Annotated in this window: 223 protein-coding genes, 4 pseudogenes and 1 riboswitch (2 of these 228 cut by a window edge); of the genes and pseudogenes, 109 read left to right on the top strand and 118 right to left on the bottom strand. The window is 62.1% G+C overall.

Translation table 11 applies throughout. The annotated features are described in order from the left end of the window. Positions 1-638, top strand: the 3' portion of a protein-coding gene (locus tag G5V57_RS17555; RefSeq protein ID WP_165168884.1) for a TetR/AcrR family transcriptional regulator. The gene continues 16 nt to the left of window position 1, outside the view; the window shows 638 of its 654 coding nt (coding positions 17-654); its start codon lies off the left edge, out of view; it ends in the stop codon at positions 636-638. 4 nt (positions 639-642) lie between these two features. On the opposite strand, the gene G5V57_RS17550 is transcribed toward G5V57_RS17555, so the two are convergent. The 5 genes from G5V57_RS17550 to G5V57_RS17530 form a co-directional block, all read right to left on the bottom strand. Then, positions 643-1,923, bottom strand: coding sequence for an epoxide hydrolase family protein (locus G5V57_RS17550; protein ID WP_165174163.1), 1,281 nt, complete (start codon positions 1,921-1,923; stop codon positions 643-645). Between the two features lie 83 nt (positions 1,924-2,006). Then, positions 2,007-2,399 carry a GFA family protein gene (locus G5V57_RS17545; RefSeq protein WP_165168883.1) on the bottom strand — a complete coding sequence of 131 codons (393 nt, stop codon included), beginning with the start codon at positions 2,397-2,399 and terminating at the stop codon, positions 2,007-2,009. A gap of 158 nt (positions 2,400-2,557) precedes the next feature. After that, on the bottom strand, positions 2,558-5,311 hold the full coding sequence (locus G5V57_RS17540) for an adenylate/guanylate cyclase domain-containing protein (protein ID WP_246737271.1): 2,754 nt from the start codon (positions 5,309-5,311) through the stop codon (positions 2,558-2,560). Between the two features lie 15 nt (positions 5,312-5,326). Continuing rightward, the gene (locus G5V57_RS17535) at positions 5,327-7,066 is read right to left on the bottom strand and encodes a peptide ABC transporter substrate-binding protein (RefSeq protein WP_165168882.1); all 1,740 of its coding nucleotides are present in this window, start codon (positions 7,064-7,066) and stop codon (positions 5,327-5,329) included. Between the two features lies 1 nt (position 7,067). Then, entirely contained in the window at positions 7,068-7,313 is a 246-nt protein-coding gene (locus G5V57_RS17530) for a hypothetical protein (protein ID WP_165168881.1), read from the bottom strand. A 26-nt stretch (positions 7,314-7,339) separates the two neighbouring features. Here G5V57_RS17530 and G5V57_RS17525 point away from each other — a divergent pair, with 26 nt between their 5' ends. The 3 genes from G5V57_RS17525 to G5V57_RS17515 are packed head-to-tail and all read left to right on the top strand — an operon-like array spanning position 7,340 to position 9,990. Beyond that, positions 7,340-8,032 carry a hypothetical protein gene (locus G5V57_RS17525; RefSeq protein WP_165168880.1) on the top strand — a complete coding sequence of 231 codons (693 nt, stop codon included), beginning with the start codon at positions 7,340-7,342 and terminating at the stop codon, positions 8,030-8,032. Between the two features lie 19 nt (positions 8,033-8,051). Then, positions 8,052-9,095, top strand: coding sequence for a beta-propeller fold lactonase family protein (locus G5V57_RS17520; protein WP_165168879.1), 1,044 nt, complete (start codon positions 8,052-8,054; stop codon positions 9,093-9,095). 13 nt (positions 9,096-9,108) lie between these two features. Then, a complete protein-coding gene (locus G5V57_RS17515) occupies positions 9,109-9,990 on the top strand; it encodes an IclR family transcriptional regulator (protein ID WP_165168878.1) in 882 nt (293 codons plus the stop codon). Between the two features lie 14 nt (positions 9,991-10,004). Here the strand turns inward: G5V57_RS17515 and G5V57_RS17510 are convergent, their stop codons facing one another. The 6 genes from G5V57_RS17510 to G5V57_RS17490 all read right to left on the bottom strand — a co-directional run bounded on the left by G5V57_RS17510 (position 10,005) and on the right by G5V57_RS17490 (position 15,954). Then, the gene (locus tag G5V57_RS17510; protein WP_165168877.1) at positions 10,005-11,201 is read right to left on the bottom strand and encodes an MFS transporter; all 1,197 of its coding nucleotides are present in this window, start codon (positions 11,199-11,201) and stop codon (positions 10,005-10,007) included. Positions 11,202-11,278: 77 nt separating this feature from the next. After that, entirely contained in the window at positions 11,279-12,280 is a 1,002-nt protein-coding gene (locus tag G5V57_RS34870; RefSeq protein WP_256378690.1) for a gamma-glutamyltransferase family protein, read from the bottom strand. A gap of 19 nt (positions 12,281-12,299) precedes the next feature. Next, complete coding sequence (locus G5V57_RS34865) at positions 12,300-12,938, bottom strand: gamma-glutamyltransferase (RefSeq protein WP_206530060.1); 639 nt, start codon at positions 12,936-12,938, stop codon at positions 12,300-12,302. A 36-nt stretch (positions 12,939-12,974) separates the two neighbouring features. After that, entirely contained in the window at positions 12,975-13,190 is a 216-nt protein-coding gene (locus G5V57_RS17500; protein ID WP_165168876.1) for a hypothetical protein, read from the bottom strand. Positions 13,191-13,202: 12 nt separating this feature from the next. Then, the gene (locus G5V57_RS17495; RefSeq protein ID WP_165168875.1) at positions 13,203-14,834 is read right to left on the bottom strand and encodes an L-lactate permease; all 1,632 of its coding nucleotides are present in this window, start codon (positions 14,832-14,834) and stop codon (positions 13,203-13,205) included. 646 nt (positions 14,835-15,480) lie between these two features. Next, a complete protein-coding gene (locus tag G5V57_RS17490) occupies positions 15,481-15,954 on the bottom strand; it encodes a hypothetical protein (RefSeq protein ID WP_165168874.1) in 474 nt (157 codons plus the stop codon). A gap of 7 nt (positions 15,955-15,961) precedes the next feature. Here G5V57_RS17490 and G5V57_RS17485 point away from each other — a divergent pair, with 7 nt between their 5' ends. Then, on the top strand, positions 15,962-16,120 hold the full coding sequence (locus G5V57_RS17485) for a hypothetical protein (RefSeq protein WP_165168873.1): 159 nt from the start codon (positions 15,962-15,964) through the stop codon (positions 16,118-16,120). Between the two features lie 325 nt (positions 16,121-16,445). On the opposite strand, the gene G5V57_RS17480 is transcribed toward G5V57_RS17485, so the two are convergent. Further along, positions 16,446-17,156 (bottom strand): glutathione S-transferase family protein, encoded by a 711-nt coding sequence (locus G5V57_RS17480; RefSeq protein WP_165168872.1) that lies wholly within the window; start codon positions 17,154-17,156, stop codon positions 16,446-16,448. Positions 17,157-17,234: 78 nt separating this feature from the next. Next, positions 17,235-17,738, bottom strand: coding sequence for a MarR family winged helix-turn-helix transcriptional regulator (locus G5V57_RS17475; RefSeq protein ID WP_165168871.1), 504 nt, complete (start codon positions 17,736-17,738; stop codon positions 17,235-17,237). Between the two features lie 123 nt (positions 17,739-17,861). Between G5V57_RS17475 and G5V57_RS17470 the strand changes: the two genes are divergently transcribed. Next, positions 17,862-18,356: an isoprenylcysteine carboxylmethyltransferase family protein gene (locus G5V57_RS17470; RefSeq protein ID WP_165168870.1), complete on the top strand. Its 495-nt coding sequence runs from the start codon at positions 17,862-17,864 to the stop codon at positions 18,354-18,356. Between the two features lie 39 nt (positions 18,357-18,395). After that, positions 18,396-19,079: a TVP38/TMEM64 family protein gene (locus G5V57_RS17465; protein ID WP_165168869.1), complete on the top strand. Its 684-nt coding sequence runs from the start codon at positions 18,396-18,398 to the stop codon at positions 19,077-19,079. On the opposite strand, the gene otnK is transcribed toward G5V57_RS17465, so the two are convergent. After that, positions 19,017-20,288 carry a 3-oxo-tetronate kinase gene (otnK, locus tag G5V57_RS17460; RefSeq protein ID WP_165168868.1) on the bottom strand — a complete coding sequence of 424 codons (1,272 nt, stop codon included), beginning with the start codon at positions 20,286-20,288 and terminating at the stop codon, positions 19,017-19,019. The two genes, G5V57_RS17465 and otnK, sit on opposite strands and share 63 nt — an antisense overlap. 418 nt (positions 20,289-20,706) lie before the next feature. On the opposite strand from otnK, the gene G5V57_RS17455 reads away from it, so the two are divergent. The 10 genes from G5V57_RS17455 (at position 20,707) to G5V57_RS17410 (ending at position 30,768) form a co-directional block, all read left to right on the top strand. Further along, a complete protein-coding gene (locus G5V57_RS17455) occupies positions 20,707-21,705 on the top strand; it encodes a helix-turn-helix transcriptional regulator (RefSeq protein WP_165168867.1) in 999 nt (332 codons plus the stop codon). Positions 21,706-21,868: 163 nt separating this feature from the next. After that, complete coding sequence (locus tag G5V57_RS17450) at positions 21,869-23,098, top strand: ABC transporter substrate-binding protein (protein ID WP_165168866.1); 1,230 nt, start codon at positions 21,869-21,871, stop codon at positions 23,096-23,098. 57 nt (positions 23,099-23,155) lie between these two features. Next, positions 23,156-23,929, top strand: coding sequence for an ABC transporter ATP-binding protein (locus tag G5V57_RS17445; RefSeq protein ID WP_165168865.1), 774 nt, complete (start codon positions 23,156-23,158; stop codon positions 23,927-23,929). Position 23,930: 1 nt separating this feature from the next. Continuing rightward, positions 23,931-24,653 (top strand): ABC transporter ATP-binding protein, encoded by a 723-nt coding sequence (locus G5V57_RS17440; protein ID WP_246737269.1) that lies wholly within the window; start codon positions 23,931-23,933, stop codon positions 24,651-24,653. A gap of 10 nt (positions 24,654-24,663) precedes the next feature. Next, positions 24,664-25,548: a branched-chain amino acid ABC transporter permease gene (locus tag G5V57_RS17435; RefSeq protein WP_165168863.1), complete on the top strand. Its 885-nt coding sequence runs from the start codon at positions 24,664-24,666 to the stop codon at positions 25,546-25,548. Next, entirely contained in the window at positions 25,545-26,573 is a 1,029-nt protein-coding gene (locus G5V57_RS17430; protein WP_165168862.1) for a branched-chain amino acid ABC transporter permease, read from the top strand. The genes G5V57_RS17435 and G5V57_RS17430 overlap by 4 nt, the downstream gene beginning before the upstream one ends. 11 nt (positions 26,574-26,584) lie before the next feature. Next, positions 26,585-27,736 carry an aromatic ring-hydroxylating dioxygenase subunit alpha gene (locus G5V57_RS17425; protein WP_165168861.1) on the top strand — a complete coding sequence of 384 codons (1,152 nt, stop codon included), beginning with the start codon at positions 26,585-26,587 and terminating at the stop codon, positions 27,734-27,736. Between the two features lie 15 nt (positions 27,737-27,751). Further along, positions 27,752-28,717 (top strand): agmatinase, encoded by a 966-nt coding sequence (gene speB / locus G5V57_RS17420; protein WP_206530058.1) that lies wholly within the window; start codon positions 27,752-27,754, stop codon positions 28,715-28,717. A 12-nt stretch (positions 28,718-28,729) separates the two neighbouring features. Further along, positions 28,730-29,809: an arginase family protein gene (locus G5V57_RS17415; RefSeq protein ID WP_165168859.1), complete on the top strand. Its 1,080-nt coding sequence runs from the start codon at positions 28,730-28,732 to the stop codon at positions 29,807-29,809. Positions 29,810-30,192: 383 nt separating this feature from the next. Then, the gene (locus tag G5V57_RS17410; RefSeq protein WP_246737701.1) at positions 30,193-30,768 is read left to right on the top strand and encodes a L,D-transpeptidase; all 576 of its coding nucleotides are present in this window, start codon (positions 30,193-30,195) and stop codon (positions 30,766-30,768) included. 4 nt (positions 30,769-30,772) lie between these two features. Here G5V57_RS17410 and G5V57_RS17405 read toward each other — a convergent pair whose 3' ends face one another. The 4 genes from G5V57_RS17405 to G5V57_RS17390 form a co-directional block, all read right to left on the bottom strand. After that, positions 30,773-31,567: an SDR family NAD(P)-dependent oxidoreductase gene (locus G5V57_RS17405; protein ID WP_165168857.1), complete on the bottom strand. Its 795-nt coding sequence runs from the start codon at positions 31,565-31,567 to the stop codon at positions 30,773-30,775. A gap of 118 nt (positions 31,568-31,685) precedes the next feature. Further along, positions 31,686-32,660, bottom strand: a complete 975-nt coding sequence (locus G5V57_RS17400; RefSeq protein ID WP_165168856.1) for an ABC transporter substrate-binding protein — start codon at positions 32,658-32,660, stop codon at positions 31,686-31,688. Between the two features lie 80 nt (positions 32,661-32,740). Next, on the bottom strand, positions 32,741-33,796 hold the full coding sequence (locus tag G5V57_RS17395) for an ABC transporter permease (RefSeq protein WP_165168855.1): 1,056 nt from the start codon (positions 33,794-33,796) through the stop codon (positions 32,741-32,743). Continuing rightward, on the bottom strand, positions 33,793-34,569 hold the full coding sequence (locus G5V57_RS17390; protein ID WP_165168854.1) for an ATP-binding cassette domain-containing protein: 777 nt from the start codon (positions 34,567-34,569) through the stop codon (positions 33,793-33,795). The genes G5V57_RS17395 and G5V57_RS17390 overlap by 4 nt, the downstream gene beginning before the upstream one ends. Positions 34,570-34,827: 258 nt before the next feature. Between G5V57_RS17390 and G5V57_RS17385 the strand changes: the two genes are divergently transcribed. The 4 genes from G5V57_RS17385 to G5V57_RS17370 are packed head-to-tail and all read left to right on the top strand — an operon-like array spanning position 34,828 to position 40,265. Beyond that, entirely contained in the window at positions 34,828-36,153 is a 1,326-nt protein-coding gene (locus tag G5V57_RS17385; protein WP_246737268.1) for an aspartate aminotransferase family protein, read from the top strand. A 27-nt stretch (positions 36,154-36,180) separates the two neighbouring features. Further along, positions 36,181-37,659 (top strand): M81 family metallopeptidase, encoded by a 1,479-nt coding sequence (locus G5V57_RS17380; RefSeq protein WP_165168853.1) that lies wholly within the window; start codon positions 36,181-36,183, stop codon positions 37,657-37,659. 21 nt (positions 37,660-37,680) lie between these two features. Beyond that, complete coding sequence (locus G5V57_RS17375; protein ID WP_165168852.1) at positions 37,681-38,649, top strand: mannonate dehydratase; 969 nt, start codon at positions 37,681-37,683, stop codon at positions 38,647-38,649. Continuing rightward, the gene (locus G5V57_RS17370) at positions 38,649-40,265 is read left to right on the top strand and encodes a GMC family oxidoreductase (RefSeq protein ID WP_165168851.1); all 1,617 of its coding nucleotides are present in this window, start codon (positions 38,649-38,651) and stop codon (positions 40,263-40,265) included. Before G5V57_RS17375 ends, G5V57_RS17370 begins: the two co-directional genes overlap by 1 nt. A gap of 80 nt (positions 40,266-40,345) precedes the next feature. Here the strand turns inward: G5V57_RS17370 and G5V57_RS17365 are convergent, their stop codons facing one another. Together G5V57_RS17365 and G5V57_RS17360 are read right to left on the bottom strand one after the other, a co-directional pair. After that, complete coding sequence (locus tag G5V57_RS17365) at positions 40,346-41,275, bottom strand: hypothetical protein (protein WP_165168850.1); 930 nt, start codon at positions 41,273-41,275, stop codon at positions 40,346-40,348. Beyond that, positions 41,272-42,033, bottom strand: coding sequence for an SDR family NAD(P)-dependent oxidoreductase (locus G5V57_RS17360; RefSeq protein ID WP_165168849.1), 762 nt, complete (start codon positions 42,031-42,033; stop codon positions 41,272-41,274). The genes G5V57_RS17365 and G5V57_RS17360 overlap by 4 nt, the downstream gene beginning before the upstream one ends. A gap of 160 nt (positions 42,034-42,193) precedes the next feature. Here G5V57_RS17360 and G5V57_RS17355 point away from each other — a divergent pair, with 160 nt between their 5' ends. The 5 genes from G5V57_RS17355 (at position 42,194) to G5V57_RS17335 (ending at position 47,030) form a co-directional block, all read left to right on the top strand. After that, positions 42,194-42,943 (top strand): IclR family transcriptional regulator, encoded by a 750-nt coding sequence (locus G5V57_RS17355; protein ID WP_165168848.1) that lies wholly within the window; start codon positions 42,194-42,196, stop codon positions 42,941-42,943. Between the two features lie 169 nt (positions 42,944-43,112). Beyond that, complete coding sequence (locus G5V57_RS17350) at positions 43,113-45,440, top strand: Tex family protein (protein ID WP_165168847.1); 2,328 nt, start codon at positions 43,113-43,115, stop codon at positions 45,438-45,440. 100 nt (positions 45,441-45,540) lie between these two features. Continuing rightward, positions 45,541-46,221 carry a glutathione S-transferase family protein gene (locus G5V57_RS17345; RefSeq protein WP_165168846.1) on the top strand — a complete coding sequence of 227 codons (681 nt, stop codon included), beginning with the start codon at positions 45,541-45,543 and terminating at the stop codon, positions 46,219-46,221. A gap of 3 nt (positions 46,222-46,224) precedes the next feature. Beyond that, positions 46,225-46,557, top strand: coding sequence for a helix-turn-helix transcriptional regulator (locus G5V57_RS17340; RefSeq protein ID WP_165168845.1), 333 nt, complete (start codon positions 46,225-46,227; stop codon positions 46,555-46,557). A gap of 2 nt (positions 46,558-46,559) precedes the next feature. Further along, positions 46,560-47,030 carry an SRPBCC domain-containing protein gene (locus tag G5V57_RS17335; protein WP_165168844.1) on the top strand — a complete coding sequence of 157 codons (471 nt, stop codon included), beginning with the start codon at positions 46,560-46,562 and terminating at the stop codon, positions 47,028-47,030. Between the two features lie 34 nt (positions 47,031-47,064). Here G5V57_RS17335 and G5V57_RS17330 read toward each other — a convergent pair whose 3' ends face one another. Then, positions 47,065-47,532 (bottom strand): GntR family transcriptional regulator, encoded by a 468-nt coding sequence (locus tag G5V57_RS17330; RefSeq protein WP_165168843.1) that lies wholly within the window; start codon positions 47,530-47,532, stop codon positions 47,065-47,067. Positions 47,533-47,559: 27 nt separating this feature from the next. Between G5V57_RS17330 and G5V57_RS17325 the strand changes: the two genes are divergently transcribed. Then, on the top strand, positions 47,560-48,132 hold the full coding sequence (locus tag G5V57_RS17325; protein ID WP_165168842.1) for a GGDEF domain-containing protein: 573 nt from the start codon (positions 47,560-47,562) through the stop codon (positions 48,130-48,132). Between the two features lie 22 nt (positions 48,133-48,154). Here the strand turns inward: G5V57_RS17325 and G5V57_RS17320 are convergent, their stop codons facing one another. From G5V57_RS17320 to G5V57_RS17310, 3 genes are all read right to left on the bottom strand, one after another. Then, positions 48,155-48,916: a dienelactone hydrolase family protein gene (locus tag G5V57_RS17320; protein ID WP_206530057.1), complete on the bottom strand. Its 762-nt coding sequence runs from the start codon at positions 48,914-48,916 to the stop codon at positions 48,155-48,157. Positions 48,917-48,928: 12 nt separating this feature from the next. Beyond that, positions 48,929-50,557 (bottom strand): MFS transporter, encoded by a 1,629-nt coding sequence (locus G5V57_RS17315; protein ID WP_165168841.1) that lies wholly within the window; start codon positions 50,555-50,557, stop codon positions 48,929-48,931. Between the two features lie 195 nt (positions 50,558-50,752). Then, positions 50,753-51,961, bottom strand: a complete 1,209-nt coding sequence (locus tag G5V57_RS17310; RefSeq protein WP_165168840.1) for an MFS transporter — start codon at positions 51,959-51,961, stop codon at positions 50,753-50,755. Between the two features lie 128 nt (positions 51,962-52,089). On the opposite strand from G5V57_RS17310, the gene G5V57_RS17305 reads away from it, so the two are divergent. Then, positions 52,090-52,431, top strand: coding sequence for a helix-turn-helix transcriptional regulator (locus G5V57_RS17305; protein WP_165168839.1), 342 nt, complete (start codon positions 52,090-52,092; stop codon positions 52,429-52,431). Further along, complete coding sequence (locus tag G5V57_RS17300; RefSeq protein ID WP_165168838.1) at positions 52,428-52,910, top strand: SRPBCC family protein; 483 nt, start codon at positions 52,428-52,430, stop codon at positions 52,908-52,910. The genes G5V57_RS17305 and G5V57_RS17300 overlap by 4 nt, the downstream gene beginning before the upstream one ends. Positions 52,911-52,926: 16 nt before the next feature. On the opposite strand, the gene cueR is transcribed toward G5V57_RS17300, so the two are convergent. Together cueR and G5V57_RS17290 are read right to left on the bottom strand one after the other, a co-directional pair. Further along, entirely contained in the window at positions 52,927-53,424 is a 498-nt protein-coding gene (gene cueR / locus G5V57_RS17295) for a Cu(I)-responsive transcriptional regulator (RefSeq protein ID WP_165168837.1), read from the bottom strand. 17 nt (positions 53,425-53,441) lie between these two features. Next, positions 53,442-55,778 carry a heavy metal translocating P-type ATPase gene (locus G5V57_RS17290; RefSeq protein ID WP_165168836.1) on the bottom strand — a complete coding sequence of 779 codons (2,337 nt, stop codon included), beginning with the start codon at positions 55,776-55,778 and terminating at the stop codon, positions 53,442-53,444. Between the two features lie 132 nt (positions 55,779-55,910). Between G5V57_RS17290 and G5V57_RS17285 the strand changes: the two genes are divergently transcribed. Beyond that, positions 55,911-56,114, top strand: a complete 204-nt coding sequence (locus G5V57_RS17285) for a heavy-metal-associated domain-containing protein (protein ID WP_165168835.1) — start codon at positions 55,911-55,913, stop codon at positions 56,112-56,114. A 51-nt stretch (positions 56,115-56,165) separates the two neighbouring features. On the opposite strand, the gene G5V57_RS17280 is transcribed toward G5V57_RS17285, so the two are convergent. From G5V57_RS17280 to G5V57_RS17260, 5 genes are all read right to left on the bottom strand, one after another. After that, positions 56,166-56,909 carry an adenylate/guanylate cyclase domain-containing protein gene (locus tag G5V57_RS17280; protein ID WP_165168834.1) on the bottom strand — a complete coding sequence of 248 codons (744 nt, stop codon included), beginning with the start codon at positions 56,907-56,909 and terminating at the stop codon, positions 56,166-56,168. 86 nt (positions 56,910-56,995) lie between these two features. Beyond that, the gene (locus G5V57_RS17275; protein ID WP_165168833.1) at positions 56,996-57,853 is read right to left on the bottom strand and encodes a PAN domain-containing protein; all 858 of its coding nucleotides are present in this window, start codon (positions 57,851-57,853) and stop codon (positions 56,996-56,998) included. A 42-nt stretch (positions 57,854-57,895) separates the two neighbouring features. Continuing rightward, positions 57,896-59,044 carry an efflux RND transporter periplasmic adaptor subunit gene (locus G5V57_RS17270; RefSeq protein WP_165168832.1) on the bottom strand — a complete coding sequence of 383 codons (1,149 nt, stop codon included), beginning with the start codon at positions 59,042-59,044 and terminating at the stop codon, positions 57,896-57,898. Between the two features lie 10 nt (positions 59,045-59,054). After that, positions 59,055-62,198 carry an efflux RND transporter permease subunit gene (locus G5V57_RS17265; protein WP_165168831.1) on the bottom strand — a complete coding sequence of 1,048 codons (3,144 nt, stop codon included), beginning with the start codon at positions 62,196-62,198 and terminating at the stop codon, positions 59,055-59,057. A gap of 19 nt (positions 62,199-62,217) precedes the next feature. Continuing rightward, positions 62,218-62,370, bottom strand: coding sequence for a hypothetical protein (locus tag G5V57_RS17260; RefSeq protein ID WP_165168830.1), 153 nt, complete (start codon positions 62,368-62,370; stop codon positions 62,218-62,220). Between the two features lie 121 nt (positions 62,371-62,491). Between G5V57_RS17260 and G5V57_RS17255 the strand changes: the two genes are divergently transcribed. Next, positions 62,492-63,109: a TetR/AcrR family transcriptional regulator gene (locus G5V57_RS17255; protein ID WP_165168829.1), complete on the top strand. Its 618-nt coding sequence runs from the start codon at positions 62,492-62,494 to the stop codon at positions 63,107-63,109. 75 nt (positions 63,110-63,184) lie between these two features. Here the strand turns inward: G5V57_RS17255 and G5V57_RS17250 are convergent, their stop codons facing one another. The 8 genes from G5V57_RS17250 to G5V57_RS17215 all read right to left on the bottom strand — a co-directional run bounded on the left by G5V57_RS17250 (position 63,185) and on the right by G5V57_RS17215 (position 70,758). Further along, a complete protein-coding gene (locus G5V57_RS17250; protein WP_165168828.1) occupies positions 63,185-63,601 on the bottom strand; it encodes a hypothetical protein in 417 nt (138 codons plus the stop codon). Between the two features lie 578 nt (positions 63,602-64,179). Next, positions 64,180-65,025 (bottom strand): ATP-binding cassette domain-containing protein, encoded by an 846-nt coding sequence (locus tag G5V57_RS17245; RefSeq protein WP_165174160.1) that lies wholly within the window; start codon positions 65,023-65,025, stop codon positions 64,180-64,182. 5 nt (positions 65,026-65,030) lie between these two features. After that, positions 65,031-65,795, bottom strand: a complete 765-nt coding sequence (ssuC, locus tag G5V57_RS17240; RefSeq protein WP_165168827.1) for an aliphatic sulfonate ABC transporter permease SsuC — start codon at positions 65,793-65,795, stop codon at positions 65,031-65,033. After that, positions 65,792-66,934 (bottom strand): FMNH2-dependent alkanesulfonate monooxygenase, encoded by a 1,143-nt coding sequence (gene ssuD, locus G5V57_RS17235; RefSeq protein WP_165168826.1) that lies wholly within the window; start codon positions 66,932-66,934, stop codon positions 65,792-65,794. The genes ssuC and ssuD overlap by 4 nt, the downstream gene beginning before the upstream one ends. Positions 66,935-67,056: 122 nt before the next feature. After that, positions 67,057-68,010: a sulfonate ABC transporter substrate-binding protein gene (locus G5V57_RS17230; protein ID WP_371744828.1), complete on the bottom strand. Its 954-nt coding sequence runs from the start codon at positions 68,008-68,010 to the stop codon at positions 67,057-67,059. A 27-nt stretch (positions 68,011-68,037) separates the two neighbouring features. Further along, positions 68,038-68,601, bottom strand: coding sequence for an FMN reductase (gene msuE, locus G5V57_RS17225; RefSeq protein ID WP_165168824.1), 564 nt, complete (start codon positions 68,599-68,601; stop codon positions 68,038-68,040). Positions 68,602-68,711: 110 nt separating this feature from the next. After that, the gene (locus tag G5V57_RS17220; RefSeq protein ID WP_165168823.1) at positions 68,712-70,088 is read right to left on the bottom strand and encodes a HAMP domain-containing sensor histidine kinase; all 1,377 of its coding nucleotides are present in this window, start codon (positions 70,086-70,088) and stop codon (positions 68,712-68,714) included. Further along, a complete protein-coding gene (locus tag G5V57_RS17215; RefSeq protein ID WP_165168822.1) occupies positions 70,081-70,758 on the bottom strand; it encodes a response regulator transcription factor in 678 nt (225 codons plus the stop codon). Before G5V57_RS17215 ends, G5V57_RS17220 begins: the two co-directional genes overlap by 8 nt. Before the next feature lie 211 nt (positions 70,759-70,969). Between G5V57_RS17215 and G5V57_RS17210 the strand changes: the two genes are divergently transcribed. Then, a complete protein-coding gene (locus G5V57_RS17210) occupies positions 70,970-71,299 on the top strand; it encodes a hypothetical protein (RefSeq protein WP_165168821.1) in 330 nt (109 codons plus the stop codon). 58 nt (positions 71,300-71,357) lie between these two features. Here the strand turns inward: G5V57_RS17210 and G5V57_RS17205 are convergent, their stop codons facing one another. Both G5V57_RS17205 and G5V57_RS17200 read right to left on the bottom strand, forming a co-directional pair. Beyond that, complete coding sequence (locus G5V57_RS17205; protein WP_165168820.1) at positions 71,358-72,128, bottom strand: anti-sigma factor; 771 nt, start codon at positions 72,126-72,128, stop codon at positions 71,358-71,360. Next, a complete protein-coding gene (locus G5V57_RS17200) occupies positions 72,121-72,669 on the bottom strand; it encodes an RNA polymerase sigma factor (RefSeq protein ID WP_165168819.1) in 549 nt (182 codons plus the stop codon). Before G5V57_RS17200 ends, G5V57_RS17205 begins: the two co-directional genes overlap by 8 nt. 145 nt (positions 72,670-72,814) lie before the next feature. Between G5V57_RS17200 and G5V57_RS17195 the strand changes: the two genes are divergently transcribed. Both G5V57_RS17195 and G5V57_RS17190 read left to right on the top strand, forming a co-directional pair. After that, positions 72,815-74,215 (top strand): S8 family serine peptidase, encoded by a 1,401-nt coding sequence (locus tag G5V57_RS17195; protein WP_165168818.1) that lies wholly within the window; start codon positions 72,815-72,817, stop codon positions 74,213-74,215. 143 nt (positions 74,216-74,358) lie between these two features. After that, complete coding sequence (locus G5V57_RS17190) at positions 74,359-74,511, top strand: hypothetical protein (RefSeq protein WP_165168817.1); 153 nt, start codon at positions 74,359-74,361, stop codon at positions 74,509-74,511. Between the two features lie 290 nt (positions 74,512-74,801). Here the strand turns inward: G5V57_RS17190 and G5V57_RS17185 are convergent, their stop codons facing one another. From G5V57_RS17185 to G5V57_RS17145, 9 genes are all read right to left on the bottom strand, one after another. Continuing rightward, positions 74,802-75,551: a DUF6065 family protein gene (locus tag G5V57_RS17185; protein WP_246737266.1), complete on the bottom strand. Its 750-nt coding sequence runs from the start codon at positions 75,549-75,551 to the stop codon at positions 74,802-74,804. A 66-nt stretch (positions 75,552-75,617) separates the two neighbouring features. After that, positions 75,618-76,004: a cupin gene (locus tag G5V57_RS17180; RefSeq protein ID WP_165168816.1), complete on the bottom strand. Its 387-nt coding sequence runs from the start codon at positions 76,002-76,004 to the stop codon at positions 75,618-75,620. Between the two features lie 7 nt (positions 76,005-76,011). Next, complete coding sequence (locus tag G5V57_RS17175) at positions 76,012-77,496, bottom strand: 4-hydroxyphenylacetate 3-hydroxylase family protein (protein ID WP_165168815.1); 1,485 nt, start codon at positions 77,494-77,496, stop codon at positions 76,012-76,014. Positions 77,497-77,512: 16 nt separating this feature from the next. Beyond that, positions 77,513-78,049: a flavin reductase family protein gene (locus G5V57_RS17170; RefSeq protein ID WP_165168814.1), complete on the bottom strand. Its 537-nt coding sequence runs from the start codon at positions 78,047-78,049 to the stop codon at positions 77,513-77,515. After that, complete coding sequence (locus G5V57_RS17165; RefSeq protein ID WP_165168813.1) at positions 78,046-78,744, bottom strand: GntR family transcriptional regulator; 699 nt, start codon at positions 78,742-78,744, stop codon at positions 78,046-78,048. Before G5V57_RS17165 ends, G5V57_RS17170 begins: the two co-directional genes overlap by 4 nt. Before the next feature lie 138 nt (positions 78,745-78,882). Beyond that, the gene (locus G5V57_RS17160; protein WP_165168812.1) at positions 78,883-79,992 is read right to left on the bottom strand and encodes an S-(hydroxymethyl)glutathione dehydrogenase/class III alcohol dehydrogenase; all 1,110 of its coding nucleotides are present in this window, start codon (positions 79,990-79,992) and stop codon (positions 78,883-78,885) included. A gap of 247 nt (positions 79,993-80,239) precedes the next feature. After that, positions 80,240-81,739 (bottom strand): aldehyde dehydrogenase family protein, encoded by a 1,500-nt coding sequence (locus G5V57_RS17155; protein ID WP_165168811.1) that lies wholly within the window; start codon positions 81,737-81,739, stop codon positions 80,240-80,242. A 100-nt stretch (positions 81,740-81,839) separates the two neighbouring features. After that, the gene (locus tag G5V57_RS17150) at positions 81,840-82,229 is read right to left on the bottom strand and encodes a hypothetical protein (protein WP_165168810.1); all 390 of its coding nucleotides are present in this window, start codon (positions 82,227-82,229) and stop codon (positions 81,840-81,842) included. A 54-nt stretch (positions 82,230-82,283) separates the two neighbouring features. Further along, positions 82,284-82,646, bottom strand: a complete 363-nt coding sequence (locus tag G5V57_RS17145) for a winged helix-turn-helix domain-containing protein (RefSeq protein WP_165168809.1) — start codon at positions 82,644-82,646, stop codon at positions 82,284-82,286. Positions 82,647-82,806: 160 nt separating this feature from the next. Here G5V57_RS17145 and adh point away from each other — a divergent pair, with 160 nt between their 5' ends. From adh to tsaA, 4 genes are all read left to right on the top strand, one after another. Next, the gene (gene adh / locus G5V57_RS17140; protein WP_165168808.1) at positions 82,807-84,327 is read left to right on the top strand and encodes an aldehyde dehydrogenase; all 1,521 of its coding nucleotides are present in this window, start codon (positions 82,807-82,809) and stop codon (positions 84,325-84,327) included. 62 nt (positions 84,328-84,389) lie between these two features. Beyond that, positions 84,390-85,880 (top strand): aldehyde dehydrogenase, encoded by a 1,491-nt coding sequence (locus tag G5V57_RS17135; protein WP_165168807.1) that lies wholly within the window; start codon positions 84,390-84,392, stop codon positions 85,878-85,880. A 16-nt stretch (positions 85,881-85,896) separates the two neighbouring features. Next, positions 85,897-86,283, top strand: coding sequence for a DUF779 domain-containing protein (locus G5V57_RS17130; RefSeq protein WP_165168806.1), 387 nt, complete (start codon positions 85,897-85,899; stop codon positions 86,281-86,283). Between the two features lie 201 nt (positions 86,284-86,484). Further along, positions 86,485-86,988, top strand: a complete 504-nt coding sequence (tsaA, locus tag G5V57_RS17125) for a tRNA (N6-threonylcarbamoyladenosine(37)-N6)-methyltransferase TrmO (protein ID WP_165168805.1) — start codon at positions 86,485-86,487, stop codon at positions 86,986-86,988. Positions 86,989-86,992: 4 nt separating this feature from the next. Here tsaA and G5V57_RS17120 read toward each other — a convergent pair whose 3' ends face one another. Next, positions 86,993-87,178 carry a hypothetical protein gene (locus tag G5V57_RS17120; protein WP_165168804.1) on the bottom strand — a complete coding sequence of 62 codons (186 nt, stop codon included), beginning with the start codon at positions 87,176-87,178 and terminating at the stop codon, positions 86,993-86,995. Positions 87,179-87,207: 29 nt separating this feature from the next. On the opposite strand from G5V57_RS17120, the gene G5V57_RS17115 reads away from it, so the two are divergent. Next, the gene (locus G5V57_RS17115; protein ID WP_165168803.1) at positions 87,208-89,199 is read left to right on the top strand and encodes a BTAD domain-containing putative transcriptional regulator; all 1,992 of its coding nucleotides are present in this window, start codon (positions 87,208-87,210) and stop codon (positions 89,197-89,199) included. 20 nt (positions 89,200-89,219) lie between these two features. Continuing rightward, positions 89,220-89,780: a biliverdin-producing heme oxygenase gene (locus G5V57_RS17110; RefSeq protein WP_165168802.1), complete on the top strand. Its 561-nt coding sequence runs from the start codon at positions 89,220-89,222 to the stop codon at positions 89,778-89,780. Here the strand turns inward: G5V57_RS17110 and G5V57_RS17105 are convergent. From G5V57_RS17105 to G5V57_RS17095, 3 genes are all read right to left on the bottom strand, one after another. After that, the gene (locus G5V57_RS17105; protein ID WP_165168801.1) at positions 89,755-91,869 is read right to left on the bottom strand and encodes a histidine kinase dimerization/phosphoacceptor domain -containing protein; all 2,115 of its coding nucleotides are present in this window, start codon (positions 91,867-91,869) and stop codon (positions 89,755-89,757) included. The genes G5V57_RS17110 and G5V57_RS17105 overlap by 26 nt on opposite strands. A gap of 90 nt (positions 91,870-91,959) precedes the next feature. Beyond that, positions 91,960-93,036, bottom strand: coding sequence for a serine hydrolase (locus G5V57_RS17100; RefSeq protein WP_165168800.1), 1,077 nt, complete (start codon positions 93,034-93,036; stop codon positions 91,960-91,962). 84 nt (positions 93,037-93,120) lie between these two features. Then, positions 93,121-94,143, bottom strand: coding sequence for a hypothetical protein (locus G5V57_RS17095; protein ID WP_165168799.1), 1,023 nt, complete (start codon positions 94,141-94,143; stop codon positions 93,121-93,123). A 210-nt stretch (positions 94,144-94,353) separates the two neighbouring features. Between G5V57_RS17095 and G5V57_RS17090 the strand changes: the two genes are divergently transcribed. After that, positions 94,354-95,223 (top strand): Ku protein, encoded by an 870-nt coding sequence (locus tag G5V57_RS17090; RefSeq protein ID WP_165168798.1) that lies wholly within the window; start codon positions 94,354-94,356, stop codon positions 95,221-95,223. Between the two features lie 7 nt (positions 95,224-95,230). Beyond that, complete coding sequence (gene ligD, locus G5V57_RS17085; protein ID WP_165168797.1) at positions 95,231-97,765, top strand: DNA ligase D; 2,535 nt, start codon at positions 95,231-95,233, stop codon at positions 97,763-97,765. Here ligD and G5V57_RS17080 read toward each other — a convergent pair. Continuing rightward, a complete protein-coding gene (locus G5V57_RS17080; RefSeq protein WP_165168796.1) occupies positions 97,762-98,325 on the bottom strand; it encodes a TetR/AcrR family transcriptional regulator in 564 nt (187 codons plus the stop codon). The genes ligD and G5V57_RS17080 overlap by 4 nt on opposite strands. 67 nt (positions 98,326-98,392) lie before the next feature. Between G5V57_RS17080 and G5V57_RS17075 the strand changes: the two genes are divergently transcribed. Together G5V57_RS17075 and G5V57_RS17070 are read left to right on the top strand one after the other, a co-directional pair. After that, a complete protein-coding gene (locus G5V57_RS17075; RefSeq protein WP_165168795.1) occupies positions 98,393-99,301 on the top strand; it encodes an SDR family oxidoreductase in 909 nt (302 codons plus the stop codon). A gap of 27 nt (positions 99,302-99,328) precedes the next feature. Beyond that, positions 99,329-100,183: a DMT family transporter gene (locus G5V57_RS17070; protein WP_165168794.1), complete on the top strand. Its 855-nt coding sequence runs from the start codon at positions 99,329-99,331 to the stop codon at positions 100,181-100,183. Here G5V57_RS17070 and G5V57_RS17065 read toward each other — a convergent pair. Both G5V57_RS17065 and G5V57_RS17060 read right to left on the bottom strand, forming a co-directional pair. Next, complete coding sequence (locus G5V57_RS17065; RefSeq protein ID WP_165168793.1) at positions 100,180-100,647, bottom strand: SRPBCC family protein; 468 nt, start codon at positions 100,645-100,647, stop codon at positions 100,180-100,182. The two genes, G5V57_RS17070 and G5V57_RS17065, sit on opposite strands and share 4 nt — an antisense overlap. 30 nt (positions 100,648-100,677) lie before the next feature. Further along, entirely contained in the window at positions 100,678-100,986 is a 309-nt protein-coding gene (locus G5V57_RS17060) for a helix-turn-helix transcriptional regulator (protein WP_165168792.1), read from the bottom strand. Positions 100,987-101,231: 245 nt separating this feature from the next. Here G5V57_RS17060 and G5V57_RS17055 point away from each other — a divergent pair, with 245 nt between their 5' ends. The 5 genes from G5V57_RS17055 (at position 101,232) to G5V57_RS17035 (ending at position 104,094) form a co-directional block, all read left to right on the top strand. After that, on the top strand, positions 101,232-101,432 hold the full coding sequence (locus G5V57_RS17055) for a hypothetical protein (protein WP_165168791.1): 201 nt from the start codon (positions 101,232-101,234) through the stop codon (positions 101,430-101,432). Between the two features lie 78 nt (positions 101,433-101,510). After that, positions 101,511-102,041: a low affinity iron permease family protein gene (locus G5V57_RS17050; RefSeq protein ID WP_206530056.1), complete on the top strand. Its 531-nt coding sequence runs from the start codon at positions 101,511-101,513 to the stop codon at positions 102,039-102,041. Then, the gene (locus tag G5V57_RS17045) at positions 102,038-102,658 is read left to right on the top strand and encodes a PRC-barrel domain-containing protein (protein WP_165168789.1); all 621 of its coding nucleotides are present in this window, start codon (positions 102,038-102,040) and stop codon (positions 102,656-102,658) included. Before G5V57_RS17050 ends, G5V57_RS17045 begins: the two co-directional genes overlap by 4 nt. A 118-nt stretch (positions 102,659-102,776) precedes the next feature. After that, entirely contained in the window at positions 102,777-103,790 is a 1,014-nt protein-coding gene (locus G5V57_RS17040) for a sensor histidine kinase (RefSeq protein ID WP_165168788.1), read from the top strand. A gap of 97 nt (positions 103,791-103,887) precedes the next feature. Beyond that, a complete protein-coding gene (locus tag G5V57_RS17035) occupies positions 103,888-104,094 on the top strand; it encodes a CsbD family protein (protein WP_165168787.1) in 207 nt (68 codons plus the stop codon). Between the two features lie 61 nt (positions 104,095-104,155). Here G5V57_RS17035 and G5V57_RS17030 read toward each other — a convergent pair whose 3' ends face one another. Continuing rightward, positions 104,156-105,565 (bottom strand): sensor histidine kinase, encoded by a 1,410-nt coding sequence (locus G5V57_RS17030; RefSeq protein ID WP_165168786.1) that lies wholly within the window; start codon positions 105,563-105,565, stop codon positions 104,156-104,158. 78 nt (positions 105,566-105,643) lie between these two features. Here G5V57_RS17030 and G5V57_RS17025 point away from each other — a divergent pair, with 78 nt between their 5' ends. Beyond that, positions 105,644-105,901, top strand: a complete 258-nt coding sequence (locus tag G5V57_RS17025; protein WP_165168785.1) for a hypothetical protein — start codon at positions 105,644-105,646, stop codon at positions 105,899-105,901. A 99-nt stretch (positions 105,902-106,000) separates the two neighbouring features. Here the strand turns inward: G5V57_RS17025 and G5V57_RS17020 are convergent, their stop codons facing one another. Both G5V57_RS17020 and G5V57_RS17015 read right to left on the bottom strand, forming a co-directional pair. Beyond that, on the bottom strand, positions 106,001-106,573 hold the full coding sequence (locus G5V57_RS17020; RefSeq protein WP_165168784.1) for a sigma-70 family RNA polymerase sigma factor: 573 nt from the start codon (positions 106,571-106,573) through the stop codon (positions 106,001-106,003). After that, positions 106,570-106,701 (bottom strand): NepR family anti-sigma factor, encoded by a 132-nt coding sequence (locus tag G5V57_RS17015; RefSeq protein WP_246737265.1) that lies wholly within the window; start codon positions 106,699-106,701, stop codon positions 106,570-106,572. Before G5V57_RS17015 ends, G5V57_RS17020 begins: the two co-directional genes overlap by 4 nt. 254 nt (positions 106,702-106,955) lie before the next feature. Between G5V57_RS17015 and G5V57_RS17010 the strand changes: the two genes are divergently transcribed. From G5V57_RS17010 to G5V57_RS16985, 6 genes are all read left to right on the top strand, one after another. Next, complete coding sequence (locus G5V57_RS17010) at positions 106,956-107,759, top strand: response regulator (protein ID WP_165168782.1); 804 nt, start codon at positions 106,956-106,958, stop codon at positions 107,757-107,759. A 115-nt stretch (positions 107,760-107,874) separates the two neighbouring features. Next, positions 107,875-108,537, top strand: coding sequence for a TetR/AcrR family transcriptional regulator (locus G5V57_RS17005; RefSeq protein WP_165168781.1), 663 nt, complete (start codon positions 107,875-107,877; stop codon positions 108,535-108,537). A 78-nt stretch (positions 108,538-108,615) separates the two neighbouring features. Then, on the top strand, positions 108,616-109,722 hold the full coding sequence (locus G5V57_RS17000) for a polyamine ABC transporter substrate-binding protein (protein WP_165168780.1): 1,107 nt from the start codon (positions 108,616-108,618) through the stop codon (positions 109,720-109,722). 72 nt (positions 109,723-109,794) lie between these two features. Then, positions 109,795-110,964 carry an ABC transporter ATP-binding protein gene (locus G5V57_RS16995; RefSeq protein WP_165168779.1) on the top strand — a complete coding sequence of 390 codons (1,170 nt, stop codon included), beginning with the start codon at positions 109,795-109,797 and terminating at the stop codon, positions 110,962-110,964. A gap of 3 nt (positions 110,965-110,967) precedes the next feature. Continuing rightward, complete coding sequence (locus tag G5V57_RS16990) at positions 110,968-111,945, top strand: ABC transporter permease (RefSeq protein WP_165168778.1); 978 nt, start codon at positions 110,968-110,970, stop codon at positions 111,943-111,945. Beyond that, positions 111,942-112,778 (top strand): ABC transporter permease subunit, encoded by an 837-nt coding sequence (locus G5V57_RS16985; protein WP_165168777.1) that lies wholly within the window; start codon positions 111,942-111,944, stop codon positions 112,776-112,778. The genes G5V57_RS16990 and G5V57_RS16985 overlap by 4 nt, the downstream gene beginning before the upstream one ends. Positions 112,779-112,787: 9 nt before the next feature. Here G5V57_RS16985 and G5V57_RS16980 read toward each other — a convergent pair whose 3' ends face one another. From G5V57_RS16980 to G5V57_RS16965, 4 genes are read right to left on the bottom strand one after another with little or no spacing between them, the layout of a single operon-like run. Further along, entirely contained in the window at positions 112,788-113,657 is an 870-nt protein-coding gene (locus G5V57_RS16980) for an ABC transporter substrate-binding protein (RefSeq protein ID WP_165168776.1), read from the bottom strand. A 60-nt stretch (positions 113,658-113,717) separates the two neighbouring features. Then, positions 113,718-114,368 (bottom strand): LysE family translocator, encoded by a 651-nt coding sequence (locus G5V57_RS16975; protein WP_165168775.1) that lies wholly within the window; start codon positions 114,366-114,368, stop codon positions 113,718-113,720. Continuing rightward, the gene (locus G5V57_RS16970) at positions 114,368-115,354 is read right to left on the bottom strand and encodes an MDR family oxidoreductase (RefSeq protein WP_165168774.1); all 987 of its coding nucleotides are present in this window, start codon (positions 115,352-115,354) and stop codon (positions 114,368-114,370) included. Before G5V57_RS16970 ends, G5V57_RS16975 begins: the two co-directional genes overlap by 1 nt. Before the next feature lie 18 nt (positions 115,355-115,372). Beyond that, a complete protein-coding gene (locus G5V57_RS16965) occupies positions 115,373-116,710 on the bottom strand; it encodes a dihydroorotase (RefSeq protein ID WP_165168773.1) in 1,338 nt (445 codons plus the stop codon). A 170-nt stretch (positions 116,711-116,880) separates the two neighbouring features. Here G5V57_RS16965 and G5V57_RS16960 point away from each other — a divergent pair, with 170 nt between their 5' ends. The 4 genes from G5V57_RS16960 to G5V57_RS16945 are packed head-to-tail and all read left to right on the top strand — an operon-like array spanning position 116,881 to position 119,470. Further along, on the top strand, positions 116,881-117,729 hold the full coding sequence (locus tag G5V57_RS16960; protein ID WP_165168772.1) for a folate-binding protein YgfZ: 849 nt from the start codon (positions 116,881-116,883) through the stop codon (positions 117,727-117,729). After that, a complete protein-coding gene (locus G5V57_RS16955; protein WP_165168771.1) occupies positions 117,726-118,343 on the top strand; it encodes a DNA-3-methyladenine glycosylase I in 618 nt (205 codons plus the stop codon). Before G5V57_RS16960 ends, G5V57_RS16955 begins: the two co-directional genes overlap by 4 nt. A 2-nt stretch (positions 118,344-118,345) precedes the next feature. Further along, on the top strand, positions 118,346-118,948 hold the full coding sequence (locus G5V57_RS16950; protein WP_165168770.1) for an HD family hydrolase: 603 nt from the start codon (positions 118,346-118,348) through the stop codon (positions 118,946-118,948). A 9-nt stretch (positions 118,949-118,957) separates the two neighbouring features. Further along, complete coding sequence (locus G5V57_RS16945; protein WP_165168769.1) at positions 118,958-119,470, top strand: tyrosine phosphatase family protein; 513 nt, start codon at positions 118,958-118,960, stop codon at positions 119,468-119,470. Between the two features lie 15 nt (positions 119,471-119,485). Here the strand turns inward: G5V57_RS16945 and G5V57_RS16940 are convergent, their stop codons facing one another. After that, positions 119,486-120,343 (bottom strand): branched-chain amino acid aminotransferase, encoded by an 858-nt coding sequence (locus G5V57_RS16940; RefSeq protein WP_165168768.1) that lies wholly within the window; start codon positions 120,341-120,343, stop codon positions 119,486-119,488. Between the two features lie 125 nt (positions 120,344-120,468). Between G5V57_RS16940 and G5V57_RS16935 the strand changes: the two genes are divergently transcribed. Continuing rightward, complete coding sequence (locus G5V57_RS16935; RefSeq protein WP_165168767.1) at positions 120,469-121,296, top strand: DUF3108 domain-containing protein; 828 nt, start codon at positions 120,469-120,471, stop codon at positions 121,294-121,296. Between the two features lie 103 nt (positions 121,297-121,399). Here the strand turns inward: G5V57_RS16935 and G5V57_RS16930 are convergent, their stop codons facing one another. From G5V57_RS16930 to G5V57_RS16890, 9 genes and pseudogenes are all read right to left on the bottom strand, one after another. After that, positions 121,400-122,020, bottom strand: a complete 621-nt coding sequence (locus G5V57_RS16930) for a hypothetical protein (RefSeq protein WP_165168766.1) — start codon at positions 122,018-122,020, stop codon at positions 121,400-121,402. 241 nt (positions 122,021-122,261) lie between these two features. Further along, a pseudogene (locus tag G5V57_RS35275) lies at positions 122,262-122,651 on the bottom strand (cell wall hydrolase); the annotation flags it as partial. Positions 122,652-123,309: 658 nt separating this feature from the next. Continuing rightward, positions 123,310-126,063: a pyruvate, phosphate dikinase gene (gene ppdK, locus G5V57_RS16920; RefSeq protein ID WP_165168764.1), complete on the bottom strand. Its 2,754-nt coding sequence runs from the start codon at positions 126,061-126,063 to the stop codon at positions 123,310-123,312. 57 nt (positions 126,064-126,120) lie between these two features. Then, entirely contained in the window at positions 126,121-127,248 is a 1,128-nt protein-coding gene (locus tag G5V57_RS16915; protein WP_165168763.1) for a sulfotransferase, read from the bottom strand. Next, positions 127,249-129,324: a glycine--tRNA ligase subunit beta gene (glyS, locus tag G5V57_RS16910; RefSeq protein WP_165168762.1), complete on the bottom strand. Its 2,076-nt coding sequence runs from the start codon at positions 129,322-129,324 to the stop codon at positions 127,249-127,251. Then, a complete protein-coding gene (locus tag G5V57_RS16905; protein WP_165168761.1) occupies positions 129,317-130,246 on the bottom strand; it encodes a glycine--tRNA ligase subunit alpha in 930 nt (309 codons plus the stop codon). The genes glyS and G5V57_RS16905 overlap by 8 nt, the downstream gene beginning before the upstream one ends. Positions 130,247-130,431: 185 nt before the next feature. Further along, positions 130,432-131,580: a serine protease gene (locus tag G5V57_RS16900; RefSeq protein ID WP_165168760.1), complete on the bottom strand. Its 1,149-nt coding sequence runs from the start codon at positions 131,578-131,580 to the stop codon at positions 130,432-130,434. 249 nt (positions 131,581-131,829) lie between these two features. Next, positions 131,830-132,012, bottom strand: a complete 183-nt coding sequence (locus G5V57_RS16895) for a hypothetical protein (RefSeq protein WP_165168759.1) — start codon at positions 132,010-132,012, stop codon at positions 131,830-131,832. 31 nt (positions 132,013-132,043) lie between these two features. After that, positions 132,044-132,883, bottom strand: a complete 840-nt coding sequence (locus tag G5V57_RS16890; protein ID WP_165168758.1) for a S49 family peptidase — start codon at positions 132,881-132,883, stop codon at positions 132,044-132,046. Between the two features lie 261 nt (positions 132,884-133,144). On the opposite strand from G5V57_RS16890, the gene G5V57_RS16885 reads away from it, so the two are divergent. Then, the gene (locus tag G5V57_RS16885; RefSeq protein ID WP_165168757.1) at positions 133,145-133,432 is read left to right on the top strand and encodes a DUF1127 domain-containing protein; all 288 of its coding nucleotides are present in this window, start codon (positions 133,145-133,147) and stop codon (positions 133,430-133,432) included. Between the two features lie 113 nt (positions 133,433-133,545). Here G5V57_RS16885 and G5V57_RS16880 read toward each other — a convergent pair whose 3' ends face one another. From G5V57_RS16880 to G5V57_RS16855, 6 genes are read right to left on the bottom strand one after another with little or no spacing between them, the layout of a single operon-like run. Beyond that, complete coding sequence (locus tag G5V57_RS16880; protein WP_165168756.1) at positions 133,546-133,947, bottom strand: SgcJ/EcaC family oxidoreductase; 402 nt, start codon at positions 133,945-133,947, stop codon at positions 133,546-133,548. After that, the gene (locus G5V57_RS16875) at positions 133,937-137,266 is read right to left on the bottom strand and encodes an adenylate/guanylate cyclase domain-containing protein (protein ID WP_165168755.1); all 3,330 of its coding nucleotides are present in this window, start codon (positions 137,264-137,266) and stop codon (positions 133,937-133,939) included. Before G5V57_RS16875 ends, G5V57_RS16880 begins: the two co-directional genes overlap by 11 nt. Continuing rightward, complete coding sequence (locus G5V57_RS16870; protein ID WP_165168754.1) at positions 137,263-138,651, bottom strand: NAD(P)/FAD-dependent oxidoreductase; 1,389 nt, start codon at positions 138,649-138,651, stop codon at positions 137,263-137,265. Before G5V57_RS16870 ends, G5V57_RS16875 begins: the two co-directional genes overlap by 4 nt. A gap of 4 nt (positions 138,652-138,655) precedes the next feature. Beyond that, entirely contained in the window at positions 138,656-139,993 is a 1,338-nt protein-coding gene (locus G5V57_RS16865) for a radical SAM/SPASM domain-containing protein (RefSeq protein ID WP_206530279.1), read from the bottom strand. After that, positions 139,990-142,209: a hypothetical protein gene (locus G5V57_RS33965; protein WP_206530278.1), complete on the bottom strand. Its 2,220-nt coding sequence runs from the start codon at positions 142,207-142,209 to the stop codon at positions 139,990-139,992. Before G5V57_RS33965 ends, G5V57_RS16865 begins: the two co-directional genes overlap by 4 nt. An 8-nt stretch (positions 142,210-142,217) precedes the next feature. Then, positions 142,218-143,657 carry a ferritin-like domain-containing protein gene (locus G5V57_RS16855; RefSeq protein WP_165168753.1) on the bottom strand — a complete coding sequence of 480 codons (1,440 nt, stop codon included), beginning with the start codon at positions 143,655-143,657 and terminating at the stop codon, positions 142,218-142,220. A gap of 161 nt (positions 143,658-143,818) precedes the next feature. Here G5V57_RS16855 and G5V57_RS35270 point away from each other — a divergent pair. Further along, positions 143,819-144,097, top strand: a pseudogene (locus G5V57_RS35270) (cyclic nucleotide-binding domain-containing protein); the annotation flags it as partial. Between the two features lie 70 nt (positions 144,098-144,167). Further along, positions 144,168-144,509, top strand: a complete 342-nt coding sequence (locus tag G5V57_RS16845) for a Crp/Fnr family transcriptional regulator (protein ID WP_165168752.1) — start codon at positions 144,168-144,170, stop codon at positions 144,507-144,509. Between the two features lie 302 nt (positions 144,510-144,811). Here G5V57_RS16845 and G5V57_RS16840 read toward each other — a convergent pair whose 3' ends face one another. Then, positions 144,812-145,624: a tRNA1(Val) (adenine(37)-N6)-methyltransferase gene (locus tag G5V57_RS16840; RefSeq protein ID WP_165168751.1), complete on the bottom strand. Its 813-nt coding sequence runs from the start codon at positions 145,622-145,624 to the stop codon at positions 144,812-144,814. 11 nt (positions 145,625-145,635) lie between these two features. Next, positions 145,636-145,851 carry a DUF2007 domain-containing protein gene (locus G5V57_RS16835; RefSeq protein WP_165168750.1) on the bottom strand — a complete coding sequence of 72 codons (216 nt, stop codon included), beginning with the start codon at positions 145,849-145,851 and terminating at the stop codon, positions 145,636-145,638. 99 nt (positions 145,852-145,950) lie between these two features. Between G5V57_RS16835 and G5V57_RS16830 the strand changes: the two genes are divergently transcribed. The 7 genes from G5V57_RS16830 (at position 145,951) to G5V57_RS16800 (ending at position 153,148) form a co-directional block, all read left to right on the top strand. Continuing rightward, a complete protein-coding gene (locus G5V57_RS16830; protein ID WP_165168749.1) occupies positions 145,951-146,967 on the top strand; it encodes a polyprenyl synthetase family protein in 1,017 nt (338 codons plus the stop codon). A 329-nt stretch (positions 146,968-147,296) separates the two neighbouring features. Further along, positions 147,297-148,157, top strand: coding sequence for an ABC transporter permease (locus G5V57_RS16825; protein ID WP_165174157.1), 861 nt, complete (start codon positions 147,297-147,299; stop codon positions 148,155-148,157). Beyond that, positions 148,154-148,975 (top strand): ABC transporter permease, encoded by an 822-nt coding sequence (locus G5V57_RS16820; RefSeq protein ID WP_165168748.1) that lies wholly within the window; start codon positions 148,154-148,156, stop codon positions 148,973-148,975. Before G5V57_RS16825 ends, G5V57_RS16820 begins: the two co-directional genes overlap by 4 nt. Positions 148,976-148,994: 19 nt before the next feature. Further along, positions 148,995-150,137, top strand: coding sequence for an extracellular solute-binding protein (locus G5V57_RS16815; RefSeq protein ID WP_165168747.1), 1,143 nt, complete (start codon positions 148,995-148,997; stop codon positions 150,135-150,137). Positions 150,138-150,218: 81 nt separating this feature from the next. Then, the gene (locus G5V57_RS16810) at positions 150,219-151,307 is read left to right on the top strand and encodes an ABC transporter ATP-binding protein (protein WP_165168746.1); all 1,089 of its coding nucleotides are present in this window, start codon (positions 150,219-150,221) and stop codon (positions 151,305-151,307) included. Between the two features lie 13 nt (positions 151,308-151,320). Next, a complete protein-coding gene (locus G5V57_RS16805; RefSeq protein WP_165168745.1) occupies positions 151,321-152,439 on the top strand; it encodes a serine hydrolase in 1,119 nt (372 codons plus the stop codon). 106 nt (positions 152,440-152,545) lie between these two features. Then, the gene (locus G5V57_RS16800; protein WP_165168744.1) at positions 152,546-153,148 is read left to right on the top strand and encodes a hypothetical protein; all 603 of its coding nucleotides are present in this window, start codon (positions 152,546-152,548) and stop codon (positions 153,146-153,148) included. A gap of 347 nt (positions 153,149-153,495) precedes the next feature. Here G5V57_RS16800 and G5V57_RS16795 read toward each other — a convergent pair. The 3 genes and pseudogenes from G5V57_RS16795 to G5V57_RS16785 all read right to left on the bottom strand — a co-directional run. Next, positions 153,496-153,768 (bottom strand): annotated as a pseudogene (locus G5V57_RS16795) (type II toxin-antitoxin system RelE/ParE family toxin); the annotation flags it as partial. Beyond that, positions 153,769-154,065, bottom strand: a complete 297-nt coding sequence (locus G5V57_RS16790) for a type II toxin-antitoxin system RelB/DinJ family antitoxin (protein ID WP_165174156.1) — start codon at positions 154,063-154,065, stop codon at positions 153,769-153,771. Between the two features lie 344 nt (positions 154,066-154,409). Then, positions 154,410-155,105, bottom strand: a complete 696-nt coding sequence (locus G5V57_RS16785) for an alpha/beta fold hydrolase (RefSeq protein ID WP_165168742.1) — start codon at positions 155,103-155,105, stop codon at positions 154,410-154,412. 295 nt (positions 155,106-155,400) lie between these two features. Here G5V57_RS16785 and G5V57_RS16780 point away from each other — a divergent pair, with 295 nt between their 5' ends. The 8 genes from G5V57_RS16780 to G5V57_RS16745 all read left to right on the top strand — a co-directional run bounded on the left by G5V57_RS16780 (position 155,401) and on the right by G5V57_RS16745 (position 161,206). Further along, on the top strand, positions 155,401-155,901 hold the full coding sequence (locus tag G5V57_RS16780; protein WP_165168741.1) for a ferritin-like domain-containing protein: 501 nt from the start codon (positions 155,401-155,403) through the stop codon (positions 155,899-155,901). A 296-nt stretch (positions 155,902-156,197) separates the two neighbouring features. Continuing rightward, entirely contained in the window at positions 156,198-157,172 is a 975-nt protein-coding gene (locus G5V57_RS16775; RefSeq protein ID WP_165168740.1) for a hypothetical protein, read from the top strand. Beyond that, the gene (locus G5V57_RS16770; protein WP_165168739.1) at positions 157,159-157,680 is read left to right on the top strand and encodes a hypothetical protein; all 522 of its coding nucleotides are present in this window, start codon (positions 157,159-157,161) and stop codon (positions 157,678-157,680) included. Before G5V57_RS16775 ends, G5V57_RS16770 begins: the two co-directional genes overlap by 14 nt. 23 nt (positions 157,681-157,703) lie before the next feature. After that, complete coding sequence (locus tag G5V57_RS16765) at positions 157,704-158,102, top strand: phage holin family protein (RefSeq protein ID WP_165168738.1); 399 nt, start codon at positions 157,704-157,706, stop codon at positions 158,100-158,102. Further along, positions 158,099-158,800 (top strand): hypothetical protein, encoded by a 702-nt coding sequence (locus G5V57_RS16760; protein WP_165168737.1) that lies wholly within the window; start codon positions 158,099-158,101, stop codon positions 158,798-158,800. Before G5V57_RS16765 ends, G5V57_RS16760 begins: the two co-directional genes overlap by 4 nt. A gap of 175 nt (positions 158,801-158,975) precedes the next feature. Further along, a complete protein-coding gene (locus tag G5V57_RS16755; RefSeq protein WP_256378676.1) occupies positions 158,976-159,923 on the top strand; it encodes a YihY/virulence factor BrkB family protein in 948 nt (315 codons plus the stop codon). Positions 159,924-160,036: 113 nt separating this feature from the next. Then, a complete protein-coding gene (locus tag G5V57_RS16750; RefSeq protein ID WP_165168735.1) occupies positions 160,037-160,720 on the top strand; it encodes a Crp/Fnr family transcriptional regulator in 684 nt (227 codons plus the stop codon). 93 nt (positions 160,721-160,813) lie between these two features. Continuing rightward, positions 160,814-161,206, top strand: coding sequence for a hypothetical protein (locus G5V57_RS16745; protein ID WP_165168734.1), 393 nt, complete (start codon positions 160,814-160,816; stop codon positions 161,204-161,206). A 41-nt stretch (positions 161,207-161,247) separates the two neighbouring features. Here G5V57_RS16745 and G5V57_RS16740 read toward each other — a convergent pair whose 3' ends face one another. The 4 genes from G5V57_RS16740 to G5V57_RS34860 all read right to left on the bottom strand — a co-directional run bounded on the left by G5V57_RS16740 (position 161,248) and on the right by G5V57_RS34860 (position 164,716). After that, complete coding sequence (locus tag G5V57_RS16740; protein ID WP_165168733.1) at positions 161,248-161,604, bottom strand: septal ring lytic transglycosylase RlpA family protein; 357 nt, start codon at positions 161,602-161,604, stop codon at positions 161,248-161,250. A gap of 919 nt (positions 161,605-162,523) precedes the next feature. Beyond that, positions 162,524-163,450, bottom strand: coding sequence for an adenylate/guanylate cyclase domain-containing protein (locus tag G5V57_RS16735; RefSeq protein ID WP_165168732.1), 927 nt, complete (start codon positions 163,448-163,450; stop codon positions 162,524-162,526). A gap of 964 nt (positions 163,451-164,414) precedes the next feature. Continuing rightward, positions 164,415-164,573: a DUF892 family protein gene (locus tag G5V57_RS16730; protein ID WP_256378689.1), complete on the bottom strand. Its 159-nt coding sequence runs from the start codon at positions 164,571-164,573 to the stop codon at positions 164,415-164,417. Positions 164,574-164,578: 5 nt separating this feature from the next. Beyond that, positions 164,579-164,716: a DUF892 family protein gene (locus G5V57_RS34860; protein WP_256378675.1), complete on the bottom strand. Its 138-nt coding sequence runs from the start codon at positions 164,714-164,716 to the stop codon at positions 164,579-164,581. A 706-nt stretch (positions 164,717-165,422) separates the two neighbouring features. Between G5V57_RS34860 and G5V57_RS16725 the strand changes: the two genes are divergently transcribed. Then, positions 165,423-167,171: an adenylate/guanylate cyclase domain-containing protein gene (locus G5V57_RS16725; protein WP_165168731.1), complete on the top strand. Its 1,749-nt coding sequence runs from the start codon at positions 165,423-165,425 to the stop codon at positions 167,169-167,171. A 111-nt stretch (positions 167,172-167,282) separates the two neighbouring features. On the opposite strand, the gene G5V57_RS16720 is transcribed toward G5V57_RS16725, so the two are convergent. Both G5V57_RS16720 and G5V57_RS16715 read right to left on the bottom strand, forming a co-directional pair. After that, positions 167,283-168,716 (bottom strand): ABC transporter substrate-binding protein, encoded by a 1,434-nt coding sequence (locus G5V57_RS16720; RefSeq protein ID WP_165168730.1) that lies wholly within the window; start codon positions 168,714-168,716, stop codon positions 167,283-167,285. A 145-nt stretch (positions 168,717-168,861) separates the two neighbouring features. Continuing rightward, entirely contained in the window at positions 168,862-170,418 is a 1,557-nt protein-coding gene (locus tag G5V57_RS16715) for an acetolactate synthase large subunit (protein ID WP_371744805.1), read from the bottom strand. A gap of 845 nt (positions 170,419-171,263) precedes the next feature. On the opposite strand from G5V57_RS16715, the gene G5V57_RS16710 reads away from it, so the two are divergent. From G5V57_RS16710 to G5V57_RS16700, 3 genes are read left to right on the top strand one after another with little or no spacing between them, the layout of a single operon-like run. Then, positions 171,264-172,154, top strand: a complete 891-nt coding sequence (locus G5V57_RS16710) for a hypothetical protein (RefSeq protein WP_165168729.1) — start codon at positions 171,264-171,266, stop codon at positions 172,152-172,154. Then, positions 172,151-173,188, top strand: a complete 1,038-nt coding sequence (locus G5V57_RS16705; protein WP_165168728.1) for a hypothetical protein — start codon at positions 172,151-172,153, stop codon at positions 173,186-173,188. The genes G5V57_RS16710 and G5V57_RS16705 overlap by 4 nt, the downstream gene beginning before the upstream one ends. 50 nt (positions 173,189-173,238) lie before the next feature. Beyond that, positions 173,239-173,739, top strand: a complete 501-nt coding sequence (locus tag G5V57_RS16700; protein WP_165168727.1) for a hypothetical protein — start codon at positions 173,239-173,241, stop codon at positions 173,737-173,739. Positions 173,740-173,742: 3 nt separating this feature from the next. Here the strand turns inward: G5V57_RS16700 and G5V57_RS16695 are convergent, their stop codons facing one another. After that, positions 173,743-173,985 carry a hypothetical protein gene (locus G5V57_RS16695; protein ID WP_165168726.1) on the bottom strand — a complete coding sequence of 81 codons (243 nt, stop codon included), beginning with the start codon at positions 173,983-173,985 and terminating at the stop codon, positions 173,743-173,745. A 536-nt stretch (positions 173,986-174,521) separates the two neighbouring features. Between G5V57_RS16695 and G5V57_RS16690 the strand changes: the two genes are divergently transcribed. Together G5V57_RS16690 and G5V57_RS16685 are read left to right on the top strand one after the other, a co-directional pair. Beyond that, entirely contained in the window at positions 174,522-174,929 is a 408-nt protein-coding gene (locus G5V57_RS16690) for a hypothetical protein (protein ID WP_165168725.1), read from the top strand. Continuing rightward, on the top strand, positions 174,868-176,289 hold the full coding sequence (locus tag G5V57_RS16685; RefSeq protein WP_165168724.1) for a PBSX family phage terminase large subunit: 1,422 nt from the start codon (positions 174,868-174,870) through the stop codon (positions 176,287-176,289). Before G5V57_RS16690 ends, G5V57_RS16685 begins: the two co-directional genes overlap by 62 nt. A gap of 46 nt (positions 176,290-176,335) precedes the next feature. Here the strand turns inward: G5V57_RS16685 and G5V57_RS16680 are convergent, their stop codons facing one another. From G5V57_RS16680 to G5V57_RS16660, 5 genes are all read right to left on the bottom strand, one after another. Then, positions 176,336-177,187 (bottom strand): 4-(cytidine 5'-diphospho)-2-C-methyl-D-erythritol kinase, encoded by an 852-nt coding sequence (locus tag G5V57_RS16680; protein WP_165168723.1) that lies wholly within the window; start codon positions 177,185-177,187, stop codon positions 176,336-176,338. A gap of 43 nt (positions 177,188-177,230) precedes the next feature. Further along, complete coding sequence (locus G5V57_RS16675; RefSeq protein WP_165168722.1) at positions 177,231-178,802, bottom strand: tetratricopeptide repeat protein; 1,572 nt, start codon at positions 178,800-178,802, stop codon at positions 177,231-177,233. Next, on the bottom strand, positions 178,765-178,962 hold the full coding sequence (locus G5V57_RS16670) for a hypothetical protein (protein ID WP_165168721.1): 198 nt from the start codon (positions 178,960-178,962) through the stop codon (positions 178,765-178,767). Before G5V57_RS16670 ends, G5V57_RS16675 begins: the two co-directional genes overlap by 38 nt. Before the next feature lie 177 nt (positions 178,963-179,139). Continuing rightward, positions 179,140-180,801, bottom strand: a complete 1,662-nt coding sequence (locus G5V57_RS16665; protein ID WP_165168720.1) for a VWA domain-containing protein — start codon at positions 180,799-180,801, stop codon at positions 179,140-179,142. A gap of 188 nt (positions 180,802-180,989) precedes the next feature. Beyond that, complete coding sequence (locus G5V57_RS16660) at positions 180,990-182,627, bottom strand: electron transfer flavoprotein-ubiquinone oxidoreductase (protein WP_165174154.1); 1,638 nt, start codon at positions 182,625-182,627, stop codon at positions 180,990-180,992. 144 nt (positions 182,628-182,771) lie between these two features. Here G5V57_RS16660 and G5V57_RS16655 point away from each other — a divergent pair, with 144 nt between their 5' ends. The 10 genes from G5V57_RS16655 to G5V57_RS16610 all read left to right on the top strand — a co-directional run bounded on the left by G5V57_RS16655 (position 182,772) and on the right by G5V57_RS16610 (position 189,970). Continuing rightward, a complete protein-coding gene (locus G5V57_RS16655; RefSeq protein WP_165168719.1) occupies positions 182,772-183,596 on the top strand; it encodes a uracil-DNA glycosylase in 825 nt (274 codons plus the stop codon). Next, the gene (locus tag G5V57_RS16650) at positions 183,586-183,744 is read left to right on the top strand and encodes a hypothetical protein (RefSeq protein WP_165168718.1); all 159 of its coding nucleotides are present in this window, start codon (positions 183,586-183,588) and stop codon (positions 183,742-183,744) included. Before G5V57_RS16655 ends, G5V57_RS16650 begins: the two co-directional genes overlap by 11 nt. Before the next feature lie 5 nt (positions 183,745-183,749). Further along, positions 183,750-184,298 carry a molybdenum cofactor biosynthesis protein B gene (gene moaB, locus G5V57_RS16645; protein WP_165168717.1) on the top strand — a complete coding sequence of 183 codons (549 nt, stop codon included), beginning with the start codon at positions 183,750-183,752 and terminating at the stop codon, positions 184,296-184,298. A 161-nt stretch (positions 184,299-184,459) separates the two neighbouring features. Continuing rightward, positions 184,460-185,248: a transporter substrate-binding domain-containing protein gene (locus G5V57_RS16640; RefSeq protein ID WP_165168716.1), complete on the top strand. Its 789-nt coding sequence runs from the start codon at positions 184,460-184,462 to the stop codon at positions 185,246-185,248. A 66-nt stretch (positions 185,249-185,314) separates the two neighbouring features. Then, positions 185,315-186,451, top strand: a complete 1,137-nt coding sequence (locus G5V57_RS16635; protein ID WP_165168715.1) for a PA0069 family radical SAM protein — start codon at positions 185,315-185,317, stop codon at positions 186,449-186,451. 11 nt (positions 186,452-186,462) lie between these two features. Continuing rightward, a complete protein-coding gene (locus G5V57_RS16630) occupies positions 186,463-187,302 on the top strand; it encodes an isocitrate lyase/phosphoenolpyruvate mutase family protein (protein WP_165168714.1) in 840 nt (279 codons plus the stop codon). Positions 187,303-187,334: 32 nt separating this feature from the next. Then, positions 187,335-187,979, top strand: coding sequence for a ribonuclease HII (locus G5V57_RS16625; protein WP_165168713.1), 645 nt, complete (start codon positions 187,335-187,337; stop codon positions 187,977-187,979). 121 nt (positions 187,980-188,100) lie between these two features. Further along, a complete protein-coding gene (locus G5V57_RS16620) occupies positions 188,101-189,207 on the top strand; it encodes a site-specific DNA-methyltransferase (protein ID WP_165168712.1) in 1,107 nt (368 codons plus the stop codon). Positions 189,208-189,293: 86 nt separating this feature from the next. Further along, a complete protein-coding gene (locus tag G5V57_RS16615; protein ID WP_165168711.1) occupies positions 189,294-189,590 on the top strand; it encodes a type II toxin-antitoxin system HigB family toxin in 297 nt (98 codons plus the stop codon). Continuing rightward, complete coding sequence (locus G5V57_RS16610; protein WP_165168710.1) at positions 189,590-189,970, top strand: type II toxin-antitoxin system HigA family antitoxin; 381 nt, start codon at positions 189,590-189,592, stop codon at positions 189,968-189,970. The genes G5V57_RS16615 and G5V57_RS16610 overlap by 1 nt, the downstream gene beginning before the upstream one ends. Here G5V57_RS16610 and mutY read toward each other — a convergent pair whose 3' ends face one another. Continuing rightward, positions 189,971-191,008 (bottom strand): A/G-specific adenine glycosylase, encoded by a 1,038-nt coding sequence (gene mutY, locus G5V57_RS16605; protein ID WP_371744827.1) that lies wholly within the window; start codon positions 191,006-191,008, stop codon positions 189,971-189,973. A 48-nt stretch (positions 191,009-191,056) separates the two neighbouring features. On the opposite strand from mutY, the gene G5V57_RS16600 reads away from it, so the two are divergent. Genes G5V57_RS16600 through smc form a run of 3 tightly spaced genes read left to right on the top strand, consistent with a single transcriptional unit; the run spans position 191,057 to position 195,698 of the window. Further along, positions 191,057-191,533, top strand: a complete 477-nt coding sequence (locus G5V57_RS16600) for a DUF721 domain-containing protein (protein WP_165168709.1) — start codon at positions 191,057-191,059, stop codon at positions 191,531-191,533. 43 nt (positions 191,534-191,576) lie between these two features. Beyond that, positions 191,577-192,194, top strand: a complete 618-nt coding sequence (locus G5V57_RS16595; RefSeq protein WP_165168708.1) for a DsbA family protein — start codon at positions 191,577-191,579, stop codon at positions 192,192-192,194. Positions 192,195-192,239: 45 nt separating this feature from the next. Next, a complete protein-coding gene (smc, locus tag G5V57_RS16590) occupies positions 192,240-195,698 on the top strand; it encodes a chromosome segregation protein SMC (RefSeq protein WP_165168707.1) in 3,459 nt (1,152 codons plus the stop codon). Between the two features lie 149 nt (positions 195,699-195,847). Here smc and G5V57_RS16585 read toward each other — a convergent pair whose 3' ends face one another. After that, positions 195,848-197,233 (bottom strand): AmpG family muropeptide MFS transporter, encoded by a 1,386-nt coding sequence (locus tag G5V57_RS16585; protein WP_165168706.1) that lies wholly within the window; start codon positions 197,231-197,233, stop codon positions 195,848-195,850. 502 nt (positions 197,234-197,735) lie between these two features. Between G5V57_RS16585 and G5V57_RS16580 the strand changes: the two genes are divergently transcribed. From G5V57_RS16580 to G5V57_RS16555, 6 genes and pseudogenes are all read left to right on the top strand, one after another. Continuing rightward, complete coding sequence (locus tag G5V57_RS16580; RefSeq protein ID WP_165168705.1) at positions 197,736-198,083, top strand: AtpZ/AtpI family protein; 348 nt, start codon at positions 197,736-197,738, stop codon at positions 198,081-198,083. 59 nt (positions 198,084-198,142) lie between these two features. Further along, on the top strand, positions 198,143-198,853 hold the full coding sequence (locus G5V57_RS16575) for a F0F1 ATP synthase subunit A (protein WP_165174152.1): 711 nt from the start codon (positions 198,143-198,145) through the stop codon (positions 198,851-198,853). A 41-nt stretch (positions 198,854-198,894) separates the two neighbouring features. Then, a complete protein-coding gene (locus G5V57_RS16570) occupies positions 198,895-199,119 on the top strand; it encodes a F0F1 ATP synthase subunit C (protein ID WP_119389921.1) in 225 nt (74 codons plus the stop codon). Positions 199,120-199,197: 78 nt separating this feature from the next. Next, positions 199,198-199,683 (top strand): F0F1 ATP synthase subunit B', encoded by a 486-nt coding sequence (locus tag G5V57_RS16565; RefSeq protein WP_165168704.1) that lies wholly within the window; start codon positions 199,198-199,200, stop codon positions 199,681-199,683. Between the two features lie 2 nt (positions 199,684-199,685). Next, positions 199,686-200,171, top strand: a complete 486-nt coding sequence (locus G5V57_RS16560) for an ATP F0F1 synthase subunit B (protein ID WP_165168703.1) — start codon at positions 199,686-199,688, stop codon at positions 200,169-200,171. A 160-nt stretch (positions 200,172-200,331) separates the two neighbouring features. After that, a pseudogene (locus G5V57_RS16555) lies at positions 200,332-200,661 on the top strand (DUF2167 domain-containing protein); the annotation flags it as partial. A gap of 251 nt (positions 200,662-200,912) precedes the next feature. On the opposite strand, the gene G5V57_RS16550 reads toward G5V57_RS16555, so the two are convergent. Beyond that, positions 200,913-202,349 carry an NAD-dependent succinate-semialdehyde dehydrogenase gene (locus G5V57_RS16550; protein ID WP_165168702.1) on the bottom strand — a complete coding sequence of 479 codons (1,437 nt, stop codon included), beginning with the start codon at positions 202,347-202,349 and terminating at the stop codon, positions 200,913-200,915. Between the two features lie 196 nt (positions 202,350-202,545). Between G5V57_RS16550 and G5V57_RS16545 the strand changes: the two genes are divergently transcribed. Then, positions 202,546-203,343: an MBL fold metallo-hydrolase gene (locus G5V57_RS16545; protein WP_165168701.1), complete on the top strand. Its 798-nt coding sequence runs from the start codon at positions 202,546-202,548 to the stop codon at positions 203,341-203,343. A gap of 39 nt (positions 203,344-203,382) precedes the next feature. Here G5V57_RS16545 and gcvP read toward each other — a convergent pair whose 3' ends face one another. The 3 genes from gcvP to gcvT form a co-directional block, all read right to left on the bottom strand. Further along, complete coding sequence (gene gcvP / locus G5V57_RS16540; protein WP_165168700.1) at positions 203,383-206,289, bottom strand: aminomethyl-transferring glycine dehydrogenase; 2,907 nt, start codon at positions 206,287-206,289, stop codon at positions 203,383-203,385. A 74-nt stretch (positions 206,290-206,363) separates the two neighbouring features. After that, complete coding sequence (gene gcvH / locus G5V57_RS16535; RefSeq protein ID WP_165168699.1) at positions 206,364-206,735, bottom strand: glycine cleavage system protein GcvH; 372 nt, start codon at positions 206,733-206,735, stop codon at positions 206,364-206,366. Between the two features lie 74 nt (positions 206,736-206,809). Further along, the gene (gene gcvT / locus G5V57_RS16530; protein ID WP_246737651.1) at positions 206,810-207,934 is read right to left on the bottom strand and encodes a glycine cleavage system aminomethyltransferase GcvT; all 1,125 of its coding nucleotides are present in this window, start codon (positions 207,932-207,934) and stop codon (positions 206,810-206,812) included. Between the two features lie 152 nt (positions 207,935-208,086). Further along, positions 208,087-208,174: riboswitch (glycine riboswitch) on the bottom strand. A gap of 206 nt (positions 208,175-208,380) precedes the next feature. Here gcvT and ispH point away from each other — a divergent pair. Continuing rightward, positions 208,381-209,343, top strand: a complete 963-nt coding sequence (gene ispH / locus G5V57_RS16525) for a 4-hydroxy-3-methylbut-2-enyl diphosphate reductase (RefSeq protein WP_165168697.1) — start codon at positions 208,381-208,383, stop codon at positions 209,341-209,343. Further along, complete coding sequence (gene rnhA, locus G5V57_RS16520; protein WP_165168696.1) at positions 209,340-209,789, top strand: ribonuclease HI; 450 nt, start codon at positions 209,340-209,342, stop codon at positions 209,787-209,789. Before ispH ends, rnhA begins: the two co-directional genes overlap by 4 nt. A 78-nt stretch (positions 209,790-209,867) precedes the next feature. Here the strand turns inward: rnhA and G5V57_RS16515 are convergent, their stop codons facing one another. After that, positions 209,868-210,347, bottom strand: a complete 480-nt coding sequence (locus G5V57_RS16515; protein WP_165168695.1) for a peroxiredoxin — start codon at positions 210,345-210,347, stop codon at positions 209,868-209,870. 297 nt (positions 210,348-210,644) lie between these two features. Then, positions 210,645-211,436, bottom strand: a complete 792-nt coding sequence (locus G5V57_RS16510) for a protein-disulfide reductase DsbD domain-containing protein (protein WP_165168694.1) — start codon at positions 211,434-211,436, stop codon at positions 210,645-210,647. A gap of 154 nt (positions 211,437-211,590) precedes the next feature. On the opposite strand from G5V57_RS16510, the gene G5V57_RS16505 reads away from it, so the two are divergent. Both G5V57_RS16505 and G5V57_RS16500 read left to right on the top strand, forming a co-directional pair. Then, entirely contained in the window at positions 211,591-212,178 is a 588-nt protein-coding gene (locus G5V57_RS16505) for a YqgE/AlgH family protein (RefSeq protein ID WP_165168693.1), read from the top strand. A gap of 283 nt (positions 212,179-212,461) precedes the next feature. Beyond that, entirely contained in the window at positions 212,462-212,866 is a 405-nt protein-coding gene (locus tag G5V57_RS16500) for a hypothetical protein (protein ID WP_165168692.1), read from the top strand. A gap of 82 nt (positions 212,867-212,948) precedes the next feature. On the opposite strand, the gene G5V57_RS16495 is transcribed toward G5V57_RS16500, so the two are convergent. From G5V57_RS16495 to ctaD, 13 genes are all read right to left on the bottom strand, one after another. Beyond that, a complete protein-coding gene (locus G5V57_RS16495; protein ID WP_246737698.1) occupies positions 212,949-215,276 on the bottom strand; it encodes a GGDEF and EAL domain-containing protein in 2,328 nt (775 codons plus the stop codon). Between the two features lie 4 nt (positions 215,277-215,280). Then, complete coding sequence (locus G5V57_RS34400; protein WP_246737650.1) at positions 215,281-216,561, bottom strand: hypothetical protein; 1,281 nt, start codon at positions 216,559-216,561, stop codon at positions 215,281-215,283. A gap of 128 nt (positions 216,562-216,689) precedes the next feature. Continuing rightward, positions 216,690-217,271: a GNAT family N-acetyltransferase gene (locus G5V57_RS16490; protein ID WP_165168690.1), complete on the bottom strand. Its 582-nt coding sequence runs from the start codon at positions 217,269-217,271 to the stop codon at positions 216,690-216,692. Continuing rightward, positions 217,271-217,681, bottom strand: coding sequence for a pitrilysin family protein (locus tag G5V57_RS35265; RefSeq protein WP_165168689.1), 411 nt, complete (start codon positions 217,679-217,681; stop codon positions 217,271-217,273). The genes G5V57_RS16490 and G5V57_RS35265 overlap by 1 nt, the downstream gene beginning before the upstream one ends. Further along, positions 217,614-218,531 carry a pitrilysin family protein gene (locus G5V57_RS16480; protein ID WP_165168688.1) on the bottom strand — a complete coding sequence of 306 codons (918 nt, stop codon included), beginning with the start codon at positions 218,529-218,531 and terminating at the stop codon, positions 217,614-217,616. Before G5V57_RS16480 ends, G5V57_RS35265 begins: the two co-directional genes overlap by 68 nt. Positions 218,532-218,549: 18 nt before the next feature. Continuing rightward, the gene (thrC, locus tag G5V57_RS16475) at positions 218,550-219,941 is read right to left on the bottom strand and encodes a threonine synthase (RefSeq protein ID WP_165168687.1); all 1,392 of its coding nucleotides are present in this window, start codon (positions 219,939-219,941) and stop codon (positions 218,550-218,552) included. Between the two features lie 225 nt (positions 219,942-220,166). Next, positions 220,167-220,892 carry an SURF1 family protein gene (locus tag G5V57_RS16470; protein WP_165168686.1) on the bottom strand — a complete coding sequence of 242 codons (726 nt, stop codon included), beginning with the start codon at positions 220,890-220,892 and terminating at the stop codon, positions 220,167-220,169. Then, positions 220,892-221,266 (bottom strand): DUF983 domain-containing protein, encoded by a 375-nt coding sequence (locus tag G5V57_RS16465; RefSeq protein ID WP_165168685.1) that lies wholly within the window; start codon positions 221,264-221,266, stop codon positions 220,892-220,894. Before G5V57_RS16465 ends, G5V57_RS16470 begins: the two co-directional genes overlap by 1 nt. A 63-nt stretch (positions 221,267-221,329) precedes the next feature. Beyond that, positions 221,330-222,184, bottom strand: a complete 855-nt coding sequence (locus G5V57_RS16460) for a cytochrome c oxidase subunit 3 (RefSeq protein WP_165168684.1) — start codon at positions 222,182-222,184, stop codon at positions 221,330-221,332. 19 nt (positions 222,185-222,203) lie between these two features. Beyond that, positions 222,204-222,806: a cytochrome c oxidase assembly protein gene (locus G5V57_RS16455; RefSeq protein WP_165168683.1), complete on the bottom strand. Its 603-nt coding sequence runs from the start codon at positions 222,804-222,806 to the stop codon at positions 222,204-222,206. A 1-nt stretch (position 222,807) separates the two neighbouring features. Beyond that, positions 222,808-222,957, bottom strand: coding sequence for a hypothetical protein (locus tag G5V57_RS16450; RefSeq protein WP_165165507.1), 150 nt, complete (start codon positions 222,955-222,957; stop codon positions 222,808-222,810). Positions 222,958-222,965: 8 nt separating this feature from the next. After that, positions 222,966-223,916 carry a heme o synthase gene (locus tag G5V57_RS16445; RefSeq protein WP_165168682.1) on the bottom strand — a complete coding sequence of 317 codons (951 nt, stop codon included), beginning with the start codon at positions 223,914-223,916 and terminating at the stop codon, positions 222,966-222,968. A 53-nt stretch (positions 223,917-223,969) separates the two neighbouring features. Continuing rightward, positions 223,970-224,364, bottom strand: the final stretch of a protein-coding gene (gene ctaD, locus G5V57_RS16440) for a cytochrome c oxidase subunit I (RefSeq protein WP_165168681.1). 1,255 nt of this gene lie beyond the right edge of the window; the window shows 395 of its 1,650 coding nt (coding positions 1,256-1,650); its start codon lies beyond the right edge, outside the window; it ends in the stop codon at positions 223,970-223,972.

The following is a 224,364-nucleotide window of genomic DNA, read 5'->3' as shown; positions in this document are numbered from 1 at the left end:
AAGTTGCAAAACGCCCCCGTGGACGCCCGCAAACCCGGCCCGATGAGGAGACGCGGGAACTGATCCTCCAGGCGGCCCGCCAGGAATTTCATGCTAGCGGCTATGCCGGCGCCAGCATGGGCCGCGTGGCCGAGCGCGCCGGCGTCTCGACCAAAACCATGTACCGCCTGATCCCGACCAAGGCCGAATTATTCCAGAACGTCATCTCGGAGCGCATTTCCCGATTTATCCTGGAGATGGACGAGAAACATCTCGACGGACTGCCCGTGGATGAGGCGCTCGAGCATATCCTGATCACCTATGGCACCTTGACCTTCGACCCGGACACAGTCTCGAGCCTCCGCCTCGTCCTGGCCGAATGCGATCGCTTTCCCGAGATTGCCGCCGCCTTCAACGAGCTTGCGCTGCGTCGCACCACCCAATCCATGGAGGGATGGCTCATGCGACAACGCGACCGCGGCGAAATCGCGATCGATGATACCGCAACCGCCGTCGGCATGCTGAGGGGCATGATGATCATGGAGCCGCAGCGCGCCATCATGCTGGGCCTGCGCGCGCCGCCCGATCACGCCGAGATCGTCAAGCGGGCACGCACCTGCGCACGCCTCTTCCTGGACGGATGCCGGCCACAACAGTGATAGGCTAACCCTCGCGCAGTGGCTTGAAGGCAGTGCGAAGCTCCGAGGTCAGGAGCTCCGGCTGCTCCCAGGCGGCGAAGTGGCCGCCCTTGGGAAGCCTGTTGTAATGGATGAGCTTGGGATAGGCCCGCTCGGCCCAGCTCCGCGGCGCCTCGTAGAGCTCGTCGGGAAAAACACTCACCGCGACGGGAATGGTGACATTCTTCGGTGCAAAGAAGGCGAGCTTGCTTTCCCAATAGAGACGCGCGGCCGAGATCGAGGTGTTCGTCAGCCAATAGAGCGTGGCGTTGTCGAGAATGTCATCTCGTGTGAGGCCTTCCGGATGTCCATCGAAAACGCGCGCGATCAGCTGATAGCTCTTTTCGTCGTGATCGATCATCCACGCGGCCATGCCAACGGGTGAATCGACAATCCCGTAAAGCGTCTGGGGTCGGTTGCTCATCTCGATCGCATAGCCCAGGCCGTGCTTGTAGAAGGTGTTGAGCTCGTCATAGGCCTTTTGTTCGTCGGCCGAGAGGCCGGACGGTGGCGGGCCGCCGACAGTGAGGGCCTTCGCCACATCGTCTGGAACAGTGGCCGGCATATTGACATGAATGCCGAGCAGTCCCGGCGGGGTCAGTAAAGCCATCTGCTCCGTCACGGCGTCACCCCAGTCGCCGCCTTGCGCGACATAGTGTGTGTAGCCGAGGCGCTCCATCAAGACGACCCAGGCGCGGGCGATGCGCTGGGGATCCCAGCCGGTCGTTTCCGGCTTGGCCGAGTAGCCATGACCCGGCAGCGACGGAATGACCACATCGAACGCATCCGCCGCAGTTCCGCCATGGGCCGTCGGATCGGTCAGCGGTTCGATGATCTTGAGCTGCTCGAGGATCGAGCCCGGCCATCCATGCGTGATGATGACCGGCAGCGCATTCTCTTGCTTCGACCGCACGTGAATGAAATGGATGTCGAGCCCGTCGATCTCGGTTTCGAACTGCGGAAGCGCCTTCAGCCGCGCCTCGATCTTGCGCCAATCATAATCCGTTGCCCAATACTGCGCGAGCTTCCGGATTGTCGCCAGCTGCACGCCTTGCGATGAATCCTTGACCGTTTCCCCTTCGGGCCACTTGGTCGCATCTAAACGCCGGCGCAGGTCGGCAAGCTGATCATCCGGTACACTGATCGTGAAGGGACGGATGGCATCGCTTCCGGTCGCGGCCTGGAGGGTTCCAGGAAGCATGCCGACAGCGCCTGCGGCAACCGCGGCGGCAAGGAGTTCACGACGTGTAGGCGATGGCGAGTTCATTGACATGACATCCTCCTATGTTCTCGGAACTGGCCGGATACGGTAACATTGCACGACGGTCTCTGCGATACCGGTCGCGCGACCTAATCCTCAAAGCGACTGGTGACGTCACGATCGCGATCGTATCGTCTCTTGATCGGAAATGGCGGCAACCAGGATTCGCGACGGATGATCCAGCTTTCATAGGTTGGCATAAGTTGGTCAGGGGCATCCAGGGAGCCCAAGTTCACTTCGATTTCGTCGGCGGTGCGTGCGAAAACGGGGGAGCCGCAGCGGGGACAAAAAAACCGCCCGGCATAGTCGCGTGTTTCGCCATCGATCGTCACCGCGTCCTGAGGGAATATCGCGGAAGCGTGAAACAGTGCCCCGTGATGCTTGCGGCAGTCGAGACAGTGACATAGGCCGACCCGGTATGGGAGTCCCGACGCTGCAAATCGGACGTTGCCGCACAGGCAACCGCCAGTAAATCGGTCCATGCTGCGCCTCCTCTAGAGCCCCAGACGCTTACATTAATTCGGTCCGGCGCCCCAACTCTTTGATTTGCGCATCAGATTATCCGCAAATCGCTTGGCACTTTTCGGCCCGACGCTCCAGAGACTTCGATCAATGTCTCGCGGCTGCGAGGGCCGCGGGCTCATGCCCGCAACCTCGCCAGAACCTTCTCCACCATTTCGATAGCTTTCTGTCGAGACTTCCCGGAAAGCTTGTCCAGTTCCACCTCAATTCGTATTCCCTCGCGACGGTGCTGAATTGTCCGATTTTCATCGACAGCAGCAAAGTCCACGCTTCGGACACTATAGGTTCGCACCGGATCGGCGAAACCCTTGGCATTGATGGGGCGCAATTCCTCGGCGATGACTTCTTCCTTCACCAGAGAATAGGTTTCATGACTAATAAGAATGCCGCCCAATTCGGCGTGGGATTGGAGACGCGACGCTAAATTCACCTCATTTCCGATGATGGTGTAGTCCATTCTGGTTTCACTGCCGAAATTGCCGACCGTACAGAAGCCGGTGTTTATGCCAATCCTCAATTGAAACGGTTTCTCCAGACCGACATCAAGCCACTCGGCGCGAAGCTCGATCATTCGACGTTGCATTGCGATCGCCATCTGGACGCAAGCGAGCGCGTCTTCCTTGACGCCTTTCGTCTCGGGGTCGCCAAAGAAGGCCAGAATGGCATCGCCCACATACTTGTCTATTGTTGCTCCGTGGGAGAGTGCGATAGCGGACATTTCGGTCAAGTAACGGTTCAACAGACCAGTCAGCTCTTCGGATTCAAGCGCGTCTGTCGTTGCCGTGAAATCCGCGATGTCTGAGAAAAAGACGGTAAGCTTCTTCCGTTTCGAGGAGATTTCGACATTCTGCCGGCCGGTGAAGATTGATGTGTAAACTTGCGGCGACAGATATTTCGAAAGTTTGGTCGATAGCGATTGCAGCACCTTGTTTTGCTCGCCCACAAGACTGCTCGCTTCCTCGGCGCGCTGTTTCGAATGCTGACTCGCCGCGTAGAGCCGGGCGTTGTCGAGGGAGATCGATGCAAGCTGCGCAAACCGGCTCAGAAGCTCCACCTCCTCCTGCCCAAACTGAAGGTCGGACGAAGAATCGTACGCCATTCCGAGCACTCCGATGGTGTCACCGCCCGAGGTCAACGGCACCCCCATGCAAGAACGGATCGTCAAGCCGAGCGCCGCGGCGGCCGCCGGACGTCCCTCCCATCTGTCATAGTCATTGATAACGAGCGCCTGGCCGGACGCCCAGACGCGGCCGGCAACACCTTCATTGCGATCGAGCTTCTGGCCGATCGAGTCGGCATAGACGCCTACACCTACGCGTCGTTCAAGGCGGGTTCCTGCTTCATCGGCAAGATACACAAATCCGTTTCGAGTACCGAGCAGCTTTCCGGCGCGCGACACGAGATCCGCCAGCAGTTCCGTCACATCCAGACGACTGACCAATCCGAGGCCCGTGTCATGCAAGGCGCCGAGATACTCGCTTTGCCGCCGGAATCGTTTGGCCAACCCTTCCTGCTCCCGGCGCCGCCGTTCCAGATTCGTCACGCTATCCGACAGTTGCACCGTCATGCTGTTGAACGTCTCCGCCAGATGTCCGATCTCATCCTCGGATTCGACATCGGCGCGGGCGGAAAGGTCGCCGGCTCCGATGCGTTCAGCTACGCTCGTCAACCGGCGTATAGGGCCGGCAATATTGTTACGGAAAACATAAGCCAACGCCATTCCAAGCAGGACCGCCGTGACACCACCGACAAGTATAGTCCTTTGGGAGAACAGCAACTGTCCACGGCCGGCATCGAGATCGCTCTGAAGCAGACGCTGCTCCTCGTCGGCGATTTTCGTGAGAAGCGCCAACATATTCTCCGCCAGCGGCACCGCCTGGGCGCGGAACAGATAGAGATCCTCCTGAGCATGCTCGCCCTCGACCGCAGCAAACATCTGGGGCGGGAGGAGCAGGAATTTCTCGCGACTCCGCTTCAGACTGGCCAGCAGGGTCTGCTGCGAGGTATCAAGCTGTTGTTGTTGGCGCAGAAGATTGGCCCAGGCCGCATCGTTGATCGAAATGTTCGATTGATACTCGAACTTGAATGGATCGCGCTTCGTCGTCACATAGCCGCGGAGGCCAGCAACCATGGCATAGAAGGAACTTTGGAAGGCAGCAAGGTCAGCCAGAAGCGAGGTGTTAGCGGCCGTGGGCTCGCGCCGCCGCTGAGCATTCATCATGCTATTGGTCGTCGCGACGGTCGCCGCTATGAGCGGCGTGCCCTGGACCACCAGAATTTTCAACGCCGGCTCCCTGCGCAGCTGATCGTCGCGCAACGCGAACAGCTGATCGGGCAGATTCTGCCATTTGGCGACACTGGCTTTGAGCTCCGCCACGCTCTCGAGAACGGTGGGCGAGATCAAGCTGGCATTGCTCAACCTGTTGGCCTGAATGATCTGGTCGAGCTCCGCGAGATCCGCCTCAAACGCGATCCTGGCGACTCTGTAACCCTCACGGTAGGTCTGATCCCCGAGCGCCAGATAGCCTCGCACCTCGCCCAGCATGCGCAGCAGATTCGCCTGGGCCTGCGCGGAGGCCAGGGCGCTCGGCGCGCGCAGGTCAGTCGTGAGGTTGATATGGTTCACCGCCCTGAGACTGCCGATATAGTTCAGTCCGGTCACCAGGAGCGTAAGCAAGACCAGAAGGCCAAATCCGACCGTCAGTTTTCGGCCGATATTCAGGTGGCGCAGAAAGCCGCCTCCCGTATCGTTGTCCGTCCGGCGCATATCCGAAGCAACGCTCTGCCGGCTCTCGCCCGGCGCCGATTGCGACGCGGAGCTGTCCGAGCCGTCAAGCCGCGCGTCGCTGGGGGGAGGTTGGGAGGCAGTCATCGCAGAATGCTTGTGTCATTGCCTTCGGTGCCAGTTGGCGATGTTCCAGGTCTCTGAATCCCAGGGCGTCGGATCATAGCCCTCCAGGTCATTCGAAATGCCTGAGGTGTCCGCCCAATGCACCAAAGGGATGACGGCCGCGTCGGCGTAGAGCATGTCATTCATTTCAATGAACATGAGCTGGCGCCTTTCGGGATCGATCTCGCCTATCGTCCGTTCGTAGAGGGCGTCGTAGTCTGGATTGCAGTATCTGCTGTTGTTTGCTCCCGACCAGCCGTTCTGTTCCTGCGCCGCCTCGCCACATATCCACCCCGCCATATACGCGCCGGGATCCGGTGTCTTGTTCCCATAGGCGTATTCTTCGAGATCTGCATAGAAGTGCCGCCTGGTATTCGTGCTCGTATTCTGCGAGCCAAGATAGATGCTCGCTTCTATGATCTTCTTCTCGACGTGAACTCCAATGGATTCCAGCGCCGCCTGAACGATGTCCTGAGTCGCCTGCCGGACCGGGTTGATTGACGTCTGGTATAAGAGACTCAGCTCGACACCGTCCTTATCGCGAACGCCATTTCCGTCGCTGTCGATCCACCCCGCCTTGTCGAGGAGATCCGCCGCCTTCTTGAGATCAAATGAAAAGCTGGTATTCCTGGAAATGAACTTGGAGGGCGCCATAAGGATGTTGCTCGTTGGCCGACCGGTGCGGCCATAGAGTGCGGCGATCTTTTCTCTATCAATCGCGTAGGTCAGCGCCTCGCGAACCTTCCTGTCGCCGAGGATCGGATGTGGAAACTTTATGCTTGATCGTTCACCTGTTTCAGTTGCCTTGTTGGGGTCGGTAAAGTTGAACGCGATGCGCTCGACATAGGAGCCAAAGAGCGGCATTACTTTTCCGGTTCCGCCGGATTCGAGTTGGGTCAACGTCTTGTCGTCGACCTGGAGATTCCAACCATAGTCGACGGCACCTTCCTTGAGAACGGCGCGCGCGCTCAGTGTGGCATCGCCGCCGCCCTGAAGAATGATCTGCTTGAACGCCAGCTTTTCCTTGTCGCGGTAGAATTCATTGGGCTCAAAGATGATCTTGACGGTGTTTACGACGTCTTCACCGATCAGGAGAACGTCCTCGGTCCGAAACTCCGTCATACGATAGGGACCGGTGCCGACCGGCTGCAAGTTGACGGGGGCATCCGCAGCGCCCGAATTGTTATAGGGCGAGAATATGTGCTCCGGGATGATCATCCCCTTGACGCCGACAAACGGGAGCGCCCAGGTCGGGTTCGCGTTTTTGAACGTCACCTTGACCGTATAGTCATCAAGCGCCTCGACACGCTCGACCAATCGGTAGCTTTCGCGTGTGTCCGCCTTCACTTCCGGGTTGCTCAGATATTGAAAGGTGAAGACCACATCTTTCGAGGTGAAGGGGGCGCCATCAGACCATTTCACACCTTGCTTGAGCTTCCAGGTGACCGACTTACCGTCGGGCGTAACTCCACCATTCTCAAGCGAGGGGATATCCGCTGCCAGAAAAGGAACGAGATTGCCCTCGCGATCAAAACTGGCCAGCGGTTCATAGACGATCCGGCTCGCCGTCTGGTCCTTCACCCCATCGGCGAAATGCGGATTGAGGGAGGTTGGAGCTTGCCAAAGCAATAGGCGCAGAATTCCCTTATCCGGCGCGCCCGCGCCGGCCGGTTCATTTCCGGACGCGGTCAGAAAGGAGAGTGCGACTAGACACAAGAGACCAATGAGTTTGCGCATGCTACCTCCCAATTCGCAATGCGCCCCCATTCATTTTTGATAAAGGTGCCACTTTCGAGGTCGAAAGACAATCGGGCCCCGGCGAATCGCCAGGCTGGACCTCGATACCGTTCCACCAGCTCGGCAGCGGTCGCCGCAGCCCGTTCTCGATCCAGAGGAATTGACCGCAGATTGTTGCCGCCTCGTCGCTGACGATATGCGCGATGAGATCGGCGGCCTTGTCGGGGTCATCGCCGATGGTGACCAAACTGCCGCGTGCCTTGTCGAGATCTGATGAAACTGTCGGGGGCGGGCATCGCCATCTCAGGCTTCGCGTGGACGGCGCTCCCTGCCCGCGCGCAGGAAAAGAAGCGCATCGCCATCGCGCATCCGGATCGCGCCGCCGATTATTATCGGGGCTTCCGCAGTAGCCGCCGGCATGCTGATGGTCGAGATCGCCAAGGTCATCCGGGCCAGAGGCGTACCGCTACTCGTCGTGTTGCTCGGCGCATCGGCGTCGGCACGCCTGGTCGCCCACGTGCCCGGCTTCACGCAGATCCGACCGGGCATCTATGCCTTCAACGATGTAGGACAGATCGCGCTCGGCAATGCGACGCTGGAGACGACGGTCATTCGCGTGATGGCGACGGTCGTCAGCCATCCGGAGCGGGGCGCGCCAGCATCGACGCCGGCTCGAAATCGCTCAGCACCGATCTCGATCCGGCTATGGCGCGCCGCGACGCCTATCCGGGGATGGGCCTCATCGTCAACGGGCCCGGCTGGGTGATCGAACGCATGTCGGAGGAGCACGGCTGGCTGCGCTGGCATGGCGCCGGCGAGCCAACAGCCTTGCCGGTGGGAATGCGGCTCGAGATCTTCCCCAACCATGTGTGCATGGTCTTTGCCATGTTGCGCCGCGCCAGCATTATGCGCGATGGTATGGTGGTCGAGCGTTGGGATGGATTCGGTCCGGGCGCGTCCGAGTGACCTATAGCGGAGAGAGAAGATGTCGAATTTCGAACTTGCCCCCGGTCAGGCGCTTCTCGTCGCCTCGCGCGGGACGGGGCGCGAGCATGGGCTGATCCGCTGGGTCCAGGATGACGGCCAGTGGCGCTCGACGCAGCTCGCGACGGTGAACCAGCTGTCCAGTCTTGCCCGCCATCCGAGCCTGCCCGTGGTCTATGGCACGTCGCGCGTGGACGACGAAGGCGATATTCACGCCTGGCGCCTCGAAGCGGCGGGTGCCGCGACCCTCGGAGAGAAATCGAGCGAAGGCGGCGAACCCTGCCATATCGTGGCCGATCCCAAGGGGCGGTTTCTTCTGTTTGCCAATTACGGCAGCAGCACGATCGGAATACAGCGCCTCGACGACAAGGGCGGCTTCGACGGGGAGGTCGATCTGCTCAGGCTCAAGGGAAGCGGGCCTGAGACCGCGCGGCAGGAGGACGCCCATCCCCATCAGCTCTTCTTCGTCGACGACACATTGTTCGTCATCGACCTCGGCGCCGATCTCGTGCGCGAATTTTCCATAGATCAATCCCGTGCCGACGCCGCCGCACTGAAGGAAACACGCCGGACCCGCGTCCCCGCCGGGGCCGGGCCTCGGCACGGCGTCATGCTGCCCGACGGCCGGCTGGCAATCAGCGGCGAACTCGGATCCAGCCTGCTCGTCGGGCGTCCGGGAGATGCCCCAGAAGATTGGGCGAATGTTGCCAGCACGCGGCGAACCGGGCCCGCCAGAACGCGCCACGAGCGGAATTACCCGGGCGACATCCAGCGCTCGCCCGACGGCCGTTTCGTTTATTTCGCCAATCGCGGCTACGATACGATCACTACATTCGATGTGAGCGGAGCATCGCCGCAGCTCGTGTCGGAGCTCGACACCACCGTCGCCTGGCCACAGCATCTGCTGGCCACCGCGGATCATGTCCTCGTTGCCGGATGGGACTCGTCCGCGGTGAGAGCGCTGTCGCTCGACCAGGGACGCCCGTCCGGCGCCCATCCCCTGTTCGACTGCGCCGGTGCCGGCTGGTTGATGCTTTGGGAGTAGGTGAGAAGCCGGAATGGCGAAGGCGGCTCAAGATAAAAGCGCCAGGAAGCGCAAGACAGCGCCGCCGAAGAAGACGTCCGTAGTGACGCCGGTTGGCACCGACGGCAGGCGGGACTATGCCGTGCCGGCCCTCGAAAAGGGCCTCGACGTTCTCGAATTGATGGCGTCGCTCCACTCCCCGATAACGCCCAGCCAGATCGCCCAGCGTCTCGGCCGCTCGCTGCAGGAGGTCTATCGCGTCGTGCTCGCCCTCGAAAGGCGCGGCTATATCGTGCGGCCGCCGGGCGAGGAAGCACTGGTGCTGTCGACCCAGCTGTTCGGGCTGGCGACGAAGTTCCCGCCGTATCGGCGCCTGGTGGACGCAGCACAGCCGATCATGAACGCGTTGGCCCTCGAGGCCTCCCAGGCCTGCCACATGGCGGTGCTGGACGGGCTCAACCAGCGCATCGTGGCGCAGGTCGACAGCCCGGCGCCGATCGCCATCAGGCTGCGCGTGGGGGCCGCGAGCCCCGCCGTCCATGGCGCGTCCGGGCGCACCATCGTGGCGTTCCAGCCACCGGAGGTCCGGGAGTGGTTCTTCAGCGAGGCCGTTGCCCTTGCCCTCGAGCCGCCCGAGTGGCTGGCCTCTTGCCGCAAGCGCATCGCCGACATTCAGGTGCACGGCTACGAGCTGATCGAGGGAGAAGTGGTGCACGGCGTCATCGATCTCAGCTTCCCAATCCTGAACGCGCAAGGGCGGTCGCTGGCCGCGCTAACCATGCCTTTTCTGACCAGCAATCACGTCGTCGTGCCGTTCGAGGACGCGGCCGCCCTCGCTTTCAATGCGGCCAGCCGCATCACCGAAGCGATGGGCGGTGCGCTCAACGAGCCCAAGCGGCCGCTGCTGCACGCCTGATCACCAGATCGCTCTCAAGCGCGCTCGGCCGCGCGCGGCGGCATTTCGGACCGGAACAGAGCAAAGGACGCCGCGGCCAATGCAAGCTCGACCCCCGCGAAAATGGCGAGCGCGGTTCCAAACTCAAAGCGCAGCAGCCAGCCGAAGATGAGGCTTCCGAGTCCGAATCCGACAAAAAGCGTGAACACATTCAGGCCCATCGCCTGCCCCCCCCCAAGCGAGGTCACGATCCCGGCAAAAAGCGGCTGGGTCATGTCATAGCCCAAGGACAGGATCATCGCGACGACAGGGGCGAGCAGGATCGGGAAGTCGAGCGTCAGGAGCAACGCTCCAATGGCGCTCAGAATGAGTCCCAAGGGAATAAGGCGGGCGCGGCCCCAGCGATCCGCCATCCGGCCGATCACCGGCCCCAGCAGCAAGCCGGGTACGCCATAGCCGAGAAGCGCCAAGCCGATGCCTACCGGCCCGAGGCCGTATCGCCGCTCGAGATACACCCCGAGCCAGGTGAATACGCCGGAATGGAATATGGAGTTGACCAGGACATAGAAGTAGGTGCGCTGCCCGCGCGGCGTCCCGATCAGGTCTTTATAGGCGCGCAACAAATCTCCGAGGGTGCCGCGCACCGGCTGAACCGTCGCGGCGATCGTGGAGCGCAGCGGCAGGAGGACGAGAAGGAGCGCTCCGCCCGCGGCTCCGACGGCTAAAAACAAGCCTTGCCAGCCAATGAACGGCACGAGCATCGCACCGAAGGGCGAGCCAAATGCCATGCCGCGGGCCATTGCGCCGAAGAGCCAGCCGAGCGGTCGGCCACGCTGCTCGTAAGGATACAATCGGCCGACCAATGCCAATGCAAGCGGTACCACGCCGCTCGCGCCAAGTCCGGTGGCAATCCGCCAGAGAGCGAGCTGTTCGATTGACTGGGCCGTCGCGGTGAGCACGGTAAGGACCGAGAATACCGCGAGCGACAGGCACATCACGCGCTCTATGCCGAGCCGGTCGGCCAGCAAACCATAAGCGACGGTCGCGATCCCATAGGGGATCAGATAGGCCGGTATGATGAGTCCGACCGTCTCGATCGGTGCTGCAAAGATACCCGACAGCGCCGGCATGATCGGCGCCACCATGTAAGCCTGAAAGAAAATGATGAAAGTGGCCGCGGCCAATAGAAACAGAAGCCGCTCGCGCTTACGATCGCCGATTACATCCTGCATGTGCCCAGAATTCCTGTCGAATTTTCACCGGTCCGGGAGCGCCGCCATGGCGACGCTCCCGCTGTTCATCGGTGTGTTTAGTAACCCATCGCCGCGCCGTCGCCGCGCGGGTCGGCGCCGCCTTCGAACAGGCCGGTCTTCCGATGGATACGGATCGCCTGGGCATGCCCCAGCGTTCCGTCCCAGCGGCCGACGATCTTGACCGGCTGTCCGCGCAGCCGCAATTCGCGCGCCGTTTCGTCGGAGATGTCGGACTCGAGCCACAGGTCGCGCGATTCCATGCCCCAGGTGCGGCCCATGAGCCAGCGCGGCGCTTCGATCGCCTGCTGCACGTCGTAGCCGAAATCGACCAGACGCGTCAGCATGGCGGCCTGCGTCTGCGGCTGGCCTTCGCCGCCCATGGTGCCGTAAGCCAGAACCGGTTCGTCGTTCTCGAGCATCATCGCGGGAATGATGGTGTGGAAGGTGCGCTTGCCAGGTTCGAGCCGGTTCGGATGCTTCTCGTCGAGCGAGAAGAAGCTTCCGCGGTTCTGCATGACAATACCGGTATCGCCGCCCATCACGGCCGAGCCGAAGTCGTGATAGATCGACTGGATCTTGGAGACGACAAGCCCGCTCGAATCGGTAGCGCAGAAATACACCGTGTCGCCATCGGGTGAGCGGCGGTCGAACTTCGTGCCATAGCGCAGGCCCGGTTCCACGCTGGCGCCGGCAAGCGCCCGCCTGGCGCTGATCAGCTTGCGGCGGGCGGCCGCGTAGTCCTTGGACAACAGCTTGTCGAGCGGGATGTCGACGAATTCCGGATCCGTCAACCATTCGTCGCGATCGGCGAATGCGACTTTCACCGCCTCCACCATGTGATGATAGTAGTCCGCGGTGCCATCACCCCAGGCCGCGACGTCGAAGCCTTCCAGCAGATTCAGGATCTGCAATGCCGCGAAGCCTTGCGTGCTCGGCGGCATCTGCGCCACGGAGTATCCGCGATAGGTGGTCGAAATCGGCTTGACCCAGCGTGCCTGGTAGCTGGCGAAATCGTCCGGACTTAGCGGAGAGCCGGCCGGAGCAAGCGCCTTGCAGATGCGCTCGGCGATCGGTCCCTCATAGAAGCCCGCGCGCGCCCGAAGCCGCCAGTTGCTCGAGCGTGTGGGCCAGTTCGGCCTGCACGAGACGAGCGCCTTCGCGCAGCGCCTGCCCCTCCGGCAGGAAGATGCGGGCGGTCTCTGGATATTGCCTGAGGATCGACTCATCGGCGGCGATCCAATCGGCGAGCGAGCGGGTAATGGCAATTCCATTACGCGCATATTCGATGGCGTCGGCGAACAGGCTCGCCCATGGCAGCCGGCCATGGCGCTCATGCGCCACGCGCCATCCGTCGACGGCGCCGGGCACGGTGAGCGCGGCCAGGGGACCACGGGCCGGAATCTGCCCGGTGCAGCCATGCTTGCGGTAGTAGTCGCGTGTCGCCATTTGGGCGGCGGGTCCGCTGGCCTCCAGTGCCTGAACGCCGCCCGTGCCCGGTCCGGCGATGAGCCAGAAGCCGTCTCCGCCCAGACCCGCCATGTGCGGATAGACGACGCAAAGCGTTGCGTTCGCGGCAATCGCCGCGTCGACGGCGCTGCCACCGCGCCGCAGGGCTTCAAGACCGGATGCCGAGGCAAGATAATGCGGCGTGCTCACCATACCGCGCGGGGCAAGGACGGGGGGACGCCCGGTCCGGGGACCATTTGGATGACTCATTACAATCTTCTTTCTGCTTTAGACTAGAACGCACTCTTAGTCATGAGATGGTGCGGCAGGCGGCGGCTTGGGTGCGAAAAGCAGCCGCTGCACGGGTGGAATGAGGCCGCCGACGCAGAGCGCGGCGAGCCCCAACCACAGGAGAATACGTGGACCACTGGTCGTTCCGATGCTGACGAGCGGAAGTGCTACCAGGAACAGCACGAAGGATGTGCTGAGATAGGCAAGCGGATTCTTGAACAAGGCACTCATGATTGAACCCTCTTATTTCACCAACAACACCAGCGCGACTGTCGCCGCGCCGGTCAGCAGAAACGCGGCCAGCGTCCAAGGCAGCGTCTTGCGAAGAATCGCGCCCTCCTGCCCGCTGATCCCGGCGGTGCTGGCGCCCATCACCACGTTGGCGGGCGCGATAGCGTTGCCGATGGCGCCGCCGGCGCTCTGCGCCGCGAGGATGGTTGCTTCCGGCAGCCCCTTGAGCCGCGCCAATGTCACCTGCAGGTCGGAGAACAGAACGTTCGATGATGTGCTGCTCGAGGTCGTGAACGCGCCGATGACGCCAATGCCGTTCGACAGGAAGGCGAAGACATAGGCAGGCGCCACGGCGGAGATCCCAAGCGCCAGCATTTCGTTCTGGCCCGAGTGATTCATCAGCCCCGCCATGATGAGGAAGGCAAGAATCGGCACAGAGGCGGGAACGGCGCTTTCGAACAACCCGCGCAGAACGCCCTTCTGCTTCGCCTTGGCGGTCGCCGCCCACTCCTCATAGTAGCCGCGCATCTGATAGAGGATCCACGTCACAAGGGAGGTGACGATGAGGCTGGCGCCCGGATGCGTCAGCGGCGCCAAGGCCGAATATGGCGCCACGGCAGCGCTTGTGACGCCATAGCCGGTCGTGACTTCCGGAAACGGCAGGCCGAAGGTGAAGGCGCCGAGGGCATTCTTGACCGGATCTATCATCGACGTGCCCAAGGCCAGCACCGTGAGGAGGATGTAGGGAAAGAACGACATGCCCAGGCCCATCGGTGGCGTCTTGTCGGCGAGATTCTCCAGATGGCTCGTCGCCATTGCCGGCCGCTCAACAATATCGACCGCCGGGTTTGCGTATCTGGGCCAGCGTGACAGCGGATAGAGCGCCAGCATCGCCGCTGTCGCGGGAATGAAAGCAGCCAGCACCGGATCCACCAGCGCGACGAACATCTGCCCGACACCTTGGATCGCCGCGATGATCAGCACCAACGGCCAGGCATGGCGGATGGCCGGCCAGCGTCCGTACATCCAGACGATGGTGAAGCCGCCGAGGACGGCCTGAATGATGATCAGCAATCCCGACTGATAGGCGGTGGCGAGTGTCGTGACTTCGCTGATGTCGACAACCTGCAAAGTGGCGAGCCAGCCGACACCAAGCGTTCCGAAGAACTTCGCCCAGATATGCGCGATGATCGGAATAGCCACCGCATAGACAGGGCGCACGCCGAAAGCGACGAGCAAAGGTGCCACGACAGCAATGGGAGTCCCGAAGCCGTCAATGCCTTGAAGGAAGGAAGCAAAAACCCAGCCGAGAGCGACGATGACAAACAGCTCGTTGCGGCTCATGCGGGTGATGCCCTGGCGCAGCGCCTCATAGCCGCCGGCCTGATTCATGATCTGATAGAGGAACAGAGCGGGCCAGATGACCAACAGAATGAAGACCGCATCCCACACGCCCTTCGCGCCGGCGACAGCCAACGTCTCCAGCGGTGTGCGGAAGATGAAGTAGGCAATGAGAGCGGCAATGAAGATTCCCGCCGCGCCCGCTTGCTGAGCGGTCCAGCGCAGCTGGACGAGGAGGAATGCCAAGACAAGGATCGGTAGAAAGGCTAGCGACCAATGAAGAAAATCGACAGGTATTTGCATATCATTCGTATCTTTGAAAGTACCGAGTGTTGGTCAACTTGTGACGATTGTTTCGCAAGGATTGAGAGTCGCGTGAGAGCGACGACCTTGATGCAGCCACCATTAAAGTCCGCGTACCAGACAATACAAGCCGTTCGCGGGCATGGCAGCAAAACACGTCAACAGGACGCGATTTTGATTCACATCAACTGAGAAAGTGGCGTCATGCGATACACTGAACGATCAGCTGGCTGACGAATGTTGCATCAGGCGAAGACCTGCCCCAACGCGAGCGCATGGCGCGGCACATCTCCTTACGATACATAATGCGAAGTTTCCCGCGCGACAGCATGATCCAAGCGACTGATGGAAAACGCTCCGCGCAGTATTGAACAAATACAGCGTAATCCTGGCGCAGACTTGCTCGCCTCGCGCGTCGCGAGCGGCATAGACAGCCACGAAGACCGACAAGATCCTGCCGCCCCCCGATACAGCTCATGTTGTTTTGAATTTACCTCAAACGGCCGGCCAGCTCGGTTCCGCGCCTGGAACTCTCATAGAATCGGTCCGGCGCTCTAACTCTTTTGAATTGCGCATCGGATTATCCGAAAAGCGCTTCGCATGGTCGGGTCACGCCCGACCACAAGCTTCTAGGGCCGATGCTCTACTAGAACTTTATGACCGCGCCGGCGATGACGCCATGCTGAATGACGTCATACTGAAACCCACTGTTCTCGTAGTCGACGCCGAGCGCCCGATAACCGATGACAGTCGAAACCGTATCATTCCATTGATAGCCGACACCACCCAGGACGTCCCAGGCGAAGTCGGAGCCGACGCCTAGTCCACCGATCATTCCCCAGGCCTGGAAGTAGAAGGGCGATTTCGTATTGATCCGAGCCTTGATCCCGATCATCGGGTCGACCCAGGTGTCGCCGTCGCTGCCGCTCAATGACGCCACCTCAGTCTCGTTCGCCTTCAGCGTCGCGGAAATGTTGTTGTCGACACTCCACACGCGCGCGCCGGCCATCACATCCAACGTCATCCGATCGGTCGCCAGCGCGCGATATTCGCCCATCAATGCGCCGGTGAAGCTGTCGGTTTCGACATTCGCCGAAAGCGAGGCTGGAACCCCGAGCACTTCGCGCTTGATCGATCTCGTCGATGTCCGTCTTGATGTACAGCAGGTCGGTGAAGACGCCCCAGGTCCCGTTGTGCGCCTCCCCGATCACCATGCCGCCGAATTTCAGGTCGTCGAAGATGTCGGCAAAGCTCATATCGACATCAATCGGCTCGCGGCCGAATAGTCCGATTTTGCCCTTCAGCCCGGCGCCCCAAAGATATGGCGCGATGGCGAAAGTCCAATCGCTCTTGGGTTCCAAAGGCGGGAGATCGGCGGCGCGCACAGATCCTGTCCACAGCATCGCTGAGGCAATTACAGCCGCCGCGCAGACTGACCTCATACTCGTTCCCCCTCACCAGGTAGGAACCGCGCCCCGGCCCGGAGCAGCGTGCAGATCATACCACGCCACAACCTTTAGGCGCAATTGCCCGACCTTTCGCGTGGTCAGGAGAAGGTTAACGGACCCGTTCCCGATCGGGGCCAGGGAACCCTCTTCGGGCCAGGCAAGGTCACCCGCCCGTCGCCGTGGCTGAGCCGATGGCAGCGTGGATCGCCATGCAGTGCCGCACGAGGTCGACATTCGCATCGACGAACCGCTTGAGCGGGGTGTCGATCGGATAGAAATGAATATTGGCAATGAACCCGTAGATTCCGGCGTCGACGCTGGTCGGTCTTGCTCCGTGCAGATAGCCGCCCGTCGACAGGAGGTTTGCCAGCACCTGCAGGTCCGCAAGCCCGCGCGCATAAGCGGCAGGCGGAGCAAATCGGCCAATGCCCTGAAAATGATAGCGCTGGAAATTGTACTCTCGCGCCTTGAGCAGGCCTTCTTCGGTCAAGCTCGGATGTTCCCGCAGCAGCGCATCGCGGAACAGCGGCCAGAACTTCTCGTCCTTCCAGCGCGAATAGGACATGACCCAATAAAGATCGTCGAGCATGCGCGTTACCAGGAGGCTGGTATCCTGCTGCGCGGAGGTGAGTCCGGCATCAATATCCAGACGATGTTTGCGGATGAGATGCGAAATGATCGTGGCGCTGTCGCCGATCACCTCACCGTCATCGACGATGTAGGGCAATTGCGCGCGCGGGGCGGTCGACGCATCGAAGATATGCGCATGGGTGAAGGGCACACCGGCGAGCTTGAGGAACGCGAATACCTTGAGGCCGTAGCCGTTGTTGTCGGCGACGCCGAACAATTGCGGGTAGGAAAACAGCGTAATCACGGCATTCCCCTCGCGTTCGAGACAACCCCGCCTTCCCGATCTTCCGAGTTCTCACGATAGAATCGACGAGTTGGCCCGTCAACTTGGGCGGCCTGGCATCCGCTCCGAGCGCTTCTTCACATCATCGATCAGCTGCCGGATGATACCGGTGGTCCTGACAATCTCCGCTTCGTCGAGAGTGGTCCCCATGGAGGAGGCGATCGCCAGGAGATGAGAATTCATCTCGAGGTAACGCGCCTCGCCCTTGCGCGTCAGCTGCACCAACTTCGAGCGCCTGTGCTTCGGATTGTCGATGAACTTGACGAGCCCCTCGGCCACCAGCTCATCCGCCAGGCGCTGCATGCGTTGGCGGCTGGTGGGGCGCATCTGGGCGATCTGCGGCACGGTGAGCGGCCCGAGCAGCGCCAGGCTGCGCAGAAAGCCGAACGAACCGCCGCCCCAGCTGGTGATAAGGCCGGTCTTCTGGCCGAGAGCCCGTATCTTGAAGAAACACAGGGCCACCTCGAGCATCAACTCGGCTATCGCTTCGGCCTTGCCGCCGTTGTCCCCGCCTGTCCTTGTCTTCTGTCGTGCCGACGCCATGGCATCTTGTCCTCTCGGTGAACGCCAATCCTCGCTATTGACACCTAGGTTGTCAAATTCTATGATGACACCCTAGTTGTCATATCTGTTTGTGGTATCCACATTCTTGAGGAACAGACTGGAATGGACACGACCGGAGAACACACACCCGAGAGTGGCACCGCCGGCGTCATCGCGAGGCCACCGCTCCTCTTTCTCGGCGCTCTGGCGCTGGGAATCGTCCTTGACAATCTGCTGCGCTTGCCCTTCCCGCTTCCTGGACCTCATGCAATGCACGCGATCATCGGCGGCGCGCTGGCCTTGCTTGGTCTGGCAATCGCGTCCGCAGGCATTCGCAACTTCTCACGGGCTGGAACTCCCGTACGCGGCATCCATCCTACGCGCGCGCTGGTAACGACCGGAATCCACGGCCGGATGCGCAATCCGATCTATCTCGGCATGTTTCTCATGTATGGCGGCATCGGCATCGCCGCGCACGGCACCTGGATCCTCATCCTCACGCTGCCTCTTATGATCCTGATCCGCTATGGTGTTGTCGCCCGCGAGGAGACCTATCTGGAGCGGCTCTTCGGCGATGCATATATCGCCTATAAGCGACGCGTGCGGCGTTGGATCTAGCCGCCGGTGCGCGCGCAGGTCTGTGGGCGATCGAACCTTTTGCTCATCAGCATTCTGTCGCTTGCGCTTGCGTCCTGCGCGAAGATACCGACTCCTCAGGAAGCCAACGACGCCGTACTGGCATTGCGAGAGTACGAGGACTGGGCGTGGGCTGCGGGCATTGGCCTCATCTGGGCCGACCTGGTATTGCCAATCCCGCAGACAACCGTGATCGCAGCACTTGGCATCATCTACGGAACGCTGATCGGCGGATTGCTGGGAAGCCTCGCTTTGATCACCAGCGGCCTCGTGGGCTACGGACTGATGCTCACCACCGCAAGGAGATTTGCGCGAGGCCTGGTCGGGACTCAGTCTCTGCGCAAGATGGAGTTACTGTTCGACCGAGGCGGGGCGTGGGCGATCATTCTCACCCGCAGCTTTCCTTACAGCGTTCCGGAGGCCATGGTGTTCCTCGCCGGATTTGCGGGCATGCGGAAAATCACCTTCATCACGGCGCTGACCATCGGCAGCGTGCCCCCGGCCTTCGTCTTCGCGGCCATCGGCGCCGGTTGGGCCGACCAGCCGATCCTGGTGCTCCTGGTGAGCTATGTGCTCCCCATCCTCTTTCTTCCGATTGCCGTTTGGCTCATGCGCCGCGAACAACCAAGCCAAATGGATAGGTCAGATACCCGCCAATCTCCCGAGGGCCTTGACGAAGAAGTCCGGCGCGCCGAAATTCCCTGATTTGAGCGCCAGAGCGATGGGTGCCTCACCATCCGAAACCAGTACAGGGATACCGGGGTCGATCTCGGGCCCGATGGCCAAGGCGCCGAGATCCAAGGCCGACACGACGGCGCCGGACGTCTCGCCGCCCGCCACGACGAGTCGGCGAACGCCCTTCTCCACCAGGCTTCGCGCCACCTCGGCAAACAGCCGATCCAGAGCATGGGCAACCGGCGCGCGGCCATGACGCTCCTGAAGCGCCTTCACCTCCGCGGGGTCGGCCGATGAGTAGACGAGTGGCGCCCTTCCCTGATTGGCCAAAACAAAGGTCACAATTTCTTCCGGGCCGGATGCGCCGCGCATCACCTCGTCGACATCGATCGCCAAGACCGGATGGCCACGCCTGTGGGTCTCGATCTGTCCCCGCGTGGCGGTGGAACAGCTTCCCGCGAGTATCGCCTCCGGTCCCTTGACACCGACCAGGCTGGGCATCTCTCCTTTCGCCAATCCGGCGGAGATGAAATTCCCCGGCAGACCCAGCGCGATACCTGAGCCGCCGGTGATGAGACGCGCCGATGCCGCCGCGCGGCCGATGGCGACAAGATCTTCTTCCGTCAGCGCATCGACGATGACCAGACACTCGCCACGCTGGACAGACAGGCCCAGTTCGGCGGCGATCTGTGTCTGGCCTTCGCGCACCGACGGCCAGGAGACAAGGCCGACCGATTTCTTTGCCTGGCGGGCGAGCCATCGGCGAATGTCGGGATCGGTCATCGGATTGAGCGGATGGTTCTCCAGCCCGGATTCGTTGAGGAGCCGGTCATGCACGAAGAGATGGCCCTGATAGACGGTTCGCCCGGCGGCTGGAAAGGCTGGGCAGACGATCACGCCGGCCGTATCGAGTTCAGCCGCCAGCGCTTCGGCAACGGGCCCAATATTTCCCTCAGGTGTTGAATCGAAGGTCGAGCAGTATTTGAAGACGATCTGCCGGCAGCCTTGCTCAAGCAGCCAGCGCAGCGCCGCCAGGGATTGACTGACGGCGTCCACGGCGGGAATGGACCTTGTCTTCAGGGCGACGACACCGGCTTCGATATCGGCGCCCGCCTTGCGGCGTGGCACATTCAGGAACTGCGCGGTCCTGAGACCACCATGGCCCGGCAGGCCTTTCGCCAGAGTGTTGGCGATATCACTGGCGCCGGTGAAATCGTCCGCGATCACGCCGAGCAGCATCAGAAAGCAACCATCCTTTCTTCAGGCCACACGCGCGATATGGACATTGCAGCTCTCAACAACGCCTGCACATATGGCTTCGACAATCTTCGAGAGCCGCCGACAGCTAGATTTGATGCACCACGATACGGGCGACCTGGTGACCCGTCAACGCGAGCTGTCCCAAATGGCAATGCTAGCGCCGACGACCAGGCAATCACGCTCGCCAAAGGCGCAAAGGCGTTGATTTCAGTACATAATCTTCCTAATCTTTCGGCTGGAAGGGGTAGGGTCGGAATCCCATGCGAACGAATTGGCTCAGGCCGCCTTTGGCGACGAGAGAACTCTACACCGCCCATCGTTACCGGGCATATCCGTGCTAGCCGAAACTCCATCCGCTTTCCTCCCGGAGGAATCCGCCTTCGACCTGCCGCGTCTCATGACCGAACTGGCCGGCGTGGCGGAAGCGATCGGTGCCCGGAACTTCTACAGCGTGGCGCTGGCGACGCTCGGACGCCTCCTCGGATGCGAGCGCCAGGTGGCGGTGCGTTATGCGCAATTCGCCAAGCCGCAGTTCCTGGTCAACTATTCCCTGAGCACTGAAGCCGAAGACATCTATATGCGGGAACTCTACCGCATCGATCCCTTGCTGCATCTCGTGCGCACCCAGGTGCCTGACCGGGTGATGACGGCCCTGCACATGCGCCGCGAGGGCAACGACAATCTTTATTTCGAGAATCTCTACCATTCCGCCCGCATCTATGACGAGCTGGTCGTCCTCCTGCCCGCGGTGGGCGGCGTATGGGTGGCCCTCTGCCTAGATCTCGACGACCGGCCCTTCAAGCTCGGAGAGGTGGAGTTCATCCGGCATATCTACCCTCTCCTCGAGAACCTGCACCGGCTGCACATCGTGAATTGTCTCTCCGGCCATCGCGGTGGCTATCTCAATGACAGCCAACTCGCCGTGATGGTGGTCGACGATCAGGGCCTGCCCTGCTTTCGTAACGGGATATGGAGCGGCAAGGTGACCCGGGCGGCGGAAGACGTGATCTGTACGGTCTCACAAGGTTCAAGCGAGGGCGTGCATTCACTCGACGAGCTGGATGTCGTCCATTGGGAAAGACTGGAAAAGGGAAATGCGCTGGCGCCAGGCGGGCGCATCTTCATCGTCGAGCGCCGCTCGCCCGGTTTTCTTGCCGTCGACAACCTTTTCAATCGGATGATGACCGAGTACCGGCTGACGCCGCGCGAATGCGAGATCCTCCGGCATGGACTGCGTGGCCTATCGACGGCGGCGATCGCCAAACGGCTCGATATCGGCGCCGGGACGGTGCGCAATCACAAGCACCGGCTGTACAGCAAGCTCGACGTCACATCGGAACGCGAGATCACCTCCCTGGTGTTCGACCGGATATTCAAGGATCGCGTCAGCTGCTGACACCCGCGCGGATCTGTTGCCCACTTTTTTCGCCTGCTGCTCTCTAGTATCTGTTGTTACCATTGTCAGTGCCTGGGGCCGATGATTAACTTGCTTCCCGGGGCGTTGGTAGCCGGCCGTCAGAGCTGGGAATCCAATTGCCGATAAGGGAAGGAATGCCTTAATGAGCATCAGATCACTGCTGCAGAACGCAGCTTGCGGACTCGCCGTATTCGCACTGGCGGCGATCGCCGGCTCAACCGCGCCCCTGACGGCGCAAGCCGAGACCATCAAGATAGGCGCGCCCATTCCACAGACCGGTCCCTTCGCCAGCGACGGCGGCGTCATGGAAAAAGCCATCAAGCTCGCGGTTGAAGACCTGAACAAGGCGGGCGGCGTTCTCGGCCAGCAGCTGGAAGTGACATTTTTCGACATCGGCGATCTGTCGCCCGACAAGCTGCAGGCCGCGGCGGCCAATCTCATCGACCGTGGCAAGGCGGATTTCATCGTCACCGGCTATGGCGGCTTTGGTCCCGACATACCGGCCTTCTGCCCGCAGGGCGTGCCGTTCATCCACAATGACGCGTTTACCAGTGTGGTCGACATGATGAACAGCATGGGATGTACGAGCATTTTCAACGCCTCGGATGTCGAGGCCTCCTATGGCAAGGTCATGTTCGACCAGCTCATGGCGCTCGGCCATGAGTTTCCGAACAAGAAGCTCGCCATCGTGCACGGTCCCTATGAATGGGAATCGGGCCTTACCAAAGCGATGGCCGATGCCGCCGCCGCCCAGGGCTGGGAAGTCGTGCTGAACGAGGAGGTGCCTTATGAGAGCGTGCAGTGGCAAGGCATTCTCAGCAAGATCCGCGATGCCAATCCAGCCCTCATCCATATCGAAGTGCTGGACGCCGGCCTGACCCACACTTTTCTGCAGCAATATTTCGACAATCCGGTCAAGGGCGCCGTCGTGAATGCGGGCTATGCCGCGAGCGTGCCGGCCTTCGGCGAAGTCGTCGCGCAGGGCAAAGCCGAAGGCGTGCTGGGCATGACCTTGTCGGCGCAGTTGCCGGGTCCGGAAGGTGATGCCTTCGTCAAGAAATGGCAGGCCGCCTACAATGAATTGCCGCCCTGGAGCCTTGCCGCCCAACTCTATGACGAAGTCAATATGTGGGCCGCGGCGGTCAAGACCGCCGGCAGCGCCTCGGACCATGCCGCCGTCGTAAAGGCGCTCAAGGAAATGAGCTACAAGGGGCTGACCGGCACGCTCAAATTCGACGACCGGTTCAAGATCCCCACCAATGATGCGAGCCAGCCGGCCTTTCTGTTCCAGGTGCATGACAAGGCGCTGAAGCCCTTGATGATCGGCACGCGTAAGACCGATGACTTCATCATGCCGGACTGGGCGAAATAGGCCAGGCACTAAGGATGCGAAGCAGCGGCGGGACCAAACGCCATGCAGGAATATCCGATGCAAGCCGTGAGGGTCGCCGCGTATAACGCGGCGGCGCCGCCGATCATGTCGCTCGACATGGTGAGCAAACAGTTCGGGGCGCTCAAGGCGCTGGACAGGCTGAGCCTCGAGATCATGAGCGGTGAGATCCTCGGAATAGCCGGGCCTAATGGGGCGGGAAAGTCCACGCTCCTCAATGTCTGCACCGGCGTACTCGCGCCCTCCTCCGGCACGGTGAACTTCGAAGGCCGGAGGATGGCGGGCCTGCCGGCGCATCGCTATTGCAGCCTCGGCATCGCACGCACCTTCCAGATTCCGCAGATCTTCTCGTCCATGTCGGTCGAGGAGAATATCGCCACGGGCGCGATGTTCGGCCCGGTCGAGCGTCTCGTCCCGGCCCAGGTGAAAGCCAGGTTGGAGGGCATTCTCGACCTTACCGGCCTCTCCCGGCAGCGGCGCCAATCCGCGAGCCAGGTCGATCTTCTCACCCGCAAGCGCATCATGCTCGCGGCGTCGCTGGCGACGGAGCCCCGGCTCGTCTTTCTGGATGAACCGCTGAGCGGGCTCAATGCCGAGGAAGTGGAGATATTCGTCGGCCTCTTCCGCCGCCTTCACAACACCCTGGGCCTTACATTGGTGGTGGTCGAGCATAAGGTCCGCGCCCTTGCCGATCTTTCCGACCGCATCCTGATCCTCAATGCCGGCGCACTCCTCTGTCTCGATCGGCCGGAAGTCGTCATGCGCGACGCCCGGGTCATCGATATCTATCTGGGAGCACGGAATTTTGCTTAGCGTGCGGAATATAGACGTCTTTTATGACGACCTGCATATTCTGCACGGCGCTTCACTCGACGTTGGCGCGGGCGAACTCGTCGGCGTCGTCGGCGCCAATGGCCATGGCAAAAGCACACTGCTCAAAGCGGTGTGCGGTCTGGTGCCGGTCGCCGGTGGCGACATTGTCTATGCGGGCGAAAGCATCAGGTCCAACAGCGTGTCAGCGCTTGTCGCACGCGGGCTCGTTTATGTGGCCGAGGACCGCCGGCTGTTCCCGGACATGACGGTCAGGGAAAATCTGCTGCTCGGCGCGTTCCTGGAGCGCGGGCGCAGCCACGAGCAGGCATCGCTCGATCGCGTGTTCGATCTCTATCCCCGGCTCGCCGAACGGCAGGAACAACTGGCGCGCACCTTGAGCGGCGGCGAGGCGCAGATGCTGGCGCTGGGGCGCGGCCTCATGTCGGCCCCCGCCCTGCTCGCCATCGACGAGCCCTCGCTCGGGCTCGCGCCCAAGCTCGTGGACAGCATGCTGGAGACGATCGCCGAACTCAAACGCGGCGGCATGACGATCCTGTTGGTCGAGCAGAGCCTGGGCCTCATCGACAGCATCGTCGACAGGGTCTACCGGCTCGAGGAAGGCGTCGTCTCGGGCGGCGAGGCGCGCACGGTCTTCCAGACCGCGAGTTTCCAGCAAAGCGCCTCCGGCAGCGGGCAAAGCCGTCTCGCGCCGCCGGATATCTGAGGGATCGCGGGTGGCACAGTTTTTCGAAGTGATCTTCGGCGGCATAACCCAGGCGGCGGTCTACAGCATCATCGCGGTGGGCCTGTCGCTGGTCTATGGCACGGGCCGCACGCTCAATTTCGCCTATGGCGCACTCTACACGACCGGCGCCTATATTTCCTGGGTGCTGACCGTCGGCTATCTCGGCCTGCCCTTATGGCTCGCGGTCATCGTGCTCATCCCGATCCTGTTCGGCATCGGCGTCGCCATCGAAGTCCTGATGCTCAGGCCGATCAGGGGCGGCAAGAACTGGCGGGTGACCGCCATGATGGTGACGCTCGGCCTCGCCTTCGTGCTCGACAATGCCAATCTCATTCTGTTCGGCGCGGTGGCCAAGCCGATGCCCGCCTTTATCGATGGCACCGTCTCGATCTTCGGCATCACTGTCTCCGCCTACCGGGTGGCGGTGCTCGTCATCGCGCTGGCGATCGTGGCGCTGCTCGAGCTGTTCCTCAATCGCACCCGCTTCGGCTGGGCGGTGCGCGCCGTGGCGCAGGATATCCAGGGCGCCCGGCAGGTCGGCATAGACGTGAACCGGATCTTCGCCTTTACCTTTGGTCTATCGGTCGTCCTGACGGGCCTGGCCGGCCTGCTGCTTTCGCCCATTTTCCTGATTTCGCCCCAGGGCGGCTGGGAGCCGTTCCTCAAGGCCTTCGTGATCGTGGTGCTGGGCGGCCTCGGCAGCACACGCGGCGCCATCGCCGCCGCCTTCTTCCTCGGACTGGTCGAAGCGATAGTCGTCTACAGGCTCGGCGCCAACTGGACCATGCCGGTCTGGGTGGTGACACTGCTTCTTGTGCTGATGATCCGCCCGCACGGGCTTCTGGGCAAAGGCCAGAGCGAGGCGGCGGGATGACGCAGAGCGACGCCACGATGACTACCCGGAGCGGCACCAGGCGGCTGCTCGCCAGCAGCAGCGCGCCCGCCTACTGGGCCGTGGTGGCCATGCTCGCTCTGGTCGGCACGCTGATCACCGATAGCTATATCCAGCATGTCCTGATCCTGTGCTTCCTGTGGTGCATGGTCGCCGCTGCCTGGGACCTGACGCTCGGTTATGCCGGCATCTTCAATTATGCGCAGATCGCGCTGTTCGCCACCGGTGCCTATGCGACCGCGATGCTCACGCTCAAACTGGGCGTGCCGCCTATCGCCGCCATCGCGGCAGCCATCGCCATCACGACGCTTCTGGGGCTTCTGATCGCGCTTCCCTGTCTGAGGCTCCAGGGTGAATATGTGGCGCTCTTCACCTTCTCGATCCATCTTGCCATGCCACCTTTGATCCAGCTGGCGAAAGGTTTTGGCACCGGCGGGACCATGGGCCTCATGGGCGTCCCGCCGATCAAGCTGCTCGGTTTCACATTCGGACCGATGAACAAACTCGGCTGGTATTATCTCGCCCTCACCGCCGCGGCGATCTCGGTCTATGTCATATACTTTGTCGTGCTGCGCAGCCGCACCGGGCGCGCCTTCGTCGCCTTGCGCGACTCGGCAAATTTCGCGCGTTCCCTCGGGATCAACGAATTCAAGTACAAGCTGCTCGCCTTCGTTCTATCGGCGCTGGTGACCGGCTTCGCCGGCGCCCTTTATGCGCATTACACCTCCGTCGTCACGCCGAAGATCCTGGGGAATGAATTCATCCTACTGGCGATCGTAATGCTGGCCATTGGCGGAATCGGCCGCTTCCCCGGCGCCGTGCTCGGTGCCTTCGTCGTCACCATACTCAACGAGTTGCTGCGCGACGCCGGAACCTACCGGCTGCTGATCCTCGGTATTCTCGTCGTACTGACACTGCTTCTGCTGCCGCAGGGCCTCGCCTCGCTCTCGGAACGGGTGATGCGGCTGATAGGTCAACGCAAAGCACGAACCAAGCCGAAAGAATGAGGAGTTTGGCCATGGATGATGGGAAAATGTCGAAGCCGCAACCGAGCGAAACCCCGGTCGCGCTGCGCGGTGCCAGGCAGAACGAATATATCGCGTCTGGGATCTTCGAGCAGGAGCTGACCTACATCTTCGACAATGACTGGGTGATGGTCGGCCGCCAGAACAACATCCCGGGCCCGGGCGACTACATAACGGCGGCGATCGGCAAGCGTCCCATCGTCTGCATCCGGCAGAAGGACGGCTCCATCCGGGCCTTCGCCAATTTCTGTCTCCACCGCTATGCCAAGCTTCTCGAAGGGCTTGGCAAGGTTGGCCGGATCGTCTGTCCCTATCATGCCTGGACCTATGAGATCACCGGCAGACTCATCGGGATCGCCAACCCGCAAGGGTTCGGTGATGCCTGCAAGTCGGAAATGGGTCTGCGCGAGCTTGCCTGCGAAGTCTGGCTCGGCTTCATCTTCGTGGCCTTGCGGCACGATCTCCCCTCGATGGCGAGCAAGCTCGCACCTCTCGCCGAGCATCTCGCGCGTTACGATCTTTCGACTTACGAGGACCGCTATATCTTCGGGGAAGAAATCTGGAGCGGCAACTGGAAGCTGGTCTATGAGAATTTCGTCGAATGCTACCACGTGACCTATGCACACAAGCAGTCGATCGGGCCGACCAATCCGACAAGTCTGGCGGAGCTCGGTCCTCGCGGCGAGCGGCAATTCTCGGTCCACTACAATCCCTACCGTCCCGAAGACTTGCCGGAAGTCCACAATGACGAGCTCAATGAAGACGAACGGCGCCGGCTTCTGGTCATTGGCATCTATCCGAATGCGCTCATCGCCATCGATGCCAATTTCGTCTGGTGGATGGCGCTCGAACCGCAAGGGGTCGAGCGCACCAATGGCCGCTGGGGCCTGTCCTTCACGCCCAAGGCCATGAAAGGGATGAAGGATCCCGACGCCTTCGCCGAAAAAGTCCGCGAGGTGATCCACATCGCGACGGTCGAAGACAAACGCGTGGTGGCCGCCGTGCAGCAAGGCGTCCAGTTCAACGCCGCAGAGCCGGGCTATCTCCATTCGACGCTCGAAATCTATGTCGACGAATTCCGCCAGTATCTCGATCGCATGCTTGGCCGGAAGGCGGATACACGCAACACGTCAGCAGAGGGATGAGAAATGGGAAACGCAATGACGACCACCTTTAATGAAAACGCATTCTCCGGACTTCTGCATGCCGGAACCCACGGCACCTTCATGCGCCTGCCGGCCATTCAGGCCGATGCGAAAAAACTCATGGAGACGAAGGTCAGCGCGGCGTTCCTCGGCTTCCCGTGGGATGCCATGTGCATCAGTCGCACCGGCACGAATTACGGGCCGCGCGCCATCCGCGAGGCGAGCGATCAGTTCTCCTTCTACAATGCCTCTACGGGCATGGACCTCAATGAACACTACCGCTTCGCCGATTGCGGCGACGTGCCGGTGGTGCCTGGCTCCGCCGTCACCACCATGGATCGGGCCCAGGCCATGGTATCCGAGATCCTGAAAAGCGGCGCCATGCCGGTGACGGTCGGCGGCGATCATTCGATCACCATCGCCTGTGTCAGGGCCTTCGCGAAGGTCTACAAGAAGCCGGGCCTCGTGCTGGTCGACACTCATTTCGACACGGCGCTCGATGTCGGTGGCGAAACACTCAGCCATTGCTGCCCGATCACCCGCGCCGTCGATGCCGGCTTCGATCCCAAACGCATAGCCATCGTCGGCACGGGCGGCTGGATGAACCCGAAGTCGGAGCTCGCCTATATCAAAAAGCAAGGGATCACCCTCTTCACCATCGAGGACATCTGGTCGCAGGGACCCAAGGCCATCGCCAAGAAGGCGGCCGCGGTCGCCAGCAAGGGCGCCGACGGCGTCTATGTCACCTACGATATCGACGCCATCGATGCAGCCTATGCGCCGGGAACCGGCGTGCCGACGCCCGGCGGGATGAGCTCACGCGAGGCGCTCACCATGGCCTATGAGCTCGGGCGCATGGGGATCGCCGGATTCGACCTGGTCGAGGTATCGCCTTCCTGGGATCACGACGGTATCACCAGCCGGCTGGCGGTGCGCCTGATTCTCGAAGCGCTCGCCGGCAATGCAAACGCCAAGAAGTAAACGGGGCACTTGATGACTGGATTTTCGAAAGAGAAACGCGCACGCCTGGAAGCTCTCGCCAAGGGTGAATTCCTGCAGAGCAGCGATCCCAGGGTTGATGCGTTTCTTAAGCGCATGGTGGCGGAGAATGCCCCGGTATTCGCCGATGTGTATGCCGGCGAGATGAACTTCTTCAATGCGCCCCGGCGCAGCAATCTCGACGAGGTGGATCTCGCCTGCATCGGCATTCCCTTCGAGGCGAGCGCCCCGGTGCGCGGCGGCACAAGGCTCGGACCGCGATCCTTCCGCGAATGGTCGAAGGTGCGGGGCCCCGTTCATGACGTATGGCGGACCATCCCCTTCGAGCTTCTAAGCATGGCCGATGTCGGCGATATCAGCTTCGAAAGCCCGCATGACGTCGATTCCTGCATCGAGACGATCCGGAACACCTTCGCGGAATTCAGGCGGCGCGGCATCACGCCCTATTCGGTGGGGGGCGTGCATACGATGACGCATCCGATCCTGTCGGGGCTTGCCTCAGGCGAGCCGATCGGCCTCGTGCAGATCGATGCGCATGCCGACACGGCACGCGGCACCTTCCAGGGCAACCGGCTGAACGACTGCAGCGTCTTCCTCAATGCGGTGCTGGACGAGGCCGTCGACCCCGAGCGGACGATCCAGATCGGCATGCGCGGCTCGCTCAGCCCCTATTGGGACTTTTCGCGTGAAGCCGGCATGCGCCTCATTCCCATGCACGAGGTCTATGAGATGGGCGTCAAGGGCGTCATCGCGGAGATCCGGCGCGTCATCGGCGACGGACCATTCTATTTCACTCTCGATACCGATGGCATCGACGCGACCTACCTGCCAGGCACGGAGCTGCCCGAGCCTTTCGGCTTCACGACCAGGGAGATCGTGCAGATCATCCGCGGCATGCACGGCATGAATATCGTGGGCGCCGACATCGTCGAGCTTTGTCCGCCCTATGACCCCAATGGCATTTCCGCCAATATCGGCGCGGCGCTGGGCTTCGAGACCGTCTGCCTCCTGGCTGAAGCGCATGTGCGCCGTCGCGGTCAGAGCCGGAAGACCCACTGGGACAAGGCGCGCTGACGACCGCGAGTTGAGGGTGCCGGACGAGCGAGCGTAAGCCCGCTCGCCTTCCCCATCGCCCATATCGGTGGCTTGGACCGGAATATCGCGTAACCGGCGCTCACTTTTATTTGGCCGTGTCCGGGTGCAAGATAGTTTTCCCTAATACGCGCGAGGCAGGTCATGAGCGAAGCCCCGCATCTAGCTCATGCGGCTGAAGCCCAGGGCCTCGGCGCGCGATAACATCGTAGCGATAACCAGCGGCATAATATTTGCCGGTCTTTGGGGCGTTCTCGAAGCGGATGGATCAGGATCGAGCATTACGGCAACGACGCCAACCATCACAGCCAACGGCGATTCCGGATAGATACGAGATCGCCGGCGCTTGGTGCCGTCTATGCTTGGTGGCGTTGCCTCTGGTGGTCCTTTCCGGCTGTCAGGCCGCGCTGCCTTACCAGGCCGCGCCGGCTTCCACCTACGCAAGCGAACCCTTTCCCGTCCGCCTCGTCAACCGCGACCGCTTCGACCCATCGATGCGACCGGCACATGTGCCCAACACAACGGGCGCGGCTGCCGGCACCATCGTCGTCGATACATCGGCAAAGCACCTTTATCTGGTTGAGAGCAAGGACAGCGCCATGCGCTATGGCATCGCGGTCGGCAAAAGCGGCTATGGCTGGAAAGGCACGGCCACCGTCGGGCGCATGGCCAAGTGGCCCCCCTGGTACCCGACCGACGACATGAAGCAGACGACACCGGGCCTGCCGGATCGCATCGCGCCGGGAGCCCAAAATCCGCTCGGCGCCCGCGCGCTCTATCTCTACAAAGATGGCCGCGACACATATTATCGCATTCACGGCACTTCCGAGCCCTGGACCATCGGCACCGAGGCATCGTCCGGCTGCATCCGCATGTTCAACGAGGACGTCATCGCCCTCTATGACAAAGTGTCCCCCGGCGCCAAGGTGATCGTGAGATAGGCCGCTACCAGATCGTCCAGCCGCCATCGACGCGCAGTTCCTCGCCGGTGATGAAGGCGGCTTCGTCCGAAGCGAGAAAGCGAACGGCGTAGGCGATCTCCATCGGCTCGCCGAAGCGGCCGACCGGCGTCATGCCGCAGAGCTTGCGCTTGACGTCGTCGGACAGGAGATCACGCGACTGGTCGGTGATGATCATGCCGGGACTGACGGTATTGACCGTCACTTTCCACTTGGCCACGGCCGCGGCGAGATCGCGGGTCAGATTGAGCATCGCGCCCTTGGAGGTGTGGTAGGCGGGCTGCCGCTTCGGACCGAACTCCGGATCTTCAGTAAAGACGTCATAGAGCTCCGGGTTCAGCGCAAGCACACCAAACACCGACCCGATATTGACGATGCGGCCCCACAGGCGATCACGCATATGAGGCAGAACGGCCTGCGCCATGAAGAAGGCGGCGTCGACATTCGTCGCCATCACACGGCGCCATTCCTCCTCGGTCGAGGAGAGCAGCGGCGCGATGGACGAGACGCCGGCATTATTGACGAGGATATCGACGCGGCCGAACTGCCGGACGGTATTGGCAACCACGCGGCCGCGGTCGGCAGCGCTGGTGATGTCGCCGGCCATGGCAACGATCCGGCCCGGCTCCTTCGCGCGCGCCACGCTGTCCTGCAAGGGCTCGGTGCGGCGGCCGACCGCAACGACGCGATGGCCTGCCTCGGCAAGCGCCACGGCTATGGCCTGGCCGATGCCGGTCCCGGCACCGGTAACAATCGCGACGCGTTCCTTCTGATCAGGCATAAAAGGACCTCATTGAGAAAGACCGGCGGGGCCACATCTCCGACCCCGCCGTCACCTATCTTTTTAGTTTGCGCATGATCTTTCCGGAAAACCGCCTCGCACTTTTCCGGATCAGGCTCTACTTCGAGCAGGCGTCGACATAGAGGTTCTTCTTGACCTCCGGCGTGTCGACATTCTCGCGCGTGGCGACAACCATCGGCGGATGCGCGACATCCTCCAGCTTGGTCGGATCGACCTCGCCACGAAGGATCTTGGTCACGAGTGTCACCGAATTGTAGCCCTCGAGATAGGGCGACTGGACAACCAGCGCGTCGTATACGCCGGCCTTGAGGTCGCGCACCTGTCCGGGATCGGCATCGTAGGCGATGATCTTCACCTTGCCCTGCTGGCCGGCGCCAATAACGGCCGACGAAGTGCCGACAGCGGCGTTGGAATGCGTCGTGTAGATGCCCTTGAGGTCCGGATTGGCCTGCAGCGCCGCCGAGACGATCTCGGCAGCCTTGTTCTGATCGGTTCCCGGATATTCGGTCGGCAGCACCTTGATGTTCGGATATTTCTCCTTGAGCACCTTGGTGAAGCCGTCGACGCGTTCCTGGTTGGCGGCGACGCCCGGATCGAGACCGACGACGAGAACGGTGCCCGCGCCGCCGATCGACTGCGCCATGGCTTCGGCCGCGAGGCCCCCGGCGGAGACGTTGTCGGTGCGGATATTCTGCAGGTCGACCGGCTTCGACAGGTTGCCGTCAACGGTCACGACCGGAATCTTCTTGTTGTTCACCAGATCCTCGACAATGCCGACCAACGCATTGGGATCGGTCGGCGCGAGGACGAGACCGTTCGGGCCGCGTTCGATCGAAGCTTGCAGGATCGGCATCTGCAAGGCCAGATCCCATTGCGGCGGACCGGCCCAGTTCAGCTCGACACCGAGCTCCTTGGCGGCGTCGCGGGCGCCGCATTCCATCGAGGTGTAGAAGGGAATGCCGACGATACCGGCGACGAACTCGATTTTCTCTCCCGCGGCAAGCGCCGAACCGGAGGCCCAAGAGGCCGAAAGTCCAAGGGCAAGCACAAAACTCTTCGTCCTGATACTCATTTTTCTCTCCCATATCCGAACGCCATTTATTCTCCACGGACCGGCCGGGCGTCACGGAGCCGGTCGGGACGTTGCTTTGTTTAACTCAAACGTTCGCGCCTCTGCTGGTCGATATAAACCGCGATGATCAGGATCACGCCGACGACAATGAGTTGATAGAAGGACGGAACGCCGAGGATCACCAGGCCGGTGCCGAGCACGACTGGGATCAGCGAGGCGACCATCGAACCTGCGATCGTGGCGCGCCCGCCGAAAAGGCTCGTGCCGCCGATGACGACAGCGGCGATTGCCGCGAGCGCCGTGGTCTGATGGCCGCCGATATTTGTGGTGGCGAAGCGAGCCAGATCGAGCACGGAGGAAACGCCAGCCAGCGCGCCGACCAGGACAAAAAGCATGAGGATGTGGCGACGCGAACGGATGCCGGCGCGCTCGGCCGCCTCGCGCGAGGAGCCGATCGCCAGCGTATGCAGGCCGAAACGGGTGGCGCGCAGCACAAACCACAGGGCGAAAGCGAGGGTGAGGACAATAATCGTCGGATAAGGGACGATATCGAACAGCTTCTTCACGCCGAACTCGGTCTGGATCACGCGCGGGACGAAGGGCACGTTGGTGCCGTTGGTCAGCACGTAGGCCAGGCCCGTGCCGATACCGAGCGTGCCCAGCGTCACAATGAAGGAATTGATGCGCAGGCGCGTGACGAGCAGCCCGTTCACCAGCCCGAAGGCGGCGCCCGTCAGGATACCGGAAATAATGCTGGCGACGAGAGCCGGGACGAGATGCGGGTATTCGCCCATGCGGACCTCGTCGAAGCTGCCGGACAAGGCGACGAGCGTCTTGGCCGCGACCACCGAGGAGAGCACGACATTGGCGCCGATCGACAGATCGAGCTCGCCCGCGGCGAGGACCATGGTGACGCCGACAGCCAGCAGCATCGTCACCGAGGCGTTGAGCACGATGGTCGTCAGGTTGCTGACCCGGAAGAACGCGCCATTGGGCGAGAGCACGCCGAACAGGATGATCAAAGCGATGACGATGAGCGCCATGCCGACGGGAGTCGAGTGTGGGCCGGAAAAGAGACGCGCGGCGATGCCTGAGCGTACCGGCGGTGGAGCGGCATTCTGCGTGGTCTCGCTCATGCGGCCTCCGCAGGCTTACCGCCGAGCATCAAAGTGACCACATCGGTGAGGGTGAGGTCGCGGGCCGCGAGATTGGCGATCGTTCGGCCCTGGCGCATGATGGCGATCCGGTCGGCGAGGCTCAGCATCTTCGGAATGTCATGAGATATGACCAGAACGGCGAGGCCACGCGCCGCCGCGGATCGAATCGAGTCGTAGACAATTCCGGTCTGCCTGGTGCCGAGCGCCGCGGTTGGCTCGTCCATCAGGATTGCCGCCTTGGCCCACATGACCGCGCGGGCCACCGCGATCGCCTGGCGCTGGCCGCCGGAGAGATCTCGCACCGTGCGGTCGACGCTGGTGAGCGTGCTGATGCCGATGCCACGCAGCGCCGCTTCCGCCCTGGCGCGCATATGGCGGCGATCGAGCACGGCGGGGTGGCCGCCAAACCAGCCGGCGCGCACCGGCTCGCGGCCGAGAAACATGTTCTCGGCGACAGTGAGGTCGGGGGCGAGCGCCAGATCCTGATAGACAGTCTCGACGCCGAGCTCCTGGGCATGGCGAATGGAGGTGACGGTGGTGGCCTCGCCCCAGAAAGCGAGCCGGCCGCCATCCGGCGCGATGGCACCGCAAATGACCTTGGTGAGCGTCGACTTGCCGGCGCCGTTGTCGCCGACCAACGCCAGCACTTCCCCGGGACGAACTTGCAGGCTGGCGCCAGACAGCGCCTGGACATGGCCATAGCGCTTCACGATGTCCGTCGCCTCGATGACGAAGTCCGATTTCGGCTTCAACCCGCTCCCCTGATCCGTCCCCACCTTGACCTCACTAGCGGTTCACTTGACGAAACATATGTTTCACGGTCGAGCGGGAATCGTCAAGAGGTTACCCTTAGGCGATCCTCGCCGCCTCGCATTTTGAGCCGGAATTGCTAGATTTTAAAGGGATTTCCAGCCCTTGGAGGGTTGAAGACTCTTTTGTCCTCAGTCTGATTCCTCCGTTCCTTGTGGAGAAACGCACCTTTCTTGACACGAAACAATGAGCGGTGTTGAATGAAGGAGAAATCATCGCGGGGACATTATCGTGACTTCAAGCTTCCAGCGTTCCGCAAACCGCATCCGGCAGGCGTCACAGTATCTGCCGGGCGGGGTGAGCAGCAATTTCCGCCTCGGCATCTCGCCGACCCCCTGGTCTTTACCCATGCCGAAGGCCCCTATCTGCACGACATCGATGGCAATCGGCTGATCGATTACTATCTCGGCATGGGTCCGATGATCCTCGGCCACAAGCCTGAGGCCGTTGTCGAGGCGGTGCGCGCCCAGATCGACAAGGGCATCCTTTTCGGCGGTCAGAGCGAAATCGAGTTCGAGGCGGCGGAGCTTCTGTGCGGCATGCTGCCCTCGGCGGAGCGCGTACGCTTCAGTTCGTCCGGCAGCGAGGCCGTGCAGGCGGCGCTCAGGCTGGCGCGCGCCGTCACCGGGCGCGGCACCATCGTGAAATTCGAGGGCCACTATCATGGCTGGCTCGACAACATCCTGTGGAGCGTCGCACCCGCCCCCGACCGCATGGGCCAGGAGAGTGCGCCAGTGCCGCAAGCCGGCACCGCCGGTCAGGACGAACCGGCTGGCGAGCATATCGAGGTCCTGTCCTGGAACCGGCTCGATCTCATCACGCAGCGCCTGGCGCAGGGCGATGTCGCCGCCGTCATCATGGAGCCGGCGATGTGCAATACCGGCGCGATCCTCCCAGGCCCCGGCTATCTGGAAGGCGTCCGCGAGGCCTGCACGAAGACCGGCACCGTGTTGATCTTCGATGAAGTCATCACGGGCTTCCGGGTCAGCGCCGGCGGCACACAGCAACGTCTCGGCGTCACGCCAGACCTCACCATCTTCGGCAAGGCGGTGGCGAACGGCTTCCCGGTGGCGGGACTTGCCGGCAAGGCGGCGCTGATGGACGAATTCGCCAGCGGCCGGAAGGTCATGCATGGCGGCACCTATAATTCCCAGTCGATCGCCATGGCGGCGACGGTCGCGACGCTGAAGGCGCTCAAGGCGCCCGGCACCTATGAGAAACTGGAGCGACAGGGCACGCGGCTGATGGACGGCGTCAAGGCCGCGTTCTCAGATGCGGGCGTGACCGCGACGGTGACGGGCTTTCCGCAGATCTTTCATGTCGGCCTCGGGCTCGAGACGCCACCTTCCAACTATCGCGATATCATCGCTTCCGATCGCGCCGGCTATGTGCGCATCACCACAGCACTTCTCCAGCGCGGCTCGCGCGTGCTGGAGCGTGGCGCCTGGTTCATCTCGACCGAGCACAACGATGCGGTGATCGACGAGACCGTCACCGGCCTCAAAGGCGCGCTCGCCACTCTCTGATCGCTCGAAACAGAGGACAAGTCGGACATGCCGGCGCGCATCGCCATCGCCTCGCTCATGCAGGAGAGCAACAGTTTCTCGCCTCTCAAGACGACGGTCGAGACTTTCGCCAGCTATTATCTGCTGCATGGCGAGGAGATGCTCACCGGCTATGGCGAGGCGCGCACGGAAGTGCCGGGCTTCTTCGCTGTCCTGGCGAAAGCCGGCGCGGAGGCCGTGCCGCTCATCGCCGCCTATGCCGCGGCGAGCGGCACGGTGACGCGGCAGGCCTTCGACACGCTCGTCGGCGAGATGGAGCGGCGGCTTCGTGACGCCGGGCCCGTAGACGGGCTGCTCCTGGCCCTGCACGGCGCGCTTGTCGTGGAGGATCAGCCGGATGGCGATGGCGAGATCATCCAGCGGATGCGCAAGCTCCTGCCCGCTGCGACGCCCATCGGCGTCAGCCTCGACCTGCACGGCCATATCACGCCTCTGAAGCTGCAGCCGAATGTGTTTCACATCGGCTATCGGGAATATCCGCATATCGATATGTATGAAACAGGCCAGCGCACGGCCGAGATCCTGCTGGATATCGTGGCGAAGCGCCGGCCGATGCCGGCAATGGCGCTCGCCAAACGGCCGCTTCTGGTGAGTCCGGTCTGCACCCGGACGACTGACGGGCCGCTCAGGCCGATCGCCGAGGAAGCGCGCCGGATGGAGCGCGCCGGCGAGGTGATCCATGCCGCCCTCTTCCCGGTGCAGCCCTGGATCGACGTGCCGGATCTAGGTTTCGCCGCGCTGGTTTGCGCCGAGGATGCCGCCCGGGCCCAGGCGGTGGCGGAGAAGCTGGCCGAGATGATCTGGCGGCTGCGGAGCGATTTCTTTCCCGATCTCACGCCCCTCGAGGAGGCCATCCGCATCGGTCTCGCCTCGGACGGCATGACACTCGTCAGCGATGCCGGCGACGCGCCGACCGGCGGCTCGGCGGCGGATAGTGCAGCGGTGCTGAGAGCGCTCATTGCGGCGGGCGCCGACAGGGCGGCGCGATTGTCCTATCTCACGATCTGCGATCCCGGTGCCGTCGCGGCCGCCAGCGCCCAGGGCGCCGGCGCCGAGGTCACCACGCCCGTCGGACATTACTTCTCAAAGCAGGATGGCGCGCCCGTCACGATCACCGGCCGCGTGCTGTCCCTGTCGGACGGCATCTATAAGATGACGGATGGCGGGCCGAACGGTCTCGAGCTTTCGATGGGGCTGACGGCGGTCATCGCCATCGGCTCGATCCGCCTCCTGGCGCGCAGCCAGCCTTCGATGGAATGGGACAAGGCAATGTATGTCTCGCAAGGCCTGCCGCTCGAAGACGCAGCGCTGGTCTTCGTCAAATCGCCGGCCCATTTCCGGCAGAGCTTCGGCCCTCTGGCGGCGCGCATAATTTCCGCCAACACGCCCGGTCCGACCGCGCCCGATATGCGCCGCATCCCCTTCACCAAGGCGACCCGGCCGCTTTATCCTCTCGATCCCATCTGACAACGCCTCCCAGGAGAACCCATGAAGCTGTCCATGGTCATAACGCCGCCCAACGAAAAGCGCCTCGCGGCGCTACGGCAACTCGGCGGCGATTATGCCGTGCATTACGACATGTTTGATCTGCCGGACGACCTCGATCGCCTGAAGGCCATAGCTACGATCTATGAGCGCCACGACCTGCCGTGGAAGGTCGCTGAATCGGGACCGGCAATCGACCGCATCGTGATGGGCAAGGATGGTGCTGCAGAACAGACGGAACGCTACAAGCGCATCGTCGGCCATCTCGGGCAACTCGGCGTCGAGGTGATCGCCTATAATTTCATGCCGCAGGTGAGCGAGGACGCGATGGTGGTGCGCACCACGTTCGATGCGACAACGCGCGGCGCGCGCACCAGTGGCTTCCGCCTTGCCGATGTGACCGCGCAAACAATGCCGCATAGGGAGACGGCGATCCCGCGCGAGCAGATGTGGGACAATCTCGAACGATTTCTCAAGGCGGTGGTGCCGGCGGCGGAAGCAGCCGGCGTAAGACTGGCCATGCATCCCGACGATCCGCCGCTCTCGCCGCTCTGCGGGCTGGAGCGGATCATGGACAGACAGGAAAGTTTCGACCGGCTGCTGGCAATCTCGGCGAGCCCGTCAAACGCCCTCACCTTCTGCATCGGCTGCTTCGCGGAGATGGGCACAGACATTCCCGTGCTCATCGAGCGATATCGCACGCGCATGCCCTATGTGCATGTGCGCGATATTTCCGGCACACCCACCGACTTCATCGAGACTTTCCCGGACAACGGCCAGACGGATCTCGTCGCCATATTCCGCAAGCTGCATGAGATCGGATTCGATGGCTATCTGCGCAGCGACCATGCGCCGCAACTGGCGACGAGCGAGAGTGACGGACCGGAGGGTTACGCCATGCAGGGCCACATCTTCGCGATCGGCTATCTGCGCGGGCTGGAGCGGGCGAGCGCACCGGCGGGAGGCCCCTGATGACAGGGCCGCGCCGAGCTTTTGACTATATCGTGGTTGGCGGCGGCAGCGCCGGCTGTGTCGCGGCAGCACGGCTCGTCGCGGAGTTCGGCGCGCGCGTGCTGCTGCTCGAAGCGGGCGGCGAGTACAAGGACTGGATACTCAAGGTTCCCGCTGGCTTCAGTCAGATTCTCGGCGGCACGAAGTATCTGACCCAGCATCTCACGGTGCCGCAGGCCCAGCTCGGCGGGCGCGTCCAGGCCATCCCGCAAGGCAAGGTGCTCGGCGGCGGCAGCAGCGTGAATGCGCAGGCCTATATGCGCGGACGCGCGCGTGACTACGACATCTGGGGCGAGATGACCGCAAGCGATCTGTGGTCGTGGCGGAAGATCCTGCCACATTTCACGCGGCTGGAAGGCAATCAGAAATTCAACAACGGCTTCCACGGCATAACGGGGCCGCTCAAGGTCTCCGATCCCGGCTTCATCTGCGAGATGAGCCATATCTATGTGCGCACGCTGCAAGAGATGGGCGTACCCTTCACAGTCGACTTCAACCGCGGTTCACCCGAAGGCGTGGGTTATCTGCAGTCGACCGGGGGCCGTGGACGACGATGCAGCGCGGTCGACGCCTTCATCACGCCCCTCCGCGGCAATCCCAATCTGGAGATCGTTACAGGAGCGAACGTAAGGCGCATCCTCATCGAGCGTGGGCGCGCGACAGGCGTCGAATATGATCAGGGTGCAGACCGGCATGAAGCGCGCTGTGACGGTGAAGTTCTTCTCGCGGCCGGGGCTTTCGCTTCGCCCCAGCTGCTTTTGCTTTCCGGCATCGGACCGGCGGACGAGCTCGAAGCAATTGGAATCACGGTTACCGCCGACGTGCCGGGGGTCGGGCGCAATCTGCAGGACCATTGCGGCGCCCCGATCGCTGCTGAGGCGCCCGGCCATTACGGGTATTTTCGTCAGGATCAGGGCCTGCGCAAGATCGCCAACGGTATCGAGTATCTGCTTTTCGGCCGCGGCCGCATCGCCACCACCGGCGTCGAGGCCTGCTCCTTTCATGTGCCGGAGGACGGCGACGGCGATCCGGTCGTGCAGATCTGGTGCGTGCCGAAGACGAGCTATGTCGATAAGGACGTGCGTGGCGTGCCCGATATCGACGGCGTGACCTTGCATGCGGTGCTGATGCGACCCAAGGCGATCGGCAGCGTGCGCCTGCGTTCCGCCGATCCCAATGACCTGCCGCTGGTGGACCCGAACTATCTCGGCCACCCGGACGACATGCGGCACTTGCGCGAAGGGATGCGGGCGGCGCGCGCGATCATGAAAGCGCGGCCGTTCGCCGATATCGTGCGGAAGGAAATTCTCCCCGGCCCCGGGGCGACTAGCGATGCGGCGCTCGACGAGCATCTGCGCCGCACGGTCAAGACGGACTATCACCCGGTGGGAACGTGCCGGATGGGACAGGACGGGGATCGGCAGGCGGTCGTGACGCCAGAACTCAAAGTGCGCGGCATCGAAAGCCTGCGGGTGATCGACGCTTCGGTGATGCCGAAGATCGTAACCGCCAATACCAATGCCCCGACCATGGCGCTGGCCGACCGCGCCGTCTCGATCATGCGGGGTGTCGCCTAAAAGTCAGTCCGCGATCGCGCCGGCGGCCAGGCGATAGGACGTCGAGAAGGTCTCTCCGGTGTGAAACTGGCGCGCGGTAGTCACGCCACGCCTGCTAATCGGATTGTCCTCCGCGGACACCCCACTGCCGAGATCGAACGCGGAGCATATGGGCTCGACACCCAGAGCCGAGAAGCGCGAATTCCAAGGGGGGCGGTCAGGGCACGGTTACTGATCCACAGGAGAAGGCTGGGAAAGTGATCGCGAACCCAGGATAGGCCGAGGCGGTAATTCTCGCTGCTGTTGAGGAGGCCGACGCTTCCGTTCGCTTCGAGCACCTGCAAGAGGTCTTCGGCGCGGCGCTTTGGCGGGAAATAGCGTGCGTCGATAATGCTGCCGTCGGTGCCCGGCACCGCTCCGATCGGTACGAAAAGTCCTGGCGTGATTATGGATAGCGGGTCTGGTTGATAGGGATAGGTCGCCACTATCGTCCGCGGGTCGAGATCGATGAACCAGCGCCCGTCGGCCTTGGGCGCGGCGAGGGTCGGATGCAGACCAATTGGCAGACGACAATCCGACCTGACCTCCACTGATAGATGAAGGTCAATAGCGGGGCGATCCGGTACCGGGCAAATCGTTCGCTCGAGGCGCGCGATCGGATGGCCGGCCGGATAGGCGATGGCCAGGCTTACGCGGGTGGTGGAGTGTTCCAGCAACTCCCATTCATGCGAGGAGCCATAGCCATGACCGACATCGACGCATGAACCCACCGAGCCCGACGGCCAATCCTGCGTCGCCGGCCGATCGCGATCGAAGCCGAAAGGAACACAGGGCCACTCGCCGCGCAGGCGGTGGAACAGCGGCTGGCGCGACAGATCGATCTCTTCACCGAACCATGGCGCAATCGAAAGCGGCGCGACTTGGCGTCCATCGGGCAGAATAAAAAGGACCGGGCCCAGCCTGCCGCCAAAGCGCTCCACTCCCAGCAGCCCATAGTTCCAGCCGAGCGTCAGAGTCCTTTCGATGCTCATCCCATGTACCAGCCGCCATTCACATTCAGCTCGTGCCCGGTGATGAACCGGCTCCTTGGCGAGGCCAAAAAAAGCACCGCTTCAGCAATGTCGCGCGCCGAGCCTCGATATTTGAGCGCCTGGCGCGCCAGGACGTCGGCGTTGACCTCATCCAGACGACCGGCCCATACCCGCCTTTCCAGTTCGGTCGGTATCGCGCCGGGCGCCACAAGATTGACCCGGATTCCGGCGGGCCCCACCTCGCGCGCCAGCGATCTGGTGAGGCCGAGCAACGTTCCCTTGGCGCAAACATAGGGGACCATATCCGCCACCAGGCCGGCAAGCGTCAGGCTGCCGATATTGACGATCGATCCGCCGCCGATTTCCTTCATTCCGGGCACCACGGCCTGGCACAGGACGAAAGCAGCATGAGCGTTGATGGTCTGGACGCGAGTGAAATCCTCGAGCGAATAGGTCTCTATAGGATCACGCGGATTGATCGCGGCGTTATTGACCAGAATGTCGATCGGACCGGCGGAGTCCAATATGGCGCCCGCCGCTTGTTTTAGGCCGGCGAGATCGGACAGATCGCCGAGAACGGTCTCCACTTCGTGGCGCAGACCTCGTGCATTGATCTTGTCGCGAACCGCTTCGGCCCCGGAGCCTGGAAGGTCGTGCAGGATCACGCGCGCGCCGGCCTCAGCCAGACTCTGAACGATCTCCTCACCCAGTCCCCCGGCGCCGCCGGTCACCAAGGCTCGTTTGCCGAGGAGTTCCATGGTCTATCCCTCGCTCAGAACTGGCGTTTGCCCTCTCTGGCAACACCTGACATTATGCTGAAGCATATGATTCCATTTCATGTCAAGAAAAGCCTATTTCATGGAGAGAAACTCAGACATCTTGACCGAGCCAGCCAAAAGAGAAGAAGACCGCTATGTCGTGCAACCCGTCGTTAAGGCGCTGCAGGTCCTACAGCTGGTCTGCGAGGCGCCCCAGCCGGTCAGCCTGAATGAGCTGGTCAAGGCGGCGGATCTGCCGAAGACGACCGTCTTCCGCTATCTGCGCAGCCTCGCCAGCAAGCGCTTGATCGAACATGAAGAGGCGACGGACCGCTACCGGCCAGGCATCGGGCTGTGGCAACTGTCACATTCAAGCAATCCCTATGAAATGCTGCGGCAGATCTGTCAGCCCCATCTCCAGGAGCTGCGGGACCGGTTCAACGAAACGGTCAATCTGGGTGTGCTGGCGGCGTCGGAGGTTCTCTATCTCGACATCATGGAGAGCCGGCGCTCGCTTCGCATGCAGGCGAAGATCGGCTCGACCGGGCATCTGCACAGCACCGCGCTGGGCAAGGTGCTGCTCGCCTTCCAGCCCCGCGACCAGGCGGAAAGGATATTGCCGTCCGTGCTCGTGCCGATGACGGCCCGGACGATCGTCGACCGCCAGAGAATTCTCGAGCAGCTCGATGTCATCCGCGCGACGGGTTATGCGGTCGACGAAGGTGAAGACGAGGAAGGATCCTGCTGCATCGCCGCTCCGATCCTCAACGACAAGGGCAATGCCATCGCCGCCATGAGTCTATCGGCGCCGGACAACAGAATGACCGGCGTGATCCGGCAGACCATCTGCGCGCAATTGATCCCGGCCTGCCACGCCGTCGCGCAAATCATCCGCGGCACGATGAGCTGAGCGCACAAGGGTTACGGGCCGCAGCGCATCAGAAAGAGGCGCAAATGCGGCGATCAACCCTTTTGGCTGTGTAAAAGTGCGGCTTGAAGAATCAAGTCCGGAACGTCCATATCCGCGCCCTGATGTGGCGGCAAACTCCGGCGCGTCCAATTCTCGAGAGGTGTTTCCGGTGGCTTCCATACACGCGCGCATTGCCGAAGAACTCAACGTCAGAGAGCAGCAGGTCACAGCCACCGTCGAACTGCTCGATGGCGGCGCCACCGTGCCCTTCATCGCGCGCTACCGCAAGGAAGTCACCGGATCGCTGGACGACGCGCAATTGCGCACACTCGAAGAGCGGCTGCGCTATCTGCGCGAGCTTGAGGACCGCCGCAAGGTCATCCTCGAGTCCGTGCGCGAGCAGGGCAAGCTCGACGCAGGCCTCGAAGCCCAGATCATGGCCGCCGACAGCAAGGGCCGCCTCGAGGACATCTATCTGCCCTACAAGCCCAAGCGCCGCACCAAGGCCGAGATCGCCAAGGAAGCCGGCCTCACACCGCTCGCCGATCTGCTGCTGAGCGATCCTACGAACGACCCCAAGGTCGCGGCCGAGCCCTATGTCTCGGCCGACAAGAATGTCGCCGATGTGGCCGCCGCCCTTGACGGCGCGCGCGCCATTCTCATCGAGCGCTTCGCGGAGAATGCCGACCTGATCGGCGCCTTGCGCGAGGAACTGTGGGCGAATGCCCGCCTCAAATCCGAAGTGCGCGACGGCAAGAAGGAAGCCGGCGCCAAGTTCAGCGACTATTTCGAATTCTCCGAGGCCTTCACCAAGATGCCGTCCCATCGCGTACTGGCGCTGTTCCGCGGCGAGCGCGAGGACATATTGGGCCTGACGGTCGAGCCGGACGATCCGGCGACGCGGCCCACGGTCAGCACCTACGAACAACGCATCATGCGCGTCTATGGCATCATCGACCAAAGCAGACCCGGCGACAAATGGCTCGCCGAGACGGTGCGCTGGGCGTGGCGCACCAAGATCTTCATCACGTTGTCGATCGATCTGCGCCTGCGGCTGTGGACGGCGGCCGAGGAGGAAGCGGTGCGTGTCTTCGCCGCCAATCTGCGCGACCTCCTGCTCGCCGCACCGGCGGGCGCCAGGCCGACACTCGGCCTCGATCCGGGCTACCGGACCGGCGTCAAGGTCGCCATCGTCGATGCCACCGGCAAGGTGGTGGCGACGACCGCTATTTTTCCGCATGAGCCGCAGCAGCGCTGGGACGAATCGCTCGCCATCCTGGGCAAGCTGGTGCTGGAGCACAAAGTCGAGCTGATCGCCATCGGCAACGGCACGGCATCGCGCGAGACGGACAAGCTCGCCACCGAGCTTGTGAAGCGGCTGGCGAATCCGAAGCTCAACAAGATTGTGGTGTCGGAAGCCGGCGCATCGGTCTATTCGGCGTCGGCCTATGCCTCCGAGGAACTTCCCAATCTCGACGTGACGCTACGTGGCGCCGTGTCGATCGCGCGCCGCCTGCAGGATCCGTTGGCCGAACTGGTCAAGATCGATCCGAAGTCGATCGGCGTCGGCCAGTATCAGCACGATCTTAGCGAATACAAGCTTTCTAGGTCGCTCGATGCGGTCGTCGAAGACTGCGTGAACGGCGTGGGCGTGGATCTGAACACCGCCTCGGCGCCGCTTCTGGCGCGCGTGTCCGGCATCGGCGAATCGCTGGCGCAGAACATCGTCATGCATCGCGACTCGCATGGCCGGTTCAAGACCCGCCAGGCGTTGAAGGATGTCCCGCGGCTCGGCCCCAAGGCCTTCGAGCAATGCGCGGGCTTCCTGCGCATCCCCGGCGGCGACGACCCGCTCGACGCCTCGGGCGTGCATCCCGAATCCTACCCCGTCGTGCGGCGGATCATCGAGGCGACCAAAAGCGACATCAGGCTTCTGGTCGGCAATGCGCCGGTGCTGCGCGGTCTCGCCCCCAGATCCTTCGTCGACGAGAAATTCGGCCTGCCCACGGTCACCGACATTCTGCGCGAACTGGAGAAGCCCGGACGTGACCCGCGCCCGGCCTTCAAGACGGCGGAGTTCAAGGCCGGAATCGAGAAGATCAGCGACCTTGAGCCCGGCATGGTGCTGGAAGGTGTCGTCACCAATGTCGCCGCCTTCGGCGCCTTCGTCGATGTCGGCGTGCATCAGGACGGTCTGGTGCATGTCTCGGCCATGTCGAAGACCTTCGTGAAGGACCCCCGCCAGGTGGCGAAGCCCGGCGACATCGTGCGCGTGAAAGTGTTGGAAGTGGACACGCCGCGCAAGCGCATCAGCCTGACGATGCGGCTCGACGACGAAGTGGGCAGCCAGCCGGCGCGAAACTCAGGCGGCGAGCGCATTGCGCCGAAGCGCGGCTATGCCGGCCCGCAGGGCAGCAAAGGCAGCGGCGCCTCGGACAACGCCCTGGCGGATGCCTTGCGGAAAGCGGGTTTCGGCGCCGGCACCACGAAGCGCTGAGAAGCCGCAGATAGTTTTCTAGGTTGGAAATTATTTCCTTGTGCTTTGGGGTATTCCGACACTATAGTTTCCGACATCGGAAACTATCTGGTGCTGGTAGATGTCGCTCACACTTTATAGCCACCCCCTCGCCTCCTTCTGCCACAAGGTGCTGATCGCGCTATACGAGAACGGCACGGCGTTCCGCGCCGAGACAGTGGATCTGGGCGATCCGGGCTCGGCGGCCGCCCATATGGAACGCTGGCCGGTGGGCAAAATGCCGGTGTTGTTCGATGGGCAGGCGAAACGCGTCATTCCCGAGACCAGTATTATCATTGAGTATCTGCACGAGCATCATCCGGGGCCTGTAGCTCTCCTTCCGACCGACAGCGAGGCACGGCTACAGGCGCGACTATGGGACCGCTTCTTCGACCTCTATGTCAATGTGCCGATGGCCAAGATCGTCACCGACCGCATCCGCCCGCAAGGCAAGTCCGATCCCTTCGGCGTCGCCGAGGCGCGCGACCTGCTGGATACAGCCTATGGCATGATCGACGGACAGATGTCGGCGCGTCACTGGGCGATCGGCGATGAGTTCACCATCGCCGACTGCGCCGCCGCCCCGGCATTGTTCTACGCCGCGATCGTACATCCCTTCAGGGATGATCAGCATCATCTCGCCCGCTATCGGAACCATTTGCTGGAGCGTCCGTCGGTCGAACGTGTCATCGCCGAAGCGCGTCCGTATTTTTCGATGTTCCCCTATCGCGACGCGATGCCGGCGCATTATCTGAATGGATAGACCATGAGACCAGAGCAGTTCGACCGTCTGTTCCATGCGCTCGCCGATCCCTACCGGCGCAGCATGGTGGAACGGCTCTCGCGCGGCCCGGCAACGGTGAGCGAGCTCGCCGAACCGATCGCCATCGCTTTGCCCTCGGCGCTCAAGCACTTGAGAGTCCTTGAAGACGGCGGCATCGTCCTGTCGGAGAAAGCTGGCCGGGTGCGCACCTATCGCATGCGGCCTGACGCCCTCAGAACCGTCGCGCGGTGGATCAGCCAGCGCGAAGCCGCCATGAACAAGGCCTTTGACCGCCTGGTCCAGGCCATGACCGACACTCCAGAAGAGGATGAATAGACATGGGCGTCAGCGTCCACCATACGAGCTTCGTCATCGAACGCGACCTGCCCGGCAGCCCGCGCCACGCCTTCCGCTTCTGGTCGGAACACGACCGCAAGCGGCAATGGACGAGCTGCCATCCGGACTGGACGGTCGAGGAAGACCGCTTCGATTTCCGCGTCGACGGCTCTGAACTGGTGCGCTGGCGCACGCCCGAAGGCGTCGAGCATGGTTTCCGCGCGCAGTATCTCGACATCGCGCAGGGTCAGCGCATCATCTATTCATATGCGATGAATGCCGGCGTCAAGCCGATCTCCGCGTCGCTCGTCACGGTGGAATTCGCGCCCGAGGGCACAAAAACACGCATGACCTATACCGAGCAGGCTGCCTTCTTCGACGCGCAGGACGCGGCGACCCGCAGCGGCGGCACGGGCACCGGCTTCGACCGGCTCGTCCTGGTGCTCGAGCAGAGCCTCGCCGTTTCGCATTGAAGCAGTGAACGGTCCTCTGGCGGCGCGCCTTAGACTAGAATTTGAGGCTTCTCGCCAATGCCAGCGTGTCTTCCGCGAGAACCCGGACATGATTGCGCAAGGCGGCTGAGGCGGCGGGAGCGTCGCGCGCCAGCAGGGCATTGAAGACCTCTTCATGCTCGCGCAGCGCCGTCTCGGTGCGCCCCGGCCGGAAAGTGATGAAGCGGCGATAGGGCGACAGACGCTTGTTCAGCAATTCGATCTGCTCACCGAGGCTGCGATTATGAGCGGCCTTCTGGATCGCCTCGTGGAACTGCCCGTTGGTCTGGTAGTATTTCTTGGGGTCGAAGGATGATGCGGCGTCGAGACAGGCCCGGTGCGTCTCGACGATCATCTTCTCGTCCGCCGCATCCATGCGCTCGCAGGCGAGTCGCGCCGCCACGCCTTCGAGCTCGGCGACCACTTCGAACAGATCCATCACCTCGCCGACGGTCGGCCGCGCCACAATGGCGCCGATGCACATTGGCTCAATATCGCGACACCGGTATTCATGACCGTCCTTCCCGCCATCAGCACGACGGCTTTCGCCCTCATGTGCTCCGACCGTATTCGCCGGCAATGGGAGCATGCCGCCTCGACCGACCATCTCACCGGCCTTGCCAACCGGCGCACCCTCACCGAAGTCGGCAATGAGCGCTTTGCGATTGCCAAGATCAAGGGCCCAAGCCTCGCCGCCGCGGTGCTCGATATCGACAACTTCAAGGCGATCAACGACACCCATGGGCACGAGGACGGCGACAAGGCTCTCATCCATGTCGCCTTTCGCCTCCAGGTCGGGACGCGCAAGAGCGATTTTATCGCGCAGGCGGGCGGCGAGGAATTCGTGGTGCTGATGACCGGCCTCGATGCCGCGAGCGCCGGCGCGGCCGCCGAGCGGCTCCGTCTGACTGTGGAGCAGGACATATTCAGCATCGGCGACGAAGCGATCCCTCTCACCGTCTCCATTGGCGTCGCGCTCTATGACGAGGACGACCGGAATTTCGCCGATATGCTGCGCCGCGCCGACAAGGCGCTCTATCTCGCCAAATCGCGCGGGCGCAACCGGGTTGAGCTGGCGGTATAGGCTGGCAACTGTTGTGAGCAGTTCAATCCAGGGTCTCGCGGAAAAGCTTCGTCAACGTCCGCCAATGACGCTCAGCTGACGCCTCGTCGTAGACCGGCGTGTCCGTCAGCACCCAACCGTGTTTGGCCGGATAGGTCTCGATCAGATAGTCGACGCCCGCTTCGCTCAGCGCCGCATCGAGGCGTGCTTTCATGTCGTCGGGAAAGGATCCATCCTCGATCGCGCCGGCGACATAAACACGCGCCTTGATCCTCGGCGCCAGAAGATGCGGGCTGTCGGCAGCATCGGTGGCGAGCCTGCCGCCATGATAGGACGCCGCGGCGGCGATGCGGTCGGGATAGGTGCCGGCGGCGGTCAGCGACATGAGTCCGCCCATGCAATAACCGGTCGTGCCGATCTTTCCCGGCTTCACATCGGGCTGGCGCGCCAGGAAATCGAGAAAGGCGGCGGTATCGGACATGACATTGGCGGGCGTCGCCAGACCCATATACTTCTCCAGAAGGATCTTGCGCCGCTCCGGATCGGAGAAGACCGTATGCGGGTCCATCGGCGCATAGGCGCCCGAACGGTAGTAGAGATCAGGCAGGAGAGCGAAATAGCCATAGGTCGCCAGCCCTTCGCCGATCGCGAGCATCGCCGGGCGGATGCCGACACCATCCATGAAGACCAGGACAGCCGGCCAGGGTCCCGGGCTCTTCGGGCGAAAGACGTAACTCGGACACGACCCGTCGCGGGTCTTGATCTCGATGCGCTGCATGACGCCGATCCTATCACGCGCCGGCATCGCGTGTCTTGATCAGGGATCGATCAGTTCCTTGGGCGCGGCGGTGAAATCGGCATTGGCGGTCGAGCGCTCGATCAGGCGGCGCGCCTTGGGCGGCTCGGCGCCGCGATGCAGCTTGCGGATTCTCTCGCCGACGGCCTCATCGGCATGCGTGACACGCTGGAAGAGGCGCAAATAGTCGGCCCAGGTCGGCACATTGTACATTTCGGTCCACACCTGCGGGTTCTGTACATCGCGGTAAAGCGCCCAGTTGCGGGCGCCGTCGCGCCGGCGAATGCGACGCCGATCGGCCATGGCGTCGAGAAATTCGCGCACATCCTCCTCGCGGATCATATAATCGACCATGATCCTGAACGGTCCGCTGCGGGCTTTCAGGTCCAAGGCCAGGCTCGGCTCGGGCCAGCGGTCGAGCGGATCGAGGTTCAGTTCGCCCTGGCTCGGCATCGCGAACCAGCGGAAGCCCATGACCAGGCCAAAAAGGGCGATGCCGGCCGCCCATAGCAGCGCCGTGTCGGAGCCCTGCCCTTCGGCAATCAGTCCCCAGACCCAGCTGCCGAGCGCCATGCCGCCGAACGTCGCCGTCTGATAGAGGGAGAGGACGCGTCCCACCACCCAGCGTGGTGTGGAAAGCTGCAGCGTGATGTTGAACAGCGACAAGGTGAGCACCCAGCTGGCGCCGCCGAGCATCATGGCCAGGAGAGTAAGCCAGGAATAGTCGCTGAGCGCCGCCGTCGCCTGACAGGCCGCGAAGCCGAGGAATCCCAGGCGAACGCAGTTCTCCTTGGAGAGCAGGCTGCGCATCCAGGCGGCCATCAATGCGCCGGCGACCGCCCCCATGCCGAAGGCGCCGAAGAGCAGACCGTATAGCAGCGCACCGCCATGCAGGAGATCGCGCGCGATGAGCGGCAACAAAGCCAGGGTCGCGATGGTGGCGAAGCCGAAGACCAGCGCGCGGCTCATCACGCGGGCAATGTTGGGCGACATCGCCAGATAGCGCAGGCCGGCGGACATGGCGGCCCCCATCGTCTCGCGCGGCAAGGTGCTGGACGGCAAAGCCGGCTTCCAGCGGGCGAGCACGAAAATGAGCGCCAGATAGCTCACCGCATTGATGACGAAAGCGGTGACCGCTCCCGCCGCCGCCACGATAATGCCGCCCAAAGCCGGGCCGACGCTGCGGCAGAGATTGTAATTCATGCTGTTCAAGGTCACGGCGGCCGGAATATCCGCCTTGGGGACCATGTCGCCGACGGCCGCTCCCCAGGACGGGTTGTTGAGCGCGTTGCCGCAACCGAGGAGGAACGTATAGGTGAGCAGCAGCCAGGGGGTGAGCGTGCCGGTATAGGCCGAGACCGCCAGCATCACCGAGACGACCAGCATGAAGCACTGGGCGACCAGCATGACGTTGCGGCGTCCGAAATTATCGGCAATGGCGCCCGAAGGTATCGAGAACAGCATGACGGGAAGGGCCAGCGAGGCTTGCACCAGGGCCACCATGTCGACCGAGCTCGAGATCGCGGTCATCATCCAGGCGGCCCCGACAGTCTGAATGAGGGAGCCCAGATTGGACACGAAGCTCGCGATCCATACGGCCCTGAAGACCGGATTCCGCAGCGGCGCCAGAGATGAAACCTGATCAGGCAAGAGTCTCGTGATCTCCGCAGACCGACCGAGAATCCCTCACCATTGGCGACATGTGCCGATGAATTTCCGCTGATGTCCCGGATCAGCACTATCTTGAAGAGTTGCGACTATCGGCCATGCGCCGACGCATTTCAAGGGCGGTTCACGCCCGCATGGCTTCCATGCGCTGCCGCGACGGGAAACCAGACGCAACCCTCACATGGCTTGTGGCCTGAGCTTCAACCGGGCGATCGGTGGAAAGGCCAAGGCGATCGCCACGGCACCCAGGGCAATGGCGGCGGAACCGATATAGAGCCAGCGGTAATCGTTGAACGTATCGAATATCCACCCGCCGCCGAGCGGTCCGAGCGCCATGCCGATGCTCGACATCATCGTCGCGGCGCCGAAGACGGTGCCCATGATGCGCTGACCGAAATACTCGCGCGCCAGCACAGCATAAAGCGGCATCACGCCGCCATAGGCGGTGCCGAAGACGATGGCAAGCAGGTAGAATTCACCGAGCCGGCTGACGAGGAGATAAGCGGCTATGGCGAGCGACTGGACCAGAAGTCCCAAAACAAGGATCGGCTTGACGCCTAAGCGGTCGGCGAGAATGCCGAACAGGAGACGGCCGCCAAGTCCGGCAAGGCCCTCGACACTGTAGATGCTCACCGCCGCCAAGGTCGAGATGCCACACAGCATGGCATAGCTCATCATGTGGAAAATCGGCCCGGAATGGGCAGCGCAACACAGAAAGAAAGTGGCGGCCAGCACGATGAATTGCGGCGAGGACAATGCGCGCGAGACCGAGCTGCCGGGTTCGTCCGACGCCTCGGTGGCCTTAGGCTGCGCGCCGCGCTCAGGCGGCGCCGCGCGCACGAAGAGCGCGGCCGGGATCAGCAGTATCCAGGCGCCGATGCCGATCACCGCCATGGCGGTGCGCCAGTCATAGGTGGAGATCAGCCAGCCCGCGAAGGGAGAGACGGTCATCGGGGCAGCGCCCATGCCGGCCGAGACCAATGAGACGGCGAGCCCGCGCTGGGTATCGAACCAGCCGGTGACCGTGGCGATCATCGGCGCAAAGAATGCGCCGGCAGCAAGGCCGACCACGACACCATAGGAAAGCTGGAAGGCAATGAGAGACGTGGCGAGACTCGCGAGCACCAGCCCGGCGCCCAGGAGAACGGCGCCGGCGAGCACGACGATGCGCGGTCCGAAGCGATCACTCGCGGCCCCCCAGGCGAAGCCGGCCACCCCCATGATCAGGAAGTTCAGAGTCATCGCGCTCGATATGCCGGCGCGGCTCCAGCTGCTCGTCTCAGACATGGGTTCGAGAAACACCGCCAGCGAAAACATGGCACCGACGGCCACGCAGCCCATCAGGCCCCCGAGTGCGACGATCACCCAGCGATAGGACTGCGCCATGGCGTGTCTCTCCCTCATATAGAAGTCATGCCCACCCGCTGCAGAGAACGTACCAACTGGTTGGTATGAGTCAACTTCCTTTGTTACTTAGCTCTTGCGCTAAGTATTCAATAATGATACTTAGCTTTATGGATTACCATTCAGAATCCCTGACCGGCATCTTCCAGGCCCTCGCCGATCCCACGCGCCGTGCCGTGCTGGGGCGCCTCGGCCACGGGCCCGCGAGCATCAGCGATCTGGCGAAGCCATTCGACATGGCGCTCCCCTCCTTCATGAAACATATCCGCCTGCTCGAGGAGAGCGGCCTGATCAACACCCATAAGCAGGGCCGCATCCGCACCTGCACCATCGAAAGAAAGTCCTTCGCGATGGTCGAGGACTGGCTTTCGACGCAACGCGCCCTCTGGGAGGGCCGCACCGACCGGCTCGAGCACTTCGTCATCACTCGTGATAAGGAACAATCGCCATGACCACTTCCTTCGACCCCGCTCTCGACCTGACGGTGACGCGCGTCATGAAGGCGCCGCGCGCCGCCGTCTGGCGCGCCTGGACGACGCCCGATAGCCTGGAGAAATGGTGGTTGCCCGCCCCGGCCAGATGCCAGGTGGCGAAAATGGATTTGCGTCCCGGCGGCGCCTTCGAGACGCTGATCAGCGAGAATGGCGGCGAATTCGTGCCGCATGTGACAGCCTGCTTCCTCGCCGTCGAAGAGCAGGCGCGCCTCGTCTTCACCGATACGCTCAAAAGTGGCTGGCGACCCGGCGAGCAGCCTTTCATGACAGCGATCATCACGCTGAAGGACCATCCGATGGGCACCGACTATGCCGCGGTCGTGATGCACAGGAACGTCGCCGACCGCGACAAGCATGAGGAAATGGGCTTCTATGACGGCTGGAGCACCGTCACCGCGCAACTCGCCGAGCTGGTCGAGCGGGAAGAGAAAGGTTGAACGTCGACGCGCGCCTTCACCGCATCCTGAGTGGCTGACGGGCGCGAACTTTTCGCGCGGCGCGGTCGGAGATCAAATCCGGCTTGCCGAAGCGCGGCGCCGTCTTGGGCTTGCTGGTGGCCCTGCTCGGCTTGGCCAAGCTTTCGATGATCGGACAATTCGGGCGCTGGTCGCCACGGCAATGCTCGGCGAGATGCCTGAGCGTCGCCGCCATATTGTGCAACTCGCGCGCCTTCTGCTCCAGTTCCTCGATATGGCGCAGCGCCACGGCCTTGACATTGGCGCTGGCGCGCGAGCGATCGCGCCACAAAGCGAGCAGCTCCTCGATCTGCTCGACCGAGAAGCCGAGATCGCGGGCGGAGCGGATGAAACGCAGCGTGTGGACGTCCTCATCGCCATAGACGCGATAGCCAGCCTCGGTGCGCGCCGCGGCGCGGATCAGCCCGATGGTCTCGTAGTAGCGGATCATCTTGGCCGACACGCCCGTGGCGGAAGAGGCTTCACCGATATTCATGACTCATCTCCAGTTCTTCATGACGCCAAAGCAGGCTTGAGTTCATCCGCCGCGCCGGCCTTGGCCGTCGCCGCAATAGGCGGACGGAAGGCCTTGAGCCGCAAGGCATTGCCGAGCACGAAGACGCTCGACAGCGCCATGGCGCCCGCCGCCAGCATCGGCGACAGTAGTATCCCGTAGGCCGGATAAAGCACACCTGCCGCGATCGGCACCAGCGCCGCATTATAGGCGAAAGCCCAGAACAAGTTCTGCTTGATGTTGCGGATCGTGGCGCGGCTGAGCGCGATAGCGTTCGGCACGCCGGTGAGCTCGCCCGACATCAGCACGACATCGGCGGCCTCGATGGCGACATCGGTGCCGGTGCCGATGGCGATGCCGACATCGGCCGCGGCCAGTGCTGGCGCGTCGTTGATGCCGTCGCCGACGAACGCAAGCTTGACACCGTCACGGCGCAGCCGCTCGAGTGCCGCCACCTTGCCGTCGGGCAGCACTTCCGCCACCACGTCGTCGATGCCGAGCTTCTTGGCGATGGCCTCGGCGGTGCGGCGGTTATCACCGGTGATCATCGCCACCTTCAGACCCAGTGCGTGGAAGGCGGCAATGGCCTGGGGCGTCGTCGCCTTGATCGGATCGGCGACCGCGAGGATGGCCGCCAGCCTGCCGTCGATCACGGCATAAAGCGGCGACTTGCCTTCGGAGGCGAGCCTTTCGGCGGTCGCGGCGAAGGGCGTGGTCGCGAGACCGAGCGCCGTCATCAGACGGTCGGCGCCGACTTGGATGAGGCGGCCGTTGACCGATGCCTTGACGCCCATGCCCGGGGTGGCCGTGAAGTCGAGAACCTTGCCCAGTGCCAGCTGGCCGCGCTTCGCCGCCTTGACGATGGCTTCCGCGATCGGATGCTCGGACTGGGTCTCGACGGCGGCGACCAGGGCGAGGACCTCGTCACGTGCGAAACCCTCGGCGGTCACGAGATCGGTGAGCTCGGGCCGGCCCTCGGTCAAGGTGCCGGTCTTGTCGAGCGCGATGATGCCGGCGCCGCGCAGTTCCTGCAGCGCCTCGCCCTTGCGGAAGAGCACGCCCATCTCGGCGGCGCGGCCGGTGCCGACCATGATGGAGGTCGGCGTGGCGAGGCCCATGGCGCAGGGGCAAGCGATGATCAGCACCGCGACGGCATTGACGAGCGCGAAAGCGAGGGCGGGGTCGGGACCGAAAACAAGCCAGATGCCGAAAGTCAGGACGGCGATCGCCATCACCGCCGGCACGAACCAGGCCGTCACCTTGTCGACCAGCGCCTGGATCGGCAATTTGGCACCCTGCGCGGCCTCGACCATGCGGATGATCTGGGAAAGCACGGTGTCGGCGCCGATCTTGGTGGCGCGGAAGGTGAAGGAGCCGGTCTTGTTGATCGTACCGCCGACCACTTGCGCGCCGGCGCTCTTGACGGCCGGCACCGGCTCGCCGGTGATCATCGATTCATCGACATAGGACGACCCTTCGATCACCTCGCCATCGACCGCGATCTTGTCGCCGGGACGGACGAGAAGGACATCGCCGGCCTTGACGTCGGCGAGCGGCACCTCGATGGCCTCGTCGCCGCGCATGATACGCGCCGTCTTGGGCTGCAGGCCGACAAGCCGCTTGATCGCCTCGCTGGTGCGGCCCTTGGCGCGCGCCTCGAGCAGCCGGCCCAGCAGGATCAAGGTGACGATGACCGCCGCGGCTTCGTAATAGACATTGGCGGTGCCGGCGGGCAGCAGGCCGGCCGCAAAGGTCGCGACGACGGAATAGCCCCAGGCGGCGAATGTTCCGACCGCCACGAGCGAATTCATGTCGGGGGCGCCGCGCAACAGCGCCGGTATGCCCTTCCGGAAGAAACGCAGACCCGGCCCGAACAGCACCAAGGTGGCGAGCACGAACTGCAGATAGCGGCTTTCCTGCATGCCGATATGCTGCATCACGAAGACATGGACCGCCGGAATGAAATGCGATCCCATCTCGACGATGAAGACCGGCAGCGTGAGGAGAGCCGCGATGGCGAGCGACCAGCGCAGGTTCTGGAAGTCCCTGGCCCGCGCCTCGGCGGCGGCAGCCTCCTCCTTGTTGTCGGCGCCGATGGCGCGAGCCTGATAGCCCGCATGCTCGATGGCGCGGATGACCGCCGAGACGTCCACCGTCGCGGCAAAGGCGACCTCGGCCCGCTCGGTCGCCAGATTGACCGCAGCGGATGCTACACCCGGCACCGCCTTGATGGCCTTCTCGACCCGACCGACGCAGGAGGCGCAGGTCATGCCTTCGATACCAATGCTCGCCGCCTCGCTACCAGCGGTCTTCTTTAATGCGGTCGCAGTCGCCATGATCACAATCCTTAAAATCCATCAACCGCAGTACAGATAGACCTTCCCATGATGGGAGGGTCAAGGGGGTGCGAATCTTGACCTTGCCATCATTGGAATGTCTATATCCGGCGGACAGAAATGGAGACGAAGATGTACCAGTTCAACGTTCCGAACATGACCTGCGGCCATTGCGCCGGCACCGTGCAGCGCGCCATCAAGCAGGTGGACGGCCAGGCGGAGATCAAGGTGGATGTCGCCAGAAAGCTCGTCGAGGTCCGCAGCAGCGCGCCCGAGCAGAGCATCGGCACGGCCATCCGCGAGGCCGGTTACGAGAACAGCCTCATCGCCCGGTGACGGCCTCGATCAGGTCTGTCAGTTCAGGTCCAAGCGACCTGAGCTGATCCATCAGAAACTGTTCGTCAGGACATGGACCAGAACAGGCTGCTCGATACCTTTGAGGTCTAAGCGGCGCGTCGCAGCGCCGGCCGCAATATCCGCCACCTGCGCCGCGACCTCGTCGGTGAGGAGAATCTCTCCCGCCGCAGCGGCGGCCTGAAGCCTGGCGGTCACATTGACGGTGCCGCCAATGGCGGTGAAGTCGCTGCGGAAGGTCGAGAACTCGCCGATCTCGACCTGACCCGTATGGACCCCGATACCGATCCCCAGCGCCATCCCGGCCGGCAAATCCGCGAAAGTGAAGCGTTCGGCGCAGCGGTGCTGGATGTCACGCGCGGCGGCGACCGCGGCGGCGGCATGGCGTTCTGATTTGATGGGAAAGTTGAAGATCGCCATCAGGCCGTCCCCCATCTGCTTGTTGACGATGCCATCATGATCCCAGATGGCTTGCGCGCACTGGTCATGGAAAACGCTGACCAGGTCGCTCAGCATGACCGGATCCAGCCGTTCGGACATGTGAGTATATCCCCGTATATCCGCGAACAGGATCGTGGCGGTCGCGGAAATATGCCGCTGCTTCTTCACATAGCGGAATGAGCGTTCGCAGATCGTGCAGATGTTGGGATTCATCTTGCTCCGGGTGATGCCCAGCACACGGAACGGAATGGCGAGCGGCCCCCTGATGGGTATCGGCATCCGCATCTGGTCCCAGCAGCCGCGACAGATGCGAGCATGATCATGTGTCGTCGCCATGGGAACTCCGTCTTTCCCTTCCGCAATTCAAGTTGTGTAAAATGCGCCGTCGCGCGGATTTTGCCAATGCCGGTATTGCGGGCGCGCTATTTGATGCCGGAGACGAGTCCGTCGCGGGGCTCGGCCGAGCCGATTTCATTCTTCAGCCAGCATTCGCGGCGATAGGGAACGAAAGTGAAGGCTTTGCAGGACCTGGCCGCGCTGCAGGCCACCAGACAGGCATCGAGGGTCGTCTGCTTCAGCCGGCCGATATCATTGCCGGGATAGTCTGTCGCCGCCTGGATCGTCATGGGGACATGGCGCGCCTGCTCGCGGGCATTGGCGATCCCGCTCGCCGCATAGGGACCGGCCTCGATTCCAACCGCCCGGGCCGCGGGGAGCGTCAGCCAATACATCCGCTCCGGCGGCGCGCTGGTGATGTAGGCAATCGCCTGCGGCGGAAGATCAAGCCCATTCACATATTTCACCAGCGCGGCATTTCCCGAGGAGCTGCGCCGCGCCCGGCCGCCACTCAGCGTGTAAGCCGCGTGAAAGCCGACCTGTGCTCCTTCGCCCATGAAGCGCCGGGCTCCGCCGAGCCAGGCCAGGGCGCAAGCCGATGCGCAATTCGCCGATGATGGAACGAGGGTAAGAAAGCCCTTTTGCCGGATGGCGCGGCCGATCGAGATCCCGGCGGCGGTATTGCCACCTGGACTCTGAAGCACGACAACCGCATCCTTCATCTCACCGGTCTTGCGCAGGAAAGTCAGAGCGTCGCCGAGATCCAGTTCGCCACTGATGGTGACCTGGGTGGCCGTCTTCGCCGCGGGCGAAACCAGAATCTGCGCCGACCAGACCGGACCGGCGAGTGCCACCCCCAGCCCCCAGCAGAACAAAACTCCCAATAAGCGCAGCGCCACATCGCCACCTCGCGCAATGTATCCCTTGATGGTGACATGATTCACGCGAAGGGTGCATCCCCTATTTTGCTCCCGACAGAGCGCGGATCAGGTTTCCGGCGCCGGCATCGGGGTCACGGGCATGCCGGGACCGATCTTCTGCAGATTGCCGCTGATGACCTGGTCGCCTTCCGCGACACCTTTCGTCACCGAGACGAGCGCCCCCTCGGTCGGCCCCAGATCGACCAGCCGCATGCCGACCTTGCCCTGATCGACCACATAGACGAACTTGCCGAGCTGGTTCGAGCCCAGCGCCACCTGCGGCACGAGCAGCGTGCCGGGCTTCTCGCCGATCAGCAGGCGGATACTGACATACTGGCCGGGCAACAGCGAGCGGTCCGCATTGGCGATGGTGGCGCGCGCCACAATCGTGCCGGTCGTATGATCAACCTGATTATCGAGGAAAGTGAGCTCACCCTTGCGGCGCTGACCCTGATCGCCCGAGACGGTCACTTCCGCGACGACCGGTCCCTCCCTCCTGGCTTGCTGGATCAAAGCGAGTTCGGTTTCGCTCGGCGTGAAGGTGACATAGATCGGGCTGATCTGCACCAGCGTGTTGAGGGCGGTGCCACCGACGCTCACCAGGGTGCCAAGGGCCGCCTGGTTGCGCCCGAGCCTGCCGTCGAAGGGGGCGCGAATCTCGGTATGCGAGAGATTGAGCTCGGCCGCCTGAATGGCGGCCTTGCCGGCCAGAACTGTCGCTTCGCTTTGCGCGAGGGTGGAGACACGTTGCTGATAGCTGTCCTTCGACAGGAACCCGGTCTTGCTCAGATTATTGCCGCGGTCGAGATTGGCCCGGGCATAATCGAGCGAGGCCACGTCGCGTTGGACCTGCGCCTTCGCCTGATCGAGCACCACCTGATAGTCGCGCGGATCGATCCTGTAGAGCAGATCATTCGCCTTTACGTCGGCGCCATCGGCGGCCGGCTGGTCTAGGATATAGCCCGAGACCTTGGCCTGAAGTGCTACACTGCGGATCGCTTCGGTGCGCGCCGCAAAGTCGAGATAGACGGGAACAGTCTTCTTGACGACCTGTGTGACCGGCACCGGCATGGCCTGCATCGGCATAGGCTCGACCGCGGCATCGGCGGGCTTGCTCAACAAGCCGACAAGAAGAGCCGGATCTCCGCGGAAATAGGCAAAGGCGCCGGCGGCGGCAACAACGGTCAAGGCTGTGGCGACTTTCCAGATGCGCATGGGCGTTTTCCTATTCAGCCGGCTGGATATGCGGCGCGAGGCCGGGTTCGATCTTATGCTTGCGCTCGCGCCATTCCTCGATCACGGCATAGAAGACGGGCACGAAGACAAGGGTGAGCACAGTGGCGGCAAGCATGCCACCGAAAACCGCGGTGCCGAGGGACTGGCGGCTGGCGGCGCCCGCACCCGACGCCAGCATCAAAGGCACGACACCGAGGATGAAGGCAAAGGCCGTCATCAGGATGGGACGCAGGCGAAGCCTGCCGGCTTCCATCGCCGCCTCGACGATCCCGAGACCGCCTTCGCGCAGATGCTTGGCGAATTCGACGATGAGGATGGCGTTCTTGGCCGCAAGTCCGATCAGCATCACGAAGCCGATCTGCGAATAGACATCCATCTGCATGCCCCGCAGCCAGATGGCGACGAGCGCGCCGAACAGTGCTGTCGGCACCGAGAGCAGCACCATGAAGGGCATCGACCAGCTCTCATATTGCGCCGCCAGGATCAGGAAGCAGAAGACCAGCGCCAGCGCGAAAACGATGATGGCGACCGATCCGGCCTTGAGCTCCTGATAGGTGATACCGGTCCATTCGAAGCCGAAGTCCTTCGGCAGAGCGGTGGCGGCGGCCCGCTGCATCGCCTCGATGGCCTGGCCGGAACTGTAGCCCGGCGCGGCATTGCCGTTGATCAGCGCCGATCCGTAATTGTTGTAATGCGTGACGGTCTCAGGTCCGACAACGGACTTCAGCGCGCCAAGCGTCGAAAGCGGCACCATCTCGCCGGCGTTGTTGCGCACATAGAGGCGCGAAAGATCGGTGGCGGACGCCCTGGCCCCCTGCTCGGCCTGCAAGGTCACGCGGAAGGTGCGGCCGAACATATTGAAGTCGTTCACATAGAGCGAGCCCAGATAGATCTGCAAGGTGTTGAACACGTCCGGCAGATTAAGCCCCAGGAGCTTCGCCTTGTTGCGATCGAGATCATAGTTGTATTGCGGCGTCGAGGTGGAGAAGGTGGTGAACAGGGTCTGCGGGTTGAGCTCGGGCTGCTTGCGGGCTTCCGCCAGCAGGGCCTGCGTCGCCTCATTGACGGCGGCGGTGCCGCGTCCGGTCAAGTCCTCGACCTGGAATTCGAAGCCGCCGGTGGTGCCAAGCCCGTTGATCGAGGGCGGCTCGAAAGCGAGCACGAGGCCTTCCGACATGCCGAACAGTTTCGGGCGCACATTATTGACGATACCGGTCGCCGAGAGTCCCGGCCCGCGCTCATTCCACGGTTTGAGCACGGCGAAGACGGCGGCGGCATTGGACTGGTTGGCGAAAGTCAGGAAGTTGAAACCGCTGATGCCCATCACCGTGTCGATACCGGGCTCGGCGCTCAGCGTCTGGCGCACTTTCTCGACCAGGGCATCGGTGCGCTCGAGCGAAGCCCCGTCCGGCAATTGCACGACGGCGAAGAAATAGCCCTGATCCTCGACCGGCAGGAAGGCCGACGGGATGCGGGTGGAAACGAGCCAGGTCGCGGCCAGCAGAACGGCGAAGAAGCCGAACATCAGCCAGCGCGCTTTGATGAAGCCGCGCACCGAAGTGGAATAGGCCTGCGAAAGCCAGCCGAAGCCGTCGTTGAACCAGCGATAGAGAAAGAACGTCGAGGGCGGGCGATGGCGCAGGAAGGCTGCCGAAAGAGCCGGGCTCAAAGTGAGCGAGTTGAATGCCGAGATGCCGACCGAGATCGCCACCGTCAAGGCGAACTGGTTGTAGAGCTGGCCGGTGACGCCCGGAATGAAAGCGACCGGGATGAACACCGCCATGAGCACGGCGGTGGTGGCGATGATGGGTCCCGTCACTTCCTTCATGGCACGGCGCGCGGCCTCGAGCGGTTTATATCCGGCCTCGAGCTGGCGCTCGACATTCTCCACCACGACGATGGCATCGTCGACGACAAGCCCGATGGCGAGCACCATGCCGAGAAGGCTCAGCATGTTGAGCGAGAAGCCCAGCGCCAGCATCACCACCATGGTGGCGATCAGCGACACCGGAATGGCGATGACGGGAATGAGGGTGGTGCGCCAGCTCTGCAGGAAGATGAAGACCACGGCGACGACCAGAATGAGCGCCTCCAGCAGAGTCTTCACCACGTCTTCCATCGCCGCCGATACGAAGCGCGTCGTGTTGTATTTGATATTATAGGTGATGCCCTTCGGAAATTGCGCCGAGAGCTGCTTCATCTTGTCTTCGACGGCCTGCTGCAGCTGCAGCGCGTTCGATCCCGGCATCTGGAAGACGCCGATGAAGATGGTCGGCCGGTCATTCTGGAAGGCGGAGGTGGCATAAAGCAGCGAGCCGAGCTCGACGCGGCCGACGTCGCGCAATCGCACCAGGGACCCGGCGGCCGAATTGGCGCGGACGACGATATCTCCGAAGGCTTCCGGATCGCTCAGGCGCCCTGTGGCATTGACCTGCATTTCGAAGGCGGTGCCGGCGGGCGCGGGCGACTGGCCGATCTTGCCGGCCGCGACCTGGACATTCTGTTCGGCAATGGCGTTCTGCACATCGACCGCGGTGATGCCGAGATTGGCGAGCTTGTCGGGATCGAGCCAGATGCGCATCGAATAGCGCCGCTCGCCCCAGATGACCACATCGCCCACACCCGGCACGCGCTTCAACGGGTCGACGACCTGCAAATAGGCGTAGTTGCTCAAGCCCACCGCATCGACCGAATTGTCGGGCGAGATCAGATTGACGACCATGACGAAGCTGGGATTCTGCTTCTTCACCGTCACGCCGGACTGGTTGACGATCGCCGGCAGCGAGGAGGCGGCCTGCGAGACGCGGTTCTGGACGTCCACCGCGGCGAGATCGGCATCATAGCCGACATCGAAAGTGACGGTGATGCGCGACGACCCGTCATTGGAGCTGGCCGAGGACATATAGGTCATGCCTTCGGCGCCGTTGATCGACTGTTCGAGCGGCGTCGTCACCGTGTCGGCGACGACCTGCGCGCTGGCGCCCGGATAGCTGGCGCTCACCACCACCTGGGGCGGTGTAATATTGGGGAATTGCCCGACCGGCAGCAGGAAAAACGCGATCGCCCCGGCCAGCACCATGATGACGGCGATGGCCGAGGCGAATATCGGTCGCTCGATGAAAAAGCCGACCATGGCGGGCGCACTCCCCGGATTAGGAGGTGCGATTGGCGCGCAAGCGCCGGCTTGTCCGGTCAATCATCTGCCGAAAAGCCACCGGATCAACATTGTCGGCCTCCATCATCGCGAGCGTCACCGGGTCGCTCAACAGCTGGTCGATGGTCGGGCCCTTGTAATAAAAGGACATTTTGGCCTCCTTCACGTAACGGGATGCCTGAGGCATCCAAGATCTTGACTCAAACCGGATTGGGTGTTACCGGTCATTAACAAGCATACTGTTACCGACCGGTCACAACAGAGTCAAGGCCATGGCCGCAAAAATTTTGCAAAAAGTGGAAGACGCTCCCGCTGGAGCCGATCTCAAGCCGCGCGACCGTCTCCTTCTCACCGCCCGCGACCTGTTCCATCAGCATGGCATCAAGGGCATCGGCGTCGAGGCGATCACCGAGGCTGCCGGCACCAACAAGATGACGCTCTACCGGCATTTCGGCTCAAAGGACGATCTCATCGTCGAGTGCCTGCAGAAGGCGATCAACGAGACGCTGAGCAAATGGGATCAGCTCGAGCGCGACTATCCCAGCAATCCCAAAGCGCAGCTCCTCGCCTGGATCGCGGCCGGTGCGCGCTGCATCGAATCGGATAAGCGCGGCTGCGAGATCGCCAATGCGGCGGTCGAACTCACCGAAGACAATCATCCCGGACGGCGCGTGATCGAGGACGGCAAGAAAGAGCATCGCCGCCGGCTCGTCGATCTATGCCAGCGGGCGGGACTGGCGGAGGCCGAGCTGGCCGCCGACACGCTGTGTCTCCTGTTCGAAGGCGCCCGGATCAGCCGTCAAAGCGACGGCGCCGAGGGACCGAGCTCCCGCTTCAAGCGGATGGCGGAGGGAGTAGTTGCCGCCTACGGCGCCACCGGGCGCGGGTAAGGCTGGAGCACGATAGGTTTGGGTTGAATCAATCCCAGCTCATAGACGAGATCGATTCTGCCCGACTTGCGTAGTTTACGTGGCGACAGTTGCCGGCGGACTTTGCCAATTGACTTCGCCGGACCTTGTGCAGCGTATTTCCGGCAACTGCTTCTCCAGGTGCGGAGCTTTCTTGGCCATATCGATGTGAACTCCGGGATCACTTAATCCCTTGTTTGTATTCTCGGGGCGTTGATGTGTCCCTGTTCCGCCAAAGACCAATTGTGTTGCGCGCTCAACGGCACGCAATCCGGCCGCATTCAAGGGCTGGCCATGGATGGTCTGTATATTCGCCGGCCGTGATGGAGTCCCGGGCGATTGACCCGCAGCTCCATCGTCAGAGGCCTTGCTGGTTTGTGCGGCATTCTCGAGGATATTATCCTCATCCTTCTTGTTCCACACGCGCAGCAAAGCTTGCACGACTTCAAGGATTATTCGGAGGCCTAGAGCCATTCGCTTGATCCTATCCGAGTTATATCGGTCAGACTCAGGAGTTGAAGTCCGAACGCAACTCCTCAACTTGATATTTCCCAATCCTGCCATCTGGCCCACGATGTCAAGCGCCCACCGTGGCGCGTACTAATGCGCAAACTACTTCACAGATGACGGACATAACCCAGTCCAATCTCATCACGGTCTAGGTAAGCTCCTGACGCGGTGCAGTGCCGCCCGCTTCTGTAGAAGCCGAAGCATTACCAGCAAGACGATTGAGCGAGATCCGCTCGGTGCTTTGTCCGACAATAACAATCAGGCGCCCGAAGGGGACTCGGGCGCCTGACTTCTGCATCAGGCGGTTGGCTCCTGATGATCGGAAGCCGAAGACTCCTGGCGGTGTTGGCTTCTTCGGCGAGGCATCCTCAATCTAGCTGCGGGATGTTTCCCGATGATGTCTCTTTCGTTGCAGAAGATTGCAGCCGGAGGCTAGCGCGAGATGCGAAAAAGTGGGCACCGGTTTCTCGCATCCCGCGCTAACATATGAAAATCGATCACGTTTATGAGTTTGGATTGACTCAATCCAAACTCATCGTGATCTATGCCACGCTGCTCAACTCAGCCAGATCGCTTTCGCCGAACAGGCTGTCGAGAATCTTCTTTTCGAGTGCCGCGAAGCCCGGCGTGCCACGCCGGCGCGGACGCGGCAAGGCAACAGGCAGATCGAGCGCGACGCGGCCCTCATCCAGGAGGACGACGCGGTCGGCGAGCGCCACCGCCTCTCCGACATCATGGGTGACGAAGGCCGCCGTGAAGCCCTGATCGCGCCAGACACGCTCGATCAGCGCCTGCATCGTCATCCGGGTCAAGGCATCAAGCGCCCCCAAGGGCTCGTCGAGCGCCAGGAATTGCGGATGGCTGACCAGAGCACGCGCCAGCGAGACGCGCTGGCGTTGGCCGCCCGACAGCACATAGGGCCATTCCCCCGCCCGATCGGCGAGGCCGACAGCAGTCAGGGCCTGGCGCGCCGCCCGCAGGCGCTCGCGCCGCGAACCCAGGCCCGAGAGCCCTACGGCAACATTGCCTTCGACCGTCGCCCAGGGCAGCAGACGCGGCTCCTGGAAGATGAAACGCGCATGCGCGCCGCCGCGCAGACCCGCTCCGATGATGGTGCCCGACGTCGGGGTCTCGAGCCCCAGGAGCAGGCGCAGCAACGTGCTCTTTCCGCAACCGCTCTTGCCGACGATGGCGATGAACTGACCGGCCGGAATTTCGAGATCGATGCCCTTGAGCACTGTCTTGCCGTCGAAACTCTTGGCGAGACCGCGAATGGAGATCGATGTATTGCGCCCCGGCCGCTTTTCGACCTTGGCATGAGATTGGGCGTGATCGGCATCGCCGAACCGCGTCAGGCCTTCCAGATGGAGGAGCCTCTCCGTTGACATCATGGTCATCTCCGAAATACCGGGTTCCAGGACAGAGTGCGCCGTTCGAGGAAGCGCGCCAGGCCGTCGGCGAGCTTGCCGAGCAGCGCATAGATGATGATCGACAGCACGACGACGTCGATCATCATGAATTCGCGCGCCTGCATGGCCATGTAGCCGATGCCGGACGAGGCCGAGATGGTCTCGGCGACGATGAGCGTCAGCCACATGATACCGAGCGCGTAGCGCAAGCCGACGAAGATGGACGGCAAGGCGCCGGGCAGGATCACCTGCGTGAAGAGCCGCCCCGGCCCCATGCCGTAGCACCGCGCCATTTCGACGAGCTGCGGATCGACCGAGCGGATGCCATGCAGCGTGTTGATGTAGATGGGGAAGAACACGCCCAGCGCCACCAGGAAGAGCTTCGCCGATTCATCGATGCCGAACCACAGAATGACGAGCGGGATCAGCGCCAGATGCGGGATATTGCGGGCCATCTGGAGCGTCGTGTCGGTGAGCGCCTCGCTCCAGCGCGACACACCATTGGCGAGGCCAAAGGCGAAACCGATACTGCCGCCGATGAGGAAACCCAAGGCGGCGCGCCAGAAACTCACCAGAATATTCCGGGCAAGCTCGCCGGATGTGGTCACGTTATATAACGCGCTCAGCACATCCGAGGGCGCGGGCAGCACATTGGCGGGTATCGCGCCCGATCTTGCGGCGAGCTCCCACAGCAATATGAGCGTCAGGGGGACCGCCCAGCCGACGACGGAGCGCAGGAGCCGGGTCACGAGGCTGCCGCCAGGCGCTGGTCGGAAAGCCCGACGGCGAATTCATTGCCGATACCTTTGCGCAAGCCTTTTCGATCCCGACCGAGCCCCAGCACGGGGAAGAGAAGCTCAGCGACGCGATAGGCTTCCTCGAGATGCGGATAGCCCGAGCCGATGACCGTATCGATGCCGAGCGCCTGATATTCGGCGAGCCGGGCCGCGACCTGTTCCGGCGTGCCGACGAGTGCGGTGCCGGCGCCGCCGCGAACCAGACCGACACCGGCCCAGAGATTGGGCGCCACGACGAGCCGGTCGCGGCTGCCGCCATGAAGTGCCGCCATGCGGCGCTGGCCGACCGAATCCATCTCCTTGGTGAAGCGCTGCTGCGCCGCCTCGATCTGCCGGTCGGAGACGCGGCTGATCAAGCGATCGGCGGCGGCCCAGGCCTCGTCCTCCGTCTCGCGCACGATGAAATGCAACCTGATGCCGAAGCGCAGCTGCCGCCCACGCGCTTGCGCCTTGCGGCGCGCGGCGGCGAGCTTCTCGGCTACGAGAGCCGGCGGTTCGCCCCAGGTCAGATAGAGATCGACCTGCTCGGCCGCGAGATCCTGCCCCGCTTCCGACGATCCGCCGAAATAGAGCGGCGGATGCGGCGCCTGAACGGGCGGGAAGTCGAGGCGGCTCTTCTCGACACGGTAATACCGTCCCGCGAAATCCACCGTCTCGCCGGCGAGCAGCCGGCGCCAGATGGTGAGAAATTCGCCGGCCTGCTCATAACGCTGGTCATGCGGAAGAAAAACGCCGTCGCCGGCAAGCTCGACCGGATTTCCGCCCACGACAACATTGAGGAGGAGTCTGCCATTGGAGAGGCGGTCGAGCGCTGCGGTCTGCCGCGCGGCAAAGCTGGGTGACACGACGCCGGGCCTCAGCGCCACGAGGAAGTCGAGACGTTCGGTATGCGCGGCGAGGCCCGCCGCGGTTATCCAGCTGTCCTCGCAGGATTGGCCCGTCGGCAGAAGCACACCGGGAAATCCGAGACGGTCCACGGCCTGAGCGATCTCACGAAAATATCTGAAGTCGGGCGGCCGCTGCTGCGTCTCGGAACCGAGATACACACCGTCGCCATGCGTCGGGATGAACCAGAAGAAATTGAGCGGCATCGGTCTCTTCTCCACTAGAGTGCCGGACGCTCACATGGAATCGGTCCGGCGCGTTAACTCTTTGATTTGCGCATCGGATTATCCGAAAACCGCTTCGCACTTTTCGGTCCGATGCTGTAGCTTTAAGATTGCGGCGCGGTCCAGACGACATCACGTACGACGATCGGTTTCGGGATGAGCTTCAGCTCATAGAACGTGTCGGCGATGCGCTGCTGCGAGGCGATTTGCGATTCCGTCACCGGGCTCAGCGCGTAACTTGTGCGCGCGACGGCAATCTTCTGTATGTCGAGCGGCACGCCGGTGACGGCGGAAATTGCGGCAGCCACCTTGTCGCGATTGGTTTCGGACCAGTTCACCGCGACGGCGATTTCACCCACCACCTCCTTGACGATGAGAGGATTGGCCGCGGCAAAATCCTTGTTGGCGAAGAGGAAACTGTTGGTCGGGCCGATCTCCTCGCCCGGCACCAGGATTCGCGCATTCTGGGTTTTCTCGGCGATTGCGAGATAGGGATCCCAGATTGTCCAGGCATCGATCGCGCCCTTGGCGAAGGCGGCACCCGCATCGGCAGGCGAGAGATAGGCAGGCGTGATGTTGCCATAGACCAGTCCACCCTTCTTCAGAGCCTGGATCGTCAGAAAATGCGCGCTCGATCCCTTGGTGAAACCGACCGTCCTGCCTTTCAGATCGGCGAGCGACTGGATTTTGGAATCCTTCGGCACGATGATGGCCGAGCCCGAGCCTGTCGACGGCAAGGTCGCGACATAAACGAGATTGGCGCTGGCCGCCTGGGCGAAGATCGGCGGCGAGTCGCCGGTATAGCCGAAGTCGATGGCTCCGGCATTGAGCGCCTCGAGCAAAGGCGGACCGGCCGCGAACTCCACCCATTTGACCGCAATACCCTGCGCCTCGAGTTTCTTCTCGATGAGCTTCTGCTGGCGGGTGACCACCAGAATGCCGGACTTCTGATACCCGATGCGGAATTCGCGTAGCGGCGCAGCGTTGAGGGGCGCGAGGCCGGCGGCGAGACCTGCGAGTGCGGCCGTGGCGAAATGCGTGAACTGACGGCGAGTGATCATGGACTGCTCCTGGGTGATGAAGGGTCAGGCGACTTCAAGAAAGGCGGGTGTCCGGCGGCGCTCGGCGATGAGCTGCCTGAGTTGCAGGCCGGCGCGGTCGACACGCTGCCTGAGCGCCGGCGACAAGCCCGTCGCAGCCGAGAGATCGTTCTCCGTCGCGTAGATCGATGTCGGAACGATCGCCGCGCCGAAGAAGGAAAAGAGCGGCTGAAACTGATGCTCCAGGACGAGGGCATGGCGCTCGCTGCCCCCGGTCGCCGCCAAAACGAGGGGCTTGCCGATGAGCGCCTTGGGATCGATCAGATCGAAGAGATGCTTGAAGATGCCGGTGTAAGACGCCTTGTAGACCGGCGAGGCGACGACAAGCGCGTCGGCCGACAGCAGTGCATCGACGATGCTGGCCGCGGCCCCTTTGAGCTCGTGCGAGGACTGGGCGCTCGCGAGATCGACCTTGATCTCGGCCAGATCGAAGACGGCGCTGCGTCCCTCGGTCACGCGGGCGGCTTCCGCGGTGATGACTTCGACCAAAAACCTGGTGCGCGATGGCCTGGCCGTATTGCCGGAAATTCCGATGATATTGGGCGACATCACATTGCTTCCATAGTATCTCGATCTAATTGATCGAATTACTATGGATTCGTGAGGAACTGTCAAGCCTCATTTTTAAGCACCGCTCATTCAGGATTTAAGCTGCCGGATCATTGCGGCGTGGTGGCGCCGAAATCGACCACCGCACGCAGACCCGGCCGATTGTCCTCGAGGCTCACATTGATGTCGTGAAGCTGGGCCACGGCGGCGACAAGCGACAAGCCTAGCCCATGCCCCTGCGTGGTCCGGCTGCGGTCGAGCCGGTAGAATTGCTCGAAGACGTGGGCGCGCTCGTCATCGGGGATGCCAGGCCCGTCATCGGACACCACCGCGGTTTTCCGCTCCGTCCCATTGCCGAGTTCCAGGCTTATGGTCGAGCCTGTCGGCGTATGCTTGATAGCGTTCTCCACCAGATTGGCCAGCATCTGGGTCAGGAGTTCCTCATCGCCCGTGAAGACGACACCCGGGACGACCCTGCTGTCGAGGGTCTTGCCATCATCCTCGGCGACGGCACGATAGGACTCGGCAAGCCTCTCGGCGACGGCAGAAAGATAGACCGGCTTGAAGGCCGACTTGCGGCTGCCGGATTCGATCTGAGCGATGCGCAACAACGCCGAAAAGGTCGTCAGGATTGAATCGATCTCAGCGATCGCCTCCTCGATCACGACGCGATAGGCGTCAGCCGAAAGCTTGGACAGAGTGCTTTCCTCCAGATGCTGCCGCAACCGCGCCATCGGAGTGCGCAGGTCATGCGCGATATTGGTCGACACCTGTTTGAGGAGCTCGAGCAGCGCCTGGTTGCTGTCGAGCATCTGGTTGAGATTTGCGGCGAGCTTGTCGATCTCGTCGGAAGTGTCGTAGACCGGTATGCGCTCCTTGAGCTGACCCTGCATGATCGCGTTGCTGGTTGCATTGATGCGGTCGATGCTCCTGAGGAAGCGCTGGCTGATGATGATGCCGGCCAGGATCGACAATGCCAGGGCCAGGATCGAGGCCCAGGCAAAGGCCTCGTTGATGGCCCTTTGCGTGGCGATCGCGCCATAGCCGTCATCGCCTACGAGCAGAAAGGAGCCATTGGGAAGACGCTTGCCGAAGGCGACCATCTCGTGTTCGTCGTCACGCGCCGTGGTCTGCCCGGCCTTGCTCGTGTCGAGAGGCTCGACTCGCCAGCCCTCATAGGGCTTGACGCTGTCGATGTTGCCGGCAAGTTTTCTTCCATCCTGGTCTGCGTAATAATAGAGGAAGGCCCATGCGCCCTTGACGTTCGAGCGCGCCGTCAGTTCCTTCAGGAGATCGGCCGGACCGGAATCATCGTATTCGTTCACGAGATCGATATACTCGGCCTCGACACCAGCGCGAATCTGGCGATCCAGCGCGCGGCCCGAGATCCAGCCGGTCACGAGATAGAGTATGAGGAAAGCCGTCAGCGTAACCACCGCATAGGCCGCGGCAAGGCGGAAACTCGCGGTGCGCAGCAGCCTAAGCATCGGCCCTGAGACAGTAGCCGACCCCGCGCAGGGTGCGGATCAATGGCGAGCCGAAATCGCGGTCCACTTTGGCGCGCAAACGGCTCATATGCGTTTCCACCACACTGGTCTGCGGATCGAAGTGAAAGCCCCAGACCTTCTCCAGAAGCATCGTCCGAGTGACGACGCGACCGTCGCTGCGCAGGAGAAACTCGAGAATCTTGAACTCCAATGGCTGCAGCTCGATCCGCCGGCCGGCGCGATAGACCTCGCGCGGAAGGAGCCGCATCTCCAGATCGCTGAAGGACAGGACTGTCTTCTCCTGCGCTATCGGCGGGCGCCGCAAGATGGCACCGAGGCGCGCCAGAAACTCGGCAAAAGCGAAGGGCTTGACCAGATAATCATCGCCGCCCGCTTCGAGCCCCGCGACCCGGTCATCGATGCCGTCCATGGTAGTCAGGAACAAGACCGGCGGATGCGCGCCGGCACCATGAAGCATCTTCACGATGCTGAGGCCGTCCATGCCCGGCAGCATGCGGTCGATCACCAGCGCGTCATATTTCCGGCTTGCCGCGAGAAGCAGCCCGTCACGGCCATTGCTGGCATGTTCAGTCTCATAGCCATGTTCGCGCAAACCTCGACAGATGAAGTCGGCCGTATGCTGATCATCTTCGATGAGAAGAAGCTTCATTGCGCACCATCGCTATTCGAATGCTCTCGTGCCGCGATGGACTATAGGAGCGGGCGCGGGCGCCGCCCTACATAAAATTTTGTAAGGATCGTTCCTTGATTCCGCCGGACGCGGACTGTCTTCTCACGGCTCTTCACCGCTCGACAAATCTCCCGCTCCACGATTCACCGGGAATCAAGCCGCGTCTTCCGCGGTCTGCAAAGAGGTTTTCATGAAGCTCGCCCTTCTTTCCCTCGCTCTCGTCTGTCCGACCGCCATGCCGCAGCTGCGGCTGCTCGTCTCCACGCTGCTGAACGACCTGCGGCTGACCAGACTCGCGGCGATGACAATCGGCGAGATCGCGGCTGATTGCCTGAGCCTCAATCTGGGCTCGGATCTCGCCGTGATGGCCTGGGTTCTGGGCGCCCTGTTTGCCGCGGCGCTGGTTCTGCAATTGGCGCAGGAACGACCCGTGCCCCGGGGCCATTGGCTGGCAGCGACCCTCAACAGCGTGAGTCTGGCGCTCTTCTCGCCGGCGTTCTGGTCGATAGGTATCGCGTGATCATAGCGCCGGATGCGAAAAATGAGTTTGGATTGCCCCAATCCAAACTCACTGTGATCTATTGGGTTTTGTCCAAGGCGTCCGTTTCCGCCTCACCCACAATCGCCGGCCCCGCCCCCAACGCATTCAGGAAAGCATCGACCGTTTCCGCCGACGAGGCCGGCTTGTACGCATCGGTGCTTCCGCCGCCGGTGCGCAGCGCCAGATCGATCGTCCATTGTCCGGCGCTGCGGCAGGCGACCGACAGTTGATCGCCGATCTCGGCATGGGCGATGGTGAATTCGCGGCAGAGCGCCTGATCACCCCTATGGAAGGAAGCGACCATGGCGACCTCGGCCCCCGAGGCCTCGAGCTTCGCCGTCTCGCCCGAGGGAAGCTTCGAGAGGATCCGGGACAGTTCCGGATCGGCCGAACCGGCTATCTGGTAATAGGCCGGCGACGGAGCACCCCCCGATGCCAGCCAGTAACCGAGCACGCCGGTGGCAAGAGCCAGGAACGAGGCGGCGATCGGCATGGCCCAATTGGCGAAAGGCGACGAGCGCGGCGCGGCCTGGCGCGGGCGCAAGGACGTCACGGTCGCCGAAGCCGGCTTCTCGGATGCCCTTCTGATCATCTCCTCGACCGAAGCCTTGAGCTGTGCGGGTACGGGCTCGCTCAGACGCGACCTGACGCTTTCCGCGGCGACGGAGCGTGTTCCGGCAAAGAGGGCGACACGCTCGGCGAGATCCGGCCGCGCCGGCAAGGCTGCCGCCAGGCTGGATGCCCGGTCCGGAGCCAATTCGCCATCGGCATAGGCCATCAGTTCCTCGTCCGTGAAGTCGTCAGTCATCGATCTTAACCTTGTCCTGAGCCGATGAACGGCCCGCGGGCACATTTATTCCGGTCGCCGTGGCAATATTCGCCCGCGCGCGGGCCAGCCGGCTCATCACCGTGCCGATCGGAATGCCGAGAATCCCGGCCGCCTCGCGATAGGACAATTCCTCGACGCAGACGAGCAGGAGAACCTCGCGCTGCTCTTCGGGCAATCTGCCGATCGCCGTCCAGACTTCGCCGAGAAGCAACCGGTGCTCCGGCGTGGTGCCGGCATCGCCGGCCAGGCTGCCCTCATAGAGGCCGATATCGTCCTTGGGACCGGCGGTCCGGTCGCGGCGCAACTGGTCGATCCACAGATTGCGCAAGATGCGGAACATCCAGGCATCGAAGCGGGTGCCGGGCTCGAAGGAGGACGCGTTGGCAATGGCGCGCTCGCAGGCCAGTTGCACGAGATCATCGGCTGTATCAGGCGCGCGACAGAGCGAGATCGCGAAACGGCGCAGATTCGGCAGGAATGCGATCAGCCGCTCGCCAAAATCGTCAGGAATATCCGCCATGCTCTATCTGGAGATTAGTTTCGCTCATTTGGGAATAGTTGATCTTGGGATCCGTTATCAATAAGTCCTGCGGACGACCGGATCGCATGCCCTTGCCGCCAAGGCAAGTCTGGAACGCCGTCAGGTGCTTATAGTGGAGAATGCCATGAACGAACCGTCCAGGCAGATCAAGAAATTGTGCGCTGTGCTGTGCGGCCTGACGATCTTTGCCATCGGCCCCTCCCTTTCGGGAAACGGCAATACGGGCTTCGGCTTCGTCAACCCTGCCTTCGCGGATGACGACGGCGGCGATGACGGGGGCGATGATGGTGACGATGGAGGCGGTGTCGGCGGCGATGATGACGGAGCCGATGATGATGACGACGGCGGGCGCTCCGCCGGCGGCGCCAGCCCGAGAACCAATTTCAATTCAGGGAACCGGCGATCACGTACCGAGGCGCGCCGCATTGCGCGCGCACCGGCACCGCTGCGTTATGCGCGCGCGGAGCTCGTGGGGCGCGATCTCGGTCCAACGGCCATCGGGCGGCTGACCCGGGCCGGCTATGTGGTCCTCGAGGAAGCCACGCTTTCCGATGGACGGACGGTCCATCGCCTGCGCATTCCCCGCCGGCTGTCGCTGCCCCAGGCGCGGGCCCGCGTTTTGGCTGAGGCGCCGCAGGCGGCCGTCGACCTCAATCACTATTACCGACCTAATGTGGCAGACTCCTGCGGCGCGGGCGAATGCCTGGCGCGTCAGGTGATCGGCTGGACCCCGGCGGGCCAGGATACGAAGTCCTGCAGCAGCGGAATACGGATCGGCATGATCGATACCGCCATCAATGCAGGCCATGACGCGCTGGTGGGCAGCCGGATCGAGGTCAAGAGACTCAGCGCCGAGGCGCTTCCCGCTTCCGGCAAGCAGCACGGCACGGCCGTCGCGGCCCTGCTGGTCGGCAATCCCGGCGGACGCTCGCCGGGCCTCCTGCCGGGCGCCGAGCTGATCGCCGTCGATACTTTCCATCGGCGTTCCGGCCAGGGCGACATTTCCGATGTCTACAGTCTCGTCAAGGCGCTCGACTATCTCGAGAGCCGTGAGGTGGCGATCATCAATATGAGCCTGACCGGTCCCGCCAATGATGTGCTTGAAAGAGCGGTCAAGCGCGTGTCGGGGAAAGGCATCGTGCTGGTGGCGGCGGCCGGAAATGACGGTCCCAGAGCGAAGCCCGTCTATCCCGCCGCCTATCCCGAGGTCGTCGCGGTCACCGCTGTCGACCGGCAGAAGCGGGCCTATCGGCGCGCCGTCAGGGGACCGCATATCGATCTCGCCGCCCCCGGCGTCGATGTCTGGATCGCGGCGTCCGTCCAGGGCTCGCGGCCCCGGACCGGCACGTCCTTCGCCGCGCCCTTCGTGACCGCCGCCATCGCTCTCGCCCGCCAGAGCGCGCCAGAGGCGCGCATGGATGAAGTGCTCGACCGGCTGACGACGGCGGCCGAGGATCTCGGCGTGCCGGGCCGGGACGATGTCTTCGGCTGGGGTCTGCTCAATCCCAAGGGACTGTGCGGCTGAATAAATGAAAATGGCATGGTCGCCCCATGCCATTTCCCCATTCATGCGTTGAAGCCAATACCTATTTCTTGCGCTTCACCGATCCCCGCGTTGTCCAGTTCTTGGAATAGCCGGAGGAATTCGAAGAGCTGTTCGAGCTCGAGTTGGACGATGAGTTCGACGAACTGTTCGAGCTCGAATTCGACGACGAGTTTGACGAAGAATTGGAAGAGCTGTTCGAGCTCGAATTCGACAATGAGTTGGATGAGCTGTTGCCCGCCAGGATGATCTGGCCAGCTTTGCCCGTGACCGTCTGAGCGCCGACAAAATCAGGCTTGGCCACGCTCACGGCATGTGCGGCCGTCGCGCCAAGCCCCAGGGCCAGTACCCCAGTGAGGATCGCTGTACGTTTCATGTCGCTTCCTTTCATCTGTTTCGAGGTGGCCCGATGGCGCACCCGAAGGATGAACGGACGACACCGACACCTATTCCTTCTAGATCACGATGAGTTTGGATTGGATCAATCCAAACTCATGAACGTGATCGATTCCAATATGTAGCGCGGGATTCTCGCGAAAAACCGGTGCCCACTTTTTCGCATCCCGCGCTATCGCCTGGCGCGCGCGAATTTCCGGTACCAGCCTTCAGCGGCAAGCGTATTGCGACGGATGCGCTCGCGCTCGACCGCCTCCCGCGACGCTTCGGCGCGCACCGCGACAGACATTTCGACGTCGGCGCGCCGGAACGGTATGACCTGAACTAAGGGAGTCCCTTTCTCCAGCATGTGCACCCCATCGGCACCCGTGGCGAAGAACGGAAAGTTGATGAGCGCGTGGTAGCTGTCGGTGTCGACGACGCCGGCGATGATCTCGACGGGGAGAGCCGGCCGGTTGAGCGGCGCGGTGAAGAGACAGCTCCAGCCGGGCGCCGTCCGGATGGTCCAGTAATTGTGGAACTTCATCGGGGGACGGTCGCCGAGCGGATGTCCACTCACCTGATGGCTGCCATGATTGCTGACCATGACCTTGTCGAACTCCCAGCCGGCCTCGACCGTCTTGCCGCCCACCTTGATCTCGAGCCTTGTCGTCGCCGCCAATGGCAGGATGAAGCCCAGAGTCATGGCGTCGAGGAAGGGCATGCAGCGCTTGACGGTAAGGCCGTTATTGGTGGCCGAGACAGTGGCGCCGTCGATGGCGGGGAGACGGCGGAACCAGTCGGGCAAACTCGCCTTGGCCGCCACAGGCTCGGCGATCACGCCCTTGTCCTCGGCGGCGCAGGCGAAGCTGATCGAGGCCTCGCGGCTCTCGGATCTTGCCCTCACGGTGTGGAGGAAATTCTGAACTCTGGCGATGATCATCCGACATTCTCCTTCAATCGAGGAAGAACGGCGGGATGGTCTTCTTATTCCCGACGCGCCATTGGGTCAGGTCGGGCCGTCAGCATAATAGTGTGTCTCAAGAAGGAGACAGCCGCCCTGCGAGCGAAACGGCCCATGTTCGACGCCTGGCGGTCGGCACGCATAGGTATTGGCGGCAAAGGTCTCGGTGGTTCCGCCGTCCGTCGCATCAGCGACGATCAGATCTCCCGCCAGCAGATACACTTCTTCCCAATAGTCATGCACGAAAGGCCTGGTCGTGAAGGCGCCAGGCAGAAAGCGCAGAAGTCTGGTGCGATGACCGCTCCGCGCTGCTTCATCGAGCCCGCCCGACAGGATCTTCTGCTCGATACCGTCCGGATAGCCCGGCGGAACATGCCAGCCGTCCGCCATGTCGAGCGCGTGAAACTCCTTGTGTTCCTTGTTGATGGACATCGGCGCCTCACGCCGCCAGCGTCTTGGTGCCGGAGATCTCGTCGGCGAGGGAATAACCGTCGAGCACCCGATCGACGAAGCCGGTGCAGCGGTCCCAGTCGAAGGTGCGGAAACTATGGCCCTTGGTGACGAAGGTGGCCCCCGCATAGAACATTTCATATTGCGTATGCCGGGAGGCGAATTCCGAGCCGACCGCATCCCAGGCGAGCTTGAAGAACTTGACGCGGCTTTCAGAGGAGCAGGCGGGCGATTGCTGCGTCTTGCCGATGAGAGCGCTCAGTTCCGCATTGGCGAAGTCGCGGACGGAGGACGGCAGCATGATCAGGCCGCCGCCAGCCAGGCTCCGCAGCGCGGTGATCACTTGCCCGTAGAGCTCCTGCGTCAGCACCTGGGCGGCATAAAGCGTGTGGCCGTCGGGAACGAAATATCCGCCGTGCATCCGTCCCTTGACCTCCATGGCATGGACGAGCGCATCAACCATCGTATTTTGCGCGGCGAGAGCGCCCAATGTCTCCTGCACTTGCGGATAGCCGATGATGCCATTGGTCTCGGTGATCCGCCGCGCGATACCGACAAGGAAGCGCATCTTCACCATCAGGCGAATCTGCGACTGGTAATTCTGATAGACATGCGCGGGCGTGGCATGGAACTGCCTCTGGCACATCGCGATGTTCTGATTGACGAAGACGCGCGACCAATCGACCCTCACATCATCGAAATAGAGTCCGGCGTCGTTCTCGTCGAAGCGGCTGGCAAGCGGATTGTCGAAAATGCTCGGCGCGCACGCCTCGTAGGATTTGCGCGAGAGGATCTTGAGGCCTTTGGCGTTCATCGGCACGGCGAAGGAGACCGCGTAACGCTCTTCGCCTTCGCGCAGCGGCTGAATGCAGGTCACCAGCACTTCATTCGCCATGACGCCGCCCGTCGCCAGCATCTTGGCGCCACGAATGGTCAGGCCGGAATGATCCTGATCGACGACGCCGGCCGTCAGGAACGGATCATGCTGCTCGCCGGCCGACTTCGACCGATCGGCCTGCGGGTTGATGATGACATAAGTCAGATACAGATCGTTGTCGCGTGCGTAGCGGAAGTAATCGGCGAGCGCTGTGGCGCGCGCCGCATCGTGATCGTGAAAGACGTCGATCCCCATGTACATGCCCGAGAGGCAGGAGGCGACATGATCGGGCGCACGCCCCAGGAAGCCGCCATGCAGTTCGGCCCAGCTCTCGAGAGCCCTTCGCCGATCGACCAGATCCTGATAGCTGCGCGGCAGTTGCCAGATGCGGCTGATACGTCCCGCGGCCTCGGGTGTCTCAAAGGTCATCAGATCCCGATTTTCCGGCCGGGATTGAAAATCATAGAGGCCCCCCACCGTACCGATCGCGCGTTTGAACGCCGGACATTCCGTGACATCGCCAGCGAGCGCGCCATCGACATAGACCTGGCGGCCGTCTCTCAGTGAAGCGACATGCTGGGAACCCGTCTTGATCATGATACCCTCCACATTTTCAGTAATGGATGTCGAGCGGCCATAAGGGTGCGGCGACTTCGCTTGGCTGCAACGCCGCATAGCGCCCCTTGCCGAAGATGAGCGGCTGGCGGTCGGCATGGGCGTGAAAGCGCTTCACTTCGCCGATGAAAAGCCTGTGGTCGCCGCCATCATGCCGGGCAAAAGCGGCACATTCGAAGACCGCGGTCACGCCGGGCAACATCGGTGCGCCCATATATCCGTCAACAAAGATGGCTGCTTCCCATTTGTTGACAAGCGAGCGGGCAAATCTGTCGGACAGGCCTTTCTGATTCTCGGCCAGGACATTCACGGCATAGGCCTCGGCCTTCTCCCACATGGGCAAGCTCGCGGCGCGGCGGTCGATGCTGAAGAGAATCAGCGGCGGCGTCAGCGACAATGAGTTGAACGAGGTGACGGTCATGCCGAGGCGCGTGCCTTCCACCCTGGCGGTCACTATGCAAACTCCGGTGGGAAACTGTCCCAGCGCCTGCCGGAACGCCTTCGTATCGAAGGTTGCTTCCACCGCGTCCGTCATGATGGCCCTGGCCTCCATGCCGGTATCGCCGGCAAGCGCAAGGCGGCGAGTGTCGTCGCAAGATGCCGCGCCACGGCCTCGGCGGCTCGCGCCGCATCATTCATGCGTAGCGCTTCGACGATTGCGGCATGCTCCGCCAGAACTTCATCGATGCGATGGCCGGAGGTGGTGAGCGCATGGAACCCCATGCGCAACTGGCGGTCTCTGAGACTCTCATAGAAACCAGCAAGCACAGGATTGCCGGCCGCGGCGACGATCGTGCCATGAAATTGCCGGTCGCTCTCGATGAAGGCGACGGGGTCTTCCTTCTCCTTCGCCTGTCTTTCGATAAGCTGGTCAAGCTGCACAGCCAGCACTTCGCCCAGATCAGCCGTGCGCCGCACGCACCAATCCTCGACCAATCCGCGCGCCTCCATGACGGCATCGATATCGGCTTCGGTCACCGGGGGAACATAGGCCCCCTTTTTGGGCAGGATCCGCAGAAATCCATCAGCTTCCAGGCGCAGCAGAGCCTCGCGCACCGGGGTGCGGGATGTACCGGTCGCCTGGGAGACCTCCGCTTCGGTAAGGAAGACGCCGTCCTTTCTGGGCAGTCTCGCTATGTGATGCTTGAGCCAACGGAATACCGCATCCTGGGCGGGCTCGGCCTTATGGCCGGTCGGGGGGACGCGCTCCGAATGTCCGGTTCTTGTCATAGGCAACATGCATATATCTTGTATGCAAGATTTGCAAGAAATTTCCTTTAGGTTATATTTATCGATGGGCGCTGCAAAACAATCGGGGCGCCCTGAAAGGGGCGCCCCAGTACCAAATTTCCTAGCGTATTCCGTGGCCTAGTAAACGACCACGCTGCGGATCGACTTGCCCTCATGCATCAGGTCGAAGGCTTCGTTGATCCGTTCCAGTGGCAGCGTGTGGGTGATCATCGGGTCGATCTCGATCTTGCCGTTCATGTACCAGTCGACGATCTTCGGCACGTCGGTGCGACCGCGCGCGCCGCCGAAAGCCGTGCCCCGCCAAACGCGCCCGGTGACGAGTTGGAACGGCCGCGTCGCGATCTCCTGGCCGGCGCCGGCAACACCGATGATGATCGATTCACCCCACCCCTTGTGACAGGCCTCGAGCGCGAGGCGCATCACCTTCACATTGCCGATGCATTCGAAGGTGTAGTCGGCGCCACCACCGGTGAGCTCGACCAGATGGGCGACGAGATCACCCGTCACCTCCCCCGGATTGACGAAATGCGTCATGCCGAAGCGTTCGCCCCAGGCCTTTCGGTCATTGTTGAGATCGACGCCGACGATCATGTTGGCGCCGGCGAGCCGCAGGCCCTGGATCACATTGAGGCCGATGCCGCCCAGGCCGAAGACGATGCAGTTGGAGCCCTCTTCGACCTTGGCGGTATTGATCACCGCGCCGATGCCGGTGGTGACGCCGCAGCCGATATAGCAGATCTTGTCGAAGGGCGCGTCGCTGCGGACCTTCGCCAAGGCGATCTCGGGCAGCACCGTGTGGTTAGCGAAGGTGGAGCAGCCCATATAATGATGCACCATCTTGCCCTTGTAGGAGAAGCGGCTGGTGCCGTCGGGCATCAGGCCCCGGCCTTGTGTGACGCGGATCTTCTGGCAGAGATTGGTCTTGGGATTGAGGCAGTAGTCGCATTCGCGGCATTCGGGCGTGTAGAGCGGAATGACGTGATCGCCCTTCTTGAGCGATTTGACGCCGGGGCCCACATCGACGACGACGCCGGCGCCTTCATGGCCCATGATGGCCGGGAACAGGCCTTCCGGATCGGCGCCGGAGATCGTGAACTCGTCGGTATGGCAGATGCCGGTCGCCTTGATCTCAACCAGCACCTCGCCTTCGCGCGGGCCTTCGAGATCGACCTCGACGATTTCGAGCGGCTTGGCCTTTTCAAAAGCAACAGCTGCGCGGGTCTTCATGTCCACGTTTCTCCTTCATCTCATCCTGGTCCCGGTCTAGCCCGGCCGGAGCGCCATGGCCAGAGCCTGCTCCTGGTCAGGGACCATGCCTTTGGCCTTGGCGCTGGCGATGAAATTCATGAGCAGTGCTTGAATCCGCGGCAAGCTAGAGCGCCGGACGCTCACATAGAATCGGTCCGGCGCTCTTACTCTTTGAATTGCGCATCGGATTATCCGAAAACCGCTTCGCACTTTTCGGTCCGATGCTCTAGAGTCTGGCCGCCACCGACTTGGTCTCGGTGTAGTGCTCCATGACCTCCCTGCCCATCTCACGGCCCCAGCCTGACTGCTTGTAGCCGCCGAAAGGCCAGGCCGGGTCGCCGTAATTATGGGTATTGATGCAGATGGTGCCGGCCTTGATCTTGCGTGCCATCATATGGGCCACCTTGAGATTGCGCGTCCACACGCTCGCCTGCAGTCCATATTCGGTATCGTTGGCGAACTTCGCCACCGAATCGAGACTGTCATCGTCGAAGGACTGGACACAGACGACCGGTCCGAAGATTTCTTCGCGGACGACACGCATGTCGCGATTGGTGCCGGCCAGCACCGTCGGCTCGACGAAGTAACCCTGATTGCCGGCGGTCTTGCCACCGGTCACCACTTCGGCGCCTTCCTTGCGGCCGGATTCGAGGAACCCCTTCACCCGCTCATGCTGCTCCTTGGAGACGAGCGGTCCCAGATTGACGGACGGATCGAGGCCATGGCCGATCTTGAGCTTACCCGCCGCGCTCGCCACTCCAGCAACGATCTTGTCATAGACCGACTTGTGGGCGAAGAGCCGGGAGCCCGCCGTACAGCACTGACCCTGATTGTAGAAGATGGCATCGGCCGTGCCGGCAATGGCGAGATCGAGATCGGCATCGGGGAAGACGATGGCCGGAGACTTGCCGCCGAGTTCGAGCGACACACGCTTGAGATTGCCCGACGCCGCCCTGACGATGATCTTGCCGACCTCGGTGGAGCCGGTGAAGGCGACCTTGTCGACATCGGGATGTTCGGCCAAGGCGGCGCCCGCCGTCTCGCCGAAACCGGTGACGATGTTGACGACACCGTCCGGAATCCCCGCCTCTTGGATCAGCTCGCCGAAGCGCAGCGCCGAAAGCGGCGTCTGCTCGGCGGGCTTGAGCACAATAGTGCAGCCTGCCGCGAGCGCCGGCGCAAGCTTCCAGGCCGCCATCATCAACGGGAAGTTCCACGGGATGATCTGGCCGACGACACCGACCGGTTCGCGCAGCGTATAGGCGTGCCAGTTGCCCGGGCTCGACACCTGGATGGTTTCGCCATTCAGCCGTGTGGCCCAGCCCGCCATATAGCGGAACATCTCGATCGAACCCTGCACATCGCCCTTACGGGCATTGGTCACCGGCTTGCCGTTATCGAGAGCTTCGAGCTCGGCGAATTCATCGGCATGCTTCTCCAGGAGATCGCCCAGCTTCCAGATGAGGCGCGAGCGTTCGCCGGGCGACAAACGCGCCCATGGGCCCGTCTCGAAGGCGCGGCGGGCCGCGGCGACCGCCAGGTTGATGTCGGCTTTGTCGCCTAGAGGCACGTGGGCGATGATTTCCTGGGTGGCGGGATCCTCGACTTCGAAGGTCTGGCCGCTCTGGGCCTGAACCCATTTTCCATCGATCAGGATCTTGCGGGTCTGTCCAAGGAACCCGCTCAAGGCGGATCCCAGAAGCGGCTTGCGGACGGCGATATTCATGACAACCTCCCTACGGATCATATGAAGAAATCGTTATAGTCATTTGACAATAACGATAGGCGATCGAACGGATGCGGCCTGAGCCGCCCCGCTCAAGAATTCAATGCATTGCGCCGTGGCCGCCCGCCGGCTCGGCGCCGAGACCGAGCAATTCTCCCATCTCGGCCAGCGCTTCCTGCGAAAGCGAGAAGCACACTTCGAAGCCGTCCGAGGTCCGCAAGGACAGAATGCGGTGCGAGCTTCCGGCCGCGGCCTCGAGATTGCATTCGGCGAGCGGGAAGACGAAACGGAGACTGGGGTCGCGACTGCGCGCCCGCAAGGCGGCGCTCAGGAGCCTCGGCAAGGTCATGGCCAAGGCGCCGGCCTGTTCAGCCGAAAGATGCAGATCCCGCGCGGCTCCGCCATCGTCGCGATAGGACAAGCGGATGGCCTCACCGTCGCCGGAGACTTCGCAAGAGGTGAAATTTGCAACTGTCTGGGTTTTGCTCATCAAGGATACTCGCTATAGCCAATAGACCATAACGAGCACGAGGGTGCAAGCCGATCAGGCACGCTTCTGGCGCTTGCCCTTGCCGTTGATCTCGGCATCGAGTGCGGCGACATGACTTTCGGCGGCAGATGCCGCGGCACGCTCGATGGCGCGATAGCGCGAGATGATGGTGAGTCCCAAGGGCGTCAAGGCGGCCCCGCCGCCTTTCTTGCCACCGCTGTGCGAAATGACGACAGGCTCGCCAAAAGTCCCATTGAGCTCATCAATCAGCTCCCAGGCGCGCCGATAGGACATGCCGAGCGCGCGGCCACTGGCGGCGATCGAGCCCAGCGAGGCGATCTGTTCCAGGAGCTGGATCTTGCCCGGCCCGATGCGGTGCTCGGGCGCGAAATCTATGCGGATGCTCAAATTGGCCAAAGTCGACTCCCTTGCCGCCATAATCCAGCGAAGTCCCGGCAAGGTCCAGACCAAACTGCACCAATCTCTTTCGTTATTTCCGGATGGGACTAACGTCTCCTTGTCGTCATTCCCAATGGGGTATAACGTAGCGACCGGAAAAACCATGGGAGGTTCCGTCATGCTTGCCCAAGCCCTGAAGGAAATCGAAAAGACCGTCGCCATCCGTCCGAGATACGAGAATTTCATCGGTGGCAAATGGGTCGCCCCGGTCAAAGGACAGTACTTCGAGAATATCAGCCCGATCACCGGCAGGAAGATCTGCGACATCGCACGTTCGAGCGCCGAGGATATCGAGCTCGCCGTGGATGCCGCGCATAAGGCGCGCGAGAAATGGGGCAAGACCGCGCCCGCCGAGCGGGCGAAGCTTCTCAACAAGGTCGCCGACGTGGTGGAAAAGCGGCTGAGCCTGCTGGCTTTGGTGGAATCGATCGACAACGGCAAACCGATCCGCGAGACGACGCATGCCGATCTGCCGCTGGTGGTCGACCATTTCCGCTATTTCGCCGCCTGTATTCGTGCCCAGGAAGGGGCCCTGTCAGAAATTGACGACGATACGATCGCCTATCACTTCCACGAGCCACTGGGCGTCGTCGGCCAGATCATCCCGTGGAATTTCCCTATCCTGATGGCGACGTGGAAGCTGGCGCCGGCCCTCGCCGCCGGAAATTGCGTCATACTGAAGCCGGCGGAACAGACGCCGATGGGCATCATGGTGCTGATGGAGCTCATCGCCGACATCTTCCCGCCCGGCGTGATCAATATCGTCAACGGCTTCGGCATCGAGGCTGGCAAGCCCCTCGCCCAGAACAAACGCATCGCCAAAGTGGCATTCACGGGGGAGACCACGACCGGCCGCCTCATCATGCAATATGCCTCAGAAAACATCATCCCGGTCACGCTTGAACTCGGCGGCAAGTCGCCCAATATCTTCTTTGCCGATGTGATGGCGCAGGACGATGATTTCGTCGACAAGGCGCTGGAAGGCTTCACGATGTTCGCCCTCAATCAGGGCGAGGTGTGTACCTGCCCGAGCCGCGCCCTCGTGCAGAAGTCGATCTATGACAAGTTCATGGAAAAGGCGCTGGCGCGGGTCAAGAAGATCAAGCAGGGCCACCCACTCGATGCCTCGACGATGATCGGGGCACAGGCCTCCAACGACCAGCTCGAGAAGATCCTGTCCTATTTCGACATTGGCCGCAAAGAAGGCGCGAAGGTGCTGGCCGGCGGCGAGCGCAATATGCTCGATGGCGAATTGAAGGATGGCTACTACGTGCAGCCGACAGTCTTCGAGGGCAACAACAAGATGCGCATCTTCCAGGAGGAGATCTTCGGACCCGTCGTCTCGGTCACGACCTTCGACACGCCGGAAGAGGCGCTCGCCATCGCCAATGACACGCTCTATGGCCTCGGGGCCGCGGTCTGGACGCGCGACATCAATCGCGCCTATCGCTTCGGTCGCGCCATCCAGGCCGGGCGCGTGTGGACCAACTGCTATCATCTCTATCCCTCGCACGCGGCCTTCGGCGGCTACAAGCAGTCCGGCATCGGGCGCGAGACGCATAAGATGATGCTCGATCACTATCAGCAGACCAAGAACATGCTGGTGAGCTACAGCCCCAAGGCGCTGGGCTTCTTCTGAGACATGAGCGGGCAGTCCTCCGGGGCCGCCCGCTCTCCTGCAGCAACCAACTGGAGTCCATCTTGAGCGAACTTTCCCATCACGACTGGCAGAAACGTGCCAAAGCCGTCACCTTCAAAACCCAGGCCTTCATTGGCGGCAAATGGGTCGACGCCGCCTCGGGCAAACGCTTCGACGTCGTCAATCCGGCCACCAACCAGATGATCGCCAGCGTCGCCGAATGCGATGCCGAGGACGTCAACCGCGCCGTCAAGGCGGCCCGCACCGCCTTCACCTCCGGCGTCTGGTCGCGCCGCACGCCCGAGGAGCGCAAGGCCGTGCTGCTGCGCATGGCGGAGCTCATCCGGAAGCATCGCGACGAGCTCGCCGTAATCGACACGCTCGACATGGGCAAGCCCATCGGCCTGACCGCCGGCTACGACATTCCGGGTTCGGCCGACAACTGGCAGTGGTTCGCCGAGGCGATCGACAAGGTCTATGACGAGGTGGCGCCGACCGGGCATGGCAATCTCGCGATGATCCGCCGCGAGGCCCTCGGCGTCGTCGCCGCCATCGTGCCGTGGAACTACCCATTCCAGATGGCGACCTGGAAGGTCGCGCCGGCGCTCGCCACCGGCAATTCCGTCATCCTCAAGCCCGCTGAGCAATCGCCGCTTTCCGCCCTCAAGATGGCGGAGCTCGCGGCCGAGGCCGGCATTCCCGACGGCGTCTTCAACGTGCTGCCGGGCTTCGGCGAAACCGCCGGCCAAGCGCTCGGCCGCCATATGGATATCGACTGCGTCGGCTTCACCGGGTCCACCGAGGTCGGCAAATATTTCATGCGCTATTCGGCCGAGAGCAACCTCAAGCAGGTCTGGCTCGAATGCGGCGGCAAGTCGCCCAATCTCGTCTTCGCCGACTGCGACGATCTCGATGCGGCGGCGGACGCCTCCGCCTTCGGCATCTGGGGCAACCAGGGCGAGGTCTGCTCGGCCAATTCGCGGCTCCTGGTCGAGGACAAGATCAGGGACAAGTTCCTCGAAAAGCTGGTCGAACGCGCCAAAGGTTTCCAACCGGGCGATCCGCTCAACCCGGCAACCGCCATGGGCGCCATTGTCGAGCAGCGCCAGACCGAGAAGATCATGGGCTATATCGCCAAGGGCAAGGAGATCGCCAAGCTCGTGGAAGGTGGCCAGCGCCTCACCATCACCGGCTCGGACAACTATGTGACGCCGACGATCTTCGACAATGTGAAGAACGATATGGTGATCGCGCGCGAGGAGATCTTCGGGCCCGTCCTCTCCGTCATTCCATTCAGGAGCGAGGAGGAGGCGGTTGCGATCGCCAATGACACGATCTACGGGCTCGCCGCCTCGATCTGGTCGAACAACCTGAAGCGCGTCCACCGCCTCGCCGATCAATTGCAGGCGGGCACCGTGTCGGTCAATTGCGTCGACGCGGGATCGAGCATGACGCCCTTCGGCGGCTTCAAGCAGTCGGGCATCGGGCGCGACCTGTCGCTGCACGCTTTCGACAAATATACCAACCTCAAGACGGTGTGGATCAAGTACTGATCAGGGAGAGGCCGTCATGGAGGCAAGGACAGTCGAACGCGTTCTCGCCACCGAGGCGGCTCTCGATCTCATCGATACACTCAGGGGCAAACATGGGCCGCTGATGTTTCATCAGTCGGGCGGCTGCTGCGATGGTTCGGCGCCCATGTGCTATCCCGTGGGCGAATTCCGCGTCGGCGGCAGCGACGTCAAGCTCGGCGCCATCGGCGACTGTCCCTTCTATATGAGTGCCGCGCAATTCGAGTACTGGCAGCACACGCAGCTCATCATCGATGTGGTCAAGGGGCGCGGCTCGGGATTCTCGCTCGAGGCACCGGAAGGATTCCGCTTCCTGACCCGCAGCCGCGTCTTCAGCGATGAGGAAGTGGCGCAACTGCCCGTCGTGGTGTCGGGAGACTCCTGACACCGGAAGCATCACTAGTGTGCTGAACGCGAAGTTCCTGATATCAAGCGGCTTGCACCGACAGGAACTTCGCGTTCAAAAGCACACTAGAATTTTTGAGTTATCCAGTGTCCTTCCGAATCCGAAGTTCGCTCGGAATGTCCCGCTGGCTGTGGCGAACTTCGGATTCGGGACACTAGAAAAACATGCTATAGCCACGCCATGGTGCGCGAGAATGAAATCCGGGCGGCGGAAGTCGCCGTCGACTTTCCATTGCAGATGGATGCCGGGGTAATTTTCATCGGGCGGATAAACACGCCGTGGACATCGCGATTGATGTGCCCGCGCCAGGGCCGCCTCGATGGGCCCGTCTGCACCATCACTCTGTTCGAACCCTGGGTCCGGGCTCTCGACAATATCACCGACTTCGAGCGGCTGGAGGTGCTCTATTGGCTGCATCTGTCACGCCGCGATCTGGTGAAGCAAAGTCCGGCCAATGACGGCACGACGCGCGGCACATTCGCCTTGCGCTCACCCGTGAGACCCAATCCCATCGGCACCGCGATCGTCAAGCTCGCAGGGCGCGAAGGCGCCATCCTCAAGGTCCAGGGCCTCAACTGTTTGGACAATACGCCGCTTCTCGATCTCAAACCGGACCGCACCCTGTTCAAGCCGATCGCGCCACCGCAACCAGGTGATTACGAGACGAACGAGGCTCGGGGCTAGGGGCTCAATCAGCGGATACCTGACGGGTGAGCCAATCGCGCCGCCATTGCGACAGAGCGGCGAGCCAAAGCCGTATGAAAGCCAGCCTGCCTGTGCGATCTTCCTCCGACTTCTGCCTTGAGATGCGGCCGGCCTGCCTTTCAAGTTCTTTCAAGTGCATCAGCGGACCCAGCGGGTTGACGTCGTACATGGACTTGCCTCCTCTAATATGAGAGGAGGATGCGTAACCGCCGTCAGTCGAACGTCATGGGCACCGTCAAGACAGCGCAAAATCGACAGTTGCCGTCTTCCGGGACGAGCCTGGAAATCCGCCTTTTTGGCCCGATGACGGCCCAAATCGGCGGCAAAACCCTTGTCATTGCCTCGAAGAAGACGCGCGCGCTGCTCGCCTATCTGGTTCAACGCGAGGGTGTCGACATCGCCCGCACGACCCTTACCGGACTGCTCTGGGGAGAACGCAGCGAAACGCAGGCCCGTGCCAGCCTGCGGCAGTCGCTGTCAGAACTGCGCGCCGCTCTCGGTGAAGCGGCCGATGCGCTTGCCGCGACCAAAGAGGCAATCACGTGGCGAGCCGGCGCGGCATGGCTCGACACGAGGACGCTGGAGGAAGCGGCGCAGAGCGAGGATCCCGTAACGCTTGGCGATGCCGCCGGTTTGTTCAGCGGCGATGTCCTGGAAGGGATGGCGATCGACGAGCCCGCCTTCGAGCAATGGCTCGCCGGTGAACGCGAGCGCTTCCGCCTGCTTGCCGCGACGGTCCGCGGCCGTCTGGCGAAATCCGCCGAAGGCGCCGGCAGACTGGAGGAAGCGGTCGCGCATGCACAGCAGCTCCTCAATCTCGATCCGCTGCAGGAGCATGTGCATCGGATGCTCATGCGGCTCTATGCGGCTCAGGGACGTCCCGATGCGGCACTCGCGCAATTTGAGCGTTGCGAGCGCGAGCTTTCAAATCAGCTTGGCGTCACTCCGGACGCCGAAACCGCGGCCCTTGCCCGTTCGATCCGCGCCCGCCGGCGCGAAGAGCGGCCTCGCAAGGATGTCAAACCTGTGCCCGCCATGTCCGACAAAATTTCGGTGGCGGTTACCCCCTTCGCCAACCTCTCGAGCGACCGCGAGCATGGCTTCTTCGCCGATGGCCTGACACAGGATATTATCGGCGCCTTGGCGAAGATCAGCGACCTGTTCGTCGTCTCCAGCGGCGCACGCGATCTGACGTCCAAGGACGCGCGCTTCATTCTCGAGGGAAATGTACGCGCCGCCGGAAGCCGCATCAGAGTGACGGCGCATCTCATCGACGGCCAATCGGGCCGACATGTCTGGAGCGAGCGTTATGAGGGCGACCTCGGCGACATCTTCGCCGTCCAGGACCAGATCACTCAGGCCATCGCCCTGGCGATGCAGGTGAAGCTCACAAGCGGCGACATGGCCCGGCTCTGGGAGGGACAAACCCGCAATCTGCGCGCCTGGGAGAAAATGGTAGCCGCACGCGATGCCTTCCTGCGTTTCAACCGGACAGACAATACCGGCGCGCGAGGGCTGCTTGAAGAAGCCCTAGCGATCGATCCCGGCTATACCGGCGCGATCATCCTCCATGGTCTGACCTTCTGGTGGGATGCGCGCTTCAACAGGGCGATTGCGCCCGATGACTCTCTTGGTCTCGCCGAGAAAGACGTCGAGACGGCCCTCAAACTCAAACCCGGACTTGGCATCGCCTACATGCTCAGAGGCGGGATCGCCTGGCTTCGCGATGACCATGGCAAGGCCGTCGAGTTTGCCGAGCAGGCGGTGAGCTTGTCACCGAGCGATGCTCATTCAGTGGCTTTTCTGGCCATGCTTTACATGTATTCCGGCGAATACGAGAAATCGGTCGCCACGATCCATCACGCCATCCGGCTCTGCCCGCACTATCCGTCCTGGTACACATATTATCTCGCCCTCAACAGACTGTGGATGAGCGACTTCTCCGCCGCCACCGAATTGGGCGAGCTCTATCTGCGGCAGGAGCCGGACGAACCTTTCGCCCTTGTCTTGATGGCCACGATCCTCGCATTCCATGGCCGCAAGACGGAGGCCGCCGAGATGATCAAGGAACTGCTCAAGCGCTCTCCGGATTTCGGCACAACGGAAATTCGACTATCGCAGCACTATCGTGACCCCGCGAAGCTCAAGAAGGTGGTCGCAGCCTTGCGCGCGGCAGGCCTGCCGGATTAAACCAGCCGGTGAGCGATTCTATGGATTTCATCTACGACACCAACAGGGAACCGGCGGCGGCGCAGCTGCGGACGCAGACACGCGCCCAGCACGATATGGTGGACGCGTTGTATTCCCGCTTCGATCTCGCCGTCCGCGCCTCTTATGGCGCTTTTCTGACGGCACAGTATCGTGCCGTCGCGGCGACAGAGAGTGCGCTGGCGGCTTTTCCCTCATTTCCGATGTGGCGGCCGCGCGTCGAGCTGATTGCCGCCGATCTGCGGGAACTGGGCGTGGCCCTGCCCGCCCCCTTGCATATCGATGTCGACGGCTCCGTCGCGCAAGCCCACGGTCTGCTCTATGTCACGGAAGGCTCGCGATTGGGCGGTCGCCTCCTCATTCGCGGCGTCGCGCCGGCATTTCCCATCTCCTTCCTCTCGGACGGTCATCATCCTGGCGAATGGAAGCGCCTGCTCGCCGCCATCAATCAGCTTGCCGAGACTCATCCGCAAGCCTTGACCGCGCTTATCGCCGGCGCTGACGCCGGCTTTCGCCTCTTTGCCGAGGCGGCCACGATCAGCGGGGCGGCAGCGGCACCGTAATCGTGGCCCGCAGACCGGGATGCTGGTCACCAATTTCGAGTATGCCCGAAACGCGCTGCGCCAGTGCTTCAATCATGCGTGAGCCGAATCCCTGTCCGGCAGCATCGCGTTTGCCCCTGCCCCGGTCAGAGACGACCAGACGATAGCCCGAGTCCGTGCCGGAAAGCGCGATCGCGATCGGGCCCGGTCGGCCTTCATAGGCATACTTCTGTGCGTTGATGATGAGCTCGGTGAGGATCAAGCCTATGGAAACCGCATGCGTGGCGGGAACACCGACCGGCGCCAGCTCCATGGACAGCTGATCATGCCACTCAGGCCCCATCGATGCTTTGAGCTCCTCGCAGAGCTCGGCCAGATACTGATCCAGGTTGACGGTCTGCGGTTGGTCGCCCTTGTAGAGGCGTTTATGGACCAAGCCGACCGCCACGATCCGCCTTTGCGCTTCGGAGAGATGCACGGTTACATCGGCGCTGTCGGTCGAACGCATCTGCATATTCAGATAGGCGGACACAAGCTGCAGGCTGTTCTGGACGCGATGATTGATCTCGCCGATGAGATAGTCCTTTTCGGTCACCAGCCGGCGCAGTTCCTCCTGCTGATAGGCCTCATTGAACATTTGCCGCAACCGGATTGCGGCAGCGATCTCCGCCTGCGTCCATGGCTTGGAACGACCACGTTCGATCTCGGTCCAGGATTCGAATGAGGCGCGCGGCGACAGGGGCAGCATCGGATCGGCCGGTATCGCCTTATGCGGGTTGCCGGCCCAGTTCACCTCCTCGAGCTGCTCGGGACGAAACCATAGAAGGGAAATGTCTCGGTTACCGGGCAATGCGAAGGCGAGAAGGCCGCTGACCTTATCCTGGTGCGCGGCCGTCGAAGGAAAGCTCCTGCGAATCTCCCGACTGGCGACGACCGGATCACGATCGGCGGCAAGTCCATCGATGAGGTCCAGGATCACCGCATCGGGCGGCAGAATGCCAAAACGATGAATGTCCGTTCCGGCACGGATGGCGAGGCCCGACGCGCCAAAAATGCGGCGCAGCCTGTCGCCGGCCTCCGCAAAAAACCGGACGAGGGACGATCGGAGAAGAACCCCAGATAGTTCATCCTCTTCCCGCCTGAGCCGAGCCAGCTCGCGATGGGCTTCGGCCTCCTCCTTCGCCTTGACCTGGCGCGCCAACCCACCCGCCAGGGTGCGCGCGATCAGTCTCGTCTCATATCCCAGACGGCGAGGCGTGAGATGATGACAGGCAATCAACCCCCAAAGGGCGCCATCCTTGACGATCGAGATCGAGGCGGAAGCGGCAAGCTTCATATTGCGCAGGTACTGAATGTGAATGGGCGAGACGCTGCGCAAAGCCACATCGCTCAGATCGGTCGCGGCAAGGCCGGCGGAAGCCGGCCGCAGAGGTTGCGGCGTGTAGTTCACATCCGGGATGCAGCGCACGCGATTGCGAACATAGAGCGCGCGCGCCTGGGCCGGGATGTCCGTCGCCGGGAAGCGGTGATTGAGAAAGGTCGAGAGCTTCGGGTCACGCGCTTCGCCCACTACTGTTCCGGTTCCATCCTCCAGGAAGCGGTAGACCATTACACGGTCGAAACCGGTCAGGGAGCGGAAGATCTCGGCGGCCGTGGCGCAGAGAGCCGTCAGATTCTCGGCCTCTTCAAAGGCGGCGGCGCTTTCATTGAGCCATTCAAGTGTCGGGGTCAGAAGCCCCGCATTCTCGTCGACCGGCTCAAGCTCGACGAGGATCAGGTTCCCGGCCTGCTGGAAGGACACATCAAATGGCTCGCGCTCGCCCGCGGCTTCCGGCAGCCGGTGTAAGGACGCAGGCCTGCCCATTTGGGCACGCAGGATATCGACGCCTCCCTGTCCGATGACGTCTGCCAGCGGACGCTCAAGCCAATCGCGCGCGAGTCTTTCCTCGATCCGCCCGGCACCGCCAACGATCCGCAGCGTTGCGCCGTCGGCGATGAGGAGCAGGCCGTGGGGCTGAATGGAACCAGGGATATGGATCGGTTCCTTGTCGCAGGATGTCGAGGTTGCCTGCAGGGGATCATCAGCCGGGGCAGTGGTAACCTGAACCATCACCTGTCCGCTGGCATACTGGCTTGTTGCGCATAGGAGCCATGTACACGAACTCGGCTCGCGAAAGCAAAACCTATCGCAACCCGGGGTTCATAGGTGTTTCAGCAGCTCATTATAGACCATGTCGCCGCGCTGGCCGTTGGCCATCACGATCTTGCCGCGCCGGGATTTCGGGTCGACGAAGTAAACCGCGCGAAAGCCCCAGTTGGCGCCGTCATGATGGACCAATCCCTTGGGGCTGATGAAAACGCCGAGCCCCGCGTCCGCATGCACGGCCGTCATCATCTGGCGCGCCAGATCCTGAGGCAGGAAGGCACCCGGCCGGCCTTCGGCGGAGTCCAGCATCATCATCAGCATGCGCGCGAGGTCGCCCGGCGTCGACCACAGGCCGGCCGCCGCCATCTCGGGATAGATGAAGTAGTCCATGCGGATGACATCGCCATCGATCGTGTGGCCCGAGGCGAGCTTGCCTTTGATCGACTGCAAGGGTTGCCGCATGCTCGAGTTCGACATGCCGAGAGGCTGGAGGACGCGCCGCTCGACGATTTCATCATAGGGCGCTCCTTCCATATCCGAGGCAAGCTTCTGCAGAATGATGACACCGCCGCCCGAATAGCGATAGGCGCCGGGCGGCGCTATCACTTTGATCCGTTCCGTGTTTGCCGGGGCAACGCCGTCAAGAATCTCATCCAGCCGTGGGATAACGTCATCTCTTTGATATCCCGGAAAGCCCGCAACCGTGGTGCCGCCGGTATGCGACAGCAGCATCCTTATGGTGACCTTGTCCGACGCCTCGCCGGTGAGCCGCCAACCGGACAAGTGCTTGTTCACAGGGTCATCGAGATTGAGCTTTCCGTCGCGCACCAGGCTCAGGACGCAAAGCGCATTGGCGGTCTTGCTGAGAGAGGCCGCCTGAAACCGCGTCTCGGGCGTCACCTTGGTGCTGTCGACCTGCCGCTCTCCATAGGCCGCCTGGAGCTTGATGCGATCACCTTCGAAGGTCGCGAAGCTCACGGCGGGGACATTGTATTTGCGCAGCAGAGTGGCGATTGCTTTTGCTGACAACGGCTTCGCGGCGCGGGCAGGAGAGCCTCCGCTCGCCAGCAAGCTCGACGCACCTATGAGGAAGCCGCGACGCGTCACGCGGCTCCAGTTCCGTCCCTTCACCTCAGTCCGCCTCGCCCCTGGCAATACCCTTCTCCAGCAGAGCGACTTTGTCAGCGCTTAGCAAGGGCTTAAAGTTGGTCGCTATCAGGGCTTGGCCGCGGTTTCGGGCGACTTCGCAGGGATCGATTTCGGCACGCGCTTCGCTGTGATCTTTCCCGCCGGATCGATTGGATTTCCTTTGGGATCCGTCATGGCGACATAGACATGGTTCGGCACTTCGGGCGGATAGGCCGGGTGCACATCCTGGGCATGGCCGATGATCGTCTCACCCGCCTTGACATTGTAGCGGGTGCCAGCTTTGAGCGCCTGCTCGACTTCTGGCGTCAGCCGGACGAACGAGATGGTCGAGCGGTAGTCCTTCTCATTGCGAAGAACCAGCCCGGTTAGACCATTGCGCGGATCCTGCTCCTTCTCCACCCAGCCGTCGATCGTCGCATAGATCGGCTCGTCCACCTTGGTCAGATATTCGGTGCCGCCGGCAAAGACGAGCCCGGTCTTGTCGAGCCGGTCGGTCAGGAAGGGTCCACCACCACCCTTCTGGCAGCACGGCCTGATCTCGCCGGTCTTGGTGGGCGGCTTCAGATCCTTGTCCGCATCGGGAAAGGGCACACCCAGTCTGGAATTGGGCGCCAGGAAAATCCGGAAACCGTGTACGTCGCGATCGTCGGTCTCGGCTTCGGTCAAGTCCTTGTTCTTCACATAGGCGGCGAAGCCACTTAATTGCCTGTCGCGGTCGGAAAGCGCCTGATCGGTTTCGTCACCGCGATATTTCTTGGCGGGTTTCTTGGGATCATAGGCATAAGGGCCCTGCTTGTCGCGCCCAACCCGGGCATTGACGTGGCAGTCCCGGTCGGAAGTGACCTCGCAATAACCGCGCTCCAGATCACGGCCGAGCCTGCGGGCGCCACGGCCGATCGCCTCTCCGGCATCCTCGACACCTTCCTTGACCGCGCGGCCGGCCTTTGTCGCGCCACGCTCAATCGCCTGGCCGGTCTTGCGGGCTCCCGTCCCTATATCGCCCAACATATCGGCGCGGGCGGGAGGAGCGTGCAGGCCAGAGACGATGACAAGCGCGGCGCAGCCGAGAGCGAGACGATAGAGGGGCATCGGTGTCTTACCTTTCAACGGACGATGGCGGCGGGTGAGCTACATCTCCACTATTGCAATCAATGTCGCAACGGCATGCAAGTTCCATCATCCATATGTTGTGGAAGTAATTTGGTAACCGCCTATTGCGTTTCCGGTTTGTTTCCGTAGAGGAACCTTAATGCTAGCGATACACTTTGAGGAGAAGTCGATTGGTCAGTGGTGAGTATCATGGCAGTTCCCGGCCGTGCCTATTGGAAAGGCTTCCTCCGTCTCTCGCTCGTCTCCATCGGTGTGGCCGTCTACAACGCGGTCGATACGACCTCGGAAATCAAATTCAATCAGATCCATAAGCCGACCGGCAAGAGGATCAACTACACCAAGACGGTGAAAGGCATCGGCCCCATCGACAATGCCGATATCGTCAAGGCCTATGAGGTCGATGAAGACACCTACGTGACACTTGAGCCGGAGGAGCTCGAGGCGATCAAGCTCGAAAGCAAGAAGACGCTCGATCTGCAGCTGTTCGTCGACGCCAATGAAATCGACCCGCGCTATTTCGAGCGTCCCTATTACATCGTGCCGGTCGACGAGCATGCGGTCGAAGGCTATCTCGTCATCCGCGACGCGCTCAAGAAGAGCGGCAAGCTGGGCGTCGGCCAGGTTACCATGTCGGGACGCGAGTATCTCGTGGCCGTCGGTCCTCTCGATAAGGGCCTCGGCATGCATGTGATGCGCTACGCCAATGAGATCAGATCGGCCGGGCAGTATTTTTCCGACTTGCCCGATCAGAAGCTCGACGCCGAGATGGTGACGCTCGCGGGCGAATTGATCGGCCGCAAGGCATCGGCCTTCAAGCCGGAGCAATACAAGAACCATTATGCGGCGAAACTCCAGGAGCTGGTGCGGGAAAAGGCCCTTGGACACAAGATCGTCGTCGGCAAGGATGAGCGTCCCTCCGGCAGCAATGTCGTCGATCTCATGGATGCGCTCCGGCGCAGCGTGAAGGACGATAAGGTGGCGAAGCCGGCCGGCGATGTGGCGAAGGGTGGCGGCCAGAAGTCCTCGGCGAAAAAGAAGGCCGGCGGCGGGCGCCGTTAGCGCATGAATGCCGGCGCAACGCTCGCAGGATAGGAAAGCCAAGAAAACCGCCGGGCGCCTCGATCCTTATCGAGCCAAGCGCGATTTCACCAAGACAACGGAGCCGCATGCCAAGATCAAGCGCGAGAAGGCTTGGCGATTTGCGGTGCAGCGACATGAGGCGCGCCGTCTCCATTTCGATCTGCGATTGGAACTCGATGGTGTGCTCAAGAGCTGGGCCGTCGCCAGGGGCATTAGCATGGTACCGGGCGTCAAGCGGCTGGCAGTCGAGACCGAGGATCATCCGCTCGACTATCTGACCTGGGAAGGCACCATTCCCAAGGGCGAATATGGCGGCGGCACGATGATCGTGTGGGACAGAGGCACTTGGCTCGCCCAGGGCGACCCGCGCGAAGGCCTGAAGAAGGGCAAGCTCATCTTTGCGCTCAACGGCGAAAGACTGAAAGGCCACTGGCATCTGGTGCGCATGAAACGAAAGCCCGGCGAAGCGAAGGACCAATGGCTGCTGTTCAAGGGCGACGACGACTATTCCATCGGCGCGGCCGACCCGGAACCGGTGGCGACCGAGCTCACTTCCGTCATTTCCGGTCTCACCAATGAGGATCTGGCGCGGCGCAATGAGGTCCGTCCCGATCATAGAGCGCGCGAGAAGATCAGGCGCGCCACCGGCTCGAAGGCCTCGGATTACAGCAGGCTCGAAGGCGCCAGGAAGACCATTCTGCCAGTGTTCATCGAACCCGCCTTGGCCGAAGAGCGGGATGGACCGCCCAATGGCAAGGGGTGGCTGCACGAGATCAAACATGACGGCTATCGCATGCAGGCCAGGATCGACGGCGGCAAGGTCAAGCTCCTCACGCGCACCGGACTCGACTGGACAAAGCGCTTCCCCACCATCGCCAAGGCCCTCACACAACTGCCGCTGAGCTCAGGCCTGCTCGACGGCGAGATCGTCGCGCAGGAAGACAATGGCGTGTCCACTTTCGCCGCGCTGCAGAGTGATCTCAAGAACGGGCGGCGCGATCGTCTCGCCTATTTCCTGTTCGATCTCCTCTATTGCGAGGGCGTCAACCTCACCAAAGTGGCTCTGAAGGACCGAAAGGCGGCGCTCGAGACGCTGTGCCGCGCCATTCCCGCGACTTCGCCTCTGCGCTACAGCGCGCATATGGATGAGGGCGACAGCCGCACCATTTTCGCCCATGCCTGCCGGATGGGGCTCGAAGGCCTCGTCTCGAAGCGGGCCGACGCGCCCTATCGCAACGGCCGCAACGAAAGCTGGATCAAGAGCAAATGCGCGTTGAGCCAGGAATTCGTCATCATCGGCTATGTGCCCTCCTCCACCTCGCGGCAGGCGGTCGGCTCGCTGATTCTGGGTTTCTATGAGGGCAAAGAGCTTGTCCATGCCGGGCGCGCCGGCACCGGTTTCACCGACGAGACCGCATTGGCGCTCAGAAGCGGGCTTGCGACGATCGAAACGAAGCAGCCTCCATTCAAGCGGCCAGTAGACAAGGCGTCGCTGCAGAATGTGCGCTGGGTCGAGCCAAGATTCGTGGCCGACATTCAGTTCAGAGGCTGGAGCCCCGAAAAGCTTCTGCGCCAGGCCGCCTTCAAGGGCCTGCGCGAAGACAAGGCACCGCATGAGGTCACGCTGGAAATTCCGCAGGGCAAGACGATGAAACAGGCAAAGCGTGCAACGAGCGACGTCCGGTTGACCCATCCCGACCGCATCCTCTGGCCCGACGACGGCATCACCAAGCAAGGGCTCGCCGAGTTCTACAGCGACATCGCCGAGTGGATCCTGCCGCATATCACCGGGCGGGTGTTGAGTCTCGTGCGCTGTCCGGGCGGCGTCGGAAAATCCTGCTTCTATGCCAAGCATGTCTGGGACGGCGCCGACAAGGCGCTCCTGCCCATCGATGTCGGCGAGGCCGAGCCGATGCTCGCCATTCGCGATCTCGACGGGCTGATAGCACTGGTGCAGGCCAATGTGCTGGAGATCCATCCCTGGGGCTCGCGCGTCGAAACGCTCGAAAAGCCGGATCGCATCATCTTCGATCTCGATCCCGGCGAAGATGTTGCCTGGGAAGACGTCATTGCCGGCGCCCTCGAGGTCAAGCAACGCCTCAAGGCGGTCGGTCTGGAGAGCTTTGTCAAGACGACCGGCGGCAAGGGTCTGCATGTGGTGAGCCCGCTCACCCCCAGAGCCGATTGGGAAGCGGCGAAGGAGTTCACCCGAAAGCTCGCCGAGGCGATGGCGGCGGATAATCCCCGCAAATATCTGGCGGTGATGACCAAGGCGCGGCGCAAGGGCCGCATCTTCGTCGATTATCTGCGCAACGGGCGGGGCGCGACCGCGGTGGCGGCCTATTCGACACGGGCACGGACAGGTGCGGCGGTCTCGGTGCCGCTCACCTGGAAGGAGCTCGAGACCGGCATCCGCGCCAACCATTTTACCATCGACAATCTTCGCCAGCGGCTGAGCCACCGCCGACGCGATGCGTGGGCCGGCTTCTTCGAGATCAAGCAGAAGCTGCCCGCATCCTAGCTACGTAGCAGCGCCGCCACGAAGCGCTTCAGGCTCGTTTCGACATAACGCCTCACATCGTCCTTGGGTTCGAAGCCCCACCAGAGCAGCGAACCCTGCCAGTGCGACGCCATGAGCAGCCCCATATCCCGGGGCGTCCCGGCGATGCCGGCGAAACAGTCATCGAGCGCCTTGGAGAGGGCTCGCCGCCAATTGGCGCCGCGCGCCCTGAGCAGCGGATCGCTTAGATCCTCGCGCAGGACAAGCAATCCCCTGGCATAGGCCTCGATGCCGCCATAGCTTCCGGAAAGCGCCGTCAGCAACTTGACCGCGCCGGCGGGCGTCTTCGGCATCTGGGTGGAAAGCTCGGCGGTGCGCGCATCGAGCTTGTCCCAGGCATAGAGCAACGTCGCCTGCTTGAGCCCGTCCTTGCTCTTGAAGCGCTGGACGAGCGTGGCGGGCGCCAGGCCGCAATATTGTGCGAGCCCTGCGAAAGTCAGCGCTTCCGGTCCCTCCTCATGGATGAGCCGGTGCGCGGTCGCGAGCACATCGGCATCGGTCTGCGTTTTCGGTCTTGCCATCTTGACTCTCATTTATAAACGAATGATCATTTATAAATCAAGATCGAATTCAACCAGTGGAGCGTTCATGACCTTGCACGGAAAAGTCGCCCTTGTTGCCGGGGCCACGCGCGGCGCCGGCCGCGGCATCGCCATCGAGCTCGGCGCGCAAGGCGCCACCGTCTATGTGACGGGACGCTCCACGCGCCAACAGAAATCTGACTATCAGCGGCCAGAAACCATAGAGGAAACAGCCGAGCTCGTTGAGGCGGCCGGCGGCACTGGGATCGCCGTCGCGGTCGACCATCTCATCCCTGAGGCTGTCGAGCAACTGGTGGGGCGCATCCGCACCGAACAAGGTCGCCTCGATATCCTGATCAATGACATATGGGGCGGCGAACTCCTCTTCGAATGGAACAAGCCGGTCTGGGAGCACAATCTCGACAATGGTCTCAAGCTCCTGCGTCGCGGCATCGATACGCATCTCATCACCGCGCATTACGCCTTGCCGCTTCTGATCGGAAACAAAGGCGGGCTTCTCGTCGAAGTGACGGATGGGACCGCTGAGTACAATGCCGAGCACTACCGGCTCTCGCCCTTCTATGATCTCGCCAAGGTCGCGGCGAACCGAATGGCCTGGACGCACGCCAAGGATCTGGCGCCACATGGTGCAACCGCGGTGTCGGTCACGCCGGGCTGGCTTCGTTCGGAGATGATGCTCGATGCCTATGAGGTCACGGAAGCGAACTGGCGGGATGCCACACGGAAGGAACCGCATTTCATCATCTCGGAGACACCGCGTTTTGTCGGGCGCGGCATCGCCGCGCTCGCTGGCGATCCCGAAAAGGCCCGCTTCAACGGCCAATCCCTGTCGAGCGGCGGGCTGGCCCGGATCTATGGCCTCACCGATCTCGACGGCTCATGTCCCGATGCCTGGCGCTATGTCGTTGAAGTCCAGGATGCCGGGAAGCCAGCGGATGCGACAGGCTATCGCTGAGGCAGAAGATCGGCCAGATAGTAGGAAATGAGCGATTCCTCCTCGCGCCAGGCCACCGGCATCCTGCTGATGATGGCCGCCATGCTGTCGATCCCGGTGGTCGACGGCATTGCCAAATATCTGAGCGCCGCCTATTCGCCGCTCTTTCTCGGCTGGGCGCGCTATGCGGTGGCGGGGCTCATCGTGCTGCCCATCGCGGCTTTGCGCAACGGCCGCAACATCTTTCCGGCCGAGCGGCGCGGATCGCATCTTCTGCGCACCCTCTTCCTCGTCGTATCGATGACGCTGTATTTCCTGGCGCTGGCGCGCATACCTCTCGCCACCGCCATCAGCGCCTTTTTCATCGGACCGATCGTCGCGGTAGTGCTGTCCATCTTCGTCCTTAAGGAGCGCATGACCTGGCCCAAGGGTGTCAGCCTCGCTCTCGGCTTCATCGGAGCCATCGTCATTCTGAGGCCCGGCGCCGCTCTCAATCCCGGCATATTGCTGGCCTTCGGCGCGGGCCTGTGTTTCGCGCTTTATCTGATCGCGACGCGCTGGGCCTCGCAGGGCAGCGACCCGATCAAGACACTCGCCTTCCAATGCGTGGTCGGCACGCTGCTGCTGACGCCGCAGGCCATCGCCACCTGGTCAAGCCCGCAGTGGAGCGTTCTCGGCTTCTTTTTATGTCTCGGTCTTTTCTCCGCATTCAGCCACATGATGTCCATCGCGGCCTTCCGCTTCGCCGAAGCATCGCTGCTGGCGCCGCTCGTCTATCTGGAACTGCTCGGCGCGGCGCTCATCGGCTACTACGCCTTTGGCGAGATTCCCGACGCCTTCACGATGGTCGGCGCCGGGTTCATCATCGCGGCAGGGCTGATCCTGCTGAAGCGTATCCGCTAGACCTTCAGCAGCTCCTCGAGGCGATCCCAGGTCTCGACGGCGCCGCCCTCGGCTCCCGACTGCAGCATGCCGTCGCGCGCCGCGAGCGTCTGGAAGACGGAGCGCGCCGTCACCTTCGTCGCAGCGCCCGCATCCTCGAAGTCGACAGTCTCCAGAAGCACATGCTCGGGCATCATCTCGAACTCGAATGTCCGGACCAACCTTTCGGGCGCCCGGCTTTCATGAAACACGCCGCGGAAGGCATATTCATTGCCGGCCGGGTCGCGCTGAACATAACGCCACAGTCCGCCATGGCGCGGCTCGAGCTTGTCGACAACGGTCGTGAGGGAACGCGGTCCCCACCATTTGGGGATCGCCAGGGGATCGACATAGGCGCTGAACACCTTGGCCCGCGGCGCGGCGAAGCTGCGGACCATGATAATCTCTTGCTTGCCAGGCTCGGCAATGAACTCAGTCTTACTCATCAAATACCACTCCGTTGTTGAATTGCAGAACTAGCGGGTAAGGAACTCGTCAAGGCGATCGAAGCTCTCTTCCCAGAAAGCGCGATAGTCCCATACCCAGTCGGCAGCCTCCTTGAGCGCCGCCGGTTCGAGCCGGCATGGGCGCCATTGCGCGCGGCGCGTCTGCGACACGAGCCCGGCGCGCTGCAGCACCTTGAGATGCTTGGAAACGGTGGGCAGCCGTAGATCAAAGGGTTCGGCAAGCTCATTCACCGTGACCTCGCCCAGGGCGAGGCGCGCCAGAATGGCCCGGCGCGTCGGATCCGCGAGGGCATGAAATGTGAGACTGAGCTGATCCATCCATTATTCTCCCAATCAGCTAATTAGCTAAATGGAAGAATAATGGAACTTTGCTCCTTGTCAACAGGATGAGTCCGCAGCCTCCAAAGGAGGCTCCGGGACCGCGGGTTCCCCCTAAAGTATTGGCCTTTCAGGTCATCTTGGAAAATGCCGGAACCAAAGCAGCGAGCGGACGTTGGTATGTGAGCTCCGCGCCCCGAGACGGCCTGGAGGCTCTTCCCCTCTTTTCCAAAATGGAGACGATCATGACCAATCGTAATCCGCAAGATCCCAAGATGCAGGACCCCAAACACGTGCAGGGTCAGAAGCCGAAGGAGGATCAACGCGAGAAGCAGCATCAGGCTGAGAATCCGGACCGGAACAAGCAGCAGGGCGGGTTCGATCCCAACAAGGATCGCCAGCAGGGCAGCCCGGATCCGATCCGTCAGCCGGACCAGAGCCGCTAGCAATTTCCAGGGGCGCCCTCACGGGCGCCCCTTCTTACAGGGCAATTGAACACTAGACGGCAACACCGCGGCCATATCATGAGCGCCACTCTGCAAATGAAGTTCGCACAAGCGACATCCTGGGTCGCTCGGCAGGCCGGAACGCCGACCACCTTCGCCATGGCCGTGCTGCTCATCGTCATATGGGCGGTTTCGGGGCCATTCCTCGACTATTCCGACGTGTGGCAGCTCACCATCAACACGGCCACGACCATCGTCACCTTCCTCATGGTCTTCATCCTGCAGAACTCGCAGAATCGCGACACGGAAGCGCTGCAGATCAAGATCGACGAGCTCATCCGCGCCAATATCGGCGCCGAAAACGCGCTGCTCGATCTCGAGAGCATGCCGCAAGATGATCTCGATTCTTTCCGCGATCATTATCGCAAGCTTGCGGAGCATGCGCGCAGCCGGGGCTTCGATCTCGCCTCGGTCATTGCCGGGATGGAAGCTGAGCACGCGATCGATGAGCGCAAGAAGCGCCCGCACAACAGCGCAAAGAAGAAACGCAAGAGCAAGTCCACGCCGCGCCGGCGGAACCTCCCACGTGAAGAGGCGTTAGCATCGTGACGACCACGATCAGAAGGAGTGTAATGATGAAAAGACTTGCCCTGCCGGCAATCTCGCTCGCGGCTCTTTTGGCGAGCGGGATCGCTTTTGCGCAGACCACCCCGGATCAGCAGCCTGCGCAGGATATGCAACAGAAACAGGATTGCGTCGCGAATCCACAGGCTGAGGGCTGCCCGACGCAGCCGCAGGCGCAACAGCCGGCCGCACCGGATGCAACGGCAACGGATTCGGCGGCGGCTCAGAGCGTCACCATCGACGCCAGCAAGGCCATGCTCGCCACGAGCGTCATCGGCAGCAGCGTCTTCACGGCGGCCGATGAGAATATCGGCGACATCAATGATCTGATCGTCGACAATAACGGCACCGTCCAGGCAGCGGTCGTCGGCGTCGGCGGTTTCCTCGGTATGGGCGAGAAGGACGTAGCCGTGCCACTGAACAAGCTCAATATGACGCGCGACGATAGCAATGCGATCAAGCTCACGATCGCGGCTTCGCGCGAGGAGCTCGAAAACGCACCGGCGTTCGACAAGACTCTGTTCATAGTCAAGTCGCCTGCGCCCGACACGACCCTGCCCACAAGTCCGGGCGGATCGTCGACCACGACTCCTCAGCAGTAACAATGGCCGTCCGGCGGACCTATTGTCCGCCGGACTTTTCCACCAGAGGGCGTGAGACAAAGTGGTTCGTATAGAGTAAAATGCCGTGCTTTCCAGTGGCAGACTGCAAGCGAGCAACGTGCGACAGACGGCAAAAAGCACCAAAGCGGGAAAGAAGGGACGTGCCGCGCCGGCGGCAGCGATGCCCGAGGATATCGCCATGGCGGCGAACCTGTCTGGCGCCATGCTCTATCACCAGGACAGCGATCTCAAATATGTATGGATCAACAATCCTCCGTCCGGCTACTTGCCGGCGCAATTCGTCGGGCTGACCGACGAGGACATATATTCGTCCGAGACAGTGAACATCATTGTGCCGGCCAAGCGCAAAGCCCTGGAAAGCGGTGAAACGCAGACCGTCGAATTCCAGATGCCGGTCGACGGCAAACCCAGATGGTTCGAGCTGCGCATTTCGGCCATCAGCAAGCCGCGAGGGCGCAAAGGCCTTCTATGTGCGGCGATCGACATCGGCGAACGCAAGCAGACCGAATATCATATGCGTGTTCTCCTGCTCGAGCTGGCGCATCGATCCAAGAACCTGCTCGCGGTCATCCAGGGCATCGCCAATCGTACCGCGCAGACATCGTCGACCATCGATGAATTCAACCAGCGATTCTCCGGACGCCTGATGTCGCTGTCGCGCGCCCATGACATTCTCACCGATGAGAACTGGCGGGGCGCTGCGATGAGTGAACTCATCCGCACCCAGGTGCTGCTGTTCGCCGGCAAGGCGGCGGAGCGGGTGCACTACAAGGGCGATCACGTGTCGCTGCGGCCATCGGCGGCACAGCACGTGGCGCTCGCGCTCTATGAGCTGACCGCCAATGCGCTGAAATTTGGCGCGTTGTCGGGTGAAACAGGCGAAGTCGAAATCAGTTGGTCACTGTCGCGCAGCGCCGCCGCCGGCGCGACCTTTCAGATACTGTGGATGGAGAAGGCCGGCCCCAAGGTGAACCCGCCGAATACACGGCATTTCGGTCGCGTGCTGCTCGAGGAAGTCGTGCCGCTGTCTGTGCAAGGCAAAGCGAAGCTCAGCTTCACGCCGGAGGGAATCAGCTACAGCCTCACCATGCCGCAAAGCGAATTGATCTGAAACCTCGGAACCATCGCGCCGCAATTCCGTTGTTATAGGAGCGGGCGTCTTCGTTGCGCTCATCACCGTTATTTCCTGAAATCACATGGAGGACCCCATGAACTGGGATCAAATCGAAGGCAATTGGAAGATCTTCAAGGGCCAGGCCCAACAGCAGTGGGGCAAGCTCACCAGCGACGATCTCGATGTCATCGCCGGCAACCGCGAAGAGCTGGTCGGCCGCATCCAGAAAACCTACGGCATCGCGCGCGAGGAAGCCGAGAAACAGGTCGTTCTGTGGGAGAAGGACAGGAAGGTCTTCTGATCATTCGCTGATCATGCATCGGGCGTCGGCTGGAACCGGCGCCCGATTTGCGTCTGATCTCTCAGGCCGCCAGGGCGTCTTTGCCGAAGTCCAGCTGCACGCGCGTTCCACGGCGGGGACCGGAGGGGCGCACGTAATCGCGGCTCAGTCGGGCGCGCAGGCTCACGGACAGCGCGTCGGTGATCTGACTGCCGAGGCCGGTCCTGTTGCTGTCTTCATCATAGCCGGTCCCATCGTCCTCTATGGTGAGACGCAAAGGCTTCTTGTCGCGATCTCCCTCCAGTTTCACCACGATAGCGACCGGCCCCGTGCCGGCATGCTTGATGGCATTGGTGATCGCCTCGGTGACGATCACCCCCATGCTCACGGCGTCATGACTCGGCGTCACCACCTCATCGGCGGTGAGGGTGATGGTGGCGCGGTCGTTGCCGGCCATCGACAAGCGCAGGTCCTGAAGCAGGCTGACGAGAAACTGATTGACCTCGACGAGATCGTTGCTGCCGCTCAAGCGAACACGCCGCTGCGCCGAGGCGATGGCATGAACCGAGCCGCGCACCGATTCGATGATATCCTTCGCTTCCTGACTCTCGACCCGCGCACCATGCATGCCGAGAAGCGAGGAGACGATCTGCAGGCTGTTGCCGACCCGATGATTGAGATCGGCCAGCAGCGCCTCGGCACGGTCCTTCTCGCGCTGGATCTCGGCTTTGGCGGTCTCGAGCTCGTTAGTCCTCTGGCGAACGCTCATCTCGAGCTGAGTGTTGAAGGCGGACAGGACACGTTCGCTGGCCTTGAGCAGATTGACCCTTCGGCGCAACCCGAGCAATGCGCCGACGCAGAGTGCCGCCGAGAGCAGGAAGGATGTCACCGATCCCGCCGCCAACCACCGGCGACCGCTTTCACTGTCGCTCAGGTTTATTTCCTGCTTGATGGTCGCGCTGCCGGCGATCTGACCCAGCAGATTGCCCATTTCCGAGAGCGACGCCTCGTTCGCGCGATTGAATTCGGCATCATAGGCGAAATCGATGCCGTGCGCCCGACGCGCCGCTACGGCATCCTGGAAACGTCGCTGCCTCGCCGCCAGCCTGTCCTCGATCACCTCGATGACTCCGGCATAACGGGGAGAACCTCGCATCAAAGCGGCAAGCTCGGAGGACCTGTCCTTCAGAGTCTCGGCGGCACGGGCATGGGTGGCGAGTGCTGCCTCATCGCCGGTGATGATGAAATTCTTGGCGGCGATCTCTTCGCCCTGCACGGCATTGAGCAGCTCGAGGCTGGCGACGCGAACATCATTCGCCTCGCTGGCGAGCGCATTGCGGTAGGACGTCTGCCAGGTCAGATAGGTGGAAAAGGCGGCCACGAGCAACAGGAGGCCTAGACCCACGAGAAGCGCCGCGCTGCTTGCTTCCTCGCGCATGCGCCAAAAGCTCCGCTTGGTGAGAAGCGTTCCGATGCGGCTTGCCGCAGACACGTGTCGCACTTCCTTCCGGCCGGGAACCCTGCCGCCTTCCCGGCATTATATTAAACAACATTGTGAAAGGGTGCAGCAATGACAAATTCCGTCGTCAACAAGGCGATTGCCGATGCGTCACAAGTGTTCGCCACGCCCATGGAGGTGGTGGAGGCAGCAGATCTTTCACGAGAAGAGAAAATCAAGATCCTGAAGAACTGGGAGCTCGACGCCCGACGGCTGGTTTCCTCCGGAGACGAGAACATGGCGCAAGAGCGCGGTCCGGGTCGCAGCCGATTGCCGGAAGTCCAGGCGGCGCTGCGCGCCCTCGATGTCGCACCGGCTGCATCCACCTAACCACTCCCTCTACGCCTGCGACCAAACGAAAATTCAATGGCCGCCAACGGGCGGCCATTGATCTGTGCGAAAACGTCATGTTGGGCTTCGCGCTGCCAGCTATTCGGATTTGCCGGAGGTACCGCCCTGGCGCAGGGCCGAGAAAGTCGCCTCAGCCGTGGGATCCGGACCGATATCGGCGGTGCTCTCGATATTCAGGCGCTTGGCCAGATGGGTGCGGGCGCGGTTGACGCGACTTTTGATCGTGCCGATCGCGACGCCGCAGATCTTTGCCGCATCCTCATAGGAAAAGCCCGAGGCGCCGACGAGAATAAGCGCTTCGCGCTGGTCGTCGGGAAGCTTCTGCATGGCGGCCTTGAAATCGGCCATGTCGAGATGGCCATACTGAGCCGGATGGGTGGCCAGGGTCGCCGAGTAGCGGCCCTCGACGTCCTCGATCTCGCGGCGGCGTTTGCGGATCTCGGAATAGTAGTGGTTGCGCAGGATGGTGAAGAGCCAGGCCTGCAGGTTGGTGCCCTCCTCGAACTTGTCGAGATTGGACCAAGCCTTGACAATAGTCTCCTGCACAAGATCGTCGGCAAGGTCGGTGCGCCCGCATAGCGAGACCGCGAAAGCGCGCAGAGAACGCACCGACTGCAGCATCTCATCGGTTATTTGCGGCGTCAGTTTCATTCCTTGGCACGACCTTCGAGCTTGGCCAAAAGATCAAGTATCTCTTTCGGCAGCGGTTCGGCCGCGATCTCGTCATAAACGGCCTTCAACTTCCGGCCGATATGAACCTGGACCTGTCGGTCGAGCACGGGCTTTGTTCCTGATTTGAAGGAGCGACCTAATCCCGCCGCCCCGGTTTCATCTTTCGACATCTATGATTTCGGCCTGCCTCAGCAGCACCCCTTCTGATTGTTATCCAGCACCACATCCTCATAACTCCCACCCCCCCGCCAGGTTTCCTAGGGGCGGAAAATTTTTTTGGGGTCTAGGAACCAAACACCACCACCGACGTTAATAGGAACCAGTTATTGCTGAGAAACGCGGCAGAGGATCAGGGAACGGCATGCCCATAGCACAGAAAATTTCCCCACATATTCCGTACCTTAGACGTTACGCCCGGGCGCTGACCGGGAACCAGAAGTCAGGCGACGCCTATGTCGCGGCGACGATCGAGTCGTTGCTCACGTCGCCCGACTCCTTCAATTCAGAATTAAATCCTAAAGTTGCCCTCTATCAGGTCTTCACCAAGCTGTGGCGTTCTCTCAGCATCAACCGGCAGAAGTCAGGCGCCGCATCGTTTGACCATGACATCGACAGCCGGCTCGATGTCATCACGCCCCCGGCGCGCCAGGCTTTTCTCCTTCTGTCGATCGAGGATTTCACGAATGAAGAGGCGGCCGCCATTCTCGGCGTCAGCGAAAAGGAGCTCGACGCCCTTATGGCGCAGGCTGGCCGCGAGATCGCCGAGCAGATCGCGACCGACATCCTGATCATCGAGGACGAACCCATCATCGCGATGGATATCGAGCATATCGTGCGCTCGCTCGGTCACGAGGTGGCAGGTATTGCCCGCACCCACAATGAGGCTGTGGCCATTGCCCGCAAGGGCGGCATCGGCATGGTGCTGGCCGATATCCAGCTCGCCGACGGCAGTTCGGGCATCAATGCGGTGAACGAGATCCTGCGCGACATCGAATTGCCGGTCATCTTCATCACCGCCTATCCGGAACGCCTGCTGACCGGCGAACGGCCCGAACCGACCTTCCTCATTACCAAGCCGTTCCAGCCGGAGACGGTGAAGGCGGTGATCAGCCAGGCCTTGTTCTTCGAATCGGCCGCCCACACGCTGACCCGGCAGAGCGCCTGAACAGATCGTAATCCTGGGGGCCCAATCCCGCATTGACGAAGACGGTCCATTGATCCTAGCTTTGCCTTTTAGCGGCCCGAATCCCAGGGGCCGCAAGAGGGCGTATGCCTGTGTGATGGCTATTCTTGAACAGACGACCATAATCGGCCGCAAGGCCTCAAAAGAAGTTCGTCGCCAGCAACTGATCGAAGCCACCATCGATGTGATGGCGCGCAAGGGCTATTCGGGCACCACCATGTTCGATGTCGCCAAGGCGGCAGGACTTTCGAGCGGCATCGTCAATTTCCATTTCGAGACCAAGGAAAAGCTCCTGGTCGAGACGCTCAAATACCTGGCCGAGGAGTATCGCGGCAACTGGCACAAGGCGCTGAACACCGCGAGCGACGATCCAGCCGACCAGCTCATTTCGCTTCTGTTCTCCGATTTCAATCCGGAGATCTGCGCGCCGCGCAAGCTTTCCGCCTGGTGCGCCTTCTGGGCCGAGGCACAGAGCCGGCCGACCTATCTCGAACATTGCGGATCGAATGACGAGGAATATTCGGCGATCGTCCTCGATCTGTGCCGCCAGATCATAAAAAAAGGCCGCTATCCGTTGTCGCCCGAACTCATCGCACGCGCCCTCGACGCGCTGCTCGAAGGTCTATGGCTTGATCTCATGACGATGGCCAAGCCCTATTCGCTCGACGACGCCAAACAGACGATCGCCGCCTGTCTTCATGCTTTCTTTCCCAAGCATTATTCCGCACCGGGAGAAAAAGCCAAGACTGAATCCTCTTGAGAGCCCGTTGGGCCCGAACTATGATTGAACAGTCATTCAATGAACCGGCCGTCAGAGCCGGCAATTAGGGAGTAGACAATGTCGATCACCAGACGCACCGCACTTCAGCTCATCGGCGGCACGATTGTCGCCGCGCCCTTCGTCAGAAGGGCCAAGGCCGAGGAAGGCAAGGTTCATGTCTACAACTGGGTAGACTATATCGGCGAGACCACGCTCGAGGACTTCAAGAAGGCCACCGGAATTGAAGTCGTCTACGACACCTACGACTCGGCCGAGACCGTCGAGGCCAAGGTCATGGCCGGATCGACCGGCTATGACGTCATCGACATAGCTTCCACAAATCTGCCCCGTTTCATTCCGGGTGGCGCCTTCGAGAAACTCGACAAATCCAAACTGCCCAATATCGTCAATCTGGATCCGGAGATCATGAAGGTCCTCGCCGATCGCGATCCGGGCAATGAATATGCGATTCCCTATATGTGGGGCACCGTCGGCACCACCTATAATGTCGACATGGTGAAGGAGCGGCTGCCCAACGCCGATTTCACGTCGCTCGATCTACTCTTCAAGCCGGAGAATATCTCGAAGCTCGCCGATTGCGGCATCAACATGCTGGAAAGCCCCGGCGACATCATGCCCATGGTGCTCAAATATCTCGGCCGCGACCCCGATTCCGACAAGCAGGAGGACTATGACGCTGTAGTCGAGGCTTTCAAGCCGATCCGGCAATATATCAAGAGCTTCGACTCGGCGAATTATCTGAACGCGCTGCCCAACAAGGAGCTCTGCGTCTCAGGCACCTGGTCGGGCGATTATGCGACGGCAGCAACCCGCGCGAAGGAGGCCGGCGTCGACATCAAGCTCCAATATGAAGTGCCGGCGACCGGCTCGCCCGCCTGGTTCGACGTGATGGTCATTCCCGCCGACGCGCCCAATAAGGAGGCCGCCTACAAGTTCCTCAACTTCCTGATGGATCCGGAAGTCATCGCCAAGTGCACGAACTTCACCAACTACGCCAACGCCAATATCGCGGCGAAGCAGTTCGTCGACAAGAGCGTGCTGGAGGATCCGGCCGTCTATCCGAGCGATGATATCAAGAAGACCCTCTTCGTGCCCAAGATGCTGTCGCAGCAGGGCGAGCGGCTACGCACCCGCGCCTGGAACAGGATAAAGTCGGGCTCATAACCCTTCTGCAGCGGAACCCGGTATCGCAAGATGCCGGGTTTTCGCGTTCAGGCGACAGGAGCGCAGCAATGTATGGACGTCGAAACGAAGTCCCGCGAAAGCAGCCACCATAGCGAACAGCCCTGGCTCGATCCGAAAGCCAACCCCTTTATCCGCATCCAGGGCGTCACCAAGAAATTCGGTGACTTCACCGCGGTCGACAATGTCAGCCTCGACATCTACAAGGGCGAGCTCTTCGCGCTGCTCGGCGGATCGGGCTGCGGCAAGACCACGCTGCTACGGATGCTGGCCGGCTTCGAGACGCCGACCGCCGGTCATCTTTATCTCGACGGCCAGGATATGACGGAAATTCCGCCCTATCAGCGGCCCGTCAATATGATGTTCCAGTCCTATGCGCTGTTCCCGCATATGACAGTGGAGAAGAATGTCGGCTACGGCCTCAAGCACGAGGCGATGACTGATGCCCAGCGCAAGGAGCGCATCAAGGAGCTCCTCGATCTGGTGAAGCTGACGCCGCTCGCCGGGCGCAAGCCGCATCAGCTTTCGGGCGGTCAGCGTCAGCGCGTGGCGCTCGCACGCTCGCTCGCCAAGCAGCCCAAGGTGCTGCTGCTCGACGAGCCCTTGGGCGCCCTCGACAAGAAGCTGCGCGAACAGACGCAGTTCGAGCTCATGAATATCCAGCACAAGCTCGGCGTCACCTTCATCGTCGTCACCCATGACCAGGAGGAAGCGATGACGCTGGCCACCCGCATAGCGGTGATGGATCAGGGTCTCATCCGCCAGATCGGCACGCCGACCGAGATCTACGAATTTCCGAGGACACGCTTCGTCGCCGACTTCATCGGCTCTATCAACATCTTCGACGGCGAGGTGAAATCCACGACAAAGAACAAGGTCATCGTGAGTACGCCGGCTTTGGGCGCCGATGTGACCGTCGAGCATGCGGGCGACCTGCCCACCGAGAACGCCAAGGTCTCGATCGCGGTGCGGCCTGAGAAAATCTCGATCGAACGCAAGAAGCCGGGCGCCAAGGCGGCCGGCAACGCGATTGCCGGCAAAGTCATCGATCTCGGCTATTTCGGCAAGGATTCGCTCTATCGGGTGAAGCTCGCCTCAGGCACGCTGGTGCGCGTCAATGCGGTGAACAGCCGGCGAGCCGGCGAGAATGAACGCGTGGCGGTGTGGGAGGACGACGTCTGGCTCACATTCGCGCCCTCCTCCGTCATCATCCTGACGGAGTAGCCCATGGCCGCGCTCGCCCCTGCTACCACGACGACGCAAGGCCAGGAGAGCCACCTGCCGAAAGCCCATGGCTTGAGGCAATGGCTCGACCGCGAGGCCTGGCGCCAGGCAATCATCGCCATCCCCTATCTGTGGCTCCTGATCTTCTTCATCGCGCCCTTTTTCATCGTGCTGGCGATCAGCACCGGCACCGCGCAGCTCGGTCTCCCGCCGGTTATCTGGAAGGAGACATTTCCCTACGGGACAAGCGACAATTATCTCTTCCTCACCCAGGATGCCATTTATTGGCAGGGATATCTCAACTCGCTCAAGCTCGCGGCGATCTCGACCTTTTTCGCTCTTCTCATCGGCTATCCGATGGCGCTCGGCATCGCGCGCGCCTCGGGCGCCTGGCGCAATGTGCTGCTGCTCCTGGTGATCCTGCCCTTCTGGACCTCGTTTCTCCTGCGCGTCTATGCCTGGATCGGACTCCTCGGCAACACCAGCTGGTTCAATCGCGGCCTGACCTCGATCATCAACACCTTCTTTCCCTTCTGGGCAGGCGGCGGCGACCACATACAGATGATGAACACGAATTTCGCCGTCGTGCTCGGCATAGTCTATTCTTATCTGCCGTTCATGATCCTGCCGCTCTATGCGACGCTCGAAAAGCTCGACCGCACCCTCGATGAGGCGGCGATGGATCTCGGCTCCAAGCCCTGGCAGGTTTTCCGCGACATCACCTTGCCGCTCTCGATACCGGGCATGATCGCCGGCGCCATGCTCGTCTTCATCCCGGCGACCGGAGAGTATGTGATCCCCTCGCTCATGGGCCGCGGCGACAGCCCGATGATCGGGCGCGTGCTGGCGGACGAGTTCTTTCAGAACCGCGACTGGCCGGTGGCCTCGGCCGTCGCCGTGGCGCTGCTCGCCGTGCTGGTCATCCCGATCATGATCTACAACTTCTTCCAGGCGCGCGAGGCGCGGAGGGCCGCGACATGAGGCGCCGTCCCTACTTCCTGATCTTCGCGCTGATCTTCGGCTATGCCTTTTTCTATGTGCCGATCGCCTCGATGATCTTCTTTTCCTTCAACAAGTCGAGGCTCGCCACGGTGTGGGGCGGCTTTTCGACGGAGTGGTACGGCAAGCTCCTCACCAACCAGCAGGTGCTCGACGCCGCCTGGCTTTCCTTGCGCATCGCCTTTGTCAGCGCCACCATCGCCACCATCCTCGGCACCATGGCGGGCATGGCGCTCGCCCGCTTCTCGCGCTTCCGCGGCCGCACGCTGTTTTCGGGGCTCGTCTCGGCGCCGCTGGTGATGCCGGAAGTCATCACCGGCATCTCGCTGGTGCTGTTCTTCATCGCGCTCAACGGCATGATCGGCTGGCCGACGCGCGGCTTCACCACCATCACGCTCGCCCATATCACTTTTTCGCTCTCCTATGTGACGGTGGTGGTACAGTCGCGCCTCGCCTCGATGGACCGGTCGGTCGAGGAAGCGGCGATGGATCTCGGCTCGAAGCCGTTGCGCGTGCTGTTCGACGTCACCTTGCCGATCATCGCGCCCGCCATCATCGCCGGCTGGCTTCTCTCCTTCACGCTCTCGCTCGACGATGTGGTGATTACAGCCTTCACGAACGGACCGGGTTCGACCACCTTGCCGCTCTATATCTTCTCGAAGGTACGTCTCGGCGTGACGCCGGACTTGAACGCTCTCGCCACCATCATCGTGGTCCTGGTAGGGAGCGGCGTCGCCATCGCCGGCTTGATCATGCAAAGGGCCGAGAAGAGGCGCGAACGCGACGTGCAGATGGCGATCGCAGCAAATAAATAGGAGAGCGTTTCAACGCTCGGCCCAAGCCGCCAGCAAGTCGGCCAATTCGGCGAGCGCTTCGGGGTGGCAGAGATTGGGATTGGCCAGATTCCGGCGCGGCCGGTACACGGCGCTGTTCGCCACCGCCTTGAGATCCGGCCAGCCCGGCCGCGCCGCGATGGGATGTTTCATCGAATTCGGGCAGCCATTGCAATCGAAGGCAAGGATCACGTCTGGCTGCGCTTCCCGAATGTCCTGGAAATCGATCCAGGCAACAGCATCGCCAGGCTTGACGAAGAGCGGCTCGCCGCCGCTCATGCGGATCAGTTCCGGCGCAAGGTACCCGCCCGCCATGATGAAACGCCCCGGATTGGCGAAGCGACATGCCGGTTCCGGATGATATTTGATGCACACACAATATTCGAACAGCACCGTCGGGCGGCGCGACGAAACGCTGCGCCGGGCGAGAACGCTTTCGCGCCGCACCGCCAGCTGCGCCACCATCTCCCGCGCCGCCTGCGGCTTGCCGAGAATCTCTCCGATCGCGGTAATCTGACGGTCGATATCCGCCAAGGTGCGGATGTCGAAGTTGACCGATGGCGCAGGCCAGTTTTCATGGGCGGCGAGCGGACCGGTTGCCGAAGCGAGGATCATGTCAGGGCGCAGCGCCTTCGCGCGCTCGCAATCTCCCGAGGGCCAGCCGCCGACCTCGGGCAGCGCCGCCCAGTGCTGCAAGCGACTTTCTATCGCTGGTCCCGAAAATCCCCAGATTTCGAGATAATCCCGAATGGACGGCAGACATAGGGACGTACGTCCGACAACGACATCGTCCGCGCCGAGCGCGAACAGGATCATCGAGACATTGGGAGCCAAGGAAAGCAGGCGCCGCGGTTCATCCATGCGCCGCGACATAACAGTTTTGTCAACGCCTGGCTCAGTCCGCGGCGAACAGTTGCGGGTTCAGAACGACCAGCCGAACTGGCGCAGCACCAGATTTCCGAGGATGACGACGCCGAACACGGCGATCGCGACGCCGGCCCAGATATTGAGCCTGACCAGCGTGTAGCTGGTGACGCGGCCCTTGATATGAGTGACGAGATAGGTGACGAAGCCCCACCAGAGAAGCGTGCCGAGAATGACGCCGGCGACGGCATTGAGTGGCCGATAGGGCACGGCGCCCAGATCGAGCACGCCGCCGAGCCCGCTGAATATGGCGAAGAAGCCGAGCAGCGCGCCTGGATTGGTCACGGTGAGAAAGAAGCAGGTGCACGCCTTGCGCACATAGGCGCCGCGGCCGAGATCGGACAGCGAGAGCTCGGCGTCCTTCACATGGTGCATCGCGGTGCGCACGCCGATGAAGATGAGGAGAAGCCCGCCGACGAGTTGGATCGCTTCCGTGTGAACGTGGACCCAATCCTCGACCCAGCGCACACCATAGGCGGCGAAGGTGGCGAAAAGCGCATCGCCTGCAATGGAGCCTGAGGCCGCCGCCATGCCGCCGGCCATGCCGGCGCGCAGAGCGGAGCGAATGACCGTCAGATTGACGGGCCCCAGAGGGGCCGTGACGGCGATGCCGATGGCCATGCCGATGGCGATGAGTTCAAAATCCATTAGAGGTCGATCACCACGCGGCCGCGGATCTTGCCGGCGATGATTTCGCCGGCCAGCGCAGGCACATCGTCAAGCCTGGCATGGCTCGTCAGTTCCTTGAGCTTGGCCAAATCCAGATCATGAGCGAGACGCGACCAGGCTTCGACCCGGCGGGTCAGCGAGGCGGTCACCGAATTGATGCCGATGAGCTTGACGCCGCGCAGGATGAAGGGCGCCACCGAAGCGGGCAGATCCATGCCCTGTGCCAGGCCGCAAGCGGCCACCGTGCCCTCAGGCAGGATCTGGGACAGAACATTGGCGAGGGTGGTCGAGCCGACAGCGTCGACGGCGCCGGCGAAGCGCATCTTGCCGAGCGCCTTCACGGGACCTGAGAATTCATTGCGGTCGATGATGGTCGTGGCGCCGAGGCTCTTGAGGAAGGGCTCTTCTTCCGGCCGGCCGGTCGAGGCCGCCACCTTGAAGCCGAGCTTCGACAGCACGGCGATGGCGATCGAGCCCACACCGCCCGCGGCCCCGGTGACCAGGATCTCGCCATCCTCGGGCCTTACCCCCTGGCGCTCCAGCGCGATGATGCACAGCATGGCCGTGTAGCCGGCCGTGCCGATGGCCATGGTCTGGGCCGTCGTCATGGTGTCAGGCACAGCCACCAGCCAGTCGCCCTTGACACGGGCCAAGCCGGCATAGCCGCCGTGATGGCCTTCGCCGACACCCCAGCCGTTGAGAATGACCCGGTCGCCGGCCTTGATCAGGCGGTGGCTCGATTCCACCACACTGCCGGCGAAGTCGATGCCCGGAATCAGGGGATAGTGCCGGATGATCGGGGCCCGACCGGTGACCGCCAGGCCGTCCTTGTAATTGACGGTGGAATGCTCGACGGCGACCGTCACATCGCCCGGCATCAGGTCGGTCTCGCTCAATGTCACGAAATCGAGCTTCTGGCCCTTCTCGGTCTTGCCGATCAGGATGGCACGGAATTGTCTGTCCATGAATTCTCCTCCCTCCGCTTATAGCGACGGGAGGGTCTCCATGAAAGCGATGGGTTGACCTTGGGCGGCCCCCAGGATGTCACCTTCCCACATCACGCGCCGTCCACGGATGATGGTGCCCACGGGCCAGCCCTTGACCTCGACGCCGTCATAGGGTGTCCAGCCGGCCCGGCTTTCCATCCAGCTATTGCTTATGGTCTGGCGGCGCTTGAGATCGACGATGGTGAAATCGGCGTCATAGCCTTCGGCGATGCGTCCCTTGCCCGCCAGGCCAAAAATACGGCCGGGTCCATGGCTCGTCAGGTCGACGAAACGCTCAAGGGTGAGCCGCCCCTTGTTCACATGATCGAGCATGATCGGAACCAGGGTCTGGACGCCCGTCATACCCGAGGGGGACTCGGGATATGACTTCGCCTTCTCGGCCAGCGTATGGGGCGCGTGGTCGGATCCCAGCACGTCGACGACGCCCGCCAGCAGCGCCTGCCAGATCGCGGCGCGATGGCTCGCGTCGCGCACCGGCGGATTCATCTGCGCCCGGGTGCCGAGACGCTCATAGGCTTCGGGCGCCGCCAGAGTGAGATGGTGCGGCGTCACCTCGACGGTCGCGATGTCCTTATGGGCGGCCAGCAGCGGCATTTCCTCGGCGGTCGAGACATGCAACACATGAATGCGCTTGCCGTGCTTGCGGGCCAGCCTGAGCAGGCGCTCGGTGCACAGGCGGGCCGCTTCCGCATCGCGCCAGACCGGGTGGCTTGACGCATCGCCGGCGCGCTGCTCGTTTTTGCGCCCTTTCAGACGGAACTCGTCCTCGCTGTGGAAAGCGGCGCGGCGCCGGATCTGCGAGAGGATCAGATCGATGCCCTGATCATCGTCGACCAGCAGATCGCCCGTGGAAGAGCCCATGAAGACCTTGGTGCCGGCACAGCCCGGCAGACGCTCGAGCTCGGGCAGCAAGCGGGCATTCTCGCGGGTACCGCCCATGTAGAAGGCGAAATCGCAGAACATGCGGTTGGTGGCGCGCGCCACCTTGTCGGCCAGGGCCTCGGCCGAGGTCGTCAAAGGCTTGGTATTGGGCATCTCGAAGACACCGGTGACGCCGCCCGCCACGGCCGCCCGGCTGCCGGTCTCGAGATCTTCCTTGTGTTCCGCCCCCGGCTCGCGGAAATGCACCTGGCTGTCGATGACACCGGGCAGGATATGGAGCCCGGTGCAGTCGACAGTTTCCCCGGCTCCCACTCCGGAAAGGCTGCCCACGGCCGCGATGCGCCCGCCTCTGACGGCCACGTCGCGGACCCCGGCGCCATCCTGATTGACGACGGTTCCGCCTTTCAAAACAAGATCATAGGTGGCGGTCATCGGAGCTCCTTGATTAGATATGGGAGCATTCGTAGATGTGTCCATCCCGAGCGCTTCCCGCCAAAGTCTAGTTTGGCGATAAGGAAGCGCTCTAATAAAGATTATCGAGCCTTTTGTCCCCATCGGATTTCGAGGAATCCGATGGGGAAGGCTCTATAGGTGCAACATCCATGCAACGCCTGCCGTTTGCCACCCAGAAACTTACCTCCCGTGCAGTCGTCACGATCAGCGGCGATGACGCCCGTGATTTCCTGCAGAATCTGGTCACCGCCGATATCGCGAGCCTCAAGCCGGGGGAAGCCGCCTATGCAGCCCTGCTGCAGCCACAAGGCAAGATCCTGTTCGATTTCTTCGTCCTGGCCGAGGACGGTCGCTATGTGATCGACTGCTCCGCCGCCCGGAAGGCGGATCTCGTGAAACGGCTCGCTTTCTACAAGCTGCGCGCCAAAGTCACGATTGCCGAAAGCGACGAAGAAGTGGGCGTGGCTCCGGCCAAGCCCGCCAATGGCACCTCTTTCACCGATCCACGCGTGGCGCAGCTCGGCGCCCGCCTGATTGCGCCCAAGGGCTCGCTGCCCGAGGCCGACGACGAAACCTATCGCAGTGGCCGCATCCGCCTCGGCCTCGCCGACAGCGATGAGGACATCGGCTCAGGCGAATTGTTCCCGCATGAAGCCAATCTCGATCAGTTCGGCGGGGTGAGCTTCAAGAAGGGCTGCTTCATCGGCCAGGAGGTTGTATCGCGCATGGAGCACAGGGGTACCGCGCGCAACCGCATCGTGCCGATCCATGTGCCCAAGGGCGTTCCAGCCAAAGGCACCGAGATCAAGGCCGGCGACAAGCTCGTGGGCACGGCGCTCTCTTCGGCGGGCAGTGACGGGCTGGCGCTGATCCGGCTCGACCGGCTGAAGGACGCGGTCGAGTCCGAAATCGGGCTGCTGACAAAGACCGGTCCCGTCCATGTTAGGAAACCCGCCTGGGCGCGATTCGACGTCGCCCTTCCGAAAGATGACGAATGAGCAAGGCCACTGAATCCGTGATCAAGCATGCGGACGGCATCCACCGCTGCTTCTGGTGCGGCACGGATCCCGTCTATGTCGCCTATCACGACGAGGATTGGGGCGTGCCCGAATATGACTCCCGCGCTTTGTTCGAGAAGCTGCTGCTCGACGGCTTCCAGGCGGGGCTTTCCTGGATCACCATCCTGCGCAAGCGCGACGCGTTCCGCGAGGCTTTCGACGGCTTCGATCCCGAGATCATGGCGCGCTACAATGCTCGCAAGCTCGCCAGTCTGATGAAGAATGAAGGCATCGTGCGCAACAAACTCAAGATCGAGGCCAGCGTCACCAATGCGCAGGCCTATCTGGCGCTGTCGGAGAAGCAGGACTTCTCATTCTACCTGTGGAGCTTCGTCGGCGACAAACCGCTGCAGAACCGCTTCCGCAGCCGCAGGGACGTGCCGGCCGCGACGCCTTTGGCGGAGACGATCTCGAAGGACCTCAAGAAGCGTGGCTTCCGCTTCTGTGGACCGACCATCGTCTACGCTTTCATGCAGGCCTGCGGGCTCGTTAACGATCACATGGTGAATTGCCATCGCCATGACGCCTTTCTCGACAGCAAACGGCCGAAATAACCATGCCGCCGCGCAAGACGGATGAGCCGCGCGCCTGGCAGCGCATGCTGTCGGGCCGCAGGCTCGATCTACTCAACCCCTCGCCGCTCGATATCGAGATCGAGGATATCGCCCATGGCCTGGCGCGCGTGGCACGCTGGAACGGCCAGACCAAAGGCGCTCATGCTTTTTCGGTGGCCCAGCACAGCCTGCTGGTCGAGGCGCTGCTGGTGCATATGCATGACAACCTCGACCATCACGCGCGGCTCGCCGCTCTCCTGCATGACGCTCCCGAATATGTGATCGGCGACATGATCTCGCCCTTCAAGGCAGCGCTCGGCGTCGATTACAAAGCCTTTGAGCATAAGCTCCTGGCCGCCATACATCTGCGCTTCGGCCTGCCGGCCGCGGTCTCGGAGACACTCGCGGGCAAGATCAAAAAGGCCGACCAGATCGCCGCTTATCTCGAAGCGACGCAGCTTGCCGGCTTCAGCCTGGAGGAGGCTGGGAAATTCTTCGGCAGACCGAAAGGCCTCGATGGCGCGCGCGGCTTCCATGCGCTGCGCCCCCTTGCGCCCAATGACGCGGAAGCCGCCTATGTGCGCAAATTCAAGCAGCTGCTATAAGCTCGCACCATGGAAATCATCGTCAGTCCGCTTGCCGCCGTCCAACTCCTGGTCAACCGCCATAAGGTCAGCCATGTCGTGAGCCTTCTCGGACCCGAGACGCCGCATCGCAGCTTCTCGGGCATTGCCGATGATCATCACCTGAAGCTCACCTTCCACGACATCACGGCGCCGGCCGAGGGCCTCACCGCGCCCGCTTCCGACCATGTCGAGCAGCTCATTGCCTTCCTCACGACACGTCAGGGTCAGGGCGATGCGCCGATGCTCATTCATTGCTGGGCCGGGATCAGTCGCTCGACGGCCTCGGCCTTCACCGCCATGTGCCTCTATAATCCCGACGCCGATGAATATCAGCTCGCTCAGCAGTTGCGCTCCCTCTCGCATGTGGCGACGCCCAACCGGCGCATCGTCGCCTTCGCCGACGACATGCTGGGCCGCCAGGGCCGCATGGTCGACGCGATCGACGCGATCGGACGCGGCGAAGACGCCTATGAGGGCGTCATCTTCCAGTGGAAGGTCTGAGAAGTTTCCACCCGCTCAACCCGAATGGGCAAACTCCCAATAGAGCTCGCGCGCCTTCTTGAACATCGGTCCCGGCTGCAGGTCGCGGGTTTCGAGGCGCGTCACCGGAATCACCTTGCCGTAATTGCCGGTGGAGAAGACCTCGTCGGCGGCGAGCACTTCCGGCCATGAGATTGCGCGTTCGTGGACTTCGATGCCGGCTTTGCGCAGAAGCTTGATGACGCGTTGACGGGTGATGCCGTTCAGCAGCGTGCCGTTCGGGATCGGCGTGTGCACGGCACCGTCCTTGGCGTAGAAGAGATTGGACGTGGTGAATTCGGAAACCTTGCCGATGGCATCGAGCAACACTGCATTGTCGAAACCACGCGCCTGGGCTTCGCGCACGGCGCGGCCGGAATTGGCATAGTGGCAGGCCGCCTTGGCATCGGTTGGCGCATATTCGTAGGACGGTCGGCGGAATGTCGACAGGCCGGCCGAGAATCCCTTGGTCGACGGCATCGCCGATTCGTAAACCGAGATCGCATAGCGCGTCTCGACGGGGCCCGGATCGAGGAAATTGGTCTCGGCCCAGAACATGGGGCGCAGATAAAGCGGCGTGTTTCTGGGAAATTTTCCGATGCCGTCACGAACCAGTTCCTCGATCGCGCCGGCCTTCAAGGGCTTGAGCCCGAAGGCCAGAGCCGAGCGCTCGCAGCGCTGGCAGTGCAGATCGAGATCGGGCGTCACACCTTCGAAAGCGCGACTGCCGTCGAATATGACCGAGCCCAGCCATGAGGCATCGCTCCACGGCCCCATGAGCGGCGGATTGCCCTGCAGCCACTTGCCGTCGACATAGGTCCAGCACTTATTTTGGTCATATTGTGAAATTGCCATTCTTCGTTCTCCTATTGTCCTAAAGCTTAAGCTGAACCGGCCAAAAGACAAAGTCCCGCCGGATCAAAATATGGTCACAGATTTGGTTGAAGGCATGGATCAGGAATGCGGCAAGGAAGATGGCGATGCCGAATGTGAAGACAATGTCCCTGGCCTCAGCGTTGGCCGTCGGAAGCATGGCCTTTCTCGCGCCAGCCGGCGCGCAACCAACGCAGAGCCAGCTTGCGCTGAGCTACGAAGTCAAGGTCAGCAGCGTCTCGGCGATGCGCATTTCGTACAAGGCGGCGCTCTCGGAAGACGGCTATCAGTCGACCGCATCGATCAAGACGAAGGGCCTGGCCGATCTGTTCTCGGATTACCGGATGGAGATGGCGGCCGCGGGCGCCCTGAAGGGCGACGGCCTCAGGCCGTCACACTACCGCTCCGAGGCCCGCAAAAGCGACAAGAAGAAAATTCTCGAAGTCAGCTGGCGGAACGACAATCCCGCTGTCAGCTCGACGCCCAAGGACAAGGAGGACGACGCGCTCGTCGCGAGGGGTCTGACTTCGGGTCTGGTTGACCCACTCTCGCTGATGCTGCGCAAGGCGGTGCTGCAGTCGGGACAGCCATGCCCGAGCGTGGAAAGAGTGGTCGATGGACGGGAGGTCTATGAGCTGCGCTTCGCGCTCGCCGGCGAGGTGACGCTCGGCTCGAACAGCCCGGGCGTCTATCGCGGCAAGGCGCTCAAATGCAGCATGACCTACGCGCCGGTGGCCGGACGCCCGGCCGTGAAGTTCAAGAAGTCAGGCGGCGTTCCCTCCCGGTTCGACGTCTGGTTCGCGCCAATCGGCTCTTCCGGAGCGGGCATAGGTCTGTTCTTCCCGGTGCTCGCCACCGGGAAACTCCAAGGGTTGAGCTTCGTCGCTTATGCGCGCGAGGCGAGCATCGACGGCCGCAAGATCGGCGAAGACTGATTAGACGCTGTCATAGAATCAACCCGGCGCTCAAGCTATTTGATGTGCGCATCGGATTATCCGAAAACCGCTTCGCACTTTTCGGTCCGATGCATTAGCGGGATCAGAACCGCACGCGCAGGCCGGTCGTGACGAAGGTCGAGCCGCTATAGACGCCATCGATCGTTCCGAAGATGCCGGAGCGATGTTGAAGTCTGAGCACGAGCTCGATGTCCTTGTAGTCCGGAGCGGCGAATGTGATCTCGGGCGAGAAATTGTGCAGCACGAGAGAGGAATCACCGTCGCTGCGGTCGGCCTCGAAATCCGACGACTCGGTCAGGATGCTCAAACCCGTGTTGATCGCCAAGGTTGTATAGATCGTGTCGTTCCACGGCAGGCCGTCATAGCGGAAGTAGAGCGCTCCCCAGAACTCGCCCTGCGATTCGAGCCCGAAGCGATAAGCCGCTCCCGCTTCCGGCTCGACCATCAGATGATCGCCAAAATAGCCGAGCGTGTCCGAATCGAACAATTCGTTCAGCGTTCCCAGCCGGTAGGAATAGGTGATCCCCAGCAGGGTCAGGTCGACGAAGTGTGTCGTCCAGGGCTGGCTGATAATCTGGGTGAAATCAGTGTCGGTACCGCGTCCGACCAGGAAAGTGACGGCATTGGGAGAATTGGGCTGCTGCGCAAGAGCCGGCGTGGCAAGACAAGCACTGGCCAGGAGCGCCGCACAAGTCGAACGCATCAGACGTCCGCGTCTGTCCGCCACTGAGAACTCAAACCCCGCCCTTTGGCGTTGCCACATTTTCGAAGAAGCCACCACGAACAAAACACCAACCCTGTTGTAACCAAGAGCCCCAATGGCCGGATAATTTCATGCCGTCGGAAACGACACAAGGGGCCTTGAGGCCAATAAGGCACACCAAAATTCTCTTACACATGACAGACCTTAACGAGCCGTCAAGAGTTTTGAAGCGCGGTCTCGGCTAACTGTCGGAATAGAAGATGTGACGGCCGATCTTGATGAGCTTGCGCATCTCTTTCGCCCATTTCGGACGCACATAATCGGCATGGTAATTGGTGGCCGCGCCGATGACGCGGATGGTCTGATCGCCGGCAATCGCCTTCTGGGCGATTTTCTTGGAGCGGTCCCAGGCCGCCTTGCTCTTCACTTCGTCGGCGACACCGTCGCAGGCGAAGGAGAACTGGCAGGAATTGCGACGGTCGGAGCCTTGATAGACCACGCCGCAGATCGTTTTCGGATAGTTCGGATCCTTGACGCGGTTGAGCACGACCTTTGCCACCGCGAGTTGGCCCAACTCCGATTCGGAGCGGGCTTCGAAATAGACCGCCTTGGCAAGGCAGTTCTCTTCGGCGAGGCGGATACGACGCTGCGCGACGATCTTCTGTTTCTCGTTGCGCTTGAGCTTGAAGGTGGATTCGAGCTTCCAGACCGGTGGCGTCATGGCAAGACGCTCCTCGACCTTTTCCGGCTCGGGCTTCGCAGCGAGGACCGGCACATCGGGCTCCGGCGCGATATAATCGCCCTTGCCGGTCGAGACGACTTCCTGCTCGTGGATGATGGGCAGGCTGATCAGATCGAGTTTGGCATCACTCGGCATGAGCGAGCCCTTCTGGATCAGTGTCGAGACCGGCGAAGTACTGGCGATGATGGGATCTTCGAAGCCGAGACTGTGAGCATCGGCATTGCGGCCCATATAGTGGCCGGCAAAGGCAAAGCTCGCGACCAGCATCGCGCCGCCGAATACATAAGGCACGTAGCTAAGCACGCTGCTCCGCTCTTCCGGCTGCAGCGGCTCGCGATAATGCGGCTCGAAATGCCTATGCGTTCGACTTGATGGTCTCACTTCCCCTCGCGCTACCGTCTAAACTCTTAAAGTTTCCCGAACAGCCGGTAGTATGATCCTTCAGCGTTTAGCATAGGTTAACCATGGCGGCAACACAAAGCGGCCTATAATCAGCCACTAAATGCTTCAAGGTTAACAAGGCCTTAGACGGGTGTTTCGCCATAATTCAGCCACGTTTGGCGAGGGTTGCCTGAGCTGCGGCGAGCCGGGCTATGGGCACGCGGAAAGGCGAGCAAGAAACGTAATCAAGCCCCACTTGCTCGCAGAACTGGATCGAGGCCGGATCGCCGCCGTGCTCGCCGCAAATGCCGAGCTTGATGGCGGACCTTGTCGCCCGGCCACGCTCAGCGGCGATCTGCACAAGTTCACCCACGCCTTCGATATCGAGCGACACGAAGGGGTCGGTCTTGAACACGCCCTTGGCCGTGTATTCACCCAGAAAACGGGCCGAATCATCGCGGCTGATGCCGAAAGTGGTCTGGGTCAGGTCATTGGTGCCAAAGGAGAAAAACTCAGCGGTCTGAGCGATGTCGGCGGCCCTGAGCGCGGCGCGCGGCAATTCGATCATGGTGCCGACGAGATAGTCGAGCTTGCTGCCGGTCTCCTGACGCACCGCCTCGGCGATGGCGACGATGCGGTCGCGGACGATGTCGAGCTCGGCCTTGCAGGCAACGAGAGGCACCATGACTTCCGGAATGGGCGGCGCGCCGGTCTTGCGGCCGACCGCGGCCGCTGCCTCGAAAATGGCGCGCGCCTGCATCTCCGCGATCTCCGGATAAGAGACGGCCAGCCGCACGCCGCGATGGCCGAGCATCGGGTTGAACTCGTGCAGTTCGGCCACCCGGGCGCTGAGCGCATCGGGCGTGACGCCGATCACCGCCGCGACCTCGGCGATCTCCTCGTCGTTATGCGGCAGGAATTCATGCAACGGCGGGTCGAGCAGCCTTATCGTCACCGGCAGACCGGCCATGATCTCGAACAGCTCGATGAAGTCCTGGCGCTGCATCGGCAGGATCTTGGCGAGGGCGGCGCGCCTGCCCTTTTCACTCGACGCCAGGATCATCTCACGCACCGCGACGATCCGGTCGGCGTCGAAGAACATGTGCTCGGTGCGGCAGAGACCGATGCCCTCGGCACCGAAATCGCGCGCCGCCCTGGCATCGAGGGGCGTCTCGGCATTGGCGCGAACTTTCATGCGCCGCGCCTTGTCCGCCCATTCCATGATGATGGCGAAATCGCCCGAGAGCTCGGGCTTGACGGTGGGAACGGCACCCTTCATCACCTGACCGGTCGAGCCGTCGATGGTGACGATGTCGCCTTTCTTGAGCACTACGCCCAAAGCGGTGAGCGTCCCCTGGCGATAGTCGACACGGATGCTGCCGGCGCCGGACACACAGGGCTTGCCCATGCCGCGCGCCACCACCGCCGCGTGGGACGTCATGCCGCCGCGCGTGGTGAGGATGCCTTCCGCCGCATGCATGCCGTGAATGTCCTCGGGACTCGTCTCGACGCGCACCAGGATGACATTGCGGCCCTGTTCCTTCAACTTCTCGGCCTCGTCCGAATCGAAGACGATCTCGCCCGAAGCCGCGCCCGGCGAAGCCGGCAGGCCCTGCCCGATTATCTCGCGCTTGGCGTTGGGATCGAGGGTCGGATGCAACAACTGGTCGAGAGAGGCCGGATCGATGCGGCGCACCGCTTCCTCATGGCTGATCAGGCCTTCATCGGCGAGATCGACGGCGATCTTCAGCGCCGCCTTGGCGGTGCGCTTGCCGGAGCGCGTCTGCAGCATCCACAGCTTGCCACTCTGGATAGTGAACTCCATGTCCTGCATGTCGCGATAATGCTTCTCGAGCTGGGCGAAGGTGCGGGTCAGCTCGGCGAAGGTCTCCGGCATCAGCTTCTCGAGCGACGGTGCTTTCGAGCCGGCCTCGATGCGCGCCATCTCGGTGATGTTCTGCGGCGTGCGGATGCCGGCCACGACGTCCTCGCCCTGCGCATTGACGAGGAACTCGCCATAGAGCTCATGCACACCCGTCGAGGGGTTGCGGGTGAAGGCGACGCCCGTCGCCGAACTGTCGCCCAGATTGCCAAACACCATCGCCTGCACATTGACGGCGGTGCCCCAGTCTTCCGGGATATTGTGCAGCCTGCGATAAGTGATGGCACGCGCCGACATCCAGGATTGGAAGACGGCGCTGATGGCGCCCCAGAGCTGCTCCTTCACATCCTGCGGGAAGGGCTTGCCGGTCTCCTTCTCGACCCAGGCCTTGTATTTGGCGATGACCTTCAGCCAGTCCTCGGCGGTGAGATCGGTATCGAGGCCAAGCGCCTTCTCGTCCTTGTACTCACCCAGAATGTCCTCGAACTGATGATGCTCGACGCCGAGCACGACGTCGGAATACATGTGGATGAAGCGGCGATAGCTGTCATAGGCGAAGCGGCGGTCATTGGCCCGCGCGGCGAGGCCTTCGACGGTCTCGTCATTGAGGCCGAGATTGAGCACCGTGTCCATCATGCCCGGCATCGAGGCGCGGGCGCCGGAACGGACCGAAACGAGAAGCGGATTGCGGGCATCGCCGAAAGCGCAGCCGACGATGCGGCCGATTTCCGCCAGCGCCGTATCGACATCGGCGGCGAGCGCTGTCGGATAAAGGCGGCCATTCTTGTAATAGCCGGTACAGACCTCGGTGGTGATAGTGAAGCCGGGCGGAACAGGCAGTCCGAGATTGGCCATCTCGGCGAGATTGGCACCCTTGCCGCCGAGCAGATTCTTCATACCCGCCGCGCCGTCGGCCTTGCCGTCGCCGAAGCGGTAAACGAGTTTCCCATTCGCTTGCTGAGTCACACCTATTGCTCCCTTTAGGACAGGATCGGCCGGTTTCAGTAGCGAGCGCCGCTCGTCCTGCGCACTAGCCATATCGCAACTGCGAAATCAAGTGTGCAGTTGCGATGAGGACGACGCAGTATTAACGCATCAACAAAAATGGCCCAGACGTTGTCTGATTTCATCGGCTGTCTGCCCAAAATCGGCCGCCGAATAGACGTGCCTGCCGTGTTTGTCCTTGGGGTTGCCGGCGATGAAAGCCCACAATCGCTCTTCAAGACCGGCTCCGACGGGAAGACCGAGGCGGCGATAAATGTCGGAAACCACATCGAGCGGCCGGCGCGTCAAGTTCTCATAGTCGACTTCGAGAATATGGTCTGGCCATGTCCGGCGCGCCGCGACGTAGCGCTCCGTCTCGGCGGCGTAGAAAGACAGACTGGCTTGGCCGAGCCTCACGCGATCCGTGTCATGCGCCGTCACCCGATGCAGTCCGTCGATGAGACTGTTGAAGCTCGTCAGGGCGATGGCGGGATCGCGCCGGCACACGACGATCAGAGCCTCCGGGACGGCGGCGATGAGCTCGCTGAGCGAGCCCAGATGATCGGGCGCCTTGAGCAGGAGGCGCCGCCCCGGATCGCGGCGCTGCAGGAGCGCCAGGATGTCGCGATATTCGCGGTATTTCTGGCGGCGATCGGCATGCATGTACCAGGCGAGAAAGGCGTGCACCGGCGCCAGCGTCCAGGGCAGGATGGTGCGGAATGTGACCGCCAAGGCGAACATGCATTCCTCCGGCGCATCGCTTCTGATGAAATGCCGCGCATCGAGCTCGCGATTGAGATGGCGCATCACCGCGAGCTCGGTCTTGAGACGGAGGTCACGCAAGCTGTGGCTCACGCCCGGCTCACGCGCGACCGGTTCGACGAGCTCGCGCAGTATCGGCGCCCGCATCGTTTCATCGACGGCCAGGAGGCGATGAAGAAAGGTCGTGCCGCAGCGCGGCATGCCGGTGATGACGAGAGGCGGCAGCAAGGGGGCTGCGAACAGTTCAGGCTGCGCCTTTCTCGCCTCCTGGATCAGGAGGCGCTGTTCGAGCGCCAGTGAGACACTGCGCCTGAGCAGCATGTGGCCGATCAAAGTCAGCCTCACGTCGCGACGCAAGGCCCGCAGAAGAACGCGCAAGCCGGTGCGATAATATGGGTCGCCAAAATCGTCCAGTCCCGTGGCGCGACAGGCAGCTTGGCAGAAACTCTCGAGGCAGCCTTGGCGCCGCCCCCGCATCTACCCCTCGATCCGGGAGAAGTCCGCCACTTCGCGGGTCGCGGCGCGGATGCGGTTCAAGAGCTTCAGCCGGTTCTCGCGGAAGGACGGGTCATCGGCATTGACGGTGACCTTGTCGAAGAAGGCATCGACCGGGGCCCTGAGCTTGGTGATCGCCCGCATCGCGCCCTCGAAGTCTTCGGCCGCGACCGCCTTGCGGGCCTGCGCCGCCGCGGCGTTGACCGCGGTGTTGAGCTCCTTCTCCTCGCCCTGGATGAGGATCATCGAATTGATGTCACCCTCATAAGTGCGCCCGTCCTTCTTCTCCTCGATCTTGAGGATATTGGTGGCGCGCTTGACACCGGCGAGCAGAGTCTTGCCATCCTCGGTTTCGAGGAACTTCGACAGCGCCTCGACCCGCTTGACGATCATCAGAAGGTCGTCCTGCCCGCCCAGCGCGAAGACCGCATCGATGAGATCGTGGCGCATGCCCTGATCACGCAGATAGACCTTCAGGCGGTCAGCGAAGAAGGAGAGCAGATCGAGCCTGTCGAAGTCGCGGCCGAATTCCTGCCCGCGCTGGTTGCGATAGAGTTGCAAACCGCCGTCGAAGAGCTTCAAAAGCGGAAGCCGGACCCGGTTCTCCTGCACGATGCGGATGACGCCGAGCGCGGCGCGGCGCAAGGCGTAAGGATCCTTCGAGCCTGTCGGCTTCTCGTCGATCGCCCAGAAGCCGACCAGCGTGTCGAGCTTGTCGGCCAGCGCCGAGACGATCGACAGCGGCTTCGAAGGCACCGCATCATTCGGCCCTTGCGGCCGGTAGTGCTCCTGGATCGCGGCGGCGATGTCATCGCCCTTGCCTTCATAAAGCGCATAATAGCGCCCCATGAGCCCTTGCAGCTCGGGGAACTCGCCGACCACGCCGGTGAGGAGATCGGATTTGCTCAGACGCACCGCCAGCTGTGCCGCCGCCTTGTCGGCCCGGCAAAAGGCGGCAAGATCATTGGCCCAGCCCTCGAAGCGCTTCACCCGCTCGCCCTGCGTGCCGAGCTTGGCGTGGAAGGTGATCTGGTCGAGCTTGGGCAGCAGCTTCTCAAGCGGAATCTTCTTGTCGTGGTCCCAGAAGAATTTCGCGTCCGACAGGCGCGCCGCGATGACCTTGTTGTTGCCGGCGATGATCTGCTCGCCGCCATCGCGCGCGATCATGTTGGAGACGAGCAGATAGCGGTTGGCGAGCTTGCCGGTCTTGCCGTCCCTCAGCGCGAAGCATTTCTGATGCGTCTTGATGGAGGTGACGATCACTTCCGGCGGCACGTCGAGGAAGCTCTCCTCGAACGAGCCCATCAGCACGACCGGCCATTCGACGAGGCCGGCGGTCTCCTTCAGCAGCGCCTCGTCCTCGATCATCTCGAGGCCTTGCGCAAAGGCCAAGTTCTTCGCCTCGACACGGATGAGCTCGGCGCGGCGGGCGGAATCGATCACCACCTTGGCATCATGGAGCTTCTGGGCATAGTCCTCGAAGCGGCGCGCGGTCATCGCTTCAGGCGCCATGAAGCGGTGCCCGCGAGTCGTGTTTCCACTCTTGATGCCATTGATGGCGAAATCCACCACCTCGCCATCGAAGCAGCAGAGGATGGATTGCAGCGGCCGCACCCAGCGCAGATCACCCGACCCCCAGCGCATCGATTTGGGCCAGGGGAATTTGCGGATGACGTCGGGCACGATCTCGGCGATCACGTCCGCGGTGGCGCGGCCGGGCTTGCTCAAGGTCGCGATATAGAACTTGCCCTTCTTGTCGTCCTGCACGGTCAGGTCGGCGAGGGTCAGACCGGTCGATTTGAGGAAGCCCTGGATCGCCTGCTCCGGCGCATCGACGCGCGGACCCTTGCGCTCCTCGCGCACATCCCTGGTCTTGGCCGAAAGACCTTCGACCGAAAGCACGAGACGGCGTGGCGTGGCATGCGCCTGGGCGCCTTCATAGAGAAGGCCCGCCTCGACGAGCGCGTTGGTGACGAGAGACTTGAGATCATCCGCCGCCTTGGCCTGCATGCGCGCCGGGATTTCCTCGGAGAAGAGTTCGAGAAGGAGTTCAGCCATGGGCGGCCTCCTTCACGTCAGCGCCGCCGCCGGCGGTCTTCGCCCAGGCCTCGCAGCAGCCCTTGGCCAATTCGCGCACGCGCAGAATATAGGCCTGGCGCTCGGTGACCGAGATCACGCCCCGCGCATCGAGCAGGTTGAACACATGGCTTGCCTTGATGCACTGGTCGTAGGCCGGCAGCGCCAGCTCATGGCGGCCACCTCTGTCGCCCGCCTTCAGGAGCGCCAGACACTCCTTCTCGGCATCCTTGAAATGCTGGAGCAGGATGTCGGTATCGGCATATTCGAAGTTGAAGCGCGAGAATTCCTGTTCGGCCTGCAGGAACACATCGCCATAGCTGATGCGCTTGGCCCCGTCCCCGCCATTGAAGTTCAGGTCATAGACATTGTCGACGCCCTGGACATACATCGCGAGCCGCTCGAGACCGTAGGTGAGCTCGCCCGAGACCGGCGCGCAATCGAGGCCGCCGACCTGCTGGAAGTATGTGAACTGCGAGACTTCCATGCCGTCGCACCATACTTCCCAGCCGAGCCCCCAGGCGCCCAGCGTCGGGCTTTCCCAGTCGTCCTCGACGAAACGGATGTCATGCAGATCGGGCTCGATGCCGATCGCATAGAGCGAGCCCAGATAGAGCTCCTGGAGATCAGGCGGCGACGGCTTGATGATGACCTGATACTGATAATAATGCTGCAGGCGGTTCGGGTTCTCGCCATAGCGCCCGTCCTTGGGACGCCTGGAGGGCTGCACATAGGCCGCCGCCCAGGGCCGGGGGCCGACCGAACGCAAGGTCGTCGCCGGATGGAAGGTGCCGGCGCCCACTTCCATGTCGTAAGGCTGCAGGATGACGCAACCCTTCTCGCCCCAGTACTGATGGAGCGTGAGGATCAAGTCCTGGAAGGATTTGCGTGGATTCAAAGACATTTGCGCCCGCAATACGTGCGCGTGATCAGGAAAAGTGGGTACCGGTTTTCCGTCCGATCACGCGCCAAATTAAATATTCCGATCACGTTTATCACTTCAGGTCGAACCGACCTGAAGTGATCGTGATCTAGGTGTTGCGGGCGCAAACTATGGGGCTAGCCCCTATGGGTCAAGGAGAAGTCGACTTACTGCTTCTTGGGCGCCTGCGATTCTTCGTCCTCATCGCCCTGGGTATCGTCGGGATTGACCTCGTCGCCGCCCGTGCCGGTATCGTCGGCGGTTTCGTCACCCTGGGTGTCGTCGTCGGTGACCTCGTCGCCACCCTGGTCGGCGTCCTTCATCCAGGCCTGCAGCGTGTAGAAGGCCTCTTCATTGATGCGCTGTCCCCACATATCGGCGCCCTTGAGCGAACCGCCGTGAAGGGCAATCAGCATGGGGCCGTTCGACTGCTTGTCGACGACCCAGATGCCTGCGCCCGCCATGCCTTGCAGCGGCTTCTTGAGCGGGCAGCTATAGGCGATGAAGGACTTGTCGGCGGCCTTCACGGGGCAGGTGGTTTCCCACATGGTGAAGTCGGGCACGCCCGCCGGATAGCCGGTCATGGCCGGGCCTTTCGGAATCTGCGGCAGATGGCCAAAACCGAACCAGCCATTCTGGTCGCCGACATCGCTCTGCAATTCGACCAGACCGAAAGCCAGGTTCCAATCACCCTTTTCGGCGAAGCCCTTGGTTACCCAGGCATTCTTCCACTGCACGCCGCCAAAGGGACGCTCATCGCCATTGATGCCCGGATAGAAATCGAGATTCTGGTCCCACTGCTTGGTCTCCGGATTGAAGATGCAATAGGCGGCGGTGAGCACGAAGCGCTTGCCGATCAGGGTGCCTGAGCAGCCATTGGAGAGCAAGCCTACCGCCGTGTAAGGATATTGCGTGGTGTCCTTGATCGGCACCAGCTTGCCGGGCTTTGGCGCTTCCTGGATCGCCTGGGCGCTCTTGCCCTTCAGCATCATGCCCTTGAGGCGGTTCGGCACCTTGACGGCGCGGGCCTTGCCGTCCCGGCTCATCGACATGCCGGACAGGGCATCGAGCTGGGCGGCCGGCGTCTGCTGCTCGGGCGCCTTGCGGGTGACGTTCATGGCGCCCGGCTTGGCGGACGGCCCCTTGCTGTCACCCGCCTTCGGCGCATTGGCGGCGCCGGCACCGGTTTCCACCGAGGGCCACTGGCCACGCTTGATTTTGGCGCCTTCCTGGGCAATCGCCGGGCCCGCCAGGGCCGTAGCAAGGAAGAGCGAACTGGTCAAAAAGAGGGAGGTGATCGATTGGGATCGAATCATGGGCCGTCCTTAACGGTTGCTGATGGAGTGTCGACAAGCGACATGACAATCTAGCCATGTTCGCATGACGAAAACTAGACCCGGCGGCAACTATTTAAGGGCGGAAAAGTGTCCTAATGTCGATTTTGCGCGGGATGCGAAAAAGTGGACACCGATTTTTCGCAAGAATCCCGCGCAACATATAAGACTCGATCACGTTTATGAGTTTGGATCGATTCGATCCAAACTCATCGTGATCTAGCCAAAATCTCAGGCGTCGGGATAATAAATCCCGGTCTTGGGGTCCTGCCTGAGGCGCTTGACGGCGCGCGGATCCACAGGACGACGCTTGACGGCGACCCGGGCCTTGGCGGCATTCAGGCCATCCACGAGCTGCTTCAGGGCGGCGGCGGCCAACAGGCCGACCAGGGTTATCGTCAAGGCTTTCAACATGAAACGGTCCTTCCAGTCTCAATCCGGGGTATCATAAACCGAACCGTGCCCATAATGCACGTATTTCCATGGCATCAATGAGGCCTGACCCCAGGTCCATACTGGTGCCGAAACCCAGCCGCCGCAAGCCCCAGCCGGCGGGCTTGGCGATGACCTTGAACTCGGTCTTGTCGCCGAATCTGGCCCGCATCACATCCCGCAGATGGCCGATGCCGTCGATAAGGCCCAAGGCCAATGCCTGGCGGCCCGACCAGAAGGCGCCGGAAAAGAGCTCCGCCTCGTCACCGCTGAGCCTGCCCCGGCGGCGGGCGCGCACCAGCGCCTTGAACTCTTCGTGTACATCGCGTTGCAGCCTCATAAGGCGTTCGACATCCTCAGGCTTCTCGGGCTGGAAGGGATCGAGGATCGCCTTGCTCTCGCCCGCCGTATGCACGCGCCGCTCGATGCCGAGCTTCCCGATCGCATCGACAAAGCCGAAGCCCGCGGCAATCACGCCGATGGAGCCGACGATCGAGCTTGCATCGGCATAGATTTCATCACCCGCGCAGGCCAGCCAATAGCCGCCGGAAGCCGCCACGTCCTCGCAGAAAGTATAGACCGGTATGTTCTTCTCGGCGCTCAGCGCACGGATGCGGGCATGGATCAAGGCCGACTGGACCGCGGCGCCGCCCGGCGAGTTGACCACGAGGGCGACGGCGGCAATGCCCTTGCGGGCGAAAGCGCGCTCGAGCGTCGCGGCAATCCCTTCGAGCGTCAAAGGCGGCTTGAAGGGTGTGCCGATGCCAATGGCGCCCTGAAGGCGCACGACATGAACGAGGGGCGTCTGCTTGCGCCAGCGGCGCGGTATGAGGCGTTGCAGCGGATTGGGCATGGCGCACAAATAGGCATCATGCGCCGCTCCCGCAAGGATGCGAAAAAGCGGGCACCGGTTTTTCGCAAGCAATCCCGCGCTAACTAACAAGAATCGATCACGTTTTTGAGTTTGGATTGAACTCATCGTGATCCAGCAACAATCCCACACACCAGGCGCCTGTGAGTTTCCGCACAGACAGGCCGTGCATCGGCCCTTAGATTCCTCTGCAGAATTCGAGGACCGGCCGTTCAAGAGCCGGAGAGCATAGGAGAGAGACCCATGAACACGCATGTCGAGCATCGCACGACCGTCCGTCCGGGCGTCCTCGTTCTCCTGGACAAATTCAACGCCCTGATGATCGCCAAGTTCAAGGCCTGGCGGGCGAGGCAGATCGAGCGCGCCGAATTGGAAGCTCTGGAAGCGCTCGGGCCCGAAGTGCTGGATGATATCGGCATCACGGTGGTGAAGACCGGCAACCCGCCGAGGCCGATGGCCGTCTGCAGTCCGCATGTGATCGCGACGTCGGCGCTCTACGCGACACAATCCAAGGAACGCGGCAAGTTCTAGCGTACGCTCACAAAGCGCATCTCCGGTCCGGGATCGCGACCTGATCGTTTAGAACTCGTCTCGTGCAGGGCTGTCCGGTTAACGCCCTCTCCGGGCAGCCCTGCAGAACTTTCTCAAGAGTTCACGTTGTAACTGTCATAGAGAACCTTCCAGCTCCCCTTCTCCTTGCGCCAGACCACGACATATTTGGCGATATCCATGACCGGCTTGCCCTTGACCTCATGGCCGAACTCGACCTTGCCGAAATCCGAGGCCAGCGACGCGTCATCCGAGATCACAATGCGTTCGGGCGTGAAACGCAGATTGAGCCCGGGCGTCGTGTCCATCATTTCCTTCCAGCTGGCGCGGATGTGCTGGGTGCCATGCGAAGCGGGCGCCCCCGGCCAGACCAGCGAACCGTCAGGCGCGTAGAAACTCACCACGGCTTCGAGATCCTTGGCCGTCGCGGCCTTGCCCCACTCCTCATCCAGGCGGCGGATGGCCATCTCGTCGGTCTTGTGCTTGTCACCCGGCATTCCTCATTCCTCCCTTGCTGATATGCAGCCGAAGCTCGTCGAGCAAAGTCGCGGCCGCCTTCAAATCCCGGCTGGCGAATCCTTCGCTGAACCAGCCGTGGATGGCCGCCAGTATGTCGAAGGCCCGCTCATGCTCGCCGCGATCGGCGAGAAGCCGCGCGAAAGTCGTCGTGGCGCGCAGCTCCCAGGATTTCGCCCCTTGCGCGCGCGCCAAGGCAATCGCCTCGTAAAGCCGCCCCTCCGCCTCATCCAGCCTGCCCCGTTGCGCCAGCAGCCAGCCCTTGAGGCGCAGCACCTCGGCTAGGTGGCAACGTTCCTCGCCCGCCCTGATCCTGGCGATGCTTTCATCGACAAGCCGATCGGCGGTATCGAGGTCGCCGCCAAGTGCCAGCGCCTCAGCCTGGAGCGCCCGCAAATAGGCAATCCAGATGCGGTGGCCGGTCGCGGCAAGACGCGTGATGGCCCGGTCGATGCGCATGGCGCTGTCGCTATGGCGTCCAGCCCTGAGCCATGCGATGCCGCGGCTGATCTCCGCCATGACCTCGAAGAAGAGCGAGACGCCGAAGCGGCGGCCGACACTGTCGGCCTCTTCGGCGCGCGCCAGCAACTCATCTGGCTCGCACAGGAAATCGAAAACCTGCGCACCGAGCGTCAGCGAGAAGGCGAGGTCGAAGGGATGATTGCGGCGGCGGGCATGATCGTCTCTTTCGTTGCTCGCCGCCACCGCCTGGTCCGGATAGCCGATGATCCAGAGATATTGCGCCCGGTAGATGCCTTCGCCGGTCAAGGGATCGGTATTGGTGAGCTGTGCGATGTGCCGGTGCCTTTCAGCATCATACATCGCCAGAAGCTTGTCGCCATGCGCCTTGGCCAGATCGAACCGGCCCTGCCAGAAAGCCGACCCCGAAATCGCGCGATGACCGACGACGACCAGGTTTTCGTCGCCCGTCTCGACGCCGACTTCGAGCAGCTTCTCGGCCCAGCGCAATGACACGTCGAGACGGTCGACGCACATTGTATGCACCCAAAGCGCATTCAGGATCGGCAGATAGGCCTGGCGATGCCGATGCCGGTGGGCGAGCGCCCAGGCGGGCTCCAGCACCGCGCTCAGTTCCGGATGCCCCCAGCCGCGCCCGGCGACCAGCGCCGGACCCAGAGAGGCGCGAAACCGCAACTCCAGCAGGTCGCGTTCAGGACCCGGCGACGCGGTCTCGAGCAGATTGATGCCCTTGTGCAAATGGCTGACGGCCTCCGGCACGGCGAAGCGCTGCATGGCCACCTCGCCCGCCTTGAGCCAGAGCGGTGCTGCGGCGGCCGGATCATCCGCCGCCGTATAATGATGCGCGAGCAGCTCGGGCTCGCGATCGCGCGTCTCGGGATGGCGTTCCTCCAGCACCTGGGCGATCCGCGCATGCAGCGGTTTGCGCTGGCTGCGCAAAAGGGAGTCATAAGCCACGTCCTGGACCAGCGCATGCTTGAATGTATACGACACCGGTCCGGGTGCGGTGCCTGTACTCACCGCAAGACCCGAAGCGGTCAATTCCGCCAGGCCCTCAGCCAGAGACGCATCGTCCATCTGATTGAGCGCCGCCAAAAGCTCAAAACTGAAGGTGCGCCCGGCCACCGAGCCGATCTGGGCGACCGGCCTCGCCTTGGCCAATCGGTCGAGACGCGCGGCAAGCGAGTCGCGAAGGGTTTCCGGGATGGCGAAGCCCAAAGCGTCGCCGGCATAGACATAGCGCCCGCCCGCCTCGACCAGTCCGCCCGATTCCAGGATGTTGCGCGTCAGCTCCTCGACGAAGAGCGGCACGCCATCGGTCTTGGCGATGATGCGCTCGACGATCTCGGCCGGCAGCGACTTGCCCTCGGCCAGCCGCCCGATCATTTCCTTGCTTTGCTGAGCAGTGAGCTTGGCAAGATTGAGGACCGCGACATCGACATGACGCGACCAGTGCGGCTCGAACTCCGGCCGATAGGTGGCGACGATCAACAAGGGTATGCCGGCGAGCTTGCCGATCAGCCTTTCCAAAGTCTCGAGCGTCGTCGGATCGGCCCAGTGCATGTCCTCGAACAGCAACAGCGTGTGGCGCAAGCGGGCGGCGGCGGCCACCATGTCCTCCATCACGCGGACCGTCTCCTCCTTGGCGAGCCGTGGCGATATGTCGAGCGCGCCATAACGGGCGTCACACGGGATGGACATCATGCCGGCGATGAAGCGCACATCGGAGAGCGGCAAGCCATAGCGCCCGACGATCAGCGCCTCCAGCTTGTCGAGCCTGACATCAACAGGACTGTCACCACTGATCTGCAGCACCTCGTCGAGATGCGTCCTGATCGGATAGAAGGCGCTGTTGAGATGGAAGGGAGAACACTGGAATCGCCAAATCTGTGCATTCTCATGTTCGAGACAGGCGCACAACGCATCGGCGATGCGGCTCTTGCCGATACCCGGCTCGCCGCAGACATTGACGGTAAAACCCTTGCCCCCGTCCTGGACGCTGCGCCATTTGTCGAGCAGCGTCTCCATCTCGGCGCCGCGCCCGATGAGCGGCTTGTCCTTGGCCTGTCGGCTTTCGGCGCTGGCAAGCCCCAGCGCACGGTAGATATGGACGGGAAGCGTGATGCCCTTGAGGCTATGCGCGCCCAAATCCTCATAGTCGAAGGCATCGCCGGCGAGCTTGCGCACCTTGGAGCTCACCGCAAGCGTGCCCTTCTGCGCCACGCTCTGCAGGCGGGCCGCCAGATTCATGGTCTCGCTGACGGCGGTGCGTCCATCGGCGGAAACGACGACGATGCCGGTGGCGATGCCGATGCGGACCTCGAGCCTGCTGCCATCGGGAGATTTGAAACGCGTCATGGCGTCAATGATGTCGAGCCCGGCGCGGATGGCGCGCTCGGCCTCGCGCTCATGCGCGAGCGGAAAGCCGAAGAAGGCGACGATGCCGTCGCCCAGACGCTGGAACAGATACCCCTCGTAACGGGCGATGCAGGCGGCGCAGGCATCCTCATAGCCGCGCACGACATCCTTGAGCACTTCCGGGTCGATGCGCTGCGCAAGTGCCGTGAAGCCGACCATGTCGCAGAACATCACGGTGAGCTGGCGGCGCTCCTCGGCGCGGGCCATGGGCTCGGGTCTCGCCGCCTTGTACTCGGCCAGCGCATTGAGCAGGCGCTTGCGCGCCCCGAAGGAAAGACCGAGCTCCTTGAGGTTGCCGTCGGTGAGAAGGAGCAAGGTGGCCAGATCGACGTCGTTGTCGGCAAAAAGCTGCGCATGCTCGGCAAAGCCACGTTCGTTGAGCCATTCGGTGAGCGATGTCATCGCCGGGCCTCGCTGCGCGCGACAAGGACGCCATTATTGCGCAGCCAGATGGCGATCGACAAAGCGGATTTGAACGGCATGCGGCGTGACCAGCCTTGCGCGATTTCGACCAGCGTCGCGCCCGGCAAAAAGTCGCCCAGCAGGGGCGCCAGCGGCTGATCGCCGAGATAGGCGACAGGGCCGGCAAGATCCGGATGGCGCAGCGTCTTGCGCAGCGTGACGAAATCGCCCTCGATGCAGGGCAGATCTGCAATGACGAGATCGCGCGACAGTTCGACCGGCTGGGAAGCGACACTGGCCATATCGGCGGAAACCGCGGCGCGGCGGCGGGCGTTCCCGGGCATGGCGGCCGCGCGGTCGCGCCAGAAGGCCGCCGGCCGCGCGCGCGCCGCTTCCGCATAGTAGCCCGCGGCCCAGGATCGATGGCGCGTCGACGCTTCCTCCAGGCTTCCCTGATAGAAGGCCATGGCGGCGCTGGCGGAGGCCGGCCGCCCTATGAGCGTATTGGCGACGATGGCGCCGGCGAGCGCCGTCTGGATCGCCTTCTGCACGCCGCTCGATGACAGAGGATCCAGCGCCAGAGCGGTTTCGCCCAGCGCGATGCTTGCCGCCGTCGTGGCGGCGAGCGCCACATAGGCCGAGGCGTTCGTCGCCTGAACCCGGCCGGCAGGCGCGCCGGGCCTGAAGCCGGAACGGTCGAGCAGATCCAGATAGCGTGAATCGAGTGTGTCCTTGCGCGCCGCGCCGAAGGCGTGCGCATCGACGAAGACCTGGATGTTGCAGGAGCCATCGGGAAGCGGCACCGACCAGTACCAGGCGTCGTCGCCGGCCCGGATCACCGGATGGTCGGGAAGACCCGGCCCTTTCCAGTAAGCATGAAGGGCGAGCGTCGCGGGCCCGGCCGGCTGCCTGCGCCAGGATGGAGCGCCATTGCGGCCGCGCGCATCCGCCAGGAAATCGGCCGCGATGCTCTGGCTCCCCGTTTCGGTTTCGATGACGAGACGCCAGCCTTCCGCATCGTGCCGGCGGTCGACGATCCGGGCCGGCTGGCGGATGCCGACGCCTAAGCTTCGCGCATGATCGAGCAGCAGAGAATCGAAATAGCCACGATCGACCAGACGTCCTTCCTGGCGCTCGTCGAGGCGGATCTGCGGTGCTCCCTCCCAGGCAACCTCGACCTGGCGCACCGGGCGGGAGCCCGCCAGAGCGTCTTCTGCGCCCAGGCTCTGGAGGAGTGCCGGGACGCCAGGGCTCAAGGACTCGCCTAGATGCGGGCGCGGAAAGGCGACAGGCTCGATAAGCTCCACCTGGTGGCCGAGTTGCGCCATGCGGATGGCGAAGACGCTGCCCGCCGGACCGCCGCCGATGACGCACACTCTCGCCATAGGCTCACCCCGCCATCGGCTGTTGCGCGGCCTGGCCCAGACGCAAATAGGCCTCGAGGCAATAATGCAGCCAGCCTCTGATGTAGTCGCAGGCCGGACGGCCGCGCTTCGTCACTTCGTGATGGCAGCCGCCGCCGCAGAGATAGCGCGCCCAGCAGCCCTTGCACGGCTCCTGGCGATGGACATGCCGCTCGGCCAGCCACGCCGCTTGCCGGGCGGTGTCGATCCCGTGGGTGAGCGAGCCCATGGCGCCCTCCTCGTCATCGACGAAACGGTGACAGGCGGCGAAATTACCCGAAGCGGAAACGCCGAGATAGCCGGCGCCGGCGCCACAAGGGTAAGGCCGGTGCGTGCCGCGCCCGATCTCGCGCATGGCATTCAGCATATTGGCGAAGGGATAACGCTGGCCAGCCAGCGTGCGGCGCTCGAATTCACGCCCGCACTCGATCATCTGGGCGAGCATCAATTCAAGATCGCCGGCCTGCATCTCGCCTTGGCCCGACGGCGAGGCGAGCATCGGCGAGAAGCCGACGCTGTGAAAGCCATGGGCGATGAAGCCGTCGAGCGTCGTGCGCAGATCGAGATTGCGCGACGTGACGGTCACCCGCGCCGATACCTGCATGCGGCGCTGACGTGCGAGAAGCGGTGCGATCCGCGCCATGATGCGGTCGAAACTGCCCTGGCCATTGCGGAAGGGCCGCTGGGCGTCATGCGCGGCCCCGATGCCGTCGAGGCTGATCGTCACCGCGAAGCCGTGCTCCTCGAAGAAGTCCGCATCAGCTTCGGTGACGAGCGTGCCATTGGTGGTGATCGAAAAGGTGATCGGCACATCCTTCCGGCGCGCGCGATCGGCGGCGTGCAGCGTCGCCGCCTGAAGCACCGGCCGGTTGACCAGAGGCTCGCCGCCCAGAAAGGACAGATTGAGCTTGGCTCCCGGCGCCGCATTCCCGATCAATTGATCGACCGATTGCAGCGCGGTGGTGAGCGGCATGTTCTTCGGCGCCCCGCCGAAGCCGCCCTGCTCGGCATAACAATAGGTGCAGCCGAGATTGCATTTCTGCGCCACCGCCAGGGATAATGCGTGAATTGGCGGAGGCGGCAAGGGCACATCATCGATCAGGGGCGCGCTATCGAGCCCGGCCTGCGCCAGCAGGCGGGCGACCTTGCCGGAATCCAGCCCCGTCAGCGCCGTCTCGAATTCGGCGAAGAGATCCGCCTCGATATCGAACAGCCGGCTGCCATCGGCGACGAAGAGATGCCGGCCGGCATCGGTGGCCAGAAGATGCGCCGCGGGCAGTCGCGGGCGTGAGGCCTGCATGTAAAACCGAGCGGCCCCGCTCACGACCGCTCCTCGCCCGGCGCATCGCGGCCTTTCACCTGGAAGCGCAGCCATTTCTCCCAGTCGGTGAACAGCTCGTCATAGAAGACGAGGCGGGAATCGACATAATCATCGGCCACATATTGTCCGGTGCGCTTTTTCTGCAGCCAGTTGTCGCCGTGGCTCAAGCCCTTGGGGCCGGGCTCGACATTCACAAAATCGGGCCGCGCCGAGGCCCAATAGTAGCAGGAGCATTCGCGGTAGTCGTTCTGCCAGGGCGAGCACAGGCCTTGCGTGAGTTCGCCCGCCTCGGCCAGGGCCTCCGATATGACCGCGGTGCCGGGATCGAAGAAATACCGGACCTTGAAGCGGTAGGTCTTGAAGTTCGGCGGATCCTCCTGCCGCGGGACCTGCGCCTCCTCCGCGTTGAGGGAGATATCGCAGTCGACCGTCTCGCCCTGGAAGCCATTCAACAGCCGCGCCAGCGCATTCGACCATTCGAGCGGGGCGAGGCCATAAGGATTCTCAGCTGTGGTGAGGATGATGTAGCCGTCGGGATCCGAGGTCGCCGGCCCCCTGATGTAGTTCATCGGCTCGATTGGCTTCTGGCCGTCCGGCAAGGTGATGCGCAGCAGGCGATGGCCCTTCAACTCGGCGAATTCAGGATCGGCATTGACGATCAGATTGTCATATTCGCGCAGTTCCAGGCCCTCGAGCATGCGTCGCCATATGGCGCGGAAATCCACTTCGAGCCCGGGGCAGCAATTGGCGACCGACGTCACCGGCCGTGAGCTCACCGGATTGCCCGCCGCTTCATAATGGATCTGGGCGGTGAGATTGCGTGGCGTGAGCGCCAATACCTTGGGCGCCGCCGCGACGGTACCGAGCGTGCCCTCGGCCACTTTGCGGATGGTATCGATCTGGCGGTGCGTGAGGGCGAGATAGCTGTTGTCGGCGCCGCACATCAAGGCCGGCATCTTGCGCCGTCCGCGATCGGTGAAGTCGGAGACCTCGTCAGGATTGCGCAGCAGGCGCAGGAACCAGGGAGCGGCACCACCACGCAAGGCGGCGTAGACCTGCTGATGCAAGGTGAGTATGGCCAGCGTGTCGGCGCCTTCCGGCGTGATCACCGGGCGGATGGCGCGCTCGGTGTCGGCGGCCTCTTCCTCGGGCATGGAATCGAGCGACAGCGCCGACCGGCCCTTGTAGTCGTTGCCGTTCAGGACCGCGACATTGAGGAAGCGTACCGTCTCGAAGGCGCGGCGGACAATATCCTCGGCGCGCGCCTGCGTGATTTCCGGCGCCTCGTCATCGGCGACTGCCGGTCCATGGATGACTTGTTCCAGATCATCGGCAAGGCTGCGCACGAAAAGCGAATCCGGCACGACCGCGGGCGGCGAGGCGCAGATGCGCGCCGAGGCGGTGAGGACGTGGCCATCGGAAAGGTTAAGCTTCGCCTCGACGAAGCCGTCGCAGGCATCGTCGAAATAGCCGCGGCTGATGGCGATATTGTCGTTGAGCCATGACGGCGCCGGCGGCTCGATGGCGAAGAGCGAGGGCGGAACGGTTTCATCCTTGCCATCCGCTTCGAACTTGTACCACGTGCCGCGATCCTTGCCGTGGTCGTAGATGGCGCGCTCGGCCGGGATGATCGGATCGGGGGCGTCGGGCGCATGCGGTCCGTAGATGAGTCCCTTCGCCGGTGTGAAGCGCAGCCTGATCTGCGGATACTTCTCGTTGGGTTTGATGAAGCGCACGCTGCCGAAATCGACGAAGGCGTCCTTCGAAATGAAGTTCGTGCAATACCCTTTGAGCCTCTGCGGCGCGTGATCGCTGAACCAGCCGGTATGGGCCGAGACGAGGTCCGCCTTATCGCGGGTACGCCGGACGACCTTGCGGTTGGCCACCGCGACCCGCCAGGAGAGTTTGGCCCCCGCCAGCAAATCCTCGGTCACCGGCACCAGCTCGTTCTTCGCGTTCACCGCGAAGAGCTCGAGGAACGGCGCTACCGGGCGGATTTTCTTGTCCCGCTTGAACTGCATCCGCGCGGGAACATGAGTGCCGCTGATCTCGCCCGACGCTTCATCGACGATCAGTGTCTCGGCGGGCACGATAGTGCGGTAACCTAGCGGTCCTTCCGCATCGGTCGCGATCGTATAGTTGTCGAGGGGGTCTTCCGCGGAGCCCAGCCTGCCGATGGCGAAAGGCGGCAGGATACGAAGTTCCTTGATCTTTCCCATGTCCGGACTCACTTGCGCTTACTCCCTTGGCCTTCGAGCAATGCGTCGATGGTGGCGATGGCCCTGCGATCGAGATCGCTCAAGGCGATGAGATAATCGCGCCCCGTCCCGGTCGCCTTCTCCAGCAGCAGCTTCGTCACGTCGAGCGCCCCCTGGAGAAGTTCTTGATGCAGCCGCCAGGCATCGGCTTCGCCATCGGGCAGCGTCAGCGAATAAGGCATCTCGAAGGGTGGAGCGGCATAACCCGCCGTTCCGTCCTTGTGCAGATCGAGCCCGACGAGAACCCCTGAGATCGTCTTGATATTGTACATCTCGCCGAAGATCCGGTGCATGACCATGCCGCGCAGATTGGGCTCGCCCGCTTTCGACAAGCGCGCCAGGCGGAAGGAATGGGTGAGGCAGGTCAGGAGCAGACGGTAGCGATAGTTGAACAGCGTCGCCCAATGGCGCGCATAGTCGTTGTCGATATAGTTCGCACCCTTGCGTTCGAATTTCCGGGTCGTCGGATTGTCCGGAATATTGCGCGCCGGCACCCAGTCGTCGGGAAACTCCTGGAAGATCTTCAGGAAGCGCTCGAAATGCGAGAGCTCGTCGGTGCGCTTGGTCTCGAGGTGCACTGCCTCGCCCTGGCTGCCGATCGCCTTGAGCGCCGCCAGCGCCTCGGTGCGCGTCGCGGCGCGCATGATGATGACGTTCGCCTCGCGCTGACGGAGCGGGTCACCCACCGTCGAGCCGCTTGGATCGAGTGCGCGCGGCTCGGGCCCGTAGGAGCGCCCCCAGTCGTCCCAGGAGGCCTGGGTAGCATAGGTCTCGTCGTCGAAAGCGGAATCGGGAATCAGATGCTCGTTGCCGATGATATCGATGATGTCGTCATAGATGGCGGCAACGGTATGGACCGGGCCTTCCGCCCGTTCCTTGATCAGCCTGGCGATCTCGGCCTTGTCCGTCTCGAGGAAATCCTCGAAGCGTTTGGAGAGTTCCGGAGGTTCCTTCAGCGTCTTGGCGATATGCGGCGGCATCTCGGCATGCACATAACAGGCGAGCGACGAGCGGGTGAGCCTCTCGAGCCGGAAGGGATAGGGATAATAAGGCACCGTCCAGGGATAATCCTCGCGCCCGAAATGCACCGGGGCGCCGACGAGGCGCAGGATATTCTGTACGGTGAGGAGATGGCCCATCTCCTCCTTCGCCACTTTGAGCAGGCTCGTCTGCCAGCGCTTGATGAGAGCCTGGCGCTTCGGCGTCGCGGCATCGGGGCCGCCCAGCGAATAGGCGGCATAGAGATATTGAACCATGAGCCCATGCTCGATCTCGGCCGCCACATGGAGCAACATGACCAGATGATCGTGCCAGGTCAGGCCCGGATGTTTGGCGGCCCGCGACGTCAGCCCGTGTTTGGTGGCCGAAATCGCATCCAGGACGAGAAACTGCCGCCAGTCGTGGGCCATCCAAACCCCTTCCTGTTCTCATTGGCCACAATGGCGCGTTCCATTGTGCGCTCTCCCCCGCTGTCTTCCTAACATTTTCGTCAGGCGGCGTCGATTGCCGGCGCATCCGTTGACCAATTGCACCCGAGCTTCCATTATTTCAGCCGGCGGGAGACCTGTGAATGGCCAAACACTCAAAAGATGCATTGCGAGCGATCGCTTATTTCAAGTCTCTCGACGAGGCTGCTTTCGCCGAGCTGGCGCAGCAATGCGCCATCCGCGAATATGGCGCGCTGGAGCTGATCATCGGCCACAATGACGAAACCTTCGACGTCCTCTTCCTGCTGGAAGGTCTGGCGCGGGTCAGCATCTACTCGGCGGACGGGCAACGGGTGGCCTTCCGGGACGTCGCTGCCGGCACGATCTTCGGCGAGCTCTCGGCGATCGATGGTCACCCGCGCTCGGCCAGCGTCGAAGCCGTCGAGCCCTGTGTCGCCGCTGTGATGCGGCGACCGCAATTCCCTCGCCGCGATGGCCAATCACCCGGAATTCACCAGGGCGGTGGCGACGCATCTGACCCAGCAGGTGCGCGTCCTCACCAGGCGGGTGTTCGAATTCAGCACCATGGCGGTGCGGCAACGGCTTTGGGCCGAGTTGCTCCGGCTGGCGGAGGCCGCCGCCAAGGGCGAAGGTCAAGCGCTCCTCTCGCCGCCTCCCACCCATGCGGAGATCGCCAGCCGCATCAGCACGCATCGCGAAGCGGTGACGCGCGAATTCGCCTGGCTCGAAGCGCAGGGCTTCATCGTGAAGGAAGGCCGTGCCCTGAAAGTGCCAGACCTGCAGAAACTGCGCGGCCTGGTGGGGAGCGACTGAGCTCAGAGCGGGTGTCTCGCGAGGCGATGCAGGTCACCCCTCGCCCCTCAAAGAGGGGAGAGGGAGGGTGAGGGGCATCCTTGTTACCCTTCTACGCAGCAATCGCGATAGATCTGCCAATCATTGCGCTAAAAGACCGGGTGCCCCTCACCTTCCCATTGCTTCGCAATGGGCCCCCCTCTCCCCGCTCCCGCGGGGCGAGGGGGACAACCGCATCTCTTATGAGATGTGAGCATATGATAGCGATGCGAAAAAGTGTGCCCCCGTTTTTCGCAAGAATCCCGCGCTAACACAAACGTGATCTAACGCATCGGCCAGGCGGCGCCCTCGCGCAACACCGCCTCGGCGGCGGCTGTGAATTTCCCGTCATCGCCATGCAGCACCAGTCCGGGGAGAAGCTGGACGGGTGCGCGCGAGCCTTTGACGCCCTGGACGATGATGCGGGTCGCGGCGAGGCCGTGGCGCGGGAATAAGGGCGCCACGGTGATGTCGCCGAACCGGCCCTCGAACAGGCTGAGCAGCTTGGCCAGGGCCTCGGCCCGGTAGATCACGGTCGCGGTGCCGCGGGCCTCGAGCAGCCCATGCATGGCCTTGATCCAGAGTTCGAGATCCTCGGGTGAGAAATTATGGGCGCCGGCCTTCAGCGCCACCGGCGAGGCGGTCGATTTTCCGTCCTCGAAATAGGGCGGATTGGCGAAAGCATGGGCAAAGGAGCCGGCCGCCGGCATATGGGCCACGTCGCGGCGCAGCGCCTCTTTGATATCGGCGTGGATGACTTTGATGCCGGCACCGCACTCGTTGCGCCGGGCATTCTCCTCGGCCAGCATGGCATAGCGGGCGGCGACCTCGATGCCGGTGATCTGGAGATCCGGCACCCGATGAGCGAGGCACAAAGCGGCCACACCCGTTCCCATGCCGGCCTCAAGGACGTTGTCGCCCGGGGCGCAGGGCACGCTTGCCGCCAGGAAGACAGCGTCGATGCCGGCCCGGTACCCCTTTTCCGGCTGCAGGATGCGCAGCCGGCCATTGAGAAAGCCGTCCTCGGTCAAGCTCGGAGGGATGGCCGCCGCGACGGGGGCTTGGGAAGATGACGGGCCGGGCGAGGATTCCTGCATGATGGACCAATTTACCGCTGCGTGGTTATCGCAACGTTACCTAGTTCGCGTAGAGCTCTCCCGGCGTCCTCTTCGGCGACCATCAGGCGGCGCGGGAAGGCGCCGATGGAGCCCTCGACGGCGCTCATATGGGCGTCGAAGACGGTCGCCTCGATGCCGGCCTCGGCCAGAATATGGGTGGCATAGGACAGGAGCACCAGATCGTTGGTTCTGAGAACTTCTTTCATCGTCTCCTGCTGTCCTTAGCGTCAACCGGTCGCGCTTGCTCAAGGGCGTATCAGCCCCCTATTGTCGGCGCCAGTATCATAATTGAAAAGGTTCAATCTGTGGGTGTCGTCATTCCCTTCGAAGGCAGCGAGCAGAAGCAGCCAAGTCTCGACCCGCTGATCGCGCTGACCGCTCCCGACATGGTCAAGGTGAACGAGGCCATCCTGGCGCGCGCCGCCTCGCATGTCGAGGTGATCCCCGAGCTTGCCGGGCATCTGATCAATTCAGGCGGCAAGCGCATCCGGCCGATGCTCACCGTCGCCACCGCCCGCATGTGCGACGCCAAGGGCGATTCCCATGTGAAGCTCGCCACCTCGGTCGAGTTCATGCATACGGCGACCCTCCTCCATGACGATGTGGTCGATGAGAGCGATCTCAGGCGCGGCAAGAAGACGGCGCGGCTCATCTGGGGCAATCAGGCGAGCGTGCTGGTCGGCGACTATCTGCTCGGCCAGGCCTTCAAGATGATGGTCGAGACCGGATCGCTGGAGTCGCTGCGCATTCTCTCCAATGCCGCGGCCGTCATCGCCGAGGGCGAGGTGCTGCAGCTGTCCGCCTCGCATGACACCTCGACCACCGAAGACGCCTATATGCAGGTGATCGGGGCCAAGACGGCGGCGCTTTTCGCCGCCGCGGCCGAAGTGGGCGCGGTGATCGCGGGCCGGCCGAAGGGCGAGCAGGCGGCGCTCGAATCCTATGGCCGCAATCTCGGCATCGCCTTCCAGCTCGTCGACGACGCGCTCGACTATTCGGGCAAGCAGGCGCTGATGGGCAAGAGCGTCGGCGACGATTTCCGGGAAGGCAAGATCACGCTTCCCGTCGTGCTCTCCTATCGCCGCGGCTCGCATGAGGAGCGCAATTTCTGGAAGCGCACGCTCGAGGACGGCAACCAGACGGCGGACGATCTGGTCTATGCCCAGAAGCTGGTCGAGCGCCACAACGCCATCGCCGATACGGTCGAGCGCGCCCGCCATTATGGCGATATCGCCCGCGACGCTTTGGCGATTTTTCCCGACAGCGACTACAAATCGGCTTTGAGCGAAGCCGTCGATTTCTGCGTAGCGCGCGCCTACTGATCGGGTTAAGCTGTCTCCCAAACAAGCTTGAGAGCTCACGGTTCGCCCCCTTCCCCTTAAGGAGAATGTGGCGAACGAAGCGAGCCGGTTGAGGGAGAGACTGCCGCGTTTTTCGCGTATCCACTCCTCATCCTCGCGCTTCAAGCCGGCTCTCCCCGCAAGGGGAGGGTACACGGCATGTGAGACTCTCGTGCGCGCATCCAGGCGAAGTGGAAACACTTCGCCGAAAAGGATTCGCGCCAAATAAAAATGTTGGAGCAAATCCTGATCGCCAAAGTCTTCAACTTTGGCGGGATTTGCTCGCCGGGAGAGGATGACGATCTGATATGATGCAGCAGACGCGGTTTGCCTGGTACCTGCTTGCGCCCGCCATCATTCTGCTGGTCGTGCTTCTCGTCCTGCCCATCGCCATCATGGCGATCTACACCTTCTATGAATTCGTCACCGCCGGCGTCGAGAAAGCGAATTTCACGCTCGCCAACTGGCAGGAATTCTTCACCGACAGCTATTACCACATGTTCCTGTGGAAGACGGCGCGGGTCGCCGCCATCACCGCGCTCGCCTGCGCGGTCTTGGGCTATATCCCTGCCTATTTCATCTGGATGACGACGTTCCGGCACAAATGGCTGCTGCTGCTCCTGCTCATCGTGCCGTTCTGGATCTCCTTCACCATCCGCACTTTCTCCTGGATCCACATCCTCGGCGAACAGGGCGCCATCAATGTCACGCTGCAGGCGCTCGGCATCATCGATAGCCCGCTCCAGATGCTTTACACCGAGGGCGCGGTGATCATGGGCATGATCCACTTCCTGCTGCCCTATATGATCCTCAATGTGTATGTGAGCCTCGAAAGCATCGACCGCGACCTTCTCTCAGCGGCGCGGACGCTGGGCTGCACCAGCGCCCAGGCCTTCCGGGAAGTGACGCTGCCGCTGTCGCTGCCGGGACTGTGCGCCGGCCTGCTCCTCTGCTTCGTGCTGGCGGCCGGCAGTTATGTGACGCCGCAGATCCTCGGCGGCAACCGCGACGCGCTGTTCGGCAATCTGATCTTCGACACGATCATGGAGCAGCTCAACTGGCCGATGGGTGCCACGCTTTCCATCGTATTGTTCGTGCTGCTCGGCATCGTGTCGGCGATCTACAGCCGCTATATGGGTCTATCCACCATCTTCAAGGGGTTGAGCCGATGAGGCCGGGAGAACAGGCCGAGGATGCCAGCGGCGTATGGGGCTGGCGGGCCGTCAAGATTGTCACCGTCCTCGTTTATATCTTCATGTTCGCGCCGATCCTGGTGACGGTCATTCTCTCCTTCAACGCCTCGATGTTCGGCGGCTTCCCGATGACGGGCTTGAGCCTGCAATGGTACGGCAAGCTCTTCCACAACGAGTCCGTGCTGCGCGCGTTCAAGACCTCGATCTGGATAGCACTCCTCACCGCTGCGATCTGCACCGTCATCGGCGTGATGGCGGCGATCGCGATCACCCGATACGAGTTCCGCGGCAAGCAGTGGATGAACACATTGGTGATCCTGCCCGCCCTGGTGCCGGAAACCATTCTCGGCGTCGGCCTGCTGCTGCTCATGAAATGGGCAAACCAGCCGCGCACCTATCTGCTTCTGGTGCTCGGCCACATCATGCTGGCTTTGCCCTTCGTGGTGCTGGTCGTGCAGGCAAGGCTCATCGGCATCAAGCGCGTCTATGAGGAGGCCGCCCTCTCCCTCGGCGCCAACCGCTTCAACACGTTCCGTCAGGTGACGCTGCCGCTGCTCATGCCGGCCATCGTGGCGGCTGTGCTGCTCGTCTTCACCATTTCCTTCGACAACATCACGGCGAGCCTGTTCTGGCGCCCGCCGGGCGTCGAGACCATGCCGACGCAGATCCTGGCCATGCTCAAGATCTCGATCAGCCCCGAGATCAACGCGCTCGGCACCCTCATGATCCTCATTACGGTGGGCCTCCCCTTGCTGGGCGGCGCTATCGCGCGCATTCTATCCGGCAATCGACAATAACAAACTGGGAGAAACGACAATGAAGCTTTCGCAGACCAAAAGACTGGAGCGCCTGAAAGAGCGCTATCAGAATGGCGGCATGGACCGCCGCACCTTCTTAGGCCTGACCGCGGCCGCCGCGGCCTCGGCCGGGCTAATGACGCGCTGGAGCGGATCCGCACTCGCGGCGGTCACCGAAGTGCGCTTCGACGGCTGGGGCGGCACGGTGCAGGAAGCGATCGATAAATTCGCCTTCCAGCCCTATACGGCAAAGACCGGCCTGAAAGTCGTGCAAGGCACCTTCGGCGACGAGAACGAGATCATCACCAAAGTGAAGACCGCCAATCCGGGCGACTTCCAGATCATCCATTCCTCCGGCGTCGAATATTACAAGAAATATGTCGATGGCGGCTGGACGTCCGAGCTCAACGAGGCGAACATCCCCAATCTCGCCAATGTGATGACGGCGATGATCGAGCCGTTCCGCAAGATGACGCCGAAGCTGTCGGCGGTTCCTTACGACTACGGCACCACCGGCATCGCCTACAACACCAAGGTCATCTCGCCCGAGGAAGCCAAGGAAAAGGGCGCCAATCTCCTCATCGACAAGAAATACGCCGGCAAGATCGGCGGTTTCGGCGACAAGAACACCCGCGTCTGGTACGCCGCACTGCAGAGCGGCCAGAGCCCCAACGACATCAAGGACATCGAGGCCATGTGGGCCAAGGTGCGCGAAGCCCGCGACATGACGAAGAAATACTGGAGCTCGGGCGCCGAGCTCATGGACCTTTTGTCGAAGGAAGAGGTCGTCGTCACCGATGCCTGGTCGGGCCGCGTCGCCTCGCTCCAGGAACAGGGACATCCGATCGGCTATCTCGATCCGCCGGGCAGCTATGCCTGGATGGAGGACATGCTGGTCCTCAAGGGCTCGCCGATGGCGGAATGCGAGGAACTCCTCAACTTCATGCTCGACCCGGCGACCTCGATCGCGGTGGCGGAAGGGCAGAACTATCCGCCCGCTCTCGATCCGACCAAGGTGAAGCTCACCGACAAGATCGCCAAGATGCCGGCCTTCGACCCGACCGGTACGATGAAGGCGCTCACCTTCGCCGACCCGGTCTACTGGGCCGAGCACGAGACCGAATGGCAGAAGCAGTGGGACCGCATCTCGAAAGGTGCGTGAGCCTGATCCGCGTTCTACGGAGCATCCCGGCCCAGCGCCGGGATGCCCTACCTTCGATCACTCTCAATTGAAGTCTTGCGCATGACCGACATCGCCGTGGATCTGAAAGGCGTCACCTTGACCTATGGGTCTTTCGTGGCGGTGAAGGATGTCAACCTCAAGATCGACAAGGGCAGCTTCGTGACCCTGCTCGGGCCCTCGGGCTGCGGCAAGACGACGATCCTGCGCTCGATCGCCGGCCTCGTCACGCCGACCTCGGGCGAGATCGTCGTGGCCGGAAGGCGGATCAACGACGTGCCGATCTACAAGCGCAATATCGGCCTCGTCTTCCAGAACTACGCGCTTTTTCCGCACAAGAGCGTGGCGGACAATATCGCCTTCGGACTCAAATACCGCGACGTGCCGAAGGCGGACATCGCGCGCAAGGTGAAGCGCGCCCTCGACATGGTGCGCCTGCCGGGGGTGGAGAAAAAGCTCCCCTCGCAACTGTCGGGCGGCCAGCAGCAGCGAATAGCACTCGCGCGCGCCATCGTGATCGAGCCCGACGTGCTGCTCCTCGACGAGCCGCTCTCGGCGCTCGACGCAAACTTGCGCGAAGAAATGCGCACCGAGCTCAAGATCATCCAGCGCGAGGTCGGCATCACCACCATCTTCGTGACGCACGACCAGGAAGAGGCGCTGGCCATGTCGGACCGCATCGTGGTGATGAATCACGGGCTCATCGAGCAAAACGGCACGCCCGAGGAAGTCTATCGCACCCCGGCCACGAAATTTGTCGCGAGCTTCCTCGGCCAGTCCAACCTCCTCACCGGCACCATCGCGTCCGCCGCCAACGGCACGGCCCGGATCACCCTCGACAATGGCGCGAGCATCGAGGCGCAGGCGCCAGCGACCGCCAAAGCGGGTGACAAAGTGACGGTGATCGTGCGGGCGCAGCGCCTGGAAGTCGGCAAGAAGGCGGCCCAGGGCGTCAACAGGCTTAAAGGCAGGATCGCCGCAACGTCCTATCTCGGCGGCACCGCTGTCTATGCCATAGACGCGCAAGGACTCAATCTGCAATGCAATGCGGTCATCGACGCGCAGGTGTTCCGCGAGGGCGAGACGGTCGATGTTGCCTTCGCGCCGTCCGACTGCGTGCTGCTCGGCGAAGACGACCGGCGGCTTGAATAGGGACGAGCGCAACATGTTCGCAAGGCTCGATCGCGTCATCGACGAGGCCGTCTCCGCCGGCCGCATTGTCGGCGTCGTCTATCTGGTCGCCAGGGACGGCGAGATTGTCTTTGCGGCGGAGCGCGGCTTCGCCGATCGCGAAGACGGCAGGCCCGTGCGCCGCGACACGTTGTTCCGCCTCGCTTCGGTGACCAAGCCTTTCGTGGCCGCCGCGGCGCTCGCGATGATGGATCGCGGTCTGATCGGGCTCGACGACCCCGTCTCCCGCTACCTGCCCTATTTCACGCCCGAACTCGCCGACGGAAGCGCGCCGCGCATCACGCTGCGCCATCTCCTCACCCATACCGCGGGGCTGAGCTACGACTATGGCGCCGAACCCGATTTTTCGGACGGGCTGTCGGACACTGATTTCGATTTCGAGGAGAATTTCACCCGGCTGGCGAGGCGCAAGCTCAAATTCGCACCGGGCAGCGGATGGGAATATTCGGTGGCGATCGACGTGCTGGGCGCGGTGCTCGCCCGGGTCGAAGGCACGACACTCGACGAGGTCGTCAAGCGCCATGTGACCGCCCCGCTCGGCATCAGCGACACGAGCTTCCATGTCGCCGACCGCGCCCGTCTGGCGACGGCCTATGCCGACGCCGCACCGGTTGCCGGGCGCATGCCCGACCGGCTGGTGCTGGGCAGCGATGAGATGGGTTATTTCAACTTCGCCCCTGGCCGCGCCTTCAACCCAAAAGCCTTCCAATCGGGCGGCGCCGGCATGATCGGCACCGCCGATGGCGTGCTGCGCCTTCTGGAGACCTTGCGGACGGACGGCGCACCGATCCTGCGCCCGGAAACGCGCCATGCCGCGATCTCGAACCAGGTCGGCACGCTCGATCGTGGCGCCGGCAGTGATGGGCAGCGCTTCGGCTTTGTGAGCGCGATCATCGATGATCCGAAGCTCGCCAGCACACCGCAATCACCGGGCACGCTGTTGTGGGGCGGGGTCTATGGCAATGACTGGTTCGTCGATATCGAGCGCGGCCTCAGCGTCGTCAGCATGAGCAACACGGCGCTCGAAGGCTGCAACGGCCAGTTCACCAGGGATACGCGCGACGCGCTTTATGCCGATCTGGCGGGCGCGTAAGCCAGCCTTCCCCAATCCGTAATCCCGGCGAAAGTGGGGAACGCTCCCGAACGCATGGAATTTCTCGCCGTTGTGAGTTAAGCTCACCCCGACGGAGTGACCAGTCATGGAACGTCTGGCTACGATCTCCACAGTGTTGACTTGCCTGGTTTTTCTTTTGCTCAGTGAACCTGTGCTGGGCGGCGGGAAGCACCCGCTTCCGCAGAATGAAGCGAGTGACAATAGCCAGCCTTGCTCCTACGACGCCAGGCATTCGAAGGCGATTACCCAAAACCAGAGCAGCTTTCGCGGGATCGGTTTCGCACGGATACCGGACGAAGTGAAGCTCGTTGTGGCAGAGCTTGGCTTTTACCCCGAAGCTTCATTTTATGTTGGCAGCAACACCCTTGTATCGACGGTACATATCTGGAGCAAAGTGGACGAAGTCGGGCTCGTCAGCTTCGATCGGAGCGGTCGGATGCTCCGACTATCTCTTAAAGATTCGTTCTTTTGCACGAGGCCAATGTTCGTCCGCCGTTTCGTGGATGAGTTGTTTAAACACTACGGGGTCGATCCGATCGAGGAGCGCGATGACGTCTGCTTTCAGGATGTGACATGCTTCAAGGGCGTTTCAATATTCGGCGAGCAATTCCTGATATTGCGCATAGGGACCACAGCCGAGCTTTATGTCAGGCCAGCGTCAGTCGGAGGCCGGGAAGATCAAAAGTGATGACCAAGGGGCTGACATTCCGATCTACCAATTGCCAGACGCATATGTTGAAGCGCGGGAGACTTCCGATCATTTTTCTCCCTGCTGCGCTTCGCTTGCGGGGCAAGGGTAATAGGCAGACCTGTCACCGGATGTGCAAATCCGATAGCGGCGAAAGCCGGGATCCATTGAATAAGTCCACGCGGGCGGCGCCGACCGCGCGAAGGAACACTGCGGTGGCGTCGACAATTTGAGGAAGGCTTTAAAGGGCCGCCGCCGACCGGCAGGCTCTGGAGAGGTCGGTCGATAGCTGCCCTTTATGCACGCGCCATGTCGTCGGCCACTCCAACGACAGAGGCAATCTGCCCTTACTCCTGCGCTGGCGGCCATTGCTGCGCGGCGTGCAGCACGCGCAGGATTGTCACCGCGCGGGTACTCTCGGTATAGATCACCAGATAGTTTGGTCGAACGACCATTTCCCGCGTCCCGGCAATGCGGCCGGAACGGTAGAGCTTCGGATGTTCCGGCAGCTTGGACGCGCTGGCCTCGATCTCGTCTTTCGGCCGTTGCGCGGCGTCGGGATTTTCGTCCGAAATGTAATCGACAATAGCCAACAAATCGGCGCGACCCGCCTCCCGCCATCAAGAACGGGCACGGCGCTTCCTGTCGATCAACGCTTGCGCCTCGTCCATGACCTGCCGATGCGGCACCGACGGCCGCGTATCGTCCAGAGCCTCCTGCACCTTGGCCCGGAACCAAGCGTCATACGCTTCCGGGTCCGTAGTCAAGCCGGCCGGTAAACCGCCCTCCTTGGCGATCCGGGTGAGCAGAATACGCACGGCATCTGAGACAGTGAGTCCGACATCGGCGAGCTTTTCCGCCGCAGCGGCCTTCAGTTTGTCGTCCACGCGTACATGGAGCATCGAGGTTTGAGCCATCGGAAATTCCTTGGATTTGCGCAATCCAGATGTATCTCGTTTGAGAATACACCTGCACCCCCTCCGGACGGACGGCGCACCGAAAGCCGGGATCCATTGAATAAGTACATGAGGGCAATCGCGCGAACGAACGCCAGACGCCCGAATATTACAACAAGCAAGCGCGGGCCGAACGCGCTGGCAGCCTCGCCGCTCTGGGCCGGACCGCCGAGGCCCAGGCGACCGTCAAGGAGGCGCTGCAACATTACCCCGATCTGACTATCGAGGGCATCGCCAACGCGCCCGGCTTCAGTGCAAAAGAGCGCCAGCGTTACATCGAAGTCTTGCCCGCTCGGCAGAGAGGCTTAGCCAGCGGCCTGCTGCACACCGTCGGCGGCCTCGCGGATCACCTCATAGACGCGGCGGGGCTGAGACAGCATCGGGACATGGCTGGACGTCAGTTCCGTCACCTTCGCGTTCATGCGCTTGGCGAGGAAACGTTGGAGGTCAGGCTGGACTGTCCGGTCCTCGGTACCGACGATGTAGTAAGTCGGCTTTGTTTTCCACGCCGCACCCGGAACGGGCTGAGCGAACAGATCTGCGAGTGGCCCCATCTGCGTGGCCCATACGAGCTTCTGCTCCGCTTCGGGCAGATCGCCGGCGAAATCCGGGATCCCAGAAGGGCGAAGAAACAGCCGGCCGTCTGCCACCTCGATATGCTGGAAGACGGGGGTCTGGGGGAATTTCGTCTGGTCGGCCTGCGACGTGTCACCGTCCTCCGGCGCCAGCGCGCAAATATAGACGAGCGCCTCGACGCGATCATCCGTACCCGAAGCGGTGATGACGGTGCCTCCGTAGGAATGTCCGACCAGCACGACCGGACCGCGCGCACGGCCGAGCGACGTCCGCACCGCGGCGGCGTCGTCGGCGACGGTGTTCAAATGGTTCTGCGTCGCGATCACGTCATAACCGTCGGCGACCAGCAGCGAGATGACCTTGCTGAAACAGGATCCGTCGGCCCATAGGCCATGTGCGAAGACAATGCTGGGTCTGCCGGGCATGCAACACCTCCAGGACAATAGCTTTCCTGAGCGACGCCCATATGTCCGGCTGGCGGATCAGGAAAGGGCGGGCGAACTTCCTGCTTGAAGCTCCGTCGGCGAGTTTAAGCCGCTGCGGGTCTTTTTCAACCTTGCCTGGCAGAATTTCGGGCGAAGTGAGTTTTTTACAGCCTTGTGACGAAACGCCCCTCATTCCGCGATCGTAAGGGCCTCGCGTGGGGCCTTTTATCGTACAGGAACATTTCGCCCACTACGGTTGTTCACCATGTACTCAACCCTACATAGGAGAACTGCCATGGCCATGGACTCACTCGCGGCCCTATTCGAAGACACTCTTCGGGACATGTACTATGCCGAGAAGAAGCTTACCAAGATTCTGCCGAAGATGGCAAAAAAGGCGACCACTGAGGAATTAGCTGAAGCATTCACGTCGCATGCGGAAGAAACCGCAGGCCAGGTCCAGCGCATCGAAAAGGTTTTCGAACTGCTTGAAAAGACCCCGCGGGCCAAGAAGTGCGAGGCGCTCGAAGGCCTGTCGGCCGAGGGCAGCCATGTGATGGAGGAGGCTGAAGGCGATGGCGTCATGGATGCCGGGCTCATCGCCACAGCCCAGGCAGTCGAGCATTACGAAATCGCGCGGTATGGAACCCTCATAGCCTGGGCCAACCAACTCGACATGGCTGAAGCAGCAGACCTGCTGACGGAAAGCCTTGATGAGGAAAAGGCGGCTGATGAAAAGCTGAGCGGACTTGCCGAAAGCGTCAATCCGATGGCAGCACACAAGGAAGCTGCATAGAATGAGGCTGCCCGCGTCGTAAGGCGTCAGCCGAAAGCAGGCTGAAGAGCTGGTAAGGAACTAATTAACCCTGGGCCCGCCTCACGGCGGGTCCTTTTTGACGCGAGCACGTATCTCGGAGTTGGCTCTTTCGCCTCTCCCGCCGGTCGTTCATTCCGGACTGCCTTATAGGGCGGCGCCTCTCTTCCTATCGCGCCATGAACTCCCCTGAAGTCTTGCAACGATTATGCCACGAACAGGAACCATTTGCGCCTGGCAGAGTTCGTGTACCACCTTCCTATGGAGAGATACGTATTATGCGCGACCGCTCAAACTCCACCGCTGCATTGCGAGCGAAGTCCGAGCTATGTAGAGCGGAACTTAAAGACACCGTCAGCGAGTTCACTCAGACACTATCGGATACCACCGACGAGATCCAAACGACACTCTCCCCGCACCATCTGAAGAATGAGGCGAGCGCCTATGCCAGAGAAAAATGGGCGAAGGGGGTCGAGCGGACCAAGGAGAGTGTCGCTACTCACCCGCTTCAGGCATTGGCAATCGGCGCCCTCGTGGGTTATCCGCTTCTTGGTCTCGCCAGAAAAGTTCCCCTTCCCATGGTCTTGATTGGCGCCGGTCTGCTGCTTTCCCGGAGCAGCGCCAGGCCGTTTGCCAATGAGACTGCTCAGCCCACGGAAAGACCTGACGCGAGTCCCGAAGGGGGTGAAGGAATTGGCGAAGCGGTTCACGCCGCACTTCAAGGAACGCGCAGATCAGCGGTGGAAGCCGGTACCAGGGTCAAAGAAGCACTTGCGGCGGGCGCCGCCTCGGCAGTCTCAGGCGCCACATCGACCGCAGCGGATGCCAGCGCTCGGGCGGTGAAAGCGAGCGGGCAAACGCGGGATGCGCTCGCCAGGCTGGTTGACCGCAACCCCCTTCTTGTTGCGGGAGCGGCAATGGCCGTTGGCGGGTTTATCGCGGCCTCAGTGCCAGCGTCGCGGATGGAAGAAGACCTGCTCGATAAGACCGGCGGAGCTTTGAAAGGTGCAGGCCGGAAAGCCGCGGCCGAAGTCGTCAAGGGAGCCAAGGCCCAGGCAGCTGAAATCGCCGATAATATATCTTCCGCCGCCCGCGATGAAGGCCTCACTCCTCAAGCACTCGATGAGGCCGTCAGCGATGTGACCGAGAAGGTCGCATCAGTTGTTGATCGGGCGGTCGACGCAGCGATAGGCAGTGAACCGGCCAATCGCGAGACCAAAGACAAAAATGGAGGCCACAATGCAAGATTCTGATGTGTTCAAAGAAAACAATGGTTCGTCACCAAGCCTGGACGAGCAGGCTCGATCACTCGGTCGGGAGGCAGCGGCTGCAGGCTCGCAAGCACGTGAGAAAGTGACGAGCACCATACAGGAGCAGGCCGCCAAAATCAGCGACAAAGCCAAGAATGTCGCGGCAGATACCGGAGCGAAGATTGAAAACCTGATTGACGAGCAGCGCGCTTCGGGCGCGAGCTATTTGCAGAATGTCGCCGATCTGGTTCATCAGGCGGCCGACGTTTTCGACAAGGAGATTCCTCAGGCCTCCCAGTATATTCATCAGGCCGCACAGCAGATCGACACGGTGGCCGAAACCGTACGGACCCGAAGGATGCGAGAGGTTGCGGATGATATGCAGCATTTCGCCCGCCGGCAACCGGCTCTCTTCTTCGGCGGAGCGCTGTTTCTCGGGTTTGCGGCTGTCAGAGTTTTCAGGGCCAATTCCTCGCCATCGAGCCAGGATAGTGAGCATGCCCGCCAGTAAATCGCTGAAAGGAAGGCCACACCATGTCTCTAGTTGATCGCTCCAGATCCCTCTCCAAGCTGCTCGGCGACGGCGTGGAACAGTTGGGCGAGCTGTTTCAGGTCGAACTGCAGCTTGCGCAGGCCGAATTGTCCGAAAAGGTCGCGAATGTCGGCTGGGGCGCAGCCTATCTCGCCGCCGCCACCCTGTTCGCCATACCGGTACTCACCCTGCTCCTTGCCGCGCTGGCGCTTTGGATAAGTGACTTAAGTGGAATTTCCCTTCCTCTGTCGCTTGTGACCGCGGCGGTGATCGGCGCCGCTCTTGGCGCTATCTGCGGCCTCACGGCAATGAAATATCTTCGGGCGAAGAACCTTCGGCCGGACATCACGCTGGAACAAATCCGCCGCGATATCGCCGCGGCCAAGGACATCGTAAAATGAGATCGGAACATTTTCTCGACAACGTGAATGAGGCGGTACGCGACAATCCAGTTGCGGCAGGATTGATCGGATTGGGCTTGGCCTGGATGCTTTTCAGCAAGTCCCGTGCAGTCGTTGGGACGACGTCAAGAGCCGCGCGCGCGAGCAAAGACACGCTGGACACAGCCGTCGATGTCGCAACGGGGGCGATCGGATCCACGGTGGTCGGGGCTGTCGATCAAATACGCAAGGCTACCGCGGGAGTAAGCGATGCGGTATCGGGCGGCATGAAGGCTGCGGCCTCCACGGTCGGCGTCGCTATGGAAGGGTCTGAGACAGCGACGAAGACGCCGGACAAACGGACCGCGGATAGCGGCAACCACTCGCGGCCTTTTCGAAGCGGGCTGGCAGACTTGCTGGATCGTCAGCCACTGGCTTTGGCAGCGGTTGCCGTCGCAGTGGGGGCGGTTATTGCCTCCGCCTTCCCCTCAACAGGCACCGAAGAGCGCCTGATGGGAACGGCGGGCGAAAAGCTGAGGGAAACAGTCAAAGGCGCGGCGGAAACCGCTGGCGATAGGGTGGCCACGGCGATCGCCGAGGCCACAGATGAAGCCGTAGCTCAAGACTTGACCCCCGACGCCTTTAAAAAAGCGGCCCGCGGCAACGCTGCCAAGCTGAAGAGGGTGGCTGAGGCGGGTCTCGAGGCTGTGAAGAAATAGTTCTGGCCTTCTCACCGGACGGCCGCGGCACTGGCCCCTCCAAAGGGAACGGACGCGTATTTGGTCGATATCTAAATCGGACTCCCGGCGTTCGTTCTGAACCTCAGGATGAGATTTTGAGGCAGGCGTTGCCAACATAGCCGACCAGGCGCGCGGATGAGAGGAGTAAGAACGCTTGCGAAAGGCGAAAGTTCGGCAAGGCTCTTCGACGAAAGCCAAAGCGACACGTAAATGGTGGTCCATTTGGCAAGAAGCGTGGGCCGGATGGACGTCGCATAAGGCGGGTCAGATGGGAGCGTCGCTCGCCTATTATTCTGTGTTCTCGATCGGGCCATTGCTCTTGGTGGCAATCGCTATTGCCGCATTGGTGTTCGATGAAGCGGAAGTCCGCCGAAGAATTAGGGGGCAGATTTCCGGCTTGGTAGGCGCCGGCGCGGCCAACGGGATCGAGCAACTACTTGCCGGCGCAGGCGGAGGTTCCAAAGCAGTCTTCGCGTCGGTTATTGGGACAATAATCGTGCTGGTAGGCGCTCTTGGATTCGTCGTTCAGCTCAAGAATTCCCTGAATACGGTGTTTGAGGTGCCTCCGTCGAGGGTCGCTGGAATATGGGGCTTCATTCGAACTTACGCGATATCCTTTGCCGCGGTCATAGCTGTCGGCTTTCTCCTGTTGGTGTCGATGCTTCTTTCGACAGCCCTTTCATCAGCGGGAAGTTTCATAGAGCCCTACATATCGCCCATCCTGCTTCAGGTGGGGGCTATCGTGATCTCGCTTGCCGTGTCTGCTGCGATATTTTCCGCAATGTTCAAATGGCTGCCGGATACCAATACGAGCTGGAGCGACATTCTACCTGGCGCGCTGCTGACCGCGGCCCTGTTTGAAATTGGTCGGTTCCTCATCAGCCTCTACATCGGTCGACAGGGCCTTGAATCCGCTTATGGCGCGGCTGGTTCGATCGTCGCCATCCTCATCTGGGTCTATTATACGTCTCAGATCGTTCTATTTGGCGCTGAGTATGTCCGGGCTTATGCCAAGGAACAAGGAAGCGCGCGGAAGGCCCTATCGAGCACTCAAGCTGGGCAGAGCCGCCGGATATCAGGAACTTCGCGTTCAGCACACTAGTGAGCCTCCAGTATTCACTACGCAGCCATTTCGGTGAACGGCATTGAACACTTTCTCAAAATTCCCTATCCTCGCCGCTCCAGGCAGTCTCAGGGACAGGCAAAAAACGTCCTATGGCGCAGGTAGGCTCTCCGGAAGCCATGTTTGATCGCGTTGCCTTGGAGCGCGCGGTCATCGACTATGAGAAGAACGATGAGGTGTTTTCGCAGGGTGGGCCTTGTGACGCGATTTTCTATGTCTTGAGAGGTCAAGTTAAATTGTCCGTGACTTCAGAGCAGGGCAAAGAGGCGGTGATAGCCCTTCTGGAGGCAGGTTCCTTTTTTGGGGAAAAGTGCTTGGCCGGCCACCCCTTGCGAATTGCGACGGCGACCGCGCTGACCGACACCTCGCTTATCCGCATCGAAAAAGCTCACATGCTGAGAGTGCTTTCGAAAGAGCACGAGTTTTCCGACTTTTTTCTCTCGCACCTTCTGACGCGAACCGCGAGATACGAAGAAGACCTGATTGATCAGCTATTTAACTCCAGCGAAAAGCGCTTGGCGCGACTGCTGCTTTTGCTCGCAAACTTCGGCAAAGAGGGAAAATCCGAACCGGTTCTGGGCAACATCAGTCAGGAAATGCTTGCCGAGATGATCGGCACCACCCGTTCGCGGGTAAGCTTTTTCATGAACAAGTTCCGCAAACTCGGGTTGATCCACTACAACGGCAAGCTCCACGTAAATAGCGCATTATTGCATGTGGTCCTGAACGAGAGGCGGGCAATAGAAACTCGCCCGGAAGACAGCGAGCAAAATTAACCCGCAGCGCGCCACTTTTCTCCACTGAATGATCAATATTGAACAGGCATGAGCTAAGCCTGTATGGCAGGATCCGTCATCGAGGAAACGGCGATGAATTACGCTTTCAAGCCCCGGGAAGTTGCAATGCTTGCACAGATTGTCAATCGGGCGTGTGCGGAGCGTGGCGGCTGTGATGAAGTGACCAGGGCAACTATTGCCTCACGTATAGTGGCTTACGCCGCCCCGGGTGAGCGTGACTTCGAAAAGCTGTTCGCACGCGCGCTGGATATTGCTCGATCTGGGATACCTGAATGTCGGAGGGGTGAAAGTGCGAAAAATAATCCGAAAATTGAGCGGCTCGAAAAGCAGATCCGCCGCGCGAAGAAATTCGCGCAACACGATATTGGCGCTGTCGCGGATTTGTATCTTCTCCATGCAGCCATTTGCGAGGGAAACCGCGACGCACTTCGGCACAAGGTGGGTCGACGCCGGCAGTCGCAATAGGGATTTCATCGCCACCGCGCGACCGGTACTTCCGCCCTCGGTTAGTGGAGTACAGCGACCTCTACCTTGGTGACGCCTGAATCATAGAGGTCCACGGCCTTCGCCGCAGCATAAGCCAGATCGATGATACGGCCGCGAACAACCGGACCGCGGTCATTTATACGTACGATCACTGAGCGGCCATTGCGCAGATTGGTGACGCGCACTCGAGTGCCGAATTTCAGCGAGCGATGCGCCGCTGTATACCCGTCGGGATCGAATGTTTCGCCATTGGCGGTCCGCTTGCCGGACTTGTAATAGGAGGCAATGCCGGTTTGGGCTTCAATGGCATTCGTCGGTAGAATGGAGATTGGCGTTGCAAAGGCACAAATCAGGAGAGCAGCGAGGATTCGCTTCATGTATATCCTCAATATGTTTGGAGTGCCTATTTCTCCAGGGAAACGTATAAGGCGAGAATGTGTTCCCGTGATTACGCGACGAGGCTTCCATTCGAGGGACATTTCCGGTTTTTTCCTGCAATGAGATCGGCGGTGAGCCCCGGAACATTCTTGGCTGCACGAAGTTGATCCTTACCTGCCCATCGCAGGAGGCGTGCCCGCTAGGCTTCTCGCCTCTTGTGTCCTTCTCTTCTCCAAGGCTTCTTCTCTTCTCCAAGGCTTGGCGGGCCGTGATTTTTACACCATAGCGCTCTCGTTCGGCCGGAAAGGAATGCCCAAGGCATTTCGAGCCGGCAGCTATCAAAGCGCTGGCTGAAGTGCTCCAACAGGCTTATTGCGCCCCTAAGCACAGAGGCCAGGATACGCCGGAAAAACTGGGATGGGCCGTGAACCACGTCAAAGAGCTCCAGCAGGTAGAAAAGAGGCGGCTCGTTGAGGCAATCGAGCAGATCCGCGAAGCAATCTGGCCGGGGCCGACATGGTCAATGATCGTGGCGGGACGAGCGAGTAAGACCGATATCCAGCGGACGGAACAATTTAACTTAGCGTTTCGTTGCCTGTTACCTGCGCTACGGCAGGTAGCCCCAAGGCCCGCCAGGTGACCACCTCGCTATGCCCACCCTGGCGGGCCACTGAATAGTGCCCGCTTACCGATTAGGGGCTCGCCAGCCGGCGGCCGGCGCTTCCGCTTCGGAGCAAAATCACCTTTCGCCCTTCGATGTGTCTATCCGCTTCTTGGCATAACTTCTCGACCACGGCGCATGGTAGATACGCTCTTCGAGCTGACACGGGCGCTGAGCCTGCCAGCCCGCCGTCCAAGAGCGTGGGCGCAAATCGATTTGCCCGTGAAGGTCTCTCTCTACCCCGCGCCGTGAAGGAGTCAGGTGTTTTGATTTTTCAGCTCGCCTAAGCGTATCTCGGCGACGCTCCTGAACTGCCCATCCGGGAACTTTTCGAGATAAGCGCTGAACATTTCCGAGTTGTCACTGTCCTTGATCGAATTCCAGAAGGTGAGTTCGATCTCAAGCTTGTCTTCTGGATTTGCGATCTCATCGCCGGACCGCATCTCTAACCGACTCTGAGCAAGAGAGGCAAAGGCGCCGCTCGGATATTGTTCCAAATACGCGCGGTACTCAGTGTCCGAATTGCTGCTTTCGACCGCTGTCCAGAATGCAATCTCCCCGGGGCCTGGCTCGGCCTTCGATCCTGGGGGATGGGACACTATCGGTTCTACTGCCCCCTCATTGGCAATCCCTCGCGGAGGGTCGGGGGAGCCTGTTCGATCGAACACGACCTTGAATATCCGCACAGGCCGAGGGATGTTCTTTACGGCATGTTCGCCCAGATCCTGAAACTCGGAGTCCACTCGGTCACGCAAATGGTCGCGAACCCCGCGCGTCACACAAATTTCTCCTGGGCCGGCTGTCGCTTGAACACGCGCGGCGACGTTCACGCCATCCCCGAAGAGGTCGCCGCCCTTGAGCATGACGTCGCCAACATTGATACCTATGCGAAACTGCATTTTTCGGTCTTCGGCCAGGGCCATATTTGCCCTATGCAGCTCCTGCTGTATGGCGATGGCACACGCAAAGGCATCGGTGACGCTGGCAAACTCTGCCAGGACACTGTCGCCGGCCGTTCCCGCAATACGGCCCCGATACTTCCCGATGAGATCATCCATGATGGCTCGATGCGAAGACAGAGTAGCAAGGGTCTCCTCTTCATCCTGATGCATCAGTCGGCTATAGCTTTCGACGTCCGCCGACAAAATCGCGGTGAGCTTACGTTCCAGTGGCGGAGCTTCCAACGTCAATTCCTCAGAACCGATGATTGTGGCTGCATCATAATCCCGATTTCCAGATCCTCATGTGTCGGCGCTCGCCACTGCTGAGCTTGGCTGCTGGCAGTTCCCTGAACGGTCGACAAGATAATTTGCCCATCCATTCACGGGCTGAGGCTCGGGGATTTTCCATTTCCCGTTCAGGACTTCCGCCCGTGGCCGATGGAGCAATCCTGCTCTCGTCGGCGGTTGAGGTCTGGCGACATGATTAGACGAGAGTCCTTTGGTGGAGACTTGGAGGGCGAGGCTGAACACATCCGCAACAACCTCAGAGACTATCTTGTCCTAGGACTCATTTTTGTCGTCAGATCGGGGCGGTTTCCTGTATTTTTCTCCCATCTTATGCGCCTTCCCGATTTCCGTGTCCTCATCAGGCGTGGGTTCGGCAATCTCCGCGTCAATCGGAGTGGCGGGCCTGAGCGGTGTTTTCGACATCTGAAACCTCCATGGTGTCCACACCGCAAACCCACGGACGTTTCTAAAGTTCCTCAGGGACGAACCGCTGGCAGGTTGTGAGCCGGTTCTGGCGCTCGGGATAGCTAAAGTCTGCCGGCAATCAGTCTTTCCGAACGCCTTTATAAGATGGGAACTCTCGGTCCTTCTTCTGCGCCAAGAGCGGAGAGCGCTTCCGGACCGCGCCATTGCGCGCATTGTCGCCCCGGGGTCTGTTTACTGCCATGAGAGGTTTTTCTTCCCGGCAGAGGAACTTCTTAACCCGTGAGAAGTTCCGGTTTCCAGGCCGGCATCCCCCCGCTGGCCCCATATCCGCCGGCGCCACCCTCAATGCACCCCCTGGCGCCGGCGGAGCATCGCAGAATAAAAAAGTCCGGCGCCTTTCGGTTGCCGGGCTCAGAGTAAAATTACTCACCTACCAGCGTTGATCGCTATACCAAGCATCAAGGTCCTTTCTGACCCGATCCTTTGCAATTCCCTAGTGTTCGACAGGCTGTGCCGATGCAATGAGGGTCGCATCAAGAACCCGCTTGTCCTCCGCTTCGGCGCCGACCTCCTTTGCCTCTTCGAGGATGCCGTCGATGGCCGGGCAATGAACCTCTTTGGTCTTTACGTCGCGCATTTCGAAAACCTTCACGACGTTCAATTTGGCCGCGCGTCTGAGCAAGATGGTTCTCGAAAGCACTTTTCAGCGCGGGCTGAGGTGGCCTTGTCGATCATCTCGGTAAGTGCCTCCGCGATCTGCTTTTCCGCGTAGTAGATCTCTCGCAAGGTGTGCACTCCAAAAAAACTGACCGTTTATCAGGCGCCCGGCCGCCGGCCACGCCATGCGGGATTGTTGTCGTTTCGCTCGCACGCGGCCGCAGAGCCGCGGCCAGTCTCTCCGCTTGCCCTCGGAGATCTTGCGGGCGCCGCGAGTTCGAGCAGCTAAGATTGATAGCGGCTGTCGCAATATGGGAACTTCCCAAGCCTTCCGGCATTCTCTCTTGCCTGTCACATGGCAGGCACGCCCCAAAAGCCCGTCAGAGATGCGAGTCTACCCGTTCGTGCGTTCTCTGGCGGGCTGATCTGTAGCAGCGATAATCGCCGTCTGCGTCCTCCTGGCTGCCCATAGCCGGCATTTCCCGCAGCTTCGTGGCCCGGTGTTGGACCCCATCAGACCGATGAGGCGTGATCGAGGGCCCGCCGCCCCATTGGTGTCAATCGCGCGCGGGACGAGGCAACGCTCGCGCAGGTCAAGCTGTTCGACCTCAACACGGCGCTGGACTGCTTGGGCTGCGGCCACAAGCGCTTGATGGATGTGGATGAAATGATCAGGAAATGGCCGCCAGAGACGACGATGAAGGAGATCACTGACCCCTGGTGGGGCCACGGCGCCTAGGCAGCAGCTGATCCCCAAATGAACAGGGACATGCGCCTGGGATAGACTCACTGGTGGAGCCTCAATACTATGGAATGTTGCCGTCTCTGAGAGTTAACGCCCTCTATGGTCGAAGAACCCATCCGGCGTCGCCTCGCCGCAATATTGGCCGCAGATGTTGTTGGCTACACCCGACTTATGGAAGCCGACGAAGTCGGTACGCTGGCGGCTCTGAAGATAAGGCGCAGAGATGTCCTCCTCCCGCTTGTGGCCAGGCATGAGGGAAGGGTCTTCAAATTCACCGGCGACGGCGTGCTGGTCGAATTCGGCAGCGCCGTGAATGCGGTGCAATGCGCCCTCGACCTGCAGCAGGACATGGCCACCGCCAACAAAGGCTTGGCCGAGGACCGTCAGATCGTTCTGCGCATTGGTGTCAATCTGGGCGATATCCTGGTCGAAGGAAGTGATCTCTATGGTGAGGGCGTCAACATTGCCGCACGCCTCGAAGCCATTGCCGAGCCGGGAGGCATTCTCATCTCGGGGACGGCCTATGATCACATCAGGGGAAAGGTTAAGGTCGGGTTCGACGATCTCGGCACTCAGTCTCTGAGGAACATCGTCGAACCAGTACGTGCCTATCGTGTTGCCGGCACGTCCACGGCGGTTGTGGCAGCGCGCAAAGCGGCAACCGAAAACCCCTCCATTGCCGTTCTGCCATTCACCAACATGTCGGGAGATCCGGAGCAGGAGTATTTCGTCGACGGCCTCGTTGAGGACATTATTACCGGCCTTGCCCATATGCCGAGCCTGCTGGTTATCGCCCGGAATTCCAGCTTTACCTACAAGGGCAAAGCGGTTGATGTTCGCCAGGTAGCGAAGGAGCTGGGTGTCCGTTACGTACTTGAGGGAAGTGTCAGGAAAACCGCAAACCGGCTGCGGATAACTGGCCAGCTTGTGGATGGAGCAAGCGCGACGCATGTCTGGGCTGAAAAATTTGAAGGTGCGTTCGACGACATCTTCAAGCTGCAGGATCTTCTAACCGAAAGCATTATCGGCAGAATCGAACCCTCCCTGCGGCGCGCTGAAATTGAGCGTGCCCGTCAGAAACGGCCGGAGCACCTCGACGCATATGATCTGTTTCTCCGGGCGCTGCCCCATGCTTATGCCAACACTCTCGCAGACGGCGAACTTGCACTGCGCCTGCTTGGTGAGTGTTTGCGGCTCGACCCAAACTATGCTGCCGCGCATGCCTATTTGGCCTGGTGCCACGAACAACGATTCTTTCGCGGAGGGTTCCACCCTGACGATAAAGTCGCGGCCAGGGACCACTCCCGCACCGCGATGACAATCGGTAGCGACGATTCTCAGGCATTGAGTATTGGGGCGTTTGTCAATGCGATGATCACCCACGACTACAACGGCGCTATCGGTGCGCTCGACCGGGCATTGGAGTTGAATGAGAATTCGGCGTTGGCCTTCGGATTCAGCGCGATAGTGAGCTCTCACAGCGAACGCTACGAAAGAGCCATCGCGCATGCACAGAAGGCCTTGCGGCTCAGTCCATTCGATCCCCTCAACTACCATGCCTACGCTGCGCTCGCAGTTAGTTATCTGTTGACCGATCAATACGAACAAGCTGTGACCTATTCGACAATGGCGGTCCAGGCCAACCCCAGCTTCAGCGTGCTACACGCATATCTTGTTGCCAGCCAGGTCAGTCTCGGACGCCTGGATGCTGCCCGCGCCGCCGCAGGCCGGCTAAAGGAAATCGCGCCAGGTTTTACGATTTCGGGTTTTGCAGGAATGGGCGCCTTCGGTCAGTCGTCCATGGAGCGGCTGGCGGACGCCTGGCGGCAAGTCGGATTACCCGAATGAATTGAGGTTCCCTCTGTTAGGAATGACCGGGTCACACTCATCTGCTTCCGAAATTCCTAAAGACAAAGAGGACGCACGCAGTTGCCTGCGCGCGTCCTCGGCGTGTTGCTCTTATTGGATCAGGCCCGCTTCCGTCAGCAAGTTCTCCTGAAACTTCGCTATGTTGTCGAGCGTCGTCTTGGCGTCCTGCTTGCCGGTGATCGCAAGATCATATTGATCCTGCTGCTGGGTGAGCAGCTCGAAGAACTGCGGCACATGCCACATGTCCTTCTGCCAATCGAGGCTCGGCCCCCAGGTCCGATTCCATGGACGATAAGTGGCATATTTCGGATTTTCATATACCGCCTTGATGGCCGACTGACCACCGCCTGCCGCGTACTGGTTCTGGATATCAGGTGACAGCCACCACTTCACAAAGCCAACAGCCTCCTTGTTCTGGAGATCGGTATTCCATGTCATAAGCACGAAGGGCTGCCCACCGATCTGACTCCAGCGCACAAGTTTGCCGTCAGCTCCCCGCATGCCGGGCATGAGACCGAAAACCAGTTTGTCTGAGACTTTGGATGTCTTCGGGTCGAGAGAGGCTTCGCCAAGCCCGATCCACTCGATATTCATGGCAACCTTTCCTTCGCGGAAAAGTTCATCGGTTTTGAAGATGTCCATGGTTCCGGTCCTGGCAACAGGCGGCATATACTGGATCAGACGCAAAAAGTGATCTAATCCCTTTACCGACAATTCGGAGTTGACAACACCTTCCGCATGTCCTGTCGGCGCATTGGTTTCATCCCAAATATTGCCACCCGTCTGCCAAATCATGGTGTTAATCTGGCTTGTGGACATATCGTAGCCTTTGCCGGCTTGATAGGCGATACCGTAGAAATCGTCATCAGCGGGCTTGCCGGCAAGATTCTCTCCTTTCTTGCGCATGAAGAACTGGCCGATGTTCTCGAACATATCCCAGTCCATGTCGTCGAGCTCTTCCGGGGTGCAGGGCAGTTTCTTGTTGAACTTCGCCTGAAAATTCTTCTGCTCCTCCTCGTTACAGACGATATCCTTGCGTACGAAGTTGACCAGAACATCCGGAAACTGCGGGAAACCGTAGTAGTTCGGTGTCTTGTGTGGATAGGTGGAGTAGGCGGCGAGAATGCTCGGGTGCATGCCATCCATCGCTGCTTTCAGCTCCGGATCGGCATCGATCAAGTCGTTGATCTTTCTATAATAGCCGCCCTCCACGAAGGCTCCCAACCACTGTGAATCGGAGACCGCCATGTTGTATTTCTGCTCGCCTGAGGTCAGCGAAGCATTGACGCGCGTATAAAAGTCCGGCCACGGGATGAAGTCGACTTCGAGCTTCACCGTGTTGCCCGAGGCAGGTTTATACTGCTCATCGAACATTTTCTTCATGATGCGGGTCGGCGGCCAGTCCGGCACCGCCATCTTGAGCACAACCTCTTCAGCCGAGGCTACCCCAAGGAACGCACCGCTCATCAGGCCTGCGGCCAGCGCGGCCCCGGTAAGGGACGTCAACTTGCACTGCCAACTCATGTCGAGTTCTCCTCCCTGTATTAAAGCAGGCACGTCTCTTTTCTTCGTGGACGCGCGGGGGGCTGGTCATCTGAGAGCCAGGCCATCCTGCGCGCGGTAGCGAATGACTCAAAGCAGATATGTCGATCGCAGTGTCTCCGATGTCTCAGCAGACAACTTCGATCAGGAGCGGACCCTTCTTCTCCATCGCCCCTCTGAAGGCCACAGCAAACTGATCCACATCAATGACGCGTACACCCTCGACCCCATGCCCACGCGCCAACGCGACCCAGTCTAGAGTCGGCTCCACCAGATCGAACATTCGCTCGGCGTTGCGCCCCACATGCGTCACTCCGACATTTGCCAACTCTATCCGGAGAATCTGATAGCGGCGGTTGGCAAACACAACCACCGTTACGTCGAGATTTTCGCGCGCCATAGTCCACAGCGATTGCAGCGTGTACATAGCGGAACCGTCGCCCTCCAACGCCAGAACTTTGCGGTCCGGGCAAGCCACCGCCGCTCCTACGGCTACAGGTAAACCGAACCCAATCGATCCACCGGTGATCATTAGCATATCATGCAAACGCGCGGACTCAGTCGCGACATCCATCGCGCGCGCCGATGAATTTCCTTCGTTCACCACTATGGCATTCGCGGGCATGAGCGCAGCAATCGCCTGGCCAACTTTATCGATGCTCATCGCGCCGGTCGGAACAGGCGGTAGATTGAGCGGTTGAAAATCCTCTGGCCCCAACTCCACATTCCTCGCTCCCAGGGCCTCAGCTAGCGCCTCCAGGGTCCAGGCGTAATCCATATCGATGCTGCATAGATCGATCACCCTGCAATCGGAGTTTTCGGGCAGGATCACCTTGTCCGGATACGCAAAAAAGCTCGTGGGCCGCACCGCCCCGCAGAGCACAAGATTGGTCTTGTCGGCTAGGTGGGCCACATTGTCGTCGATCCGGTAGGCCAACCGCTGCAGTCGGACCGAACCACCACCACGCTGGATCCGCGCGACCAAGTATGGCGCCATCAAACGACACCCTGATTTCTTCGCAATACGCGCTGCAAGCAGACTCAACTCGCCCCGCAATGCTTGTCCGTCCACGAGTAGCGCCGCGCCGGGGGAACATAGCGCCCGCGCTGCCGCCGCTACTCTTGCCGCCTCCGGCCGCCTCAGCGATGGGGCGGCGTCACTCATTTTTGACTCACCTGCCTCTTCCCATGCGGTGTTTGCGGGCAGGATCAGTGTCGCAATTTGCCCGTTGGACGACCGTGCGGCCCGGATCGCCGCTGCGCCATCACCTGCCACCGACCCGGCATCGTCCGATACTCGCGTCCAGTGCGAAACGGTCTCACTAATTCCTACCGTATCGCCACGCAGCGGGCTTTCGTAGCGCAGATGGTAGCTGGCATGATCACCCATGATGTTCACGATCCCGCTTTGCGCCTTGCGAGCGTTATGCAGGTTGGCAACGCCGTTACCAAAACCTGGCGCTAGGTGTAGGAGCGTGGCGGCCACCTCCGAAGACATGCGAAAATACCCATCCGCCGCCCCGGTCGCCCCACCCTCGAACAGGCATAGGATACAACGCATCTCTGGATTGCAATCCAGGGCTGCCACGAAATGCATCTCCGACGTTCCTGGATTGGCAAAACAGACATTCACCCCACTTGCCAACAGGGTCTTCACCAGCGTTTCCGCACCGTTCATCATCATAGTCCTCGTTGATTATCCCGCACGAGCAAGCAGTGCAGCGGCTCCAGCCAACGCATACCCGCAAGTATGATCGAAACTTCAGGGGCTGGATAGGGTGCGGTCGAAGGCCAGCTCATGGCTCTTCGCGACATTTCGCTCCGCAAAACGCAAGCTGTTGGCAGACTGCCGTAAGCACTTCTGATGAGGAATGCCTATCTATCGTGCCCGCCGATTGAATACGTCCGCTCGCCAATGCCCTTCGGATCGGCTGACATTCCAAGGAGACCCCGCTCCCGCACCACGGGAGGGGTTTTCTCTTGGTCACTGCCCAAATCGCTCTGCCTTCGGAGGGCAGCACTCAATCCAGCAGAGCAATGTGCGCCCCTGAAGGTGAGGGACATACTGCCCAAGCATGAACGCCTGCCAATTCAACCAACCTATCCTGCTAGTCGCTCCACGAGCTTCGGGGAGCACGAACGCCCGCCTCAAATGTCGCTTGACCTCGTGGGCCAAAGCGTGAGTATTTGGGAAATATCAGGATCGCAGACGTTTAACCCGCGGCTCAAACCCGCGGGCATTTCGGTTTTGAAGCCTGAACTTGCGCTCAGACCGCAAGCACGGCGCTGCTTCCCGCCGGCACGACTACCGGACCTGCCACTTCTGTCGCTATCCCACACATCACGGTGGACCATGATCGCCCAACGCTTCAGGGGACGAAAACCCTCCATTCCGACATTCCTGACGGAAACGGGTCACCGCCATTCGGACTCGCAGGCAAACGGTGGCGCAATGTATGTTGCTTTGAAGAACGCTACCTCTCAAAGTGCGTCCTAATGGCAATGTCAGGCCCTGGGAGATTTTAAGCCATGGTGAAGCAACCGCTGTTTAGCGACGGCGACGCATCGGACTTGGGATATGTCAATGTTCGAAAAGCTGACAATGAGTATACCGGTCCCGCACGTGCTCATTGTGAATGGCTCTGGGACCATTTCGAGCGGTATGCAGACCCAGAGTTCTTGATTGAAATACGGAAGAATTTCGATGCGCGATATTGGGAGATGTATCTCACCGTTTATCTGATCTCAAAAGGACATAAGGTCGATTGTCCGAAACCCGGCCCCGATGTTGGTATTGAAGTCGATGGTCGCAGAGTTTGGTTTGAAGCTACGACACTGACACGGGGTGACGACGGAAAGCCGGACCAAGTACCGCCAAAACCAGAACCAGGTAAAGCTTACACCGTCCCAAATGAGAAAATGCTGTTGAGATACCTGAATGGCATTTCAACCAAGCGCGCTCAACATTCCTCTTGGGTGAAGAACGGTTTCGTCAAGCCTGAAGACGCTTTAATTGTCGCCATAAATCCGAGGTGCCTTGGGTACGAGCACGCGGACACGACTCCGCCACGGATATTGCAGGCCGCTTTTGCTGTTGGTGATCCATATTTTGTGTTGAACAGAGATACTATGAAAGTTGTGGATGCGGGCTACCACGTCCGCAATGTGATCAAGAAGGCGTCAGAAGCAGAGGTAACAAACGGCGTATTTCTGCAAGAACAGTACGCGCATCTAAGCGGTCTTCTGTGTTCGCGTGTTGACTGTGTAAATCGCCCTGAAAAGATGGGTTTGGATTTTCAGTTGGCTCCGAATCCACATGCGAAGGCCCCCTTACCTCAATCCTTCCGTCTGGATGGGACTTACTATCGCGTTTCAGAGAACCACGATTCAAGCTACAGCGTTGCACCAGAGCAACTATGACTGCGGAACGACATCTGCCCCTTGATGACCGAATAAGAACCGCTTCTGAATTGCTGAAGCGCGCTCGAATCTTTTTTGATGTTTGGTGGCTGTATGAGGGACAGGCGACTCGAAGTGGCATCCTTGATGCGATGAACGAATATCCTGACTACTTTACATTTGATAGCCACGCACATTTCGTGGCTCACATCGTTCACATGGCAATGTTGTATGAAGGCGGAGGAGACACAACGAATCTCCGCGCGCTGAGAAAGGAGCTTGGTGCGAGGCTGGACGCCAAGGCTGTGGCGAGCCTGGATCAGCTATTCGCCAAAGCGCATCAGACTGAAAAGAAGGTGCGCATTCTCAGAAATAACGTGTTCGCACATCGAAGCGCTCGGATAACTTACGATGACGTTTTTAAGATGGCGAAACTGACTCCTGGTCAACTGCGGGAGCTTACGGAAGCTTCGCGAGACACCGTCAACATTTTTCTTGAGACGATTGGGCAGGCAAACCTTGAGTTTCACCCGTACCCAGAGAAACAGCTAGTGCGAATGCTGAAGGATATCGATCATATGCGCATCCAGAATGAGGGTATAGAAATAAGGAAGACGGCAATGCCAGACCAGGGACTATGTCCGCTTTGGGGGACGCAAGCGCAGCTTGAAGGCAAAATCGGAGACTTCATCATTGCGGATTCTCCAAGAGCTGGAGGACGCTTTTCAATTACTGGCTCGGCTGAGACGACTGCCAAGAACCTAAGTCCACCGGAACGGGCAATAGTTACATTCTGGATGGTCAAGCAACATTCTCTGGGTGTCGAATGCCCTTCGATCGACAGTTACAATATAGAAGCCATCCGCATGTATCCAAAGCCTCAGTCTTTGAACGCGCGGAATTCCTATTGCGCTACATCGAAAGGCGAAGCGAATTGCTTGGGCAGGTGCTTAAACTATACGTGCAAGATCATAGGACGATTGAGAATTCGCTATTCGAGGCCGAAATACTCGCCTGGACCTGTTCATTGGTGCCGCTTGAAATCACGACGCTAGTATACTTTTGCGCAGAAGAGGGATGGCTAGAACACAAGGCACCAAGGCACGTGAGCGACACAGTTCATCACTTTACGTTGAAGCCAAAAGGCTATGCCAAGCTCGCTGACCTCAGAGGTACGAACTCGACCTCCCAGCAAGGCTTTGTCGCAATGTGGTTCGGTGAGCCTGTAAAGGCCGCCTATGATACGGCCATTGAGCCCGCAATTAGAGCCGCTGGATACTTGCCGCTTCGAATTGATCAGAAGAATCATGTCGGAAAAGTCGATGATGAAATAATAGCCGAGATTAGGCGATCTCGATTTGTGGTGTGCGATTTCACATGTGAAAAGGATAGGTCCAGGGGAAATGTGTATTATGAGGCAGGCTTCGCCAAGGGACTGAACATCCCAGTTTTCTGGACTGTTCGGGCAGACTCGTTGGATGATTTGCAGTTTGATACGCGCCAGTTCAACCATATCGTATGGAGCGAATTGGGAGACTTGAAGATGCAGCTTCAGAAGCGCATTGAAGCTGTGATTGGCGACGGGCCGTTGAAACAGAATAGGTGATCATCACCATGATGCCGACTTTAGAATCTGTGTGGCCGGCTTTGGCAGTTTGACCTTAAGCAGAGCGTCGCGCACGACGGGCAAATCTTCGCGGCTATAAGTGCCGTAAGTGATCCCCATGTGAGTAGAGTGTCCAACAATACGAGCGGCAATCGCATCCGGCGTCTCTGCGTCGTCTTCAGAATCGGCAGTCTTGAAGACCTTCACCGCTTCAACATCGGTGAAGCCGCGCCTCTCCACCTTCATGACTCGAACCGTCCCAATGTGTGCCCAAATTCTGTGTCCAAATGCATGTCCAACTCGTCAAGGGGGAGCCGAGCCCAAATTCCGATAAGCCCCCAAAAAACAATAGCTTTTCGGTGGATTTTTGGGACTGGAAAAATAGCGTCCCTAGGGGGTTCGAACCCGTGACCTTCGCTTCAGAGGGCAGCACTCAATCCGGCGGAGCAATGCGTGCTTCTGAACGTGAGGGACATATTGTCCCGAGCATGAGGTGCCTGCCAATTCAACGAACTTATCTTACTAGTCGCTCGACGAGCTTTGGGTCACGAGTGCCGGCCTCATACTCGCATCCCGGCAAAAATATCGCTTGAACTCGTGGGCCAAAACGTGAGTTTTGGGAAATATCAGAATCGGAAATATTGTACCCACGGCTCAAACCCGCGGGCATTTCGGTTCTGAAGCCTGAACTTGCGCTCAGACCGCAAGCACGGCGCAGCTTCCCGCCGCCACGGCTACCGGACCTGCCACTTCTGTCGCCATCCCATACATCACGGTGGACCATGATCGCCCAACGCTTCAGCGGACGAAAACCCTCCATTCCGACATTCCTGACGGAAACGGGTCACCGCCATTCCGACTCGCAGGTAAGCGGCGGCGCACCACCCGTGCCGTCACCGGAACCTTCGGGGCAATCGCCGCCTCCGCGGCCGCTGCGCAACTCCGAGCGGATCGCCGCCGACCGCCAGAAGATCACCGAGGGCGGCGTCCTCGATATCCTGCTCGACCATGTCCGGGGGCGGTGCGAGCTGTCGCCCTCCCAGATCACGACCGCTTTCGGCCTGCTCAAGAAAATCCTGCCCGATCTCTCCAACAGCGCAGCCCCGCGCGACAACGAGGAGGTTCGCGATGACGACGATTCCGCAGTTCCCGAATTCGAGATCCACATTGTCGACCCCAAAGAAACTTGAAGTCGCGCGCGCCTTCAAGCCGCTGTTGGCGCCTAAGCGCTACAAGGGCGCCTATGGCGGCAGAGGCAGCGCCAAATCGCATTTCTTCGCCGGTGAGCTCATCTGGCGGTGCAGCCAAGCCAGGCTGCGCTGCGTCTGCATCCGCGAAGTGCAGAACTCGATAAGGGAATCGGTGCGCCAGCTCCTGATCGACAAGATCGGCACATTCGATCTCGGCGACCGCTTCACCGTGCTCGAGCAGGAGATCCGCGGTCGCAGCGGCTCGCTCATCGTCTTCAAGGGCATGCAGTCGTTCAATTCGGAGAACATCAAGTCGCTCGAAGGCTACGACATCGCCTGGGTCGAGGAAGCGCAGAACCTGTCCGAAACCTCGCTTCGCCTGCTCAGGCCGACCATCCGCAAGCCCGGCTCGGAGCTCTGGTTCAGCTGGAATCCGCGCCATGAGACGGACGCCGTGGATCGCTTTTTCCGGGGCGGGGGCAAGCGCGGCGATACCGTCCTCGCCGCCGTCAACTGGCATGACAATCCCTGGTTTCCCGATGTGCTGAACAGCGAGAAGGAGTCCGATTATGCGAGCGATCCCGAAATGGCCGACCATGTCTGGGGCGGCGCCTATGAAATCGTCAGCGAGGCCTCCTACTATGCGCGCCTCGTCGCGGAAGCGGAGCGCCAGGGCCGCATCGGCGATTTCCCGCATGATCCGGGCCGGACCGTCGTGACCTCCTGGGATATCGGCATCGACGACTATACGGCCATCTGGTTCCTTCAGGACGATGGAATCAGGGTAACCGCGGTCGATTATCACGAGACCAGTGGTCAAGGGGCGGAGGAGATCGTGCGCGAGGCCCTCCCCGAATTGCAGCCCGAGCCCAGGTTGATCGCGCCGGCTCTCATAAGCATCGGGCGCGAGCGGCCCTACGCCTATGGCGAGCACTTCTTTCCCCATGATGTGAAGCTGCGCGAATGGGGGGCGGGAGGACGCAGCCGCGCCTTGACGCTGATGGGGCTTGGCGTGAAGCCGATCCGGGTCGGTGCGCAGCAAGGGCCGGCCGAGCGCGTCAATGCGGCGCGGGCGCTGCTGCCGCTGATGCGCTTCAACCGCACCAAGCGGGTGATGCTCGGCCTGTCGCGCCTGCGCCGTTATGCGCGCCGCCAGAGCCCGACGCTCGGCGGCTTTGCCGGACCGTTGCATGACATCAACAGTCACGGTGCCGATGCCTTTGGTGAATATGCGATCAATTGTCCGTTGATCGCGCCGAAGCCGCTCACCCCCCGGCCGCGGCCACGGCCGCAATTGCGCGGCGGTGTGTTCCTCGAAGGCCCGCCGGTCGAACGCTCGATCCGCAGGACCCGGACCTGAGAACCTAGCCTCTCTGTCGCCACGTAAAATTTGTGCAATGCAGCGCTCAGCCGATGATTGTTGAAGCAATCCACCACTGTGGATGCGCGCTGGAAATTCGCTGTGCTGCTTCCTGTGCTGCCTCCGGCGATGCGAAGATGCCGAAGCAGGTGGCGCCCGATCCCGACATACGGGCGAAACGCAATCCCGAGGTCTCGTTCAGCGCCGCGAGCACGTCGGCGATCAGAGGTTCGATCGCCATGGCGGGCGCGGCGAGATCGTTGCGGCAAGAGGCCGGATCTGCCCCCTCCTCCAGGCCGGCGAACGCCGTCTCGCCGGGCTTGAGGGCAAGCTTGGCGAAGACCTGCGCCGTCGCCACTTCGCGGCGTGGATTGATCAGCACCGCCGGCATCGGCGCCAGCGTCTCCAGTACGTCTATGCGCTCGCCGGCACCGCGCATGCGGCAGCTTCTGCCCACCAGGCAGACCGGCACGTCGGCGCCCAGCGTGGCGGCCAGCCCGGCAAGCTCGCGTGGCGGGGCGGCCCTGGCGGACAGGCTGTCGAGCGCGCGCAGCGTCGCCGCCGCATCGGCCGATCCGCCACCGATCCCGGAGGCGATCGGGAGGTTCTTCTCGAGCGTGATGTGATAGCGGGCCGCCTGCCCGAAGGCCTGCTCGAAGCCGCGGGCTGCCTTCAGCACCAGATTGTCGGGGGACGAACAGAGCCCGGCCGCAAAGGGTCCGCTGATCTCGAGATGCCAGTCCGGGGCCGTCTCGAAGGTCAGGCGGTCGGCGATGCCGGCAAAGGCGACGATGCTGTCGAGCTCGTGAAAGCCGCCATGCCTGCGGCCAAGCACGTGGAGCGCCAGATTGATCTTGGCGGGCGCCAGCTCGACAAAAGGCACTTTTGTTTTACGCATCGGATTATCCGAAAACCGCGTCGCACTTTTCGGTCCGATGCTCTCAGCCGTTGTTTCCAGACGTAGCGCCCTGCGCCGGCGTCACCGGCGGCTCGGCGGCCAAGCCTTCCTTCAGCTTCTTCTCGATGCGGGCGAGATCCTCGGGCTCGGGCTTATTGTCCTTGGCATGCTGCCACTGGAAACGCGCCTCGAGCTGGCGGCCGACACGCCAATAGGCATCGCCCAGATGGTCGGCGATGACCGGATCGGCGGGCTTGAGCTCGACGGCGCGCTCGAGCTGCTTCACCGCCTCCTCATACTCGCCCAGGCGGAAATGCGCCCAGCCGAGGCTGTCGACGATATAGCCGTCATTCGGCTTGAGCTCGACCGCCTTCCTCACCATGGCGATCGCCTCGGGGAGGTTGATGTTCTTGTCGACCATCGAATAGCCGAGATAGTTGAGCACCATCGGCTGATCGGGCTCGAATTGGAGCGCTTTCCTGAAATCGGTCTCGGCCTTGTCCCACTGCTTGGTGCGCTCGAAAGCGATGCCGCGGTAATAATAAACGGTCCAGTTGTCGCGATCCGGCTTGTCCAGGAGGGCTATGGCGGCGTTATAGCTATCGGCCGCGGCGGCGAACTCCTCGTTGTTGCGGTAAAGATTGCCCAGCGTCACCAGCGCGTCATAGTCCTTGGGGTCGGAGGCAACCAGCGCCTTGAGCCTCGCCTTCGCCTCGTCCTTTTTCTCGAGCCTCTGGAGATTGACCGCGACCTCGAGCTCGGCATTGGGTTTGAGCACGGAAGTCTTGTCGATCGCGTCATAGGCCTCGATCGAACGCTGATAGGAGCTCATGCTCTCATAAATGTCGCCGAGCAGCGTCAGATTGATGTTGCGGTCGCCATTGACCGACAGAGCGAGCTGGGCATAGGCCAAGGCCACCTCGAGGCCCTGATCGTCGGACAGCGCGCTCGCCACTGAGAACAGGGCTTCACTTATGCCGGCTTCCGGCGTCTTGACGAAGGACGCGGGCGTGCTCCCCTTGTCGAGATTGGTCAGCGCCTGGCGCACCAGCGGGTTCTTCTCGGCGGTCGCGAGGAACTGCTCATAGACCTTGCGCGCCTCGTCCTTGCGGCCGTTGCGTTCGAGATAGTTGCCATAGGCCTGGACGACGCGCAGCGAATTGCCGGCCTGACTGTAAGCCTTCTTGTAGAAGCTGTCGGCGCGGATATTGGCGCCGAGATAGTCGGCGATCAGCGCGCCGTGATAGGATTTGAAATTCTCGAGCGATTCATTGCGATCGAGCTTGTCGAGCGTGCTGAAGGCCTGCGCCTGGTTGCCCTGGGCGGCATAGGTCCAGGCGGTGAGCAGTGTGGCGGTGAGCTCGCCGATCGGCGTATAGGCGGCTTTCTTGAAATTCTCGCGCGCCTTGACGAAGCGCTTGAGCCTCACATCGCGAAGCCCCAGTACGAAACGCGCCATACGGTGCTGGCTGTTGAAGCTCAAGACCCGTTCGGCATAGTCCTCGGCGCTGGCGACCTTGCCCTCCGACAGATCGAAGATGAAGACCCGCTCGATGAGGACGGCGTTATTGGGATCGTCACGTAATGCCTGCTGGAAATACTTGTCCGGCGGCATCCAGGTCGCGCTGCTTGCCGGCGAAGCGGCCGGCCAGATAACTGCCGGAGAGCGAGCTTCCCTCGACGTCGAGATCTTCATAACCCGCCTGGGCGGGAAGGGCGGCAAAAAGCAGCCCGAAGGCCAGGGCCGGCAGCATCCGGCTAAGAGGCTTTGTCATCAGAAATCTTTCTGCTCGCAGAAGCGCTATGCTTCGCGATTCAGGACATAAAATGAGGTTTTTTCAGGATCACCGCAAGGGGGCGGCCGACCGGCGGGCCGTGACGCCCATGAAAAAGGGGCGTTTCGCCGGGAAACGCCCTCAAATTCGGCAAGCTGGCCGCGGTGTCGGATGGAATCACTTGCTCAGATACATGGTCTTCAGCCGGGCACCGATCGTCTCGAAGGCACCTTTCAGCTGGGTCTCGTTCGCGGCGTTGATGTAGTATTGATATTGGTTCCCGTTGAGGCTCGGATCGGAGGCGCATTTCGTGAGCGCCTCGACCAACTCCGATTTCACCATAAAGCCGATCGTATAAAGTTCGAGGCTCGGCAGCTGGCGGCCCTGGCTTTCGCGCATCTCATGCTTGGCCTTCAGATTCGTGCAGGCCGTCTCGAAGGCGGCATCGAGCTTGCCACGCACGAGCGACTGAGTCTGGGTGCCGAACCGGTTCTTCGCCAGATCGACCTTCGAGTAGCCGAAAGCGGTATATATCGTGCCCGTGGCGGCAGGCGGCATGCTCCGCGAGCTGTTGGTGCCTACGTCGTTTTCGCCATCCGTCATGAGAACGACGATCTTGCGCCATTCCTTATCTTGGAAACTCTTGCCTTCGGTGAATGGCAAACCGGGTGAGACGACCCGCCAGCCCCACATGATTCCTTCGACAAGGTTGGTGGGACCCTCAGCCTTCATATCGTCGATCCCCTTCTCGATGACGCTGCGGTCCGGTGTCAGCGGAATGATCGGAGAGGACGCGCAATTGGCTCCTGGGCCGGTCTTGAAGGAGATGCTGACGACCTTGTTGGCGTATTTTGCCTGGTTTTTGAGCCGTGCGGTTTCATTCCCGGTCACGCCGTCGGAAAGATAATTGTTGCCATAGTCGTCGTTCACGTTGGCATCCGGCTCGTCGGGAGCGAAATAGGGCGTGAAGAGGGTATCGGACGAAGAAGCACTGGGTTCCGTGTCATTGGTGGCATACGCGCCCAGGCGCGCCTCGACGCATCCATTCCATGGCAACTTCACGGTCTGGCCCGCCGCATTGCGGTATCTCAGGTCATCCCAGCCCTTCATGTTGTGATAGGTCGCATTGGTGAAATTGACCTTGGACACCGCGGCCTTGCCCGTCGTGTCGATCCAGCCGCTCGAGACCTTGTCACCCCCGACATTCACCGAGCCCGCAAAAGGAACAAGAGCAAACCTGACTTTGTCATCGGACTCCTTGTCGCCCAGTACCTTTTGGATCAACGCCTTGGCCGCGGCCTTGGCACTTTCGATCTTGGAGCCTTTCATAGAGCCGGTGATGTCCATCACCAGCACGATCTCGATGTTTTCAGCAATGCCGCCCTGCAGATTGACCTCGGCGTGGGCGCCGAGATCCATCGTCTGGTAGCCGACAAGCTTCATCAGCGTCGTTGGGTAAGGCTGCGTGGCCTCTACTGAGACGATCTCATCGGTTACATTGATTTGCACCGAGAGATCCTGCCCGCCATACGCGTAATTGGTGCGCAGGAAACGTTCGGCCATGTCCTTCATCTCTTGCTGACGCGCTTTCTTCTGCGCCTCGCTCAGCCCCGCCAAGTCCGATTTCCCTGAGGAGGCGACGGCGAGGGCGGCGGCATCGACCGCCACCTGCAAGGCGGTCTGACTACGCGAGGCGCGCGCGACGTCGATGGCCACCCCTGCCGCGACCAGCAGCGGAAGGGCCGCAAGGGCGGTGAAAAGCGCAACATTACCGCGCGCGTCGCCGGCAAAGCGGCGCAGCCACCCGGCGCTATTCCGGGAAGGAGGAATGCCTGTCACTTGCGTCTTGCCCCCAGATAATTGGTCGTGTCGGGGGCAAACTAGACGCCCAGGCTTCCCCGGAGCTTGCCGATTTGACTAAAACTTTAGCTAACTGAGCTGAAAAATCGCGGCTTTCGCGCAAGTGGTTAAGCGGCGCTGCATGCCCGCTGAGAAAATTTGCACTCTATTCCTACCGCCGATGCGGTCTACATGTTGGGATAGTTCGGGCCTTCGCCGCCCTGCGGCACCACCCAGTTGATGTTCTGCGACGGGTCCTTGATGTCGCAGGTTTTGCAGTGGACGCAATTCTGGTGGTTGATCTGGAAGCGCGCGTCCTTGCCCGCCTCGCCCACGACCTCATAGACGCCGGCCGGGCAATAGCGCTGGGCGGGCTCCGCCCAGTTCGGCAGGTTGACCCCGATCGGGATTGATGGATCCTTGAGCTTCAGATGCGGCGGCTCGTCTTCCTCGTGATTGGTCGCCGAGAAGGCCACGTTGGTGAGGCGGTCGAAGGATATGATGCCGTCGGGCTTGGGATAGGCGATGGGCTTCATCTGGGAAGCGGGCTTCAGCGTCGCATAATCCGGCTTGCCGTGCTTCCAGGTGCCGAGGCCGAAGCCGAAAAGCTGATTGAGCCACATATCGGCGCCGCCGAGCGCCAAGCCGCCGACCAGGCCGAGCTTCGACCACATCGGCTTCACGTTGCGGACCCGCTTCAGATCCTCATAGACCCAGGAATTCTCGTAAGCGTTCTGATAGGCCTCGAGCTGGTCGCCGGCGCGGCCGGCCTGCAGCGCCTTGAAGGCCTCCTCCGCCGCCAGCATGCCGGTCTTCATCGCATTGTGCGAGCCCTTGATGCGCGGCACGTTGACGAAGCCGGCCGAGCAGCCGATGAGCGCGCCGCCGGGGAAATAGAGCTTCGGCACCGATTGCAGGCCGCCTTCGGTGATGGCGCGCGCGCCATAGGCGACACGGCGGCCGCCGCGCAGCACCGGCTCGATGAGCGGATGATGCTTGAAGCGCTGGAACTCCATATAGGGGAAGAGATGCGGGTTCTCGTAGTTCAGGTGCACGACGAAGCCGATCGACACCAGATTGTTCTCGAGATGATACATGAAGGAACCACCGCCGGCCTTGAGGCCAAGCGGCCAGCCCATCGTGTGGGTGACCTGTCCCTGTTTGTGATTCTCCGGGAGAACTTCCCAGAGCTCCTTCATGCCGAGGCCGAATTTCTGCGGCTGCCTGCCCTCCGAGAGATTGAACCTGGCGATGATCTCCTTGGCGAGCGAGCCTCTGACCCCTTCGGCGATGAAGACATATTTGCCGTGCAGTTCCATGCCGGGCTGGAAATCCGCCTTGTGCGAACCGTCCTTGGCGATGCCGAAGACGCCGGCGACGACGCCTTTCACCGAACCGTCCTCGCGATAGAGCACGTCCGAGCAAGCGAAGCCCGGATAGATCTCGACACCCAGCGCTTCCGCCTGCCCGGCCAGCCAGCGGCAGACATTGCCGAGCGAGACGGCATAGTTGCCGTGATTGTTCATGAGCGGCGGCATCATGAAGTTGGGCAGGCGCACGGACCCTTGCGGCCCCAGCACGTAGAAACGATCCTCATTGACGAGGGTGTTGAGGGGCGCTCCTTTTTCCTTCCAGTCGGGGATGAGTTCGTTAAGGGCGATCGGGTCCACCACCGCGCCGGAGAGGATATGGGCGCCGACCTCGGAACCTTTCTCGAGGATACATACCGATACGTCGTGCCCAGTTTCGGCGGCGAGCTGCTTCAATCGGATGGCCGCCGCGAGGCCGGCAGGCCCCGCCCCCACGATGACGACGTCATATTCCATGGCTTCCCGCTGGACGTCTTCCACAGTCTTCTCCCTATAGGCGCAATCGTTTCCGGCCTGTTATAGTGACAGGACCCGGGGGCGCAAGCCACCGTTGGAGCCTTTTCCATTTTGATCCAAGGCACGGAAAGCGAAGAATACGATATGAGGGCAGCGGAAGCAGCGGCCGCGATCGAGTGGCTGGTCGAGATGGGCGCGGACGAAATCATCGGGAGCACGCCGGTGAACCGTCTCGTCATGCCGCCACCGGCGCCGGCTGCGCCAGCGTCACGGCCGGCGGGTTCCGTCCTGAACCGGCCCACTCTCGTCAGGCCTGCCGCCAATGCACCCGAGATGCGCGGCGCGGCGCAAGCCTCGCCCGGCAACAGCGACGCCGCGGCGCTTGCGGCGCAATGCGCGACGCTTGCCGACATCGAGCAGGCCTTGCTGCGCTTCGATGCCTGCCCGCTCAAGAAGACGGCGACCAATCTCTGCTTCGCCGACGGCAATCCGCAAGCCCAAGTCATGCTCATCGGCGAGGCGCCGGGACGCGATGAAGACATCCAGGGCAAGCCCTTCGTCGGCCGCTCCGGCCAGCTTCTCGACCGCATGCTGACGGCAATCGGCCTGTCGCGGCACGCGGAGAGTCCGGAAAACTCCGTCTACATTTCCAATGTCATCTTCTGGCGGCCTCCCGGCAACCGCACGCCGACCGATCAGGAGACACTGATGTGCCTGCCGTTTCTCAGGCGCGCCATCGAGATCAAGCAGCCACGCCTCATCGTCTGTCTCGGCGCCACGCCGACGCAGCGCCTGATCGGCAAATCCGAAGGCATATTGAAGCTCAGAGGCCGCTGGTTCGATTTCGGCGGCATTCCGCTGCTCGCGACATTGCATCCGGCCTATCTGCTGCGCCAGCCGGCGCAGAAGCGCCTCGCCTGGTGCGATTTCCTCTCGCTTCAGCAGAAACACAAAGCCGATGCCCATTGATACCGCCGATCCGCTCGTCTTCCTGACCGCGGCACTCACCCTTAATCTGACGCCTAGCCAGAGCCGTTCCGTCGCGCGCATCTTCTCGGTGCTCTCCGCTTCGCTCTTCCTTCTTCTCGCCGCGCGTTTGGCCTTCGAGCGCCGCTGACCGACATGACTCAGACGCCTCAACCACGATCCTTCATCCCGGTCCGCATCGCGGTGCTCACCGTGTCCGATACGCGGACCCTTTCGACCGACAAATCGGGCGACACTCTCGTCGAACGCATCAAGGAGGCTGGCCACGAGCTCAGCGACCGCCGGATCGTCAAGGACGATGTCCGCGCCATCCGCAGCCTGATGCGCACATGGCTGAAGCGTCCCGATATCGACGTCGTGATCTCGACCGGCGGCACCGGCCTCACCGGACGCGACGTGACGGTGGAAGCGATGCGGCCATTGTTCGAGAAGGAGATGGAAGGTTTCGGCGTCGCCTTCCACATGATCTCGTTTCAGAAGATCGGCGTCTCGACGGTGCAATCGCGCGCCACGGCCGGTGTAGCCCATGGGAAATACATCTTCTGCTTGCCCGGCTCACCTGGCGCCTGCCGCGACGGCTGGGACGGCATTCTCAAGAGCCAGCTCGATTACCGGCATCTGCCGTGCAATTTCGTCGAGATCATGCCGAGGCTCGATGAACATGTGCAGAGACGGAAGAGCTAGCCGTTAAGAATTCCGATCATTGCAGACTGAGAGAATCGATCAGTTTATATGGACGTTCCGGCTTAACCACCCGTACAGATACTGTCCTATAAAAAGCCATAGATGCCTTAAAGGCATGTCGGACGGCGCACCGATCTAGCCAAGCCTATCTGGAGCCTAAGATGCACAAGATGTTCAAAGCACTTACTGTGGCGGCCTGCCTCACGGCGCTGCAGGCGAGTCTCGCCCACGCCGAACTGAAGATCGGCTTTGCGGCAGAACCGTTTCCACCTTTCAGCTCCAAGGACGCTTCCGGCAAATGGGTGGGCTGGGAGATCGACGCCATCGACGCCGTCTGCAAGGCGATGAACGAGAAATGCGATTATGTCGAAGTGGCCTGGGACGGCATCATCCCGGCGCTGCAGTCGCATACGATCGACGTCATCTGGAGCGCCATGTCGATCACGCCCAAGCGCCGCGAAATCATCGACTTTTCCGATACCTATTATCGCACCACGCTCTTCGTCGTCGGCCCCAAGAACGGCGATCTCAATATCGAGCCCGGCCATCTTGCCGACAAAACGATCGGCGTCCAGGGCTCCACCGTCTCGGCCAAGCATGCCGAAGATAGCTACGCACCGGCCGGCGCGACGATCAAAACCTATGCGACGCAGGACGAGGCCAACCAGGACCTCGCCGCGGGCCGCATCGACTACACGATCGGCAGCGCGGCGGTGATGCGCGGGTTCCTGGATACCGATGGCGGCAAGGCCTGCTGCGAATACAAGGCCAGCGTCAGCGATGCCAAGGTGCTGGGCGAAGGCATCGGCGCCGGCATCCGCAAGGGCGACACGCAGCTCAAGACCAAGCTCGACGCCGCCATCAAGGAAGTGGCGAAATCCGGCGAATTCGACCGGATTACAGCCAAATATCCCGAGCTCAAAGATGCCATCACCACGCCGAAGCCCTGACAAGGCTGCCGGTCGGCGCGATATGCGTTCTTGATTTGTTCATGGAGAACGTTTATATGTTCTCCCATGACGACACTCATCGACAGGCGCCAGACGAGCGGGCTCGACCTCTCAGCCCTTGGGGCGGGTCGCTATGCGACGCTGCCGCAGCATCAGCGCGGGCGCGGCGCTGTCGTCAACATGCCGGGCCGTTACGAGCGGCACGGCACAGCGCTCTTCGATGATGGCTGGCAGACGCTCGAGGACCTGCCGCCGCTCAAGACGACGGTGTATGAGGAGACGCCGAAGAAGATCATCACCACCAACGACTCGCCCGACATCTCCTTCCGCCAGTCGATCAATCCCTATCGCGGCTGCGAGCATGGCTGCTCCTACTGCTATGCGCGGCCCACCCATGCCTATATGGGCCTCTCGCCCGGGCTCGATTTCGAAAGCAAGCTCTTCGCCAAGACCAATGCGGCGGCGCTGCTGCGGGCCGAATTGTCCAATCCGCACTATGAGCCGCTCACCATCGCGCTTGGCGCCAATACCGATCCCTATCAGCCGATCGAGCGCGAATACCGCATCACCAGGCAGATCCTGGAAGTGCTGTCGGAGTTCAACCATCCGGTCGGCATCGTGACGAAATCGGCGCTGGTGCTGCGTGATCTCGACATCCTCACGGACATGGCCAGGCGCAATCTCGTGAAGGTCGCGGTGTCGGTGACGACGCTCGATGCCAAGCTCGCGCGTGCCATGGAGCCGCGCGCCGCGACGCCGACCAGAAGGCTGGGCGCCATCGAGGCCTTGTCGAAAGCGGGTGTGCCCACCGTCGTCATGACTGCGCCGATCATTCCGGGCCTCAATGACAGCGAGATCGAGAGCCTCCTGAAGGCCGGCCATGCGGCGGGGGCGCGTGAGGCGGGTTATGTCGTGCTGAGATTGCCGCTCGAGGTGAAGGACATCTTCCGCGCCTGGCTCAATGAGGCGTTGCCCGACCGCGCCGCCAAGGTCATGTCGCTCATCCGCCAGACGCGCCAGGGCAAGGAGAACGACTCCACTTTCGGGCGCCGCTTCACCGGCACCGGACCTTATGCCTGGTCGATCGGGCGGCGCTTCGAGATCGCGGCGCAGCGTCTGGGCTATAACAAGGAGCGGCGCCAGCTTTCGACCGACATTTTCCGGCGGCCGCCCAAGCCCGGCGAACAACTCAAGCTTTTCTGAAGAGGAACATCATGATCAGCCAGGCGGAAAAAGGAAAACTCTTCGCGGCGCTGCATGAGGAGCCGGGCGCCTTCGTCATCCCCAATGCCTGGGATGCCGGCAGCGCCAGGCTCTTGCAGCATCTGGGCTTCCAGGCGCTCGCCACCACGAGCGCCGGCTTCGCCTTCACCGTCGGCAAGCCCGACGGCACGGGCGCCGTTACGCGTGACGAGCATCTCGGCAATGCCAAGGCCATTGCCGAGGCGTCGAGCCTGCCGGTCTCGGCCGATCTCGAAGGCGGCTTCGGCGATGCGCCGGAAGACTGCGCCAAAACCATCCGGCTCGCCGCCGAGACCGGCATCGTCGGCGGCTCGATCGAGGACGCGACGGGCCGCAAGGACGACCCGATCTATGATTTCGAGGCCGCGGTCGAACGGGTCACGGCGGCGGCCGAAGCGGCGCGGGCACTGCCTTTCCGCTTCACCCTCACCGCGCGGTCGGAGAATTTCCTGCATGACCGGCCCAATCTCGCCGACACGATCATGCGGCTGCAGGCCTTTCAGGACGCCGGCGCCGATGTCCTCTATGCGCCGGGCCTCAAGAACCCCGCAGATATCGAGACCGTCGTCAGGGAAGTCGACCTTCCGGTCAACGTGCTGATGGGCATGAAGGGCATCCCCCTCACCGTCGAAGATCTGAGCCGGCTCGGCGTCAAGCGCATCAGCGTCGGCGGTGCTTTTACACGCGCGGCGCTCGCTGCCTTCCTTGCGGCGGCGCGCGAGGTGCAGAGCAAGGGAACCTTCACGTTCACCGAGCAGGCAACGCCGCAGAGCGACCTCAACGCCATCTTCGCCGCCTGGCCGAAGAATTGACGAAAGCCTTCTGATGCAGCCAGATTGGCTGCATGGTGCGAATCGATTCCAGCCTGCCCAATTTCGACCTCGAGCGCTCGGCTTTCGCGCGTGGTTTCGCGCGCGTCGCCGGCATCGATGAAGCCGGCCGTGGGCCGTGGGCGGGACCGGTGGTCGCCGCCGCGGTAATCCTCAATCCGGAAGCGCTGCCCCAAGGCATCAATGATTCGAAGAAACTCACCCACGCCAGGCGTGAGGAGCTCTACGATATCATCCTCGCCGGAGCGGAAGTCGGTATCGGCATTATCGATGTCGCGGTGATCGATCGCGACAATATCCTCCAGGCCACCTATGCAGCGATGATCCAGGCGGTTTCGGCGCTCGCCAGCGCGCCGCTTCTCGCTCTCGTCGACGGCAACCGGGCGCCCAAGCTCACCTGCCCGGCCGAGACGGTCATCGAAGGCGACGGCAAATGCCTGTCGATCGCCGCCGCCTCGATCATCGCCAAGGTCACACGCGACCGGATGATGATCGATCTCGACCGGCAATGTCCGGGTTATGGCTTCGCCAAGCACAAGGGCTATGGCACGGCCGATCACCAGGAAGCGCTGTCGCGACTGGGCCCCTCGGCGCACCACCGGCGCTCTTTCGAGCCCATCCGCATCCTGTTCGAAACTGCAACGGCGCGCGTCGCCTGAGCGCGAGACGCAGCCGAAAAACAGAACTCATTAACCATCCCGCCAGAAGTCGATTCACCCGCGAATCCCTTTGACTCATAAAGGATTCGTGAGTTTGTCGAGTTTGCGTTGGGGTGTTCAAATGGGGTTCGAGGCGAAGGCTGATCTTAGGCCGCTTCACAATACAGTTCTGGTCGGCGACTGCATCGAGCAGCTTACCAAGATCCCGACGGGATCGGTCGATCTCGTCTTCGCCGATCCGCCTTATAATCTCCAGCTCAATGGCGACCTCCACCGCCCCGACCAGAGCAAGGTCGACGCGGTCGACGATGACTGGGACAAATTCGCCTCCTTCGCGGAGTATGACGCCTTCACGCGCGGCTGGCTGAGGGAATGCCGGCGCGCGCTCAAGCCCAACGGCGCCCTGTGGGTGATCGGCTCCTATCACAACATCTTCCGCGTCGGCGCGCTGCTCCAGGACATGGGCTTCTGGATCCTCAATGACGTCATCTGGCGCAAGAGCAACCCGATGCCGAATTTCCGCGGCAAGCGCTTCACCAATGCGCATGAGACGCTCATCTGGGCGGGCCGGGAGCAGTCCTCGCGCTACACCTTCAACTATGATGCGATGAAGGCGCTGAACGAGGAGCTGCAGATGCGCTCCGACTGGCTCCTGCCGATCTGCTCCGGCGGCGAGCGCCTGAAAGACGACAAAGGCGACAAGCTGCACCCGACGCAGAAGCCGGAATCGCTGCTCCGGCGCGTGCTGCTGTCTTCCTCCAATCCGGGCGATGTCGTCCTCGATCCCTTCTTCGGCTCGGGCACGACCGGCGTCGTCGCCAAGCAGCTCGGCCGCAACTTCATCGGCATCGAGCGCGACAAGGGTTATGCCAAGGCCGCCAAAGCGCGCATCGGCTTGACCGAGACGCTGCCTCCCGAGGCGCTCAAGGTCTCGACCGGCAAGCGCGCGGAGCCGCGCATCCCCTTCGGCTCGCTGATCGAGCGCGGCCTCGTGAAGGCGGGTGACACTCTCTACGATCCGGCCCAGCGGGTGGCGGCCAAGGTCAGGGCCGACGGCTCGATCGCCTGCCGCGACGCTTCCGGCTCGATCCACAAGATCGGCGCCCATGTGCAAGGGGCGGAAGCCTGCAATGGCTGGACCTTCTGGCACATGCGCAAAGGCAAGTCGCTGGTCCCGATCGACATGCTGCGTCAGCAGCTGCGCCAGGAAATGGGCTCGGCGGACTAACCACCGGCCAGGCGGCGCTTGCCTTAGCATGATAAAGGCAGGCGCGCGCCTCTTGTTCCCATATCGGGAACAGCCTATATAAGGCGATGCAGGTCATCGCCAAGCGGACCCAGAAGCAGTTCTGGGAACGATATCTTCGGGCCGAGATTCCCCTGAGGAACTGGTATCAGGTCGTGGACAAGGCAAGCTGGAACACGCCAGCCGATGTGAAGCGGATGTTCGGCGCGACCGTCGACTTCGTAGGAGACAATCGCCTTATCTTCGATATAGGCGGCAATAAATACAGACTGGTCGTGCATGTTGCTTATGCCTTCAAACGCGTTTTGATCAAGTTTGTCGGTACGCATGCAGAGTATGATGCCATCGATCCGGAGACCGTGTGATGAGGAACGTCCGCGCGATACGCAATGAGGCTGACTATGATTGGGCGCTCGCCGAAATCGCGCGCTACTTTGAAAATCAGCCCGTACCCGGGACGGAGGACGCGGACCGCTTTGATGTCCTGGCCAGCCTGATCGAAGCCTACGAAGCCAAGCATTGGACCATCGAACCAACCGACCCGATCGAGGCAATCGAATTTAGAATGGAACTCTCGGGCTACACGCAGAAGGACTTGAGCGAACTTATTGGATCTCGCTCGCGGGCTTCAGAGATTCTGAATCGCAAACGTCCTTTGACGATGCAGATGGCGCACAAACTTTCAGTGGAGTGGAACATTCCCGCCGAGGTGCTCCTGAAGCCGTACCACCTCGATAATCGGTAATCAGCTCATCTGATCGACGATCTTGCGCATGACGCTGGGCAGCGCCTCGCCGGCGAGTTTGCTCTTGCGCACCCAGCGCGCCGATCCGTCCGGCACAAGGGCATCGGCCGGCACAAGGGCCGACCAGATATCGAGCTCAAGATGGAAGTGAGTGAATGTGTGCTCGATCCGCTTGCCGGTCTTCGTCCATTTCGCGGCGAGCGGTGCTGCGGCTTCCGGCCGCGCGACCGAGGCCGCCCATTCGGTGGACGGGACTTCCATCATGCCTCCGAGCAGGCCCTTGTCGGGGCGTTCGCGCAGCAGCACGCAGCCGTCCTGCCGTTCGACCCAGAAGGCGACGCCCTTGCGGCGCGGGCGCTCGGCCTTTTCCTTTTTGCGCGGCAGCTCGCCGGCGATGCCGCTTTTGCGCCCGCTGCAATCTTCCGACCACGGACAGATCATGCAATTGAGCCGCTTCGGCGCGCAGATGGTGGCGCCCAGATCCATCAGCGCCTGAGCGAAGTCGCCGGCGCGCCGGTCCGGCACCAACGCCAGCGCCCTCGCACGGATTTCAGGCTTGGCTTCGGGCAGAGGCGTCTCGATGGCGTAAAGCCGCGCCATCACCCGTTCGACATTGCCGTCGACCGCCGACGCCTTGCGATCGAAAGCGATGGCGGCGATGGCGCCCGCCGTATAGGGGCCGATGCCGGGAAGCGCGCGCAATCCCTCCTCGGTATCGGGGAAGCGGCCGCCCAGTTCCTCGGCCACCACCTTGGCGCAGGCATGGAGATTGCGGGCGCGGGCATAATAGCCAAGCCCCGCCCAAGCCTTGAGAACCTCTTCGCGGGGCGCTGCCGCCAGCGCCTCGACCGTCGGCCACAGATCGAGGAACTTCCGGTAATAGCTCCCGACGGTCGCCACCGTCGTCTGCTGCAGCATGATCTCCGACAACCAGACATGGTAGGGATCGGGCGCCTCTCCGGGTCGGGCGCGCCAGGGCAGGTCGCGGCGATGACGGTCGTACCAGGCCAGAAGCCTGTGTATTTTCCCATCACGCATGGGTGAAAGCCCTTGTTCCGCCATGGTTCGCGACGACATGATCCCTCTATGCAAACGCTCGACAAGGAATTCCGCGCGCTGACGCGCGCCGCCTTTGCCCGCTACGGTTTTGCCTATGCCGACCTGATCACGCAATGGCCCTCGATCGTCGGCGAGGCCATCGCGCAATGGAGCGAGCCCGAGCGGATCAGATGGCCGCGGGCCGCCGCCGATGCGCGCAAACAGGGCGGCACCCTGGTGATCCGCGTGGTTCCCGGCCGCGGTCTCGATCTCCAGCATGAGACGCCCAGGATCATCGAGCGCATCAACGCCTTCTACGGTTACGGCGCCATCGCCACGGTCAAGATCATGCAAGGGGCGCTCACTCCCCGCAAACCCGCCCGCAAGCCCCTCGCCCCCCTCCGTCCGGCAGTAGCCCAGGCGCTCGAATCCCGCCTCGAAACAGTAACGGATCCGGCCTTGAAGGAGGCCCTCCATCGGCTGGGAAAAGGGGTGCTCAGCCCCCGTTCTCCACAGGCCAAATGACCGCTTGGTCACAACCCCCAATATCTAGTAGTCAGGAGCCATTATGTACCTAGATCGCCGCCAACTGATTCTCGGGGCCAGTGCGCTGGCCGCCTCCGCGGGCTTTGCCTCGACCGCTCATGCCGTCGACATTGCCGCACTGCACGCGCCGCCGGCCTCCGGCGAAATGGCCATGGGACCCGAAAACGCCAAGGTCGTGGTCGTCGAATATGCCTCGGCGTCCTGTCCGCACTGCGCCAATTTCTTCAAGACGACCTTCCAGGATCTCAAGAAGGAATATATCGACACCGGCAAGATCCGCTTCATTTTCCGGGAGTTCCCGCACAACCAGCCGGCGCTCGCCGCCTTTATGCTGGCCCGCTGCGCGCCCAAGGACAAATATTTCCCGATGGTGGACATGTTCTTCGAGCAGCAGGAGACTTGGCTCGCCGCACCGCTGGAGGGCCTGCAGAAGATCGCCCAGCTCGCCGGCTTCACCAAGGAAAGCTTCGACGCCTGCCTCAAGAACGAAGAGGTGGCCAAGGGCATTCTCGCGGTGCGCGACAAGGCGGAAAAGGAATTCGGGGTGGATTCGATTCCGACCTTCTTCATCAACGGCGAACTGGTCAAGGGCGAGACGTCAATCGAGGAATTCCGGAAGAGGATCGACCCGCTCCTCTAAGGACGGGCATCCGCTTCCGCTTTTTGGACTGCAAGGGGTGGGGTTATGAAGTTCTCGCGGCTCAGGCTTTCGGGCTTCAAGTCGTTCGTCGAACCGACGGAGCTGGTCATCGAAAGAGGTTTGACCGGCATCGTCGGCCCCAATGGCTGCGGCAAGTCCAACCTGCTTGAAGCCTTGCGCTGGGTGATGGGCGAGAGTTCCTACAAGAACATGCGCGCGTCCGGGATGGACGACGTCATCTTCTCCGGCACTACCCACCGCCCGGCCCGCAACATGGCCGAAGTCCTGGTGACGCTCGACAACAGCGAGCGTACCGCGCCGCCGCAGTTCAACGACAATGAGACGCTCGAAATCGGGCGCCGCATCGAGCGCGAAGCGGGCTCCGCCTATCGCATCAACGGCCGCGACGTGCGCGCCCGCGACGTGCAATTGCTGTTCGCCGACGTTTCGACCGGTGCTCGCTCGCCGGCGCTCGTGCGGCAAGGCCAGATCGGCGAGATCATCAACGCCAAGCCGCAGGCACGCCGCCTCATCCTCGAAGAAGCGGCCGGCATCACCGGCCTCCATACCCGCCGGCACGAGGCCGAGCTCAAGCTCAGGGCGGCCGAGCAGAACGTGGCCAGGCTCGAGGACGTGATCGGGCAATTGCAGACGCAATTGTCGGGCCTCAAGCGTCAGGCCCGCCAGGCGGCGAAATACAAGGCACTTTCCGCCGATATCCGCAGGCTCGAAGCGACAGGCCTCTATCTCGCCTGGAAGGATGCGGTTGAGCACGCCGAGCGTGACGCCAAGGCGCTCGACGAGGCGACCCGCGTGCTCGCCGAACACACCCAGGCCGCGTCCGAGGCGCTGCGTCATCGCGACGATCTCGGCGACAAGCTGCCGAGCTTGCGCGAGAACGAGACGGTGCGCGCCGCGGTCCTGCAGCGACTCACCATCGAGCGCTCCAATCTCGACGAGGAAGAAAAGCGCGCCGAAGGCCGGCGCAAGGAACTCGACGCCCGCCTCGTCCAGGCGGTGGCCGATCTCGCCCGCGAGGAAGAGACGATCCACGACACGAGCGGCGTGCTCGAACGCCTTGCCGTCGAAGAGGCCGAGCTCAACGTCGCCCAGGAAAGCGATGCCCAGCATCGGGCCGAGGCGGCGCAAAAGCTGCAGGAAGCGGCGGAGGCGCTTGCGCGCGCCCAGGAGGCGCTCGACCAGGCCAATATGCGGCTCTCCGACCTCACCGCCAAGCGCAACGCGGCGCAGCGCGTCATCGACGAGCAGCGTCAGCGCATTACCCGCTTCGAGCACGAGGCCCAGGAAACCGCGGCCCGCTTCCAGGCGCTGATGGCGCAGATCGCGCCACCTTCGGAAGGCGAGAGGCTGGCGCAAGCGGTCGAGACCGCTTTGATGGTGGTCGCCGCGGCGGAAGAATCGAGCAACGAGGCGGAAGCGCAATCGCGTCAGGCCCGGCAGAACGAGACCGACACCAAGCAGGCTTTCGAGGATGCGCGCCGCGCCTCGGAAAAACTTACGACCGAAGTGCGCACGCTGAGCAACCTGCTGCGCGCCAATGACGGCGATCTGTGGCCGCCGCTGGTCGATGCGCTTAAAGTTCAGCGCGGCTATGAAACCGCACTTGGAGCGGCCCTCGGCGAGGACATCGACGCCTCGGCGGACGAGGCGGCCCCCGTGCATTGGCGCGGCCTGCCGCCCCTGTCGGAATCCCATCCCTTGCCCGACGGCGCCGAGCCTCTGACCCGTTTCGTCGACGCGCCGCCTGCCCTGGCACGCCGCCTCTCGCATATCGGCATCGTCAGCCGGGCACTCGGCCAGGCCCTGCAAAGCGAGCTCAAGCCCGGGCAGCGCCTGGTCAGCGTCGAAGGCGACGTGTGGCGCTGGGATGGCTTCACCGCCGCAGCGGATGCGCCGAGCGCCGCCGCCAAGCGGCTTGCCGAGCGCAATCGTCTGGTCGCCCTCGAAGCCGAGATGGTGGAAGCGCAGAAGGCCGCCGAGCAGGCCAGGTTCCAGGCCGAACAGGCCAAGGGCGCCGTCGAGACTTTCGTGCGCGCCGAGCGCGAGCACCGTGAAGCCTGGCGGGCCGCCACGTCGGCGGTCGAAGTGGCGCGCCGGGCGCTCAGCCAGCATGAGCGGCAAGTGGCCGAGCGGCTACAGCAGACGGGCGCTCTCGATGAAGCCAAGCGCCGCGTCGAGGCCAGTCTCCTCGAAGCACAGTCGCGCCTCGCCGCCGTCGAAGCCGAACTCGCCGAATTGCCGGAACTCGACGGCCTTATCCAGGAGATCGGCGCCTATCGCGACGGCGTCAACAGCGAACGTGCCGTTTATGCCGAGGCGCGCGCCCGCCATGACGGTGTCGAGCGTGAGGCGCAGAACCGCGCCGAGCGCCTCAAGGCGATCGTCGCTGAGCAGTCGCAATGGCAGGAGCGCGCCAGGCGCGCCGGCACCCAGATTGAAACTCTCGCACGGCGTGTCGAGGAGACCCGCGCGACGCTGGCGGAGATGGCCGAGCTGCCGCAGGCTTTCGCCGACAAGCGCCTCAAGCTCTTGAACACGCTGCATGAGGCGGAAAGCGAGCGCAAAGCCGCCGCCGACGCGCTTGCCGAGGCCGAGAACAGCGTGCGCGCCGCCGACCAGGCCCTGCGCGCCACGCAGGACCAGGCATCGAGCGCGCGCGAGGATCATGCGCGCCTCGAGGCGAGGCTCGAATCCTCACGCGAGCGCCATAGCGAGAGCGAGCGGCGCATCGCCGAAGCGTTGCATTGCCCGCCCGGCGAAATCATCCAGACGGCCGGCCTCGAAGAGGACAAGATGCCGCCGCTCGACGAGGTCGAGCGCAAGCTCAATACGCTGCGCGAAGACCGCGAGCGCCTCGGCGGCGTCAATCTGCGCGCCGACGAAGAGGCCGAGGAAGTCGCCAAGCAGCTCGACGGGCTCACCAAGGAGCGCGACGACGTGGTGCAGGCCATCGCCAAATTGCGCGGCGGCATCCAGAGCCTCAATCGCGAGGGGCGCCAGCGCCTGCTCGACGCCTTCGGGACGGTGAACGAGAATTTCGGCCAGCTGTTCACTACCTTGTTCGGCGGTGGCAAAGCCGAGTTGCAGCTCATTGAATCGGAAGACCCGCTGGAAGCCGGCCTCGAGATCCTGGCCAATCCGCCGGGCAAGAAGCCGACGGTGCTGTCGCTGCTCTCGGGCGGCGAGCAGACACTCACCGCGATGTCGCTGATCTTCGCGGTGTTCCTCACCAATCCCTCGCCGATCTGCGTGCTGGACGAAGTCGACGCGCCATTGGACGACCACAATGTCGAACGCTTCTGCAACCTGCTCGACGCGATGCTGGAACGTACCGAGACGCGCTTCCTGATCATCACCCATCACCCGCTCACCATGGCGCGCATGAACCGTCTGTTCGGCGTGACCATGATGGAGCGCGGCGTGTCGCAGCTCGTGTCCGTCGACCTGCAGACTGCCGAGCAACTGGTGGCGGAAGCGGGCTGATCACTCATTAGATCGCCCTGCCCGCTGCACCGTGCTCGACTCGACATCCATTGGGTATGGGCCGTCCTCACCGCGCTGGGCGTGGATGTGAGGGCCGGCGGCATCGCTCGGCCGCCTGTTCACGGTAGCCCCTGACAAGGCCAAATGATCTATGTCGAAGAATTACGCTGGATGACGGCGCCGCTCGGATAGAGCCGCATGATCCAGAGCAGCAACAACAATCCGGGCACAGCGAGGAACGCCGTCAAGCTCCAGAACGTGAACCAGTCGGTGTGGTCGGCAAGCCAGCCGCTGCCCGAGGACAGCCAGGTGCGGCCCTGCGCCATGAAAGAGGTGAGCAAGGCATATTGCGTGGCCGTGAAGGCGACGTTGCACAGGCCCGACAGATACGCGATGAGCGCCGCGCCAGCGGCACCGCCAGCGATATTGTCGGCAGTGATAGCGATCGCCAAGGCTGGGAGATCGTGCCGATAGGCGGCGCACAAGTTGCTGACGACCGCATTCGGATCGGCGGCCAAGGCCTCTCTGGCGCAGAGACCGTATTCTGCTCCACGCAGCGCCACATAGGCGAAAGCGAAATTGGTGACGGCCTGCAGGATGCCGCCGATGAGCAGCGCCCGGAACACGCCCCAGCGCGCCACGGCGATGCCGCCGATGACGGCGCCGACGATCGTCATCCACACGCCCCAGACCTTGCTGATGCTGGCAATCTCCAATCCGGTATAACCCATCTCCACATAGAAAGGATTGGCCATCGTGCCGCCCAGCGCGTCACCGAATTTGTAGAACAGCACGAAGAGCAGGATGACGACCCAGCCGGTGCGGCTGGTGAAATCGGCGAAGGGTGCGATGACCGATTCCTTGACCCACTGGGCATAGTCGCGCTTGCCGTGCGCCATCGCGCCCTTGGGTTCGGGTATGAGCAAGGTCAGCACCGCGGAGGCAACCATCGCGGCGCTGAGCACACCGAACACCACCGACCAGGAATAGAAGTCCGACAGGCCGACGGCGCCGGCGCCGGCCAGCAGCAGCCCGAAGCGATAGCCGATCTGGGTGGCGGCGGCGCCATGGCCCTGCTCGTCCTTAGGCAGAAATTCGATGCGATAGGCGTCGATGACGATGTCCTGGCTGGCGGACAGAAAGGCGACGATGACGGCGATGAGCGCGGTCGTCCACGGATCGACCCGCGGGTCAACCTGTCCCATGGCGAAGATCGCGACCGCCAGGAGCACCTGCGTCACTAGGAGCCAGCTGCGCCTTCGCCCCAGGAGCCGCGTCAGGACCGGCAGCGGCACCTGGTCCATGATCGGAGACCACAGGAACTTGAAGGTGTATGGCGTGCCGACGAGCGCGAAGAGGCCGATGGTGGTCTTGTCGACACCGAGCTTGGAGAGCCAATAGGACAGGGTGGAGAGCGTCAGCAGCAGCGGCAGGCCGGAGGCGAACCCCATCGCCAGGATGACGAGCATCCGCGGCGTGAGATAGGCCGAGACGGCCGACCACCAGTCCTTCTTCGCGGCAACGGTTTCAACCATCGCAGGGGTCCTCTTGGCGCGGCGCCGATTCGAGCGAGACGCCCTGCAACCGTTACGCAGTAGCGCAATTCACGTCTAGGGCGCTTCCCGCCAAAGCTTGGTCGTGCTGTAAAGTATTCCGGAGGACTCTATGGTCAATCCTGACGGGAAGGCAGCTCCTTGAAAGCGCCCGGTTGCAGGGACGGCCCATATCCGCAGGTCACGTCAGCCGCCGGTCGAGGATGACGGTCTCGCCGCGCAACAGAACCGAGTTGATCGAGCGCGACTTTCAGACCTTCGTACCACCCCCGGGCTTCCTATAAGGCGGAATCGGATTTGCGACGGCGCGGCGACAATCCCGCCGCGCGAATCGCCGCATCGTTAAAGTGGTGTCGAAAGCTTATGAGAATCAAAGGCTTATATTACCGAGGCATTCCTTGACACGTTTTTGCCCAAACTCTATGGTGCGCGCGATTTTGAGGGACGTTCAAGCCGCGACAACCATTTTTTTTCGAGCAGGATCATGAGCAAATCAGATGACCGGCTCAAGGACTTGGGAAAGCGACTGGACACCAGTCTGAACCAGCGCAAGGAAGCTCAAGGGCCCGACAAGACCGAGGGATCGGCGGCGGGCCTCGCAATGCGCGCGGTGACCGAGCTTTTCGTCGGTCTCGCCGTGTGCATGGGCCTTGGCTGGATGGCGGACAAATATTTCGGTACGGCGCCGTGGGTCATGCTGGCCCTCATGCCGTTCGGGATCGCTGCGGGGGTCGTCAATGTGATGCGGCTCTCAAAGAGCAAACAGGCCGAGGAAGTGCTGGGCGGCAAGGGCCCCGTGGCGCCTTCGGTCAAGGACGATGACGAGGATTAGACGTGGCAACGAGCACAACTGAAGTGGCAGCCGGCGCTGCGCCCGAGCATGGTGAGAAGATCATCGATCCGATCCATCAGTTCCATATCAACAATATCATCGATCTCGGCCCCTTCTCGCTCACCAATTCCGGTCTCTGGGCCATCATCGCGGTCGTCTGCGCAGCCCTCCTCTTCCTCCTGGCCCCCAAGCATCTGATCCCAACCCGGCTGCAGTCGGTCTCGGAAAGCATGTACGAATTCATCGAGAACATGACGAAGGAAGTGTTGCATGAGAATGCCCGTACCTACTTCCCGTTCGTGCTCACACTGTTCACCTTCATCCTGTTCTGCAACGTCTTGGGCCTCATCCCCTATTCCTTCACGGTGACGAGCCACATCATCGTGACGCTGGCGCTGGCGCTCGTCGTCTTCATCGGCGCCACCATCATCGGCTTTTACCGCAACGGTTTCGGCTATCTGAAATTGTTCGTGCCGTCGGGCGTGCCGGCGATCCTCTTGCCGCTGGTGGTCGTCATCGAGATCGTGTCCTACTTCATCCGCCCGATGAGCCTCTCGATCCGTCTCTTCGCCAACATGATGGCCGGCCACATGATGCTGAAGGTGATGGCCGGCTTCGTCGTCATGCTCGGCGTCACCGCCGGCTGGCTGCCGCTCATCGCCATGGTCGGCCTCTATGGTCTCGAGCTACTGGTGGCGGCGCTACAGGCCTATGTCTTCGCGCTTCTCACCTGCATGTATCTCAGCGATGCCATGCATGTGGATCACTAATCACTGAACCCTTAATCCATCCATTCAACAGGAGAAGTCAGATGGAAGTTGAAGCAGCAAAGATGATCGGTGCGGGTATCGCGGCCATCGCCCTCGGCGGCGCCGGCGTCGGTATCGGCCACATCTTCGGCAATTATCTCGCGGGCGCTCTGCGCAATCCGGCGGCTGCCGCCGGCCAGCGCGGCACGCTGTTCCTCGGCTTCGCCTTCGCCGAAGCGACCGGCCTGATCGGCTTCGCCGTCGCAATGCTCATTCTCTTCGGTTGATCGAACCGAAGTCTTCGCCAACCGGCGGGGCCGCCACGGCCCTTGCCGGCGCTTGGATCAAGATGAGGCGCTGGAGCCATGCCGCAACTCGACGTCAATACCTGGCCGCCGCAGCTTTTCTGGCTCGCGGTGACCTTCCTTGTCCTCTATTTCATCATCTCGAAGATTGTGATCCCGCGCACCGGCGGTGTCATCGAGGGTCGCAAGAACCAGATCGACAGCGACCTGGTCGCGGCCCAGCGCTTCAAGGCGGATACCGACAAGGCCGTCGCCGAGTATGAGAAGGCGCTCGCCGAGGCGCGCGGCAAGGCGCATGCGATCGCCAAGGACACGCGCGATAAGCTCAGCGCCGAGGTGGATAAGGAACGCAGCAAGCTTGACGGCGAACTCGCCGCCAAGATCGCCCAGGCCGAGAAGACTATCCAGGCGGCACGCACCAAGGCGCTCACCAGCGTGACCGCACTCGCCACCGAGATCGCCGCCGAGATCGTCGGCCAGCTTGCCGGAACCAAGGTAAGCAGTGCTGACGCGGCCAAGGCCGTCGCCAAGGCGCAAGGAAACTGACCATGTTTGGAAAACCGGAAACCTGGGTTGCCGTAGCCTTCCTGCTCTTTGTGGCGCTCCTCATCTATCTGAAAGTGCCCGCCAAAATCGCCGCCATGCTCGATGAGCGCTCGACGCGCATCGCCAAGGAACTGGCCGAAGCCAGGAAGCTGCGCGAGGAAGCGCAGGCGCTGCTCGACGAATACAAGAATAAGCGCGCCCAGGCCGAGAAGGACGCCGAGGACATCGTGGCGCTCGCGCGCAAGGAAGCCGAGGCGCTGGCGCATGAGACCCGCAACAAGCTCGCCGAGACGCTGGAGCGCCGCACCAGGCAGGCCGAGCAGAAGATCGCCCAGGCCGAGCAGCAGGCCGTGAAGGACGTGCGCACCGCGGCCACCGACGTGGCGGTGAGCGCCGCCAGCGAGCTTCTCGCCGCAGCGGCCGAAGGAGCCAAGGGCGCCAAATTCATCGAGGAATCGATCGACGCCGTGAAGTCCCGGCTCAACTAAGCGACAGCTTCATACGAAATACGAAACCCGGCCTCAGCGCCGGGTTTTTTGTTTTTGGGCCAGAGCTCTTCCACCTGTCCCCTTTGCCCGTTGGAAAGAAACAAGCTATCGCTTGGTGTGGTCGATGCTCGGGTAGGATCGCGGCAGCACCACTGCGGCGACGATTAACTACAATACCTATGCGCTGGGACGGCAGGGCTATTTCGAGCTCAATCTGGTGACCGGCGAGGACACCATCGCGCAAGACAAGAAACATGCCGGCACGCTGCTGGCGGTGCTCGATTACAAGCCCGGCCAACGTTATGCCGACTACAATGCCTCGACCGACCGCCTGGCCGAATACGGCCTCACCGCGCTGATCGGTGGAGCCGCCGCGAAGAAGCTCGGCCTCTTCGCGGTGATCGGCGTGGCGCTCGCCAAGTTCTGGAAGATGATCCTCATCGCGGTCGCGCTGGGCGGCGGCGCGATCTTCAAATTGCTCGGCCGCTAGTGTGCTGAACGCGAAGTTCCCGATATCAGGCGGCTTGCACCGACAGGAACTTCGCGTTCAAAAGCACACTAGAATCATTAGGTTTTCTAGTGTCCTTCCGAATCCGAAGTTCGCTCGGAAGCTCCCGCTGGCTGTGGCGAACTTCGGATTCGGGACACTAGCCTCCGCAGGCTTGATGAGAAGCGCCGGCACCTTCGTCAGAATGCGCCGGCGCTCTAATCTCTGCGCTTCGGACCGTTAATTGCTGACGATCAGCCCTTGCGGGTCACGAGACGCGTGTCGAGATAGGCTTGAAGCGCCTCCGAGCCTCCCTCGGTGCCATGACCCGAATCCTTGATGCCGCCGAAGGGCACTTCAGGCAGGGCGAGGCCCAGGTGATTGATGCTCGTCATGCCGGCTTCGATTTCATTGCCGAAGCGCGTGGCGGTGGCGCCATTGCGGGTGAAAGCAAAGGCGGCCAGTCCGAAGGGCAGCCGGTTCGCCTCGGCGATCGCTTCGTCGAGGGCGCCGAAGCGATTGATCACGACGACCGGCCCGAAGGGCTCCTCACTCATGATCCGCGCCTTCAGCGGGACGTCGGCCAGAACCGTCGGCTCGAAGAACCATCCCTCGTTGCCGATCCGGCGACCGCCCGTCGTCAGCCGCGCTCCATGCGTCACCGCATCGCCGATGAGAGCCTCGAGTGCGGGAATGCGCCGGTCATTGGCGAGCGGGCCCATCTCGACATTGGGATCGAGACCGTCGCCGACGCGGATCGCCTTGGCTCCGGCGGTGAAACGCTCTGTGAACTCGTCGGCGATGCGCTCCTGCACGAGAAAACGCGTCGGCGACACGCAGACCTGCCCGGCATTGCGGAACTTGTTGGCCACCATCAGACGGACCACCGAATCGACATCGGCATCCTCGGCCACGACCACCGGCGCATGCCCGCCGAGTTCCATCGTGGCGCGCTTCATATGCAGTCCGGCGAGAGCGGCGAGCTGTTTGCCGACGGGCGTCGAGCCGGTGAAGCTGATCTTGCGAATAACCGGATGCGGGATCAGATATTCGGAGATTTCCGCCGGCACGCCATAGACGAGATTGACCACGCCGGCGGGAATTCCGGCATCGACGAAGGCCTTGATGAGAGCCGCCGGCGAGGCCGGCGTCTCTTCCGGCGCCTTGACAATGATGGAGCAGCCGGCGGCGAGCGCGGCCGAGAGTTTTCTCACCACCTGGTTGATGGGGAAGTTCCAGGGCGTGAAAGCGGCGACCGGACCCACGGGCAGCTTGAGCGTCATCTGGATGACGTCGGGCGCCCGCGCGGGGATCACCTGGCCATAAGCGCGCTGTGCTTCGCCGGCGAACCAGTCGATGATGTCGGCGGCAGCGAGCGTCTCCAGCTTCGACTGGGCGAGCGGCTTGCCCTGCTCGAGAGTCATCAGCACCGCGATCTCCTCGGCCCGGCCGCGCAGGATCTCGCCGGCGCGGCGCATGAGCTTGGCGCGCTCATAGGCGGACATCTTGCGCCAGACTTCGAAGCCACGCGCTGCCGCGGCAAGGGCTGCGTCAAGATCGCTCTTGTCGGCCCAGGCGACGGTCCCGATCGACTGCCCCGTCGCCGGATTGAGCACGGGAATGGTGCGGCCGCTGGCGGAGGGCCGCCATGCGCCATCGATGAACAGGTGCGTATCGGGATAATTCGTCATTTCGGTTTCCGTCTGGTGTTCGGTTGGCTCGCGGCAAGCCGTAGCCGCGCCCTCGCGCAAGATCAATGTCCACAGGGATGGCTGTTATGCTTTCAGCGAGGATCACCTGACTGACAGAAAATTGATCCGGGCCGGCTGAGTGAGCCGTTAGACTGCTCTTCGATACGCATCTTGCAGACATGATCGGAGCATCCCCATGGTCGCTGTGCGGTTTCTGGCGCTTCTCCTTTTTCTCATCTCGCCGCTGATGGCGTCCCGTGCCGAGGCGCAGGCCAGCGACTGCCTGGCCATGGCGCAGGCGCCTTCCTCCCTGGTGCCGGTCCAGTTTTCGCCCACGGCGCTCGAAGCGGACCAGGTGCGGTTCACCTTTCTCGGCCATTCGACCTTCCTCATCGAAAGCCCGCAAGGTGTGAGGATCGCCACCGACTATACGGGCTATGCCGGCGGCACAGTGCCGGATGTGGTCACCATGAACCATGCCCACCGGTCGCATTACACCGACTTTCCGGACCCCGCGATCAAACATGTGCTGCGCGGCTGGAATCCGGAGGGCGGACCGGCGCGCCATGACCTCACCGTCGGCGATGTGCGCATCCGTAATGTCACGACCGATATCCGCTCCATGGGAGGTGTCATCCCCGACGGCAATTCGATCTTCATCTTCGAGGTCGCCGGATTGTGCATCGGCCATCTCGGCCATCTGCATCACGAATTGAGCAATGCCCAATTAGGCGCGATCGGACGGCTCGACATCGTGCTGGTGCCGGTCGACGGCACCTATACGATGGCGCAGGTGAACATGCTCAATGTGCTGAAGGAGCTGAAAGCGCGCCTCGTGCTGCCGATGCATTATTTCAGCCCGGAGACGCTGCAGCGCTTCATCAACGGCCTGAGCGGGGCACTCGAGGTCGAGATCAGCGCGACAGCGTCGGTGACGCTGTCGGCCAAAACGCTGCCGGAAAAGCCGAAGCTGCTCGTGCTGCCGGGATATTAGAATATCCCCTCTCCCCCGCGGGGAGAGAGGGGACAAATGTTACTCCGCCGCTTCCTGATAGGCTTCCATCGGCGGGCAGGTGCAGACGAGATTGCGATCGCCATACACATTGTCGACACGGCCGACGGGCGGCCAGTATTTGTCGGCATTGATGTAGCTCAAGGGGAAGAACGCCTTCTCCTTCGAATATGGCCGCGTCCAGTCGCCGAGCAGCAGCTGATGCGTGTGCGGGGAGTTCTTCAGCACATTGTCGGTGCGGTCGGCCTTGCCTTCCTCGACCTCGGCGATTTCGCGCCTGATCTCGATCATAGCGTCGCAGAAGCGGTCGAGCTCACGCTTGCCTTCCGATTCGGTCGGCTCGATCATCAGTGTGTCGACGACCGGGAAAGACATCGTGGGCGCGTGGAAGCCATAGTCGACAAGACGCTTGGCCACGTCCTCGACGGCGAGCCCCGTGCGCTCCTTGAGCCAGCGCAGATCGATGATGCATTCATGCGCGATGAAGCCGCCCGGCCCCGAATAGACGATCGGGAAATGCGGCGCCAGACGCCTGGCGACGTAGTTGGCGTTGAGGATCGCCATCATCGTCGCTTCCTTCAGGCCCTCGCCGCCCATCATGGCGATATAGGTCCAGGATATGGGAAGGATCGAGGCCGAGCCCCAGGGTGCGGACGACACCTGGCCCTGCGACTGGTCGCGACCGGCCGCCGGATTCACGCCATGCACCACCGGATGACCCGGCAGATAGGGGGCGAGATGCGCCTTGACGCCGATAGGGCCCATGCCGGGACCGCCGCCGCCATGCGGGATGCAGAAGGTCTTATGCAGGTTCATGTGGCAGACATCGGCGCCGAGCTCGGCCGGACGGACGAGGCCCACTTGCGCGTTCAGATTGGCGCCGTCGAGATAGACCTGGCCGCCATTGGCATGAATGATGGCGCAGATATCCTTGATGCTCTCCTCGAACACGCCATGGGTCGAGGGATAGGTGATCATCAAGGCCGCCAGATTGGCCGCATGCTGCTTAGCCTTGGCCTCGAGATCGGCGACATCGACATTGCCCTTGTCGTCGCAGGCGACGACGACCACCTTCATGCCCGCCATCACCGCTGAAGCCGGGTTGGTGCCATGCGCCGAAACCGGGATGAGGCAGACATCGCGGTGCGTGTCGCCCTTCGCGTGATGGAAGCCCCGAATGGCGAGGAGTCCCGCATATTCACCCTGACTGCCGGCATTGGGCTGCAGCGAGATGGTGTCGAAGCCGGTGATCTCGGCCAGCATATATTCGAGCTCCTCGAAGAGCTGCTGGTAGCCTTGCGCCTGCTCGAGCGGCGCGAAAGGATGCATCATGGCAAATTCGCGCCAGGTTACCGGGATCATCTCGGTCGTGGCGTTGAGCTTCATGGTGCAGGAGCCCAGGGGGATCATCGAGCGGTCGAGCGCCACGTCCTTGGCCTGGAGCCTGCGCATATAACGCAGCATCTCGGTTTCCGAGTGATACATCTCGAAGACCGGATGGGTGAGATAAGAAGACTTGCGGACGAGCGCCGCCGGAATCGCCTCAGCGACCTTGGCGTCGAGCTTGTCGATATCGACGCGCTCCAGCGCATCGGTCTTGAACACGGTGAGAAGCCGCTCGAGCTCCTGGCGGCGCGTCGACTGGTCGAAGGAGATGCCGACATGGTCGGCGTCGACGAAGCGCAGGTTGATGCGCTTCTCCTTGGCGCGCGCCAGGATCGCCTGGGCGCGGCCCGGCGCGTTGATGGTGACGGTGTCGAAGAAGGCCTTGGTCGTGACCTCGTAGCCGAAGCCCTTGACGGCATCCGCGAAGATGGCGGCGAGGCGATGGGTACGCTCGGCCGTCTTCTTTATGCCCTTGGGACCGTTATAGACGGCGAACATCGAGGCAATCACGGCGAGCAGGACCTGCGCGGTGCAGATGTTGCTGGTCGCCTTCTCGCGGCGGATATGCTGCTCGCGCGTCTGCATGGCCATGCGCAGAGCCGGGTTGCCGTGCGAATCGACCGAGACGCCGATGATGCGGCCCGGCATGGACCGCTTGTACTCGTCGCGGGTGGCGAAGAAGGCGGCATGTGGACCGCCATAGCCCATCGGCACGCCGAAGCGCTGCGCCGAGCCTACAGCGATGTCGGCGCCCAGTTCACCGGGGGAAGTGAGAAGAGCGAGCGCCAGAAGATCGGTCGCCATGATGGCGAGGGCGCCGGCGCCATGCAGCTTGTCGATGATCGCTCGATAGTCGCGGATCTCGCCGGACGAGCCCGGATAGGAGAGGAGCGCGCCGAAGACTTCGGAAGGTTTCAGATCCTTGGCCGGATCGCCGATGACGATATCGAAGCCAAACGCCCTGGCTCTTGTCTCGATGACGCCGATGGTCTGAGGATGCGTGTCGCGATCGACGAAGAACGCGTTGGCCGAGGTCTTCACCACGCGCTTGGCCATGGACATGGCTTCGGCGGCGGCGGTGCCCTCATCGAGGAGCGAGGCGCTGGCGAGCTCGAGCCCGGTGAAGTCGATGATCATCTGCTGGTAATTGAGCAGCGCCTCGAGGCGCCCTTGGCTCACCTCCGCCTGATAGGGCGTGTAGGCGGTGTACCAGCCGGGATTCTCCAGGATGTTGCGCAGAATGACCTTGGGCGTGACGGTGCCGTAATAGCCCATGCCGATCATCGAGGTGAACACCTCGTTGCGCGACGCCATCTGGCGCAGGTAGGAGAGCGTGGTGCGCTCGGCCTTGCCCTTGGGCAGATCGAGGGGCTTGGCGGCGCGGATCTTCTTCGGGATCACCTTGTCGATGAATTCCTCGAGCGAGGCGGCTCCCACGGCTTTCAGCATTTCCGCCGTCTCGGTCGCATTGGGACCGATATGGCGCGGAACGAAATTGGCCTGCGGTTCAAGTTCGGCAAGCGTTGCGCGTTTGGTCGACATTCTCTTGATTCCTTTACACCCTCATCCGCCCTCCCGGCCCCTTCTCCCGCGAGAGGGAGAAGGGGCTTGTCGGGTTATTGCTCGGCGACGAATTTGTCGTAAGCGGCCTTGTCCATCAGATCGGCGAGTTCGCCCTTGTCCTTGAGCTTCACTTTCATGAACCAGGCAGCTCCTTCGGCCTGGCGGTTGACGAGTGCCGGATCGCCTTCGAGATCCTTGTTCACTTCGACCACCTCGCCCGAGACCGGCGCATAGACCTCGCTCGCGGCCTTGACCGATTCGACCACCGCCGCATCGCCGCCCTTGGTCACCGCCTTGCCGATCGCCGGCAGCTCGACGAAGACGACGTCGCCCAATTGCTCCTGGGCATGGTTGGTGATGCCGATCGTCGCGACGTCGCCATCGATGCTGATCCACTCATGGTCCTTGGTGTAGTGCTTGCTCATAATGAACTCCCTCTTTGTTTGGCGCATGATCTAGTCGGAAAACCGGATTCCACTTTTCCGGATCATGCTCTCGGCTAGCGTTTGTAATTGTGCGGCGTGAAAGGCAGTGCCGCGACCGAAGCCGGCATCGGCTTGTCGCGCACCACCAGATTGATCCTGGTGCCGGCCGGCGCGAGGGCCGTCTCGACATAACCCATGGCAACCGGACCGTTGACGGTAGGCCCGAAACCGCCCGAGGTCACGGTGCCGATGCTGCGGCCCTGCTCGTCGGTGATAAGGGAACCTTCGCGGGCGGGGGCGCGGCCTTCCGGCTTGATGCCGACGCGCTTGCGCTTGGGCCCTTCGGCGATCTCGCGGGTAATGCGTTCGGCGCCGATGAAACCACCTTCGCTGCGCCGCCTTTTGCCGATCGACCAGACGAGACCCGCCTCGACCGGGCTCGTCTCCTCATCGATGTCGTGGCCATAGAGACAGAGGCCCGCCTCGAGGCGCAGCGAATCGCGGGCGCCGAGCCCGATCGGCTTGACATCCGGATCGGCCAGCAAGGTCTCGACCAGGGTTCCCGCATCCTTGGCGGCGACCGATATCTCGAAGCCGTCCTCGCCGGTATAGCCCGAGCGCGCGATATGGCACGCAATGCCATCGAATGTATCAGGCGTTGCGCTCATGAAGGCGAGGCCTGGGGCCTTCGGGCAGTGGCGCGCCAGAATGGCGGCCGCCTTGGGGCCCTGCAAAGCGACCAAGGCGTGGTCTTCGATCGGCTCGAGCTTCACATTGTCGGGCAGGTGCCCGTTGAGCCAGGCATAGTCGACATCCTTGCGCGAGGCATTGACCACGACATAGAATCGGCCGTCGTCGCTCGTGCGGGTGATCATCAGATCGTCGATGATGCCGCCTTGCGGATTGGTGAGCTGTGAATAGCGGATGCGCTGCGCCGCCAGACCCAGCACATCGCCCGGCACGAGCTTTTCCAGCGCCTTGGCCACCGTCTGATGATCGGGACCGGTCAGGTGGGCCTGGCCCATATGGGAGACGTCGAACAGGCCGGCGGAGCTCCGCGTCCAGTTGTGTTCGGTCAGGATGCCTGTCGGATATTGCACCGGCATCTCGTAGCCGGCGAAGGGCACGATGCGAGCGCCCAGTTTTACATGTTGATCGTAAAGGGGGGTGCGATGAAGTGTTTCGGTGAGCGTTGCCATTAAAGTTCCCGGTTCCGACATGATTGAGCAAGACCCAGCAACAGCCAAGCCTGCCCCCTCTGTCAGAGAACCTGAGAGATTTCGCCCATGTCGCTCCGACACATGAGCTTCGCTCCTTCGGTGAGGGGTTTTCCCCTGCTCTCCAGAGTCGGCGAACGCATGCGGTCCTTTTGCCTGAGAGTTTCCGGGGCGGTTGCTCCTTCGGCGCCGGATTTAACCGGCCTCTCCCGCGTGTGTCCTAACGAACGCCCGGAACCTAGTGGTACCCAGGCGGAAAGGCAAGGCCCAGATCTGGGGGAAACGGGTTCCCACCACAAAAATCCTCCCGGCCCGACCAAACCGGCAATGGCTTGATTTTCGACCCCTTTGCCCATTGCGTAAATTGCCAGGCGGGAGCGGCCTCGCTTTCCTTGACAAGCGCAGGCTACCTTCGCCATCTAGCGCTCATGAATAAACCTCAGCTGACCATCCTGCTCGCGGCGCCGCGCGGTTTCTGCGCCGGGGTGGTGCGCGCCATCGATATCGTCGAGCGGGCACTGGCGCTTTACGGGGCGCCGGTCTATGTGCGCCACGAGATCGTGCACAATAAATTCGTGGTCGACGACCTGAAGGCCAAGGGTGCTGTCTTTGTCGATGAACTCGACGAGATCCCCGATGGCGACCGACCTGTGATTTTCTCCGCCCACGGCGTGCCTAAATCGGTACCGCAGGCGGCAAGGCTGCGCCAGCTGTTCCAGATCGACGCCACCTGCCCGCTCGTTACCAAGGTGCATATGGAGGCGCAGCGCCATTTCGGCGAAGGGCTTGACATCGTTCTCATCGGGCATAAGGGACATCCCGAGGTGATCGGCACTATGGGGCAATTGCCCGACGGCGCCATCGCCCTGATCGAGACAGTGGAAGAAGCGCAGAGCTTCACGCCGCATGATCCCTCGAAGCTCGCTTATGTCACCCAGACGACGCTCTCGGTCGATGACACGCGCGATATCGTCGAGACGCTGAAGCGCCGTTTCCCCGAGATCCGCGGCCCCTACAAGGAAGACATCTGCTATGCGACGACCAACCGCCAGGAAGCGGTGAAGTCGATCGCCGAGAAGATCGATCTCCTCCTGGTGGTGGGCGCGCCCAATTCGTCCAATTCGAAGCGGCTGGTCGAAGTCGGTCTCAAGAACGGCTGCCCTTCGGCGGAGTTGGTGCAGCGCGCCGCCGATCTCGACTGGTCGAAGCTCCAGGGCCTCAAGAGCGTCGGCCTCACCGCCGGCGCCTCGGCACCCGAAGTGCTGGTCAACGAGATCATCGACGCCTTCTGCGCGTTTTATGACGTAACGGTTGAAAAAGTCGTGCTGCGCGAGGAGAATGTCTCCTTCAAGCTGCCGCGGGAACTGCGCGAAACGAAACCCGCCGCATGAGTTCGACACCCGTCGTCATCCATACCGACGGCGCCTGTTCCGGTAATCCGGGACCGGGCGGCTGGGGCGCAATCCTGCGCTATAACGGGCATGAGAAGGAACTGCAGGGCGGCGAGGCGCTCACCACCAACAACCGCATGGAGCTGACCGCGGCGATCAAGGCGCTCGAGGCGCTGACGCGGCCTGCGGCCGTCGAGATTCACACCGATTCACAATATGTGAAGGACGGCATCAGCAAGTGGATCCATAGCTGGAAGCGCAATGGCTGGAAGACGTCCGATAAGAAGCCGGTAAAGAATGCCGAGCTCTGGCAGCGTCTCGACCAGGCGCTTGCCCGCCATCAGGTGAGCTGGCACTGGGTGAAGGGCCATGCCGGCCATGACGACAATGAGCGTGCCGACGAACTGGCGCGCATGGGCATGGCGCCGTTCAAAAAGAAATCATAATGCGGATACTCCCCTCTCCTGCTTGGCAAGCGAGAGAGGGGAATAATCTGTGAACAGGTTGTTGAATAAGGCGGCCGCTCAGAGCTGCTTCAGGATCGTATCGGCGCCGGAGACATTGACGCCCGGCTTGTCCTCGACATTGAGCGCCTTGACCACGCCGTCCTCGACGATCATCGAATAACGCTTGGAGCGATGGCCCATATTGTGGGCGGTGAGATCGAATTCGAGGCCCACAGCCTTGGCGAAAGCGCCATTGCCGTCGGCCAGCATGAGGATCTTGCCGTCGGCGCCCGACTGGCGGCTCCAGGCATTCATGACATGCACGTCGTTCACCGCCGTGCAGGCGATGGTGTCGGCGCCCTTGGCCTTGATGGCATCGGCTTCCTTCACGAAGCCGGGCAGGTGGTTCATGCTGCAGGTCGGCGTGAAGGCGCCGGGAACCGCGAAGAGCACGACCTTGCGGCCGGCAAATACCGTGCCGGTGGTGAATCTTTGCGTGCCGTCGCCCGTCATGGTGATGAATTCGGCTTCCGGCAGACGATCGCCAACCTTGATCATGTTTGCTCCTCACAATTTGGGTTTCTGGATGCCATTGGCGCCGGCCGGCGGCAGGCGTTCTGGAAGGCAGCAACGCTTAGAGCAAAATCCGCCAAAGTTGAAGACTATGGCGATAAGAATTTGCTCCAAGAATTTGCTCTGGCGAAAGCGCCATTCGGCGAAGCGATTCGCCTTCCGGAGGCGTTGGCGCGGGATGCGGAAAAGTGGCCACCGGTTTTCCGCAAGAATCCCGCGCCAGCAAATAAGAATCGATCACGTTTATGAGTTTGGATTGACTCAATCCAAACTCATCGTGATCTATTCGACCACGACATCCTGCTCAAGGCGAATGTCGCCAGCGACCATGGTGAGGCGCAGGGGCTTGCCCTGCAGCGTCGCCGGGTCCTTCAGCCCGTCGATGGGCAGGTGCACCACAGCCCTGTCGTCGGTGCGCCGGGGGGCGCGGAAATAGGCGAAATCGCTGCCCTCGACGAAGATGTCGAGATCGCCGTCGAAGCCCGTCCCGATGAGGCTCACCGCCAGTACCGGTTTACCCCCCTCTTGCGCGAGCGTGGCACGAGCGGCGCGGAAATGCGATGCGGCATCGACCTTTTCCGGCACGCGGGCCGCGTAGGCGGCGATGAGGCTCGCATCGCCTGGGCTGGCCCCGTCCTGCAGGAGTGCCGCATCGAATTTCGCCGGAATGCAGACGACGTCACAGACGCCGAAGAAAGCCTCGAGCGCGAGAGCAATCGGCTGGCCTGGATCCTCTGGGGCGATGTCGAGCGGAAAGATTACGCGATCCTTGTAGCCGACAGTCTCGCCACCGGCGTCGATATAACGCTTCGGCACCGGCCACAGCACGGTGACGGACCTGACATTCTTCGATCCCGCCCAGTCGAACTGCGGCGGCACGCCGGCATCGCCCGGCATGCGCCAATAGGTTTTCCACCCCTCGTCGAGAGTGATGTCCAGGCCGGCGCGCCATATATTGTTCTGTGTCTCACCGCCAATGAGCCGCACCGCGTAGTGCTGTCCCGCCTCTGCGCGCGCCGCCAGGGTGAAGGCCGGCAAGCCCAAAGCGGCAAAAAGGAACTGGCGTCTCTGCATCTACGGCACTATCTCCATATTTGTTCCATAAATTGTGGCGGGGCGGGGGCCAAATCAACTTCGCATCCAGCCCCATCAACTTAATGTCAGATTGACCGCTTTCCGCCGGGCCAAAAAAGTCTTAACCTGGGCCAGCAGCAAAGGGTGGAGTTCCATGAAAAAATCATCCTTTCTCGACGGCCAGATGCTGATCGCCATGCCGGGCATGAGCGACCCCCGCTTCGACAGATCCGTCATTTTCATGTGCGCGCATTCCGACAACGGCGCCATGGGCATCATCGTCAACAAGCGGGCGCCAATGATCTCATTCAGCGAACTGCTGGAGCGGCTCGACATCATGCCGCAAGAGAACCGGATCAAGCTGCCCGACGACGTGCAGTCGATGCTGGTGCAATTCGGCGGGCCGGTGGAACCGGGACGCGGCTTCGTGCTGCACACGTCCGATTATTTCTCAGCCGACACGTCGCTGCCGATCGACGAGCGCGTGGCGCTGACGGCGACGCTCGACATTTTGCGCGCCATCGCCGGTGGCCAGGGTCCGCGGCGCTCGCTCCTGGCATTGGGCTATGCGGGCTGGGCGCCCGGCCAGCTCGAGGACGAGATTCAGCGCAATGGCTGGTTGAGCTGCGCGGCGGACGAGGAACTGCTGTTCGGCAGCGATCTCGACAACAAATATCAAAACGCACTGCACAAGATCGGCGTCGATCCGGCGATGTTATCCTCGCAGGCGGGGCATGCGTAAGCGGACGGAAGCCGGCAGCCTTCTCTGATTACGCGTCCGATCCTAGAGTGTGCTGAGATTAGGCTGGATTATATCCCTCATTTGCGAAGTAGTTTGGGCATTCGTACGCCCCACTCGAAATGTCTTCATCACCTTGCCGACGCGGTGATGGACGCTTGACATCGTGGGCCAAACGGCAGGATTGGGAAATATCAAGTTGAGGAGTTGCGTTCGGACTTCAACTCCTGCGTCTGACCGAACAGGCATTAGCCTCTATCCGAACTCCGATAAAAGGATCAACCGAATGGCTCTCGGCCTCCGAATAATCCTTGAAATCGTGCAAGCTTTGCTGCGCGTGTGGAACAAGAAGGATGAGGGTAATCGCAACGGCAAGCCCGCGCTTGCAGGCGATGGAGCAGCGAGTCAATCGCCCGGAACTCCATCACGGCCGGCGAATGTACAGACCATCCATGGCCGGCCATTGAATGCGGCCGGATCGCGCGCCGTTGAGCGCGCAACACAATTGGGCTTTGGCGGAACAGGGACACAGCAACGCCCCGAGAATATAAACAAGGGATCAAGTGATCCCAGAGTTCACATCGATATAGCCAAGAAAGCTCCGCAGCAGGAGAAGCAGTTGCCGGTATTTCGCTGCAGAAGGTCCAGCGAAGTCAATTGGCAAGGGAGGCCAGACCAAGCCTGCTGGTAGATGTCGCCACGTAAATTACGCAAGGCGGGCAGGCTGTCCGGATGCGAAAAAGTAGATACCGGCATTTCGCAAGAATCCCGCGCTAGGCGTCGGCTGGAGATTGGTCCGTGTTCCGGGACTGCCCCTTGCGGCGCAGTTTCCTGCCGAGACGGCTGGACCTATGCTTCTGCGCGGCTTCATCGCCCGACTGGATCTCCGGCTCCGCGGCCGATAACGGCTCGTCAGCTGTCGCTTCAGTCTCTTCGCCCTCGGTAGGCCGGTCAGCCTCCGGCACGTTCTTCATGGCGCGCAACCTGTCCAGCCCCGGCAGCTCTTCAGGTTCGGATTCGGCCGGCACTCCGACATCCTGCTCTTCAGGGATGTCGACCTGTTGCACCCTCGATCGCCCTGCGGCACGCGGCGCCATGGGCGCGACACCAGGCAAAGGCCGCGAAGGCAGGTCAGATGGTTCGTATCTGATGTGATCGCTCGCCTCCTCCACCATCTCAGCGGTCTGCTGCTGCGGCGGCGGAAGCGGAGGCGGAGGCGGCGCTGACACGCTTTCCGGCGCCGATCTCCTGGCCGACGACCGCTCGAATACTGGGGGCGTCAGGGGCTTCAGCGCGGGAACCGGCGGCCAGTCCCGCCGGCGCGACGATGCTGCCGGCGCGGCCTCGGGCTCGATCGGTTCGGCTCGCCTCTGCGGGACTGCGAGAGGCGGCTCCACGCGGCGCGCGGGAGCCTGAACGGGGGTAGACGCCGGCAGCACTTCCGGCACACGCACGTTGGACGTACCGGCCATGCGCTCCCACAGCGTGTCGATGGCGGTCTTGTTGCGCGCCGCGGCCAAGGGCACGCCACTCAACACATCGACGACCTGCTTGGCCGTCATCGGTTCCCCGATGAAATAGCCCTGGCCGAAGTCGCAGGCGAGCGAGCCCAGTCGGTCGATATCGTCCTGCGACTGGATCCCTTCGGCGACGACGGTGAGGCCCAGATCATGGGAGAGCAGAATGATCGATTCCAGGATGAGCGCGGCCTTGGCATCGTCGCTATCCACTTCGATGAAGCTGCGGTCGATCTTCAGCGTATCGAAAGGCAGGCGGCGCAGATTTGAGAGTGACGAGTAGCCGGTGCCGAAATCGTCGCAGGCGATGCCGATACCCATCTGCTTCAGGCGATCGAGGATCTGGATCACCTTCTCGGGGCTCTCCATGACGACCGATTCGGTAACCTCGATCTTCAGCGTGTCACGCACCAGGTTCTCACGCGACAGAAGGGACTTCACGTCGTCGATGAGATCGGCGGCGAGAAACTGGCTCGACGACACATTGACGGCGACGAAGATCGGATCATGCGGACGGAAGGCGCGCTGCCAGGAGCCGAGCTGGCGGCCAGCCTCATTGAGCACATGATGCCCGAGATCCCTGATGATTCCGGTCGTCTCGGCGAGGCCCAGAAACGCCTCGGGCGCCAGAAGCCCCAGGGTCTTATGGCGCCAGCGCATGAGAGCCTCGAAGCCGGCGAGCTCCATATCGGCGAGCCGGGCCACCGGCTGATAAAGAACCTCGATCTCGTTGCGCTCCAGCGCGCGGCGCAGTTCCGCCTCCAGCACAACCAGCTCGGTACGGTCGTCGCGCATGGCCTCCCGAAAGAACTCGACCGTGTCCTTGCCGCGCCGCTTCGCCTCATAGAGCGCCACGGCAGCATCCTTGATCAGACCCTCGGCGGCGAGGCTGCCCTCGCGCAGCGCCGAGACGCCGATGCTGGCGGTGAGGAATATCTCCTGCGGGCGCATGTTCACCGGCTTCGAAACGGTGGCGCGCACCTTATCCGTGAACGGCAGGATATCGCGCTTCGGCTTGTCGCCATGGAAGAGGATGGCGAACTGATCGCCCGGCATGCGCGCCACGGTGTCATATTCGCTCGCGATCGCCGCAAGTCTGCGGCCGACGATCTTGAGCAGGCCGTCGCCCGTCTCATGCCCAAGTCCGTCATTCACCGCCTTGAAGCGATCGAGATCGATGAGCATGAGATAGAGATTGTTGACGGGCTTGCGTCCCGCCGCGCTGATTTCGCGCTCGATGCGGTCGACCAGCAGTGCCCGGTTGGGAAGCCCGGTGACGCGGTCATGCACCGCATCGCTCAGCAACTGGTCCTGGGCGCGGCGCGTCGCGGTGATATCGCTCAGCGTGCCGATGCAGCGGGCCGCCCGCTGCTCGGGCCCCGGAATGGCGCGCGCCCTGAGCAGGAACCAGCGATAGGTGCCATCGCCACGGCGCAAACGGAACTCCTGCGAGAAGCCGCCCTGGCCGCGCCGCTCCGCCTCCTCGATGGCGGCGAGATAGGCGCTGCGATCGGCCGGATGAATGACCTCGAGCCAGGACTCGGGGGTCTTGTCCTTGAGGCTGCCCTTGCGCAGCCCCAGCATCTTCTCAATGTCCTCGCCGACATGGAGATGGCCCTCCTCCACCTGCCAGTCCCACACGCATTGCTGCGAGGCGGCCAGCGCCAGGGCGCGGCGTGCATCCTCGGCGAAGAAGCGCTGAGCGAGGAACGCCTGGCCGAAAGCGAACTGCGCCAGGGTAAAGCACATGGTGAGGATGACGAGGACCAGACCTGCCGAAAGAAATGCCTTGGCGATGCTGTCGGCGGCGGGGGTCAGCGCGACAACGCCGGCGAGCAGCGTCCAGGCCACGATCAAGACCCAGGAGAGGAGCGAGGCGCGCGCGCGCCAGCCCCTCGCGCAACATGGCGAAGAGGATGAAGAGACCGAAACCAGCCACGGCGGCAAAAAGCAGCCGCGCCATGCCGGAAGCGCGCGCCGGCTCGAACCAGCCATAGACCGGCAGAGCAAGCATAAGGCCGGCGACGAGGAGCAGGACATTGCCGGCCACCGGCCGACGCTTGCGCAGATCGGCGAAGGAGACCAGGCAGAGTATGAGGCCGATCAGCATCAGGCCTTCGATCACCGCCCGGATCTCGGGCCCCAGCTCGTATCGCTTGGGCAGGACGTCGTTGATCTGGGGCAAATATCCCGATTCGAGCGCAATGAAGCCGATGGACGCCCAGATGAAGACCGACGCGAAGGGAAAGACGGCGATGCTGCGCACGGCATAGAGCGAGAGAGCGATGACGCCGAGCACCATGGCGATACCGAGGATCACGCCACGATAGAAACCGTTCTGCTCGACCCTGCCATCGAAGGCGGCGCGCTGCCACAGCTCGATTTCGTCGAGACCGGCGCGCGTGAGTTCCATGGCGACCGTCACCCGGCCCTTGGGCTCGATGCGCAAGGCGAAAGCGTCCGCATTGATGACGCGCAAAGGCGCGATCGTGGCCTGGCCGGCGGCGACGACATTCTGGATGCGCGAGCCGATCGGCTTCGGCCAGATGACGCCCGACCCGGCAAATCCCTGATGCGGTGTGGAAACGACCAGATCGCGCGCTTCCGAGCCGCTGTTGGCCAAGGTCACCACCACCCAGCGGTGGACGGGTTCCGTCCCCTTCGCGGGCAGCTCCATGACAAGGCCGGTCGCATCCTCGGCGGTCCTGATCGTCACGACCGGCTTGTCGGTTTCGACCGCCAGAAGATACGGGAAGAGATCGAGTGTCGGGCCGGCGAAGACCGAATCCACAACCTTGTCCTGCGCCGTGGCCGGCAGGGACAGGACCAGCAGGAGGAATAGAGCAATAGATGCGCGCAGCAAGGCCATTCAACCGGCCCCTAAACAAAAGCGGGAGTAGCGTAAAGAACCGGCGTACACTTTCAGAATCCCGCCTTAGATGCGAATCAATTCCCGTGGTTATCGCCTGACGCCGATAATGGCAAGTTTGGCGGGTATTATCTATCGTCGGCGAGGCGGGCGAAGAGGAGATGATCCTCCCACCGGCCATTGATCTTGAGGTAGCGGCGGGCCAACCCCTCCTGCCTGAAACCGCATTTCGTCAGTAGCCGGATCGATGCCAGATTGACGGGCAGGCAGGCCGCCTCGACACGGTGCAGGTGCAGATGCCCGTAGGCGAAGGGCATGAGAGCGCTCATCGCCGCCGTCATGTATCCCTGGCGTATATAGGGGCTGCCGGTCCAATAGCCGACCGAGCCCGCCTGCGCCACGCCGCGGCGGACATTGGACAAGGTAATGGCGCCGATGAACCTGTCGTCCTGGGCGCGGTACACGAAGAACGGATAGGCGCTGTCACTCTCGATGTCGCGCATATAGCGCTTGACCCTGCTCCTGAAGGCAGTGCGGGTCAGGTCGTCCTGCGGCCAGGCCGGCTCCCAGGGAACAAGAAAGGCGCGGCTCTCGAGACGCAAGGCCGCCCAGCTCTCATAATCGGCCATTTCCGGGACCCGCAGCTCGACGCCGTCCTGCATCAGGATGGGGGGCAGATCACGCGCGAAGGGGCTACGAAGAAAGACCATCAGTTAAACTGCGCCTTGATCTTGGCATAGGGGGTCAAGGTGGAGAGCTGGCCAACGGCGCTCAAGGCCGGCGACTGGCCGCGGAACAGGGAATGGGCGAGGCCGGCCACGTGATCGGCGGTGACGGCATCGATCTTGGCGACCAGAGTCTCCATCGCCGGCACCTCGCCGAAGGCCAGATATTGGCGGGCGATCTGATCGGCCCGCCCGGTGGCGCTTTCGAGGCTCATTACCAAGCTCGCCTTGAGCTGCGCCTTGGCGCGCGCCACTTCGACCTCGGTGACGCTCTTCGCCGTCGACAGCATGACATCGGCGGTGACGTCGACGAGTTCGGGCGTGTCGTCAGGCGAGGTGGCCGCATAGACGCCGAACTGGCCGGCATCCTCGTAGGCGGAAGCGAAAGAGAACACGCTGTAGCAGAGTCCGCGCTTTTCGCGCACTTCCTGGAAAAGGCGCGAGGACATGCCCCCCGCCCAGGAGGCTCGACAACACCTGGAGCCGGTAGATCTCGGGGTTTCGGTAGCCGGGAGCGGCAAAGGACAGGACCATATGGGTCTGATCGAGCGGCTTCTGCGCGAGCTCGGTATGCGAGACGAAATCGGGCCGGTTGCGGCCGGGCGGGACGCCAGAGCTCAGATTGCCCAGAAGCTTCTCGGCTTCACGGCGCAGCGCCTGATGGTCGATATTGCCGGCCGCCGCCACCACCATGCGCGAGGCCCAGTAATTGCGATTTCGCCAGGCGAGGATCTCGTCGCGCGAGACTTTGGCGATGAGGTCGTGCACGCCGAGGATCGGCCGGCCGAGAGGATGCGAGCCGAAGGCGGCGCTCTGTGCCAGGTCGAAGACGAGATCATCGGGCGTGTCGCCGGCGGCGGCGATCTCCTGCAGGATGACATGCCGCTCACGCTCGAGCTCGTCCGGGTCGAAGACCGACTCGGTGAGAATGTCGGACAGGATGTCGAGCGCCTGCGGCCAGTCGTTCTTGAGGACACGGGCATAGTAGGTGGTGGTTTCCATACCGGTCGAGGCGTTGATCTCGCCACCGGCGGATTCGATCTCCTCGGCGATAGCCTGAGCGGAGCGCTTTTTCGTGCCCTTGAAGGCCATATGCTCGAGGAAGTGGGCGATGCCGTTCTCTTCCGGCAATTCGTCGCGCGAACCTGCTTTCACCCAGATACCGAGCGCCACCGTCTCGAGATGCGGCATGCTGTGGGTCACCACATGCAGGCCATTGTCAAGACGCGAAATTTCAACGCTCATGCCACACCCAGACTAAACCTAACCTGCGACCCGTTCGGAGATGAAGGCTTTGACCGCTTCCGGGTCATTGGCCAGCACGCTCACCCTCTCCTCTGCCATCATGAGGGGTGCAAGGCGCGGCGGCAAGCCCGGTCTTGTGCCGGCCGCCGCCTCGACCGCGTCGGGGAATTTGGCCGGGTGCGCGGTCGCCAGCGTCACCATGGGGCCCAGATAACCCCGTTCCTTGCGTGCCACCGCATACCCCACCGCCGTGTGGGGGTCGAGAAGCTCGCCCGTCTCCTGCAGCGTTCGGGCGATCTCGGCCGCCACCGCGGACATCCCGGCGGCGCCGGAGGTAAATTCAGACCTGATCGCCTGAAGCGGCTTCTCCTCGATGGTGAAGGAGCCCGATTGCGCGAGGCCTGCCATCAGGCCGCGAATGGCGTCGGGATCGCGGCCATAGGCCTCGAACAGCAGGCGCTCGAAATTGCTCGAGACCTGGATGTCCATGGAAGGGCTCGAGCTCGGCTTGACGCCCTTTACCTCATAGCGCCCGGTCCTGAGGGTGCGGTCGAGAATGTCGTTCTCGTTGGTCGCGATCACCAGACGGCCGATCGGCGCGCCCATTCGCTTGGCCGCGAGGCCGGCGAAGATGTCGCCGAAATTGCCCGTGGGCACGGTGAAATTTGCAAGCCGGCCCGGGCCTGAAAGAGCGAGCGAGGCGGTCACGTAATAGACGATCTGCGCCATGATGCGCGCCCAATTGATCGAATTGACGCCGGCGAGCGTCGCGCGATCGCGAAACGCATGATCGTTGAAAAGCGCCTTCAGGATCGCCTGGCAATCGTCGAAGGTGCCTTCGAGCGCGATATTGTGGACGGAGGGCGAGATCACCGTCGTCATCTGGCGGCGCTGCACCTCGCTGACCTTGTCATGGGGATGCAGGATGAAGACCGAGGCATGGCGGCTCGCCTTAAAGGCCTCGATAGCCGCTCCCCCGGTGTCGCCCGAGGTGGCTCCGACAATAGTGGCGCGCATGCCGCGGCGCGCCAGGGCCCAGTCCATGACACGGGCCAGGAACTGCATGGCCACGTCCTTGAATGCCAAAGTGGGGCCGTGAAAGAGCTCGAGCAGCCACTGATCCGCATTGAGCTGCTTGAGCGGCGTGACCGCGACATGATCGAAGCTTTCATAGGCTTCGGTGATCATGGCCTTGAGTTCGGCCTCGGGCACCGCCTCGCCGGTGAATTTGCCGATCACCGCGAAAGCGACATCGGCATAGGGCCGCCCGCGCAGCTCGTTCAGCTCGGCCCGCGTGAATTGCGGCCATTCGGCCGGCACATAGAGTCCGCCGTCACGGGCGAGGCCGGTGAGCAGCACATCCTCGAATTCGAGCTCCGGGGCTTCGCCACGGGTGGAAACGTAACGCACGGCAGGGAGATCCTTCTATCGGCCGGGCACCATAAAACGGATGCTGAAAAGGAAAAATAGGATTCTAGTGTCCCGAATCCGAAGTTCGCCACAGGTAGCGGGACCTTCCGAGCGAACTTCGGATTCGGAAGGACACTAGAAAACTTAATGATTCTAGTGTGATTTTGAACGCGAAGTTCCTGTCGGTGCAGGCCGCCTGATATCAGGAACTTCGCGTTCAGCACACTAGCTCTCCTTGCGCAGCGTCTGGCGGATCAGAAGCCCCGACATGCCGATGAGGAGTGCGGCAAGCGCGAACCAGGTCAGCGCATATTGGAGATGGTTGTTGACGAGGCCCTCATCCGTCGCGACCGGGCTCGGCAGTGTCTTGCCGCCGCCCGCGACCGGCAGCAGATGCAGCACGAAAGGCGCCACGCGCTGATCCGGCGCCACCTGGGCGAAAGCCAGCATCGCGGGGACGTCCCACCAATACCAGATATTGCCGGCCGTATCGTTGTCCGGCGTGAAAGGTCCGCGGCTTCCGACATGGCGGCGCACGATACCTGTGACCTCGAGCTGGCCGGAAGGCCGGGTCTCGGGACGCCGCTGCGGATCCTTCAGAGGTTCGGGGATGAAACCACGATCCACCAGGACCACGACGCCGTCCTGGCTCGCGAAGGGCGTGACGACCTGGAAACCCGGCACGCCGCCCTCGGTGGTGAGGACGAAAAGCTCGGCATCGTTCTGGAAGGTACCCTCAGCCCTCACCTTCAGAAATTCGACCGGGCGGTCGGCGTCGAACTCCTTGAGCGCCTCATCGAGCGATACGGGTGCCGCGGTGAGCCGGGCATCGCGCTCGGCGATCAGTGCTTCTTTCCAAGCGAGCCGCTGCAACTGCCAAGCCCCCAGCCCCACCAGCAAGGTGACGCCCAGAATGGTGGCGATGAGGATCTGCCAGATTCTGCCAGTCATCAATGCTGGAGCCGTCCTTCCTGGGCTTTGGTCTTCCATTGCTGACACAGGAGCATGCCCTTGGCCGGGCGCAGAAGCGCCAGCGGCAGCAGGATGATAAGGGGAATGGCGATCAACACATGGACCCAGAAAGGCGGCGAATAGGCTACTTCGATGCCGAGAATGCTGCCGACGCCGAAGAAGCAGACGAACAGCATGACGAACCAGGCGGCACCGTCACCGGCATCGGCGAAATCGAAGGAAAGGCCGCAGGAGCCGCAATTCTTCGCCACCGCGAGATAACCGTCAAACAGACGACCGCGGCCGCAGCGCGGGCATTTGCCCGCAAGGCCGGTCTTGATCGGTGAAAGATCGGGATAATAGGGCTCGGTCATGACAGGTTTCCCCTCACCCTGGCCCCTCTCCCCCCGCAGGGGGAGAGAGAGTTTGCGAAAGCCTCAGTGCTCGGCGGCGAATTGCACGCCGGCCGACCCCCACACGTAGATGCAGGCGAAGAGGAACAGCCAGACGACGTCGACGAAATGCCAGTACCAGGCGGCCGCCTCGAAGCCGAAATGCTTCTCGGGACGGAAGTGGCCCTGCAGCGCGCGCAGCAGGCAGACGATCAGAAAGATCGTGCCGATGATGACATGGAAGCCGTGGAAGCCCGTCGCCATGAAGAAGGTCGAGCCATAAATGTTGCCGCCATTGTCGCGGCTGAAGGCGAAAGCGGCATGGGCATATTCGTAGGCCTGTATGGAGGTGAAGATCAGGCCGAGACCGACGGTCAGCGCCAGGCCCCATTTCAGGCCCTTGCGGTCATTGTTGAGGAGCGCGTGATGCGCCCAGGTGACGGTCGTGCCCGAGGTGAGCAGGATCAGCGTGTTGATCAGCGGCAGATGCCAGGGGTCGAAGACCTCGATACCCTTGGGCGGCCACACGCCGCCCGTCGCCTCGAGGCGGGCAGCCTGAATGGCTTCGCCGGTGAACAGGCTGGCATCGAAGAAGGCCCAGAACCAGGCGACGAAGAACATCACTTCGGACGCGATGAAGAGCAGCATGCCGTAGCGCAGATGCAGCGACACGACCTCGGTGTGATCGCCCTTGTGGCTCTCCTTGATGACGTCGCGCCACCACATGAACATCGTGTAGAGGACGCCGGCGAGGCCGATCAGCGCGATGGTCGGGTTCGAGCCATGCATCCACATGATGGCGCCGACGGCCAGAATAAAGGCCGCCGCCGCGCCGATCGCCGGCCACGGACTTGGGTCGACCAGATGATAGTCGTGGTTCTTTGCGTGTGCGTCGGCCATGTCCCCTGCTCCTCGGGCGTCAGTTCAGATTGATATCGGTTGAAGTTTTTTTCTCGGTCGACGAGACATTGCTCGGCTCGTCCGACGGATAGAACGTGTAAGACAGCGTGATGGTGTTGATCTGGTCGAGACCGCGATCATCGACGATCGCCGGATCGACGAAGAAGGATACCGGCAACTCGATCGACTGGCCAGGCTTGAGTGTCTGCTGGGTGAAGCAGAAGCACTCGATCTTGTTGAAATAGGCGCCTGTCGTGTCGGGCGTCACATTGAACACGGCCGAGCCGGTAATGACGTGGTCCGAATTGTTGGTGGCGCGGTAATAGGCGAAATTCTCCTCGCCGACCTTGACCTCGAGCGAGCGCTGCACCGGCTCGAAAGTCCAGGGCAGGCTGGGCGCCGTATTGGCGTCGAAGAGGATGGTCATGCGCCGATCGACGGTCTTCTCGGGCGCGGCTTCGGCGCGCTGGGTGGTGCCGCCGAAACCGGTGACCTGGCAGAACAGCCGATAGAGTGGAACGGACGCATAAGCGAGGCCGACCATGCCTACCACGACAGCGGCCGAAACGAGGGCCACCTTGCGGTTCTTGCCGGTGTCGGGGGTCGAGGGCGTGCGCTGCATGTCAGAGATTCCGCATGGCCACTTCGCCGCCGAGGCGCACGATGGTGGTCACGAAAAACAGGATGACGAGGCCGGCCAGGACCAGCGCCAGCGCGATGGAGCGCTTGCGGCGGCGGCTCATGTCCTCTGGCGAAAAAGGGCTTTGGTCCATGACAGGGCTCATCCGATGACCGGAGCGAAAGATGCCACGCCGAGAATGCGTTCGGCGATGACAAGGGCGAAGAGTGCGAAGAGGTAAAGGATCGAGAAGCCGAACAGCCGGCGGCAGGCGCGGCGCGCGGGATCGCCCTCGCGCAACCGGTAGACGTCGATCGCATGCCAGATGAACGCAAGGCCGAGGATCGCCGTCACCGCCGTATAGAGCAGGCCGGTGGTGCCGAGGAGCGCGGGCAGAAAGGTGATCGGCACGAGGATGAGGCTGTAGAGCAGTATCTGCTTGCGCGTCTCAGCTGCGCCCGCGACATTCGGCATCATCGGCACGCCGGCGCGCGCATAGTCACCCTCGCGGAATAGCGCCAGCGCCCAGAAGTGCGGCGGCGTCCACATGAAGATGATGAGGAACAACGCGATCGAGGCGAGCGACACCGAGCCCGTGGCGGCGGCCCAGCCGATCATCGGCGGGAAAGCGCCGGCAGCCCCGCCAATGACGATATTCTGCGGCGTCGAGCGCTTGAGCCACATCGTATAGATGACGGCATAGAAGAAGATGGTGAAAGCGAGGAGTGCGGCCGCGACAATGTTCACGAGTAGCCCGAGAACGAGAACCGAGCCAATCGCCAAAGCGAGTCCGAAACCCAACGCCTCGCCCGGCAGGATGGCGCCCCGCGGCACCGGGCGGTTGGCGGTGCGCGCCATGAGCGCGTCGATATCGGCGTCATACCACATATTGAGGGCGCCCGAGGCGCCGGCGCCGACTGCGATGGCGAGCAATGCCACAAGCGCCAGCCAGGGATGGATGTCGCCAGGCGCGGCGACAAGTCCCGCCAAAGCGGTGAAGATGACGAGCGACATCACGCGCGGCTTGAGCAAGGCCCAATAGTCGCGGACCGTGCCCTGGCCGCCGAGAGTGGCGGCGCTCTTGTCGGAGATGTCGGCGTGAATATCGCTCATTCCTGACCTTCAATCAGCCGAGGCCGCTCGGGAGCGGCCTCGACTTGACGTCGTTACCGGATGACCGGAAGGGTGCTGAACTGATGGAAGGGCGGCGGCGACGACAGGGTCCATTCGAGCGTCGTGGCGCCCTCACCCCACGGATTGTCCGCAGCCTTTTGCTTCTTCGCATAGGCCTGGAACACGCCATAGAGGAAGATCAGCACGGAGAAGGCCGAGATATAGGAGCCGATCGAAGACACCCAGTTCCAGCCGGCATAGACTTCCGGATAGTCGATGTAGCGACGGGGCATGCCAGCGAGACCGAGGAAGTGCTGCGGGAAGAAGATCAGGTTCACGCCGATGAACTGGATCCAGAAATGCGCCTTGCCGATGCTCTCGGAGTACATGTAGCCGGTCATCTTCGGGAACCAGTAGTACCACGCACCGAAGATGGCGAAGACCGCAC

Source organism: Nordella sp. HKS 07 (assembly GCF_011046735.1).
Taxonomy (GTDB): Bacteria; Pseudomonadota; Alphaproteobacteria; order Rhizobiales; family Aestuariivirgaceae; genus Taklimakanibacter.
Note: the sequence above shows the minus strand (reverse complement) of the source record. Positions and strands in the feature narration are given on the sequence as shown.

Excerpts from the sequence above, each read along its gene's own strand:
- G5V57_RS16460 (WP_165168684.1), bottom strand. The coding sequence starts at position 222,184 with ATGGCCGACGCACACGCAAAGAACCACGACTATCATCTGGTCGACCCA.
- G5V57_RS16580 (WP_165168705.1), top strand. The coding sequence starts at position 197,736 with ATGAGCAAATCAGATGACCGGCTCAAGGACTTGGGAAAGCGACTGGAC.
- glyS (WP_165168762.1), bottom strand. The coding sequence starts at position 129,324 with ATGGCTGAACTCCTTCTCGAACTCTTCTCCGAGGAAATCCCGGCGCGC.
- G5V57_RS17265 (WP_165168831.1), bottom strand. The coding sequence starts at position 62,198 with ATGGTCGGCTTTTTCATCGAGCGACCGATATTCGCCTCGGCCATCGCC.
- G5V57_RS17165 (WP_165168813.1), bottom strand. The coding sequence starts at position 78,744 with ATGACAAGAACCGGACATTCGGAGCGCGTCCCCCCGACCGGCCATAAG.
- moaB (WP_165168717.1), top strand. The coding sequence starts at position 183,750 with ATGACTCAGACGCCTCAACCACGATCCTTCATCCCGGTCCGCATCGCG.
- G5V57_RS16600 (WP_165168709.1), top strand. The coding sequence starts at position 191,057 with ATGCAAACGCTCGACAAGGAATTCCGCGCGCTGACGCGCGCCGCCTTT.
- G5V57_RS17380 (WP_165168853.1), top strand. The coding sequence starts at position 36,181 with ATGCCGGCGCGCATCGCCATCGCCTCGCTCATGCAGGAGAGCAACAGT.
- G5V57_RS16465 (WP_165168685.1), bottom strand. The coding sequence starts at position 221,266 with ATGACCGAGCCCTATTATCCCGATCTTTCACCGATCAAGACCGGCCTT.
- gcvP (WP_165168700.1), bottom strand. The coding sequence starts at position 206,289 with ATGTCGACCAAACGCGCAACGCTTGCCGAACTTGAACCGCAGGCCAAT.
- G5V57_RS16970 (WP_165168774.1), bottom strand. The coding sequence starts at position 115,354 with ATGGACAGACAATTCCGTGCCATCCTGATCGGCAAGACCGAGAAGGGC.
- G5V57_RS16630 (WP_165168714.1), top strand. The coding sequence starts at position 186,463 with ATGATCAGCCAGGCGGAAAAAGGAAAACTCTTCGCGGCGCTGCATGAG.
- G5V57_RS17500 (WP_165168876.1), bottom strand. The coding sequence starts at position 13,190 with ATGAGTGCCTTGTTCAAGAATCCGCTTGCCTATCTCAGCACATCCTTC.
- G5V57_RS16550 (WP_165168702.1), bottom strand. The coding sequence starts at position 202,349 with ATGACGAATTATCCCGATACGCACCTGTTCATCGATGGCGCATGGCGG.
- G5V57_RS16455 (WP_165168683.1), bottom strand. The coding sequence starts at position 222,806 with ATGCAGCGCACGCCCTCGACCCCCGACACCGGCAAGAACCGCAAGGTG.
- G5V57_RS16615 (WP_165168711.1), top strand. The coding sequence starts at position 189,294 with ATGCAGGTCATCGCCAAGCGGACCCAGAAGCAGTTCTGGGAACGATAT.
- G5V57_RS16840 (WP_165168751.1), bottom strand. The coding sequence starts at position 145,624 with ATGCAGGAATCCTCGCCCGGCCCGTCATCTTCCCAAGCCCCCGTCGCG.
- G5V57_RS17540 (WP_246737271.1), bottom strand. The coding sequence starts at position 5,311 with ATGACTGCCTCCCAACCTCCCCCCAGCGACGCGCGGCTTGACGGCTCG.
- G5V57_RS17195 (WP_165168818.1), top strand. The coding sequence starts at position 72,815 with ATGAACGAACCGTCCAGGCAGATCAAGAAATTGTGCGCTGTGCTGTGC.
- G5V57_RS16810 (WP_165168746.1), top strand. The coding sequence starts at position 150,219 with ATGACCGACATCGCCGTGGATCTGAAAGGCGTCACCTTGACCTATGGG.
- G5V57_RS17395 (WP_165168855.1), bottom strand. The coding sequence starts at position 33,796 with ATGAGCGAGACCACGCAGAATGCCGCTCCACCGCCGGTACGCTCAGGC.
- G5V57_RS16680 (WP_165168723.1), bottom strand. The coding sequence starts at position 177,187 with ATGCGTAAAACAAAAGTGCCTTTTGTCGAGCTGGCGCCCGCCAAGATC.
- G5V57_RS16880 (WP_165168756.1), bottom strand. The coding sequence starts at position 133,947 with ATGCCGGGTGACAAGCACAAGACCGACGAGATGGCCATCCGCCGCCTG.
- G5V57_RS17270 (WP_165168832.1), bottom strand. The coding sequence starts at position 59,044 with ATGCGCATCTGGAAAGTCGCCACAGCCTTGACCGTTGTTGCCGCCGCC.
- G5V57_RS16695 (WP_165168726.1), bottom strand. The coding sequence starts at position 173,985 with ATGAAGGTGGAGAGGCGCGGCTTCACCGATGTTGAAGCGGTGAAGGTC.
- G5V57_RS17370 (WP_165168851.1), top strand. The coding sequence starts at position 38,649 with ATGACAGGGCCGCGCCGAGCTTTTGACTATATCGTGGTTGGCGGCGGC.
- G5V57_RS17310 (WP_165168840.1), bottom strand. The coding sequence starts at position 51,961 with ATGGCGCAGTCCTATCGCTGGGTGATCGTCGCACTCGGGGGCCTGATG.
- G5V57_RS17005 (WP_165168781.1), top strand. The coding sequence starts at position 107,875 with ATGGCTATTCTTGAACAGACGACCATAATCGGCCGCAAGGCCTCAAAA.
- G5V57_RS16990 (WP_165168778.1), top strand. The coding sequence starts at position 110,968 with ATGGCCGCGCTCGCCCCTGCTACCACGACGACGCAAGGCCAGGAGAGC.
- G5V57_RS16890 (WP_165168758.1), bottom strand. The coding sequence starts at position 132,883 with ATGCCCAATCCGCTGCAACGCCTCATACCGCGCCGCTGGCGCAAGCAG.
- G5V57_RS16720 (WP_165168730.1), bottom strand. The coding sequence starts at position 168,716 with ATGAGTTGGCAGTGCAAGTTGACGTCCCTTACCGGGGCCGCGCTGGCC.
- G5V57_RS17445 (WP_165168865.1), top strand. The coding sequence starts at position 23,156 with ATGCAAGCCGTGAGGGTCGCCGCGTATAACGCGGCGGCGCCGCCGATC.
- G5V57_RS16650 (WP_165168718.1), top strand. The coding sequence starts at position 183,586 with ATGCCCATTGATACCGCCGATCCGCTCGTCTTCCTGACCGCGGCACTC.
- G5V57_RS16560 (WP_165168703.1), top strand. The coding sequence starts at position 199,686 with ATGTTTGGAAAACCGGAAACCTGGGTTGCCGTAGCCTTCCTGCTCTTT.
- G5V57_RS16770 (WP_165168739.1), top strand. The coding sequence starts at position 157,159 with ATGCAAGATTCTGATGTGTTCAAAGAAAACAATGGTTCGTCACCAAGC.
- G5V57_RS16975 (WP_165168775.1), bottom strand. The coding sequence starts at position 114,368 with ATGGATTTTGAACTCATCGCCATCGGCATGGCCATCGGCATCGCCGTC.
- G5V57_RS17180 (WP_165168816.1), bottom strand. The coding sequence starts at position 76,004 with ATGTCCATCAACAAGGAACACAAGGAGTTTCACGCGCTCGACATGGCG.
- G5V57_RS17365 (WP_165168850.1), bottom strand. The coding sequence starts at position 41,275 with ATGAGCATCGAAAGGACTCTGACGCTCGGCTGGAACTATGGGCTGCTG.
- G5V57_RS16625 (WP_165168713.1), top strand. The coding sequence starts at position 187,335 with ATGGTGCGAATCGATTCCAGCCTGCCCAATTTCGACCTCGAGCGCTCG.
- G5V57_RS16965 (WP_165168773.1), bottom strand. The coding sequence starts at position 116,710 with ATGACCGCCACCTATGATCTTGTTTTGAAAGGCGGAACCGTCGTCAAT.
- G5V57_RS16445 (WP_165168682.1), bottom strand. The coding sequence starts at position 223,916 with ATGAGCGATATTCACGCCGACATCTCCGACAAGAGCGCCGCCACTCTC.
- G5V57_RS16515 (WP_165168695.1), bottom strand. The coding sequence starts at position 210,347 with ATGATCAAGGTTGGCGATCGTCTGCCGGAAGCCGAATTCATCACCATG.
- G5V57_RS17375 (WP_165168852.1), top strand. The coding sequence starts at position 37,681 with ATGAAGCTGTCCATGGTCATAACGCCGCCCAACGAAAAGCGCCTCGCG.
- G5V57_RS16510 (WP_165168694.1), bottom strand. The coding sequence starts at position 211,436 with ATGCAGAGACGCCAGTTCCTTTTTGCCGCTTTGGGCTTGCCGGCCTTC.
- smc (WP_165168707.1), top strand. The coding sequence starts at position 192,240 with ATGAAGTTCTCGCGGCTCAGGCTTTCGGGCTTCAAGTCGTTCGTCGAA.
- G5V57_RS17150 (WP_165168810.1), bottom strand. The coding sequence starts at position 82,229 with ATGAGCAAAACCCAGACAGTTGCAAATTTCACCTCTTGCGAAGTCTCC.
- G5V57_RS16980 (WP_165168776.1), bottom strand. The coding sequence starts at position 113,657 with ATGGATGAACCGCGGCGCCTGCTTTCCTTGGCTCCCAATGTCTCGATG.
- G5V57_RS16950 (WP_165168770.1), top strand. The coding sequence starts at position 118,346 with ATGCCGCCGCGCAAGACGGATGAGCCGCGCGCCTGGCAGCGCATGCTG.
- G5V57_RS16490 (WP_165168690.1), bottom strand. The coding sequence starts at position 217,271 with ATGGTCTTTCTTCGTAGCCCCTTCGCGCGTGATCTGCCCCCCATCCTG.
- G5V57_RS17430 (WP_165168862.1), top strand. The coding sequence starts at position 25,545 with ATGACGCAGAGCGACGCCACGATGACTACCCGGAGCGGCACCAGGCGG.
- G5V57_RS17285 (WP_165168835.1), top strand. The coding sequence starts at position 55,911 with ATGTACCAGTTCAACGTTCCGAACATGACCTGCGGCCATTGCGCCGGC.
- ligD (WP_165168797.1), top strand. The coding sequence starts at position 95,231 with ATGCCGGCGCAACGCTCGCAGGATAGGAAAGCCAAGAAAACCGCCGGG.
- G5V57_RS16545 (WP_165168701.1), top strand. The coding sequence starts at position 202,546 with ATGGTCGCTGTGCGGTTTCTGGCGCTTCTCCTTTTTCTCATCTCGCCG.
- G5V57_RS17090 (WP_165168798.1), top strand. The coding sequence starts at position 94,354 with ATGGCAGTTCCCGGCCGTGCCTATTGGAAAGGCTTCCTCCGTCTCTCG.
- G5V57_RS16935 (WP_165168767.1), top strand. The coding sequence starts at position 120,469 with ATGCCGAATGTGAAGACAATGTCCCTGGCCTCAGCGTTGGCCGTCGGA.
- G5V57_RS16905 (WP_165168761.1), bottom strand. The coding sequence starts at position 130,246 with ATGTCTTTGAATCCACGCAAATCCTTCCAGGACTTGATCCTCACGCTC.
- G5V57_RS17010 (WP_165168782.1), top strand. The coding sequence starts at position 106,956 with ATGCCCATAGCACAGAAAATTTCCCCACATATTCCGTACCTTAGACGT.
- G5V57_RS16740 (WP_165168733.1), bottom strand. The coding sequence starts at position 161,604 with ATGAAGCGAATCCTCGCTGCTCTCCTGATTTGTGCCTTTGCAACGCCA.
- G5V57_RS16750 (WP_165168735.1), top strand. The coding sequence starts at position 160,037 with ATGGCGCAGGTAGGCTCTCCGGAAGCCATGTTTGATCGCGTTGCCTTG.
- G5V57_RS16470 (WP_165168686.1), bottom strand. The coding sequence starts at position 220,892 with ATGACTGGCAGAATCTGGCAGATCCTCATCGCCACCATTCTGGGCGTC.
- G5V57_RS16595 (WP_165168708.1), top strand. The coding sequence starts at position 191,577 with ATGTACCTAGATCGCCGCCAACTGATTCTCGGGGCCAGTGCGCTGGCC.
- G5V57_RS17260 (WP_165168830.1), bottom strand. The coding sequence starts at position 62,370 with ATGTCCTTTTATTACAAGGGCCCGACCATCGACCAGCTGTTGAGCGAC.
- G5V57_RS16855 (WP_165168753.1), bottom strand. The coding sequence starts at position 143,657 with ATGGCCCACGACTGGCGGCAGTTTCTCGTCCTGGATGCGATTTCGGCC.
- gcvH (WP_165168699.1), bottom strand. The coding sequence starts at position 206,735 with ATGAGCAAGCACTACACCAAGGACCATGAGTGGATCAGCATCGATGGC.
- G5V57_RS17205 (WP_165168820.1), bottom strand. The coding sequence starts at position 72,128 with ATGACTGACGACTTCACGGACGAGGAACTGATGGCCTATGCCGATGGC.
- G5V57_RS17170 (WP_165168814.1), bottom strand. The coding sequence starts at position 78,049 with ATGACGGACGCGGTGGAAGCAACCTTCGATACGAAGGCGTTCCGGCAG.
- G5V57_RS16805 (WP_165168745.1), top strand. The coding sequence starts at position 151,321 with ATGTTCGCAAGGCTCGATCGCGTCATCGACGAGGCCGTCTCCGCCGGC.
- adh (WP_165168808.1), top strand. The coding sequence starts at position 82,807 with ATGCTTGCCCAAGCCCTGAAGGAAATCGAAAAGACCGTCGCCATCCGT.
- G5V57_RS16725 (WP_165168731.1), top strand. The coding sequence starts at position 165,423 with ATGGTCGAAGAACCCATCCGGCGTCGCCTCGCCGCAATATTGGCCGCA.
- G5V57_RS17130 (WP_165168806.1), top strand. The coding sequence starts at position 85,897 with ATGGAGGCAAGGACAGTCGAACGCGTTCTCGCCACCGAGGCGGCTCTC.
- G5V57_RS16785 (WP_165168742.1), bottom strand. The coding sequence starts at position 155,105 with ATGCCCGGCAGACCCAGCATTGTCTTCGCACATGGCCTATGGGCCGAC.
- G5V57_RS16765 (WP_165168738.1), top strand. The coding sequence starts at position 157,704 with ATGTCTCTAGTTGATCGCTCCAGATCCCTCTCCAAGCTGCTCGGCGAC.
- G5V57_RS16760 (WP_165168737.1), top strand. The coding sequence starts at position 158,099 with ATGAGATCGGAACATTTTCTCGACAACGTGAATGAGGCGGTACGCGAC.
- G5V57_RS16915 (WP_165168763.1), bottom strand. The coding sequence starts at position 127,248 with ATGCGGGGGCGGCGCCAAGGCTGCCTCGAGAGTTTCTGCCAAGCTGCC.
- G5V57_RS16675 (WP_165168722.1), bottom strand. The coding sequence starts at position 178,802 with ATGCCGCCGGACAAGTATTTCCAGCAGGCATTACGTGACGATCCCAAT.
- G5V57_RS17220 (WP_165168823.1), bottom strand. The coding sequence starts at position 70,088 with ATGCTTAGGCTGCTGCGCACCGCGAGTTTCCGCCTTGCCGCGGCCTAT.
- G5V57_RS17385 (WP_246737268.1), top strand. The coding sequence starts at position 34,828 with ATGAAGGAGAAATCATCGCGGGGACATTATCGTGACTTCAAGCTTCCA.
- tsaA (WP_165168805.1), top strand. The coding sequence starts at position 86,485 with ATGGTGCGCGAGAATGAAATCCGGGCGGCGGAAGTCGCCGTCGACTTT.
- G5V57_RS17405 (WP_165168857.1), bottom strand. The coding sequence starts at position 31,567 with ATGCCTGATCAGAAGGAACGCGTCGCGATTGTTACCGGTGCCGGGACC.
- G5V57_RS17250 (WP_165168828.1), bottom strand. The coding sequence starts at position 63,601 with ATGGCTCTAGGCCTCCGAATAATCCTTGAAGTCGTGCAAGCTTTGCTG.
- G5V57_RS16480 (WP_165168688.1), bottom strand. The coding sequence starts at position 218,531 with ATGAGCGTTGAAATTTCGCGTCTTGACAATGGCCTGCATGTGGTGACC.
- G5V57_RS17300 (WP_165168838.1), top strand. The coding sequence starts at position 52,428 with ATGACCACTTCCTTCGACCCCGCTCTCGACCTGACGGTGACGCGCGTC.
- G5V57_RS16895 (WP_165168759.1), bottom strand. The coding sequence starts at position 132,012 with ATGTTGAAAGCCTTGACGATAACCCTGGTCGGCCTGTTGGCCGCCGCC.
- G5V57_RS17110 (WP_165168802.1), top strand. The coding sequence starts at position 89,220 with ATGGATTTCATCTACGACACCAACAGGGAACCGGCGGCGGCGCAGCTG.
- G5V57_RS17325 (WP_165168842.1), top strand. The coding sequence starts at position 47,560 with ATGACCGTCCTTCCCGCCATCAGCACGACGGCTTTCGCCCTCATGTGC.
- G5V57_RS17340 (WP_165168845.1), top strand. The coding sequence starts at position 46,225 with ATGAGACCAGAGCAGTTCGACCGTCTGTTCCATGCGCTCGCCGATCCC.
- G5V57_RS33965 (WP_206530278.1), bottom strand. The coding sequence starts at position 142,209 with ATGGGAAAGATCAAGGAACTTCGTATCCTGCCGCCTTTCGCCATCGGC.
- G5V57_RS16985 (WP_165168777.1), top strand. The coding sequence starts at position 111,942 with ATGAGGCGCCGTCCCTACTTCCTGATCTTCGCGCTGATCTTCGGCTAT.
- G5V57_RS16945 (WP_165168769.1), top strand. The coding sequence starts at position 118,958 with ATGGAAATCATCGTCAGTCCGCTTGCCGCCGTCCAACTCCTGGTCAAC.
- cueR (WP_165168837.1), bottom strand. The coding sequence starts at position 53,424 with ATGAATATCGGTGAAGCCTCTTCCGCCACGGGCGTGTCGGCCAAGATG.
- G5V57_RS17335 (WP_165168844.1), top strand. The coding sequence starts at position 46,560 with ATGGGCGTCAGCGTCCACCATACGAGCTTCGTCATCGAACGCGACCTG.
- G5V57_RS16930 (WP_165168766.1), bottom strand. The coding sequence starts at position 122,020 with ATGCGTTCGACTTGTGCGGCGCTCCTGGCCAGTGCTTGTCTTGCCACG.
- G5V57_RS34400 (WP_246737650.1), bottom strand. The coding sequence starts at position 216,561 with ATGGCCTTGCTGCGCGCATCTATTGCTCTATTCCTCCTGCTGGTCCTG.
- G5V57_RS16620 (WP_165168712.1), top strand. The coding sequence starts at position 188,101 with ATGGGGTTCGAGGCGAAGGCTGATCTTAGGCCGCTTCACAATACAGTT.
- G5V57_RS17160 (WP_165168812.1), bottom strand. The coding sequence starts at position 79,992 with ATGAAGACCCGCGCAGCTGTTGCTTTTGAAAAGGCCAAGCCGCTCGAA.
- G5V57_RS16660 (WP_165174154.1), bottom strand. The coding sequence starts at position 182,627 with ATGGAATATGACGTCGTCATCGTGGGGGCGGGGCCTGCCGGCCTCGCG.
- G5V57_RS17115 (WP_165168803.1), top strand. The coding sequence starts at position 87,208 with ATGCGTAACCGCCGTCAGTCGAACGTCATGGGCACCGTCAAGACAGCG.
- G5V57_RS16815 (WP_165168747.1), top strand. The coding sequence starts at position 148,995 with ATGAAGCTTTCGCAGACCAAAAGACTGGAGCGCCTGAAAGAGCGCTAT.
- G5V57_RS17215 (WP_165168822.1), bottom strand. The coding sequence starts at position 70,758 with ATGAAGCTTCTTCTCATCGAAGATGATCAGCATACGGCCGACTTCATC.
- G5V57_RS16670 (WP_165168721.1), bottom strand. The coding sequence starts at position 178,962 with ATGACAAAGCCTCTTAGCCGGATGCTGCCGGCCCTGGCCTTCGGGCTG.
- G5V57_RS17400 (WP_165168856.1), bottom strand. The coding sequence starts at position 32,660 with ATGAGTATCAGGACGAAGAGTTTTGTGCTTGCCCTTGGACTTTCGGCC.
- G5V57_RS16685 (WP_165168724.1), top strand. The coding sequence starts at position 174,868 with ATGACGACGATTCCGCAGTTCCCGAATTCGAGATCCACATTGTCGACC.
- G5V57_RS17095 (WP_165168799.1), bottom strand. The coding sequence starts at position 94,143 with ATGCCCCTCTATCGTCTCGCTCTCGGCTGCGCCGCGCTTGTCATCGTC.
- G5V57_RS17415 (WP_165168859.1), top strand. The coding sequence starts at position 28,730 with ATGACTGGATTTTCGAAAGAGAAACGCGCACGCCTGGAAGCTCTCGCC.
- G5V57_RS17520 (WP_165168879.1), top strand. The coding sequence starts at position 8,052 with ATGTCGAATTTCGAACTTGCCCCCGGTCAGGCGCTTCTCGTCGCCTCG.
- G5V57_RS17245 (WP_165174160.1), bottom strand. The coding sequence starts at position 65,025 with ATGTCAACGGAGAGGCTCCTCCATCTGGAAGGCCTGACGCGGTTCGGC.
- G5V57_RS17475 (WP_165168871.1), bottom strand. The coding sequence starts at position 17,738 with ATGGCGTCGGCACGACAGAAGACAAGGACAGGCGGGGACAACGGCGGC.
- G5V57_RS16800 (WP_165168744.1), top strand. The coding sequence starts at position 152,546 with ATGGAACGTCTGGCTACGATCTCCACAGTGTTGACTTGCCTGGTTTTT.
- G5V57_RS17525 (WP_165168880.1), top strand. The coding sequence starts at position 7,340 with ATGAAACTGTCGGGGGCGGGCATCGCCATCTCAGGCTTCGCGTGGACG.
- G5V57_RS17055 (WP_165168791.1), top strand. The coding sequence starts at position 101,232 with ATGACCAATCGTAATCCGCAAGATCCCAAGATGCAGGACCCCAAACAC.
- G5V57_RS17025 (WP_165168785.1), top strand. The coding sequence starts at position 105,644 with ATGACAAATTCCGTCGTCAACAAGGCGATTGCCGATGCGTCACAAGTG.
- G5V57_RS16505 (WP_165168693.1), top strand. The coding sequence starts at position 211,591 with ATGAAAAAATCATCCTTTCTCGACGGCCAGATGCTGATCGCCATGCCG.
- G5V57_RS16610 (WP_165168710.1), top strand. The coding sequence starts at position 189,590 with ATGAGGAACGTCCGCGCGATACGCAATGAGGCTGACTATGATTGGGCG.
- G5V57_RS16635 (WP_165168715.1), top strand. The coding sequence starts at position 185,315 with ATGACGACACTCATCGACAGGCGCCAGACGAGCGGGCTCGACCTCTCA.
- G5V57_RS17330 (WP_165168843.1), bottom strand. The coding sequence starts at position 47,532 with ATGTGCATCGGCGCCATTGTGGCGCGGCCGACCGTCGGCGAGGTGATG.
- G5V57_RS16715 (WP_371744805.1), bottom strand. The coding sequence starts at position 170,418 with ATGATGATGAACGGTGCGGAAACGCTGGTGAAGACCCTGTTGGCAAGT.
- G5V57_RS16835 (WP_165168750.1), bottom strand. The coding sequence starts at position 145,851 with ATGAAAGAAGTTCTCAGAACCAACGATCTGGTGCTCCTGTCCTATGCC.
- G5V57_RS17470 (WP_165168870.1), top strand. The coding sequence starts at position 17,862 with ATGGACACGACCGGAGAACACACACCCGAGAGTGGCACCGCCGGCGTC.
- G5V57_RS16900 (WP_165168760.1), bottom strand. The coding sequence starts at position 131,580 with ATGATTCGATCCCAATCGATCACCTCCCTCTTTTTGACCAGTTCGCTC.
- G5V57_RS17450 (WP_165168866.1), top strand. The coding sequence starts at position 21,869 with ATGAGCATCAGATCACTGCTGCAGAACGCAGCTTGCGGACTCGCCGTA.
- G5V57_RS16495 (WP_246737698.1), bottom strand. The coding sequence starts at position 215,276 with ATGCTGGGGCTGCGCAAGGGCAGCCTCAAGGACAAGACCCCCGAGTCC.
- G5V57_RS16875 (WP_165168755.1), bottom strand. The coding sequence starts at position 137,266 with ATGACATCGCTCACCGAATGGCTCAACGAACGTGGCTTTGCCGAGCAT.
- G5V57_RS17035 (WP_165168787.1), top strand. The coding sequence starts at position 103,888 with ATGAACTGGGATCAAATCGAAGGCAATTGGAAGATCTTCAAGGGCCAG.
- G5V57_RS17175 (WP_165168815.1), bottom strand. The coding sequence starts at position 77,496 with ATGATCAAGACGGGTTCCCAGCATGTCGCTTCACTGAGAGACGGCCGC.
- ispH (WP_165168697.1), top strand. The coding sequence starts at position 208,381 with ATGAATAAACCTCAGCTGACCATCCTGCTCGCGGCGCCGCGCGGTTTC.
- G5V57_RS17535 (WP_165168882.1), bottom strand. The coding sequence starts at position 7,066 with ATGCGCAAACTCATTGGTCTCTTGTGTCTAGTCGCACTCTCCTTTCTG.
- G5V57_RS17070 (WP_165168794.1), top strand. The coding sequence starts at position 99,329 with ATGAGCGATTCCTCCTCGCGCCAGGCCACCGGCATCCTGCTGATGATG.
- G5V57_RS17545 (WP_165168883.1), bottom strand. The coding sequence starts at position 2,399 with ATGGACCGATTTACTGGCGGTTGCCTGTGCGGCAACGTCCGATTTGCA.
- G5V57_RS17050 (WP_206530056.1), top strand. The coding sequence starts at position 101,511 with ATGAGCGCCACTCTGCAAATGAAGTTCGCACAAGCGACATCCTGGGTC.
- gcvT (WP_246737651.1), bottom strand. The coding sequence starts at position 207,934 with ATGGCAACGCTCACCGAAACACTTCATCGCACCCCCCTTTACGATCAA.
- G5V57_RS17020 (WP_165168784.1), bottom strand. The coding sequence starts at position 106,573 with ATGAAACTGACGCCGCAAATAACCGATGAGATGCTGCAGTCGGTGCGT.
- G5V57_RS16995 (WP_165168779.1), top strand. The coding sequence starts at position 109,795 with ATGGACGTCGAAACGAAGTCCCGCGAAAGCAGCCACCATAGCGAACAG.
- G5V57_RS34865 (WP_206530060.1), bottom strand. The coding sequence starts at position 12,938 with ATGAGTCATCCAAATGGTCCCCGGACCGGGCGTCCCCCCGTCCTTGCC.
- otnK (WP_165168868.1), bottom strand. The coding sequence starts at position 20,288 with ATGCTGCTCGGCGTGATCGCGGACGATTTCACCGGCGCCAGTGATATC.
- ssuD (WP_165168826.1), bottom strand. The coding sequence starts at position 66,934 with ATGCCGCTCAATTTCTTCTGGTTCATCCCGACGCATGGCGACGGTGTG.
- G5V57_RS16690 (WP_165168725.1), top strand. The coding sequence starts at position 174,522 with ATGATCGCCCAACGCTTCAGCGGACGAAAACCCTCCATTCCGACATTC.
- G5V57_RS17425 (WP_165168861.1), top strand. The coding sequence starts at position 26,585 with ATGGATGATGGGAAAATGTCGAAGCCGCAACCGAGCGAAACCCCGGTC.
- G5V57_RS17290 (WP_165168836.1), bottom strand. The coding sequence starts at position 55,778 with ATGGCGACTGCGACCGCATTAAAGAAGACCGCTGGTAGCGAGGCGGCG.
- G5V57_RS17120 (WP_165168804.1), bottom strand. The coding sequence starts at position 87,178 with ATGTACGACGTCAACCCGCTGGGTCCGCTGATGCACTTGAAAGAACTT.
- G5V57_RS17105 (WP_165168801.1), bottom strand. The coding sequence starts at position 91,869 with ATGGTTCAGGTTACCACTGCCCCGGCTGATGATCCCCTGCAGGCAACC.
- G5V57_RS16745 (WP_165168734.1), top strand. The coding sequence starts at position 160,814 with ATGAATTACGCTTTCAAGCCCCGGGAAGTTGCAATGCTTGCACAGATT.
- G5V57_RS17320 (WP_206530057.1), bottom strand. The coding sequence starts at position 48,916 with ATGCCGGCGCGTGATAGGATCGGCGTCATGCAGCGCATCGAGATCAAG.
- G5V57_RS16500 (WP_165168692.1), top strand. The coding sequence starts at position 212,462 with ATGGCTCTCGGCCTCCGAATAATCCTTGAAATCGTGCAAGCTTTGCTG.
- G5V57_RS16570 (WP_119389921.1), top strand. The coding sequence starts at position 198,895 with ATGGAAGTTGAAGCAGCAAAGATGATCGGTGCGGGTATCGCGGCCATC.
- G5V57_RS17000 (WP_165168780.1), top strand. The coding sequence starts at position 108,616 with ATGTCGATCACCAGACGCACCGCACTTCAGCTCATCGGCGGCACGATT.
- msuE (WP_165168824.1), bottom strand. The coding sequence starts at position 68,601 with ATGTCGCCCAATATCATCGGAATTTCCGGCAATACGGCCAGGCCATCG.
- G5V57_RS16825 (WP_165174157.1), top strand. The coding sequence starts at position 147,297 with ATGCAGCAGACGCGGTTTGCCTGGTACCTGCTTGCGCCCGCCATCATT.
- G5V57_RS17495 (WP_165168875.1), bottom strand. The coding sequence starts at position 14,834 with ATGCAAATACCTGTCGATTTTCTTCATTGGTCGCTAGCCTTTCTACCG.
- G5V57_RS16870 (WP_165168754.1), bottom strand. The coding sequence starts at position 138,651 with ATGGCGAGAGTGTGCGTCATCGGCGGCGGTCCGGCGGGCAGCGTCTTC.
- G5V57_RS17345 (WP_165168846.1), top strand. The coding sequence starts at position 45,541 with ATGTCGCTCACACTTTATAGCCACCCCCTCGCCTCCTTCTGCCACAAG.
- G5V57_RS16780 (WP_165168741.1), top strand. The coding sequence starts at position 155,401 with ATGGCCATGGACTCACTCGCGGCCCTATTCGAAGACACTCTTCGGGAC.
- G5V57_RS16960 (WP_165168772.1), top strand. The coding sequence starts at position 116,881 with ATGCAACGCCTGCCGTTTGCCACCCAGAAACTTACCTCCCGTGCAGTC.
- speB (WP_206530058.1), top strand. The coding sequence starts at position 27,752 with ATGACGACCACCTTTAATGAAAACGCATTCTCCGGACTTCTGCATGCC.
- G5V57_RS17155 (WP_165168811.1), bottom strand. The coding sequence starts at position 81,739 with ATGAATATCGCCGTCCGCAAGCCGCTTCTGGGATCCGCCTTGAGCGGG.
- G5V57_RS17360 (WP_165168849.1), bottom strand. The coding sequence starts at position 42,033 with ATGGAACTCCTCGGCAAACGAGCCTTGGTGACCGGCGGCGCCGGGGGA.
- G5V57_RS17280 (WP_165168834.1), bottom strand. The coding sequence starts at position 56,909 with ATGGCGACGACACATGATCATGCTCGCATCTGTCGCGGCTGCTGGGAC.
- G5V57_RS16710 (WP_165168729.1), top strand. The coding sequence starts at position 171,264 with ATGGTGAAGCAACCGCTGTTTAGCGACGGCGACGCATCGGACTTGGGA.
- mutY (WP_371744827.1), bottom strand. The coding sequence starts at position 191,008 with ATGCGTGATGGGAAAATACACAGGCTTCTGGCCTGGTACGACCGTCAT.
- G5V57_RS17065 (WP_165168793.1), bottom strand. The coding sequence starts at position 100,647 with ATGAGTAAGACTGAGTTCATTGCCGAGCCTGGCAAGCAAGAGATTATC.
- G5V57_RS16940 (WP_165168768.1), bottom strand. The coding sequence starts at position 120,343 with ATGGCAATTTCACAATATGACCAAAATAAGTGCTGGACCTATGTCGAC.
- G5V57_RS16885 (WP_165168757.1), top strand. The coding sequence starts at position 133,145 with ATGAACACGCATGTCGAGCATCGCACGACCGTCCGTCCGGGCGTCCTC.
- G5V57_RS16640 (WP_165168716.1), top strand. The coding sequence starts at position 184,460 with ATGCACAAGATGTTCAAAGCACTTACTGTGGCGGCCTGCCTCACGGCG.
- G5V57_RS16565 (WP_165168704.1), top strand. The coding sequence starts at position 199,198 with ATGCCGCAACTCGACGTCAATACCTGGCCGCCGCAGCTTTTCTGGCTC.
- G5V57_RS17255 (WP_165168829.1), top strand. The coding sequence starts at position 62,492 with ATGGCCGCAAAAATTTTGCAAAAAGTGGAAGACGCTCCCGCTGGAGCC.
- G5V57_RS16820 (WP_165168748.1), top strand. The coding sequence starts at position 148,154 with ATGAGGCCGGGAGAACAGGCCGAGGATGCCAGCGGCGTATGGGGCTGG.
- G5V57_RS16655 (WP_165168719.1), top strand. The coding sequence starts at position 182,772 with ATGAGGGCAGCGGAAGCAGCGGCCGCGATCGAGTGGCTGGTCGAGATG.
- G5V57_RS17455 (WP_165168867.1), top strand. The coding sequence starts at position 20,707 with ATGACCGAACTGGCCGGCGTGGCGGAAGCGATCGGTGCCCGGAACTTC.
- G5V57_RS16705 (WP_165168728.1), top strand. The coding sequence starts at position 172,151 with ATGACTGCGGAACGACATCTGCCCCTTGATGACCGAATAAGAACCGCT.
- G5V57_RS17200 (WP_165168819.1), bottom strand. The coding sequence starts at position 72,669 with ATGGCGGATATTCCTGACGATTTTGGCGAGCGGCTGATCGCATTCCTG.
- G5V57_RS17060 (WP_165168792.1), bottom strand. The coding sequence starts at position 100,986 with ATGGATCAGCTCAGTCTCACATTTCATGCCCTCGCGGATCCGACGCGC.
- G5V57_RS17510 (WP_165168877.1), bottom strand. The coding sequence starts at position 11,201 with ATGCAGGATGTAATCGGCGATCGTAAGCGCGAGCGGCTTCTGTTTCTA.
- G5V57_RS17550 (WP_165174163.1), bottom strand. The coding sequence starts at position 1,923 with ATGAACTCGCCATCGCCTACACGTCGTGAACTCCTTGCCGCCGCGGTT.
- ppdK (WP_165168764.1), bottom strand. The coding sequence starts at position 126,063 with ATGGCTAGTGCGCAGGACGAGCGGCGCTCGCTACTGAAACCGGCCGAT.
- G5V57_RS16450 (WP_165165507.1), bottom strand. The coding sequence starts at position 222,957 with ATGGACCAAAGCCCTTTTTCGCCAGAGGACATGAGCCGCCGCCGCAAG.
- G5V57_RS17080 (WP_165168796.1), bottom strand. The coding sequence starts at position 98,325 with ATGGCAAGACCGAAAACGCAGACCGATGCCGATGTGCTCGCGACCGCG.
- G5V57_RS17305 (WP_165168839.1), top strand. The coding sequence starts at position 52,090 with ATGGATTACCATTCAGAATCCCTGACCGGCATCTTCCAGGCCCTCGCC.
- G5V57_RS17185 (WP_246737266.1), bottom strand. The coding sequence starts at position 75,551 with ATGATCATCGCCAGAGTTCAGAATTTCCTCCACACCGTGAGGGCAAGA.
- G5V57_RS16775 (WP_165168740.1), top strand. The coding sequence starts at position 156,198 with ATGCGCGACCGCTCAAACTCCACCGCTGCATTGCGAGCGAAGTCCGAG.
- G5V57_RS16790 (WP_165174156.1), bottom strand. The coding sequence starts at position 154,065 with ATGGCTCAAACCTCGATGCTCCATGTACGCGTGGACGACAAACTGAAG.
- rnhA (WP_165168696.1), top strand. The coding sequence starts at position 209,340 with ATGAGTTCGACACCCGTCGTCATCCATACCGACGGCGCCTGTTCCGGT.
- G5V57_RS17075 (WP_165168795.1), top strand. The coding sequence starts at position 98,393 with ATGACCTTGCACGGAAAAGTCGCCCTTGTTGCCGGGGCCACGCGCGGC.
- G5V57_RS17515 (WP_165168878.1), top strand. The coding sequence starts at position 9,109 with ATGGCGAAGGCGGCTCAAGATAAAAGCGCCAGGAAGCGCAAGACAGCG.
- G5V57_RS16845 (WP_165168752.1), top strand. The coding sequence starts at position 144,168 with ATGGCCAATCACCCGGAATTCACCAGGGCGGTGGCGACGCATCTGACC.
- G5V57_RS16955 (WP_165168771.1), top strand. The coding sequence starts at position 117,726 with ATGAGCAAGGCCACTGAATCCGTGATCAAGCATGCGGACGGCATCCAC.
- G5V57_RS16585 (WP_165168706.1), bottom strand. The coding sequence starts at position 197,233 with ATGGTTGAAACCGTTGCCGCGAAGAAGGACTGGTGGTCGGCCGTCTCG.
- G5V57_RS17210 (WP_165168821.1), top strand. The coding sequence starts at position 70,970 with ATGAAGCTCGCCCTTCTTTCCCTCGCTCTCGTCTGTCCGACCGCCATG.